Annotated in this window: 196 protein-coding genes and 6 pseudogenes (1 of these 202 cut by a window edge); 101 read left to right on the forward strand and 101 right to left on the reverse strand. The window is 61.1% G+C overall.

The features are described 5' to 3' along the window. A partial coding sequence (locus M2360_RS06030; protein ID WP_280773610.1) for an extracellular solute-binding protein occupies positions 1 to 1449 on the reverse strand: 1449 nt, incomplete at its 3' end. A gap of 248 nt (positions 1450 to 1697) precedes the next feature. Here M2360_RS06030 and M2360_RS06035 point away from each other — a divergent pair. The 5 genes from M2360_RS06035 to M2360_RS06055 are packed head-to-tail and all read left to right on the forward strand — an operon-like array spanning position 1698 to position 7659. After that, the gene (locus M2360_RS06035; RefSeq protein WP_280773612.1) at positions 1698 to 3017 is read left to right on the forward strand and encodes an NAD(P)H-dependent oxidoreductase; all 1320 of its coding nucleotides are present in this window, start codon (positions 1698 to 1700) and stop codon (positions 3015 to 3017) included. Between the two features lie 2 nt (positions 3018 to 3019). Continuing rightward, positions 3020 to 4018, forward strand: a complete 999-nt coding sequence (locus M2360_RS06040) for a thiamine pyrophosphate-dependent dehydrogenase E1 component subunit alpha (protein WP_280773614.1) — start codon at positions 3020 to 3022, stop codon at positions 4016 to 4018. Position 4019: 1 nt separating this feature from the next. Continuing rightward, on the forward strand, positions 4020 to 5033 hold the full coding sequence (locus tag M2360_RS06045) for an alpha-ketoacid dehydrogenase subunit beta (protein ID WP_280773616.1): 1014 nt from the start codon (positions 4020 to 4022) through the stop codon (positions 5031 to 5033). Position 5034: 1 nt separating this feature from the next. After that, positions 5035 to 6666 (forward strand): acetoin dehydrogenase dihydrolipoyllysine-residue acetyltransferase subunit, encoded by a 1632-nt coding sequence (locus tag M2360_RS06050; protein ID WP_280773618.1) that lies wholly within the window; start codon positions 5035 to 5037, stop codon positions 6664 to 6666. A gap of 27 nt (positions 6667 to 6693) precedes the next feature. After that, on the forward strand, positions 6694 to 7659 hold the full coding sequence (locus M2360_RS06055; RefSeq protein WP_280773619.1) for a sugar-binding transcriptional regulator: 966 nt from the start codon (positions 6694 to 6696) through the stop codon (positions 7657 to 7659). A 166-nt stretch (positions 7660 to 7825) separates the two neighbouring features. Here M2360_RS06055 and M2360_RS06060 read toward each other — a convergent pair whose 3' ends face one another. Continuing rightward, positions 7826 to 8374, reverse strand: coding sequence for a helix-turn-helix domain-containing protein (locus tag M2360_RS06060; protein ID WP_280774071.1), 549 nt, complete (start codon positions 8372 to 8374; stop codon positions 7826 to 7828). A gap of 110 nt (positions 8375 to 8484) precedes the next feature. Here M2360_RS06060 and M2360_RS06065 point away from each other — a divergent pair, with 110 nt between their 5' ends. Both M2360_RS06065 and M2360_RS06070 read left to right on the forward strand, forming a co-directional pair. Continuing rightward, a complete protein-coding gene (locus M2360_RS06065; protein ID WP_280773621.1) occupies positions 8485 to 9273 on the forward strand; it encodes an SDR family oxidoreductase in 789 nt (262 codons plus the stop codon). A gap of 56 nt (positions 9274 to 9329) precedes the next feature. Next, positions 9330 to 10424, forward strand: a complete 1095-nt coding sequence (locus M2360_RS06070; RefSeq protein ID WP_280773623.1) for an alkene reductase — start codon at positions 9330 to 9332, stop codon at positions 10422 to 10424. Positions 10425 to 10515: 91 nt separating this feature from the next. Here the strand turns inward: M2360_RS06070 and M2360_RS06075 are convergent, their stop codons facing one another. Next, on the reverse strand, positions 10516 to 10776 hold the full coding sequence (locus tag M2360_RS06075; RefSeq protein WP_280773624.1) for a hypothetical protein: 261 nt from the start codon (positions 10774 to 10776) through the stop codon (positions 10516 to 10518). A gap of 94 nt (positions 10777 to 10870) precedes the next feature. Between M2360_RS06075 and M2360_RS06080 the strand changes: the two genes are divergently transcribed. The 14 genes from M2360_RS06080 to M2360_RS06145 all read left to right on the forward strand — a co-directional run bounded on the left by M2360_RS06080 (position 10871) and on the right by M2360_RS06145 (position 31535). Then, the gene (locus tag M2360_RS06080; RefSeq protein ID WP_280773625.1) at positions 10871 to 11695 is read left to right on the forward strand and encodes an oxidoreductase; all 825 of its coding nucleotides are present in this window, start codon (positions 10871 to 10873) and stop codon (positions 11693 to 11695) included. Between the two features lie 48 nt (positions 11696 to 11743). After that, positions 11744 to 12607 (forward strand): alpha/beta hydrolase, encoded by an 864-nt coding sequence (locus M2360_RS06085; RefSeq protein WP_280773627.1) that lies wholly within the window; start codon positions 11744 to 11746, stop codon positions 12605 to 12607. A 31-nt stretch (positions 12608 to 12638) separates the two neighbouring features. Continuing rightward, positions 12639 to 13643, forward strand: a complete 1005-nt coding sequence (locus tag M2360_RS06090) for an NADP-dependent oxidoreductase (protein ID WP_280773628.1) — start codon at positions 12639 to 12641, stop codon at positions 13641 to 13643. Positions 13644 to 14051: 408 nt separating this feature from the next. Beyond that, entirely contained in the window at positions 14052 to 15236 is a 1185-nt protein-coding gene (locus tag M2360_RS06095) for an acetyl-CoA C-acyltransferase (RefSeq protein WP_280773630.1), read from the forward strand. Positions 15237 to 15912: 676 nt separating this feature from the next. After that, positions 15913 to 16179, forward strand: coding sequence for a DUF1488 domain-containing protein (locus M2360_RS06100; RefSeq protein WP_280773632.1), 267 nt, complete (start codon positions 15913 to 15915; stop codon positions 16177 to 16179). Between the two features lie 58 nt (positions 16180 to 16237). Further along, on the forward strand, positions 16238 to 16636 hold the full coding sequence (locus M2360_RS06105; RefSeq protein ID WP_280774072.1) for a hypothetical protein: 399 nt from the start codon (positions 16238 to 16240) through the stop codon (positions 16634 to 16636). A gap of 61 nt (positions 16637 to 16697) precedes the next feature. After that, positions 16698 to 16868 carry a hypothetical protein gene (locus M2360_RS06110; RefSeq protein ID WP_280773633.1) on the forward strand — a complete coding sequence of 57 codons (171 nt, stop codon included), beginning with the start codon at positions 16698 to 16700 and terminating at the stop codon, positions 16866 to 16868. Between the two features lie 218 nt (positions 16869 to 17086). After that, the gene (locus M2360_RS06115; RefSeq protein WP_280773635.1) at positions 17087 to 25564 is read left to right on the forward strand and encodes a glucoamylase family protein; all 8478 of its coding nucleotides are present in this window, start codon (positions 17087 to 17089) and stop codon (positions 25562 to 25564) included. Between the two features lie 449 nt (positions 25565 to 26013). After that, on the forward strand, positions 26014 to 26628 hold the full coding sequence (locus M2360_RS06120; RefSeq protein ID WP_280773636.1) for a glutathione S-transferase: 615 nt from the start codon (positions 26014 to 26016) through the stop codon (positions 26626 to 26628). Positions 26629 to 26685: 57 nt separating this feature from the next. Next, positions 26686 to 28755: a pyridoxamine 5'-phosphate oxidase family protein gene (locus M2360_RS06125; protein ID WP_280773638.1), complete on the forward strand. Its 2070-nt coding sequence runs from the start codon at positions 26686 to 26688 to the stop codon at positions 28753 to 28755. A gap of 228 nt (positions 28756 to 28983) precedes the next feature. Beyond that, entirely contained in the window at positions 28984 to 29448 is a 465-nt protein-coding gene (locus M2360_RS06130; RefSeq protein WP_280773640.1) for a DUF1348 family protein, read from the forward strand. A gap of 20 nt (positions 29449 to 29468) precedes the next feature. Then, the gene (locus M2360_RS06135) at positions 29469 to 29774 is read left to right on the forward strand and encodes a hypothetical protein (protein ID WP_280773642.1); all 306 of its coding nucleotides are present in this window, start codon (positions 29469 to 29471) and stop codon (positions 29772 to 29774) included. Positions 29775 to 29871: 97 nt separating this feature from the next. After that, entirely contained in the window at positions 29872 to 30762 is an 891-nt protein-coding gene (locus tag M2360_RS06140; RefSeq protein WP_280773644.1) for a LysR family transcriptional regulator, read from the forward strand. Positions 30763 to 31163: 401 nt separating this feature from the next. Beyond that, the gene (locus tag M2360_RS06145) at positions 31164 to 31535 is read left to right on the forward strand and encodes a hypothetical protein (protein ID WP_280773646.1); all 372 of its coding nucleotides are present in this window, start codon (positions 31164 to 31166) and stop codon (positions 31533 to 31535) included. 70 nt (positions 31536 to 31605) lie between these two features. Here the strand turns inward: M2360_RS06145 and M2360_RS06150 are convergent, their stop codons facing one another. The 5 genes from M2360_RS06150 to M2360_RS06170 are packed head-to-tail and all read right to left on the reverse strand — an operon-like array spanning position 31606 to position 36487. After that, positions 31606 to 33066, reverse strand: a complete 1461-nt coding sequence (locus tag M2360_RS06150; protein WP_280773664.1) for an aldo/keto reductase — start codon at positions 33064 to 33066, stop codon at positions 31606 to 31608. Between the two features lie 4 nt (positions 33067 to 33070). Continuing rightward, a complete protein-coding gene (locus M2360_RS06155) occupies positions 33071 to 34042 on the reverse strand; it encodes a branched-chain amino acid ABC transporter permease (RefSeq protein ID WP_280773666.1) in 972 nt (323 codons plus the stop codon). Next, on the reverse strand, positions 34039 to 34950 hold the full coding sequence (locus M2360_RS06160; protein WP_280773668.1) for a branched-chain amino acid ABC transporter permease: 912 nt from the start codon (positions 34948 to 34950) through the stop codon (positions 34039 to 34041). The genes M2360_RS06155 and M2360_RS06160 overlap by 4 nt, the downstream gene beginning before the upstream one ends. Next, positions 34947 to 35690, reverse strand: a complete 744-nt coding sequence (locus M2360_RS06165; protein WP_280773670.1) for an ABC transporter ATP-binding protein — start codon at positions 35688 to 35690, stop codon at positions 34947 to 34949. Before M2360_RS06165 ends, M2360_RS06160 begins: the two co-directional genes overlap by 4 nt. Next, on the reverse strand, positions 35687 to 36487 hold the full coding sequence (locus tag M2360_RS06170; RefSeq protein ID WP_280773672.1) for an ABC transporter ATP-binding protein: 801 nt from the start codon (positions 36485 to 36487) through the stop codon (positions 35687 to 35689). The genes M2360_RS06165 and M2360_RS06170 overlap by 4 nt, the downstream gene beginning before the upstream one ends. 100 nt (positions 36488 to 36587) lie before the next feature. Here M2360_RS06170 and M2360_RS06175 point away from each other — a divergent pair, with 100 nt between their 5' ends. From M2360_RS06175 to M2360_RS06190, 4 genes are read left to right on the forward strand one after another with little or no spacing between them, the layout of a single operon-like run. Continuing rightward, positions 36588 to 37298: a GntR family transcriptional regulator gene (locus M2360_RS06175; protein WP_280773673.1), complete on the forward strand. Its 711-nt coding sequence runs from the start codon at positions 36588 to 36590 to the stop codon at positions 37296 to 37298. An 8-nt stretch (positions 37299 to 37306) separates the two neighbouring features. Further along, the gene (locus M2360_RS06180; protein ID WP_280773675.1) at positions 37307 to 37648 is read left to right on the forward strand and encodes a TIGR04076 family protein; all 342 of its coding nucleotides are present in this window, start codon (positions 37307 to 37309) and stop codon (positions 37646 to 37648) included. 4 nt (positions 37649 to 37652) lie between these two features. Beyond that, positions 37653 to 38699 carry an aldo/keto reductase gene (locus M2360_RS06185; protein ID WP_280773677.1) on the forward strand — a complete coding sequence of 349 codons (1047 nt, stop codon included), beginning with the start codon at positions 37653 to 37655 and terminating at the stop codon, positions 38697 to 38699. 1 nt (position 38700) lies between these two features. Then, a complete protein-coding gene (locus M2360_RS06190) occupies positions 38701 to 39957 on the forward strand; it encodes an ABC transporter substrate-binding protein (protein ID WP_280773679.1) in 1257 nt (418 codons plus the stop codon). Positions 39958 to 40064: 107 nt separating this feature from the next. On the opposite strand, the gene M2360_RS06195 is transcribed toward M2360_RS06190, so the two are convergent. Next, positions 40065 to 40955, reverse strand: a complete 891-nt coding sequence (locus tag M2360_RS06195) for a LysR family transcriptional regulator (RefSeq protein ID WP_137154312.1) — start codon at positions 40953 to 40955, stop codon at positions 40065 to 40067. A 125-nt stretch (positions 40956 to 41080) separates the two neighbouring features. Between M2360_RS06195 and M2360_RS06200 the strand changes: the two genes are divergently transcribed. The 9 genes from M2360_RS06200 (at position 41081) to M2360_RS06240 (ending at position 52947) form a co-directional block, all read left to right on the forward strand. Next, positions 41081 to 42664, forward strand: coding sequence for a proton-conducting transporter membrane subunit (locus tag M2360_RS06200; protein WP_280773684.1), 1584 nt, complete (start codon positions 41081 to 41083; stop codon positions 42662 to 42664). Positions 42665 to 42668: 4 nt separating this feature from the next. Beyond that, positions 42669 to 45080 (forward strand): DUF2309 domain-containing protein, encoded by a 2412-nt coding sequence (locus M2360_RS06205; protein WP_280773686.1) that lies wholly within the window; start codon positions 42669 to 42671, stop codon positions 45078 to 45080. A gap of 39 nt (positions 45081 to 45119) precedes the next feature. Beyond that, entirely contained in the window at positions 45120 to 46424 is a 1305-nt protein-coding gene (locus M2360_RS06210; protein ID WP_280773688.1) for a glycerate kinase, read from the forward strand. Positions 46425 to 46598: 174 nt separating this feature from the next. Beyond that, positions 46599 to 47588: a sugar phosphate isomerase/epimerase family protein gene (locus M2360_RS06215; protein WP_280773692.1), complete on the forward strand. Its 990-nt coding sequence runs from the start codon at positions 46599 to 46601 to the stop codon at positions 47586 to 47588. Positions 47589 to 47614: 26 nt separating this feature from the next. Beyond that, positions 47615 to 48661 (forward strand): substrate-binding domain-containing protein, encoded by a 1047-nt coding sequence (locus M2360_RS06220; protein ID WP_280773693.1) that lies wholly within the window; start codon positions 47615 to 47617, stop codon positions 48659 to 48661. Between the two features lie 57 nt (positions 48662 to 48718). Next, a complete protein-coding gene (locus M2360_RS06225) occupies positions 48719 to 50242 on the forward strand; it encodes a sugar ABC transporter ATP-binding protein (RefSeq protein WP_280773694.1) in 1524 nt (507 codons plus the stop codon). After that, positions 50235 to 51209, forward strand: a complete 975-nt coding sequence (locus M2360_RS06230) for an ABC transporter permease (protein ID WP_280773695.1) — start codon at positions 50235 to 50237, stop codon at positions 51207 to 51209. The genes M2360_RS06225 and M2360_RS06230 overlap by 8 nt, the downstream gene beginning before the upstream one ends. Continuing rightward, positions 51206 to 52078 (forward strand): MurR/RpiR family transcriptional regulator, encoded by an 873-nt coding sequence (locus tag M2360_RS06235; protein WP_280773696.1) that lies wholly within the window; start codon positions 51206 to 51208, stop codon positions 52076 to 52078. The genes M2360_RS06230 and M2360_RS06235 overlap by 4 nt, the downstream gene beginning before the upstream one ends. Then, positions 52075 to 52947, forward strand: a complete 873-nt coding sequence (locus tag M2360_RS06240; protein WP_280773697.1) for a ribokinase — start codon at positions 52075 to 52077, stop codon at positions 52945 to 52947. Before M2360_RS06235 ends, M2360_RS06240 begins: the two co-directional genes overlap by 4 nt. Before the next feature lie 28 nt (positions 52948 to 52975). Here M2360_RS06240 and M2360_RS06245 read toward each other — a convergent pair whose 3' ends face one another. The 9 genes from M2360_RS06245 to M2360_RS06285 are packed head-to-tail and all read right to left on the reverse strand — an operon-like array spanning position 52976 to position 65287. Beyond that, positions 52976 to 54526, reverse strand: coding sequence for a trimethylamine methyltransferase family protein (locus M2360_RS06245; protein WP_280773698.1), 1551 nt, complete (start codon positions 54524 to 54526; stop codon positions 52976 to 52978). Between the two features lie 44 nt (positions 54527 to 54570). Next, positions 54571 to 56127 (reverse strand): ABC transporter substrate-binding protein, encoded by a 1557-nt coding sequence (locus M2360_RS06250; protein WP_280773699.1) that lies wholly within the window; start codon positions 56125 to 56127, stop codon positions 54571 to 54573. Positions 56128 to 56157: 30 nt separating this feature from the next. Beyond that, a complete protein-coding gene (locus M2360_RS06255; protein WP_280773700.1) occupies positions 56158 to 57144 on the reverse strand; it encodes an ABC transporter ATP-binding protein in 987 nt (328 codons plus the stop codon). After that, positions 57141 to 57986: an ABC transporter ATP-binding protein gene (locus M2360_RS06260; protein WP_280773701.1), complete on the reverse strand. Its 846-nt coding sequence runs from the start codon at positions 57984 to 57986 to the stop codon at positions 57141 to 57143. The genes M2360_RS06255 and M2360_RS06260 overlap by 4 nt, the downstream gene beginning before the upstream one ends. Next, positions 57983 to 58888 (reverse strand): ABC transporter permease, encoded by a 906-nt coding sequence (locus M2360_RS06265; RefSeq protein WP_280773703.1) that lies wholly within the window; start codon positions 58886 to 58888, stop codon positions 57983 to 57985. Before M2360_RS06265 ends, M2360_RS06260 begins: the two co-directional genes overlap by 4 nt. A 1-nt stretch (position 58889) precedes the next feature. Continuing rightward, on the reverse strand, positions 58890 to 59834 hold the full coding sequence (locus M2360_RS06270) for an ABC transporter permease (protein WP_280773705.1): 945 nt from the start codon (positions 59832 to 59834) through the stop codon (positions 58890 to 58892). A 58-nt stretch (positions 59835 to 59892) separates the two neighbouring features. After that, positions 59893 to 61911, reverse strand: coding sequence for a CocE/NonD family hydrolase (locus M2360_RS06275; protein ID WP_280773706.1), 2019 nt, complete (start codon positions 61909 to 61911; stop codon positions 59893 to 59895). Beyond that, complete coding sequence (locus M2360_RS06280) at positions 61908 to 63173, reverse strand: MFS transporter (RefSeq protein ID WP_280773709.1); 1266 nt, start codon at positions 63171 to 63173, stop codon at positions 61908 to 61910. The genes M2360_RS06275 and M2360_RS06280 overlap by 4 nt, the downstream gene beginning before the upstream one ends. Continuing rightward, a complete protein-coding gene (locus tag M2360_RS06285) occupies positions 63173 to 65287 on the reverse strand; it encodes an FAD-dependent oxidoreductase (protein ID WP_280773711.1) in 2115 nt (704 codons plus the stop codon). The genes M2360_RS06280 and M2360_RS06285 overlap by 1 nt, the downstream gene beginning before the upstream one ends. Positions 65288 to 65456: 169 nt before the next feature. Here M2360_RS06285 and M2360_RS06290 point away from each other — a divergent pair, with 169 nt between their 5' ends. Further along, positions 65457 to 66098 (forward strand): TetR family transcriptional regulator C-terminal domain-containing protein, encoded by a 642-nt coding sequence (locus tag M2360_RS06290; RefSeq protein WP_280773712.1) that lies wholly within the window; start codon positions 65457 to 65459, stop codon positions 66096 to 66098. A 272-nt stretch (positions 66099 to 66370) separates the two neighbouring features. On the opposite strand, the gene M2360_RS06295 is transcribed toward M2360_RS06290, so the two are convergent. After that, on the reverse strand, positions 66371 to 66571 hold the full coding sequence (locus M2360_RS06295; RefSeq protein WP_280773714.1) for a hypothetical protein: 201 nt from the start codon (positions 66569 to 66571) through the stop codon (positions 66371 to 66373). A gap of 334 nt (positions 66572 to 66905) precedes the next feature. On the opposite strand from M2360_RS06295, the gene M2360_RS06300 reads away from it, so the two are divergent. Together M2360_RS06300 and M2360_RS06305 are read left to right on the forward strand one after the other, a co-directional pair. Then, positions 66906 to 78365, forward strand: a complete 11460-nt coding sequence (locus tag M2360_RS06300; protein WP_280773715.1) for a calcium-binding protein — start codon at positions 66906 to 66908, stop codon at positions 78363 to 78365. 166 nt (positions 78366 to 78531) lie between these two features. Continuing rightward, on the forward strand, positions 78532 to 79083 hold the full coding sequence (locus M2360_RS06305) for a hypothetical protein (protein ID WP_280773717.1): 552 nt from the start codon (positions 78532 to 78534) through the stop codon (positions 79081 to 79083). A gap of 61 nt (positions 79084 to 79144) precedes the next feature. Here M2360_RS06305 and M2360_RS06310 read toward each other — a convergent pair whose 3' ends face one another. Beyond that, on the reverse strand, positions 79145 to 80068 hold the full coding sequence (locus M2360_RS06310) for a LysR family transcriptional regulator (protein WP_280773719.1): 924 nt from the start codon (positions 80066 to 80068) through the stop codon (positions 79145 to 79147). Between the two features lie 155 nt (positions 80069 to 80223). Between M2360_RS06310 and M2360_RS06315 the strand changes: the two genes are divergently transcribed. The 3 genes from M2360_RS06315 to M2360_RS06325 all read left to right on the forward strand — a co-directional run bounded on the left by M2360_RS06315 (position 80224) and on the right by M2360_RS06325 (position 83632). Further along, on the forward strand, positions 80224 to 81159 hold the full coding sequence (locus M2360_RS06315; RefSeq protein ID WP_348529532.1) for a ring-cleaving dioxygenase: 936 nt from the start codon (positions 80224 to 80226) through the stop codon (positions 81157 to 81159). Positions 81160 to 81238: 79 nt separating this feature from the next. Continuing rightward, on the forward strand, positions 81239 to 82105 hold the full coding sequence (locus M2360_RS06320; protein WP_280773723.1) for an AraC family transcriptional regulator: 867 nt from the start codon (positions 81239 to 81241) through the stop codon (positions 82103 to 82105). Between the two features lie 120 nt (positions 82106 to 82225). Then, a complete protein-coding gene (locus M2360_RS06325) occupies positions 82226 to 83632 on the forward strand; it encodes a winged helix-turn-helix domain-containing protein (RefSeq protein ID WP_280773725.1) in 1407 nt (468 codons plus the stop codon). Here M2360_RS06325 and M2360_RS06330 read toward each other — a convergent pair. From M2360_RS06330 to M2360_RS06355, 6 genes are all read right to left on the reverse strand, one after another. Further along, entirely contained in the window at positions 83629 to 84294 is a 666-nt protein-coding gene (locus M2360_RS06330; protein ID WP_280773727.1) for a YoaK family protein, read from the reverse strand. The two genes, M2360_RS06325 and M2360_RS06330, sit on opposite strands and share 4 nt — an antisense overlap. Before the next feature lie 67 nt (positions 84295 to 84361). Next, positions 84362 to 85195: an alpha/beta hydrolase gene (locus M2360_RS06335; protein WP_280773729.1), complete on the reverse strand. Its 834-nt coding sequence runs from the start codon at positions 85193 to 85195 to the stop codon at positions 84362 to 84364. 162 nt (positions 85196 to 85357) lie between these two features. Further along, complete coding sequence (locus M2360_RS06340) at positions 85358 to 85807, reverse strand: DoxX family protein (protein ID WP_280773731.1); 450 nt, start codon at positions 85805 to 85807, stop codon at positions 85358 to 85360. 9 nt (positions 85808 to 85816) lie between these two features. After that, entirely contained in the window at positions 85817 to 87715 is a 1899-nt protein-coding gene (locus tag M2360_RS06345; RefSeq protein ID WP_280773733.1) for an amidohydrolase, read from the reverse strand. 39 nt (positions 87716 to 87754) lie between these two features. Then, positions 87755 to 88039, reverse strand: coding sequence for a XapX domain-containing protein (locus M2360_RS06350; protein ID WP_280773735.1), 285 nt, complete (start codon positions 88037 to 88039; stop codon positions 87755 to 87757). Positions 88040 to 88096: 57 nt separating this feature from the next. Then, on the reverse strand, positions 88097 to 88750 hold the full coding sequence (locus M2360_RS06355; protein ID WP_280773737.1) for a hydrolase: 654 nt from the start codon (positions 88748 to 88750) through the stop codon (positions 88097 to 88099). A 212-nt stretch (positions 88751 to 88962) separates the two neighbouring features. Here M2360_RS06355 and M2360_RS06360 point away from each other — a divergent pair, with 212 nt between their 5' ends. After that, positions 88963 to 89892 carry an AraC family transcriptional regulator gene (locus M2360_RS06360; protein WP_280773739.1) on the forward strand — a complete coding sequence of 310 codons (930 nt, stop codon included), beginning with the start codon at positions 88963 to 88965 and terminating at the stop codon, positions 89890 to 89892. 107 nt (positions 89893 to 89999) lie between these two features. After that, entirely contained in the window at positions 90000 to 90548 is a 549-nt protein-coding gene (locus M2360_RS06365; protein WP_280773741.1) for an AraC family transcriptional regulator, read from the forward strand. On the opposite strand, the gene M2360_RS06370 is transcribed toward M2360_RS06365, so the two are convergent. Beyond that, positions 90505 to 91239 (reverse strand): GntR family transcriptional regulator, encoded by a 735-nt coding sequence (locus M2360_RS06370; protein ID WP_280773743.1) that lies wholly within the window; start codon positions 91237 to 91239, stop codon positions 90505 to 90507. The two genes, M2360_RS06365 and M2360_RS06370, sit on opposite strands and share 44 nt — an antisense overlap. A gap of 368 nt (positions 91240 to 91607) precedes the next feature. On the opposite strand from M2360_RS06370, the gene M2360_RS06375 reads away from it, so the two are divergent. The 4 genes from M2360_RS06375 to M2360_RS06390 all read left to right on the forward strand — a co-directional run bounded on the left by M2360_RS06375 (position 91608) and on the right by M2360_RS06390 (position 96488). Then, positions 91608 to 92966, forward strand: coding sequence for a glutamine synthetase family protein (locus M2360_RS06375; RefSeq protein ID WP_280773745.1), 1359 nt, complete (start codon positions 91608 to 91610; stop codon positions 92964 to 92966). Beyond that, entirely contained in the window at positions 92967 to 94271 is a 1305-nt protein-coding gene (locus M2360_RS06380; RefSeq protein ID WP_280773747.1) for an FAD-binding oxidoreductase, read from the forward strand. A gap of 4 nt (positions 94272 to 94275) precedes the next feature. Then, on the forward strand, positions 94276 to 94968 hold the full coding sequence (locus tag M2360_RS06385) for a type 1 glutamine amidotransferase (RefSeq protein ID WP_280773749.1): 693 nt from the start codon (positions 94276 to 94278) through the stop codon (positions 94966 to 94968). A gap of 83 nt (positions 94969 to 95051) precedes the next feature. Continuing rightward, positions 95052 to 96488: an NAD-dependent succinate-semialdehyde dehydrogenase gene (locus M2360_RS06390; RefSeq protein WP_280773751.1), complete on the forward strand. Its 1437-nt coding sequence runs from the start codon at positions 95052 to 95054 to the stop codon at positions 96486 to 96488. A gap of 73 nt (positions 96489 to 96561) precedes the next feature. Here M2360_RS06390 and M2360_RS06395 read toward each other — a convergent pair whose 3' ends face one another. From M2360_RS06395 to M2360_RS06420, 6 genes are all read right to left on the reverse strand, one after another. Then, positions 96562 to 98286, reverse strand: coding sequence for an amidase (locus M2360_RS06395; protein ID WP_280773753.1), 1725 nt, complete (start codon positions 98284 to 98286; stop codon positions 96562 to 96564). A gap of 5 nt (positions 98287 to 98291) precedes the next feature. Continuing rightward, the gene (locus M2360_RS06400) at positions 98292 to 99320 is read right to left on the reverse strand and encodes an agmatine deiminase family protein (protein ID WP_280773755.1); all 1029 of its coding nucleotides are present in this window, start codon (positions 99318 to 99320) and stop codon (positions 98292 to 98294) included. Positions 99321 to 99428: 108 nt separating this feature from the next. Further along, positions 99429 to 100463: an extracellular solute-binding protein gene (locus tag M2360_RS06405; RefSeq protein ID WP_280773756.1), complete on the reverse strand. Its 1035-nt coding sequence runs from the start codon at positions 100461 to 100463 to the stop codon at positions 99429 to 99431. Between the two features lie 18 nt (positions 100464 to 100481). After that, positions 100482 to 101285, reverse strand: coding sequence for an ABC transporter permease (locus M2360_RS06410; RefSeq protein WP_280773758.1), 804 nt, complete (start codon positions 101283 to 101285; stop codon positions 100482 to 100484). Further along, the gene (locus M2360_RS06415) at positions 101278 to 102171 is read right to left on the reverse strand and encodes an ABC transporter permease (protein ID WP_280773760.1); all 894 of its coding nucleotides are present in this window, start codon (positions 102169 to 102171) and stop codon (positions 101278 to 101280) included. The genes M2360_RS06410 and M2360_RS06415 overlap by 8 nt, the downstream gene beginning before the upstream one ends. After that, positions 102168 to 103232: an ABC transporter ATP-binding protein gene (locus tag M2360_RS06420; RefSeq protein WP_280773762.1), complete on the reverse strand. Its 1065-nt coding sequence runs from the start codon at positions 103230 to 103232 to the stop codon at positions 102168 to 102170. Before M2360_RS06420 ends, M2360_RS06415 begins: the two co-directional genes overlap by 4 nt. Before the next feature lie 100 nt (positions 103233 to 103332). Between M2360_RS06420 and M2360_RS06425 the strand changes: the two genes are divergently transcribed. Genes M2360_RS06425 through M2360_RS06435 form a run of 3 tightly spaced genes read left to right on the forward strand, consistent with a single transcriptional unit; the run spans position 103333 to position 106143 of the window. Then, positions 103333 to 104022 (forward strand): helix-turn-helix domain-containing protein, encoded by a 690-nt coding sequence (locus M2360_RS06425; protein ID WP_280773763.1) that lies wholly within the window; start codon positions 103333 to 103335, stop codon positions 104020 to 104022. Beyond that, entirely contained in the window at positions 104019 to 105671 is a 1653-nt protein-coding gene (locus tag M2360_RS06430; protein WP_280773764.1) for an amidohydrolase, read from the forward strand. Before M2360_RS06425 ends, M2360_RS06430 begins: the two co-directional genes overlap by 4 nt. Continuing rightward, complete coding sequence (locus M2360_RS06435; RefSeq protein WP_280773765.1) at positions 105658 to 106143, forward strand: DUF3237 family protein; 486 nt, start codon at positions 105658 to 105660, stop codon at positions 106141 to 106143. The genes M2360_RS06430 and M2360_RS06435 overlap by 14 nt, the downstream gene beginning before the upstream one ends. Before the next feature lie 15 nt (positions 106144 to 106158). Here M2360_RS06435 and uxuA read toward each other — a convergent pair whose 3' ends face one another. Then, on the reverse strand, positions 106159 to 107340 hold the full coding sequence (gene uxuA, locus M2360_RS06440; RefSeq protein ID WP_280773766.1) for a mannonate dehydratase: 1182 nt from the start codon (positions 107338 to 107340) through the stop codon (positions 106159 to 106161). 123 nt (positions 107341 to 107463) lie between these two features. Here uxuA and M2360_RS06445 point away from each other — a divergent pair, with 123 nt between their 5' ends. The 6 genes from M2360_RS06445 (at position 107464) to M2360_RS06470 (ending at position 112473) form a co-directional block, all read left to right on the forward strand. Further along, a complete protein-coding gene (locus tag M2360_RS06445; RefSeq protein WP_280773767.1) occupies positions 107464 to 108183 on the forward strand; it encodes a GntR family transcriptional regulator in 720 nt (239 codons plus the stop codon). Next, entirely contained in the window at positions 108183 to 108968 is a 786-nt protein-coding gene (locus M2360_RS06450) for an SDR family oxidoreductase (protein WP_280774074.1), read from the forward strand. Before M2360_RS06445 ends, M2360_RS06450 begins: the two co-directional genes overlap by 1 nt. Before the next feature lie 94 nt (positions 108969 to 109062). Continuing rightward, entirely contained in the window at positions 109063 to 110136 is a 1074-nt protein-coding gene (locus M2360_RS06455) for a Gfo/Idh/MocA family oxidoreductase (protein ID WP_280773769.1), read from the forward strand. Then, positions 110136 to 110957 carry a sugar phosphate isomerase/epimerase gene (locus tag M2360_RS06460; RefSeq protein ID WP_280773770.1) on the forward strand — a complete coding sequence of 274 codons (822 nt, stop codon included), beginning with the start codon at positions 110136 to 110138 and terminating at the stop codon, positions 110955 to 110957. Before M2360_RS06455 ends, M2360_RS06460 begins: the two co-directional genes overlap by 1 nt. Continuing rightward, the gene (locus M2360_RS06465; protein ID WP_348529533.1) at positions 110954 to 111775 is read left to right on the forward strand and encodes an alpha/beta fold hydrolase; all 822 of its coding nucleotides are present in this window, start codon (positions 110954 to 110956) and stop codon (positions 111773 to 111775) included. The genes M2360_RS06460 and M2360_RS06465 overlap by 4 nt, the downstream gene beginning before the upstream one ends. Further along, positions 111772 to 112473, forward strand: coding sequence for a ribulose-phosphate 3-epimerase (locus tag M2360_RS06470; protein WP_280773771.1), 702 nt, complete (start codon positions 111772 to 111774; stop codon positions 112471 to 112473). The genes M2360_RS06465 and M2360_RS06470 overlap by 4 nt, the downstream gene beginning before the upstream one ends. Before the next feature lie 54 nt (positions 112474 to 112527). On the opposite strand, the gene M2360_RS06475 is transcribed toward M2360_RS06470, so the two are convergent. The 5 genes from M2360_RS06475 to M2360_RS06495 form a co-directional block, all read right to left on the reverse strand. Next, positions 112528 to 113316, reverse strand: coding sequence for a DeoR/GlpR family DNA-binding transcription regulator (locus M2360_RS06475; RefSeq protein ID WP_280773773.1), 789 nt, complete (start codon positions 113314 to 113316; stop codon positions 112528 to 112530). A gap of 139 nt (positions 113317 to 113455) precedes the next feature. Continuing rightward, a complete protein-coding gene (locus M2360_RS06480; protein ID WP_280773774.1) occupies positions 113456 to 114202 on the reverse strand; it encodes an ATP-binding cassette domain-containing protein in 747 nt (248 codons plus the stop codon). Further along, positions 114195 to 115259, reverse strand: coding sequence for a ribose ABC transporter (locus tag M2360_RS06485; protein ID WP_280773775.1), 1065 nt, complete (start codon positions 115257 to 115259; stop codon positions 114195 to 114197). Before M2360_RS06485 ends, M2360_RS06480 begins: the two co-directional genes overlap by 8 nt. A 115-nt stretch (positions 115260 to 115374) precedes the next feature. Continuing rightward, a complete protein-coding gene (locus tag M2360_RS06490; RefSeq protein ID WP_280773777.1) occupies positions 115375 to 116364 on the reverse strand; it encodes an ABC transporter substrate-binding protein in 990 nt (329 codons plus the stop codon). A gap of 140 nt (positions 116365 to 116504) precedes the next feature. Further along, positions 116505 to 117422, reverse strand: a complete 918-nt coding sequence (locus tag M2360_RS06495) for a sugar-binding domain-containing protein (protein ID WP_280773779.1) — start codon at positions 117420 to 117422, stop codon at positions 116505 to 116507. A 257-nt stretch (positions 117423 to 117679) separates the two neighbouring features. Between M2360_RS06495 and M2360_RS06500 the strand changes: the two genes are divergently transcribed. Then, complete coding sequence (locus tag M2360_RS06500; protein WP_280773781.1) at positions 117680 to 118597, forward strand: tagatose-bisphosphate aldolase; 918 nt, start codon at positions 117680 to 117682, stop codon at positions 118595 to 118597. A gap of 11 nt (positions 118598 to 118608) precedes the next feature. Next, positions 118609 to 120024: an ROK family protein gene (locus M2360_RS06505; RefSeq protein WP_280773782.1), complete on the forward strand. Its 1416-nt coding sequence runs from the start codon at positions 118609 to 118611 to the stop codon at positions 120022 to 120024. Between the two features lie 34 nt (positions 120025 to 120058). Here M2360_RS06505 and M2360_RS06510 read toward each other — a convergent pair whose 3' ends face one another. After that, positions 120059 to 121330, reverse strand: a complete 1272-nt coding sequence (locus M2360_RS06510) for a D-tagatose-bisphosphate aldolase, class II, non-catalytic subunit (RefSeq protein WP_280773783.1) — start codon at positions 121328 to 121330, stop codon at positions 120059 to 120061. After that, on the reverse strand, positions 121327 to 122313 hold the full coding sequence (locus M2360_RS06515) for a sugar kinase (RefSeq protein ID WP_280773785.1): 987 nt from the start codon (positions 122311 to 122313) through the stop codon (positions 121327 to 121329). Before M2360_RS06515 ends, M2360_RS06510 begins: the two co-directional genes overlap by 4 nt. Before the next feature lie 245 nt (positions 122314 to 122558). Here M2360_RS06515 and M2360_RS06520 point away from each other — a divergent pair, with 245 nt between their 5' ends. Together M2360_RS06520 and M2360_RS06525 are read left to right on the forward strand one after the other, a co-directional pair. Next, the gene (locus M2360_RS06520) at positions 122559 to 123572 is read left to right on the forward strand and encodes a LacI family DNA-binding transcriptional regulator (RefSeq protein ID WP_280774077.1); all 1014 of its coding nucleotides are present in this window, start codon (positions 122559 to 122561) and stop codon (positions 123570 to 123572) included. 125 nt (positions 123573 to 123697) lie between these two features. Continuing rightward, the gene (locus M2360_RS06525; protein WP_280773787.1) at positions 123698 to 124024 is read left to right on the forward strand and encodes a hypothetical protein; all 327 of its coding nucleotides are present in this window, start codon (positions 123698 to 123700) and stop codon (positions 124022 to 124024) included. Positions 124025 to 124184: 160 nt separating this feature from the next. Here the strand turns inward: M2360_RS06525 and M2360_RS06530 are convergent, their stop codons facing one another. From M2360_RS06530 to M2360_RS06545, 4 genes are all read right to left on the reverse strand, one after another. Further along, a complete protein-coding gene (locus M2360_RS06530) occupies positions 124185 to 125957 on the reverse strand; it encodes an ATP-binding protein (RefSeq protein ID WP_280773788.1) in 1773 nt (590 codons plus the stop codon). Positions 125958 to 126070: 113 nt separating this feature from the next. Then, positions 126071 to 126748, reverse strand: coding sequence for a response regulator transcription factor (locus M2360_RS06535; RefSeq protein ID WP_280773790.1), 678 nt, complete (start codon positions 126746 to 126748; stop codon positions 126071 to 126073). A gap of 141 nt (positions 126749 to 126889) precedes the next feature. Further along, positions 126890 to 127171 carry an EF-hand domain-containing protein gene (locus M2360_RS06540; RefSeq protein ID WP_280773792.1) on the reverse strand — a complete coding sequence of 94 codons (282 nt, stop codon included), beginning with the start codon at positions 127169 to 127171 and terminating at the stop codon, positions 126890 to 126892. 497 nt (positions 127172 to 127668) lie between these two features. Beyond that, positions 127669 to 127935: a helix-turn-helix domain-containing protein gene (locus M2360_RS06545; protein ID WP_280773793.1), complete on the reverse strand. Its 267-nt coding sequence runs from the start codon at positions 127933 to 127935 to the stop codon at positions 127669 to 127671. Positions 127936 to 128012: 77 nt separating this feature from the next. On the opposite strand from M2360_RS06545, the gene ybaL reads away from it, so the two are divergent. Then, entirely contained in the window at positions 128013 to 129824 is a 1812-nt protein-coding gene (gene ybaL, locus M2360_RS06550; RefSeq protein ID WP_280773795.1) for a YbaL family putative K(+) efflux transporter, read from the forward strand. A 91-nt stretch (positions 129825 to 129915) separates the two neighbouring features. Here the strand turns inward: ybaL and M2360_RS06555 are convergent, their stop codons facing one another. From M2360_RS06555 to M2360_RS06590, 8 genes are all read right to left on the reverse strand, one after another. Further along, positions 129916 to 131244, reverse strand: coding sequence for an extracellular solute-binding protein (locus M2360_RS06555; protein WP_280773796.1), 1329 nt, complete (start codon positions 131242 to 131244; stop codon positions 129916 to 129918). 87 nt (positions 131245 to 131331) lie between these two features. Continuing rightward, positions 131332 to 132183, reverse strand: coding sequence for a carbohydrate ABC transporter permease (locus tag M2360_RS06560; RefSeq protein ID WP_280773798.1), 852 nt, complete (start codon positions 132181 to 132183; stop codon positions 131332 to 131334). Then, on the reverse strand, positions 132180 to 133085 hold the full coding sequence (locus M2360_RS06565) for a sugar ABC transporter permease (protein ID WP_280773799.1): 906 nt from the start codon (positions 133083 to 133085) through the stop codon (positions 132180 to 132182). The genes M2360_RS06560 and M2360_RS06565 overlap by 4 nt, the downstream gene beginning before the upstream one ends. Continuing rightward, a complete protein-coding gene (gene ugpC, locus M2360_RS06570) occupies positions 133078 to 134181 on the reverse strand; it encodes a sn-glycerol-3-phosphate ABC transporter ATP-binding protein UgpC (RefSeq protein ID WP_280773801.1) in 1104 nt (367 codons plus the stop codon). Before ugpC ends, M2360_RS06565 begins: the two co-directional genes overlap by 8 nt. 38 nt (positions 134182 to 134219) lie before the next feature. After that, positions 134220 to 135734 carry an alpha-N-arabinofuranosidase gene (locus M2360_RS06575; protein WP_280773802.1) on the reverse strand — a complete coding sequence of 505 codons (1515 nt, stop codon included), beginning with the start codon at positions 135732 to 135734 and terminating at the stop codon, positions 134220 to 134222. Between the two features lie 185 nt (positions 135735 to 135919). Then, the gene (locus M2360_RS06580) at positions 135920 to 136846 is read right to left on the reverse strand and encodes a helix-turn-helix domain-containing protein (RefSeq protein WP_280773803.1); all 927 of its coding nucleotides are present in this window, start codon (positions 136844 to 136846) and stop codon (positions 135920 to 135922) included. A 67-nt stretch (positions 136847 to 136913) separates the two neighbouring features. Further along, the gene (locus M2360_RS06585; protein ID WP_280773805.1) at positions 136914 to 138284 is read right to left on the reverse strand and encodes an amidase; all 1371 of its coding nucleotides are present in this window, start codon (positions 138282 to 138284) and stop codon (positions 136914 to 136916) included. A gap of 150 nt (positions 138285 to 138434) precedes the next feature. Further along, the gene (locus M2360_RS06590) at positions 138435 to 138893 is read right to left on the reverse strand and encodes an Lrp/AsnC family transcriptional regulator (protein ID WP_280773806.1); all 459 of its coding nucleotides are present in this window, start codon (positions 138891 to 138893) and stop codon (positions 138435 to 138437) included. Positions 138894 to 139030: 137 nt separating this feature from the next. Between M2360_RS06590 and M2360_RS06595 the strand changes: the two genes are divergently transcribed. Further along, positions 139031 to 139780, forward strand: coding sequence for a tryptophan 2,3-dioxygenase family protein (locus M2360_RS06595; RefSeq protein WP_280773807.1), 750 nt, complete (start codon positions 139031 to 139033; stop codon positions 139778 to 139780). A gap of 313 nt (positions 139781 to 140093) precedes the next feature. Here the strand turns inward: M2360_RS06595 and M2360_RS06600 are convergent, their stop codons facing one another. After that, positions 140094 to 140357, reverse strand: coding sequence for a WGR domain-containing protein (locus M2360_RS06600; RefSeq protein WP_280774079.1), 264 nt, complete (start codon positions 140355 to 140357; stop codon positions 140094 to 140096). A gap of 249 nt (positions 140358 to 140606) precedes the next feature. Between M2360_RS06600 and repA the strand changes: the two genes are divergently transcribed. The 4 genes from repA to M2360_RS06620 all read left to right on the forward strand — a co-directional run bounded on the left by repA (position 140607) and on the right by M2360_RS06620 (position 145096). After that, a complete protein-coding gene (repA, locus tag M2360_RS06605) occupies positions 140607 to 141806 on the forward strand; it encodes a plasmid partitioning protein RepA (RefSeq protein ID WP_280773808.1) in 1200 nt (399 codons plus the stop codon). Further along, positions 141803 to 142789, forward strand: a complete 987-nt coding sequence (repB, locus tag M2360_RS06610; RefSeq protein ID WP_280773810.1) for a plasmid partitioning protein RepB — start codon at positions 141803 to 141805, stop codon at positions 142787 to 142789. The genes repA and repB overlap by 4 nt, the downstream gene beginning before the upstream one ends. Before the next feature lie 153 nt (positions 142790 to 142942). Then, a complete protein-coding gene (gene repC / locus M2360_RS06615; RefSeq protein ID WP_280773811.1) occupies positions 142943 to 144160 on the forward strand; it encodes a plasmid replication protein RepC in 1218 nt (405 codons plus the stop codon). A 138-nt stretch (positions 144161 to 144298) separates the two neighbouring features. Continuing rightward, a complete protein-coding gene (locus M2360_RS06620; protein ID WP_280773813.1) occupies positions 144299 to 145096 on the forward strand; it encodes a creatininase family protein in 798 nt (265 codons plus the stop codon). On the opposite strand, the gene M2360_RS06625 is transcribed toward M2360_RS06620, so the two are convergent. Then, positions 145087 to 146031, reverse strand: coding sequence for a LysR family transcriptional regulator (locus tag M2360_RS06625; protein WP_280774080.1), 945 nt, complete (start codon positions 146029 to 146031; stop codon positions 145087 to 145089). The genes M2360_RS06620 and M2360_RS06625 overlap by 10 nt on opposite strands. A 181-nt stretch (positions 146032 to 146212) precedes the next feature. On the opposite strand from M2360_RS06625, the gene M2360_RS06630 reads away from it, so the two are divergent. From M2360_RS06630 to M2360_RS06655, 6 genes are all read left to right on the forward strand, one after another. Then, complete coding sequence (locus M2360_RS06630; RefSeq protein ID WP_280773814.1) at positions 146213 to 147223, forward strand: ABC transporter substrate-binding protein; 1011 nt, start codon at positions 146213 to 146215, stop codon at positions 147221 to 147223. Between the two features lie 68 nt (positions 147224 to 147291). Beyond that, positions 147292 to 148110, forward strand: coding sequence for an ABC transporter ATP-binding protein (locus M2360_RS06635; protein WP_280773816.1), 819 nt, complete (start codon positions 147292 to 147294; stop codon positions 148108 to 148110). Beyond that, on the forward strand, positions 148110 to 148919 hold the full coding sequence (locus M2360_RS06640) for an ABC transporter permease (protein WP_280773818.1): 810 nt from the start codon (positions 148110 to 148112) through the stop codon (positions 148917 to 148919). Before M2360_RS06635 ends, M2360_RS06640 begins: the two co-directional genes overlap by 1 nt. Beyond that, a complete protein-coding gene (locus tag M2360_RS06645; protein WP_280773819.1) occupies positions 148919 to 150220 on the forward strand; it encodes a cytosine deaminase in 1302 nt (433 codons plus the stop codon). Before M2360_RS06640 ends, M2360_RS06645 begins: the two co-directional genes overlap by 1 nt. Position 150221: 1 nt before the next feature. Then, positions 150222 to 151628 carry an FAD-binding oxidoreductase gene (locus M2360_RS06650; protein WP_280773821.1) on the forward strand — a complete coding sequence of 469 codons (1407 nt, stop codon included), beginning with the start codon at positions 150222 to 150224 and terminating at the stop codon, positions 151626 to 151628. After that, positions 151628 to 152209 (forward strand): NAD(P)H-dependent oxidoreductase, encoded by a 582-nt coding sequence (locus M2360_RS06655; protein WP_280773823.1) that lies wholly within the window; start codon positions 151628 to 151630, stop codon positions 152207 to 152209. Before M2360_RS06650 ends, M2360_RS06655 begins: the two co-directional genes overlap by 1 nt. A gap of 4 nt (positions 152210 to 152213) precedes the next feature. On the opposite strand, the gene M2360_RS06660 is transcribed toward M2360_RS06655, so the two are convergent. Next, the gene (locus tag M2360_RS06660) at positions 152214 to 152603 is read right to left on the reverse strand and encodes a Rid family hydrolase (RefSeq protein WP_280773825.1); all 390 of its coding nucleotides are present in this window, start codon (positions 152601 to 152603) and stop codon (positions 152214 to 152216) included. A gap of 9 nt (positions 152604 to 152612) precedes the next feature. Between M2360_RS06660 and M2360_RS06665 the strand changes: the two genes are divergently transcribed. Continuing rightward, a complete protein-coding gene (locus M2360_RS06665; RefSeq protein ID WP_280773827.1) occupies positions 152613 to 152891 on the forward strand; it encodes a hypothetical protein in 279 nt (92 codons plus the stop codon). 194 nt (positions 152892 to 153085) lie between these two features. Here the strand turns inward: M2360_RS06665 and M2360_RS06670 are convergent, their stop codons facing one another. The 14 genes and pseudogenes from M2360_RS06670 to M2360_RS06735 form a co-directional block, all read right to left on the reverse strand. Continuing rightward, positions 153086 to 154663: a cyclic peptide export ABC transporter gene (locus M2360_RS06670; protein ID WP_280773828.1), complete on the reverse strand. Its 1578-nt coding sequence runs from the start codon at positions 154661 to 154663 to the stop codon at positions 153086 to 153088. A gap of 80 nt (positions 154664 to 154743) precedes the next feature. Beyond that, on the reverse strand, positions 154744 to 156723 hold the full coding sequence (fhuB, locus tag M2360_RS06675; RefSeq protein WP_280773830.1) for a Fe(3+)-hydroxamate ABC transporter permease FhuB: 1980 nt from the start codon (positions 156721 to 156723) through the stop codon (positions 154744 to 154746). Then, the gene (locus tag M2360_RS06680; RefSeq protein ID WP_280773832.1) at positions 156720 to 157631 is read right to left on the reverse strand and encodes an ABC transporter substrate-binding protein; all 912 of its coding nucleotides are present in this window, start codon (positions 157629 to 157631) and stop codon (positions 156720 to 156722) included. The genes fhuB and M2360_RS06680 overlap by 4 nt, the downstream gene beginning before the upstream one ends. Then, complete coding sequence (locus M2360_RS06685; protein ID WP_280774082.1) at positions 157625 to 160054, reverse strand: TonB-dependent siderophore receptor; 2430 nt, start codon at positions 160052 to 160054, stop codon at positions 157625 to 157627. Before M2360_RS06685 ends, M2360_RS06680 begins: the two co-directional genes overlap by 7 nt. A gap of 160 nt (positions 160055 to 160214) precedes the next feature. Further along, positions 160215 to 161174 carry a FecR domain-containing protein gene (locus M2360_RS06690; protein WP_280773834.1) on the reverse strand — a complete coding sequence of 320 codons (960 nt, stop codon included), beginning with the start codon at positions 161172 to 161174 and terminating at the stop codon, positions 160215 to 160217. Between the two features lie 137 nt (positions 161175 to 161311). Beyond that, entirely contained in the window at positions 161312 to 161833 is a 522-nt protein-coding gene (locus M2360_RS06695; RefSeq protein WP_348529534.1) for a sigma-70 family RNA polymerase sigma factor, read from the reverse strand. 165 nt (positions 161834 to 161998) lie between these two features. Continuing rightward, a pseudogene (locus M2360_RS06700) lies at positions 161999 to 162459 on the reverse strand (tyrosine-type recombinase/integrase); the annotation flags it as partial. 298 nt (positions 162460 to 162757) lie between these two features. Then, positions 162758 to 164284, reverse strand: coding sequence for a M81 family metallopeptidase (locus tag M2360_RS06705; RefSeq protein ID WP_280773837.1), 1527 nt, complete (start codon positions 164282 to 164284; stop codon positions 162758 to 162760). A gap of 20 nt (positions 164285 to 164304) precedes the next feature. Beyond that, positions 164305 to 165255 (reverse strand): ABC transporter ATP-binding protein, encoded by a 951-nt coding sequence (locus M2360_RS06710; RefSeq protein ID WP_280773839.1) that lies wholly within the window; start codon positions 165253 to 165255, stop codon positions 164305 to 164307. Beyond that, positions 165252 to 166217 carry an ABC transporter ATP-binding protein gene (locus M2360_RS06715; RefSeq protein WP_280773840.1) on the reverse strand — a complete coding sequence of 322 codons (966 nt, stop codon included), beginning with the start codon at positions 166215 to 166217 and terminating at the stop codon, positions 165252 to 165254. Before M2360_RS06715 ends, M2360_RS06710 begins: the two co-directional genes overlap by 4 nt. Further along, positions 166214 to 167095, reverse strand: coding sequence for an ABC transporter permease (locus M2360_RS06720; protein ID WP_280773841.1), 882 nt, complete (start codon positions 167093 to 167095; stop codon positions 166214 to 166216). The genes M2360_RS06715 and M2360_RS06720 overlap by 4 nt, the downstream gene beginning before the upstream one ends. Next, positions 167092 to 168018 (reverse strand): ABC transporter permease, encoded by a 927-nt coding sequence (locus M2360_RS06725; RefSeq protein WP_280773842.1) that lies wholly within the window; start codon positions 168016 to 168018, stop codon positions 167092 to 167094. The genes M2360_RS06720 and M2360_RS06725 overlap by 4 nt, the downstream gene beginning before the upstream one ends. 27 nt (positions 168019 to 168045) lie before the next feature. Then, a complete protein-coding gene (locus M2360_RS06730; RefSeq protein WP_280773843.1) occupies positions 168046 to 169629 on the reverse strand; it encodes an ABC transporter substrate-binding protein in 1584 nt (527 codons plus the stop codon). A 44-nt stretch (positions 169630 to 169673) separates the two neighbouring features. Next, positions 169674 to 170597: a MurR/RpiR family transcriptional regulator gene (locus M2360_RS06735; protein ID WP_280773844.1), complete on the reverse strand. Its 924-nt coding sequence runs from the start codon at positions 170595 to 170597 to the stop codon at positions 169674 to 169676. Positions 170598 to 170711: 114 nt separating this feature from the next. Between M2360_RS06735 and menC the strand changes: the two genes are divergently transcribed. The 3 genes and pseudogenes from menC to M2360_RS06750 all read left to right on the forward strand — a co-directional run. Continuing rightward, positions 170712 to 171854: an o-succinylbenzoate synthase gene (gene menC, locus M2360_RS06740; protein WP_280773845.1), complete on the forward strand. Its 1143-nt coding sequence runs from the start codon at positions 170712 to 170714 to the stop codon at positions 171852 to 171854. Then, positions 171851 to 172552 (forward strand): GNAT family N-acetyltransferase, encoded by a 702-nt coding sequence (locus M2360_RS06745; RefSeq protein ID WP_280773847.1) that lies wholly within the window; start codon positions 171851 to 171853, stop codon positions 172550 to 172552. Before menC ends, M2360_RS06745 begins: the two co-directional genes overlap by 4 nt. A 78-nt stretch (positions 172553 to 172630) precedes the next feature. Further along, positions 172631 to 172870 (forward strand): annotated as a pseudogene (locus M2360_RS06750) (IS5/IS1182 family transposase); the annotation flags it as partial. Positions 172871 to 172931: 61 nt separating this feature from the next. Here the strand turns inward: M2360_RS06750 and M2360_RS06755 are convergent. From M2360_RS06755 to M2360_RS06795, 9 genes and pseudogenes are all read right to left on the reverse strand, one after another. After that, on the reverse strand, positions 172932 to 174203 hold the full coding sequence (locus tag M2360_RS06755; RefSeq protein WP_280773848.1) for an amidohydrolase family protein: 1272 nt from the start codon (positions 174201 to 174203) through the stop codon (positions 172932 to 172934). After that, on the reverse strand, positions 174200 to 175777 hold the full coding sequence (locus M2360_RS06760; RefSeq protein WP_280773849.1) for a gamma-glutamyltransferase: 1578 nt from the start codon (positions 175775 to 175777) through the stop codon (positions 174200 to 174202). The genes M2360_RS06755 and M2360_RS06760 overlap by 4 nt, the downstream gene beginning before the upstream one ends. Then, a complete protein-coding gene (locus M2360_RS06765; RefSeq protein ID WP_280773851.1) occupies positions 175774 to 176970 on the reverse strand; it encodes an amidohydrolase family protein in 1197 nt (398 codons plus the stop codon). The genes M2360_RS06760 and M2360_RS06765 overlap by 4 nt, the downstream gene beginning before the upstream one ends. Positions 176971 to 177103: 133 nt before the next feature. Next, positions 177104 to 178204 (reverse strand): BMP family ABC transporter substrate-binding protein, encoded by a 1101-nt coding sequence (locus M2360_RS06770; protein ID WP_280773852.1) that lies wholly within the window; start codon positions 178202 to 178204, stop codon positions 177104 to 177106. A 41-nt stretch (positions 178205 to 178245) separates the two neighbouring features. After that, the gene (locus M2360_RS06775) at positions 178246 to 179166 is read right to left on the reverse strand and encodes an ABC transporter permease (RefSeq protein ID WP_280773854.1); all 921 of its coding nucleotides are present in this window, start codon (positions 179164 to 179166) and stop codon (positions 178246 to 178248) included. After that, complete coding sequence (locus M2360_RS06780) at positions 179166 to 180263, reverse strand: ABC transporter permease (protein ID WP_280773855.1); 1098 nt, start codon at positions 180261 to 180263, stop codon at positions 179166 to 179168. Before M2360_RS06780 ends, M2360_RS06775 begins: the two co-directional genes overlap by 1 nt. Further along, complete coding sequence (locus M2360_RS06785) at positions 180247 to 181794, reverse strand: ABC transporter ATP-binding protein (RefSeq protein ID WP_280773857.1); 1548 nt, start codon at positions 181792 to 181794, stop codon at positions 180247 to 180249. Before M2360_RS06785 ends, M2360_RS06780 begins: the two co-directional genes overlap by 17 nt. A 233-nt stretch (positions 181795 to 182027) precedes the next feature. Next, complete coding sequence (locus M2360_RS06790) at positions 182028 to 182981, reverse strand: GntR family transcriptional regulator (RefSeq protein ID WP_280773858.1); 954 nt, start codon at positions 182979 to 182981, stop codon at positions 182028 to 182030. Continuing rightward, positions 182920 to 183234: pseudogene (locus M2360_RS06795) on the reverse strand (IS5/IS1182 family transposase); the annotation flags it as partial. The gene M2360_RS06790 and the pseudogene M2360_RS06795, both read right to left, overlap by 62 nt. Between M2360_RS06795 and M2360_RS06800 the strand changes: the two are divergent. From M2360_RS06800 to M2360_RS06830, 7 genes and pseudogenes are all read left to right on the forward strand, one after another. Then, positions 183234 to 183394: pseudogene (locus M2360_RS06800) on the forward strand (IS6 family transposase); the annotation flags it as partial. The pseudogenes M2360_RS06795 and M2360_RS06800 sit on opposite strands and share 1 nt — an antisense overlap. Positions 183395 to 183618: 224 nt before the next feature. Further along, positions 183619 to 184575 (forward strand): helix-turn-helix transcriptional regulator, encoded by a 957-nt coding sequence (locus M2360_RS06805; RefSeq protein WP_280773860.1) that lies wholly within the window; start codon positions 183619 to 183621, stop codon positions 184573 to 184575. Between the two features lie 260 nt (positions 184576 to 184835). Beyond that, positions 184836 to 186488 (forward strand): amidohydrolase, encoded by a 1653-nt coding sequence (locus M2360_RS06810; protein ID WP_280773862.1) that lies wholly within the window; start codon positions 184836 to 184838, stop codon positions 186486 to 186488. 53 nt (positions 186489 to 186541) lie between these two features. After that, complete coding sequence (locus M2360_RS06815; protein ID WP_348529535.1) at positions 186542 to 187720, forward strand: ABC transporter substrate-binding protein; 1179 nt, start codon at positions 186542 to 186544, stop codon at positions 187718 to 187720. 86 nt (positions 187721 to 187806) lie between these two features. Beyond that, positions 187807 to 188676 carry a branched-chain amino acid ABC transporter permease gene (locus M2360_RS06820; RefSeq protein ID WP_280773863.1) on the forward strand — a complete coding sequence of 290 codons (870 nt, stop codon included), beginning with the start codon at positions 187807 to 187809 and terminating at the stop codon, positions 188674 to 188676. Continuing rightward, on the forward strand, positions 188663 to 190378 hold the full coding sequence (locus M2360_RS06825) for an ATP-binding cassette domain-containing protein (protein ID WP_280773864.1): 1716 nt from the start codon (positions 188663 to 188665) through the stop codon (positions 190376 to 190378). The genes M2360_RS06820 and M2360_RS06825 overlap by 14 nt, the downstream gene beginning before the upstream one ends. Further along, a complete protein-coding gene (locus tag M2360_RS06830) occupies positions 190375 to 191079 on the forward strand; it encodes an ABC transporter ATP-binding protein (protein WP_280773865.1) in 705 nt (234 codons plus the stop codon). The genes M2360_RS06825 and M2360_RS06830 overlap by 4 nt, the downstream gene beginning before the upstream one ends. Before the next feature lie 111 nt (positions 191080 to 191190). Here the strand turns inward: M2360_RS06830 and M2360_RS06835 are convergent, their stop codons facing one another. From M2360_RS06835 to M2360_RS06865, 7 genes are all read right to left on the reverse strand, one after another. Further along, positions 191191 to 191988, reverse strand: a complete 798-nt coding sequence (locus tag M2360_RS06835) for an ABC transporter permease (protein WP_280773866.1) — start codon at positions 191986 to 191988, stop codon at positions 191191 to 191193. Then, complete coding sequence (locus M2360_RS06840) at positions 191985 to 192881, reverse strand: ABC transporter permease subunit (protein ID WP_280773867.1); 897 nt, start codon at positions 192879 to 192881, stop codon at positions 191985 to 191987. Before M2360_RS06840 ends, M2360_RS06835 begins: the two co-directional genes overlap by 4 nt. Before the next feature lie 12 nt (positions 192882 to 192893). Next, positions 192894 to 194048: an ABC transporter ATP-binding protein gene (locus M2360_RS06845; RefSeq protein WP_280773868.1), complete on the reverse strand. Its 1155-nt coding sequence runs from the start codon at positions 194046 to 194048 to the stop codon at positions 192894 to 192896. Between the two features lie 206 nt (positions 194049 to 194254). Further along, a complete protein-coding gene (locus tag M2360_RS06850; protein WP_280773869.1) occupies positions 194255 to 195922 on the reverse strand; it encodes an amidohydrolase in 1668 nt (555 codons plus the stop codon). A 166-nt stretch (positions 195923 to 196088) separates the two neighbouring features. Continuing rightward, the gene (locus M2360_RS06855; RefSeq protein WP_280773871.1) at positions 196089 to 197393 is read right to left on the reverse strand and encodes an FAD-binding oxidoreductase; all 1305 of its coding nucleotides are present in this window, start codon (positions 197391 to 197393) and stop codon (positions 196089 to 196091) included. Between the two features lie 14 nt (positions 197394 to 197407). Beyond that, complete coding sequence (locus M2360_RS06860) at positions 197408 to 198775, reverse strand: glutamine synthetase family protein (RefSeq protein ID WP_280773872.1); 1368 nt, start codon at positions 198773 to 198775, stop codon at positions 197408 to 197410. A gap of 226 nt (positions 198776 to 199001) precedes the next feature. Further along, positions 199002 to 200102 (reverse strand): extracellular solute-binding protein, encoded by a 1101-nt coding sequence (locus M2360_RS06865; protein ID WP_280773873.1) that lies wholly within the window; start codon positions 200100 to 200102, stop codon positions 199002 to 199004. Between the two features lie 273 nt (positions 200103 to 200375). Here M2360_RS06865 and M2360_RS06870 point away from each other — a divergent pair, with 273 nt between their 5' ends. After that, positions 200376 to 201068 (forward strand): TetR/AcrR family transcriptional regulator, encoded by a 693-nt coding sequence (locus M2360_RS06870; RefSeq protein WP_280773874.1) that lies wholly within the window; start codon positions 200376 to 200378, stop codon positions 201066 to 201068. Positions 201069 to 201267: 199 nt separating this feature from the next. Here M2360_RS06870 and M2360_RS06875 read toward each other — a convergent pair whose 3' ends face one another. Both M2360_RS06875 and M2360_RS06880 read right to left on the reverse strand, forming a co-directional pair. Then, entirely contained in the window at positions 201268 to 201915 is a 648-nt protein-coding gene (locus M2360_RS06875) for a TetR/AcrR family transcriptional regulator (RefSeq protein WP_280773876.1), read from the reverse strand. Between the two features lie 120 nt (positions 201916 to 202035). Beyond that, complete coding sequence (locus tag M2360_RS06880; protein ID WP_280773878.1) at positions 202036 to 203457, reverse strand: amidase; 1422 nt, start codon at positions 203455 to 203457, stop codon at positions 202036 to 202038. Positions 203458 to 203642: 185 nt separating this feature from the next. On the opposite strand from M2360_RS06880, the gene M2360_RS06885 reads away from it, so the two are divergent. The 6 genes from M2360_RS06885 to M2360_RS06910 all read left to right on the forward strand — a co-directional run bounded on the left by M2360_RS06885 (position 203643) and on the right by M2360_RS06910 (position 208839). Further along, positions 203643 to 204980 (forward strand): ABC transporter substrate-binding protein, encoded by a 1338-nt coding sequence (locus tag M2360_RS06885; RefSeq protein ID WP_280773879.1) that lies wholly within the window; start codon positions 203643 to 203645, stop codon positions 204978 to 204980. Positions 204981 to 205059: 79 nt separating this feature from the next. Beyond that, positions 205060 to 205782, forward strand: a complete 723-nt coding sequence (locus M2360_RS06890; protein ID WP_280773881.1) for an ATP-binding cassette domain-containing protein — start codon at positions 205060 to 205062, stop codon at positions 205780 to 205782. Next, on the forward strand, positions 205769 to 206476 hold the full coding sequence (locus tag M2360_RS06895; RefSeq protein WP_280773883.1) for an ABC transporter ATP-binding protein: 708 nt from the start codon (positions 205769 to 205771) through the stop codon (positions 206474 to 206476). Before M2360_RS06890 ends, M2360_RS06895 begins: the two co-directional genes overlap by 14 nt. Next, a complete protein-coding gene (locus M2360_RS06900; RefSeq protein WP_280773885.1) occupies positions 206473 to 207345 on the forward strand; it encodes a branched-chain amino acid ABC transporter permease in 873 nt (290 codons plus the stop codon). The genes M2360_RS06895 and M2360_RS06900 overlap by 4 nt, the downstream gene beginning before the upstream one ends. Continuing rightward, positions 207342 to 208313, forward strand: coding sequence for a branched-chain amino acid ABC transporter permease (locus M2360_RS06905; protein ID WP_280773887.1), 972 nt, complete (start codon positions 207342 to 207344; stop codon positions 208311 to 208313). Before M2360_RS06900 ends, M2360_RS06905 begins: the two co-directional genes overlap by 4 nt. Positions 208314 to 208362: 49 nt before the next feature. Beyond that, the gene (locus tag M2360_RS06910) at positions 208363 to 208839 is read left to right on the forward strand and encodes a DUF3237 domain-containing protein (RefSeq protein ID WP_280773889.1); all 477 of its coding nucleotides are present in this window, start codon (positions 208363 to 208365) and stop codon (positions 208837 to 208839) included. A gap of 199 nt (positions 208840 to 209038) precedes the next feature. Here M2360_RS06910 and M2360_RS06915 read toward each other — a convergent pair. Further along, positions 209039 to 209266 (reverse strand): annotated as a pseudogene (locus M2360_RS06915) (transposase); the annotation flags it as partial. 218 nt (positions 209267 to 209484) lie between these two features. On the opposite strand from M2360_RS06915, the gene M2360_RS06920 reads away from it, so the two are divergent. From M2360_RS06920 to pcaD, 9 genes are all read left to right on the forward strand, one after another. Further along, positions 209485 to 210597, forward strand: coding sequence for a muconate/chloromuconate family cycloisomerase (locus tag M2360_RS06920; protein WP_280773890.1), 1113 nt, complete (start codon positions 209485 to 209487; stop codon positions 210595 to 210597). 13 nt (positions 210598 to 210610) lie between these two features. Next, complete coding sequence (gene catC / locus M2360_RS06925) at positions 210611 to 210901, forward strand: muconolactone Delta-isomerase (protein ID WP_280773892.1); 291 nt, start codon at positions 210611 to 210613, stop codon at positions 210899 to 210901. Positions 210902 to 210957: 56 nt separating this feature from the next. Further along, on the forward strand, positions 210958 to 211896 hold the full coding sequence (catA, locus tag M2360_RS06930; protein ID WP_280773894.1) for a catechol 1,2-dioxygenase: 939 nt from the start codon (positions 210958 to 210960) through the stop codon (positions 211894 to 211896). A gap of 119 nt (positions 211897 to 212015) precedes the next feature. Then, positions 212016 to 213374, forward strand: coding sequence for a Rieske 2Fe-2S domain-containing protein (locus M2360_RS06935; protein WP_280773896.1), 1359 nt, complete (start codon positions 212016 to 212018; stop codon positions 213372 to 213374). Next, on the forward strand, positions 213371 to 213859 hold the full coding sequence (benB, locus tag M2360_RS06940; RefSeq protein WP_280773898.1) for a benzoate 1,2-dioxygenase small subunit: 489 nt from the start codon (positions 213371 to 213373) through the stop codon (positions 213857 to 213859). Before M2360_RS06935 ends, benB begins: the two co-directional genes overlap by 4 nt. 39 nt (positions 213860 to 213898) lie before the next feature. Beyond that, on the forward strand, positions 213899 to 214930 hold the full coding sequence (benC, locus tag M2360_RS06945) for a benzoate 1,2-dioxygenase electron transfer component BenC (RefSeq protein WP_280773900.1): 1032 nt from the start codon (positions 213899 to 213901) through the stop codon (positions 214928 to 214930). Next, the gene (gene benD, locus M2360_RS06950; protein ID WP_280773902.1) at positions 214927 to 215715 is read left to right on the forward strand and encodes a benzoate diol dehydrogenase BenD; all 789 of its coding nucleotides are present in this window, start codon (positions 214927 to 214929) and stop codon (positions 215713 to 215715) included. The genes benC and benD overlap by 4 nt, the downstream gene beginning before the upstream one ends. A gap of 37 nt (positions 215716 to 215752) precedes the next feature. Further along, entirely contained in the window at positions 215753 to 217081 is a 1329-nt protein-coding gene (locus M2360_RS06955; protein ID WP_280773904.1) for an aromatic acid/H+ symport family MFS transporter, read from the forward strand. A 67-nt stretch (positions 217082 to 217148) separates the two neighbouring features. Next, the gene (gene pcaD, locus M2360_RS06960) at positions 217149 to 217940 is read left to right on the forward strand and encodes a 3-oxoadipate enol-lactonase (protein ID WP_280773906.1); all 792 of its coding nucleotides are present in this window, start codon (positions 217149 to 217151) and stop codon (positions 217938 to 217940) included. A gap of 39 nt (positions 217941 to 217979) precedes the next feature. Here pcaD and M2360_RS06965 read toward each other — a convergent pair whose 3' ends face one another. From M2360_RS06965 to M2360_RS06980, 4 genes are all read right to left on the reverse strand, one after another. After that, positions 217980 to 219500: a carboxylesterase/lipase family protein gene (locus tag M2360_RS06965; RefSeq protein WP_280773907.1), complete on the reverse strand. Its 1521-nt coding sequence runs from the start codon at positions 219498 to 219500 to the stop codon at positions 217980 to 217982. A gap of 139 nt (positions 219501 to 219639) precedes the next feature. Then, entirely contained in the window at positions 219640 to 220779 is a 1140-nt protein-coding gene (locus tag M2360_RS06970; protein ID WP_280773909.1) for an NAD(P)-dependent alcohol dehydrogenase, read from the reverse strand. An 11-nt stretch (positions 220780 to 220790) separates the two neighbouring features. Then, positions 220791 to 222254, reverse strand: coding sequence for a benzaldehyde dehydrogenase (locus M2360_RS06975; protein ID WP_280773911.1), 1464 nt, complete (start codon positions 222252 to 222254; stop codon positions 220791 to 220793). 211 nt (positions 222255 to 222465) lie between these two features. Beyond that, complete coding sequence (locus tag M2360_RS06980) at positions 222466 to 223404, reverse strand: LysR family transcriptional regulator (RefSeq protein ID WP_280773913.1); 939 nt, start codon at positions 223402 to 223404, stop codon at positions 222466 to 222468. Between the two features lie 654 nt (positions 223405 to 224058). On the opposite strand from M2360_RS06980, the gene M2360_RS06985 reads away from it, so the two are divergent. The 3 genes from M2360_RS06985 to M2360_RS06995 are packed head-to-tail and all read left to right on the forward strand — an operon-like array spanning position 224059 to position 225991. Beyond that, a complete protein-coding gene (locus M2360_RS06985; protein WP_280773915.1) occupies positions 224059 to 224370 on the forward strand; it encodes a helix-turn-helix domain-containing protein in 312 nt (103 codons plus the stop codon). Further along, on the forward strand, positions 224351 to 225613 hold the full coding sequence (locus M2360_RS06990; RefSeq protein ID WP_280774083.1) for a HipA domain-containing protein: 1263 nt from the start codon (positions 224351 to 224353) through the stop codon (positions 225611 to 225613). The genes M2360_RS06985 and M2360_RS06990 overlap by 20 nt, the downstream gene beginning before the upstream one ends. A 21-nt stretch (positions 225614 to 225634) precedes the next feature. Then, a complete protein-coding gene (locus tag M2360_RS06995; RefSeq protein ID WP_280774085.1) occupies positions 225635 to 225991 on the forward strand; it encodes a calcium-binding protein in 357 nt (118 codons plus the stop codon). On the opposite strand, the pseudogene M2360_RS07000 reads toward M2360_RS06995, so the two are convergent. From M2360_RS07000 to M2360_RS07035, 8 genes and pseudogenes are all read right to left on the reverse strand, one after another. Then, positions 225904 to 226172 (reverse strand): annotated as a pseudogene (locus M2360_RS07000) (transposase); the annotation flags it as partial. The gene M2360_RS06995 and the pseudogene M2360_RS07000 overlap by 88 nt on opposite strands. A 15-nt stretch (positions 226173 to 226187) precedes the next feature. Beyond that, positions 226188 to 226373 (reverse strand): hypothetical protein, encoded by a 186-nt coding sequence (locus M2360_RS07005; RefSeq protein ID WP_280773917.1) that lies wholly within the window; start codon positions 226371 to 226373, stop codon positions 226188 to 226190. Between the two features lie 68 nt (positions 226374 to 226441). Then, the gene (locus M2360_RS07010) at positions 226442 to 227404 is read right to left on the reverse strand and encodes a glutathione S-transferase family protein (RefSeq protein ID WP_280773918.1); all 963 of its coding nucleotides are present in this window, start codon (positions 227402 to 227404) and stop codon (positions 226442 to 226444) included. Further along, positions 227397 to 228446, reverse strand: a complete 1050-nt coding sequence (locus M2360_RS07015) for an LLM class flavin-dependent oxidoreductase (protein ID WP_280774086.1) — start codon at positions 228444 to 228446, stop codon at positions 227397 to 227399. The genes M2360_RS07010 and M2360_RS07015 overlap by 8 nt, the downstream gene beginning before the upstream one ends. Before the next feature lie 86 nt (positions 228447 to 228532). Then, a complete protein-coding gene (locus M2360_RS07020; RefSeq protein ID WP_280773920.1) occupies positions 228533 to 228928 on the reverse strand; it encodes a DoxX family protein in 396 nt (131 codons plus the stop codon). Positions 228929 to 228968: 40 nt separating this feature from the next. Further along, positions 228969 to 229580 carry an FMN-dependent NADH-azoreductase gene (locus tag M2360_RS07025; protein WP_280773922.1) on the reverse strand — a complete coding sequence of 204 codons (612 nt, stop codon included), beginning with the start codon at positions 229578 to 229580 and terminating at the stop codon, positions 228969 to 228971. 262 nt (positions 229581 to 229842) lie between these two features. After that, a complete protein-coding gene (locus M2360_RS07030; RefSeq protein ID WP_280773924.1) occupies positions 229843 to 230589 on the reverse strand; it encodes an SDR family oxidoreductase in 747 nt (248 codons plus the stop codon). Positions 230590 to 230613: 24 nt separating this feature from the next. Continuing rightward, positions 230614 to 230686, reverse strand: the 3' end of a protein-coding gene (locus M2360_RS07035) for an SDR family oxidoreductase (RefSeq protein WP_280773925.1). The gene runs 692 nt beyond the window's last position; only the last 73 of its 765 coding nucleotides appear in the window; its start codon lies off the right edge, out of view; its stop codon occupies positions 230614 to 230616.

Here is a 230686-nt window from a genome sequence, read left to right on the forward strand (position 1 = left end):
TTTCCAGGCGTTCTGGCCGTTTTCCAGGGCTTCCTTCGCGGAAATCTGACCGGTGACAGCGCGGTTGATCTCGTTGCCGAGCGCCTGCTCCATTTCGAACATGCCGGGAAGGCGCGGTGCGCACCAGGCGTGTTCGAGGCTGTTGGCCCAGACTTCCATCGGCTGCGAGATGGCGCGCAGCCTTTCATTGCCAAGCACCGAACGATAGCCGGGGGCGACGCCGTTGGCGTTGGCTTCGTTCATGGCCATGATCGAGGAGGTGGTGAGGAAGGCGAGCATCAGGAAAGCGCCTTCCGGATTCTGCGAGGTGGCAGCGACGCAGGAGGTCGAGCCCGCGATGTTCGGCGGGGCGAAGACGCCGCCGGCGATGCGCGGCTCATAGATGGTGACGAAATCGTCGACGATTTTCGATTGATCGGGCCGCATCGCCTGCGTTCCCGAATCCTGCCAGCTGATATTGGTCGCAACCTGGCCTCCCAACCATGCAGCGCGGTTTTCGCCCCAGCCTGCGCCGGAGGTGCCCTCGATGGCATTCTTCTGCAACGCCATGATAATGTCCATGGCCTTCATGCCGGCGTCGGAAGCGAGCTGTGGATTCCACTGTTCGTCGAACAGCTTCAGCCCGGCCTGAGCGCCAATATGCTCCCAGGTGTAGGTCGACCAGAAGCCGCGGGCGAGCATCATGCCGAGGCCAGCCACGCCGCCGCCGAGTTTGTTGGCCTCGCCGCTGATGCGGATGAGTTCGTCATAGGAAGGAACGGACTTGGATTTGTCGATCGGCCCGCCGAGGATCTTTTCGACGATCGACTTGCGCAGATGCACCATCTGGATATCGCAGTCGAAGGGAATGCCGACGAGTTTGCCGCCGAAATAGCCGTAGTTCAGGCGATAGGTGTCGTAGAAATCGTCAAGCGGCAGCTTCCACTTGGCGGCGTAGTCGTCGAGTTCGGCAAGGAAGCCGGGAGCGGCGAAGTCGCCGAGCCAGGGCGAGAAGAACTGCAGCGCGTCGAAGGAGGCGTTGCCGGACACGAATTCGGCGACGGCCTTGTCATAGAAGCTGTCGTCCGGGATCGGCACGAGTTCGACCTTGATGCCCGACAGCGCTTCGAACGGCTTCAGGCCTTCTGCGGCGGAATCCTGGTCGGCGGCGCCGATGGCGAAGCGAACCGTTTTGCCGGATTGCTCCGACCGGACCTTTTCCCAGTCGACGGTGCGGATCCAGTCCTTGGCCGGATCCCACAGCGGATCGGAGCTCAGCTTGTAGAGTTTGCGGTAATCCTCGCGCACATAACCGTCGACCGAGATCTTGTCGAGCGTCGCCTGGATGTCAGGCAGATTGGACTGCGCATAGGCGGGCAGCTTCAGCCCTGCGGCGCCCGCTGCGAGACCCACCGTGGCGGTGGTGCGCAAAAACGAGCGACGCGATAGGTTTTGGTTGAATAACGTCATCGTCAGAATCCTCCCAGACGTCACTCACTGGAGTGACTGGATTTTCAGGCGGAACATCAAGACGCGACTCCGTTTCCCCCGCGCTTGCTGCCTGAAGTGAACTTTCGTTTCACAGATGCTCACTATGTACGGAATATTTTACCTGTCAATCCCCGGTGTTCAGCATTCATCGCGGCACCGCAGCATAAACTAATGTTGACAGAAAAAACAAATGTGCAATAACCGAGGCAAGAACCTAGGAGGAAATCATGCCCACGAATGTCGCCCTCACGGGCCTTGCCCGCGATCTTGCCGCCAGAGCGGAGTCCGGAAAACCCATACGCATCGGATTGGTCGGGGCTGGCGAAATGGGCACCGACATTGTCAGCCGGGTCGCCCATATGAATGGCGTCCAGATCGGCGCCATCAGCGAATTGAAGCCCGGCGCCGCCCAGAGATCGGTCGAAATCGCCTATGGCGATAAGGACCGGGTCGTCGAGGTCAGCAATGGCGATCAGGCCAACGCGGCGATGGAGCAGGGCAAGGTCGCCATCACCGACAATGTGAACGCCCTTCTTGATGCAGGTCTTGTCGATGTCGTGGTTGACGCTACCGGCATTCCCGCCGTCGGCGCAGAGATCGGCCTGACCGCAATGGAGCGCGGCAAGCATCTCGTGATGATGAATGTCGAGGCCGACATCACCATCGGCGCCTATCTTCGCGCCGAGGCGGAGCGGTTGGGCGTGGTCTATTCGCTCGGCGCCGGTGACGAGCCGTCGAGCTGCATGGAGCTCATCGAATTCGTCAGCGCCATGGGCCACCGGATCATCAGCGCCGGCAAGGGCAAGAACAATCCGCTCAACATCGACGCGACGCCTGACGCCTATGCGAAGGAAGCGTCTGACCGTCATATGAACCCGCGCATGCTGGTGGAATTCGTCGACGGCTCCAAGACTATGGTGGAAATGGCGGCCATCGCCAACGCCACAGGTCTTACCCCTGACAAGCCCGGCATGCACGGCCCCGCCTGCAGCCGGGAAGAGCTCAACAAGGTGTTGATTCCCGAAAGCGCCGGCGGCGTGCTGTCTTCCTCGGAGGGACGCGTCGACTTCACCATCGGCAAGGGCGTCGCGCCCGGTGTGTTCGTCGTCGCCGAGATGGATCATCCGCGGATCTGGGAGCGGATGGAGGATCTGAAGATGGGCAAGGGGCCTTACTTCACCTTCTTCCGCCCCTATCATCTGACGTCGCTCGAAGTGCCGCTGACCTGCGCCCGCGTCGTGCTTTACGGCAAGGCCGACATGCAGCCTTTGGCCCGCCCGGTCGCCGAAGTCGGCGCGCTCGCCAAGAAGGATCTGCAGCCCGGCGATCGTCTCGATCAGATCGGCGAATATTGCTATCGCGCCTGGATCATGACGGTGGAGGACGCCAAATCGGCAGGCGCCATTCCCTGCGGCCTTCTGGCCGGCGCGACCGTTACCCGTCCGATCAAGAAGGGCGAGTTGATTACCACCGCCAATGCCTCGGTTCCCGCCGACAGCAAGATTGCCGCGCTGCGCGCTCGCCAAGACGTCATGCTGGGGCTCTGATCATGACGGCGCCGGACAACAGACCCTTCGCCATCCGTACATATTCTCCCGATCAGTTGCGGGAAGCGCTCAAGCGCATGTTTCTGATCCGGCGTTTCGAAGAGGGCGCCGAAGAGAGCTATATGCGCGGCCTCATTCACGGCACGATGCATCTGTCGATCGGGCAGGAAGCCAGCGCCATGGCGACCTGCATCGAGCTTTCGGACCAGGACAAGATCACCTCCACCCATCGCGGCCACGGCCATTGCATCGCCAAAGGCGCCGATGTCGGCCGGATGTTTGCCGAATTCTTCGGCAAGGAGACCGGTTATTGCCACGGTCGCGGCGGTTCGATGCATATCGCCGATGTGAAAACCGGCAATCTCGGCGCCAATGGCATTGTCGGCGGCGGCCTGCCGATCGCGGTCGGCGCGGCGCTCTCGGCCAAGCGCCTGGGCAAGACCGACGTGACGATCTGCTTTTTCGGCGACGGCGCTAACAATGAAGGGGCCTTCCACGAAGCGCTCAACATGGCGGCCATTTGGAAACTGCCGGTGATCTTCGTCTGCGAAAACAATCGCTACGGCATGTCCACCGCCGTATCCCGCTCAACCGCCGTGAAGAATATCGCCGAGCGCGCGGCTGCCTATTCCATGCCGGGCGTCACTGTCGACGGCAATGATTTTTCCGCCGTCGCCGAGGCCGTGCATAACGCGATCGCCCGCGCCCGCGCCGGCGAAGGCCCGAGTCTCGTTGAGAACCTCACCTATCGCTGGCGCGGCCATTCCAAATCCGACCGCAACCGCTACCGGACCAAGGAGGAGATCGAGGAATGGATGACGCGCGACCCCATCGCCCGTTTCCGCGCGGACCTGATCGGCCATGGAATTCTGGATGAAGCAGGGGCCAAGTCCATCGAAGAAGCAGCTGTCGCCGATGTGGCGGCCGGAATCGAATTCGCCAAAGCGAGCCTCGCCCCGTCGATCGACGAGGTGACCCGCTATGTTTATGCAGAGGCCTGAGATGAACGCTGTGGCGCGAAACCTCGAAGAACGCACGCTGTCTTACTCGGAAGCCATCCGCGAAGCGATGTCGCTCGCCATGGACGCCGATCCCACCGTGATCCTGATGGGCGAGGACATCGGCGTCTATGGCGGCGCCTTCCAGGTGACGCTCGATCTGGTCGACAAATACGGAACCGATCGGGTGATGGACACGCCGATTTCCGAACTAGGCGGCGCGGGCGTGGCCGTCGGCGCGGCGCTGACCGGGTTGAAGCCGATCTTCGAGTTTCAGTTTTCCGATTTCGCGGCGCTCGCCATGGAGCAGATCGTCAATCAGGCCGCCAAGCTACGTTACATGCTGGGCGGCGAGGCGTCGGTGCCGGTCGTCTTCCGCATGCCCGCGGGATCCGGCACGGGCGCCGCGGCGCAGCACAGCCAGAGCCTGGAGGCCTGGTTCGGCCATGTTCCCGGTCTCAAGGTCGTCCAGCCCTCTACGCCGGAAGACGCCAAGGGCCTTCTGCTGGCGGCGCTCGCCGATCCCGATCCGGTGCTGATTTTCGAGCATAAGCTCCTCTACAAGATGAAGGGCCATGTGCCGGAGGGCCATTACACCGTGCCGATCGGCAAGGCGGCGGTGCGGAGGCAGGGCAAAGATCTCACCATTGTCGCCAGTTCGATCATGGTGCATCGCGCGCTCGAGGCGGCCGAGCGGCTTGCGGCTGACGGCATGGATATCGAAGTCATTGATCTCAGATCGGTTCGCCCGATTGATCGCGACACAATCCTGGCTTCGGTACGCAAGACCGGCAAACTGATGGTCGTCTATGAGGGTGTCAAAAGCTACGGCGTCGGCGCCGAGATCAGCGCCATGGTGGCCGAGAGCGACGCCTTCGACTTTCTCGATGCGCCGATCCTGAGGCTTGGCGGCGCGGAAGCGCCTGTGCCCTATAATCCCGACCTCGAGCGCGCTTCGGTGCCGCAGGTCGACACGATCGAGGCGGCGGCCCGCCGTCTGCTCGGCGGCGAGGTCTGACATGCCTGTCGAGGTGATCCTGCCGAAAGTGGACATGGACATGACCCATGGCACGCTCGCGACCTGGCATGTCGCGGAAGGCGACTATGTGGAAAAAGGCGCGCCTTTGTTCGACATCGAAACCGACAAGGCGGCGATGGAGGTGGAAGCCCCCGCCAGCGGACGATTGAGCGCGGTAACGGCCCAGCCGGGTGATAGGATCCCCGTGGGTTCCGTGGTCGCCTTCCTTCTTGCCGAGGGCGAAAGCGCGCCGGTCGGGGAGGTCGTCGCCGCAACCACCGACCCGGCGACCGCAATCTCAAAAGCGGTGGAGGTTATTCTACCGAAGGTCGACATGGACATGACCGAGGGTCAGATCGCCGTCTGGCATGTCGCCGAAGGCGCTCATGTGGAAAAGGGCGCGCCGCTGTTCGATATCGAGACCGATAAGGCGGCGATGGAAGTGGACGCGCCCGCCAGCGGTGTGCTTCAACAGGTGACAGCCGCCCCAGGCGATCGCGTGCCGGTGGGGCAAGTCATCGCCTATATCTGCCCTCCCGGCGTTTTTCTGAGTCGTCCGCCCCAGGGCGCGTCGAAGCCCGCTGCATTCGCGGCTTCGCTCTCCAATAGTCCGACAAGCGGCGCGCGCAGTTCTGTTTCCCTCCCAGCATCGCCGCTGGCGCCGATCGTTGCAGATGCGACGATGGATGGTCTACGCGCCACGCCGGCGGCGCGGGCCGAGGCGCGCAGATCCGCGATTGCCCTTTCCGATGTCGCCGGCACAGGCCCGCTCGGCCGTATCCAGATCGCGGATGTGCGCCGCCATCGATCGGGCCGATCCGAGGCGGGCCCACTTTATACGCCTGGCTGGATCGCGGAGCGCGGCCCCTTGCATGTATCGCGGCGGAGCGGTGACGGTGCGCCTATTGTGCTGATTCATGGCTTTGCTGCCGATAGTCCGAGTTGGACGCCGTTTGAGCGGGAATTGCGGCTGCCAAACCCGTTGATCCGAATCGATCTCCCGGGACATGGGAGATCACCGAAGCTGAATATCGCAAGCTTCGCCGAGCTTGCCAAACTGGTCGGTAAAACGGTGGATTCACAGGCGGAAAGTAGCCCTGTTCATTTGATCGGCCATTCCCTTGGCGGAGCGATCGCCCTCGCCATCGCCGACATCAGGCCGAAGATGGTATCCACCCTGTCTCTGCTTGCGCCGGGTGGTCTTGGTCCTGAAATCGACGCAGCCGCCTTGCGTGGAATAGCAAGGGCTTCGCGCGTTGAGAGCCTTGCGCCGTGGCTTCGGCGGCTCACAGCCTTCCCTGAAGGCGTCAGCGATGATTATGCGAGGGCCGCCATGAAGCAGCGGATGGATGCGCGGATGCGGCTCTATCAGGCCGATCTATGCGACGTTCTGTTTCCCGATGGCGTCCAGTCATTCGATCTGCGCCCCGCCGTGGGCCGATTGACGACGCCGACGGTGATGGTGTGGGGCAAAAGAGATCATATTCTTCCCCTCAGGCAAGTGCTTGCGGTTGATGGAGATTTTGCTATTCATCTCCTCAACGATACGGGCCATGCGCCCCAGATCGAATGCCCCGAGCGGCTCGCTAGGATCGTCCGCCGACATATCGTTGCAGCGACGGTGTCTGTATGATATTTCTACAGCGAGGATTCACTGAGGATGCAAGTGGCGCAACCCTTGACTGGCGTGCAGAGCGATGCCGATCGAATTCGTGCTCGCGCCGTATGGCTCTATCACGTTGAGGGTCTGACGCAGAACGAGATCGCAAATCAGCTCGGTATCAACCGGGTTATGGTCGTGCGCGCACTTGCGGACGCCAGGCGGCGAAACGAGGTCCGTGTCACCGTATCCGCGCCATTGGCGGAACTGGTGGAGCTCGAAAGAAATGTCGAGAAGAGCTTCGGCATCAACCGGGTGATTGTGGCTCCGTTTTCTGATCCGGACGGCGATCCGGTGCGGGTGATTGCCGCAGCCGCCGGCAATTTTATTTCCGGCATCATGAAACCAGGGCTCACAGTCGGCGTGGGCTGGGGGCGTACGCTCTACAATACGCTGCCTTTCATCAATGGCGGCACGCTTGAGGATTTCCGGGTCGTCTCCCTTCTCGGCGGCATAGCGGCTGCTCGCCGTTTCAATCCCGCCGAATTCGCCTGGCAGTTTGCGGAACTGTTCCAGGGGGATGGTTACTTGGTGCCTGCGCCAGCCGTCGTCGACAGTATCGAAACGAAACACGCCCTTCTCGAACGTTGCGGCCTGGCCGCCATCTTCGAAATGGCCGACAAACTGGATGTGGCGCTGCTCTCCGTCGGCGGCATTTCGACGCTCACGACCAGCTATCGCGCCGGTTATATCAGCGAAGCCGACCGCCGATCGCTGATCGAAGCAGGCGCTGTCGGCGACGTATTGTATAACTTCATTGGGAAAAACGGCGAAATCCTCGACCACGAGGTGAATTCCCGCGTCATATCCGTCAATCCCACGCGCCTGGGCCGCACGCCGGAGCGCGTGCTGATTTCGGGCGGGAAAGATAAAATCGTCGCGCTCAAGGCGGCCATTCGCACAGTGTCGCCGACAACCTTCATCACGGATGAGCAGACGGCAACGAGTCTGGCACGCGGCGTTTGAGCTCGGGCGCCAATGCAATCGGGTTGTTTCGCATAAGTCGACGGTGGAGAGGTCACATCTCGGTTCCCGCTCACGGTCGGCGCATTGCGAGCGATATCCAGAGACATGCGGACGGCTCGCGGCATCCTGCGGACGCGCGTTGCCAATGTTATGCTGCTCTTGTGAGCTAGCTGAGGTTAGCGTCGATCCAGGCGCGAGTCTCCTCCAGAATCTCATCCGATAGCGCCTGATCGTCGACCGACCGTGCAAGGATGACGGCCCCTACCATGGCAGCCCAACTTCCTATCGCGGCGCGGCGTGCATCGGACGAGCCTTTGTTCGGGAGAGCCTTGTCGATACGAGCGATCTGCGCGCGAAGGCCATCTGCCATGGCGGTGTGAGCTGCCGGTGTTTGGTGGCGGATTGAAGCGGCAAGTCCTGCGGTGGGGCAACCGCCGGCGGCGTTGTCGCGATGGCGGCGTGACAGATAGGAACCGACGAAAGCGCGATAATCTCCTTCTCCAACGCTATCCGCAGCAAGCGCATGGGCGAGCGTCTGCGCCACCAGATCGTCCTTCGAACTAAAATGTCCATAAAAGCCACCGTGTGTGAGGCCTGCGGCCTTCATAACCTCCGCAACGCTGACGGCATCGAATCCCTTGTCGCGAAACAGCCGGCTTGCTGCATCCAGGATTCGGCGTCGGTTCTCAGCCATCTGTTCTCGACTGACCTTCATTTGAAAATTCTCCATGACGATCGTTGACATTTACATGATGAGCATCATATTTAGCATCAATCATGATGATTGTCATGAATATAAGTGCAGCTACAGAAAAGAGCAATCCAATGAGCCAACTTCCCGCAGTTCTTATTACCGGCGCTTCCACAGGCATTGGCGCCATCTATGCCGACCGGTTCGCTCGGCGTGGGCATGATTTGGTGCTGGTCGCACGCGACATTGCGCGCATGGAGGCGGTTGCAGGCCGTTTGCGTCAGGAAACCGGCGTTACGATCGATATCCTTCAGGCAGACCTGACGCAGCCCGCTGATCTTGCCAAGGTCGAGACGCGGCTGCGTGACGATGCGCATATCGGCATCCTGGTCAACAATGCCGGCACGGCCATTGGTGGAACCTTCGTCGAGCAGAGCACCGACGACATGAGCAGGCTTGTCGCACTAAACACGACAGCGCTTGTCCGGCTTGCAAGCGCCATAGCGCCCCGACTTGCCAAGGTCGGCGAGGGAGCGATCGTCAATATTGGTTCTGTGGTCGGACTGGCGCCTGAATTCGGGATGTCGGTTTATGGCGCCACCAAGGCTTTTGTTCTCTTCCTGTCTCAGGGGCTCGATCTGGAGCTTGGTCCGAAAGGCGTCTACGTCCAGGCGGTGCTTCCGGCCACAACCCGAACCGAGATCTGGGAACATGTCGGCGCGGACGTCAACGCCATGAACAATGTGATGGAAGTGGCCGATCTTGTGGATGCGGCGCTGGTCGGCTTCGACCGTCGCGAACCTGTGACGATCCCGCCGCTTCATGACGCTGGGCAATGGGACGCTTTCGACGCAGCGCGCAAAGCCATGCTCGGCAATCTCGTGAACGCACTTCCTGCGGAGCGATACCGCAGGCTCGCCTGAGCGTTTCGCAACCAACGAGTCAATACCGCAAGCAGCGGCAACACTACAGGTATAACATGTCTGATAACTCGCTTTTCGAACCCTATGCGCTTGGGTCCGTGACCCTTTCCAATCGGATTGTCATGGCTCCGTTGACGCGCAACCGCGCCGGCGCCGGCTTCGTTCCGGGCGACATCACCGCCGAATATTACGCTCAGAGGGCTTCGGCTGGTCTGATCATTTCCGAAGCGACCCAGATTTCGCAACAGGGGCAGGGCTATCAGGACACACCCGGAATCTACACCGATGCCCAGATCGAGGGTTGGCGCAAGGTTACCACAGCCGTGCACGAGAAGGGCGGGCGCATCTTTCTCCAGCTTTGGCATGTCGGTCGCATCAGCCATGTCGATCTTCAGCCGAATGGCGGGCCGCCGGTTGCGCCCTCCGCGATCCGAGCCGAAACCAAGACCTTCGTCAACAACGGCTTCGTCGATGTGTCCGAGCCGCGTGCGCTGGAACTGTATGAGTTGGCTGGGATCGTGAACGACTTCCGTCAGGCTGCAGCCAACGCCATCAAGGCGGGCTTCGATGGTGTCGAGGTTCACGGGGCCAATGGCTATTTGCTTGAGCAGTTCGCCAAGGACGGCTCCAATGTTCGCACGGACGCCTATGGCGGTTCTGTCGAAAACCGCACGCGCATGTTGCTGGAGGTCACCGCTGCAGTCATTGAAGAAATTGGCGCAGAGCGCACCGGCGTCCGGATTTCGCCAGTCTCTCCCGCGAATGGCATCTCGTGCAGTGATCCCCAGGCGCAGTTCGACTATATTGTCGATCAGCTCAATGCGCTCGGCATCGCCTATATTCATGTCGTCGAAGGCGCTACCGGTGGGCCCCGCGACGTCGCGCCGTTCGACTACGGTTCCCTTCGCCGTCGTTTCAGCAAAACCTATATCGCCAATAATGGCTACAATCTTGATCTCGCGACCTCGCATCTCGCTGATGACAACGCGGATCTGATCGCCTTTGGACGGCCCTTCATTGGCAACCCTGATCTGGTGGCGCGCCTGCAAAGCGGCGCGCCTCTGGCGCCGTTCGATCCTGCAACGATTTATGGCGGTGGCGCTGCGGGTTATACCGACTATGCGCCTTACTCTCCGGCATCCGGCAAATGAGAGGAGGGGGCCGAGCCTGAGTGCGGCCCCCCCCCCAAGATGCGAGTGGTCCATGATTCTTGCGCTGACGTGAACGGCGCATCGAAAAGCCTCAGGCCTTCCCAGGATACTCGTCAAATGATTTGGCGTGCTGGATTAAACCGGGACGATCTTTGGGCTTCTCACCCCCCCCCCGCATATGGTCGACGCGACCTGTCGGCCTTTCATGCGTCACCGCATAATGTCGAACCGCGAATTCCTGGCGCTCCGCCAAGCCATCAAGCGCTTTGTTCTCGCCGACACATCGTAACAAAAACCAAGGGTTAGGTATCGCTAAAATATCTCGCTTGACAATAATGATGATGCGCGTCATGAATAGCATCAATGATGATGAACATCATAAATAAGAATGAGCAATCCTCCAGCCCGCGCCGGAAAGGCGCGCGGCTCAGATAGAGAACAAAATCATGACGACCTCTGTTGCAATAAAGCCGAAGACTGCATTTGTGACCGGGGCATCCAGTGGGATAGGCAAGGCTGCCGCCCTGGTGCTTTCAGGGGCGGGCTACACGGTGATTGGAACCAGCCGGAAGGCTGCGCCGGACGAGATGCGCGACGGCATTCGAATGATCGCTTGCGACGTGACCTCTGATGTGTCGGTTGCTGAGGCTGTTGCGCTTGCCCATTCGGAACTTGGCGGGATCGACCTTCTGGTCAACAATGCCGGTTACGCCGTGTCAGGTGCGGCCGAGGAAAGCTCGGTGGAGCAGGTGCGGTCGCTGTTTGACACCAATTTCTTAGGCGTGGTGCGGGTGACAAACGCTATACTTCCGATCATGCGTCGCCAGGGCTATGGGAGGATCCTGAATATTGGCTCCGTCGTCGGGCTTATTCCGGGTCCTTTCGGCGCTTATTATACCGCCAGCAAGCATGCGATCGAAGGTTATTCGGAATCGCTGGACCATGAGGTGCGGCAGTTTGGCATCCGGGTTGCCGTGATCGAGCCCTGGGCCACGAAGACATCCATTGAGGCCAATTCGCCGCAGGGCGATCGTCCTGTTGCGGCCTATAGCCAGACATTCGCCAAATATCAGGCCGCGTTTAATGCGGCCATGGCGGCCGGCGACACGGCGGAAGATGTTGCTGCAACTATCCTTGCAGCGGCGCAGGCCAAGACGCCGCGGCTGCGTTACCCCTCCGGCAAAGCGGCAAGACAGACCTCCTTTGCCCGGCGTTTCCTGCCGCGCGCGCTGTTCGACCGCATTTTGCGCAAACAGTTCAACATCGCCTGAGACCGCAAGCTCCAACCACGCGTCTCATCCAGGGCAAGTAGGACCATCATGACAAACCTATCCAAGGCGCTCCTCTCAGCGACCCGCTATCTCGACGCTCCCAATCGTTTCGTTAATATAGGGAGAACCCAACTTGCCTATCGCGAGCTTGGTCCACGCGGCGGCGTTCCTTTGGTGCTCCTGAACCATTGGGGTGCAGTGCTCGACAACTTCGACCCCAGAATAGTCGATGCGCTCGCCGCCTTTCACCACGTGATCGCCGTAGACTACCAGGGGATTGGCCTTTCCAGTGGAACGGCCCCTGTGACCATTGACGGGATGGCTCGCGATGCAATCGATATGATCGGCGCACTTGGCTTTGAAGCCGTCGATCTGATGGGCTTTTCGCTTGGCGGGTTCGTGGCGCAGGATATTGCATTAAAAGCGCCCGGTCTGGTGCGCAAATTGATCCTGACCGGCACGGGCCCCGCAGGCGGCGCGGGCATTGCAAAGGTTGGGGCGGTCTCCTGGCCATTGATCATCAAGGGTATGCTGACCCTGCGCGACCCGAAAACCTATCTATTCTTCACCTCGACGGCCAATGGGCGCCGTGCGGCAAAAGACTTTCTGGCGCGGTTGAAGGAGCGTAAACTGGATCGCGACAAGGACCCGACTCCGCGCGCCTTCCTGCGTCAGCTTGCGGCGATCAAGGCCTGGGGCCGCCAGGCGCCGCAGGATCTCAGTCGCATTGGTGTCCCTGTTCTTGTGGCGAATGGCGACACTGACATTATGGTGCCTACGGCCAACAGTCATGACTTGGCCAGACGCATCCCTGATGCTGAACTGGTTCTTTACGAAGACGCCGGTCACGGCGGGATCTTCCAATATCATGCCGAGTTTGCGCCGAAAGCCCTGGCTTTCCTGGCCGCCTGATCTGATTAAAGTTTCACACTGGAGAAAGCGCGTGAAAGCCTTCGTCGTCGACAAATACAAGAAGAAGGGCGCGCTGCGCCTGGCCGATATGCCCGATCCCCGGATGGGCGCCAATGATGTTCTGGTTCGGATCGCGGCCACTGCGATCAATCTTCTGGACTCCAAGGTTCGAGACGGCGAATTCAAGCTGTTCCTGCCCTATCGTCCGCCTTTCGTTCTGGGTCACGATCTGGCTGGAACCGCTGTCAGCGTTGGCGCGAATGTGAGGCAATTCAAAGCAGGGGACGAGGTTTACGCCCGCCCGCGCGATCACCGGGCCGGCACTTTTGCAGAACTCATCGCAGTCGATGCCGCAGACCTCGCGCTGAAACCGGCAAGTCTTTCGATGGAGCAGGCCGCATCGATCCCGTTGGTCGGACTGACCGCTTGGCAGGCTCTGGTGGAGGTGGGCAAGCTTAAGCCCGGCCAGAAGGTGTTCATTCAGGCCGGTTCGGGCGGAGTGGGGACCTTTGCCATCCAGCTTGCCAAGCATCTCGGCGCCACGGTGGCCACCACGACCAGTGCTGCGAATATGGAACTTGTGAAGAGCCTCGGCGCAGATGTTGTGATCGACTACAAGACACAGGATTTCGAACAGCTCCTGTCCGGTTACGACCTGGTGCTGAACAGCCAGGACGCCAAGACGCTGGCAAAGTCGCTCAACGTCCTGAAACCGGGTGGAAAGCTGATCTCCATTTCCGGCCCTCCCGATGTTCCCTTTGCCAAGTCTCTGGGGCTGAACCTGTTTCTGCGATTTGTGATGCGGATGTTGAGCCGCGGCGTGCTGAAGAAGGCGAAAAGCCGCGGCGTCGGATATTCCTTTCTGTTCATGCGCGCCGAGGGGAAGCAGTTGGCCGAGATCGCGAAGCTGATTGATTCCGGCGCCATACGCCCTGTCGTAGACAAGGTGTACCCTTTCGCCAAAACGGCGGAAGCCTTGGCCTATGTCGAGACCGGGCGCGCCAAGGGAAAGGTCGTGGTCAAGGTTGCCGTTTAGTCTAGGCCACCCAACACTGGCGACCTGCAAGGAGGGCTTGCTATGAGCCCTGTCGCTCCGGCCTTCATACGTCAACACCAACCAGGATTCCCGCGCAGCGCGAGACCGGTTATGTAGCTGGCGCGACAACAGGCCAGGTTTGATGCTGGCGGAACCGCTCTGCCGGGTCACCACAATCGTCTGAAAATCGAGCTGGAAACCATCCCGGTGCTCCTGCTGCGGTGTCGAGTCGACTACGCCTTCGACATATAACTAAAATAACGAAAAGGTCGTGAAATATGCGTCATTCGGGAAAGCCGGTCTTCGGGTCTCGCAGATTGCCGGCGAGCTATCGGTCGACCAGCTTGCGAAAGGTTGTAGCCTAAACGCCAAGCGATCAAGACCACCACTTAGATCAGGAGATACCCCATGAGCACTCGTGACATCATCCTCGCCCATCCGGTCCGCACTGCGATCGGCTCTTACAATGGCGCGCTGAAAGGCGTGCCCGCCACCGAACTTGGCGCAATCGTTGTGCGCGAGACGCTGCGACGCAGCGGGCTTTCGGGGGATGACATCGGCACGGTCGTGCTGGGCAATGTTATCCAGGCCGGAAACCGGATGAACCCGGCAAGGCAGGCGGCCATCGGCGGCGGACTTCCGGTGACGGCGCCGGCCTTGACCGTCAACCGTGTTTGCGGATCAGGGGCGCAGGCGATCCTGACCGCTGCGCAGGAAATTGCCGCAGGCGATTGCAACGCCGGCATTTCTGGCGGCATGGAAAATATGGACCGCGCGCCGTATCTGATGGATGGCGGGCGCTGGGGCTACCGGATGGGGCCGGCGCAGATTTTCGACAGCATGCTCACGGATGGTTTGAACGACGCTTTCTCCGGTGAGCATTCCGGCTGGCACACCGAAGACCTCGTCTCCAGGTTCCAGATCACCCGTGAGGAGCAAGATGCGTTTGCGGTGCGTTCTCAACAACGGTTCGTTGCTGCGCAGGGTGCGGGACGGTTCGAGGATGAGATCGTCGCGGTCGAAATCAAGGGCCGCAAAGGTATTGATCGTTTTGCAATCGACGAGGCTCCGCGGCACGATACGACGATTGACACACTCGCCCGGCTCAAGCCGGCTTTCCGTTCAGATGGCGCTATTACCGCTGGAAATGCCCCAGGGCTCAACAGTGCGGCGTCAGCGATGATTGTCGCCGAACGCGGCTTGGCCGATTCCAAAGGCATCGAGGCTATGGCGCGGCTTGCAGGCTATGGCGTTGCCGCTGTCGAGCCCGGCATGTTCGGACTCGGCCCCGTTCCTGCTGTGCGCAAAGCGCTTCAAAAGGCCGGATGGACGCTGGGCGAGATCGAGCGCATCGAGATCAATGAGGCCTTCGCCGCCGTCCCGATCGCTGTCCAGCGCGAGCTTGGCCTGCCCGAGGATATCGTTAATGTCGAAGGCGGCGCCGTTGCGCATGGCCACGCCATCGGCGCGACAGGCGCAATCCTCGTCACGCGGCTGCTTCACTCGATGAGACGCGATGGATTGTCGAAAGGTATCGTTACGCTTTGCATAGGCGGCGGCCAGGGTATCGCTTTGGCTTTGGAAGCGCTGTAGCGGCCTCCTATGAGGCAGGCGGAAGTTCAAAAGCGCTGGAATCTCTGGCGATGCAGCCGTGAAAGCGTGCTCGGCTGCGGCATCACCGAGGCTTCGACGCGACTTATTGCATCTGCCTGTTCTCTCAAGGCGGTAGGGAATGACAAAAACCTGTCACGGGTATCGCGGAGGCGGTGAACCTGCCGGGCATCGGAGAATTCAGTGCGGTTTCGCCGCGAATATGGGTGGATTTCGCCGGTGTGGTCTCAGATCGGCAAAAGAATGGACCTATTGCGGAATGACTACTTGTAAAAGGTCTCAGACAGCACGACATCTATGTGGATAGCAGCTCGTTTTACGGGCGCTGCCGTTGAGGATCGAAGATCTTCGCCCCAACAAAGGAGGACGATATGTCTTCCATTCCCAATCAAAGACAAGCCGTATCGACCGATCCTGTGGAGACCTGGGACGGACTGCATATAGCTGGCTTCAGATGCGACGAAGCAAAGAAGGGCTCCGGTGCGAAACGCTCCTCCCTCGTTCTCGTCCGCTCCGAAGTCGAAAATGGCGGGAGAGCGAGGGACGGTTCTGTGGCGGCGCTGAGGGACAGAGGGGACGTTCGACACGATCCTTTAACGTCTGCTCGTTTTCAGAGACGTACAGCAAAAGAGCAATGGTCGGATGATGGGGGCCAGTGATGACCCTGTATTTTCCGAACGCCGCGCGAAGCTATGACCAGGCACATTCGCGCGTACGATTTCTCGGCCATGATGGGATGTTCGAGGTCCGGTTTTACGTGCTTGCTGAAGTGCTTGCTGGCGAACGCTCGACGCGGACCTTGAGTGAAGGCGACTATCTCGCTTTTTTCGATGCGTTGCGTTCACGGATCCTGGACGCCGCCCAGCGCGCATACAAAACCAGCCCGAACAAGTCCATCACCTTGGAACAACGGCATTTCGCCTGAGCACACAACAGTTTGCGCCGTGACGGCGCAGTATGAATTCATCCTGACAAGAAGGAGAATTGCAGTGACCACTGTTACCAGGACAAAAGAAACGCTTGTCCAGCGGTTCGATGGCTATCAGCCCACGAAGACCATTCTCGTCTGGGCCTGCGGCATGACAGCCGTCGCCACGATGGTTATCGGATTCGGCTGGGGAGGCTGGGTGACAGCGGGCAGCTCTCTGAAAACAGCGACGGCTGCAGGCGAATTGGCCAACCGAGAGCTCGCGTCGGCCATCTGTGTCGACAAGTTCAGGACTGCGCCGGATTCGGCGGCCAAACTGGTGGAATTGAAGGCTCTTCCTGACAGTTACAAAAAGCGGCAGTTCATCGAAGCCGGCGGATGGGCCGTGATGCCCGGGCAGACCTCGGCGAATAGTCGCATTGCCGAAAGTTGCAGCGACGTTTTGTCGGCTTGAACCGGCAGGCGCATGTGCGCCTTCCAACGTTCCGCATATCCTTGCCACAGGAGTTTGAATCGTGATCCGTTTTAAAAAGCAAACAGCCGCCGACGCCGCACTTGCCGAGGCCGACCGCAATCCTTTCGATCAGGTCCGCGACGCAGCGGTCGAACAACCCGATCTGCTTTCCATGAAAGATGTGCGGCCCCGTCCACGCTCGGCGAAGACAGACGATACCCCCAGTTCATAGCGGCTCTTTGAGCCCAAACGATTTCCGAAGACAGAATTTGCTTCGCCGGCTGCCGAGGCTGGAGGCGCGGTTGAACGCGCCCATGCTTTCCCGAGCGACTTGATGTGCACTGCGGTTGGTCGTGTCGGACTGGAGACGTCTTCAGCTTCGCCGCGATGAGGAACAATGCCCGTCATCACGTGTTGATGCCAAAATAACTAACGGATGGAACAAGAACAATGAACATCCATCTGAACGGCGCCGCAGCCTCCTCTGATATCAAAACAGGACTGTCCGGGGACGCGCAGGCGCCGATACGCAGCGATTTTCAGACGCCTCGTGAGCTCGCCGAGCTTGGCCACAGGCTTGCTGCCGAAAAATCCGCCCAGCTCCACAGTTTTGGAGCCCTGCGGTTTCCCGAACAGCTCGACAGCAACGAAGAGGCGCTTCGCGCCAATCATTCGGCAATCGCCGAGGCGGCGCATAAGAAGCAGATGATCACACCTGCAGCCGAATGGCTTCTGGATCATCATCACACCGTCAAGGAAAATTTCCGCCAGGTGCGCCGGGATCTTCCGAAGAAATTCTTCCGTCAGCTTCCAGCGATCTCAGTCAATGGGACAACCCAATTGCCGCGCACCTTTGCGCTGACTTGGGAATATGTCGCACATACCGACAGTTCCTTCCGGCCGGAAACGCTGAGCGCCATCGTCGGCGGTTTTCAGGAGGTCGATACGCTGGCGATCGGCGAAATATGGGCGGTGCCAGCGATCCTGCGTTACGTCCTGCTCGAAAATTTGAGGCGGTTGTCGGACCGGGTGGAGACGTCGCGTCGCATGCGCGAAAGAGCCAATGATCTGGCCGATCGTCTGGCGTCCAGCGAACCGGGCGGCGATGTAAGCCAATCGCTGCGCGGCTATGAGATCGACACCGCTGACACGAGTTTCGTGGCGCAGCTTCTGTACCGGCTGCGGGAAGACACCAATTCGACCTCCAAGGCGCTGACATGGCTGGAGCAAAGGCTCGAGGACCGCCTCAGCGACGCCGAAGAGGTGATGATCTCCGAGCATGCCAAGATCTCGACCGGCAATGTCACCGTCGGCAATATCATTCGTAGCCTGAAGCGCATCGATGATTTCGACTGGACGATCTGGTTCGAGGACATGTCCAAGGTCGATGTGGCGCTTCGCGAAGCGTCCGATTTCGCGGCGCTCGATCCACGCTCGCGCAATCATTATCGCACCACGATCGAAACCATCGCCCGGCGCTCCGACATGACCGAAATGGCCGTTGCGATGCTCGCCATTGACAAGTCGGGCTTTCATCGGGCGAACGGGGCAGCCATCGATCGCCGCAGCGATGTCGGCTATTACCTCGCGGGCAAGGGACTGGTTGAGCTCAAGGACGCCGCCGGCTATCGAGCGCCATTCAGGGAGCGGTTCGGCCGCGCCTATAGCGGCATGGGCATTGCTGCGCTCGTTGCGCCGACGCTGGCCATCACGGCCGCCATTCTCGCCCTTGGCGCATGGTTCCTGATGGAGCAGTCGACGGCCTTAATCGCCGTGGCCCTGTTGCTCGCCACATTCGCCCTTCCGGCGCTGGAAGCGGCCTCGGCGCTGTTCCGTGCGATCGTTTTTGCACTTGCTCCGCCGGCCTTCCTGCCTGGTTTTGAGTTCAAATCCGGCGTGCCTCGATCAGCGCGCACGCTCGTGGTTATTCCGTGCCTGCTGACGGACCGCGACACGGTTGCAGCCCTGGTCCGAAATCTCGAAGTCCACTATCTCGCCAATCCGGATCCTGAGATCTTCTTCGCCTTGCTGAGCGATCTCGCCGACAGCAAGACCGAACAGACGAAGGGTGGGGCGGAGATCATCGCCTTTGCTGCAGCCGAGATCGAGGCGCTAGCGAGAAAATACGCCGCCGTGGGTCCGCGGCGATTTTTCCTGCTCCATCGCCGTCCGCTCTACAATCCGTCCGAAGGCGTGTGGATGGGCTGGGAACGCAAACGTGGAAAACTGCAGGAGCTCAACATGCTGCTGCGTGGCGACATCGACACCACCTTCGGCGCGCCGGATCATGTTCCCGCAGGCGTCCAATATGTCTTGACGCTCGATTCCGACACGCGCCTGCCGCGAGATTCCGCCCGCAAACTGATCGGGAAGCTCGCTCATCCGCTCAATGCTCCGACGATAGACCCGGTGACCCGGCGCGTGACGGAAGGCTACGCTATCTTGCAGCCGCGCATCACGCCCTCCCTGACCACAGGAGATGAAGCCTCGATATTCCAGCGCATCTTTTCGCGCGATCGCGGACTCGACCCTTATGTCTTTGCGGTGTCGGACGTCTATCAGGACCTGTTCGGAGAGGGGTCTTTCACGGGCAAAGGGCTCTACCATGTGGATGCGTTCCATACGGCGCTCGAGGGCCGCATCGCCGAGAACACCATTCTCAGCCACGATCTCCTGGAAGGAGCCTTCGGCAGAAGCGCCTTGGTTACGGATGTCGTGTTCATCGAGGACTTTCCTGTTCAGTACAGCGTCGAGGCGTCGCGCCAGCATCGATGGGTTCGTGGCGACTGGCAATTGCTGCCCTATATCCTGGGAAGCGCGCCGGGGACACCGCCGCTATCGCGCTTCAAGATGATCGACAATCTGCGCCGCTCGGCGACGCCGGCCATTTGGATCATATCCTCGCTGGCGAGTTGGAGCCTTCTTGCCCCTGGTGGCGCCGTATTGTGGCAGCTTGGGCTGATCATCGCCTTCTATGTCGGGCCGATCGTATCGCTGTTTGCCGGGATCGTGCCTCGCCAGGTGGGGGTGACACCGGAAATCCATGCCCGAACGCTCCTGGACGATCTCACCGACATTCTCGCCCAGATCGGCCTGCATATCGCCTTCATGGCGCATAATGCGGCGTTGATGGCGGATGCGATCATCAGAACCCTGTGCCGGCTTTACTACAGCCGAAAGCAACTCATCGAATGGAAAACGACGCTCGAAATATCCTCCTCGGCATCCCGAAACCTGGCGGATTTCTATCGGCTGATGTGGGCGTCGCCCGCCATCGGCCTGGTTTGCATGGGCCTCGTCTTCGTCGTCAATCCCGTTAACGCCGCCATCGCCGTGATGTTCGGGCTGATCTGGATGGCAGCGCCGGCTTTGGCCTGGTGGATAAGCCAGACCCTGGAAACCGAGGATCGTCTCAAGGTGTCGGACGACGATGTCGCGACCTTGCGCGCGCTTGCGCGCCGCACCTGGCGTTTCTTCGAAGTGTTTGTCACACGGGAGAACAATTTCCTTCCGCCCGACAATTTTCAGGAGGAGCCGATACCTGTCGTGGCGTATCGCACCTCGCCGACCAATATCGGCCTCTATTTGCTTTCGACCATCACGGCGCGGGACATGGGCTGGATCAGTTTTGCCGATTGTATCCAGCGGTTGGAGGAAACGCTCGACACGGTCGAGAAGATGGAGAAATTCAAGGGGCACCTTTACAACTGGTATGATACGCGCGACCTCGCTGTTCTGCATCCGCGTTATGTTTCGGCCGTCGACAGCGGTAATCTCGCCGGCCACCTGATCGTCGTGTCGTCGACGCTGAAGGAATGGTCCGAAGCGCTGACCGTACATTTGATCGGCGATGTGCGCGGCATCATCGACACGGCCCGCGTGGTGCGCGAGACGTTGGACACAATTCCCGATGCGCGGCGCACGATCCGTCCGTTGCGACGCCGATTGGAGGAACGTCTGGCGGGCTTCGATGCCACGCTGCAATCGCGCCTGCACGAGCCGCAGCTGGCGTCGGTGCGCTCGATCAGCCTGTCGATCGTGGCCAGCGACGTGCAAGCCTGCGCCGGGGATCTCGATCATGAAATCGCTGGCGAATCCTCGGGCCTGCTGGTCGAATGGGCGGATCGGCTGCATGCTAATTGCGAAGCCCATTTCGCCGACGCTTTGTTCGATCGTTCTCGATACCGCGACTTACAAGCGCGGCTCACGTCGCTTGGCGAACGCGCCCGTAGCCTTGCCTTCAAGATGGACTTCGGCTTCCTGTTCAACCAAGAGCGCCGGTTGCTGTCGATCGGTTATAATGGCGTGGACCAAATGCTCGATGAATCCTGCTATGATCTGCTGGCGTCTGAAGCCCGGCTCACCAGCCTGTTCGCCATCGCCAAGGGCGACGTTCCCAGCGAACATTGGTTCCGCCTCGGCAGGCCGGTATCGATTGTGAGGGGCCAGGCGTGCCTTGTGTCATGGTCCGGCTCGATGTTCGAATATCTCATGCCGCCGCTCGTGATGCATGAACGGCAAGGCGGCATCCTCAACCAATCTGACAATCTGTCGATCGATCGGCAGATCGCCTATGGCAAATCGCTAGGGCTGCCCTGGGGCGTGTCTGAGTCCGCGTTCAACGCCCGCGACCGCGAGTTGAACTATCAATATCACAATTTCGGCGTCCCGGGCCTTGGGCTCAAACGCGAACTGGGCAGCAATGTTGTCATTTCCCCCTATGCCAGCGCACTGGCAAGCCAGTTCAAACCGCGTGACGGGGTGGCCAATCTCGGCCGTTTGGCGTCAATCGGGGCGCTTGGGGTCTATGGCTATTATGATGCGGTGGATTTCACCGAAGCCCGTTTGCCCGAAGGCCAAAGCTCGGCCGTCGTGCGCAATTACATGGCTCATCACCAGGGCATGTCTATCGCGGCCATCGGCAATGTCGTGCTGAACGGGCGGCTGCGCGACCGCTTCCACAGCGATCCGGTCATCGAGGCCGCCGAACTGCTGCTGCAGGAGCGGGCGCCGCGTGAAATCGTGCCGGTGCGCACGCCGGATGAGAGCGAACCTGTGAAAGACGTCGTCACCGAGCTGGCCTCAGGCGTCAAATATCGCGTCATTGACAATCCGCTGAGCGCCAAGCGCTCCGTCGCCGTGATCTCCAACGGTCATTATTCGCTGATGGTCACCGCCACCGGCTCGGGCTATTCGCGCTGGAACGGCCTTGATGTCACCCGCTGGCGAGCCGATCCGACGGTCGACGACTGGGGCTCATACATCTTTCTTCGGGATGTGGGCAGCGGCGACTGGTGGTCAGCCACCCCAGCGCCGCGCGCCTTTCCGGGCGAGACGGCAAGCACAGTCTTCTCGGACGAGAAAGCCGAGTTCCACAAGACCGCGGGCATGATCGAATCCAAGCTCGAATGCCTTGTGGCGACGGAAATCGACGCAGAGGGCCGCCGTCTGACCATCGTCAACAATGGCGCCTATGAGCGGTTGATCGAGGTCACCTCCTACGGCGAGCTGGTTCTATCGGCGGCCGACAGCGATGCCGCGCATCCAGTATTTTCCAAAATGTTCGTCAAGACGGAAATCGGCGACAGCGGCGATGTCATCTACGCCTCGCGCAACAAGCGCGCTATCGATGAGCCCGACATGCACGTGGCCCATCTCGTCGGTGGATCGAGCGCACGTGGTTCGGTCGAAGCGGAAACGGATCGGCGCGCCTTCATCGGTCGCGGCCGGGATCTCGCTACCGCCCAGGCATTCGATCCGCACGCCAAGCTCGAAGGCCATGACGGCTTTACGCTCGATCCAATCTTTGCGCTGCGGCGCACCGTCCGCCTGAAGCCGGGGAAAAAGGCGAGCGTCGTGTTCTGGACCTTTGTCGCTCCCAGCCGCCCGGAGCTTGAGACGCGGGTCGCGCGCTACCGGCATGCGGAGAATTTCGACAATGAGGCGGCGCTATCCTGGACCCGCAGCCAGGTGCAGTTCCGTCATCTGGATTCTTCCAAGAGCGAGGCGCTGCTGTTTCAGCGCATCGCCTCCTTCCTGATCTATCCCGACACACGCCTTCGCCAGGTGCAAACGCCTGGAAATGTGGTGAAGGCGACACAGGCCGCGCTGTGGCCCCTGGGCATATCCGGAGATTTTCCCATCTTCGCGTTGCGCATCGACAATGAAGCGGATCTGCCAATCGTGCAAAAATCCTTCCGCATGCAGGAATATCTCCGTTCTCGCGGCGTGATCGCCGATTTGGTGATCATCAATGAACGGACAGCCTCCTATGCCCAGGACATGCAGCACGCCATCGATTTCATGTGTGAAAACGCCCGCCGACGCGGCCTCTCGTCCGGCCCGGCGCAGCATATTTTCTCGGTCCGCAAGGATCTGATGGATGAGCGCGCCTATGACGCCTTGATCAGCGCCGGGCGCATCGTCTTGCACACTCGAAATGGCGCTATTTCCGAGCAGATCGAACGGCTTGAGCGTCTGTCAGGCAGCGAGGCGGACACCGCCTCGCATATGTCGCGGTGGAGAAAGAGTCGGGTCGCGTCCAACTCCGTCGGGAAGACAGCCGTATCGGGCGAGGATCTGTCGTTCTGGAACGGCTATGGCGGCTTTGATCCCGAAGGTCGCGACTATGTCATCCGGCTCAATGGCGGCGCATCGACGCCGCAGCCCTGGATCAACGTGATCTCCAATGGCGCCTTCGGCTTTCATATCGCAGCCGAAGGGGCGGGCTTTACCTGGAGCGCGAATTCGCGCGACTATCAACTCACCCCCTGGAGCAATGACGCCGTCGTTAACCGGCCATCCGAGGCCTTCTACATCCGGGATCTCAAATCCGACAAAATCTTCTCTCCGTTTGCCGCCATCGGGCGCAATCCCCAAGACATCCATGAGGTCCGCCACGGGCCAGGCCGTTCGCGCTTCAAAGTGGGTGCCGACGGGCTCGACATCGTCATGACGCAGATCGTGGCGGAGAGTGATCCCGCAAAGCTGATGCAACTCAGCATCACCAATCATGGCGGCCACGCCAGATCGTTGCGCGTCTACGCCTATGCTGAATGGGTGTTGGGAAATAATCGAGCCCGCACCGCCCCCTATATCAAGACCTGGCATGAAGAGGGCCTTAATGCGCTGCTGGCGCAGAATCCGTTTTCGGTGGAAAGCTCGTCGCGCACTTCGTTTCTCGCCGCGAGCCGCGCATTGCATTCTTTTACCAGCGCTCGGGCTGAATTCCTGGGCGATGACAGCAACAGCTTTGCGCCCTCGGCGGTCAGCAGGCGCGTGACGCTCTCCAACACGCTTGAGACGGCGGGAGATCCTTGTGCGGCGCTGGCGGTCGATCTGATTGTCCAGCCCGGCGAGACGGTCGACACGCTCTTTGTTCTCGGCGATGTCGAGAATGAAGCGATGGCCGCTCCGCTGATTGAAAGACTGATCGGCGCTGGCTTTGCCGCAGAACAGGACAAGACCAATCGCCAATGGGACGGGTTTCTCGACGCCCTGCAGGTCTCCACGCCCGACGAGGCTTTCGACCGGATGGTCAACACCTGGCTTCCCTATCAAAACCTCGCCTGCCGGATCCGCGCCCGCAGCGCTTTCTATCAGGCGTCTGGGGCCTTCGGTTTTCGCGATCAGTTGCAGGATACACTGGCGCTGATGCTGCAGGACCCGAGCCTTGCCCGCGCCCAGATCCTCAATGCCGCCAGCCGGCAGTTTCCCGAGGGCGACGTGCAGCATTGGTGGCTGCCGAGAACGGGGGCGGGCGTGCGAACGCTGATTTCCGACGACGTGGTGTGGCTTGCCTATGCGACCGCCCATTATGTGGCGGTGACGGGAGACGCAAGCGTGCTGGACGAGGACCTCGCCTTTCTCCAGGGGCCGTTGCTTGGCGAGAAGCATGAAAGTTTCTTCCAGCCTGATATCTCGGAGGATCGCTCCAACCTCTATGACCACTGCGCCCGGGCGCTTGATCTGGCCATCACGAGAACCGGCGCCCATGGTTTGCCGCTGATCCTCGGCGGCGACTGGAATGACGGGATGAACCGCGTTGGCGTCGCTGGCGAGGGCGAGAGCGTCTGGCTTGGCTGGTTCCTGATCAAGGCGCTGGAGGCGTTCAGCCGCATTGCGGAGGCGCGCGGCGACCAAGCGCATGCGGACGCATGGCGGACGCATCGGAGCGCGCTCAAGGCGGCCATCGAGGCCGATGGCTGGGACGGAGAATGGTACCGGCGCGGCTATTTCGACGATGGCTCCCCACTTGGCTCCGCCGAGAGCGACGAATGCCGGATCGATTCCATCGCCCAGTCCTGGAGCATCCTGTCGGGCGGCGCAGATCCCGATCGCGCCGCGCAGGCCATGGACAGCATATCCAACAGGCTAATCGACCCTGAAGCGGGCCTCATCCGGCTGTTTGCGCCACCCTTCGAACATTCTGACAAGGACCCAGGCTATATCAAATCCTATCCGCCTGGAGTGCGTGAAAATGGCGGGCAATATACCCATGCGGCGATCTGGGTGGCCTATGCGTTGGCGGAAATGGGCCGCTCCGACGAGGCCTATCGGGTGTTTTCCATGCTCAACCCTATCAACCACGCCCTGACCCGGGAACTGGCGGATGTCTACCGCGTCGAGCCCTATGTCGTGGCGGCGGATGTCTATGGCGTGGGCGACAAGACCGGAAGGGGCGGCTGGACATGGTATACCGGCTCGGCCGGCTGGCTGTACCGCACTGCCGTCGAAGCCATTCTCGGCATTCGCCGGGAAGGCGACCGACTGCGGATATCGCCCTCGCTGCCAGCAGCCTGGCCTGGTTTTGCGGCGCGGCTGGTGCAGGAGGGCGCTGTATATGAGATAGTCGTTTCACGCGACGAGACGACGATCGTCGTGCATGTCAATGGTCAACTCGCCGAGAACGGGGTCTGGGTGGTCTAAAAATGTGGGCCTGTTGACCTGCAAAAATTGAGAGCAGGCTCTATTTAAACTGTCTTGCCCTTCATAGTGGTCGGGTAAGTTGGGCGGTGACCGCATCTGCGCCTTGTGCCATCGCCCGCAACTATCCCGTTCACCATGTTCGGGCCTCGCCAGACGAATTGGGTCCAGAGGGAAAGCACGCTTCACGCGTTCCTTCCGATACGAGAACGCTTGGCAATGGCCGGATGATGTAGACTCTGCAGAACCAACGCCTTGCGTGGACGGGCCAGATCTTGTCGAAAAATGTGTAGGCGGTCGTTGTCGCGACCTTCCGGCGGCGCGCAGTGTTCGATTATTGCGCGGTGTGAAACAATGAGCTGCATAGATCGGCTGTTCTAAATGCCTGCGAACCATAGCACCCTGCGCCTGCGGATCGGGATTGGCCCGTCCGGGAGCCGCGGGAGCGCATCATGAAACTCTATCATCATCCATTGTCGGGGCATGCGCACAGGGCGCGGCTGTTTCTGTCTTTGCTCGGCGCGCCGCACGAGCTTATCGAAGTGGACCTCGCCGCGGGCGGGCACAAGACGCCGGAATTTCTCAAGCTCAATCCATTTGGGCAGGTCCCGGTCCTCGACGACGAGGGGACGATCGTAACGGATTCCAACGCCATTCTGGTCTATCTCGCCAAAAAACTGGGTCGTACCGAATGGCTTCCGGAAGACGCCGGCGGCGCGGCGGCCGTTCAGCGCTGGCTCTCGGTCGCGGCGGGCGAAGTTGCTTATGGGCCGGCCGCCGCCCGCCTGATCACGGTCTTCGGCGCCAGGTTCAATCCGGAGGAAGTGATCGGTCGGGCGCATATGCTGCTCGCCAGACTTGAGAGCTGTCTCGCCGACCGCGAGTGGCTGGCGGCAGAACGTCCGACGATCGCCGATGTCGCGATCTACAGCTATGTCTCCCGCGCTCCGGAAGGCAATGTGGACCTATCGAGCTATCCCGCCGTCAACCGCTTCTTGCGCCGAGTCGAGGCATTGCCCGGTTTCTTGCCATTCGCCGCAACGCCTGCCGGCCTTTCCGCCGCATAAGCCGCATCTGGGAGCGCAGCCTGCGCTTCCAGTCGAACGTGACCCCTGGAGGCGGAAATGAGCGAGTTCCTCGAAAAATTACCGGTCTGGCATGAAGGCGAACGGCGCCTCCAGGAGAAAGTGGGGGCCGCTGAACGCATGGCCGCCGTCGGCCCGCGCGTGGTGCGTGATTTCATGCCGGACCAGCATAGCGATTTTTATGCACAATTGCCGTTCATTGTGCTCGGCAGTGTCGACCGCGGTGATGACGCCTGGGCGACGCTGATTGAAGGGCAACCGGGTTTCATAACCTCCCCGTCGCCGACCGCGCTTGAGATTGGAGCCTTTCCGGGCGCCGGAGACCCGGCCGGGGAGGGAATCGTCCAGGGCAAGGCGGTTGGTCTTCTCGGCATTGAGATGCTCACGCGGCGGCGCAATCGCATGAACGGGGTCGTGGCGAGTGCGGCGGATCATCTCCAGATTGAGGTTGACCAGAGTTTCGGAAATTGCCCGCGTTATATTCAGCTTCGCGACGTCGCCTTTGCACGCGCCCCCCATCAACACGGGACCGGTGAAATCGAAGAGCTTACGGCGCTCGACGCGCCCGCGCGGGAGCTGATTGCATCGGCGGACGTTTTTTTCGTCGCGTCTTTCGCAGACCGCGATAAGCGCAGGCAGGTTGACGTCTCGCATCGCGGCGGCAAGACAGGCTTCGTCCGGGTTTCGGAGGAGGGTGTTCTGACCGTGCCGGATTTTGATGGAAATCTGTTTTTCTCGACGCTCGGCAACATTCTCCTGAATGGCAAGGCGGGTCTGCTTTTCGTCGATTTCGCCACCGGCGACGTCCTGCAGATGAGCGGAGACGCCGAAGTGATCCTGGATTCTCCGGAGATCGCAGCCTTCCAGGGGGCGGAACGTCTATGGACCTTCGCGCCACGCCGGATCATGCGCCGGCGGAATGCGCTTGCCTTGCGCTGGACGTTTCGAGCCGACGGCTGGTCGCCCAGTTCGCTGATGACCGGCGATTGGAGGCAGGTCGCCGACCGATTGACAGCGTCGGGACATCGTTTGGAATGGCAGCGTCTCACCGTGACCAAGATCATCGACGAAAGCACGACCATCCGCTCTTTTTACCTCGAACCAGCGGAGGGCGGCGCACTCGCTCCTCATCTTGCCGGTCAACACTTGCCTATCCGCCTGGTCGTGCCTGGGGGAGAAAGTCCTCTCATCCGGACCTATACGCTCTCGGACGCCCCGTCCGACGGGGTGTACCGCATCAGCGTCCGGCGTGACGGACTGGTGTCGCGCCATCTACATGACGTGGTCCGCGTCGGCGACGTGATCGAAGCCCGGACCCCCGGGGGCGATTTCACCATTGATGCGCATGCGACGCGCCCGGCGGTGCTTCTGGCTGGCGGGGTTGGTGTGACGCCGCTCATTTCGATGCTCCGGCATGTGGTTTTCGAGGGGGTGCGTAAACAGCGAATGCGCCAGGTGATCTTGTTCCAGGCGGCGCGATCCAAACAGGAACGTCCTTTCGATCGGGAGATTGCCGAACTCGTCGACGCCGGACGAGGAGCAATTCGTCTGGTTCGTGTTTTGAGCGATCCGGTCGGCGCGGAGAAAGGCCGTGATTATGACGAAGCCGGCCGTATCGATATGGCGTTGCTCCGCCGTAACCTGACATTCGACGACTATGACTTTTATCTCTGTGGGCCGCCGCAATTCGCTCAGGCGCTTTATGACGGGCTTCGCGCCTTCGGCCTCGTTGACGCCCGCATTCATACAGAGTCGTTTGGCCCGTCCGCCGTGAAGCGATCCTCGGATGCGAACGGCGTCACGACAGTGGCGCGCCGGCCGCAGTCGACCCGGTCCGCAGCGGTCCTCTTCGTCAATTCACTCAAGGAAGCCCGCTGGACGCCTGGCGCAGGCACTTTGCTGGATTTGGCCGAAGCGCGAGGGCTGCAACCCGAATTCGGCTGCCGCGCCGGCTCCTGTGGCGCTTGCCGCAGCCGGCTGATCGCCGGCGAGGTCGCGTATGTGAGGGACGTGACGGCGAGTGTCGGCGAAGGTGAGGTCCTGCTCTGTTCGACGGCGCCGGCGGAAATCGACCGCAATGGTGAAAACCGGATCGAGTTGGCCCTCTGACGTCTATCACTTAGGATTGATGCGCTGGAAGAAATAGTGCCTTCCGCAGTATCACCGTTCATCTCCGGGTCGAACAGGCCCATCTTGGATGAATGGAGAGGATCTTCTCTGCGCGCCACAAGCAGATCGTTGTGTTCCGACGGCATCGTCGAGCAAAACGCTTGAAGCCGTACAACAGCCGGCGCGCCCACACCATCTCGCTTTCCTCAACAATAAGGATCAGACCCAATGTCTCGCCCGCCTTTGCCTCCATTCAATGAACAGTCCGCAGTCGAGAAGGTGCGCCTCGCCGAAGATGGCTGGAACAGCCGCGACGCGGCGAAAGTGGCGCTTGCCTATACGCTTGACACTCGTTGGCGCAACCGCGCCGAATTTATCTACGGACGCGCCGAAGCGGAAGCGTTCCTGACGCGCAAATGGAACAGGGAACTCGATTATCGTTTGATCAAGGAGCTCTGGGCGTTCAAGGAAAACCGCATCGCTGTCCGCTACGCCTATGAGTATCGCGACGACAGCGGACAATGGTATCGCGCCTATGGCAACGAGAACTGGGAGTTCGCCGAGGACGGCCTGATGCGCTCTCGCCATGCCAGCATCAACGAACAACCGATCGCGGAATCGGATCGCAAATTTCGCTGGCCGCTCGGTCGCCGTCCGGATGATCACCCCGGCCTTAGCCATTTCGGATTTTGAGCGATGCGCGGGGTGGAGTCATGAGTGGGTTTCTGTTGGATGAACGCATGCGTCTGTCGATAGAGGTTGCGCTCGCCGCCGCCAGCGGCGACACCCGGCGCCTCTGCCGAGCAGAGGACGCAGCCATGGCCGCCGGCATGACCGGCGCGGAAATTGACGCTTTTCGCAGGGGGCAAAGTTTCGATTTCCAACTGTCGAGGGCGATAGGATTGGCGCTCGCTCCGGACCAGGAGTTGTTGCGCCGCGCCAGACGCGCCGGATTGAGCGACCGCGTCTGCATGGATATCGCGGCGCTGGCTGCGGCTAGTCGTGAAGTCAGGTCCTGATCAGGCTTACGCTGTCTATTGGAGGCGCGGGCTTTCCGGCTGGCGCAGGGGCGGGATCGATGCGAAAGTTGCCGTGGATCGGAGAGGGAACATCGTCATGGATCGCTGGCAGGCTATGCGGATCTTCGTCAAGGTCGCGGAGACCGAGAGTTTCGCGGCAACGGCGCGTCACATGAATATGAGCGCGCCGGCAGTCACCCGCATCGTCGCCTCGCTGGAGGAACTTATCGGCGCGCGTCTTTTCGTGCGAACGACCCGCTCGGTGAAAATGACCGAGGCCGGCGCGCGCTATCTCGGAGATTGTCGCCGTATCCTCGCCGATATCGCAGAGGCCGAGGCGACGGCGGGCGGCTCCTACGCCACGCCGACCGGGACGCTGGCGATCACGGCATCGGCATTGTTTGGCCAAATGTATGTGCTGCCCATCGTCATCAAATATCTCGACGCCTATCCTGGAGTACGGGCCCGGACGCTCTTTGTCGATCGGCCTCTCAACATGATCGAGGAAGGTGTGGATGTCGCGGTCCGCATTGGCCATTTGCCGGATTCCGGGTTTACGGCGATCAAGGTCGGGACCGTCAGGCATGTCGTCTGCGGTGCGCCGCGCTACTTCGAGCGGCATGGCGCGCCCGCCGCGCCGGGCGACCTGAGAGATCACCGGATCGCGGCCCCGACCAGCGCCTGGGCGTCACCGGAATGGCGCTTCGCCCGCGACCAGAAAGTGACCATCACTCCTGTCCTCCAATGCAACACCAATGAAGCGGCGATCACCGCAGCCCGTGAGGGCTGGGGCTTGACGCGCGTGCTGCATTACCAGATTGGCCCGGCCTTGATTGCCGGAGAATTGCAGATCGTGCTCGCCGAACACGAGGAACCGCCACTGCCGATCCATCTTCTTTATCCCGAAGGACGCAGCGCTCCCGCAAAGGTGCGGGCTTTCATCGACATGGCGGCCGCGTTGCTGAAGGAAAACAGACTGTTGAATTGAAACGCCAGGAAAGGTTAGCTCCGCTGGGGCCTCAGAGGCGGATCCAGGCGATGAGCGCGGTAAAACAGGGAGCGGTTTCCTGTTCCATCAATCACATCAGGCTTTTGAGTGTGGCGGTGTGCATTCTATTTCCAAGTAAGAAATGGAAATGATATCAATATGTTCAAGGATGTATCGCGACTGGGGCATCGTGCGAATAAGGATCACACGCAATGAAACTGCCCCTGCGCCCATATTGTCCTCTTGGTCATTGCATTAAGCAGTAGCAGAACGCGTCGGCGTATTGGTTGCTTCGGCGGTCGCGGCATTTTCGTATTGCGCTGAAGCTCTTCTTGCGTCTCGGCTCACAGGGCGTAAACTGCTGGCGATATCTGCGTGAAAAAGCTGGGAGGAGCGACTTCATGAGACGACAGTGGCCTGACGACCTCGATTTCATTCTGGATGGAGCCCAGGAGGTGACGCTGGAAGAGCCGGCGAGCGACGGCGAGGGGAGGGCGAAGGACAGACCCGCGTCGCGTCAGGCGCTGAAGGTGCGCCTCACCCAGCAGGATTTCGAGCGCATCTGGCCGCTTGCCGAGGCCCGCTATCGTCTGGCCGGCGCTCGCTCCGGTAAGGCGATCACGCTGGTCACCACCAATCCGCATTACCATCGCTGGCATCCCACAGACGGCGGCGTCGAGGAACATGTCAGCGAAAGCGGCCGCAGCGTGACGACGAAATATGTGGTCGTTCACTTTCTGCTCGACGATGTGCGCGAGACAGTCGAGGCCTGAGCGCTCAAACCTCGTTGACGGATGAACGAGCGTCTCCGCCGTGACCATATCGGCGGGGACGGCGGCGGCCCTAGCCGACCACCGCTTCCGCCTCGATCTCGACCTCATAGTCGCCGATCAGATTGCCGGCCTCGATCAGCGTGTTGGCCGGCAAGACCTCGCCGAAGACGCGGCCATGGGCGCGGGAGACCGGTTCCCACTGGTTAGCGTCCTTCAGATAGACGCGGGTGCGCACCACGTCCTCCATCTTGCCGCCGAGCGGGGCGAGCGAGGCGGCGATCTTGTCGAGAATATAGGTCGCCTGTGCGCCTGGGTCTCCCGGGGCGACGCAGCGGTTCGGACCATGGGTTGCCGTGGTGCCGGAGACAAGGATGCGGTCGCCCACGCGGACCGCGCGGCTATAGCCGGCGATCGGCTCCCAGACGCTGCCCGAGGATACCCTGAGACGATTAGGACGTCCCGGCACGGGCACAGCCTGATAGACCGAAGGGATTGCATCCAGATGATGGCTGAGGTCGCCGGACGCCGTGAGGAATGGCGGCTTGCGATATTCGTCGCCGCAATCGCCGGGAATGGGCGTGGTCTCAGCGAAAGCCGCATCCAGCGCGGCATGGTCGTCAGCGTCGAGCGCGAAGCGGAAGACATTGAGATTGTCGTCGCGATGCTCGCTTTCGCCGAGACGCGCGCCGATGATGGTGGCCGCGACGGCCTGATGCTCCAGCACCCAGCGGCTCGCGACATTGGACAATGACACTCCGTGCTTGCGGGCGATGTTTGAGGCGGCGCGGAGGATCGCCTGATAGGGCTCCCAGCCGCCGGCGGCGTCGATGAATCGCTTGTATTTCGACCGGCTCCAGTCTGCGATTTCGGCCGGCTCGGGCTGCCCAAGCCATTTTTCCGACAGGAAACCGCCGCAGAGCGTGCCATAGGCGAGAAGCTTGACGCCGGATCGGGCGCAGACGCGGGATAAATCGCCTGCCGCGCGCCGATCGATGAGCGAGAACGACACCTGATTGCTGACGATCTCGATGCCGTCAGCCAAGGCCAGCGCCAGATGCGCGGCGTCGACATTGGTGAGGCCGAGCGCGCCGATGAGACCTTCGTCCTTCATCGCCTGCATTTCATGCAGCGCGTCGAGCCAGGCCGGATGCTCGAATGTCCACCAGTGGAATTGCAGAAGGTCGATCTTGGAGACGTTCAGCCGCTGCAGCCGCTCCTCGACGCCGCGCCGTACGATCTCGCGGCTCATCGGGCCCGGCTCCGGGCACCATTTGGTGAAGGCGCGCGGCCTGTCGGCGCCCTCGAAGCGGGCCAGCAACCGGCCGGTGATGATCTCGGCAGAGCCGTAATGATCGGCCATGTCGAATGTGTCGAAGCCCGCCTTCGCATAGGCGGTGAGCGCATCAGCGCCGGATTCGGGATCGATGGTTGCGCCATTCTTCTCGATGTCGGCGACCTGCCATAACCCGCAGACGAGGCGGCTGATATCGAGATCGGGAGTGAGGCGGATACGGTCGGGGCGGGCGGTCATGATGTCAGTCCTTGTTTTTTATAGCGCGGGCGGATTTGAGGCGGCTCAGCGGGCTGACCTCTCCGAACAGGCCGCGAGGGCGCCAGAGAAGCATCAGGCAGAGCCCGACGCCGATGGCGACAATCTGCAGAGCTGCGGCCCGCGCCTGCTGATCGGGTGGAACGAAACTCGAGACGGCGGCTGCGGTGAGCGCCCAGAGACCCCAAACAAGAATAGCGCCTGCGATTGCGCCCTTGTTGTTGCCGGAGCCGCCGACGATGAGCATGGCCCAGACCTGGAAGGTGAGGATCGGCATGTAATTGTCCGGCGCAATAAAGCCGATGAAATGCGCCTGGCAGGCTCCGGCGAGCCCCATGATTGCGCCGCCGAGCGTAAACGCCTGCAAGCGGAAGCGGATCGGCCGCTTGCCGAGCGCCTGCGCCGCCGTTTCATCCTCGCGCACGGCGCGCAGCACGCGGCCCCAGGGGCTTTTCGCCAGATGCTCCAGGCCGAGATAGAGGCAGAGAACGACGACGGCCATGACGCCGAAATTGGCGAAGCTGAACAGCGCGGCATTCTCCTGCCAGGCGCCGAAGGGGCGGGGAATGAAGCCGATGCCGAAGGCGCCGCCGGTGACCGGCTGCAGATTTAGCATGGCGAGCTGCATCGTCACGGCCACGCCGAAGGTGGCGATGGCGAGATAATCTGAACGCAGGCGGATGGTGAGCGCGCCGACGCCCCAGGAGAGAAGCCCTGAGAGGACAGCCGCGCCGAGCCAGCCCACAACGATCGGCAGGCCGAAACCGCCCAGCCGATCGGGCGCGTCGGGCGTCGTCAGAATGGCCGATGTATAGGCGCCGACCGCAACGAAAGCGGCGACGCCGACATTGAACAGCCCGGTCATGCCCCATTGGACATTGAGCCCGAGGCAGATGACTGCATAGGTCAGCGCCATGGTCAGGAAGAAGGCGGCGTAAGCGAGGATATCGAGGCTCATGACGCTCTCCCGAACAGGCCGCGCGGTCGCGCGAGCAGAACCGCGATCAGAATGACGAAGGCGACCGCCGCGCGCCATTCCGCGCCGACAAGCTGCACCGCCAGCGCTTCGCAGAGGCCAATGATCAGCCCCGCCAGCATGGCGCCCGGCACGCTGCCGATGCCGCCGAGAATCGCGGCGGCGAACAAAGGCAGCAACAGATCATGGCCGAGATAGGGGCGGATCTGGATCAGCAGACCGCTCATCACGCCGGCCACGCAGGCGAGCGCCGCGCCGAGAAACCACACCGTGCGGATCACACGTCGCACATCGATGCCGGCGATGCTGGCCAGCGCCGGATTTTCACTGACCGCCCGCATGGCGCGGCCGATATCGGTGCGGGTCATCAGCAGATGCACAACGATCACCGCGATGGCCGCCAGCGCCAGCATCAGCAGCTGGTCGGGCGTGGCGCGCAGGCCCCCGCCGAGCTTCATGGCGATCTGCAGCGCATTGGTGAAATAGGCGGGACTGGAGGTGAAGATGAATTCGAGGAGGCTGCGCAAAGCCAGCGACGCGCCGAAGCTCGCCATGACCATGATGATCACGGCGCTGCCACGGCGCCGAAAACTGGAAAACAGCATCGCATCCACGGCCAACGCCAGCAGTCCGGTCAGCACGATGGCGAGAAGCAGTCCCGATGGCAGCGACCAGCCGAAGGAGAAAGGGCCGATGGGCGCCGAGAGCCCAGGCGCGAGATAGCCGAGCGCGCCCGAGGCGGCGAGGGCGAGATAGGCCCCCCAGGACAGAAGCTCGCCATGGGAGAAATTGGAAAAGCGCAGGATCGAATAGGTCAGCGTCACGCCGACCGCGCCGAGCCCGATGATCGATCCGGCAATCAGCCCGTCCATCAGAAATTGCGGGTTCATGGGGAGCCCCTTTCACTCGGATGGGTCGCGCCCAGATAGATCTTGCCGACCAGCGGGTCATCCGCCAGTTCCGCCGGCGTTCCCTGATGGCGGATCTGTCCCTCGGCCAGGATCACGGCGCGGCTGGCGATGGCGAGCGCGGCCTTCACATTCTGTTCGACCAGGATCACGGTCACGCCGCTGGCGTTCACGCTGCGCAGCATGGAAAAAACCTCACCGACGATCTTGGGCGACAGGCCTGCCGAGGGCTCGTCGAGAATGATGACGGGCGGATCGAGCGCCAGGGCGCGGGCGACCGCGAGCATCTGTCGCTGTCCGCCCGACAGCGCGCCGGCGAGGCGAGAGGGCTTGGACGCCAGATCTGGAAAGCGCTGAAAAAGCGCCTCGATCGCCGTCTTGCGCTGGGACCGCGGCAGATGCGCAACTGCGATCTGCAGGTTTTCGAGAATGCTCATGGTGGCGAAGACATTTTCGGTCTGCGGCACGAAGCCCAGCCCTTCCGCCACTTTCCGATGCGGAGCGACGCGGGTGATATCGCGGCCGTTCAGCGTCATCGCGCCCGAATGGATGGGCACCAGACCGGCGATCGCCTTGACGAAGGTGGATTTGCCGGCGCCGTTGGGGCCGAGCAACACCACGAGTTCGCCCTTCGTCACCTCGAAATCGACGCCGCGGACGATCGGCAGGTCAGGCTCGTAACCGGCGACGAGGGCATGGGTGGAGAGGACGATGTCGCTCACAAGCCGCCTCCGAGATAAGCGTCGATCACGGCGGGATTGGCCGCCACATCTGCCGGAGAGCCTTCCGCCAGCAGCTTTCCGAGCGCCATCGCCACGACGCGGGAGCAGAGCCGGGAGACCATGTCCATATTGTGCTCGATCAGCAGGATGGAGACGCCCTGACGGTTGAGCGCCGTCACGCGCTCGATGATCACCTCCAGCAAGACGGGATTGACGCCCGCCGCCGGCTCGTCGAGCAGGATGATATCGGGATCGGCCATCAGCACGCGGGCGAGTTCCAGCAGCTTGCGCTGGCCCCCGGAAAGAATTCGGGCTGGCTGATGTTCGAGATGGCCGAGCGTGACGAAATCGAGAAGGCTGCGGGCCTTGTCGATCAGCGCGGTCTCGCGGGCGCGCACCGCCGACGGACGGAGAAAGTTGGCGAACAGGCTTTCGCCGACCTGCTGCTGGCCGCCGACCAGCACATTTTCAAGCACGCTCATCTCCGGAAAGGGGCGCGGGATCTGAAAGGTCCGCGCCAGCCCATGGGAGATGCGGGTTTCCGGCGCGGCGCCCGAGACTTCGCGCCCTGAAATCCACAGTTCGCCGGAGGTGGGTTTCAGGCTGCCGGCGATGAGGTTGAACATCGTCGTCTTGCCGGCTCCGTTGGGGCCAATCAGGCCGATCATTTCGCCGCGACCGACGGTGAGCGACATCTCGGAGACCACGGTCAGGCCCTCGAAACGTTTGGTCAGCCGCCGCGCGTCGATAACGGGCGGGAGGGAGGCCGGTGTGGTTTGAACTGTGCTGGCGGACATTTGCAAGATTCAGACTTGATTTGATGTGTGATGTTTGATCAAACTTTATGACCGGAAGAAAATCAACCGGTATTTCGCCGGAAAACGCATGAGGCGGGGGATGACGGACATACAGTCCAATCGCGTGGAAGGCCTGACGCCGGTCGGGCGTGAAACCGTGCAGGATCGCGTCTACGGCCAATTGCGCCAGACGCTGATCTCGGGAGGCTTCGCCGCCGGAGACGCGCTGCGCATCGTCGATCTCGCCGAACGGCTGCAGACCTCCACCATGCCGGTGCGTGAAGCGCTTGGCCGTCTCGTCTCCGAACAGGCGCTGGAGGCGATGCCGAACCGCACCGTCCGTGTGCCGCTGATCACCCGCCAACGGCTTGACGACCTCGAACGCGCCCGCGTGCTGATCGAAGGACGGATGGTCGAGCTCGCCATTGCCAATCTCACATTGCAGGATCACGAGATCCTCAAGGAAATCAACAGGCAATGCGATGCCGCGTTCACCGAACATGGCCAAGACATCGGCCCGGTGACGTCGAGCTTCAACCAGCGCTTCCATTTTCACATTTATCAGGCGGCCGGCTCCAATGTGCTGATCCCGATCGTCGAAAGTCTGTGGCTTCAGTCCGGCCCAGTCGTGCGCGCCGCCGCCCAGATCCATGACGAGCAGGGCGGGCTTGCCGCCACCGACCATCACTGGGCGATGATCGAAGCGATCGAGCGCCGCGACGCCGACGCCGCCACGCGCGCGCTGGCAGACGATATCGGCCGATCCTTCGACCTCGTCAGAACCCGGCTTCTGGCTGAACAGGCGGCGTGAGGAACAAAATGAGCGTCAATGATCTGTTTGAACTCTACGATCTCCGCGTCGAGGTGGTGATTCCTGAAAACGGACCCGTCTATTGCGGCGCCAAGCCGGGCGATCATTTCGAGCTTCGCGGCGAGATGCTGCATCTGCCGCCGGGGCAGGGCTTTTCGATCTATTCGCTCGCCTCGGTTCTGCCGCTTCTGGCCGCCAAGCAGCGCCCCACCCATCCGCATGACTGGATGACCACCGACGCCGAAATCGCCTGTCCGGACCCCAATTGCGGCACGCGTCTGCGCATCAAGCGGCTGGGCCTGCGCCGGTTCAGCCATGCCGAAACCACTGCCGTTCCCTTGAAAGACTGACATCATGCAACGCATCACCCTCGCACCCGGCTACGACATTTCCCGCGTCATTCGCGGCGGCTGGCAATTGGCGGGCGGCCATGGCGCTGTCGATCCCGACGCCGCCATCGACGACATGGTGGCTTTCGCCGATGCGGGCATCACCACCTTCGACTGCGCCGACATCTATACCGGCGTCGAGGAAATGATCGGCCGTTTTCGGCTGCGCTATCATGATCTTCGCGGTCAGGAGGCGCTCGACCGGATCCGCGTGCACACCAAATTCGTCCCCGATCTCGCCATCCTTCCCACCATCAGCAAGGCCTATGTGGAAGGCGTTATCGACACCTCGCTCACGCGGCTCAATCTGGAACGGCTCGATCTCGTCCAGTTTCACTGGTGGGCCTATGATGTCGACAGCTGGTTGGAGACAGCGGGTTGGTTGAAGGAACTGCAGGCGGCGGGCAAGATCGACAAGGTCAGCGCCACCAATTTCGATAGCGACCATATTGAGGCGCTGTTTGCCTCCGGCGTGACGCTCGCCTCGCTGCAGCTGCAATATTCGCTGCTCGACAGGCGGCCCGAGAAGCGGATGACGGCGCTCGCCGCAGAGAAGAATTTCGCGCTGTTCTGCTACGGCACGGTGGCGGGCGGTTTTCTGAGTGATCGCTGGCTGGGCGTGAGTGAGCCCGAGCATCCGCTCGAAAACCGCTCTCTGACCAAATACAAGCTGATCATCGACGATATCGGCGGCTGGGATCTGTTCCAGGCGCTGCTCCGCACGCTGCGCCGCATCGCCGACCGGCGCGGAACCGACATCGCCACGATCGCCAGCGTCGCCATGCTGCGCCGGCCTGGCGTCGCCGCCGTCATCGTCGGTGCGCGCAATCGCGATCATCTCGCCGCCAATCTGGCGATCTCCGACACGGCGCTGTCGGACGAGGATCTCTCCGAAATCGAGGCCGTCATGGCCGAGGCCAAGGAGCTGGAAGGGGACGTCTACACGCTCGAACGGGATCGGACGGGACGTCATGGGAGCATCATGAAATACAATCTCAACAAAGGGGAATGACATGAAAAAACTGGTTCTCGCATCCACCATGCTGGCGGGCCTCGCCCTGCCGGCCTTCGCCGCCGATTGCGACATCACCGTCGGCGTCGTCATGGAACTCACGGGCCCGGCCGGCGAATATGGCAAGGCCGGCGCGAAATCGATCGAAATGGCCTTCCGCGACTTCAACGACGCCGGCGGCGTCGGCGGCTGCAAGCTCGTCATGGACACCCGTGACAGCCAGAGTCAGGGCAATGTCGCCGTCGATCAGGCCACCCAGCTGGTCAACATCAAGAAGGCGCCGGTGATTATCGGCGGCATCATCTCGTCGGTGTCGATCCCGATCCTGACCTCGGTCACCGCGCCTGCCGGCGTGCCGCAGGTCTCGCCCGCTTCGTCCTCGCCGACGCTGACGGCGCTGGGTCGCGAGGGCAAGACCAATGGCGTGTTCTTCCGCACCATCACGTCTGATGCGCTGCAGGGCACGGCGGCGGCCAAATACGCCATCGATCAGGGCCTCAAGAAGATCGCCATCGTCAATGTCAACAACGACTTCGGCGTCAACATGGTGAAGGAATTCTCCGCCGCCTACACCAAGCTCGGCGGCGTCATCACCTCCACCACGCCCTATAACGAAAAGCAGGCGAGCTATTCGGCCGAAGCCAGCGCCGCAATGAACGGCGAGCCGGAAGCCCTCTATCTCGTCAGCACGCCTGTCGATGGCGCGACCATTGCCCGCGCCTGGATCTCCGGCGGCGGCCCGGCCAAGTTCCTGCTCAATGACGGCATGAATTCCGGAGACTTCATCTCCGCCGTCGGCGCGCAATATCTGAACGAAGCCTATGGCACGTCCTCGGGCACCAGCCCGACCGCGTCGACTGAATATTTCAATGCCAATTACGAAAAATTCTCGGGCGGCATCTCGCCGGCGGCGCCGGCGGCAGACCGCTCCTATGACGCCGGCGCGATCGTCGCGCTCGCCATCGCCAAGGCCGGCAAGGCCGACAAGGCCGCCATCAAGGCCGCTATTCCGGAAGTCGTGGCCCCGGGCGGCGAGCCCATCCATGCCGGCAAGGCGGAGTTTGAAAAGGCGCTGAAGCTTCTCAAGGAAGGCAAGCCGATCAAGTATGAAGGCGTCATCGGCAATGTCAGCTTCGACAAATATGGCGACATCACCGGCCCCTTCCGCCTGTGGAAGATCAAGGACGGCGAAGTGACGACCGTCGGCCAGATGGAAGCCGACGAGGTGACCAAGCTCAAGGCGTCGCTCGGCGAATAATTGATCCTGCTATCAAGACGAGGGCGGCGGCATGTGCGCCGCCCTTCTGCATTCACCGGCTGAAATTAGTATCTGCTCTTCGCCTCATCTGTGGGGCTTATGGGCCCTCAGCCGATATCCCTGTCCATCGCATGATCGAGCAACGGGCCGATCAGCGGATTGGGGAAGCGGCGTTTGACTGTCACGGCGTAGAAGGATTCGATCATGCCGGGCAGGGCGTCGAACTCCATGAGCGAGCCGGCTTCGAGTTCGCCCTTGACCACGATCGGCGGCAACACTGCGAGGCCAGCGCCTTCGCGCGCCAAAAGACGCATCATCGCCATGTCGTCCACTTCCGCGGCCACTTGCGGCGTCACGCCGAGACGGGCGACGAGCGCTTCGAATTGCGCCCTGACGCCGCTTTCGAGCGTCGGCAGAATGACCGGATGGGCGGCAAGGAGATCGGCGAGCGTCGCGCCTGCTTGGCCATAGGTCGGACGGCCAATCAGGCTCACCCGCTGCTGATAGACATGCTGGGCGATAAAGGGGGTGACGGAGTCGGCCATCGGCGCCTGGTTCAACAGCACGATGTCGAGATTGAGCCCCTCCAGCGCTCCTAGCAATTCGCTGGCGCTGCCCGAACGCAGGATGATGTCTACATCCGAGCGCCCGAGAATGGGGCGAAGAAACTCGATCTGGAAGTTGCGGGACAGGGTCGCGAGCGCGCCGATGCGGATGGCGCGACGGGTTCGCCCGGTTTCCTTCAGCGTCTCGACCAGTTCCTCGCCGGTGGAGAAAATCGTGTCGGCATGGTCGAGCGCGATCCTGCCGGCTTCGGTCAGAAACAGTTGCCGGCCCCGACGCTCGAACAGCGCATGCCCCAAACGCTCCTCCAACTGCTTGATCTGAATTGATAAAGCCGATTGCGACAAGTTCAGCCGTTCGGCCGTGCGCGTCAGATTTCCGTCATGGGCGACGGCGCGGAAATAGCGCAAATGATGATAGTTCAGCTCAGACATGGTTCTATAATATAGAACGAAATTGCAGAAACAATGAATTTTTATTGAGCATACTCGACTGATAACAAAGCCGTGAATTGCGCGGCGCCGCCTCCCAGGCCCGCAGCTCTGATCGGAGATATCTCATGATCCATGCTTTACCGCTTCTTGCGCCGCTGTTGCTCGCGGCGGCATCGCTTTACGCCTTCAGATCCCCGGGCCTGCGTCCGCGCGGAGCGATCCGCGCCGCTGAAGTCGCCGCATTAAGTTCCATAATAGTTATTACCGCTTCGGGGTTTGTGCTCGGCCTCTATGGGGCGGGAACCAGCGCGACCATCGGCCTCGGCTATTTCACCCTGTCCGTTCGCCTTGATCTCGTCAGTCTGGTGATGCTCGCTTTGGTCTCCTTCATTGGTTGGGTGGTGCTTCGCTTCGCAGGAACCTTTCTGGACGGCGAGGCCCGGCAAGGCGCATTCACGGGCTGGATGACGGCAACCCTGGCGGCGGTCCTGCTGCTGGTGCAGGCGGGCTCGCTTCTGGTCCTGATCATCGGCTGGGTCGGCGCAAGCCTGCTGCTGCACCGGCCCCTGCTGTTTTATCCGGCGCGGCCCGCCGCCCGGCGCGCCGCGCGCAAGAAGTTCATCGTCTCCCGCATCGGCGACGCCGCGCTGATCTTCGGCGCCGCGCTTCTGGCGATTTCCTTCGGAACCGGCGATATCGCGACCATTCTGGCCGCCGCGCGCGAGGGTCGGGGTCTGCCGCTGACGGTCTGCGCCGCTGCGTGTTTCGCGCTCGCCGCGCTGCTGAAATCGGCGCAGTTTCCGACCCATGGCTGGCTGACAGAAATGATGGAAGCGCCGACGCCGGTCTCCGCGCTGCTGCATGCCGGGGTGGTCAATGCCGGCGGTTTCCTGCTGATCCGGTTTGCCGATGTCATGCTGCAGGCGCCGGGCGTGCTGGCGGTTCTCGTCATGGTTGGGGGCTTCACGGCGTTGTTCGGCTGTGTGGTGATGCTCACCCAGCCGGCGGTCAAGACTTCGCTCGCCTGGTCGACCGTCGCGCAGATGGGCTTCATGATCCTGCAATGCGGCCTGGCCCTGTTTCCGATCGCGCTGCTGCACATCGTCGCCCATTCGCTCTACAAGGCGCACGCCTTCCTGGCCTCCGGCTCGGCGGTCGAAAGGGTCGCGTCCCTCCGCCGGCCGGGTCCTGTGGCGATCCCCAACGCCCGGGCGGTCGGCCGGGCTTTCCTCCTGGCCCTCATCATCTATGCCGCGATCGGCTTCCTGTTCGGCTTCGGTCCTATGCCGGTCCAGGCGCTGGCGCTCGGCGCCATGCTGATCTTCGGCGTCGCTTATCTCATCGCCCAAGGCCTGGCCGATGAAGCCCCCTGGGCGCTGACCGGGCGGACGTCGCTCTACTCCATCTCGGCCGCCACCGCCTATTTCGGGCTGCACCGCGTCTCCGACATGCTGATGCATGACGTGTTGCCGCCGCCGCCCTCGCCCGGTCCGCTCGAATGGACGTTGATGTTGCTCGCCGTCGTGTCCTTCGGCGCGGTGGCCGTCGCCCAGTCGCTGTTTCCGCTCTGGGCCTATCATCCGGCAGCTGCGGGCCTTCGCGTGCATCTCGCCAACGGGCTCTATGTCAACGCGCTGTTCGATCGTCTTCTCGGGGGCTGGTCGTTTGACCGCCCCGTCGCCTCAATCCCTGCGTCCGTAAAGGAGTGAACCCATGGCCGATACACCCTCTTTCGATACGCTGCGTGGTCAGGCGCTCGCTCGTGCGGCGGATAAGGCTATCACGGCGATCCCGCCGGCCTGGCCGCTGACGGCGAGTGTCGCGGTCAATCCCTTTCTCGGCCAGGCAACCGAAAGGTTCGACAAGACCGCCGCCCTGTTTTCCCGGATCGCCGGCGTGCGTCTCGCTCTGCCGCGCAAGCATTACGCCGACAAGATCGCATCGGGCGAGATTGCCCAAGAGGATCTGCTGTCGGCTCTGGCTTCCGCAGGCGCCGTCGATCTGGACCTCGCAGCGATCACATCTGCGGTGACGATGGAGCCGAAGCCGGTCTTCGCCTTGCCGACCATCGCCGATCTCGCCGCTCGCGCTGACGGAAGGGATTGGCCCGGGCTCGTGGCGGATCGTATCGGGGCCTTCGCCGCCGGCTTCTTCGATGAGGGACAGGCGCTCTGGGCCGCCTCGCGCCGCAATGGCCTCTACGCCGCCTGGCGGGCCTTCGCCATGCATGACCTGACGCCGGAGATCCTGGGTCTCAAGGGTTTCGGCGCGCATGTGGCCGACACGCCGGAGGCGCCCGAGGCCGCGATCGAACGGGCCGCCGTCTCGCTCGGCCTCGGAGCCGAGCCGGGGACATACTTCCACCAACTGCTGCTGACGCTCGGCGGCTGGGCGCAATATGCGCGGCACATTCAGTTCAAGGCCGAAGTCTCGGGCCGCACTGACCCCTCCCCGCTCGAATTGCTCGCTATCCGGCTCGTTTTCGAGGAAGCGCTTTTTGTCAGGCGCAAAGCCGCAATCGAAGAAGAATGGCGCAAGGTGCGGAAGATCCATGCCGGACCGCTAACCCCGGATGCCGATACACGCATCGACGCCGTGCTGCAGCAGGCCGTAGAGCGGGCGGCCCAGCGCAAGCTGGCGTCTCTCCTCGCCGCGCCGCAGGCCGACAAACTTGCCGAAATCAGACCTATGCTGCAGGCCGCCTTCTGCATCGATGTCCGGTCGGAAGTCTTCAGGCGCGCGCTCGAAAGCGCCGATAGCAGCATCCGGACGCTCGGCTTCGCCGGCTTCTTCGGCCTCGGCGCGAGCCATAAGGGCTTTGCCTCCGATGTGTCCGAACACCGCCTGCCCGTTCTGCTGAAGCCGTCGGTCTTCACCTGCGCCGAGGTGGAGGAGAACAAGGATGCCGATCGGCAGGCGCGCTTCAGCGCCCGCGCTATCCGCGCCTGGGGGCGGTTCAAGCTGGCGGCGGTGTCTTCCTTCGCCTTTGTGGAGGCAATGGGGCCTGTTTATGCGGCCAAATTGCTGCGCGACGGCCTCTGTTTCGGCAAGGGCAAGCGGCCCGACGCCGCCAAGCCACGCTTTTCTCCGAGCCTCGATCTCGATCAGCGCGCCGGCATGGCCGAGACGGTGCTCAGAGCGATGTCGCTGACCGAAGGCTTCGGCCGCTATGTGTTGATCGCGGGTCATGGCGCCAATACGGTAAACAATCCCTATGCCAGCGCGCTGCATTGCGGCGCCTGCGGCGGCTATGCTGGTGATGTCAATGCGCGTCTGCTCGCGGACCTGCTCAATGATCGCGACATACGCGAGAGGCTGGCGCTGAAGGGCATCCGCATCCCGACGGATACTGTGTTCCTGGCCGGTCTGCATGACACAACGACCGACGCCGTCACCTTGTTTACGGATGATGTCGACGCCGCTGTCGCCGCAGAAGATCTGTCGCGCATCCGGAATTGGCTGGCGCTGGCGGGCCAGCTGACGAGGGCGGAACGCGCGCTCAGGCTGCCGCGCGCCAAGGCGGGCAACGTGAGCGGACGGAGCCGCGACTGGTCGGAAGTGCGCCCGGAATTCGGCCTCGCCGGTTGCCGCGCCTTCATCGCCGCGCCGCGGAGCCGCACGGTCGGACGGTCGCTCGAGGGGCAGGCCTTCCTGCACGACTATGTCTGGCGGAAGGACGAGGGTTTCAAGATCCTCGAACTGATCCTGACGGCGCCGGTGGTGGTGGCGAGCTGGATCAGCCTGCAATATTTCGGCTCTTCGGTCGCGCCCTCGCTGTTTGGGGCCGGCAACAAGCTGTTGCACAATGTCGTCGGCGGCATCGGCGTGGTCGAAGGCAATGGCGGAACCCTTCGCGCCGGACTTCCCTGGCAATCGGTGCATGACGGCGAGGGTTTCTTGCATGAGCCGCTGCGCCTGACGGTGGCGGTGGACGCTCCGAGGGCGGCAATTTCAGATATCCTGCAGCGCCATCCGCAAGTCCGCGCGCTGTTCGACAATGGTTGGCTGAGCCTCTTCTCGCTCGATGATGCGGGGCAATTGGCCTGGCGTTACAAAGGCGATCTGCGCTGGGAGGACGCCACATCCGGTCTCGAAGGGCGTGCGATGGTGAAAAATGCGAGCTGATAGCATATGCAGGAAAGACGCGTGCGACTCAGATAGACAATGCTCATCCCATCTCATGATAAGAGCAGCGCCAGCGTGATCGAGCATCCCCGAGATTTTCTGAAACGGCTTTTCGAGCGGGCGGTTGAAGTTGCCGATCCCATGCGCTCGCTGGCCGGGTTTCTGCCTCCCAAGCCTGACGGTCGGATTCTGGTGGTCGGAGCGGGCAAGGCGAGCGCCCGCATGGCAGAGGCGGTCGAGGCGGCCTGGGGTCCTTGCAATGGGCTGGTGATCACGCGCTATGGCTATGGCCGTCCCTGCCAGGGCGTCGAGATTGTCCAAGCCGCCCACCCGGTGCCTGACGAGGCCGGGCTCCGGGCGACGGCGCGGATGCTGGATCTGGTCCGAAGCGCCGGTGAGAATGACTTCGTGTTGGCGCTGATTTCCGGTGGCGCCTCCGCGCTTCTGGTGCAGCCGGTTGACGGCGTCACACTTGAGGAGAAACAGGCGGTCAATCAGGCGCTTCTCGCCTCCGGCGCGCCGATTGATCGAATGAACACGGTGCGCAAGCATCTGAGCCGGGTCAAGGGCGGTCAATTGGCGGTAGCGGCCTATCCCGCCCACATGCTGGCGCTGCTGATATCGGATGTGCCTGGCGATGATCCCGCTTTTATCGGCTCTGGTCCGACAGTGGGAGACAGCTCGACGCCAGCCGATGCGCGCGCCGCGCTTGAGCGCTGGCGCGTGGCTGTTCCCCCATCCGTGGAGTGCGCGCTTAACCGCGCAACCGGCGTGATGGCTCCCGGCGATCCCAAACTCTCTTGCGTCGACAATGTCATAGTCGCAGCTCCTCGTCAGTCGCTGGACGCTGCGGCGGATCTCGCATCCCGCTCCGGCTGCGAAGTGCGGATGCTGGGAGATGCCCTCGAAGGCGAAGCTCGGGACGTGGCGATCCTACAGGCGCGTCAGGCGCTGGAGATCCGCGCCTCGATGCGGCCAGGCGACGCGCCCGTCCTGCTTTTGTCGGGCGGCGAATTGACCGTGACGCGGCGCGGCGCAGGCGTGGGCGGACCGAATGCGGAATTCTGTCTGGCGCTTGCCTTGGCGCTCAATGGCGCCCCCGGCATTCATGCGCTCGCCTGCGACACAGATGGCGTCGACGGCGCGGCTGAAGTTGCCGGCGCAGTGGTCGATCCCGCGACATTGGCCCTCGCAGCGCAAGCCGGGCTCGATGCCGGCAAATACCTGGCGGAGAATGATGCGCACAGCTTCTTCCAAGCCGTTGGCGGCCAGATCGTTACTGGCCCGACGCTGACCAACGTTAATGACTTCAGGGCGATCCTGATAGAGCCCGCTTTGCTGTAACGGACCAAGGTTCGGTGACAACGCCCAGTCGGGACGTTCTCGCGTCGTCGTGCGCCTTGGTTTGACCTGCGGTGCGGGCACAAGAAAGAATTGGTGCGTCGCACAACATTTTCTAACTTTACAAACAAACATATATTTGTGAAGTGATGCCATCAGACAATGATGGACAGATCCGTGACAGACACCCGTTTCGCAACCCGCCTGAACTCCTTCGCCTCTGGCGCTCACCTTGCCTGGCCCGACCATTCCGGCAAGCCCACGATGATGATGATGGCCGAGCGCGCAGCGTCGGTTCCAGGGTTGACGGATCTCGACCTCAATTATCCCGACCATGTCTCAGAAGACCCCGAAGACATCGCCAAAAGGCTGCAGGACCTCGGTCTTTTAATCAATGGCTTCGCGATGCGCTATTACACCAATCCGGCTTTCAAGCTCGGCGCCTTCACCCATCCGGATGAAGCGGTGCGGCGCGAGGCGATCGATCTGACCAAGCGCGGCATCGACGCTGCGCGCGCCGCCGGCAGCAATCTCATGACAATCTGGCTCGGCCAGGACGGTTTTGATTACGCGTTCCAGGCTGACTATGCGCGTTTATGGATGCACGAAATCGAAGGAATTCGTGAAGTTTGTGAACATGATCCAGAATGTCAGATCTCTATCGAATACAAGCCGAACGAGCCGCGCTCCTACAGCCTGATGCCCGACTGCGCCACGACCTTGCTCGCGATCAAGGATGTCGGCGCCGCCAATCTCGGCGTCACGCTCGATTTCGCCCATGTGCTCTACGCCGATGAGCAGCCTGCTTTCGCCGCGTCCATGATCGCTCGCCACAGCAAGCTGCTCGGCGTGCATCTGAACGACGGTTACGCCAAGCGCGACGACGGGCTGATGGTCGGCGCCGTCCACACGCTGCAGACCATCGAGCTGCTGCGCCAGATCCGCCGCGACGGCTATCAGGGCGCCATCTATTTCGACACGTTTCCGGATCTGACCGGCCTTGATCCGGTCCACGAATGCGAGGTGAATATCAAGACCGTCCAGCGCATGCTGAAGGTCGTGGAACGCCTCGAGCAGGACAATCGCCTCACCGGTGCGATTGACCGCCAGGACGCCGTCTCCGCTCAATCCATCATCCAGGAGCTGATGATGGGCGCGGACGCATAAACCCCAGCATCTTTCGGGAGGATGACATGAAGAGACTGTTTACTGCGGCGCTTGCCGCCAGCCTGTGGGTCGGCGTCGCCGCCGCCCAGGACCTCGCGCCGCTCAATTCGGACTCTGAGCCGGATCGTATGGACTGGTCCGAACTGGAATCCAAGCTCGGCCCCATGCCGGCCGTTGAGAAGGGCATCAAGGTCGGCGGCGTCTCCAAGACGCTCACCAACGAATACTGGCGTTCCCTGGGCGATGGCTACAAACGCTTCGCTGACAAGGTCGGCGCCGAGATAGCCTATCAGGCCGCCCAGAGCGAGGGCGATCAGCTCGGCCAGCTGACAATTGCCGAAGGCATGGTCACCCAGGGCTACAAGGTGTTGCTGGTTTCGCCGCAAACCGACGCCAATTTGCAGCCGGTGATGGAACAGGCCAAGGCCGCCAATATCCCCGTCGTCAACGTCAATGACGCCGTTATCCCGCAGGCCGAGCACTATGTCGGCAATGTCCAGCGCGACAATGGCGTGCGCGTCGCCAAGTGGTTCATCGAAAACCGTCCCGAGGGCGGCAAGGTTGCGATCATCGAAGGTCAGGCTGGCGTCTATGCCGCCGTGCAGCGCACCGACGGCTTCAAGAAGACCATCGAGGACGGCGGCAAGTTTCAGGTCGTCGCCAGCGTTCCCGGCAATTGGGATCGCCAGATGTCCTACGACGCCGCCACCAACATTCTGCAGCAACATCCCGACCTCGTTGGCTTCTACTGCAACAATGACGGCATGGCGCTTGGCGTTGTCGAGGCAGTCAAGGCCGCCGGTCTTGCCGGCAAGGTCGTGGTCTTCGGCACTGACGGTATTTCCGACGCCTACAAGTCGATCGCTGCAGGCGAACTGACGGGCACGGTCGACTCCTTCCCGGTGCTGACAGGCGAAGTGGCTTTGGAAGTCGCGCTCCGTCTGGTGTCCGGCCAGAAGCTGCCGCGCGTTGTGGCCACGCCCCAAGCGCTGATCACAGCCGACAACTACAAGGAGTTTCAGGGCGCGCCTGACGATGTCCGCGCCGTCCTGATGAAGGCGGCCGGCAAGTAAAGCTGGCCCGGGCGGCTGTGTTTCCCTGCGGCCGCCCATTTTCCGAAAGGCATTTCCATGGCTGTTTCGCGGCTGGCGTTCGACGCCGTGACCAAAGAATTTCCCGGCGTGCGCGCCCTGTCGAATGTCTCTTTCGACGTCGCCCCCGGTGAAATCCACGCTTTGCTCGGCGAAAACGGCGCGGGCAAGTCGACTCTCCTCAAGATCCTCTCCGGTGTCTATCGCCCCACCAGCGGCGTCGTCCGCATTGATGGCGAGGACTTCCATTTTCGCAAACCCGAGGACGCGCGCCGCGCAGGCGTGGCGATGATCCATCAGGAACTGCAGCAGGTGCCGCATCTCACCGTGGCGCAGAACATGTTCCTCGGCCATTCCATCACCCGGTTCGGCGGTTTGCTGGTCAACAGATCCGAACAGGAGCGGCGCGCCGGCGAAGCGCTCGCGATGATCGATCCCTCCATCGATCCCGCAGCGCCGATTTCCTCGCTCCGCGTCGCTCAGCGCCAGGTCGTCGAGATTGCGCGGGCGCTTCTGGATCGCGCCAAACTGATCGCCATGGACGAGCCGACATCGAGCTTGACGCCCAGCGAATTCGTCAGGCTCGCCGAGATCATCCGCAAGCTGTCCGAAAGCGGGGTGTCGATCATTTATGTGTCGCACAAAATGGACGAAGTCTTTGGTCTTTGCGAACGCGCCAGCGTAATGCGCGACGGCAAAATGGTCGGCCTGGTCGATCTCAAGACGACCGAGCCGCGTCAGGTCATCGCCATGATGGTGGGCCGCGAACTCGCCAAGGAAGACCATCGCGGTTACGCCACGCCTGATGTGAGCGTCGACGTGCGCCATCTCACGACGGATCGCGTCCGCGATATCACTTTTTCTCTTCACAAGGGCGAAGTCCTTGGCGTTGCCGGTCTGGTGGGCTCAGGTCGAACCGAGCTTCTGCGCGCGCTCGCCGGCGCTGATCGGCTGACCTCTGGCGAAATCATGGTCAACGGCGCGCCCCTGAAACTGGACGGACCACGATCGGCGATCGCCGCTGGAATCGGTCTGCTGCCCGAAGAGCGAAAGCGCGAAGGCATCATTCCCGGCCGTTCGGTCACCATGAACATGGCCCTGCCATCGCTGCCGGCCTTCTCGACATCAGGCGTCATTCGCCATCGCCGCATAGCGTCGACCGCTGAGACCCTGCTGAAGCGGGTCAACCTCCGGCCCTTCCTGCTCGACAGGCCGATCCGGCTGTTCAGCGGCGGCAATCAGCAGAAGGCCATCATCGCGCGCTGGCTGGCCGCCGGATCCAGAATCCTTCTCTTCGACGAGCCGACGCGCGGCATCGATATCGGCGCCAAATCGGAAATCTATCGTCTCATTGAAGACCTCGCAGCCGAAGGCCATTCGATCATCGTCGTCTCCTCTGAATTGCCGGAAGTGATCCGCGTCTCCGACCGTGTGCTGGTAATGCGCGATGGCGCCATCGCCGCCGAACTCTCCCGCGCCGAGCTTACCGAGGAAATCATCGTGTCCCATGCGGTCGGTAAGCCCGCCGCGCTTTCGGACAAACAGGAACTCCACCATGTCTGACACAATCCGCCAGGATGCTGCCGCCCCTTCCCGCTTGTTGTCCTCGCTGTCGCTGCGCGATGCGGGCACCCTGATCGGGCTGATCATCATTATCGCCATCTTTGGTCTGCTTGCCCCTGATTTTCTCAGCCAGCGCAACCTCGTCAATATTCTCCAGCAGTCGAGCATCAATGCCTGCCTGGCGCTCGGCATGACGTTGGTGATTATTTCGGGCGGCATCGATCTGTCGGTCGGTCCGACGGCGGCGATCGCCGCCGTGGTGACGGCGTCGCTTCTGGTCATGGGAACGCCCGTTCCCCTTGCCCTGATCGCGGGCCTCGGCATCGGCGCGATGTGCGGGCTCGTCAATGGGGTGCTGGTCGCCTATGTCGGTCTGCAGCCTTTCATCGTTACGCTCGGCACCCTCTCGACCTATCGCGCCATCGCGCTCATCTATACCGGCGGCAATCCAGTGCTCGGTGTGCCCCAGGGGTTCCGCACCCTGTTCAACGGCTCCGTCATGGGCATTCCCAACTCCGTGCTGATGGTGGCGGTCGTCGCCTTCCTCGCCTGGATGCTGCTGAAAAAGACGCCGCTCGGCGAGTATATGCTGGCCGTCGGCGGCAATGAGGAGGCCGCCTATGTCGCGGGCGTTCCGATCGCGCTCACCAAGATCACCGCCTATGTGATTTCGGGCCTGCTCGCGGCATTGGCGTCGATGGTTCTGATTGGCCGCCTCGGCGCGGCGGAACCCATTCTTGGCAATCTCTGGGAGCTTGACGCCATCGCGGCGGCGGCGATCGGCGGCGCGTCGCTGATGGGCGGCAAAGGCAGCATTGTCGGCACGCTGCTCGGCGCGATCATTCTCGGCAGCATGCGCAACGGGCTGACGTTGATGAATGTGCAAGCCTTCTATCAACTGCTCGCCACTGGGCTTATTATCCTCGTCGCGATGATGATCGATCGCGTGACGAGGGGAAAAGGATGAATTCAGACAATGATCCCAGGGCAGTGGGCCCGCGCATCCGCATGATGATGCCGAAGCTCACGCCCTTGGAGGCGCGCGTGGTGGAGACGGTATTCGCCTTGCGGAGCTTTTCGGATGAAACAGCTCTCAAGGATGTGGCGACCGAGGCTGGCGTCTCCGAAGCCATGGTGGTGAAAATCACCAAGAAGCTGGGTTTTCAGGGCTATCGCGATTTCCGGTCCGCCGTGGCGCTCTACAACCGGCTGCCGACGGCGGAAATGCATCAGGAACTCTCTGCCGAGGACACGTCGCGCGAGATTGTCCAGAAAGTGTTTCGGACATCGATCCAGGCTCTGGAGGAGACGCTGTCGATCTTCGACATCGAGGCCTTCGACCGCGCCGCCGATCTTGTCTATCGCGCCCGGCAGCGGGATTTCTACGGCGTCGGCGGCTCCGCCCAGATCGCTCGCGACGTGGCCCACAAGTTTCTGCGCATCGGCGTGCGCGCCAGTGTTCAGGACGATTCGCATCTGATGCTGATGTCGGCTTCGCTTCTCGGGCCGGATGATGTCGCGATCGGCTTTTCCCATTCCGGCAACACCACGGCAGTGATCGATGCGGTGCAACTGGCGCGCAAGAACGGCGCCCGCACCATTGCGGTGACCAATTATAACGGGTCTGCCTTGGCCAGCATCGCCGATGTCGTGCTTTGTTCCACCGCGCAGGGCTCGCCGCTGATGGGCGAAAACGCGGCGGCCCGCATCGCGCAGCTCAACATTCTCGACGCGCTGTTCATGGCGGTCGCACAACGCAATTACCAGGCGGCCGAACGCAATCTCGAAAAAACCATGGCCGCCGTCATGTCGAAGCGAAAGGACAAGATCCCATGAGTTCCAAGCCGTCGGTTGTGGTGTTGGGCAGCCTGCACTACGACATCATGGTCTATGGCCCCGACCGTCCACGCAAGGGCGAAACGGTCACCGGCCGCGCCTGGGAGCCGAAATGCGGTGGCAAAGGCGGCAATCAGGCTGTGGCCGCCGCCCGCGCCGGCGTCGCAACGGCCATGATCGGCGCTGTCGCCGACGACGCCTTCGGCAAGGCCCTCATCGACAATCTCAAGGCCGGCGGGGTCGATCACAGCCATGTCCGCACGCTTGCCGGTTCAGGCAGCGGCATGAGCGTGGCGATCTTCGACGCCGAAGGCGATTATGGCGCGGTCATCGTTTCCGGCAGCAATCTGGCTTTGGGACAGGCCGATATTGACGCCGCAGTGGACCTCTTCACGAATGGGGCTGTTCTGGTATTGCAGAACGAGGCGCCCGAAGCCGCCAACATCGCCGCCGCCAAGGCCATGCGCGAGGCAGGCGGCGCGGTCATCCTGAACGCCGCGCCGGCGCGTCCGCTGTCAGAGGAGATGGCGGGGCTCGTCGATGTCCTCGTGGTCAATGCGATCGAGGCCGAGCAGATCGGCGGTTCAGCCGTGGTCGATTCTCTCTCCGGCGCTCTCGATGCAGCCAGGGCGCTGGCAAAACGCTTCCCCGCCGTCGTGGTGACGGCCGGCGGCGACGGTGTCGCGGCCGTCGTGGACGGCGAAGAATACTCGATCGAGGCGATCAAGGTGAAGCTGGTCAGCACTCATGGGGCCGGCGACGAATTCACCGGCGTTCTCGCCGCGGAGCTGGCGCGGGGAGCAGGCTTCGAGCAGGCTCTGCACAGCGCCAACCGCGCAGCGGCGGCCTTGGTGAGCAAGGAGAGATAACCGCCCCTGCTCATCGCGCGCGGCCTAATCAGGCCGCGTCAAGTTGGCCGCGGCCAATTTCGTCTTTGCGGCGCGCGATATAGGCTTCGAGTTCTTCTTCGATCGCGGGATCCAATGCCGGCTGTTGATAGGTTCTCAGCAGCTCCTTCCAGATGGCGTTGGCGCGTTCGGTGCCGCTGCGGGCCCCTGTTTCGGACCATGTTTCGAAATTCCGCCAATCCGACAGCATCGGCTCGTAAAAGGCGTTTTCGAAACGGGCGATCGTGTGCGGCGCGCCGAAGAAATGGCCGCCGGGACCGACATCGCCGATCGTATCGACCGCGCGTGTGTCGGCGTTGACCTGAAGCGGATCGAGGAAGCTGCGCATCATCTGCAGCATTTCTGCGTCGAGGATCAGCTTTTCGAAGGAGGCGGTCAGCCCGCCCTCAAGCCAGCCGGCGGCGTGTTCGATGAGATGGGCGCCGCCCATGATCGTCGACCACAGCGACATGCCGCTTTCATAGGCCGCTTGGACATCAACTGTATTCGAGGCCGTGACATTGGAAGAGCGGAAGGGAATACTGTATTTCCGCGCCAGTTGGCCCGAGGCGATCTGCGCCTTGGCGTATTCCGGCGTGCCGAAGGCCGGCGATCCCGTGCGCATGTCGACGTTCGAGGTGAAGCCGCCATAGAGAACCGGCGCGCCGGGCGCTGCGATCTGCGCCAGCGTGATCAGCGCCAGCGCTTCGGCATTCTGCTGGGTGAGCGCCCCGGCGATCGTGACCGGGCTCATGGCGCCGGACAGCGTAAACGGCGTCATCGCCACCGGCTGGCCAGCCCGCGCCATGGCGAGAAGCCCCTCCCCCATGGGAATGTCGAGCCGAAGCGGCGAATTTGAGTTCACCACCGTCAGCGTCGCTGGCTTCTGGCGCAACTCATCGCGGCTCTGGCCAAGCGCGATCGCCAGCATTTCCAGCGCATCTTCGACCCGATAGCGGCCCAGCGCCCAGCATTGCCAGGTCTTGTCGGTCAGGCGGATGGCCGCGTCGTAGAAATCGAGATGGCGGGAGTCAGGATCGAGATCGGTCGGCTCGCAGGGACATCCGCCTTCCTGGTGAATGACATTCAGGCTCTGGACGACTTTGATACAGTCGCACATATCGCGATAATTGCCGGCGCGGCGGCCGCGATCGAGATCGGAGACAAAGGCCGGGCCGCCGGTGGCCGCGAAAATCAGGCTGCCGTCGCCAACCCGGAGATCCCGGGCGGGATTTCGGGCCTGCAATGTGAAGGACGACGGCGCGCTGCGGATGATCTCCTCGATCATGGCGGGATCGAAGCGCACCCGCTGGCTCGTCTCGTCGACATCTGCGCCGGCCGCTTTCAGCAGCTTTCGGCTTTCGTCATGCATCACCTCCATGCCCGTCCGGGCGAGAAGATCGAGCGAGGCGAGATGGACGGAATGGACCTCGTCCTCGCTCAACAGCGTGATCGGCGGATAGCGATTGACGACGCCGCCAAAACCCATCTGTCTGATCCCGCCTGCCGCACGTCTTGCCTCGCGGCGTCCCGCCTGTCGCGTCATGGTCTTCTCCTGCATCAGTGCTCCTCTTTCAGTGAAGAGGAGCCGTATCGGGGTTATGGTCAGGCTTTGGCGAAGCGGGTGACGTCGAGATAGCCATCGGCGAGGATCAACGGCTTCAGCCCTTTGCGCGCCACGGCCGCAAAGGTTTCATGGGTCAGGAAGACGAAACCGCCAGATTCCTCCATCAGATCCTGCATCTTCTTGTAGATGACGTCGCGCTTGGCCGCGTCCGTCTCGGCCATGCCCTCCTGATAGAGCTTCTCGAAGTCGGGACTGTCGAATTGCGACCAGTTGTAGACGCCGATCTGCGAGGGGCGGAACCAGGTGAGATTTTCGGAGGGATCTACGCCGCCGGCGAAATTCATCAGCACGATCTCCAGCGTCTTCCACTGGTCGCCCGAACTCTTGTCGCCGACTGTCCAATAGACGCCGTCATCCAGCGCCTTAATCTCGACGGTGACGCCGATCTGGCCGAGCAGCGCCTGGACGATCTGGCAGGTCAGCTGGCTGGTCTTGTCGTTCTGGCAGATCAACTCCACCGTCAGCTCTGAGACGCCGGCCTCTTCCAGGAGCGCCTGCGCTTTTGCGGCGTCGGCGGGGTAGAGGATCGCGTCGCGATGGCCGGTCATGCCGGGCGGGATCACGCCGGTGGCCGCCTTGGCGAGACCGGAATAGCTGCCCTGCATGATCTGCTCGACATCGACGGCATATTGGATCGCGCGGCGGACGCGTTCGTCCTTGAATTTCTGATTGTTGACGTTGATGGCGAGCCACAGAAAGCGATTGCCGTCCATCTCGATCAGGTCGGTATTCTCCGGCAGCTTGTCGCGATAGGCGGCGAGCGTGTTGAGGCTGATCTTGGCATAGTCGATCGCCTTGGATTCATAGGCGAGCGCGGCCGCCTCGTCGTCGGTGACGATCTCGAAACGGATTTTCGGGAAGGCCGGGGCGGGTCCCTTCCAGCCGGGATTGAGGGCGAGCGACAGATTCTGCTTCGGCGTCCATTTTTCGATCACATAGGGGCCTGACGTCGCCGGCGCTTCGGTGGTGAATTTGCCGCCCGCCTTTTCCACCGCTTTGCGGCAGACGATCTTGCCCATGTAATAGGGCATGGTGGTCAGCCAGAAGGGCGCCGAGGGCGCATTCAGCTTGATGACGCCGGTGCGTTCGCCCGTCACTTCGACCTTGTCCATGGCGTCGAAAGCATAGGCCCAGGCCGAGGCGTTGGCGGGATCCTTCACCCGTTCGAAGGAGAATTTCACGTCGTCGGCAGTGACTGGGCCGTAGCCGCCGGTCCATTCCAGCCAATCATGCAGCTCAAAACCGATTTCGGTCGGCGACAGTTGCTTGAGTTCTTTGGCGGCGTAGAGATCCCATTTCGTGCCGCCGCGGACATCGCCGAGCCGGTTGAGCGACAGAAACAGCGCGCGGCCGACCTCCTCTTCAAGAAGACCGTTCTGGAAGGCGGGATCGAGCACTTCGATATCGGAAGCGCCGCGGATCACCAGCGTGTCGCCGTCGACGGCGTAGGAAAGGCCCGGTCTCAGCGCCAGTGCGCCGGCCGCCGCCGCTGCTGTATGAAGGAAATGCCTGCGATTCATCATCAGTCCGGTCATGATCGTTCCCTCTTTTGTGATGCGATGCGGTCAGCCGTCTCCTGACGCCGGCGGCGTGAGCGGAGTGTGGCAGCGAATGCGGTGATCGTCGGAGAGCTGGGTCTCCACAGGCGCGTCGGTCCGGCAGCGATCTTGCGCGAAGCGACAGCGCGGATGAAATTCGCAGCCTGTGGGACGATGCAGGAGGCTCGGCGTTTCGCCGATCACCGGCGGTTCGGTGCGGCGCTTGCGCGGATCCGGCGCGGGTTCGGCGGCCAGAAGCGCCTGCGTATAGGGATGGCGCGGGGCGGCGAAGATGTCGCGCGTTGGCCCTGTCTCGACGATGCGGCCAAGATACATGATGGCGACGCGGTCGGAGACGCGGCGCGCCACGGCCAGATTATGAGTGATGATCAGGAAGGCCGAGCCGACATCGTCGCGGATGTCGAGAAACAGGTTGAGTACGCCCGCCTGCACTGAGAGATCAAGGCCAGCGGTCGGCTCATCGGCGATGATCAGCCTCGGCGTCACCGAAAGCGCCCGGGCTACCGCTGCCCGGCGCGCCTGCCCGCCTGAGAGCCCGTGCGGAAAGCGTTCGAGCAGGTTGCGCGTGAGACCGGCTTTCGTAGCGAGTTCCGCGATTGCGTCCCGGCTGGTGTCGCTGCGACCGGCGATATGGCGCGGCTCGGCGATGATCGAGCCGATGCGCTGGCGGGGGTCGAAAGAGGTGACCGGGTCCTGAAAGAGCAGCGCCGCCGCCTTCCGTAGACGTCTCACGCTCGATTGCGATTTCGGAAGCGCCTCACCGTCGAGCAGGATCTCGCCGCCGGACCGGTTCATCAGGCCAACCAATGTTCGTCCGAAGGTCGATTTACCCGAGCCGCTTTCGCCGACCATCGAGATGATTTCGCCTCGGCCAATATCCAGCGACACGTCCCGGAGGATATCGAGCGTCTGGCCTTTTACGAATGGCAGCCGGCTCTTGCCGGGAACGGAGACCGAGAGGGAACGCGTCTCAAGGATTGGCATGGCCGTCATCGCGCCGCCTCCATCGTCTCATCCCACGCGATGGCCGGAAGCCGCTTGGCGTCGTCGTCGACCAGCGACAATTCGCAGGCGAGCAGCGCCCGCGTATAGGGATGTCGGGGTTCCGCGAAGATCTGCTCGACGGGCCCCTCCTCCACGATCCGGCCCGCCTGCATCACCGCGACACGGTCGCAGATTTCGGCGATGACGCCGAGTTGATGCGAGATCATCAGGATCGCCACGCCGGTTCTCTGGCGCAATTCGCGCATCAGATGCAGGATCTGCGCTTCCATGGTGACGTCGAGCGCGGTGGTCGGCTCGTCGGCGATCAGGAGCGCCGGTTCGCACATCAGGGCGGCGGCGATCGAGACGCGTTGCAACATGCCGCCTGAGAGTTCGAAGGGATAGGCGCCGAAACGCGCTTCGGGATCGGAAATGCCGGCTTCCGCCAGGGCGGCGATGATTTTCTCACGCTTCTGGCGCTCTGTGGAGGTCCGGTCGCGCCAGAGGAAATCCGTCAGTTGCCGGCCGATCCGGTGCAGCGGGCTGAAAGTCGCCATCGGATTCTGGAACACCATGGCCGCAGCCGGACCGCGCAGCCGGGCGAAATCGCGCTCCCCGGCGGTCAAGAGGTCGACGCCGGCAAGTCGCATGCGGTTCCCGCTGATTTCGGCGCTTTTGGGCAACAGGCCGAGAATGGAATGGGCGAGCGTTGATTTCCCCGATCCGCTTTCGCCGATCAGCCCGACCACTTCGCCCGGCATGACTTTCAGGCTGACCTCTGAGACGGCGCGCGCGACGCCGCTATAGGTGATGCTGACCTTATCGATGTCGAGCACGGGGGCGTCCGTCATGTCGACCGCCTCCTGGCGAGCTTGGGATCGAGTGCGTCGCGCAGGGCCTCGCCGAAGAATGTGAAGCCGATCGTGGCGATGATCAGCGGCAAGCCGCCGGCGATCACCGGCACCGGCGTCTTGCGCAGCACGGCGAAGCCATCGCTGAGGATATTGCCCCAGCTGGGGATCTGCGGCTTCACGCCCAGGCCGAGAAAGGAGAGGCCGGCTTCGAGCGTGATGATGGTGGAGAGGTCGAGACAGGCGAGGATGAGCAGTGGACCCACGGCATTGGGTAGCAGATGCAGGAAGAGAATGCGTGGCGTGCTGGCGTTCATCGCCTGCTGCGCCTTGATGAAATCGAGCGATTTCAGGCTCAGCACCTGGGCGCGCACCAGCCGGGCATAGCTCGGAATGCAATAGAGGACGATGACGAGAATAACCGTGCCCAGGCCGGGTCCGAGAAGCACCACGAGCGTCAGGCCGAGCATGATCATCGGCAGCGAGGAGAAACTGTCAAAGACGAGGATCATCAGCGCGTCCAGCCAGCGCGGCCCATAGCCTGCGATCAATCCGAGCGGCAGGGCCGCTGCGAGGGCGATGGTAAGCGCCGTTAGCGCCACGCTCATGGCCGTGCGCGTGCCGATCACCACGCGCGAGAAGAGATCGCGCCCGAGCTGATCTGTTCCGAGCCAATGCGCCCAGGAGGGATCGGCAAGCCTCTCCTTCACATTGATGGCGGTGGCCGGATAGGGCGCGAGCCAGGGGGCAAACAGCGCCGTGAAAACGACCAGCAACACGAGCGCCGCTCCGATCAAGCCGAGCGGCGTCGACAGGACCGAGACGAGCACCGCCACGATCCGCGCCAGCGCGCCGGGCTCCTGATGTCTGTCTTCGGTCCGGGCGCTGGCGATCTCGGCCATATCAGAGGGCGCTCCTGACGCGGGGATCCAGGGCTGCGGCGAGGAGATCGGCAATGATCATGCAGGCGACATAGAGGGCTGAGGCAATGAGCACAGCGCCCATCACCAGCGGATAATTGCGCGACATCACCGCGTCATAGGTCAGTTTGCCGAGGCCGGGACGGGTGAAGACGATTTCGGCGAAAACCGAGCCGGTCAGCAGTCCGCCAAAGCCGATGGCGATCACCGGCAGAGCCGAGAGAAAGGCCTGCCGCAGCGCGTAGCCATAGACGATGCGGCTTTCCCGGACCCCGAAGGCCCGGAGCGTCCGGACGTGGCTCTCGCCGAGCGCTTCGATCATCGCGGCGCGCATGATGCGGGCGACATAGCCTACCCAGCCGATGCCGATGGCGAAAGACGGCAGGATCAGCGCCCGGATCTGCGACAGGGGATCGCCCGCCTCGCCTGCCCCGATCGCCGGCAGCCAGTTGAGCGTAACCGCAAAGAACAGCAGCGAATAAAGCGCCACCACGAAGGACGGCACGGCGACGAAACCGACCGAGAACAGGCCGATCAGCCAATCCTGCCAGCGGCCATGATGAACCACGGCGATGCAACCGAGCAGCGTGCCGAGCGTCACCGCCCAGGCGAAACTGCAGAAGGCCAGCGTCACCGTATAGGGCAGCGCTTCCATCACGATATCTGTGACCGGCCTACGGCTCCAGACATCCTGACCGAGATCGAGATGCGCAAGGCGAACAAGATGGGCGCCGAGTTGCTCGATAAGCGGCTTGTCGAGGCCCATCATCGCGCGGAAGGCTTCGCGCATCTCCGGCGTCGAGCGTGGTCCGAGCGCCACCACTGTTGCGTCGCCGGGGATCATATGCAGCATCAGGAAGAGCAGGATCGAGACCAGAAGCAGGATCAGCCCGCCAAGCGCAATGCGCCGGATAATGAAGGCGGTCATGATGTCGCCCTCCCCCGGCCAAGGCGCGGCCCAGTTGCCCGTAGTCTCCTCAACGGGGCTAGAGATGATCCCGATCGATCCATGCCTCGCCCTCCCTGGTGAAAATAGTCTCGTTCTTCTCCCGCGCCTCGATGCGCCATTGCAGATGGAATTGCGTCGCTGTCGACTTCAGCGTCACTCGCGAGGTCGCCTCGGCGTCGCATTCGCCGCTCTTGAAGCCGAGCGTCCAGCCGGTTTCCAGTCTGGCCGACAGCGGATCATCCTCGGTGATCGCCATGATGTCGCGCACTGCGGACCAGGTTTCGATGCCGCGATCCTCAAGCCTCTGGCGGCCGTAATCGCTGTCGAGCGTCAGAGTCTCCTGCCGCTTTCCCGCGTCGATCGTCACAATGCGGCTGTCATGCGTCTCGCGCAACTCGGTCGCGGCGACGGGCGGGGATATTTCGGCGGGTTCAAAGGCGATGTCGCCGTCGCCGGGCTGGGCGGTGCGGACGGGCAGGATCAGCGCTGAAACGCCGGAAGCAATCGTGAAGGTCGGCATCTCCGGCGCAGGCCACAGCACGGGCCAATGCTGGTTGGAGAGAACCAGCCGGAGGCGGTTGCCGCGCGCCAGCCGCCGGCCACAATGATTGAGCTCAAACCGCGCTCTGACCGTCTCTCCCGGGACGAGCGGCGTCGGCACCTCGCGGCTCTCCCGTTGGCTCAAATTGAGTGCGCCCCAGGTGATCAATGTGGACACGCCATCGGGCCAGACCTCGCAGAGCCTGGCGATGATGGTCGCCTGCGGCCGGTCCGAGGCCAGTTCGAGGTCGACTGCGGCTGCGCCGAGCAACACGAGATCGTTCTCGAGTTCCGCCGTCTCAAAACAGAGCCCCAGCCCATCCTCGCGGCGCTGATCGCCCGCCATATCAGGAACTTCACCGCCATAGCCGCCGTAACGGCCGCAATCGCGGCCCGCCGTCACGGGCGACTTAAGGCGCATCACAGGACCATTCGTCGGCTCGATGGCAAGCCCATTGGCGTTGAGATAGAGCCGCTGCATCTCAACCGATGGCGTCGGCCAGCCGGGTTCGCCGACCCATTGACCGGGATGCTCAGGATAGAAATGCGCCGGCCGGTGCGGATCCTTGATCAGCACGGTATAGGAGGGTTCCTCCATGATGCCGGTGTCTTCGCCAACCAGCCAATGCCGCCACCAGCGGATCGCCTCCTTGAGATAGTGGATCGCGGGACCGGGGGCGCCGAGAAAAGGATAGGCGTGGCTCCACGGGCCGATCAGCCCTTTTTTCGGTCCTTTCAAACCCTGCATCAACCGGGGCACGGCGTTGAAATAGGTGTCGTCCCAGCCGCTGATCGCATAGACGGGGATGTCTATGGCGGAGAAATCCTCCGCGACCGAACCGAACGTCCAATAGGCGTCGCGGCGTTGATGGCGGAGCCAGGTCTCCGACCAACAGGATATGGCCTCCAGACGCTCGCGCCACATGTCCCGCCAGCGCACGCCCACGATTTGCGGGTCCGGCGGCAGCGCATTCATGCCCAGCATGAAACTCGACCACATGCCGTCCTCGGTCAGCAGATTGCCGCCGAAATAGTGGACGTCATCGGCATAACGCTCATCAGAGCAGCAGAGCGCGATCACCGCCTTCAGCGCCGGCGGACGCCGGGCCGCCACCTGAAGCGCGTTGAAGCCGCCCCAGGAAATGCCGGTCATGCCAACCGCGCCCGTGCACCAGCTTTGCGCGGCCAGCCAGGCGATGATGTCTTCCGCGTCCCGCTGTTCGCGCTCGGTGTATTCGTCGGCCAGCACGCCTTCGGAATCCCCCGATCCCCTGATGTCGACGCGGACGCAGGCGAAGCCGTGTCCGGCGACATAAGGATGCATCTTCATGTCGCGGAACACCGTGCCGTCGCGGCGCCGGTAGGGAATGAGTTCGAGAATGGCCGGCACGGGGTCGGCCTCGGCGTCTTCAGGCAGCCAGATTGTGGCGGCGAGCGTCACACCGTCCGACATGGTGATGAACACCGGATCGAGCGTTTTGACGGAGCGGGGAAAGGCGTCGACGATCCGGCTCATGCGTCAGCCTTTCCGTCACTGCCGTCCGCCTGATCATGCGGCGTCCATTCATAGACCATCGGCGAGGTCTGGGGATAGGCGACGAAATGTTCGCGCTTGCGGGCCGGCGGCTGGCGATAGAGCCGGAACAGCGCATAGAAGGCAAACAGCGCCGACAGCCCGATGCCGTACCAGAAAAACAGATCCGCGCCGAAAGAGCCAACACCCGCCGTCACGATCGCCGGACCCACCGCGCCGCCAAAGGCCCAGATCAGCAGGAGATTGGACGACAGCATGACGAAATCGGCGGGATCGGCCTTGTCATTGGCATGCGCCACGCCGAGCGGATAGAAGATCTCGGAAATGCCGCCGAACAGCGAAAACAGGATGAGATAGAGCCAGAACGGCGAATCCGCCCGCATCAGCAGGAAGACGCCGCAGACCAGCGCGAGCGAAAGCGACAGCCACAGCATCATCGCGCGCCTGTCCACCCGGTCGGAGAGATAGCCGAGCGGAAACTGCAGGAACAGCGCGCCCAGTTGCGTGGCCGCCATCAGGAAAACGATGGTCTTCTGGCTGAAATTCATCTGCAGTCCGTAAAGCGGGCCGACCGAGGCGAAGGTCGAGGATATGAGCCCGGTCATCAGGCAGGCCAGCGCGCCGATCGGCGAGATCGCGAAGGTGCGGAACAGCCTCACACCCACCGGCACATGCAGTTGCGGCTCGCCGACCCAGATCGCGGTCACCGGCGCAAGCGCAATGACATAGAAGCCGGCGGTGATCATCAGCATCGGATGGCCGGCGGGATCGAGATTGGTGGCGAGCAACTGGCCCAGGCCGTAGAACAGCCCGAGCACCAGCACATAAAGCGTCAGCACCCGGCCGCGATGGACATTGGAGACCATGGCGTTGATCCAGCTTTCGATCACCACCGCCTGGCCGGCATTGGCGAAACCGATCACCGCCTGGATCGCCATGAACAGCGCCAGATGCGGATCGAGCCCCAGGCAGAGGATCAGCGTCGCCGACACGGCCGAGAGCGCCGCGTAAGCCCTGACTTCGCCGACCGAGCGGATTAGCCTGACAGAACCGATACAGCCCAGTATGAAGCCGACGCCTTCCGCACCCACCACCAGACCCACAACGTCCGCCCCCTGCCCGTCCGCCACCAGCCGCAGGGGCAGTAGCGTGTGAAACAGGCCCGACCCCACCGCATGCAGCGCCCCGCCGGCAAGCGGCGATGCGACGGACCAGGGCGAGAGAGTGGGCGCGGTGGTGGTCATCAGGCCTCCGCCAGGCCGGCGCGCGAGGTGAAGGCCGGTTCGAACTCGACGATCGGCGCATCGCGGCGGAAGCCCCGGGCGCCCTGCCCCATCTCCCGCGCATAGAGATGGCCGCTATGGACGGCATGCGCGATGGCGCCGGGGGCAAGCGCATCGCCGATCCGCTCGATCGTCTTGACGCCCGCATCACGCAACATGTCCTGCCGGGCGATTAGCTCCTGGAAAAGTTCGTCGCGGGGCAGCCGGAGCCCGGTGATCACCAGATTGCGGCAGGGTCGTTTTTCTTGTTCGCCAGTGAAGATATGGGTCAGCGTCGCCACTTCGCCATCGAAATCCGAGACGGTGACCAGCGTGGTGACCGGCACGGCGCGGCGGCTGAGCGCGCGATGCACCAGCGGCAGTTCATTGGTCATGATCGTCCAGGCCGAGGCTTGCCCCGCCGGCGTGGCGTAGGAAACGCTGACGCCTCGCCCGGCCAGATATTCGGTGATGACGCCGCCCACGTAATAATTGTCGAAATCGAACACCAGCGTCGGGCCCTCGGGCAGTCGCCCTGCGGCGATGTCGTCGGGCGTGAAGACATGGGGATGGTCGATGCGGCCAACCGGGATTTCCATCGAGGAATAGGTGAAATTGGTCCAGCGCGCGCCGGTCGCCACCGCCAAATGATCAGGGGCGAAATCAGCGATGTCGTCGGCCCCGAGCCGGCTTTCGAGATAGAGCTGGACATTGGGCATTTCCCGCAACCGGCCCAGGCGATAATCCACTACCCGGTTCCAGGCCGAAAGACCGGGAAGGCTACGCTCGAACACCAGCCGGCCGCCGAAGCTGGAGCCGGCCTCGGCCAGCGTCACCTCATGGCCGCGCCGGCCGAGCGTCAATGCCGCTTCGAGCCCGGCGGGGCCGCCGCCGATCACCAGCACTTTTTCGCGCCGCTCGGCCTTGCCGGGATTTTCCGGATGCCAGCCGCGCCGCCATTCCTCGCCGGCGGTCGGGTTTTGCGTGCAGCGCACCGGCACGCCGTCATGCCAGCTGGAAATGCAGATATTGCAGCCGATGCATTCGCGGATTTCGTCCACTCGGCCGTCGCGGATCTTGGCGGGCAGGAAAGGATCGGCGATCGAGGGCCGCGCGCCGCCGATGAAATCGAGCACCCCGCGCCTGATCTGGCTCACCATCGTATCCGGCGAGGTGAAGCGGCCGACGCCGACGACAGGCTTTTTCGTCAGCGTCTTGACGAAATCGATCACCGGCTCATGGCTGCCCTCACCGGTGAAGCGGGAGGCGGAACAGTCGGTGGGGCTGGAATCCATCTTGACGTCGAAGAGATCGGGCGTCTCCGCCAGCAGCGAAATCACCTCGTGGGCCTCAGACGGCAGATGCCGGCCGGGACGGCCGCGCAATTCCTCAAGCGAAATGCGAAGCGCCACGCCGCAATCCTTGCCGACCGCGTCCTTGGTGACTTCCACCAGTTCGCGCACGAAGCGGACGCGATTTTCGATCGAGCCGCCATAATCGTCGCTGCGGTGATTGTATTCCGGCAACAGGAATTCATAGCCGAGATAGCCCATGCCGGCATAGACATAGACGATGTCGAAGCCCGCCTGTCGGGCCTTGCGGGCGCCTTCCGCCTGCCAGCGCAGCACGTCGCGAATATCCTGCTTGTCCATGGCGCGGGGGCGCAGATTGCCCATGAAGCCGACATGGGTGGCCATCCAGGGAATGCCGGAAGGCGACAGCGGCGCGATGCGGCTCGACCGGTTCATCACCGAAGCGCCGCCATGCCAGAGCTCGACGCCCGCCAGCGCGCCATGGCGATGCACGGCGTCTGTCATCAGCGCATGCGCCCGGATGTCGTTGTCGTCCCACATCGTCGCCATCGGCAGGGGCGCGTCGTCGGAGGAGATGTCGATGGAGCAGGCGCCGGTGCAGATCACCCCCCAGCCGCCTTCCGCCTTTGTTTCACGGAAGCCCGCTCTCACTCGGGGAAGCGCATTGGTCATGCCCGAGGCGTGCGGCACCTGATAGAAACGGTTGGGCGCGGTGACCGGGCCGATCCGCACAGGCTCGAACAGGACGTCATACCGCGATTGCGGTTTCGTCATCACATTCATGCAGTTCCCCTTTGCCGGCTTTGCCGATCTTGAGGTCAGGATAGAAGCGCCGTTGCTGAAGTCAAGAAAAATTATACGATCTTATAACAAGCAGAAAAACACCAATGAAAATATGATGTTGATGGACGATCTGGAACAGGCTAGATTGACGCGCGAAGGGATTTCGATTGTGACGACCGCCAAGACAGGACCGAAGACGCGCGCCCGCTTTCGCCGCGAGGCGCCGGAAGACCGCCGCCGGCAATTGGGCGAGGCGGCGCTGCGCTGCATCGTCAAACACGGCAATGCCGGCGTGTCCGTGCGGCAGATCGCGGCCGAGGCGGGCGTCACGCAGGGGCTGATTACCCATCACTTCGGCGAGATCAACGAACTCGTCGCCTATGCCTTCGACATCATGTCCGAGGGCATCCTGCAATCCATTCTCAAAGCGGTGAACGAAGCGGAACCGACGCCGAAGGCGCGGCTCGACGCCTTCATCGCCGCCTCTTTCTCGCCGATCATGATGGATCGCGATGTGCTCGGCGTCTGGGTGGTGTTCTGGAGCCTGATCTTGCATTCGCCGCGCATGAGCGCCTCGCAACGCCAGGAATATGGCGATTATGTCCGCACCGTCGAAGGCCTGATCGGCGATCTCGCCCGGGAAGAAGGTTTTGCGGTCGCCGATCTCCGCCTCGCCGCCATCGCCTTCACAGCGCTGATGGACGGGCTCTGGCTGGCCTGGTGCCTCAACCCGGACGCTTTTCGTCCGGAAGAAGGCGTGCGCCTCTGCAACAACTGGATCGAAGGCCTGCGCCGCGGCGCGCATGGCTGATCTCGGCTCTCCGCCATTTTGTCGCCTCTGCGATCGGTCGCGGCGCCCAGTTTCGATGCGCCTAAATTATACAACCCTAAATACACCCAAAAATGATCAGGGGAAGTGTAAAAGGCCGCAATGCCCAGGTAAGGTTGCGTTAACTATTATTTCGTCAAGTGGCAAACAGGCGAAAACATTCAGGTTCGGTGCAATTTATTGTCTAATATTGCTAATTTAACCAAAATTCAGCGAGCGGCGCAAATCGGGCCGTCTTAACCGACATCGGCCGATCAGAAACGGCCAAACAACCAGTAGACGCAATCCGGCTTGAAGCCGGTTTCAGCAAGCGGGGCGAGACGTTCCGCGGCGACGGGTGCGCGCGCCCGTCGTGGACATTGGATTTTCATCAGCAGAGGCAGCGCGTCGGGCAGACAGCGCGCCGGGAACGAAGAGGAAGATAAAATGACTTGGACGATCACCACCAACGACAAGAATTATGACCTTTCCAGCTATAGCACTGATAATATATCGTCGTCATTGCAGACTTCTGATGAACAAGGCAATTATACTGCTAGCTACAGCAGCAATATTTTGACAGTATATTATGACGGAGTGTTTGGTTATACAGTAGAGAATAACGCTACAGGCATTGTGGGTTCCGTAAATTTAACGCCTTCTTCAGAAGATTCGTCATCAGAAAAAGCTATTTATCTCTCCTATATACGTTCTAATACTCTATATATAAGAGTGTTAGAATTTGATGGAGTTGCAAGCCTTGATGAATTGGAATATCTTATTGTTGAGAATGCGGCGTCTATAGACAACGTGTATTATTCGTCCACCGGTGGCCTTGTCATTGTCTACACCGACACGTCCGGCGAACAGCACAATGTGCTCGCGCTGGACTCCTCGCAGACGGAGCCGAGAGAATATACCACGATTTCGGCTCTGTCTGACGCCGCCGAAACCGGCGCGGACAATGCGCCTGTCGTGGTCGACGCTGCCGACCTCGCCAGCGATGCGAGCGGCGAAACGCTGACGGTCGCTTCCGCCACGGTGAGCTCCACGTCGGCTGAATCCAATGCGCTGGTCTTCGTCACCGCCGATGGCGCGCTCAATGTCATCTATACCGGCGCGGCCCTTGACGACGGCGCGTCCGTGGTCGTGACGGTCGACGCCACCATCACCAACGTCTCAGGCGATACGGTCACCTCGACGGTCGCCGTCACCATCATCGGCAAAGAGACCGGGCTTTCGCTGACAACCGCGCAAGTCCAGGCGCTGACGAGCCTGTCGTCCGCCGAACTCGACGCTATCAAGAACGCCTATTCCGCTTACGCCGTCACCCTTGTCGACAGCGGCGGCAATGTCGCCGCGTTGACCGTGGACCAGATCGCGCTGCTCGACGATATGGGCGTGACGACGATCGAACTCACCAATGGCGCCGGCTCCGTCACCATCGCCCAGCTTCAGGCCTTTGATGCAGCAAGCGTCGAGATGGCGGACGATTACACCATCACCATCGCCGACACCGCCGCCAATATCGCGGCGCTGAGCGAGGCCGAAATTGCCGCCTTCGGCGATCTCGGCGTCGCCACGCTCGACGCGTCTGAAAACGCCGTCTCCCTCAGCCTTGCCCAGATCAAGGCGCTGGCCGCCGCCGGCATCACCATCGCCGAGGGCGACGACCTCATCCTGACCGGCGAAGCCTCGGCGATCAACGCGCTGACCGTCAGCGATATTGCCGATCTCGTGACCGCCGGCGTGACCGGCATCGTCGTCTCGGATGATCTCGACCTGAGCTTCTCCTCCGAGATCATGTCGTCGCTGCTGGCGATCGACGGCCTCACCATCACCAATTCCATCCTGAACTCCGTCCGCATCACCGTAACAGGCGAAGGCGTCGCGCTCGACGATTTCACCGTCGCCGAGATCGCCACGCTCGCGGCGCTCGGCGTCACCACGCTCGACGCCAGCGATGACGTCGTCTCGCTGACTGTCGAGCAGGCCGAGGCGCTGATCGACAACAACATCGCCGTGGGCGGCATGACCAGCACCACGCATTCCGACCAGATCACCCTTCTCGACAGCGCCGACACGCTCGCTGCGCTGACCACCGACGACATCACCGCGCTGGTCGCGCTCGGCGTCACCACGCTCGAATCCACCGGTGAAACGCTGACGCTGACCGTGGAGCAGGCGCTCAAGCTGATCGATGAGGACATGTCGCTGACCGCCGCCGACGTGGTCACGCTCACCGGCGGCGTCGCCGACCTGACCGCCCTGACGTCGACGCAACTTGCCTCGCTGACGGCGCTCGGCATCGACGAGATCGCGCTCACCGACACCGCCGCCAATATCGAGACGTTGACGGCGGACCAGATCGAGATGTTGGTCGGCGCTGGTCTCTCCTCGGTGGAAACCTCGGGGGATCTCGACCTCACGGTCGCGCAGGCCGAGGCGCTGGATGACGGCGATGTCGCCGTTGAATTGTCCGGCTATGGTGAATATTCGCTTGAAGAGACGATCTTTCTAGAAAACAATTCCGCGCCGTCACCATACACAAACAGTTCGGCAACATTGGTCGATGGGAGTGTCGTTTCCCTAACAGGCGTTAATTCAGATATTTATATTTCCATTACATCGAGCGACGGGGGCGACGTCCTCGACGATGCTATCGTCAATAAATATACTGATTCAGATCAGGTGTATGAAAGCGTTACAGCTCTCTCAAACGGTACCTTTGTCGTTGTATGGGCGTCTTGGCTCCAAGACGGCAGCCGGTACGGCGTCTATTTTCAAGTGTTCGACAGCGTCGGAAATCCAATTGGGGCGGAAACGCAAGTTAATACGGACACGACCTCTGGCGACCAATTTGCCGTGTCAGTCATTGCGGACGACGAGGGTGGTTTTGCGATCATTTGGATCGACAAGGACAACAGTTACGCAAATTATAAGACGACCTACTCGTCCACAGAGCCGGCAATTTCTATACTAGACACCGTCGCCAATATCGAAGCTCTGACCACCGACGACATCGCCGATCTTGCGGAACTCGGCGTCACCGTCATCGACGCGCGCTCTGACGAAGACAGCGCCGCCGAGGTTGAGATTTCGGTCGAGATCGGCGACGCTCTGCGCGACAACGGCATCGCCTTTGTCGACGAAGACCTGGTGACCCTGACGGGAACCTATGAGCAGATCGCCGCGATCATCTCGGGTTCGAGCGATTACAGCGATATCGGCGTCGACTCCTATCTCGTCGATGACACGATCGAGGCGCTCACGGCCCTTGACGCGTCCAGCGTCGACAGTTCCATGAGCTTCCGCGCCAATGGAACAGCGGCCGAAATCGAGGAGATCGGCGATGACGCCATTGCGGCGCTCGCCACACTCGGCGCAACGCTAATGGTCAGCGACAATAACGGCGCCGTCACCATCGACACAGACCTCGCCGCCCGCCTGCTCGAAGCCGGCGTCAGCTTCGCTGATGACGCTGTGGTGACGCTGGAATCGACGATAGACACAATCTCATCGGATATCGCTGCTTATGATACGCTCGGTATCGACATCTATGAACTGACCGACAGCGTCGCCAATCTCTACGATTTCATTTTGCAAGCCTATTCGTCGGTCGCCGACAGCGCGAGCCTGTCGCTGATCGCCACGGGCACGGCCGCTGACATCTACTCCGAGGCCAGCAGCCTGACCTTGTCCTATATTGGCGAAAACGTCGCTGCAGGTTACATCATCGAAGACAGCGCCATCAATATGCTGAACTTCGTTGCGTCCAGCCAAATCATGACCGTCACGAATCTGGGCCTACCCGTAACATTCAGCAACTCGGAAGGGGATACATTGCTGATCAGTCTCGATTTCGTTGCTGAAATCGACGACTACATCCTGACGTTGGGTGAACAGCAATTCGTGTTCGACGCAGACCAAACCGTCACCGTCTACGCAACGGTCGCCTCTCTGAGCGATTATAGTGTCGCCCAGGCTGCCGCCTTGGCGACGGCGTTGAACATAGACGCCTATCAAGTGGCGGACACGGCCGCCAATATCGGCGAGATGAGCAGCACGGCCGCCCAACTGTTCGTCAATATGGGCGTCAGCTACATCGATGTCACAGACAAGGCATCGGCGACGCTGGACCGCGAAGCGGTCGATATCCTTGCCAAGAAGGCCGTCACCTTCTCGGACGCCGATACGGTCTATGTCGCCATGGACGACCTACTGTTGAGCAGATCCGACGCGGAGGACTATCTCGAAGCCTATGCCGCCGCCAATATCGATGGTGTAAACCCCTCTGACGCCAGCTATACCGTCACCGGGGCCACGATCTTGACGATGCTCGAAAACGGCCTGGTTTTCGCCGAGGGCGATGGGACCCTGACGGTCACGGCGACGGTTGACCAGATCGTCGACATCAGCGACTACCTGTCCACTCTGTCGGATATGAACATCGATGTTTTCCAGGTGTCCGACACCGGCGACAACATCAAGGCGATGACCATCGCCGATCTCAACAAGCTCGATAAAGTCGGCGTGACCTCCATCGACGTCAGCGACGGCGCGGTGACGCTGAAAGCCGCCACCGCCGACTATATCGTCGCGCTCGGTATTGTCTTCGAAGACACGGATACCGTCACCGTCCGCGCCTCGGCGCTGTCGGTTGAAGAAATGACCGCTGACGACATCGCCGGCTATGGGACGAGCAAGATCGACATCATCGACGTGGCCGAAAGCGCGGTGACGCTGACCGCGTCGCAGGCCGTCGCCTTCGCCTCCGCCGGCCTGACCTTCTCGTCGGAAGACGTGCTGACGCTTGAGGACACGGCCGACAATATCGCCGCGCTTTCCGCGTCCGAGCTCGCGGCGATCAAGGCCGCCGGTTTCGATGCGATCACTGTGACCGGCGGCGACCTGAGCCTCACGGTGGCGCAGGACCTCGCGCTCGTTGAAGCGGGCTTGACGGTCACGCTCGACGAGGGCGCCACGATCCTCATCGTCGACACCAACGCCAATATCGCCACGCTTGCGGTATCCGATATCGAGGACGCCGCGGAACTCGGTGTCACGATCATCGACGCCACCGATGACGCCATCGATTTCACGCTCGAGCAGATACAGGCGCTGTATTTAACGAAGATCTCCGTCGACGACAGCGACGAGTTCGCCCTTGTCGACACGGCGACTGAGATCGAAGGCCTTTCGGCCTCCGGGATCGCGACGCTGAGCGAAATGGGCCTCGATGCGATCGAACCCACGGAAGACGCAAGCCTGACCGTCGAGCAGATCGACTTGATGATCGAACTCGAGATCGACCTGCGCTACGACGATGGCATCGTCATCACTCTTGAAGATAGCGCCGCCAATCTCGCCGATGTTAGCGCCGACGCGCTGCTCGTCTACGCGGAGATCGGGGTCAGCATCATCTCCTCCACCGATGACGTCGCGGATTTCAGCCAGGCGCAGATTACCGCGATTTACAGTGGCTCCATCGTGCTGTCTGATGATTTTGAGGCCCGACTGGCAGACACCGCCACCAATTTCTTGGCGATGACCACCTCGGACTTCGCCAATGCCGAGACGGTTGGCGTCGACACTTTCGTGCTCGCCGACACCGGCGCGCAACTCGCCACGCTCTCGATCAGCACCATCCGTTCGCTTTCGGAACTCGGCATCCAGACGATCGACGTCACCGACGGTTCGGTCACGCTGACCACCAACCGCGCCATCGAATTCGCCGTCGACAAGATGGTGTTCGAAGACGATGACACAGTGACCATTTCCGCCAATGGCTCCTGGTTCGAGTCGGTGGAAGTAGACGAGATCGCGGCCTTGGGGGCGATCAATGTCGATGTGATCGACGCGACGAACAACGTCGTGGAAGCCAGCGCCGAACAGCTCTCGGCCATGTATGAGGCCGGCGTCAGCTTTGCCGACAACGACAGCGTGTCGCTGACGGCCACGCATGCGAATATCTACGACGTCCTCGACCTCATCGCGGGTGAAAATCCCTATGGCGTCGAGACCATCGAGATCACCGATGATGGCGCGGTGGCTCTCACCGTGGCGCAATGGGAGGGTCTTGTCGAAAACGGCGTTACTTTCTCCAACGCCACGCTGCTGATCGTCGACAGCGAAGCCACAATCGAGGCGCTTGACGCCGATGAACTTGCTGACCTTGTGGCCTATGGCGTCAGCGGAATCGGCGTATCCCAAGATTCCGCAACCCTCACGGTCGCCTTCGCGCAAGCAGTGATTGCGGCCGGCCTGTATTTCTACGTCCTGAAAAACGATATCGGCGTATCCGACGAAGCCGATACGATCGCCGCGCTTTCCGCCACGCAAATCGCCGATCTCGCGACTGCGGGCGTGTCTTCCCTTTCGGCCGAGAGCGCAGTTTCGATTTCGCTGACGCTCGCCGAGGCCCTGGTGGACAACAGCTTGAACTTCACCACTGCATCCTCCGTTACGCTTCTTTTGACGGCTGATGAGGCGGAAGCCGTCACGGCGGATGATCTTTCGGCCTTTGGACTCATCGGCGTGGACAGTGTGACCATTGCCGACACTGCCGCCAACATTGAGGCCATGGATTCCGCTTCGGTCGCCCTCAACGGCGCAGTGATCGATCTTACTGACGATACCGGGACCTTCTCTCTCGCTCAGGTTCAGGCGCTCATCGACGCCGGCGCGAGTTTCGCATCCGCCGACGACATCATCGTCTCCGTCAGCGTCGCCGATTATGCGCAACTCTCCGACTCCGATCTCGACGAACTCACGGCACACGGCGTCGACGAGATTTCTTTCGCCTACGCCCGCGCCGATGTCGAGGCGCTCGACAGCACAGGGATCGCCACGCTCGGCGCCCGCGGCCTCACCCAGATCGACATCGCCGAGAACAAGGCGACGCTCGATGCGTCGCAGATCTCCGCCCTGGCGACGGCCGGCATCTCTATCGCGAGCGCAGATGAGGTGACCCTGTTCGACACGGCGGCCAATCTGGCGTCCTTGTCGGTTGCGACGATGACGTCGGTCGGCGTCGACCAGATCGACGTCAGCGACACCAACATGACGATTTCGGCCGCGACAGCCTCGGCGCTGGCGTCAGCCGGCATTGCCTTCGCCGATGAAGACGAGATCACGGTCGAGGTTGGCACGGAAACCTATGTGGATTTCGACGATGACGATCTCGATGCGCTCGAGACGATCGGCGCCGACATCCTCGCGCTCATTCCGGAATCTGTGGGCGATGGCCTGAAGGTCAGCCTGACCGAAATCCAGTCGCTTTATGACCGGGGCCTGACCCTTGCGGGTTCGGTTGTGGTGACGCTGGTCGACGATATCGACAGCCTCGCCAGCTATGCGGCGCTTGATACCGACACGCGCTCGGCCCTCGCCGCAGCGGGGAATGTCACGGCCATCAGCGTGTCCGACACCGCCGCAAACATCGCCGGCCTGACTGCAACGACCATTGCCGCCCTGGGGGGATTGGGCGTGACGTCGATCGCCGTCTCCGATCAGGACGACGTCACCCTGTCGGCATCGCTCGTATCCTCGCTGAGTTCCGAGGGGATGCTGGTGGATGCGGACATCACCATCTCCGACAGCGCCACGAATGTGGCGGCTCTGGCGGAAGAGGATCTAAGCGAGAATACGCTGCTCGACGGCGCCGTCATCGACCTGACAGACGCGTCCAGTGTGTTCAGTCTTGCACAGGCGCAGGCTCTGATCGAAGCGGGCGCGAGCTTCGCCTCGGCCGACACTGTGACGGTCTCCGTGACCCTCGCCGTCTATTCGAGCCTGTCCGACGCGGAAATCGCCGCATTGACGGCGGGCGGCGTCGACACCGTCTCGGTGAGCGTCTCGCAGGCCGATGTGGAGGCGCTCGACGCTGGAGCCATCGCCACGCTGACCGATCGTGGGCTGACTGAACTCGATATCACCGAGAACGCCGCCACGCTCGACGCGACGCAGGTGTCGGCCCTGGCGACAAACGGGCTGGCGATCGCGGCGAGCGACGTGGTGACGTTGTTTGACACAGCCGCCAATCTGGCGTCCGTCTCGGTCTCGACCATGACGTCTGTCGGCGTCGACAAGATCGATGTCAGCGACACTGCTATGACGATCTCGGCGGCGACGGCTTCGGCCCTGGCTACGGCCAGCATCGTGTTTTCGTCTGCCAATGTGGTGACGCTGTCTGACACGGCGGCCAACCTTTCGTCGATCTCGGTCTCGACCATGACATCCGTGGGCATCGACAAAATCGATGTCAGCGGCATTGCGATGACGATCTCGGCGGCGACGGCTTCAGCCCTGGCTACGGCCGGCATCGTGTTTGCGTCTGCCAATTTGGTGACTCTGTCTGACACGGCAGCCAACCTTTCGTCGATCTCGGCCTCGATGATGACGTCGGTGAGCGTCGACAAAATCGACGTCAGCGACAACGCCATGACCATTTCTGCGACGATGGCCACGGCGCTTGCGTCGGCCGGCATCTCGTTTGCCAACGCGGATGTGGTGACGCTGTCCGACACGGCCGCCAATCTGGCGTCGCTGTCTGTGGCGACGATGACATCCGTCGGCGTCGACAAGATCGATGTCAGCGACAACGCCATGACGATCTCGGCGACGACTGCGTCGGCGCTTGCGTCGGCCGGCATCTCGTTTGCCAGCGCGGATGTGGTGACGCTGTCCGACACGGCCGCCAATCTGGCGTCCCTGTCTGTGACGACGATGACATCTGTCGGCGTCGACAAGATCGATGTCAGCGACATCGCCATGACGATCTCGGCGGCGACGGCCACGGCGCTTGCGTCGGCTGGGATTGCCTTCGCGTCCGATGATGAGGTGACGGTCACGACGGCCGTGGAGTTCTTCATCGATCTCGATGATGACGCCCTGGACGCTCTCGATGCGCTCGGCGCTGATGTTATCGACCTCGTTCCCGAAAGCGTTGGAGACGGACTCGATCTTGGCCTCGACTGGGCGCAAAAGCTCTATGATCGCGGCCTAAGCCTGACGGGCGACGTTGTCGTCACGCTGGCTGACAGCGTCGACAATCTGCTCGCCTATGCGGCGCTTGATCCGGACATGCGTTCGTCGCTGGCCACGGCGGGAAACATTTCCGCATTTCGCCTCGTCGATGCCGCCGACGCCATCGGCGGGCTGACTGCTGAAACGGTGGCGACGCTGACGGGGCTCGGCGTCACGGCGATAGCGGTCACCGATGCGGATGGGGTGTCGTTGTCCACGGCGGTTATCACAGCGCTCGCATTGGGGGCGGTTTCCGTGGACGCGGATATCACCATCGCCGACAGCGCATCGGCCGTCGCCGCGCTTGCGGATGCTGCGCCGAACTCCAACAGCCTGATCGACGGCGCGGTGATCGACCTGACGGATGTCGCCGGGCTATTCACTCTTGCCCAGATTCAGGCGTTGATAGATGCGGGAGCCCAATTCGCCGTTTCCGACGACATTTCCGTCTCGGTCAGTCTCGGCGTTTATGCCGGCCTAAGCGACATGGAGATTGCGGCGCTGACAACAGCCGGTGTAGATCACATCGTGCTCAGCGTCTCGCAAGCGGATGTGGAGGCCCTCGATGCCGACGCAATCACCACGCTGGCGGCACGTGGCCTGAGCGAGATCGACATCACCGAAAGCAAGGCGACGCTCAACTGGGCGCAAGTCGCGGCCATGGCGACCAATGGACTGTCGATCAAGGCGACCAACGTGGTCACGCTGGCAGATAGCGCGGCCAATCTCGCTGGCCTCTCCGCGCAGAGCCTCGTGGCAGTCGGCGTCGACAAGATCGATATCAGCGACAATGCGCTGACGATCAGCGCCGCGACCGCCTCCGTGCTTGCCTCTTCCGGCATTGCTTTCGCTTCCGATGACGATGTGACGCTTTCGGATACGGCTGCAAATCTTGCCACTCTCGCCGTCGCCTCGATGACGACGATCGGCGTGGACAAGATCGACGTGTCCGACAGCGCCATGACGATCAGTGTCGCGACGGCCTCGGCGCTTGCGTCGGCGGGCATTTCGTTCACTTCCAATGATGTTGTCACTCTCTCGGATACGGCTGCGAATCTTGCCACTCTCGCCGTCGCCTCGATGACGACGATCGGCGTGGACAAGATCGACGTGTCCGACAGCGCCATGACGATCAGTGTCGCGACAGCCATGGCGCTTGCGTCGGCGGGCATTGCTTTCACTTCCAATGATGTTGTCACTCTCTCGGATACGGCTGCGAATCTTGCCACTCTCGCCGTCGCCTCGATGACGACGACCGGGGTGGACAAGATCGACGTGTCCGACAACGCCATGACGATCAGTGTCGCGACGGCCTCGGCGCTTGCGTCGGCGGGTATTGCTTTTGCATCTGAGGATGTTGTCACTCTCTCGGATACGGCTGCGAATCTTGCCACTCTCGCTGTTGCCTCGATGACGACGATTGGGGTGGACAAGATCGACGTGTCCGACAACGCCATGACGATCGACGTTGAGACCGCTTCGGCGCTGGCGACTGCGGGTATCGTCTTCGCCGACGGCAACGCGATCACGGTGGAAATCACGCAGTCCGATCTCGCCGATCTCGATGATGCCTGGCTGGATGCGTTGGCCGCGACCGGGGTCGATGAACTGAACGTGTCCGATGCCGATACATCCGTGGTTCTGGACTTGGAGCAGGCGCAGGCCATTGCCGCTCGCGGCCTGACACTGTCGGATGCAAGCGTGGTGTTGTCAGACAGCCTCGAAAACATGGTGGCTTTTGCTTCCCTTGACGAGGAAGAGAGGGAAGTTCTTGTCACTTCGCTGAACATCTCGGATCGCAAAATCTCGGATGTCGGCTCTGCTTTGTCCGCGATGACCGCCGACATGGTCACCGTCCTCGCCACAGCGGATATCAGGACGATCGATGTAGCGGATGACGCGATGGCGGCCTTGTCGCTGGACGTCTTCTCCGCGCTCGACGCGGCAGCCGTGGTGGTGAACGGAAATACGTATCTGGCAGATACCGGCTCTGTGATCTCCGCTCTTGATACGGCTGACGTGACTGTCCTGAACGCCTATGGAGCATCGGTTCTGGATGCGACGGATGACGTGGTGACGCTGGGCCTGGATCAACTCGAATTCCTGACGGAAGCCGAACTCATCTTCGCCGAGCAAGACACCGTCACTTTGCAGACGTCGCTTTCGGAAGCACAGGAATTGTCGGCGGATATCATCGCCAATTTCGAAGCTTACGGACTCGATGTCTTCGAGATCGTGGTCGACGCCAGCGATATCGAGGCGCTGTCCGAAACGGACATCGCCTCCCTCGGTGAAACAGGCGTGGACGAGATCGATATTCAGTCCGACCAGGCCACCCTGACTGCGGCTCAAATTGCCGCCTTTGCCGCGGCGGGAGTGAAATTCGCAGACGAAGATGTCGTCACCGAAGCCGAGGGGCATGATGCGCCCACTGCGGTCGACGACGCGGCCAAAGCAAAGGAACATGCGACGGTTCAGGTCGATGTGCTCACAAACGACACCGCAGATAGCGACCTTAGCCTGTCGCTGGTGTCGGCGAGCGTCAAGTCGGGCAAGGGAAGCGTGACGGTTAACGCGGATGGAACCTTGTCTGTCGCCTATACCGGGCCTGACATCGATGGCGACAAAACGGCGGAGGTGGTCGTTTCTTATGTTGTCACCGATGGCGATGAAACGGACACGGCCGATCTGACCGTAACCTTCACCGCAACGGCCGAAGATGGCGATATCGTCAACGGCACGAACAAGAACGATCGACTTGAGGGCAGTAGCGCCGACGAGCGGTTCAATGCAAAGGGCGGCGCAGACATCGTCAAGGCTGGCGGCGGCGCCGACAAGGTCTACGGCGATGATGGTCATGATACGCTGTATGGCGAAGCGGGCGACGACCGGATCGAAGGCAACAAAGGAAAGGATATTCTCATCGGAGGCGCTGGCGACGATAGCCTCCGAGGCGGGTATGGGAATGACAAGCTCACAGGCGGAGACGGAGAAGACACTTTCGTCTTCAACGACAACGTCGATGACAGCACCGACGTCATTCGCGACTTCGACGCGCGGGGCAAGGCGCATGATCTCATCGACCTCTCCGACTATGGCAATGGCAAACTCACTTACAAGGCGGTAAAGGCCATGATGAGCCAGGACGGCAACCATGTGGAAATCGATCTTCCAGGCGATGCGGAAATCATCGTCAACAATGTCGATGTCGACGATTTGACAAAAGACATGTTCGTGCTTTGACAACAGACGCATCCTGCTGAAAATGAGAGCCGCGCTTTTGGGGCGCGGCTCTCATGGCGTTAAGCAAGCCTGGGCGCACAGGCGAAAACAGCTTCTTCCTTGCCAATTTCGGACGCCGGGCCTATGTCGCTCTTGCGCGATGTTTATTGGGGCGGCGGAGAACGCCATGGCACATGAGTTGGACGGGCCTAAAAGGACGTTGTCGTTCGGTGACTTTTCGGCGCTCGTTGCGGCGCCGTTCGGCCGCGGAGAGGCTCGCGCCGCCAGAATTCGGATTGTGGCGCGGCCGAAGGAACAGCAAGAGCTGCATCTCGCTGCTGAGCCTGCCTATTTCGTGATGCTTTATCTCGATGCCGTCGACCATTGCGATTTGCTCGCGACCGGCGAGGCGCTTCCAGGTCGGCGTTATCGACGCGGCTCGATCTGCGTCATTGATCTGTCGCAAGGAGCGCGCATCAGACTGTCTTCGAGCCTGAATGCGCTCGGCTTCGTCATTCCTTTTCGTACGTATGAAGAGGCGCGGTCGGCCGCAATGCATCCCACGCCTAGGCTGTTGCGACAGCGTAGAAACGAGGGAGATGCGATCGTCTATCGATTGGGCCTGTCGATTCTGCCCTGTTTCGATACGGATCCGCCGGACGCCACGCCGTCGCTGCCGTATGTCATCGGCGCTCTGTGCGCTCATTTGCTCGACGCGCCCGGCTCAATGCTACATTGATCGAATGGCGGCGGCGTTCACTTGCGACTCTGGGCTCTTGCCAGGTGTCGACGATAGGAACCTATAGGGTCCTGTCATCGACACCTGGCGTAATGCCTGTGATGACGGGGCGCTGCTTGGCCAATTCCTCGCCGATGAAATCCATGAAAATGCGAATGCGTGGCGAATGCCGGAGGTCCTCATGGGTCAAGACCCAGAGATCGGCCCCCATATCGGGACGTATGCTCGACAGACGGCGGAGTTCCTTGCCGCGATCGCCGATAAAGCAGGGAAGGTGCCCGACGCCGATTCCCGCTTCGATGGCCTGGGCGAGCGCAAGCACGGAATCCGCCCGAAAAACAATCTTCTCCGGCGAAATATCGACGAACGCCCTGACCGACCGCAGCGCCGCCATATCGTCGCCCATGGCAACCCAGCGTTTGTCTTTCAGCGCCATTGCATTGGGGAAAGCGTCCGCCTCGGGATACTCCGCCGACAGACCGTATAGCGCCCAGTTGATCGGCGCAATCTTGCGTCCCACCAGATTGTCGGGCGGCGATTGTGTGGCGCGAATGGCGATATCTGCGTCGCGCTTCGAAAGATTGAGCGGGGCGTTGCCGACCACCACGTCGATACGGATATCCGGGCAAAGATCCTGAAACCGTCGAAACATCGGTGTCAAGAGATAGGCCAGGAGGCTATCGGCGGTGGCGATGCGAATCTCTCCGCGCGGCGTGATCGCCTTGCCGCGAATGCGACGCTCGGTCGACAACGCATCCTCCTCCATGCGGGCGGCGGTTTGCGCCATTTCTTCGCCGCTCGGCGTCAAGCGGTAGCCGCCTCGGCGGCGTTCGAACAGAGCCGCGCCGAGGCTTTCCTCCAGGGCTCCCAGACGACGGAATATGGTTGACTGGTCGACCTGAAGTTCAGCGGCGGCCCCCGCGAGACCTTGCGCGCGCTCAATGGTCCTGACCAGTTTAAAATCATCCCAAGACAGCGATCTCATGGTCCCCCGGCTTCTCCTCTGGGTGCGTTTATCGATGGTAGCATCGCAAATTTTGTTTTGCAATGATGCAAGCGAATGGCGTTTAAATTCTGGGAATATGCCCTATCATACCAAAATACACGAAGTTAACTTGCCAATATGCAAGGAGAATGGTGATGACGCAGGGTATCCATCATATTACCGCAAACTCCGGAAATCTCGATCGAACTCTTGATTTCTACGGCCGCGTCCTCGGGCGTCGCCTCGTCAAGAAGACCGTGAATTTCGAGGAGCCGTCAGCCTATCATCTCTATTTCGGCGATGAGACCGGTAATCCCGGCAGTATCCTGACCTTCTTCGTCTGGCATGACGCCGCGCCCGGACGGCTCGGAATCGGTGAGGCGCAGGATGTGGGACTCGCCGTGCCCCGGCAGTCGTTCGGCTTCTGGATGCATCGCTTCATACAGAATGGCGTAAGCTTCTCGCCTTTCGAAAAGCGCTTCGGCGAGACGGTCTTGCCCTTTCGGGATCCGGATGGTCTGCGGCTCGCGCTGGTCGGGATTGACGGACTGGAAATGGGGCCGGGCTTTGACAGCACTGATGTTCCCGCTGAGCATGCTGTGCGCGGCATTCACAATGTCACGCTGCTCATCGATCGCAGCGAACCCACGGCCGATATTCTGCAGGCGGTGTTCGGCTATCGGAAAGCGGCTGTTGACGGCCATGTGCAGCGGTACGCTGGTTCGAACAGCGATGCGATGGTCGACCTCAGGGCCGCCGGCGATTTCCTGCCGGCCCGCGCCGGCGCGGGTTCTGTGGATCACATCGCCTTTCGCGCCGGTGATCTCGCCGAACTGCGCGCTCTGACCGAACGCCTGTCCGCAATGGGCTTGGATGTGACGGAAGAGAAGGATCGGACTTATTTCAAGTCCGTCTATTTCCGCACATCCGGCGGCGTATTGTTCGAGATCGCCACCGATGGACCTGGCTTCGGCGTCGATGAAGAACTGGACCGACTTGGAACCGGACTCAAGCTGCCTGCCGCGCTGGAGCCACGGCGCAAGTTGATCGAGAGCTCCTTGCGAGATCCGGCGAGCCTGATCTTGGTCTGACCCTCAACACATTCCGCAGCGGTGTGGCTCGGGCGGCGCGATGCGCCCCCGAATGAGCCTCCGCGCGTCGAGACCAACCATGAGCGAACAAAATCAAGCTTCCTCAATCGTGCTGCCGATGGCGACAGCCGGGATCACCGCAAAGCGTAGGCGCTCTGCAACATCGGAGGCGGCGGCCATGCCAGTTGCCGCCTCCGAGGACGCCTATCTGGTGACTGTTCAGTTGGGCGCAACCGCGACCGCACAGTTGTGGCGAAACGACGAGTGCGTGTTCGACGGAGCATTTGTACACGGCGCTATCGCCATTTTCGACTTGAGCGATCGTTGGAGCGAGCATTTTCGTTCTGGGTTCGATTTCCTGAGCTTTCATATCCCTTTCGACACGCTCGCCAGGTCCTCGATCAGTCTTGGCTTCTCTGGTGTTCGGGAGATCGCCTGCGAGATCGGCGTGACAGATCCGGTGTTGTTGTCGCTGTCATTGTCGCTCCTGCCGGCGTTGGAAAATCCGGCGGCAGCAAACAAAAGCTTCTTGCTGCAGGTCCAAAACGCCATTGTCTCACATCTTCTGCATGTCTACGCTCCGATAGAACGGGCCGCGCCGGCTCGGGGTCTGCTCTCTCCTCGTCAGGAGGAATTGGCCAAGGACTTCATGCGCGCGAATTTCAACCGATCGATTTCGCTCGAGGAAACCGCGCAGGCTTGCGGCCTGTCCCGCAGCCATTTCATTCGCGCATTTCGCAACACAACGGGATCGACGCCGCATCGCTGGCTGCTCGATTATCGGACCGAACGGGTGAAGGCGCTTTTGGCGACCGCCATGACCATCGCCGATATTGCCAGCGCCTGCGGTTTCGCAGACCAAAGCCATTTGAATCGCGTGTTCCAGAAGACCGTTGGGCTTACGCCCACCGCCTGGCGGCGGCAGTTTGCCCCACGACCGCGCTGACGCGCTCACGTTCCTATCCTTCTAATTGGGGCACTATCGTCCTATCTGCCACCACGAACTCGGGTGTACAGATCGAGCCCATGCCGATGCCGCCGAAATGCCTGGCCCGAGGATGACGCCATGACAAAACTCGACCGTAGCGACATGCTGGCGACCACGCCGTTTCAGTTGCGTTCGCGCGAACGCGCTCTGTTGCGCAATGGGGAACCGGTAAAGATCGGCGCCCGCGCCATGGAAATCCTGATCGCGCTTGCGGAAAAGCCGGGTGAACTCGTCAGCAAGAACGAACTTCTCGACCGCGTTTGGCCAAACCAGCAGATCGAGGAAGCCGCGTTGCGGGTCCATCTCTCGGCGCTGCGGCGGCTTCTGGGCACAGATGATCAAGATCGGTCGCTGATCGTCAACGAAAATGGCCGCGGCTATCGCCTCATCGCCGACCTCATCGATCAGAAACCGGCTCCCCGTTCTCTCGAGAAGCAGTTGCAGGATTTTCCGCGACCGCTGGATGTCGTGATCGGTCGCGACGACATGATTACTGAGATCGCTCGCCTGTCATCGTTGCGGCGACTGGTGACGTTGTGTGGCCCTACAGGGATCGGCAAGACCACCATCGCAACTGCGGTTGCTCTGGAGATCAGCGAAACGCGTGGACTCACTCCGGTCTTTCTCGATCTTGCTCCGCTTCGCGATGGTGACCTCATCGTTGACGCCTTGACCGAACTTCTTGGCGGACGAGCGTCTGATGTCGGAGGCATGGATCATGCCCTGCAACTGCTTGCCCGTCGTGACTATCTCGTCGTCTTCGACACGTGCGAGCATCTGATCGAATGCGTGACGGAAACCGTCGAAGCGCTGTTGCGCGCCGCACCGAATCTCTCCGTCATCGCTGCAAGTCGCGAACCGCTTCGCGCGGAAGGCGAATGGCTTTTCCGGATTCCGGTCCTCGAAGGTCCGGAGGCGTCGAAAGACGCCGATATCGAAACGGTTCTCAATTCGCCTGCGGCCCGACTGTTCGTCGAACGCGCGCGCGCCCAGGATTCGAGCTGGCGCCTGGCCGAGGGAGATGTCCCTACCCTGATCAATATCTGCCGGAAGATTGATGGGATTCCGCTCGCGATTGAAATGGCGGCGGCAAAATTATCCTCGATGAGCCTGGTGGAACTCGATCACAGGCTGGACGACGTATTGTCCACGCTGACCACCGGCAGGCGGACGGCGCTTCCTCGCCACCGCATGTTTCAGACGGCGATAGACTGGAGCTATGATCTGTTGAACACGGAGGAGAAGCGGTTGTTTGCAGCGCTTTCGGTGTTCGAGAACGACTTCCCGATTGATGAGGCCTGGGTGGTCGCAGGCGGCATGTTCGCTTCCTCGATCGGATTCAACGATCTCATGGCCGCCCTTGTCGCCAAGTCGCTGCTGATGGCGGACCAACACGATGGATCAACGCGGTATCGCTTGTTGCAGACCATCCGTGCTTACGCCTCACAAAAGCTGCAAGAGAATTGCGACGCAGTCGCCGTTTAGGTCCGTTCGCGCCAGAGCGCGACCGCCGCCACCGCCGGCGGAAGGAGAAAAGCCGCCATTCCGAGATACGCGTAGGCGACCGCAGCGAAGGCGCAGCCAAATGCGAAGCCGGCGAGATTAGCTGCCATAGATCGCATGCGATCCCTGAGCGCCGAGAGTTGAGCGTCCGCAATGCCCGCTGCACGGTCTGCGAGGTCGATCATCACCTGGGTTGTTGTGCCGGTCATCATCGTGGTCGGCGGCAGTTTTCCAAGATGGATTTTCTGCAATGCGTTTTGGGTCGCCATTGCGAAGACCAGCGTCAGCCCTGTCGCAATCGAGGCAAGATGATCTCCCGCAGGGAATGGCCCCAAGATCAGCGCCATCGCGGCGCTCGCCGCAAGAAGCACGGTCTGGACGGCCAGGAGGCAGATCAGCCCCGCTTTTTCATCTGGCGCGATCTTGCGGAGCAAGAAGGCGACCACGAAGATCGTCAGGGCGAAGGTTGGCAGGGCGAGCAGCTTGGCGACGACACCACTCGCGCCTGTAACCAGCGCCGCGCCGATCGTGACGAAATTGCCCGTCACATGCGCCGCAAACAGGCCCTGAAGCGCGAGAAATCCGACCGCGTCCACATAGCCGGCGTTGAAACTCAAGAGAACGGGCAGTGTCTTGCGGGGCATATCCGCTCCTTCAATGCAGGGGCGTTCGCCGATGAGGCCGGCGAACGCGAATGTTTGTTCATGCGGATCAGGACTTGATGAAGTCCAGCACGTCGTTGTTGAACTTGTCGGCCTCGATCTGCGCCAGGCCATGGCTGCCGCCGGCATAGACTTTCAGCGTCGCATTCTTGACGATCTTTGCAGCCTTCTCAGCAGAAGCATGGATCGGCACGATCTGATCGTCGTCGCCATGGATGATCAGCGTCGGGCATCCGATCTTCTTGAGGTCGTCTGTGTAATCGACTTCCGAAAATTCCTTGACGCAATCGTAAAGACCTTTGATGCCGCCTTGCATGCCCATCAGCCAGAAACTGTCGCGGAAGCCCTGATTGTCCTTAACGCCGTCACGGTTGAAGCCGTAGAAGGGCGTGGTCAGGTCTTTGAAGAATTGCGAACGGTTCTCCATCGTGCCCTTGCGGATGCCGTCGAACACCTCCATCGGCAGGCCTTCGGGATTGGCGTCCGTCTTCATCATGATCGGCGGAACCGCGCCGACCAGCACGGCCTTCGCGACCCGGCTGTCGCTGTGACGGCCGATGTAATGGGCGACTTCGCCGCCGCCGGTAGAGTGACCGATCATCACCAGGTTCTTGAGGTCGAGCTTCTCGATCAATTCCGCGACGTCGTCGGCGTATTGATCCATGGTGTTGCCTTCCCACGGCTGGTCAGAACGTCCATGGCCGCGGCGATCATGGGCGATGACGCGGTAGCCCTTGAGGCCGAAGAACAGCATCTGGTTGTCCCAGGCGTCCGCCGACAGCGGCCAGCCATGATGGAACAGGATCGGCTGGGCGTCCTTTGGACCCCAATCCTTGTAGAAAATCTTGGTCTTGTCCTTGGTTTCGATGAATCCGGTCGACATGAGCAGGTGTCCTTCTGCGGTTGCGGTTGAGACGGAGGCGGAAAGGTTGAGAGCGAGTGCGCCCGTAAGGGCGACCCCGGCCGACAGGGTCTGCCGTCGCGTCAACGGGAGGAAATCGTCGAGGGAGGTCATTTTGTTCCTTTCTTGAAAAATGAGGAATTATCAGTCGCCGTCCACGCCACGGCGCCATTTGTGCAGATCGCTCCAGGCGACCAGCAGGAAGGCTCCGGCGAGGCCGAGATGCTCGAAGAAGGCGTTGGTCGCCATCGTCCGCTCCATGCCGACAGGCATCTCCCAGAAACGCAGCGCGATGAAGGTTGCAGCGAGCGTGAAGGCGCCAAGCGCCAGGGCGGCGATCCACCGGCAGAAGCCTGAAAGGATCATCAGGCTGCAGGCGAGCTCAAAAAAGATTACCGCCGACGCGATCGGCGCGGCGGGCGCCAGGCCGAAATGCTGCATTTCCGCGATCGCCGCGCCGAAATCGAACAGCTTCATCAGGCTGCCCTGTAGATAGGCGGAGCAGAGCAGCAGGAGCCCGATGAAGCGGGCGGGATGCGAGGTGAAGGCTGGCGCACAGCGGCGGGCGAGATGGGCTTCCAGGTTTTGAGCCATTGTGTTTCCTCACACCGCCCAGCAAGCGCAGCCGAGAGCGCCGAAAAATCCGGAGAAATCCGACACCGGCGCATTCGACGCCCAGGCGCGGGCATGATCATGTCCATGCAGATTGCAGCTGTTGGCGCAACCGCAGGCCGATGCCATCCGGCTGAGCGACGTCTTTCCGGCGCCCTCCGGTTCTCCCCAGGCGGCGTAACCACCGAATTTCCGCACCGGCGACCAGTCGGGCATCGGCGGCGGCAGCGACGTGTCGTCCAAAGCGGCGAAGGCGCCGGCCGCAAAGACGATTCTGCCGCCAACCACCGTCATCTCGGACGTGATGAAGGAGATGTCGTCCTCCGGGCAGGAGAAGAAATCTCTGTCCGGCACGATGAAATCGGCGAACTGACCGGCCTCGATACGGCCCTTCTTGCCCTCTTCGTTGGAAAACCAGGCGACATTTTCGGTCCACATGCGCAGAGCTTCCTCGCGATCGAGGCAGTTGGCGCGGGGATAGAGCGCCATCCCGCCGAGCGTTTTGCCGGTGACCAGCCAGGAGAGCGACACCCAGGGATTATAGGAGGCGACGCGCGTGGCGTCGGTGCCGGCCGAAGTCTTGACGCCTTTCTGCAGCATGCGCGCGACCGGCGGTGTCGCCTCGGCGGCGCGATGGCCGTAGCGCTCGACGAAATACTCGCCCTGAAAGGCCATGCGGTGCTGCACGGCGATGCCGCCGCCCAGCGCCGCGATGCGGTCGATCGAGCGTTCGGAAATGGTCTCGGCATGGTCGAAAAACCAGTTGAGACCGGTGAAGGGAATATCGGCGTTGACCTTCTCGAACACGTCGAGAGCCCGCGATATGGTCTCGTCATAGGTGGCGTGCATGCGCCAGGGCCAGCGGTTTTCGGCAAGAACCCCCACCACCTCCTCGAGTTCGCCTTCCATTTCCGGCGGCATGTCCGGGCGCGGCTGTCGGAAATCCTCGAAATCTGCGGCGGAAAAGACCAGCATTTCGCCCGCGCCATTGTGCCGGAAGTAGTCCGAGCCTTGCTTGTAGGTCACCGATGCGGTCCAGGCGAGGAAGTCCTCTTTCTCGGCCTTCGGCTTCTGTGTGAAGAGGTTATAGGCCAGCCGCACCGTCATCTGGCCGTCGTCGGCGAGCTTCTGGATAACGGCGTAGTCGTCTGGATAATTCTGGAAGCCGCCGCCGGCGTCGATCACGCCGGTGACGCCGAGACGATTGAGTTCGCGCATGAAATGGCGCGTCGAATTGAGCTGGTAGTCAAAGGGCAGCTTCGGTCCTCGCGCCAGCGTCGAATAGAGGATGCCGGCATTGGGTTTTGCGAGCAGCAGGCCGATGGGATTTCCCTTCGCATCCCGCTGGATCTCGCCGCCGGGCGGATTGGGTGTGTCCTTAGTGTAGCCTACCGCGCGTAACGCGGCGCCGTTCAGAAGCGCACGATCATAGAGATGCAGGATGAAAACCGGCGTATCCGGTGCGATGGCGTTGATCTCGTCGAGCGTCGGCAGGCGCTTTTCCGCGAATTGATGTTCGGTGAAGCCGCCGACAACGCGCACCCATTGCGGCGGAGGAGTCACCGCCACCTGGCGCTTCAGCATGTCCATGGCGTCGGCGAGGCTGCGGACGCCGTCCCAGCGCAGCTCCATGTTGAAGTTCAAGCCGCCCCGAATGACATGGGTGTGATTGTCGATCAGCCCCGGCAGGACCCGCCTTCCCGCGAGATCGACGATCTGGGTGTCCGGACCGAAATAGGTGAGGACTTCATGATCCTGACCGACCATCAGGAATTTCCCGTCCTTGACGGCCAGCGCGGTGGCGTTCGGATTGGCGCGGTCGAGCGTGACGATGCGACCGTTATGCAGGATGAGATCGGCGGCGGCGTGGCCCTTGGTGGCGACGTTCATGACTGTCCTCGTTGGATCGAATTCTCGTCTCCGACGCGATCAGGCGGCGGGTTCGTCGGCTTCCACTGTCGCCTTCGCCTGTTTCGGTGCGGCGCCAGACGGCAGATGGCCGAACATGTGAGGTTGGATTTGGTGCAGCCAGGATGAAAAGCCCGGCTCGCGCGCCATCAGGCTGCGTAGGCTCGGCACGATCTGCTCGCCAACCAGAATTCCTAAGAGCCCGATCAGCGCCACGACGGGCGGGGCGGGCGAGCGCACATTCAGGAGACTGTAGACGATACCGACCAGCAGCCCTGCGCCCAGCGACATGAGATAGATTTTCACGGCTGTCTCCCGTTGAGAGGCGTCCGGACCATTGGGTCCGGACGCGGATTGTTGGGATCAATGAGCTTCGGACGCGCCGAACATGCTCTTGGCGTAGATGATCCCGAGACCATAGGCGCCGCCGAATTCCTTGGCGATGCCGGTGGTCAGGTCGTAGGTCTCGCCGCGGGCCCAATCTCGCTGCAACTCGAGCATGTATTGCAGGGCGGTCATCGGCCGCGCGCCGGCCTGGATCATCCGCTCCATCGCCCGGTCATGGGCTTCGGTGGAGACGTCGCCGCAGGCGTCAGCGATGACATAGACTTCAAAACCCTGGTCGATGGCCGACAGCGCCGGTCCGACGATGCAGACGCTGGTCCAGAGGCCGGCGAGCACGATGCGCGGCTTGCCGATGGCGTTGACCTCGGCGATGACGCCCTCGTCTTCCCAGGTGTTCATCGAGGTGCGGTCGAGAAGCGCCTGTCCCGGGAAAGCGCTGGTGATTTCCGAGAACATCGGGCCCGAAAAGCTTTTTTCAGCCACAGTAGTCAGGATGGTCGAGACCCCAAAGCCCTTGGCGGCGCGGGAGATCAGAGCGGCGTTGTTGCGCAGATTGACCGCGTCAATCGACTTGGTCGCGAAGGACATCTGCGACTGGAAATCGATCAGTATAAGCGTGTGGTCGTTTGGATTGAGCAGGAGAGATCCGGGGGCGGCTTTTGCTTGGGGCATGGTGCTTCCTCGTCAAGGTTTGTTGAGGCCGCCATTCTTGCGGATCACACCGTTGGAATATTGTCTTTTTGAAGCGACTTTGGACAATCGCGCTTTTATCCATTGGCGAAGCGGCTATACAGCGACGACAATAAGTGCGACATTCCGGAACACAATCTTCGGATGCGCCGGATAGCGGCTGTTATGTCAAAAGCTTTGGAGCCAACTGCGTCATGACAACGGGAGCATCGCCAGCCAATGCCGTTCTCTCCCAGCCAGATTTTTCTCTGCGTCGCCGCGATGGTCTGGGCTGCGCCTCCGACAAGCTCGGGACAGATGTCGAGTTTGAACGCGGTGGCCTGACGCTCTATCGGAAAGGCGTGGGGCATGACGGCGTCTCCGAAGTGTTTACTCCAGCCTCCGGTCGCGGCGCGCTGATTGGTTTGTCGCTGAACAAAGGGCATAGCCGAAGGATCTTCAGGGGTCGGTCGTCGCAGGCCTTTGGCTTCGCTCCCTCGTCGCTCTATCTCCGCAATTTCGGCGATGATTACCGCGCTGAACTGAATGGCCCCTTTGATTTCCTGCTTTTGGAATTGTCGACGGACTTCCTTCAGCAAACTGCGTTGGAAAACGGTTTGAGCCTAGGCGGCGGTTTCACGCCTTTCGCCGGCGAAGACGACCAAGTCCTGTCCAATCTGATGCGGGCGTTTGCGCCTACTCTCGCGCGGCCGCAAGAAGCGAGCGGTCTGTTCGTCGACCAGTTGTCAATGGCGATCGGTCTGCATCTTCTCTATGCGCATGGACGGGCCGTCGCAGCGCCCGCGTTGTCGCGTATGCCGGCTTTGGCGCGGTGGCAGGAACAACGCGCCAAGGACATCATGGAGGCCCGGCTGTCGAGCGATGTCTCTGTTGCCGAGATTGCTGAAGCCTGTTCATTGTCGCGCGGCTATTTTATTCGCGCCTTCCGCGCCGCCACCGGAATGACGCCGCATCGGTGGCTCATGCAGCGTCGTGTTCAAGAGGCGCGGAAAATGATCGAGGAAAGCGGCCGGCCGCTGGCGGAGATCGCTGCTGCCTGCGGTTTCAGCGACCAGTCGCATCTCACCCGGCATTTCACCCAGATCGTCGGCGTGCCGCCGGGCAGGCTGCGGCGCTTGCGATAGATCTCGCACTTGTTGAATTTTGCAAATCTTTACGGCGCTTAACTCGCTTCGGTAGAGCGGTCTCCATAATTTCCAGACATGGAATTTTCTGGAAAAAGGAGGCGCCCGTGCCATTCGTTGCCAACTCCGCTCGTCCAGCCCTTCCGTCTGCGGGAAGCGCCAATGCAGACATGGTCAGCGCCTTGCTGAAACTGCTCGACGAGGTGGAACTCGCCTTTGAGCGCGATCCGCTCAGGGCGCGCCGTTGCGTTGCGCACGCCCAGGAGATTCTTGCCGGCTGCGCGCCGCGGAAAACCGCATCTGCGCCCCAGCCGGACCGCCCGTTGACCAACTGGCAGCGCCGCCGGGTGCTTGACCATGTCGCCGCTCATCTCGATGGTCCGCTGAGTGCGGATGCGATGGCGCGTTCGGCAGGATTGAGTGTCAGCCACTTCACCCGCGCTTTCCGCGCCACATTCGGCACGACGCCTTATGCCTATGTTCTCAAGGAGAGAATGGAGCGCGCCAAGCACATGCTCAGCCAAGGCGTCGAGAGCTTTTCGCAAGTCGCGCTCGCCTGCGGGTTCTCCGACCAAGCGCATTTCTGCAAATTGTTCAAGCGCATGAACGGCGTTACGCCGACGGCTTGGCTCCGCCTTCAGGCGGACGCCGCTTGAGTGGGCTCAACGGACCTTCGATTTTGGAGTTGGCCATATCGAGAAGGCGTTGACGTCCCACATGGCCGGCGCCGTCCTGGATGTCTGCGGTGATGGCGTCTCTCAGTGCGGCGGCGTCACGTCGCTTGATTGCTTCGATCGCCTCCATATGCCGGTCGACCTGATAGCTCTGTTCGAGATGGGCGACGGCCTCGCGCATGAAAGGGCCCATGCGCAGCCAGACAGATTCAATCAGCGGCAAGAGCACGAATGAAGGCCTGACCTCATATATGCAGCGATGGAAGGCAAAATTGCGCTCGAGGCCGAGTTCGATGTCGCCGGCCTGATAGGCTTGGTCGATCATGGCGTCGAGAAGCATCAGCCGCTCGATCCTGATATAGTCGATGAAATGTATGGACCGCTCGGCAGCGACTGTTTCCAGCGCGATCCGGGTGGCGATGAGTTCATCAAATCTTTCGGGACCGATATCGGGCACGCGCACCCGCCGGTTGTCGAGATATTCGAGCGCGCCGTCGGCAATCAACTGATCGAGCGCGCCGCGCACCGGCATGGTGCTGACGCCGAGGCTTTCCGACAATCCCGAAATGGTGACCGGCAAACCGGGCGCAAAGCGACCCGACATGATCGCGCGGCTGAGCGAGCGATAGACCCACTTCTTGGTGGATTCGCCCTTCTGTTTCGGTTCGCTCATGACCGCGATCTGCCTTGCGTCCATCAACCAGACCCTGCCCTTCCCGTCAAAGCCCTCGATACTTTTGTGTTTCGGTGGCCAAATCCGCCTTAGCACAGCGAAAACCGCTTTGCAGGCAATTTTGCGGATTTACAAATATGATCATATCAAATAAAAATATGATCATATTACGAGGCCGATGATCAAATTCGGCAGAGGAGTCGTCGATGCGTCTTTGCATGAAGATCGATGAAGGGCCGCTGGCCGGTTTCTGAACCGCATCCTGCGCCGACGCAGAGTCAGCGCAAAAATTCCAATGAATTGAGTTTTGGACCTGCTGGCCAGGCGCAGGCGCGTCGCCGTTGCGGTGTCCGGAAATATGGTGACGCATGATCGAAGAACAGGAAGCGCGCGATTTCCTCGACAAAAACCCCGATATCGAAGTGCTGGAAGCCTTCGTCATCGATGTGAACGGTGTGCCCAGAGGCAAATGGATTCCGCGCGAACGCGCCGTGGAAGTGTTGGTCAAGGGAATGGCGATGCCGCGCTCGGTCTATGCGCTGGATATCTGGGGCCGCGACGTCAATGAAGCCGGTCTGGCCGAAGGCACCGGCGATCCCGACGGCATCTGCCGCGCCGTGCCAGGCACGCTCGCCCGCGTCGGCTGGTTGAAGCGACCGACCGCCCAGGTGATGCTCAGCATGCAAAACACCGCCGGTGAGCCGTTCCACGCCGATCCGCGACAGGTGTTGAAAAACGTGCTGGCCCGTTTCGAGCGCATGAAGCTGCGGCCCGTCGTGGCGACCGAACTTGAATTCTATCTCATCGATCCCGTTCGCTCGGCGCTCGATCCGGTGCGCCCGCCCAATACCCGCGAAGGCCGCTGGCATACGGGCCAGACCCAGGTTCTGTCGATCGCCGAATTGCAGGATTTCGAGGACGTCTTCAGCGAAATCGCGGCCGTCTGCCGCGAGCAGGGCGTGCCCGCCGACACCACACTGCGCGAAAACGGTCCTGGCCAGTATGAGATCAACCTCAACCATCTGCCAGACGCCATGCGCGCCGCCGACAACGCGGTGCTGCTCAAGCGCATCGTCAAGGGCGTGGCGCGCAAGAACGGGCTCGACGCGACCTTCATGGCCAAGCCCTACGGCACCCAGGCCGGCAGCGGCATGCATGTGCATTTCTCGATGATCGACGATCAGGGCATGAACATCTATGCCGATGAGAACGGCCCGTCGCAGGCGCTGATGCATTCGGTCGGCGGCCTGTTGAAATACATGCAGGAAAGCACGGCGATTTTCGCGCCGCACGCCAACTCCTTCCGCCGGTTGACGCCCAGCGAACATGCGCCGACCTATGCCTCCTGGGGTCTCGACAACAGGTCTGCCGCCGTGCGCGTCATCACCGCTGGCCGTTCCGCAACTCGCATCGAGCATCGCGTCGCCGGCGCCGACACCAATCCCTATCTCGTTCTCGCGATGATCCTGCAGGCGGCCTATATGGGCATGATCGAGCGCGTCGATCCGGGCGGGCCGGTGACCGGCGACTATCATTCCCCCGATCTCGAGCCATTGGAGCGCAGCTGGCACGCCGCCGTGCAGAGCTTCTCGGATTCCGGCTTCGCCTTTGCCGCTTTCGGCCCCGAGTTCCGTCAGCTTTACGCCGCCTGCAAGCGACAGGAATTGCAGGAATTCGCCCTCAGAGTCACCGACGTCGAATATGACGCTTACATCAGGACGGCTTGAATGACCCTCTCGACAGCACAACAGAATCCCGGCCACGTCGCGTCCTGGTATGCCGCGACCGCAAACGACAAGACGATCCGCCCCATCCTTGAAGGGACGTTGGAAGCCGATGTCTGCATCATCGGCGCCGGCTTCACCGGCGTATCCGCCGCGCTCGAACTGGCCGAAAAGGGCTTCAGCGTCGTCGTTCTCGAAGGCGAACGCATCGGCTTCGGCGCCTCGGGCCGCAATGGCGGCCAGATCGTCAACGGTTATAGCCGCGATTTCGAGACTATCGAGGGACGCTTCGGCCCCGAGATCGCCCGCAAGCTTGCTTCCATGTCCCGCGAAGGCGGCGACATCATCCGCGGCCGCGTGACAAAACACGGCATTGAATGCGATCTCCGTGAAGGCGGCTTTTTTGCCGCCTTCACGGCCAAGCAGATCCGCGAGTTCGAAACCGTCAAGAAAAGCTGCGAGAGCTACGGCATCAGCGGAATGGAAATGGTGTCCAAGGCGGATGTCGGACGCTATGTCTCAAGTGAGCGCTATGTCGGCGGCATGATCGACACGCGCGGCGGACACATCCACCCGCTGAACTTGGTTCTGGGCGAAGCCCGCGCCGCAGAAAGTTTCGGCGCCCGGATTTTTGAGAATTCCCGCGCCGTCAGCGTGGACATCAGCGGCAAACGCGCGGTGGTCAAGACAGCCAAGGGACGCGTCGAATCCCGCTATCTCCTAGTCTGCGGCAATGCCTATCTCGGCAATCTCCTGCCCAAGATCACCGAGCGCATGATGCCGGTGTCGAGCCAGGTCATGGTCACGGAAAAGCTCGATCCCGCGCTTCTCAACCGCCTTCTTCCGGCCGATTATTGTGTTGAGGACGCCAATTACGTGCTGGATTACTACCGGCGCACCAGCGACAACCGCCTGCTCTATGGCGGCGGCATCGGCTATGGCGGTCAGGACCCGGCCAATCTCACCGGCATCATCCGCCCCAACATGATCAAGACCTTCCCGGAACTCGCCAACACGCGCATCGACTATGCCTGGAGCGGCAACTTTGCGCTGACGCTGACGCGCATTCCGCATGTCGGCCGGCTCTCGGACACCGTTTACTTCTCGCACGGCGACAGCGGCCATGGCGTCACCACCACGCATCTGCTCGGCAAGATCCTCGGCGAAGCGGTGGCGGGCCACGCGGAGCGTTTCGATGTCTGGTCGTCGCTGCCGAGCCTGCCTTTCCCCGGCGGTCGCGCTTTCCGCGTGCCGCTGACGGCGATCGGCGCATGGTGGTACGGACTTCGCGACCGGCTGGGCGTGTGACGCTATGCGGATCGGCATTCTCCAGACCGGGCATGCGCCGGATGAACTGAGGTCCGACTTCGGCGACTACGATCTCTTCTTCCGGCGTCTGCTGGGGGAAGAGACCTTCGACTACGCGGTCTATACCGTCGTCGATGACGTTTTCCCCGAAAGCGCCGAGAGCGCCGATGGTTGGCTGATCACCGGTTCGCGCTTTTCCGTCAATGACGAAGATCCTTGGGTGGGCAGGCTTGTGTCGCTGATCCGCGAGATCAGGGCATCGGGCAGGCCGATGGTCGGAATTTGCTTTGGCCATCAGGCGATCGCCAAGGCGCTCGGCGGCGAGGTCGGGGCCAATCCCGATGGCTGGGTCGCCGGCGCGAGCGTCTATCAGGGGCGCGATGGCCAGGACGATCGCACTCTGCTCGCCTGGCACAAGGAACAAGTCTTGAAACTGCCTGACGACGCCGAAATCCTGGCCGGTTCGGAAGCCTGTCCCTTCGCGATCTTGCGCTATGGCGATGCCGCCCTTACCTATCAGGCGCACCCGGAATTCACTGCGGACTTTATCCGGGGGCTCGTCGCCACACGCGGCCAGGCCCTTTCGGACGACATCAAGATCCGAGCCAGCGCCGCTGACGACGCGGAGATCGCCCGCGCCCGGACCAGCGCCGAAATCACGGCGTTCCTGAAGGCAGGTCGATCTCCGGCGACCTAAAAACTCTCTCGCGTCCGCGCCTCCCGGCGGACGCTTTTTACGTGATTGCTCTGGCGTCGCGTTCAATGAAAAAGGAGCAGAACATGCACCACTATCCCGACGTCAAGCTCTTCATCGACGGCGAATGGCGCGATGCGCTTGCTGGTGAAATCATCCCGGTGATCGATCCCGCGACCGAAGAAACGATCGGCAAAATCGCCCATGCCCGCCGCGCCGACCTCGATCTGGCGCTCGCCGCAGCCGACAAGGGGTTTCGCCACTGGCGTGATGTGTCCGCTTACGATCGCTCTAAGGTCATGCGCAAGGCCGCCGAGCTGCTGCGCGAGCGGGCGGATCAGATCGCCTATATGATGACCCGCGAACAGGGCAAGCCGCTCGCCCAGTCGAAAGGCGAAATCCTCGCCGGCGCCGATGTCATCGACTGGTTCGCCGAGGAAGCGCGCCGCACCTATGGCCAGATCATCCCGGCCCGTTCCGGCCGCGTCTCACAGATGGCGATCAAGGTTCCGGTCGGCCCCGTGGCGGCGTTCACGCCCTGGAATTTCCCGATCAACCAGGTGGTCCGCAAGCTCTCGGCTGCGGTTGCCACAGGTTGCTCGATCATCGTGAAGGCGCCCGAGGAAACGCCGGCCTCGCCTGCCGAACTGATCCGCGCCTTTGCCGATGCCGGCATGCCGGCAGGCGTCATCAACCTCGTTTATGGAACGCCCGCCGAAATCTCCGAATATCTGACGGCGCATCCGGTGATCCGCAAGATCTCGTTTACGGGTTCCACACCGGTCGGAAAGCAGCTTGCGGCGCTGGCCGGCAGCCATATGAAACGGGCGACGATGGAGCTCGGCGGTCATGCGCCGGTGCTGGTGTTCGACGACGCCGACATCGACAAGGCGATTGCGGTTTTGGCGCCCTCGAAATTCCGCAATGCCGGCCAGATCTGCGTCGCGCCGACCCGTTTCCTGGTGCAGGACGATGTGGCTGACCAGTTCCTCGATGGTTTCGCCGAAGCCGCCCGAAAGATCGTGGTGGGCAATGGACTTGATCCGGATTCCGGCATGGGTCCGCTCGCCAATGAACGCCGCATTCCGGCGCTCGAAGGCTTCCTGCAGGATGCCGTCGCCCAAGGCGGGCGCATCGTTGCGGGCGGCAAGCGCATCGGCAACAAGGGTTATTTCTTCGAGCCGACCGTCATCGCCGACGTTCCGACCACGGCGCGGGTCATGAATGAAGAACCCTTCGGACCGCTGGCGATCGTCAACCGCTTTTCGAGCTTCGACGACGCAGTGATCGAGGCCAACCGTCTGCCCTATGGTCTGGCCGCCTACGCCTTCACGCGCTCTGCCGAGACCGCGCATGCGCTTGCGACCCAGGTTGAAGCCGGGATGTTGACCATCAATCACAATGGTCTGGCGCTTCCCGAAGTGCCGTTCGGCGGCATCAAGGATTCCGGTTACGGCACCGAGGGCGGTTCGGAGGCGACAGAGGCCTATCTTGAAACCCGTTTCGTGACCCAGATGAACTGACCTAAAAAGCCAAGAGGCCGAACCGGCAATGCCCGGTTCGGCCTCTTCTTGTTGTGCATATCTGTGTCCGTTCTCAGAGTTTGGGCGTGCGCGGCGGCGGCGTCCTGCGCTGTCCGGTTTTCTCAAAACCCGCGGCCAGAGCCAGCAGCTTGGCGTCATCATAGGCGCGGCCGACGAAGGTCAGGCCCACCGGCATGCCCGTGTCAGGCATGGTTCCCATCGGCACGGTGACCGTGGGGATGCCCAGATGGCGGATGGCGAGATTGCCGTTGGCAACCCAGACGCCGTTGCGCCAGCCGAGATCGGCATGAACAGGGTTCACATCCATATCGGCATGACCGATATCTGCGACAGCCGGAAAGACCACGGCGTCTAGGCCTAGGTCGTCCATCCAGACTTCCAGATCCTGACGCCGGGTCTCCTCCAGACCGCGCAGGCCCTCTTCGAGCGTCGGGATTTCTTCCAGCGAACGATAGGGTTTTTGGCGGGCGAGCGCCGGATAGTGCGAAATTTCGTCGGAAAAGCCGGTGTAGCGGTCGGGAAGCGCGCCCGCCGGGCGCGGGAAAATCCTTGCTCCGTCGACTTTGGTAAGACTGTCCAGCATGGGATCGCCATTCGCCTGCAGGAAATCCTCCCAGCCCCATGCGGAGAGATCGTGGATTTCGTAATGCAGGAACTCAGGGCTGACGAGACCGCGCGTAGCGATCGACGGCGCGCCCGGCCGGTCGGCCTCATAGTTGGTCACCATGGGGAAGTCGACCAAGATGACTTCTGCGCCTGCGGCTTCGAGATCGCGCTTGGCTTGCCGCCAGAGTTCGAGGACCGAGGCGCGGGTCTCGATCGGCTTGCCGGTCGAGCCGCCAATGCCGCCTTCTGGGTTGGAGCCTGCTTGCGGGTCCGCGTCGATATACATGCGCGGCACGCCGAAGCGTTTGCCGGCCAAGGCCTGTCGAGCCGCCTGTCCGTCCGAGGGTGCGAGCGCCTGGTAGCTAGTCGGCCGCAGGGCTGAAGCGGCCGGCAGGGATATCCAGGGCTGGGCGCGCCAGAAGTCGCCCCGCGTTTCCGGATCGTCGGCGACGATGATGTCGAGCACTTCCAGCATGTCGGCCATGTCGCGCGTATGCGGCACGACGACATCCATGGTCGGCACCAAGGGCCAGTTGCCGCGCACGGAGATGACGCCGCGCGAGGGCGTATAGGCGCAAAGCGCGTTATAGGAGGCAGGCGCGCGGCCGCTCGACCAGGTTTCCTCCCCAAGGCCGAAGGCGGCGAAGGATGCGGTGGTGGCCGTACCCGAGCCGTTCGACGATCCCGAGCCGAAGGCGCTGGTCAGCCATTCCCGGTTATACGGGCTTTCGGCGCGTCCATAGACGCCGCGCTGCATGCCGCCATTGGCCATCGGCGGCATATTGGTGAGGCCGAGGCAGATGGCGCCGGCCGCCCGCAGGCGCTCGATGGTGAAGGCGTCGCGCTGGGCGACAAGATGTTCGAAGGCGGGGCTTCCGGCGGCGGCAGTCAGCCCGCGCACTAGATAGCTGTCCTTGGCGGTGTAGGGAATGCCGTCGAGCGGCGAGAGAACCTCGCCGCTCTTGCGGCGCGCGTCGGAGGCTTCCGCGTCCTTGAGCGCGTCCGGATTCATCACCACCATGGCGTTCAGCGCGGTTGCAGTCGCCGGGCCATCATAGGCCTGGATGCGCGCGAGATAGGCTTCGACGAGCTCCACGCTCGTCGCCTCGCCGGACTCCAAAGCCGCGCGCAGTTCTGCGATCGATTTTTCAACGACGTCGAAGTGGCTCATGATGATCAGGCTTTCGCTTCAACGGAAGGCTGCTGCTGGGTGATGCAGTGAATGCCGCCGCCGCGCGCGAAGATGGCGCGGGAATCGACTGTCACGACTTTGCGGCCGGGATAGGCCTGTCCAAGGATATCCGCCGCCGCTGCATCCGCCTTGTCATCGCCGAAGCCGCAGGCGATCACGCCGCCATTGACGGTCAGGTGATTGACATAGCTGAAGTCGACGAAACCGTCCTCGTCGCGGATCTGCGCGGGCGCCTCGAGATCGAGAATGGTGAAACGCCGGCCGGCGGCGTCGGTGGCGTCGGCCAGCAAAGCGCGGATGTCGCGCATCACCTCGTGGTCGGGATGATCAGGATTTGGCTGGTTGTGGATGAGCAACACGCCGGGAGAGGCAATCGTCGCGACGATGTCGACATGGCCGTTGGTGCCGAAGTCCTCATAATCACGCGTCAGGCCGCGCGGCAGCCAGATCGCTTTGGTGGCGCCGAGGGTGCGGGCGAGTTCTGCTTCGACGCGGGCCCTGTCAGCATAGGGATTGCGGCGCGGATCGAGCTGCACGGTGTCGGTGACAAGGACCGTGCCTTCGCCATCGACATGAATGCCGCCGCCTTCATTGACCAGCACGCTGGAGATCAGCTCGGCGCCGGCATGGGCGGCGATCAGGCGCGCAATCTCGTTCGCCTTCTTCCATTCCGACCATTCATGATCGCCCCAGCCATTGAAGATCCAGTCGACCGCGCCGAGAACACCGGGTCTTGCATCATCGAGGACGAAAGTCGGGCCGAAATCGCGCATCCAGAATTCATCGAGCGGCGCTTCGACGATGTCGATATGGCTGCCCAGCATGCGGCGGGCGCGGTCCAGCTCGGAGGGGTCGACCACCATCGAGACGGATTCGAACTCGGCAATGGCGTGGGCGACGGCGGTCCAGGCTGCATAGCCCGTCTCCTGCCATGCCTCTCCCTCGCCGAGCGTCGCGCCGGCACGCGGGAAAGCCATCCAGGTGCGCTCGTGGCGGGCGGTCTCAGAAGGCATGCGCCAAGTCATCATCGAGGTCCTTTTGTAAAATAGGCCGGTACGCGCGCGAACCGGCCTGTACGGGGATATGTCCAGCCGGACGAAATCAGGCTGGACCTTTTCGCATTATTTCGTCAGTTCGGTCCAGATCTTCGTGTAGATCTGCTGGACGTCGGCCGGGCAGGTCTTCTGGAAAAAACCGGCCGACTTGAGTTCCGGCGGAATGTTCATTTCCGGCGCTTTCGGCAGTTCGGGATCCATGAACTTTTCCGAGCCGGCAATGGCGTTGCCATAGCGCGTATAGTTGGAAATCAGCGCCGCATTCTCTGGATCCATAATGAAGTTCAGGAACAGCTTGGCGTTGTCGACATTTCTGGCGTCGGCGAGAATGGCGGCGTTGTCCTGCCAGAGCGCGTAGCCTTCCTTCGGGTAGCCATAGGCGAAGCCAGGATTTTCAGCGCGGATGCGCATTGTCGCGCCGCTCCAGAACACAGACGCCTGGAGGTCTTCCTTGATGAACTTCTCGAAGCTCGCATAATCGATCGACGCCCAATAGGGCTTGGCCGCCATCAGCTTGTCGCGCGCAGCCTTCAGGACCGTCTTGTCATCGGTGCAGGGTTGTCCTCCGACATAGCCGATCGCCATGTCGATGACGTCATTCATTGAGGGGACGACGTTGATTTTGCCCTTAAGCTCCTCCGGCGGATCGAAAATGACGGCAGAGGTGTTGATGTCGCCCTTATAGATCTTGGTGTTGACCATCACGCCGGTGGTGCCCCAGACCCACGGAACCGTGTAGTGGCGACCGGCGTCCCAATCGACGCCGACCCATTCCGAATTGACATTCTTGAAGTTCGACATCTGGTTGGGTTCGCTCTTCATGAGCAGACCCTTCTCGATGTAGATCGGAACCACGGAAGCCGAGGGCACCACGATGTCGAAGCCGTGTCCGCCGGCTTCGATCTTGGCCATGGCGGTTTCGTTGGAGTCGTATTCGGTGACCGAGACCTTCACGTCATAGGTCTTTTCGAACTTCTTGATCAGATCCGGCGGCGTGTAGAGGCCGAAATTGTAGATATTGAGCTGCCCTTCGGCGAGCGCCGGAAAACTGACGGCAGCCAGAATGGCTGTCGATGCAGCCAGGCGATAGGCGTATTTCATGATGTTCACCTCTTATGGTTAGTTTTTCTTGCGCGTTGCCACCCATGACCCCGCCACGATCAGCACGCTGATCAGAAGAAGAAGCGAGGAAATGGCGTAGATTTCCGAGGTCAGGTTTCGCCGCAATTCGCCCATGAGATAGGTGGGCAGCGTTTCCTGGCCGGGTGATTTGAGGAAGTCGCTCATCACGAGATCATCGAGCGAGACGACGAAGGCCAGCATGAAGCCCGCCATGATCGCCGGCGCCAGCAGCGGCAGCGTCACCCGCCGAAATGTGTAGAACCGACTCGCGTAGAGATCGGCGGCCGCCGTCTCGAGGCTGAGATCCATGCCTTCGAGCCGGGCGCGGATCGGCAGATAGGCGAAGGGAATGCAGAAGGTTGTATGCGCGGCGATCAGGAAGCCGAGCCCGGTATAGCCGGTCGCCTGCTTGATCTGGCCGATGATGATGAGGAGCGCGATGGCGAGCACGATTTCCGGCACCATCAGCGGCTGGTTCAAGATGATGTGGACGGCGCCTTCGCCCCTGAAGCCGTCGCCGCGCGTGGTCGCGAGCGCCGCCATTGTGGCGAGGATCGTCGATATCACCGCTGCAGAGGTCGCGATGATCAGCGAGTTCACGGCGGCGTCCATGAAGGCTTCGTTCTGGAGCGCCTTAAAATACCAGTTGAGCGAGAAGCCTTCCCAATTGCCGATCACCTTGCCCGCATTGAAGGAATAGGCGACGAGGATGAACATCGGCACGTAGAGGATGACGAAGCAGGCGATGGCGAGCACCGCAGCGCCCGGCAGGCGTTTGACGTCGAAGCCGCCTTCAACCATGATTGCGCTCCTTGCGGGTGGAGGTGATGCGCGTGTACCAAATGAGAGCCACCAGCACCAAAATCGTCAGCGTGATCGACAGCGCCGCGCCCAGCGGCCAGTTGCGGCCCTGGCCGAACTGCATTTCAATGAGATTGCCGAGCATCATCGACTTGCCGCCGCCCATGATGCGCGGCGTCACATAGGCGCCGAGCGACGGCACGAAGACGAGAATCGAACCGGCGATGATGCCTGGCCGCACCAGCGGCAGGATTACCCGGCGCAGGCAGTAGAGGCGCGAGGCGTAGAGGTCGTAGCCGGCTTCGGCGAGGCGAAAATCGAATTTCTCAATGGCTGCATAAACAGGCAACACCATCAGCGGCAGGAAGACATAGGCCATGCCGAGCAACACCGCGAAATTGGTGAACATCATCTGCAGCGGCTCATGAATGATCCCGAGCGCCATGAGCAGGCGATTTAGGACTCCCTCGGAGCGGATCATTTCCTGTACGGCGATGGTGCGGACGAGAAGGTTGGTCCAGAACGGAATGGTGATCAGGAACAACCAGAAACCGCGTTGCGAGGCCGGGCGGGTGGCGATGAACCAGGCTGTCGGCAAGCCGAAGACGAGGGTAATCAGCGTTGTGGCGAGAGATAGACCGACGGAGCGACCGAGAATGGTCAGATTGGCGTCAGATAGGCTGACTGTATCGTCAAATATGTCGCGTTCGAAGAGAACGGAGAACCAGCCATCGGTCGAGAAAATCCATTTCACATTGCCGTAATCGCCGGGGGTCAGCAGCGAGTAAACAATGACTACGCCTAATGGCAGGATCGAAAACAGTATAATGATTGTCACGGCCGGCAGCACCAGCCCCCAGCGACGCCAGGTTTCGGAAGAACTCACGCTTTTTCCTCCATATCGACGATGGCGCGTAGAGCCTCGGCGGGGAGCGCCACCGGAATGGTTTCCCCTTCGGTGAAGCTGCGGCCGCCATGCAGAGCGTTCTGGACGCGTGCGATCAGGGCCGATCCATCCGGCAAGGACAGATGGACATGGGTGTCGGTGCCGAAGAACACCAATTGCTCGACCGTGGCGTTGAGATTAAGGGCTTCCGGAAGCGTGGTCGCAAGCGCCACATGTTCAGGCCTGATCATCAGGGTGACCGGTCCATCGGACACTCCGCTCAGGGCGACCTTGGCGTCTCCCAGGCTGATCACGCCGGATGCAGCCTTCGCGTTTAGGAAATTCGACTCGCCGATGAAGCCCGCCACGAAGCGGTTGGCCGGGCGATCATAAAGTTCGCGTGGCGATGCGATCTGCTGGACGCGGCCGCCGCTCATCACGGCGATGCGGTCCGACATGGTCAGCGCTTCCTCCTGGTCGTGGGTCACGAAGATGAAGGTCAGGCCGGTTTCGCGCTGCAGCCGCTTGAGTTCGATCTGCATGTCCTTGCGGAGCTTCATGTCCAGCGCAGACAGCGGCTCGTCGAGGAGAAGAATGCGTGGTTTGGCGACCAGCGCGCGGGCGAGCGCCACACGCTGCTGCTGACCGCCAGACAATTCCGAACTCTTGCGATCCTTGAGATGGGCGAGCTGGACCAGCTTGAGCATAGCGTCCACAGCCGGCTCGACTTCGCTTCTTGGTTTGCCCTGCGCGTCGAGGGCGAAAGCGACGTTCTCGGCAACTGTCATATGCGGAAAAAGCGCGTAGTTCTGGAAGACGGTGTTCACCGGTCGGCGGTTGGGCGGCATCTGCGCGATGTCCTTGCCGTCAAGGATCAGCGCGCCGCCGCTCGGTGCGCTGAAGCCGGCGATCAGGCGGAGCAGGGTTGTCTTTCCGCAGCCTGACGGACCGAGAAGGGTGAAGAATTCTCCTTCCGCGATGGAGAAACTCACCTCATGCAGCGCCGTCACGGTTCCGTTCCCGTAACCGAAACGCTTAGAAAGTTCACGAATGTTCAGCATTTTGCCTATTGTCCCCAAAGGTCTTCAATATGCGTATTGACAAAATAACTTTAGTCAACCAAATTTTTTACAGACACAAAAAATATAGCGTGAAAAACAAATGAGCGACGCCGTAATCGAGACGAGCCAGCCCGAGCCTGGACTGCGCAGCCGCAAGAAGGCGAAACGACGCGATGAAATCATCGCCGCCGCGCAGGAACTGTTCGCGCGGCAGGGGATAGACGCGACGACGATGGCGGATATCGCCGCTGCTGCCGGGATTTCGGCGCCGACTGTGTTCAACTATTTCGGCTCGAAGGACGGGGTGCTGATCGCGCTGATCAGCGAGGGCACCACCGAAGCGCGTGAAAACGATCGTCCGCTGCATTGGACCGAGAACACCGATCTTGCGACACTGATCCTCAACCTGTTTGTCCGTGTCTCGCGCCGCACGCTGGAAATTGCCGGAAAACGAGTGTGGCGATACGCCGAATCCGCCGCCATTCGACACCCGGAGACCGAACTCGCCGCACAATATGCCAGTGTTTCCAACGCTCTGGTCGATGTGGTCGCCGAGTATTTCGCCGAGCTAGACCTCAAGCTGCGCGCGCAGGTCGAACCGCAGCCGAAATTGCTGGCGCAGTTGTTTCACGATGTCTGGATGCCGACATTCCTGAGCCTGATCACCAATGTGGACCAGACCCTCGAGGAACATGAAGTCATCCTCAGGGCGCGCATCATGCCCCTCGTCCACATGCTGTTCGAAGACGACAGCATTGCAAAACCCCGCCGCAAAGGTTCAACCGCATGACCGCTTCGATCATTTTTATCAACGCCCATGTGCTCACCATGGACGACGAAACGCCGCGAGCTGGCGCCTTGGCGATAGAGGAAAATCGCATTCTGGCCGTCGGCGACCGCGACCTCGTGATGAGCCATGCCGGTCCCGACACCCGCATCGTGGACGCCAACGGCGCAAGTTTGTTGCCCGGTTTCGTCGAGAGCCACCTGCATCTGTTTTCCGGAGCCTATGGCCAGACCCTGTTGCAGCTCGCCAATATCATGGGTTTCGAAGCGATGAAGGCCGCCGTCGAGGCTTTCTCCGCTGCCCGCCCCCATGAAGGGCTACTGTTCGCCCAAGGCGCGGATTACGAAATTCTCGGCAAGGGCACGCGGCTCGATCGTCATGCTCTCGACGCCATGTGCCCGGATCGGCCCTTGGCCGTGATGGCCTATGACTTCCATACGCTCTTCGCCAATACCGCGGCGCTGAAGGCGGCGGGTCTTCTCAACGGCAAGTCCCTACCTGTCGGCAACGAAGTTGTGATGGGCGAAGACGGGCTTGCGACCGGCGAATTGCGCGAAAAATTCGCGCTGTTGCCGGTGCTTGATCTGCGAACGTCGGGCGGCCGCGAAATGCTGGGCATGTCCGGCGTTGAGCCGCCGCAGACGCCGACCCCGGAGGAATGGCGCGAGGATGTGGAGACGCTGAAATCGGGCATGCGGTTCGTCGCCTCCAAGGGCATCACCTCCATGCACAATATGGACGGCAACCGGCATCTCCTGGAGCTTCTCAGCGATGTCGAGAAGGACGGCGAACTGCTTGCCCGCATCTCCGTGCCTTTCCATCTGACGCGTGAAATGCCTTTGTCGGAACTTGAGCGCGCCTCGGCCATGACGCGCGATTTCTCCGGCGACAAGCTCAGCTGCGGTCGGGTGAAGATCTTTGTCGACGGCGTCATCGAAAGCGGCACCGCCGCGATGCTGGCCGAATACTCTGATCGCCCCGGCCTGCGTGGCGACCCGATCTTCGACGCCGAGAGCTTCAAGCAAGCCGCCATCGAAGCCGATCGCCGGGGTCTGCAGATCGCCGTGCATGCCATTGGCGATGCCGCCGTCCGCATCACGCTCGACGGCTATCAGGCCGCGCGCGAAGCTAATGGTCCACGCGACAGCCGTCATCGCATCGAACATGTGGAGATGATCGATCCCGCCGATATCGGGCGTTTCGCCGAGCTCGGCGTGGTCGCCTCAGTTCAGCCTCTGCATGCGCCGGTTGGAGAAACGCCGACCTCGCGCAGCATTGGTCCCGAGCGAGCGGCCTATGCCTATGCGTGGAAGATGCTGCATGAGGCCGGCGCCACGATCGCTTTCTCATCGGACTGGCCGATCGTGCCCATCGATCCGCTTCTCGGCATCCAGACGGCCCTGACCCGCAAGCCGCATCTTCCGGGATTGCCGGATCAGCGGCTCGGTCTTCACGACGTTCTCGCCGCCTTTACGCGCAACGGCGCCTATGTCGGTCACATGGACGACAAGATCGGGACGCTGAAACCGGGCATGCTGGCCGACCTCGTTTTGCTCTCCGGCGATATCGAGGCGACGCCTGCGGAAGAAATCGCGGCGCTTGAGATCAGAATGACGGTTTGTGACGGACGGGTCACCCATGAAGCCGCATGACCTCGACATGGACATGACTTCGCTCGGCGCGACCAAGACGCTCGGTGAACCCTTGCTGCGCAAGGCCTGTGTCATCCGCGCTGATCTCGGCCCCGCGTTGGAATTCGTGACCGTCCAGGGCCATGTCCGGTCGATGTTTCCGATCGTCGGCGGCGAGGCGCGCGGGATTGGCTGGCGCGGCCGCATCCTTCCTGGCGGCGCGGATTTTGCGATCCGTCTGCAGGACGGCTCCTACGCCGTCGAGGCCCGCTATTGTCTCGAACTTGAGGACGGCACGCCTGTCATGGTGACCAATGCCGGCAAGATGGTCCCGCAGGCTGACGGAAGTTTCAAGGGCCGCACCCGCGCCACACTTGAAACGCCTGAAGGTCCGCACCGCGCGCTTGGCGACGCGGTCTTTTTCGGCACGGCGCTGGCTGAGGCCGATGACGTCGATCACGTCTTTATCGAACTCTGGGAAGCGCCTATCTGAGGCGATGGGCGGCGATCACGCCGCCAACCGCTCCACCGCCCGCATGACGCCGCGGATTTCGGCCAGTCCCTTCAGGCGGCCGATCAGCGAATAGCCCGGATTGACCCGCGCCTTGCCGATATCGTCGGCGAGCAGGTGGCCGTGGTCGGGGCGGAGAGGAATCCGCCAGTCCGGCCTCCCCTCCTCCCTCCGTCGCTTCTCCTCCTTCATCAGCGCCATGATCACGCCGACCATGTCGCCGGAACCGTCGAGATGATCGGATTCGTAGAAGGAGCCGTCGGACTCGATCCGCACATTGCGCAGATGGGTGAAGTGAATGCGCGGACCGAATTCCTCCACCATGGCGACGAGATCATTGTCGGCGCGGGCGCCATAGGAGCCGGTGCAGAAGGTCAGGCCGTTTTCCGGTAGATCCACGGCGTTGAGGATGGAGCGGGCGTCTTCGGCAGTCGAGACCACGCGCGGCAGGCCGAACAGCGAGAATGGCGGATCATCGGGGTGAATGCAGAGCTGCGCCTCGCATTCGGCCGCGACAGGAACGATTTCGCGCAGGAAATGATGGAGGTTGCCGCGTAGCGTCTCTGCGTCGATGCCGGCGTAATCGGCAAGTGCGGCGCGGAAGGCCGGGCGATCATAGACGCGCTCGGTGGCCGGCAGGCCGGCGATCAGGTTTTTCTCGATGCGCGCCTGGGTCGCTTCGTCCATGGTCTCGAACCGAGCCTGCGCTTCGGAGATGCGTGCGGGGGAGTAGTCTGCCTCTGCGGCTTGTCTCGCAAGAATGAACAGGTCGTAGGCGGCGAAATCGATCGCGTCGAAGCGCAGCGCATAACCGGATGAGGGCATGCGATACATCAGGTCTGTGCGGGTCCAATCGACCACCGGCATGAAATTATAGCAGATGGTGCGGATGCCGGACTTGGCCAGCGCCCGGATCGTATCCTTGTAGCGGCCGATATAGGCGCTGCGCTCGGGGCCGCCAATCTTGATCGAATTGTGGACCGGAATGCTCTCGACCACCGACCATTCGAGCCCCTCGGCCTCGATCCGCCGCTTATAGCTCAGAATCTCGTCTTCTGGCCAGGCGGAGCCGTCATAGATGTGGTGGAGCGCCGAGACCACGCCTGTGGCGCCGGCCTGCTTGATATGGTCGAGCGTGACAGGGTCATTGGGCCCGTACCAGCGAAAACATTCCTGCATCGTCATCCTCCCTTGCCGTAATGTTGGACCACAGAATGAGAAAGAGATCAACAATGATATGTTTGATCCATGACAGTTGACGGTGATCCGGAATTGGTCCAACAATTGAGGCGGGAGGACAGGATGCAGATCGAGCCAGCCGAGAGCGGCGCTCGCAAGCCCGGCGGTTCGGCCGTTTCGAGGCTGGTGGAGCGGATTCAGGAGATGATCGCCGAGCGGCGGCTGTCTTTCGGCGATCCCTTGCCGACCGAGCGCGACCTCGCGCAGCAATTCGGCGCCAGCCGAAACACGGTGCGTGAGGCGCTACAATATCTCCGCGCCTATGGGATCGTGGACATCAAGCCCAAGGCCGGCGCGGTTCTCGCCAACCGCCATTCCGATGCGATGTCGTCGCTGCTCACTCTGCATCACGCGATTTCGCCGGCGTCCTTTCGCGAAGTGCAGGGCTTTCGCAAGATCGTCGAGACGGGCGCAGGCGAAGCCGCGCTGCTGACGCTGACGGAGGCGCAGCTTGCTGACTTGGACGCCGCCAATCTCCTGATTCTCGATAGCGCCACGGTCGCCGAAGCGGCCGAAGCCGACTACGCCTTTCACGAAAAACTGGTGGGTTTGGCGGGCAATGCCGTGCTGCTCGCGAGTTATCGCCACCAGCGGCAATCGATGCTGGAGCTGATGCGGCTCGGCAAAGAGACGCGCTTTGTCAATGAAGAGACCTGGCGAGAGCACAAGTCCATCGTCGAGGCTCTCAGGGCGAAGGACCGGATCGCCTATGCCTATCTGCTGAGCCGGCATCTGGAATACGGCATGCGTTTTGTCCGCCCCGAGGCGGATCGGGAGGAGTAATCGTGGAGTTTTCAGGAAAGATCGCCGTAGTGACGGGGACGTCGGGCATCGGCCGCGCCGCGGCGATCGCGCTGGCGAAAGAGGGCGCCACGGTGACGGCGCTCGGCATCGATCCCAAGGCGAATGCGGAGCTGATCGAAATCGCCGCTCGCGAGGCGCTGTCCCTTGCCGTCCGGCAGGCCGATGTCGCCGACGAAATTCAGGTGGTTCAGGCGTTCGAGGCGCTTGGACGCGAGCATGGCGGTCTCGACATCATCGTCAATTCGGCGGCAGTGCACCCCTATGGCACGGTGGTCACGACTGAACATGAGATTTTCCTGCGCGCCTATGCCGTCAATGTCGGCTCGATCCAGCTGACCGGCAAATACGGAATCCCCCTGATGGAAAAGAAGGGCGGCGGCGCGATCCTGAATATCGCCTCGGTGCAGGGGCATGCCTGCCAGAAAAATGTCGCCGCCTATGTCGCGACCAAAGGCGCGATCCATGCGCTGACGCGGGCCATGGCGCTCGATCACGCCAAAGCGAATGTGCGGGTAAATTCCATTAGCCCCGGCTCTGTCCGCACGCCGATCCTCGAACTTGCCGCCCGCACCTTCGACGGCGACGACGCCGATGTCGAGGATGTGTTCCGCCGTTTCGGGGCTGCGCATCCGATCGGCCGCATCGGCGAGCCGGAGGAAGTGGCGCGCCTCGTCTGTTTTCTGGCGTCGGAGAAGTCGGGTTTCATCACCGGATCGGATTATCGGATCGACGGCGGGCTGCTTGCAGGTCTCGGCGTCGCTTGATCTGATTTCAGCATTTATGCGTTTATCTGCTCATATCGCTTGACATTTCGCAGAAGAGCGCATTTCTTTCCTGACGGATTTTTGGGAGGAAACCGTGAAGAAAGACAGCCAGCAATTGCGGGTCGGCGTATTGGGTTGCGGCCCGATCGCCCAGTTCGCGCATTTCGAATCCGCCGTGAAGGCCGCCAATTGCCGTCTCTACGCAATCTGCGACGCCGCCGAAGACCTCGCCCGCCGCATGGGCGCGACTTACGAGCCCGACAAGATCTATCTCGATTATGACGACATGCTCGCCGATCCCGAGCTTGAAGCGGTGATCATCGCCACATCGGACGCATTCCATGTGCCGGCCTCGATCAAGGCCTTGGAAGCCGGGAAACATGTTCTTTGCGAGAAGCCGATCGGCCTTTCCGTAGAGGAGGTCGAGACCCTCCAGGCCGTGGTGGAGCGCACCGGCAAGGTGCTGCAGATCGGCCATATGAAGCGCTTCGACCCCGGCATCGAGGCGGCGAAGGGCTTTATCGACCATGATATGGGTGAGCGCCTGGCGTTGAAGGCCTGGTATTGCGACAGCACGCATCGCTACACGATGACCGATGCGGTTCAGCCCCTGCCTGTTCTCAGCAAGGCGGCGCTCAAGCCCAAGGAGAATCCGAAAGCGGATCTCAAGCGCTATTACATGCTGGCGCATGGCTGCCATCTCGTCGATCTCGCCCGCTATCTCTGCGGCGAGATCAGCTGGGTGCGAGCGCGGTTGCTCGAGCGGTTCGGCGCCTATTCCTGGTTCGTCGAAACGGAATTCGCCGATGGGTCTCTGGGGCATCTCGACCTGACGGTGGCGGTGCGGATGGATTGGCACGAAGGTTTCCAGCTCTATGGCCAGAATGGCAGCGTCACCGCCAAGACCTTTAACCCCTGGTATTACCGGTCTTCCGAAGTCGAGATCTTCGACGAGCGCACGGCGACCTATCATCGCCCGCTCGGCGCGGATGGTCATTTCTACCGCCGCCAGCTCGAAGGCTTCGCCCGCGTCATTCTCGACGGCGCGCCCATGCAGGGCGCCGATATCCTCGACGGACTGGCGAGCGTCAGGGCCATGGCGGCCATTGCCCGGTCGGCCGAGAGCGGCGACAAGATCTTTGTCGGAGACATCAGGGGAGCCGTCTGATGAAGATCGGCATTTTCGCCAAAACCTTTGCCGGCGAGCGCCCGGGACCGGTCCTGTCAGCTGCCAAGGCTGCGGGCTATGACTGCGTGCAGTTCAATTTCGCCTGTTGCGGCCTGCCTCCGATGCCGGACAGTCTCGACGAGGCCGTGCTCGAAGATATCTCGGTGGCGCGCCAAACGTCCGGCGTCGAGATTTCGGCGCTCTCTGCGACCTATAATATGATCCACCCGGACAAGGCCGTTCGCGCCGAGGGCCTCGTCAGGCTCGGCGTCGCCATCCGCGCGGCAGCCGATCTCGGCATTCCCCTGGTGACTTTGTGCACCGGCACGCGGGATGCCGACAATCAATGGCGGCATCATCCTGACAATCAGACGGAGGAGGCCTGGCGGGATCTCATCAAGGAGATGGGCCGCGCCGCCACGCTGGCCGAAGCGCATGGCGTCTCCCTGGGGATCGAGCCGGAGCAGGCCAATGTGATCCGCGACGCCCATGACGCCGCACGGCTCTTCGCCGCCGTGCCCTCTGACAGGCTGAAAATCGTGCTCGACCCCGCCAATCTGTTCGAAAAGGCGAGTATGGAAGAAGCACGCGCCATCGTGGCTGCCGCGATCGACGCGCTCGGTCCCCGCATCGCCATGGCGCATGCCAAGGATCGCGACGCCGACGGCGAGTTCGTGACCGCCGGTCGCGGCGTGGTGGATTTCCCGGATATGTTTCGCCGCTTGAAGGCAGTGGGTTTCGATGGTCCTGTGGTGACCCATGGACTGTCGGAAGCGGAAGCGCCGGAGGTTTCAGACTTTCTCCGGAGCCTGGCTGTATGATGGCGGAAAAACTGACACTGGTCTCGACGCCGTCGCTCAATGTCGTGGATATCGGCTTGGGCGCGCCTGTCGTCTTCCAGCATGGTCTGGGCGGGGACAGAAACCAGATCGCCGACAGCTTTCCCGCCGATTTGCCATGCCGGCGCGTGACGGTGGAATGCCCAGGCCATGGGCTCAGCCCCTTCGATCCCAAGGGGCGTTATTCCATCGCTCGCTTTGCCGATGACGTGATCGCCACGGCGGACAGTCTCGGCCTCGAACGGTTTTCGATCGGCGGCATTTCCATGGGCGCCGCCGTCGCCCTCAACATCGCCTGCCGTTTTCCCGATCGCATCGACGCGCTCGCGCTGGTGCGTCCCGCCTGGCTGACGGCTGCGGCGCCCATCAATATGCAGCCATTCGTGGCGGTCGCCCATCATCTCCGGGCGCATGGCGCCGAGGGGCGCGACAGTTTCGCCGCCTCCCCGATCGGGCTTTATCTGGCGGAGCACGCGCCCGACAATCTCGCCTCGCTGCTCGGCTTCTTCGCCCATCCCGAACCGGATCAACTCGCCGCTCTCCTGCTGGACATCGCGCTTGATGGCCCGGGGGTGACGGAGGACAATCTTGCCGCCATCCGCGTTCCGACATTGACGGTCGGGCACGGGGTCGATGTCGTCCACCCGCTCGATTACGCGCGAAAACTCGCCTCTCTTATCCCCGGCGCGGTCTGCGCCGAAATCACGCCGAAAGCCGTGGACCGCACGGCCTATGCCGCCGAACTCAAAGGCGCGCTATCCGCGTTCTTCCGAATGACATCCAGGGATTCCCGAACATGAGCCTGAAGCCTAATTCCGACTGGTTCGAAACATTGCCGCGCGAGCGCCTGATGGCGGAATATTCGCTGTGGTCGGCCGACCTCGCCAATCTCGAAGCCGATATTCTGAGGGTCGATCAGTTCGTCGATCTCTATCACGCCGACGCTGCAGACGGCCGTTTCGCGCCGTCCTTCCTGATGTTTCCCGACCAGATCGCCCGCATCCGCAAACTCACGGCCAAGCCGATCCATGTGCATCTGATGATCGAGGGCGACATCCTGCTCAGCCAGATCCGCCAGTTTGCCGAAGCCGGCGCCGACCTGATTTCCTTCCATCCCGAGACCGGCGATGTCACCAGCGCAGGGCTGGATCTGATCGCGGAACTGGGCGTGAAAGCCGGGCTTGTCTTGCGGTTGGAAACGCCGGTGTCGGCGCTTGCGCCGCATGTCTCGCAGCTCGATTTCGTCACGCTGCTCGGCACGGCCATCGGCGTCAAGGGCCAGGGCCTGTCGGAAACCGCCTGCCCGAGGCTTCAGGAAGCCGGGGCGCTCATCGCCGCCTCCGGCCGCGACAATGCGGTTCTGGCGGCGGATGGTGGTATCCGTGAGACGACGGTTCCGCTTCTCCGCCAGGCGGGCGCGCAGACTTTGGTGATGGGCTCACTCGCCTTCAACGATCCGGATCTGCCGGCGCGCATGGCCTGGCTGCGCGCGCTATAACTTTGTTTTCACGCAATTCCAGCAAAACCGCTCCACGCTTTTGCTGGAATTGCTTTAAGCCACAATCAGCTGGGTTCCGGCCTTCTTCATCGCCTGAGCGATCGGCTCGGGCGGCCATTCATCGGTGATCACCACGCCGATCTGCGCGAAGGTTGCAATCTTGGCGAAGGCGGTGACCCCGAATTTGGAATGATCGATCAGCGCAATAGCGCGGCTGGCGATCTTGATCATCGCCGCCGTCTCCGAGGCCTCGTCGAGCCGGCCCATGGTGACGCCGGCCACTGACAATCCGGTGGCTCCGATCACGGCCGTGTCGGCGCTGATGCCGGAGACTTCCGGAAAGCCGACCGCGCCAATCGTCACCTGCGACACCGGCCAATAGACGCCGCCGAGAATATGCAGCGCCCTGACGGCATTGTCGGGCGCCACAGGCGGAATGCGGAGATTGTTGGTGATCAGCGTCAGATCACGGCGTTCGCCCAACGCTGCTGCGAAATAGCAGGTGGAGGAGCCGCCATTGACGATCAGCGTCTCGCCATTGCGAATGAGCGAGGCCGCCTTCTTGGCGATCCGCTGCTTGGCGGCGGTATAGGCGTCCATGCGGCTGCCCAGCGTGGTGTCGACGCGCACCAGCGCATCGTTGAACACGGCGCCGCCGTGGGTGCGCAGGAGAAGTCCGCGCTGTTCGAGTTGATCGAGATCGCGCCGGACCGTGTCGCGGGAGACAGAAAGCTGCTCCATCAATTCGTTGACGGTCAGTTGTCCATGCTGCCTGAGAAGATCGATGAGGCGGTTCTGCCGCACCGCCGGCAGCGCGGCGCTGGCCGCCGTCTCTTTCTGCATATCTATTCCCCTTGATGGCGCGGGATGCCCGGAGCATTCGCGCGCATTTTGCCTCATATCAAGGGCTGGTCGCCTTTGCCAAGGCTTATGGAGGACCCGACACTCGAGCCGGAGCCTCCGATATCGAAGCGCGTGGCGATCAGCCGCCGATCATCAGCTTGACGATCTCGTCATGCGTCGTCTCGGCAATCTGTCTTTCGCCGGCGACGACGCCGCGGCGCAGCACCACGATGCGGTCCGAGACGGCGAAAATGTCCTGCAGGTTATGCGAAATGAAGATCACGCCCTTGCCCTGCGCCTTCAGCGCCTTGATCAGAGAAATCACCTTGCGCTGTTCCGGCACGCCAAGGGCTGCGGTCGGCTCGTCCATGATCAGGATCTTGGCGTTCCAGTAGACGGCGCGGCCGATGGCCACCGCCTGACGCTGGCCGCCGGAGAAGTTGCTCACCGGCGCGTCCAGCCGTTTGACGTGGAAATCCAGCTTGGCCATGGTTTCCCGCGCTGCATCCGCCATCTTCCTGCGGTCGAGCGCCGGCAGGAAGCCGAACAGCTTGCGCATCGGCTCGCGGCCGAGAAAGATATTGGCGCCGATGGTGAGATTGTCGGCGAGCGCGAGATCCTGATAGATCGTTTCGATGCCAAGCGCGCGCGCCTCCTGCGGCGAGCCGAACTTCACCTCCTCGCCTTCGATCAGGATTTCGCCCGAGGTCGGCGGATAAACGCCCGAAAGCGCCTTGATCATCGTGGTCTTGCCTGCGCCGTTGTCGCCGGCAAGCGCCACGACTTCGCCGGGGCGGACCACCATGGAGCAGCCTTCGAGGGCCCGGACCGCGCCGAAATGGCGGGAGAGATTGCGAACTTCGAGAAGGGGCGTTTGACTATTCATCCTGCTTGCCTCCGCTGAACCGGCGCTGGGCCTGGTCGATCAGCACGGAAATGATGATGACGACGCCGACGGCGATGAACTGCCAGAAAGGTTCGACATCGATGAAGACGAGGCCATATTGGATCACGGCGATGACGAGCGCGCCGGCCACAGTGCCGATGATCGAGCCCGAGCCGCCGAACAAGGAGGCGCCGCCGATAACCACCGCTGCGACGGAATCGAGCAGCAGAGGCTCGCCCGCTTGCGCTGCGCCGGCGGTGAAGCGCGCCGCATAAAGCGCGCCGCCCAAGCCTGCGCACATGGCCGAGAGGACATAGAGCTTCAGGATATGCGCCTTGATGTCGATGCCGGCCCGACGCGCCGCCTGGGCATTGGCGCCGATGGCGTAGTTATGCTGGCCGAAGCGCGTCTGGCTGAGCACATAATGCATGGCCAGCACGAAGACGGCGGTGACGATGACCAGATAGGGCACGCCGAACAGACGGCCATTGCCGAGCGCCGCGAACCAGGAATTGTTGACCGGGACGGTGGTGCCGCCGGCGAGGAGGAAAGCTGCGCCGCGGGCGACGCCGAACATGCCGAGCGTGCCGATAAAGGGCGGAATCTTGAGCCTTGATATCAACAGGCCGTTGACCACGCCCGGCACTGCAGCGGCCAGAATGGCGCCGAGAATACCGAACAGCATGGCGAAGGGCAGCGGCATGTAAAGACCGGCGAGATTGGTCAGATGCGCTGCGACGACGGCGGCGAGGCCCATGATGAACCCGGTCGACAGGTCAATGCCGCCGGAAATGATGACAAAGGTCTGGCCTACTGCGATCAGCAGCGGCGCCACGGCGAAGATCGCCACCGACTGCCAATTGAACGAAGAGAAGGCGAAGGTGCCGCCGAACGAAATGCGGGACCAGATTTCGAAAATGATGATAAGAGCGGCGAGAAACAGCCAGGCCCTCAATTGGGCAATGCGCTGCAATAGCGTCTTGCCGGCTTCGGCGTGGTCGGCCTGTGGCGCGACATGTTTTTCGGCCTCGGTCGTCATGGTTGCAATATCCGTCATTGTTTTTCCCGGGTTCAGTCCCGGCGACCGGGCGAAAAGCTTCGCCCCGACGCGTCAAGCGAGGAAAAGCGGCGCCCATCGCGAAGCGTGGGCGCCGAGGCTCAGGGAGTATGGGTTATTCCGAGTAGATGAACTTGGCGACGTTCGGATCGGACAGGTTGTTCTTGTCGATCACGGTGAAGCCCGTGCCAATCGCGGTCGGCACAGAATTGCCGGTCAGATGGGCATAGGCGGCCATGACGCCGAAATAGCCGATTTCAGCGGGATGCTGGGCGATCGCCATGTCGACGAGGCCGCCATTGATATTGTCGACGATGCTGCCGGGCGCGTCGAAGGCTACGACGCGGACCTTGCCCATCTGGCCAGCCTGCTGAACGCCGTTGGCGGCGCCGAGAGCCGAGAACAGGTTGGCGCCGAACACGCCCGAGAGATCAGGGTTGCGGGCGTAAACAGCCTGCAGCTGCGACGCCGCCTTGTTGGCGTCGTTGTCGTTATACTGCGTCTCGAGCACAGTAATGCCGGGATGCTTGGCCATTTCGGCCTTGAAGCCTTCTTCGCGCTGGTCGGTGGTCGAGATGCCCGGCTTGACGTTGGACACATAGACCTTGCCCTTGTCGCCGATGGCAGTCGCCAAAGCGCGGGCTGCGATGGCGCCGCCGAGCACATTGTCGGAGGCGACATAGGAAATCGGGAAGTCGGCGTCGCCGGCGCCGGTCTGGTACTGGCCGGTGCCGATGAAGGTGTCGACGGTGATCACCGGAATGCCGGCTTCGGCGGCCTTTTTCAGCGGCTGCACGAGCTGGGTCTTGTCGGTCGGCGCAATCAGGATCGCGTCAGGCTTCTTGCCGATCACGGCGTCGAGCACCGGAACCTGGGTGACCGGGTTGAAATCCGGCGCGCCCTGGAAAACGAGTTCGGCGCCCACAGCCTTGGCGGCGGCTTCCGCGCCCTTGCGCATGGTGATGTAGAAGGCGTCCGTGGTCAGGCCCGGAATGAGGGCGATGGTAAATTTCTTGTCTTGCGCGCCTGCGCTGCCTGCCGAAAGCGCAACCGCTCCCGCCATTGCGAGCGCACCGGCCGTCTTGAAAAATGAACGACGCTCCATAGTCTCCTCCTCGAGATGTGCGTGTTGGGATAGCCCGACCCAATCCTCCTTGGGATCGTGCATGCCCCATATTCACGCTCGTTCAGAGCTGGCGTCAAGTGAAATATTTTCCTGAAAGATATTTCGTGCGTTTTTTTGCGTTAATCCGGAGTGCGCTCGCTGCTGATGAGGTCGATGACCGCCTGCGCCGTCGTCGTGTCCGTGACCAGCGCATTGATCATGCCGGATCTGACAGCGCCGATGACGCCAGCCGCCTTTTCAGGGGATGCGGCCACGCCGATGGAAAGCGGGGTCCGGCGCAGCTGTTCCGGGCTTGCCGCGATCATCCGCTCCTCGCCATCCCAGGGCAGCAACTGACCGTCGAGGCTCACATAATGGCGAATCACATCGCCTGCTGCGCCGATCAGAGCCTTTTCGCTGGCGGTTGCGGCGCTCGCTTCGGTGGGCTGCGGCGCATGCGTCAATCCGACGCCGACGATCGCGCAATCGAGTCTGTCCCACAGGGCGATGGTCTGACGCACCGAGGGATCCGCAAGGAAGGCGTCGCGTAGTTCGAGCGAGGAGAGATAGGGCGCGTGCAGGAAATGCGGCTGTCCGCCGATCTGCTCGGCGGCGGAACGCACGAATTCATTGATCTGGAAATGAGGAGCCGCTTGTTGCATGCCCCCATTCAACGGTACGACTTGCGCATCGCCGAGCGGCGGCAGACCGGCCAGCACCACTTCGCGGACCGCTCTTCCCCATCCCAGACCGATCACCGCACCGTTGCCGAAACCGGACGCCCTGAGAAGGCCGCCCAACGGTTCCGCCAGCGCGCCGAGCACACCGCTTTGCGGCGTGTCGATCACGGCGGCGACTTTCAGTCCCAAGGCCGCGACCAATTCAGCGGTGATTTCCTCCGGCGACACCAGATCGATGACTTCGATGCGGACAAGGCCCACGGACCGGGCCTTCTGCAGCATGCGGGAGACGGTGGCCGTGGACATGCCGAGTTTCCGCGCAATGTCGATCTGCGACATGTCGGAGACATAATGCAGCTTGGCCACCATATGCAGCATGGCGCGGGTCGCCGGCGTTTCCTGAGCAGGTTGGGGAGGCAGCTTGCAATTCCTTTCAGAAACGTGTTACACGATTGCTGGAGGAGTTATCGCCGAAAACCGTCAGTTTAGCAACGCCAGGAAAGTCGCTGTTTTCAGCGATGAGGGTCGGAAATCAGAGAATTTCCGCCGATGGCTGTTTGTTGCCTGTGGTTTTCCGGGGTGATCGACCGGAAATGCTGAAATTGCGGGCATGGACCCGCCATGGGAGAGAGATGATGAGCATGATGACGACGGCCGAACTGCGCGGCTACCAGCAGATTTGCGGCGACAATGGCGCGATGATGGTAATTGCCTGCGACCAGCGCGGCGGCATGCGGCAATTGCTGGCGGATGATCCCGAAGCGCAGGCCAAGATCGGCAATGACGTGCTCGGCGACACCAAGGCCGACATCACCCGCTATCTGGCTTCAGAAGCGGGCTGCGTGCTGGTCGATCCTGTTTGCGCCGTGCCGCATCTTGTCGACAACTGGGTCCTGCCGCGCACCACCGCGCTGCTGATCGGCCTGGACGCATCGGGATGGGATGTGTCGCCCGAGGGCTACCGCATCTCCAAGGTCTGCGAAGGCGTCAATGCCCGCAAGGTGCGCGAACTTGGCGGCACGGGTGGCAAGATCATGGTCTATCTCCGTTCTGACAAGCCCGAGGCCAACACCCGCAATCTCGAAATCCTGAAGGATTGCATCGATGATTTCGCGCGTGAAGAGCTGTTCCTCGTCGTCGAATTCCTGACCTATCGGCTCGAAGACGAAAGCAAGGAAGCCTATGAGGCGATCTTTTCGCAGCTCATTCTCGATGGCTGCAAATTGAGCCTCGATCTTGGCGCCAAAGTGCTGAAGATCCCCTATCCGGGTTCGGATGACGCCTGCGCCGCCGTCTCCAAGCTTTGCGGCGATACGCCCTGGGCCGTGCTGTCGGCCGGCGTCGATCATTCCACTTTCCTCGTGCAGGTGGAAAGCGCGATGAAGCATGGCGCTTCCGGCGTGATCGCCGGCCGTTCCCTGTGGAAGGACTGCATTTCGCTCGATCGTTCCGTCACCAAATCCCGCCTGCAGGAGATCGCTGTGCCCCGCCTGCGCGAGATCCAGGCGATCATCGACCGCTACGCCAGCGTCCTGCGCCGCCAGGCGGCGTGACGGAGGCCAGCATGGCGGATGAGGCTATCGGCCTTGACATCGGCGGCACGCGCATGCGCGCCGCCCGGATCAGCGCGGACGGAGTGATCCTCGACAAGAAAATCGTCGAGGGTTGCCGCGAACCGGGCCGCGCGCTCGACATGTTCTGCGAACTCATTCGCGAGTTCGACGGACCCAATGTGCGCGCGATCGGCATTGGAGTGCCGGGACGGGTCGACGCCCGGAGCGGCGCGGTGCTCTCAGGCGGCTTTCTCGATCTTTCCAGCGTCGATGTGAAGGGCCGGATCGAACGGGACTTCGGCCGCCCCGTTCGCATCGAGAATGATTGCTCGATGGCGCTCATCGCCGAAGCCCGGGTCGGCGCGGCCAAAGGGCTCGCCAATGTGGTGATGCTGACGATCGGCACCGGCATCGGCGGCGCGGCGATGCTGGACGGCCGCATCGTCAACGGCAAGCAGGCCGCTGGCCAACTCGGCCATGTCGTGGTGCAGGCCGATGGTCCGGTTTGCGTCTGCGGACAGGCCGGTTGCGTGGAGCTCTACTCCTCGGGCACCGCGCTTGGAAGGCTGACGGCGGAAGCCGGGTTGCCGTCCGGTCTGCGCTGTGAGGAGATTCTGGAAAAAGCGGCATCCGGCGAGGAGCCTCATCGCGCCTTGCTCGAACGTTGGGCCAAGCCTTTGCGAGCGGCGATCAACACGCTGTCGGCAACGTTCGATCCTGATGTGTTGCTGCTCGGCGGCGGGCTTGGGGGATGCGCGGTCGGCGCGCTGGATTTCGCGCCTGCGATCGGCCGATGGTATCAGACGCCGGTCCGGGCCGCAGCGCTCGGCGATGACGCCGGCATGATCGGCGCGGGGCTTGCCGCGCTCGAGCTTGCCGGACCGCGCCGCATGGGCAAGAAGGTCGTGCTCGTCAACGGCGTGCCGGCCTCCGGCAAAAGTCGGGTTGCCTCGAGGATCGCGGAACGGCTTGGCTGGCAGATGCTGTCGCTCGACATGATCAAGAACCCGTTCCTCGCCGAACTCGACGATGTCGATCGCCTGTTCAATCGCAGGCTCGGCAAAGCGAGTTACCGGGCGATCTGGGATGTCGTTGCGGCTGCGCCGCCGGGGTCTGGCTTCGTCATCGACGCCTGGTTCGGCTTCCAGCCGCTAGAACAGCTCGATGACTATCTTGCGTCGTCGGGCGTGGACGGGCTTGCCGAACTCTGGTGTTCGGCGCCGCCAGAGGTTATCGGCGAACGATACCGCGCGCGGTTGTCTGATCGTCTGCCCGGACATCCCGGCGAAAGCTATGTGCCTGAGTTGATCGACTTGGCGCGGCGCGCGGAGCCCACAGGGCGGGCTCCGTCGCTGGCGATCGACACCACGGCGCCGCTTGACGAGGCGAAGACGTTGATGTGGCTGGATGAAACCCTGAAAAAGTGATCTGGGGCCGCCGTCAGGGCGGCCTCCACCCGCTTCAAGCCGGATCGCCTGCCGCGGCATCATAAAGGCTCACCACCTGATCCACCGCAGCGATGAGAATGTCTTCCATCGCCTGCGATGCGAGGGACGGCGGCAAAGTCGGAAGATATTGGTGGAACAGGGTTTCCGGGATCGTCCGGCCCGCCAGCGCTTCCTTAAGATCTTTGACCGCTGCTTGGGCTTCGGGCCGGTTCCAGTAATAGCGGATGCGGTCGCTGTAGCTGTAGTGGCGCTGAAGCGCGAGCTCTCCCTCGTTGCCGTGATAATGCCCGCGCCAATCCCTGGGATCGGCGGTCAGCAGCGCTTCCATCCGGTCGCGCAGGCGCCGGCCGCCATAGTTGGCAACGAGTTCTGCCGCGATCATGTCCAGCCCGTAGAGCGCTTCGCGATAGGCGAAGGTCAGCCAGGGGCCGACTTTCAGGATCGGAAAACCGTCTAGGACGAGGTCCCTCAACGCCTGCCCGGATTGATAGTCGGTCGAATGGGCTTCAAACACCAGATCGGGGTGATTGTTCAGCACGGCGGCGAGGTTTGCTGCTTTCTCCCGGTCATAGGCGATGACATTGTCGCTGCCGAATTCGACGCCGGGTTGGACGACAAAAGCGATGACGCGCGAAAAAGCGTCGGTCAATCCGGCTTTCTCAAACAATTCCCGATGATAGGCGATGGTTGCCTCGGCAGCCTCTGGACGGGTCGGCTCGACGCTGTCGAGAACATGGTCGGCGCCGCCGGGGACCGGCACTTCGGTGCCAAGCACGTAAAGCGGCTTCGGCAAACCCAAACGAGCGGCGGCGGTTTCCGCCACCGCGCAGAGGCGCGCAGCTCGTTCGGCGATCACGCTTTCGGCAAGCGCTGCCGGCTCGCCCGCGCAGGCCATTGACGTATCCAGATGCAGCTTGCTGAAGCCGGCCGCGACATAGGCCTCGACCATAGCCTCCGCCTTGGCCATGGCGACCGAAGGCTCCTCGCCGCGCCAGGGATTGGGACCCAGATGATCGCCGCCGAGAATGACCTGTTCGAAGGCCAGTCCTTCCTCGCGGCAGATGTTTTCGACGAAGGCGCGGAAATCGGCGGGCGTCATGCCGGTATAGCCGCCCAGATGATTGACCTGATTGCAGGTGGCCTCGATCAGAACCTTTCTATCGCACTTTTTCGCCCGGCGAATGGCGGCGTGCAGCACGCTGGGGTGAGCGGAACAGATCGAGGCGATGCCGAAGGGGCGGCTATGACGCCGGGCCTCGGCCAGTTGCAGCAGAAGCGCGCTCATGAGTTATTCCGACTTTCCTGGCTGGCGATGAAAGCATCAAGTTCGGCGAAGCTGCAGGTTCCTTCCATCGGCCCGCGCCGCGTAACTGTTAGAGCTCCGGCTGCATTGGCGTAGCGCAGCGATTGCTCCGCCGTCAGGCCCTTGCGGCGGCAGGTGAGGTAGGTCGCGCCGAAGCAATCGCCGGCGCCGGTCGGGTCCAGTTCTTCGACGACAAAGGCCGCGCGATCGATACGTTCTTGAACAGAGAAGACGCTCGCGCCCTCCTCGCCGCGCTTGACCACGATCTCGGTCGCGCCCCGCGCCAGAAGCGTTTCGATCGCTTTGTTCTCGTCAGCGACGCCAGCGGCCATGAACAATTCCTCGCCAGACGGCAGCAGAAGATCGGCTTCGGCCAGCACCGCGTCCAGCGCCTCGGACCCTTGCCCGCCGCTCAGCAGTTCCTTTCGGACATTCGGATCGAGGGAGACGGAACCGCCCCTGCCCTTCACGACCCGAAGGGCTTCGAGAACGATCGGGCCAATGCCGGGAATGGCGAAGGCAGACCCCATGACATGCAGATGCCCGGCGCGGGAGATCAGAGATTTGGCCGCTTCCGTCATGGCGACATGGCCGGCGGCGGAGCGGGCGATGTTGAACACGAAGTCGCGCGAGCCATCCTCACGGTAGCGCACAAAGGCTGAGCCGGTGGTCTGGTCGGGTAGCACAGCGATGGCCGAGACATCCGCGCCGTCTGCCTCCAGTCGCTGGATGTTCAGCCAGCCGAAATCATCGTCGCCAACAGCGGCGATGATGCCGCAGGCGCCACCGAGTTTGGCGACCTGGTCGATGAAGATCGCCGGCGCGCCGCTTGGAAACGGCCCGATCAATGTCTGTGGCGCCCGGAACCCCTCCCCTATTGTCGTCGCCATGATCTCCACCAGGATTTCGCCGATGGTGATCGTTGGCCCGAGAGCCTCGTCCGCAATGCCAGATACTGTGCTCAAAGCCTGCCTCCCATGCCGGATGAGCGAAATGTCCGGGCATCTAAAGCCTGGCGTCTCGTGAGGTCAATCAAAATTTACGCGCGTAAATATATTGATGTGTGGTCCAGGGCGCCTGGACTGCAAGACGCAGGGCCTTGAGGGAGTGGAGGCGTTGAAAAAAACTGGACATGCGCCAAGTGAGCGCATTAGTTTCTGCGCAACGGGATGAAAATCAGGAAGACATTTTGGCCGAGTCCATCAAGACCATGGAGGAGTTTTCCCGCTTTGTCGGCCTGTCCCGGCCGACCGTGTCGAAATTTTTCCATGACCCCGCTTCGGTCCGGAAGACGACGCGGGCGAAGATCGAACAGGCGCTGGCCAAATCCGGCTTCAAGCCGAACCTGTTCGCCGTCAATCTCAACCGCCGGCGCAGCAATATCCTCGGCGTTATCATACCCAATGCATTGGATCCATTTTTCATGGCGCTCGCGCGACAGATCGAGCGGGTTGCGGCTGACGCCGGTTTCCTGTCCTTCATCCTGTCGTCGGATGGCCGCATCGAAAAGCAGGAAGAGGCGATTGCGACGCTCTCGTCGCTCAATGTCGCCGGCGCCATCGTCGCGCCCACGGGGCATGGCGGCAGCGGCAAGGCGCTGGAAAAGCTGCGGCGCGCCATTCCCGTGGTGCATGTCGATGCGCCGCCGGACCCCGATGCAGCTTTTGTCGGAACCGACAATCGCAAGAGCTTCGGACTGATCGTCGATTATCTCTGCCGGAGCGGCGAAGCGCCCGCCTTTTTCGGCATGCCCCGCGTCAATGTGAACGCTGATGATCGCCGCGACGCCTATATCGAGGCGATGACGGCGCAGGGAAGGACGCCTGTTCTCGTCGATTTGCCCGCGCAGACCACCTGGGATTTCGAACAGTTCGGCTTTGATCAGGCGACCGAAATCTTGAGTCGGCAGGGCTTTCCCAGCCGCACGCTGGTCTGCGCCAATGACCGTATCGCCTTTGGCGTGGTCTCCGCAGCCTGGCGGCATGGGCTCAAGATCGGCCATGGTCCGGGCTTCGATCTCCGGATCGCCGGTCATGACGACCATCCGCTGTCCCGTTACACTTGTCCGCCGCTGACGACGGTGGCGCAGGACTATGGACAGATCGGCTCTCTTGCGATCGCGCTTCTCTTGAAAAAGCTCGGTGAGGCTGATGGTGATGACATCAGACTGTCGCGTGACAGAATCCTTCTGGATGGCGCGCTGATGCTGAGGCAATCGGCCTGAGCCTTTCATCATTGCGCTGACTCCCCCCATGTTCATGGCATTCACCCAGCGTGATGGTCCAGGCAATGTCGCCTGCGGAAACAGACCGGGCGCTGCCGCGCTTCGGCGTTATTGGAGGCATGAACATGAAACGGATTGGCGCCATGGCGGGAACTGCCGCCCTCTTCGCCTTGTCCACTCTGGCGGGTGGACTGTTGAATTTTTCCCTGCCGCAGCAGGCCGAGGCGGTCGTCTATTGCAAGGCGGTCGGCGTCCCGAAGGGATGCGTCGTCAGGCCGGCTCCAGCGGCGATCTATTGCACCCGGCCCGGTTATCCCGTCGGCTGCGTGGGGCGTCCGGGCGCTGCGGCGGTCCGTTGCACGCGGCCGGGGTTCCCAGCGGGTTGCGCTGCGGGGCGCGTTCGGTCGCCGGTCAATCGCGGCGGTCCCGTCAATCGCGTCGGCGTGCGCTGAGGCGACTTGTCATGCGGGATCTGCCGTTCCAGGTCCCGTTACCGGCGGGCCGTCCCTGCCGGGCTGCCGGCGCCGAAAGGACGCGCTCCGCCTCTGGCTGCGATGGAGTCCCCCACCTCCACGCCGGCAGTTGCCCTTTCTTGAGAACCCGCGTGCTCGATCAGGCCGGTGACGGCTCGTGGGGAAAACTCTCGGGCAGTGCGAGGTCGACAGAGACGCCGTAGACGTCGCTCTCGATCGTCAGCGTCGCGCCACAGAGCGCGGCGCGCTTTCGCATGTTTGCGAGGCCGAATTTGCCCGGCGGGTTGGATTGAGCCTCGCCGAACCCCCGCCCATCGTCGCGCACCGTGATGTGGATTTTGGCCCGCTCCCCGTCTTTCTCTTCGGTGCGAAGGATGATCGAAATCGTCGCGGCGCCCGAATGGCGCACCGCATTGGTGACCGCTTCATCGAGAAGGCGCATGATCTGGATCATGTGCCAGGGACGGAGGTCGGGGAAAGTCAGATCCGAAGGTTTTGCCCGCACCTGCCAATCGAGCGCAATGCCATGCACCCTCAGATGCTGGGCGGTCCGTTCTCGCCATGAGGCGAGCGCCAGCAGAAGGTCGCCTTCGACATCCTCCATCGCATCGATCACGAGTCTCAGATCGCGCAGCGCCGCCCGGGCGGCCTCTCCCGTCGGCGCTGCCCCCTCGTGATCCTGTTCGCTGAGCGCCACGATCCGGACGAGTTGTCCGCCCAAACCATCGTGCAGGTCGCGCATCAGTCTTTCACGTTCGGCGGATAGCGCCTCGGCGCGCTTGCGCGCCTCCTCGCGGGCGAAGCTCTGTTTCAGTTTCTCCTCGGCCTCGGCGATCTTCACGATCAGTTGCTGGGCGAAGCCGTCGATCTTGCGCAGCGCCTGGACGAAACGCGCCGCGAGCAGGATGCCGCAAGCGATCAACATGGCGGAATAGGCTTGGACCGAGAAGTAATATTTCGGTCCAGGCAACAGACTGAGCAGCGTCGCCCCATCATGCAGAACGGCGACCAAGATGATCGTCATCGCCGAGCCGAAAATGAATGTCTCCCGGCCTCCACTGTTGATCGCGGCATGCGCCAGGAGCACCGCGATGATCGAGGCATGGACAAGAACAGTGGGCGGGCCGAGGAGCAGGAATGTGAATTTTGTCGCAGTGTCTCCACCGACCAGAGATAAAAGCGGAATCAGAAGGCCGGGTAGAAAGAGCAAAGCCTGCCAACCGGGCTGCCTGCGGCCGAGAAAGGCATAGGCGAAGGAGACGAACAGCGCGCTTTCAAACACGGCGAGCATGCCGATATAGGGCAAAACGGCTGCGGAATTGTAGTCGAGAAAGGCAAGCCGACCGGCGCCCACCAGCAGCGCCAGCGTCAGGAAGCCATAGTCGTATTCGCGCGGCCGGCTAGCCCAGATCATCGCAAGGATCAGGCCGAGCAGGACGCGCCAGGCCGAAAAGATTTGCGGCAGGACCACGAACAGCTTGGTCCTCTGGTTGAAGGCGGGCCGAAGCTCTGCTTCCGGCCCGACATAGACGGCTTCGAGATGTTTGGAGATGGGCGGATCGGCCCGCACCAGGATATCGAGTTGATTTTGTCCTCTCTTCAGCGCTACGGACGGGATCGTTGCGATCAGCGGCAGATTGAGCTGCGCCCTGCCCGCCCCCAGGCCCACGCCGCTATTGCCGATCTCGTTGCCGTTGACCAGCACCTCCGCGTCAACGAGAAATCGGGGCAGGAAAACCGCCCAGGCGCCGCCGCCGGGCGCATAAGTGAAGACGGCGCGATAGCGGATTTCCGCCTCGTCGCCTTTCGGCGAGGAAAAATCAGGCAAGGTGACGGTCTGCGCCCCGCCACCCGAAGAAATGCGCGTCACCGGGTTCAGCACAAATTTCTGAGGCGGAGATGGCAGGGGCATGCTCAAGCAAACCATCGCAATGAGCGCGACCAACATCTGCAAACCGAGATAGAGCGCCGCGCTGCGGAGGCGGTTCGGTCCTTGTTTGACGCTCGCTTCGCCCGCGCCGGGGATCATAGCTTGATCAGGCCCTGCTGCACGGCTTCGAACACCGCCTCCCCACGCGTATTGACCTCCAGCTTGCGATATATGTTTTTGATGTGGCCGGGCACGGTCTGGCGCGAAATGCCGAGGTGATCGGCGATGTCGGAATAGCTGAAGCCCTTGGCGATGCCCCAGAGGATGTCGATTTCGCGTGGCGTCAGTCTGGCTGTGTTGAGCGGCAGCGGCGTCTTACGGCCAGAACCCTGAGAATGCCGGACGATGAAGCGGGCGATTGAGGCCGAGATCGGGGAATGCCCCCTGACCAGATCACGCACGGTGGCCACGACATCCGCCGGGAAAGCGTCTTTCAGGAGATAGCCATTGGCGCCCGAAGTGATGGCGGCGATGACGCTTTCCTCATCGCCGAGGATTGAAATCACCATGATTTCCGCGTCCGGGAACTTTGCCCTGACTGCACGGATGATCTCGATGCCGCTGCCGTCGGGAAGCCGGAGATCGCTGAGCAGGACCCTGACCGGGTTTGCGGCCAGGTGGGATTTGGCCTCCGCCAGTGTGCCGGCCTCTTCCACCAAAAATTCAGTGGCAGTGCGCAAGGCGTCGCAGACACGCCAGCGCACCACCGCGTCATCCTCGACCACGAGAACCCGGATCCTGTCCTGGTCATTTTCCCGCTTCGATCCGCTCATTCTCGTTCCCCGCTGCCGCGTCCGCAGTTTTGCAGCCGACTGCCATATGCGCCGTCGTTCCCGCCAGTCCTCGGCAATCTGTGGCGTCATCAAGAGAGAGGGAACTGAGGTGATCGTCAAGCACTGCGCCTGGCCTTCCGTTTACCGCATCGCGGCGATTTCGTTTTTGGTGACGAGGCCGTCCTTGTTCTTGTCGATCCGGGCGAAGGCTTTGGCGTAGAACTGGTTGGCTTGGATCTTTTTGGCGTTCGGTTTGCCTGCCTCTGCTGCTGCGTCGATGAAGCCGGTGAATTCAGTCAGGTCGAGGCCGCCGTCGCCATTGACGTCAACCTTGGCGAAGACTTCCTGCGCTTGCGCGGCGACCGGACCGGTGATGAGGCCAGCGGCAAACAGGACGGCGAGAACGGCAATAGTCTTGGACATAAGAGGCTCCTGGGCTGTCGTCTTGATTGACGGTTGTTCGGTGGGAGGATCGTGCTCGATCTCCTGACGTCAGACTTAGCCCGAGCTGTTGTTCGCCGCATGCCATGAACATGGTGGCACCTGTTTCAGCAGAAACAGGCCGCATTCGCGCGCCATGACACGACAGCCCTATAACGCCGGGTTCGGACGAGCCGGCACGCGATACGGGGACCCGAGCAGGACTTCGCGATCCGGGGTTTGAAAACACGAAGCGATCAAGACGACGGAATAGCGAGCGGATGCAGCAGAAACGATCATCAATGGCGACCGGCTGACTGGCGACTCTGGCAAGACTGTGTTCATATTCGTCTCCACCATGGACGCTGGCGCCGAAATGACCGCTGGCCATCACGGCCAGGATCGTCCGTCGATGCGATCCACTTTGACATCACCGCCAGAAGACATTCCTTTTCGAAAGCGTGGTCGCGGATATCTGAACGATGTCGTCGATCTTGAGATCAGGGTTCGCTCGCGCTCCGTATCGTCAACAAGATGCGCATTTCGCGCTCATCCGACCTCAGGCTGACGCCTTCTTGCTCAAAGGCTTGGCGTAATTGCGCCTCTGTCGCGCGGTGGAGGTCATGTCGCCCTCCTTCGAAATCTCGGATCGTGCTGCGCGACACCTGCGCCCGCTCGGCGAGATCGGCTTGCGTCCAATCCAGCATTCCACGCGCGCCTCTGCAAAGCGCTGGTGTCAAAAGAGTTGATTTCTGCTCTTGATTCATCCGAATATTCAACCATATTGGTCAGTATTGCCCATATGTAACATCTTTTTGCGTTATTTCCAGATGGAGGACATCTTATGCATCACGCGACCCCGCTGATTTCGACACTTGTGGCGGGGTTTGTGTTCGCCTTTATCCTGGGCGCATTGGCAAACCGGCTGAAATTGCCGCCCCTCGTGGGCTATCTGGTCGCGGGCATTCTGGTGGGACCGCATACACCTGGCTTTGTCGCCGACCAGAGCCTCGGGGCGGAACTCGCCGAGATCGGTGTGATCCTGTTGATGTTCGGGGTCGGCCTGCATTTTTCGCTCAAGGATCTCCTGTCGGTGCGGATGATCGCCGTGCCTGGCGCCATAGTGCAGATCGGCTTTGCGACGCTGCTCGGCTGGGGATTGGGCGCGCTGATGGGCTGGCCGCTCGGCGGCAGCCTGGTCTTTGGCCTGGCGCTCTCGGTCGCCTCGACTGTTGTACTCCTCAAGGCACTTCAGGAGCGCCGGCTGGTGGACAGCGATCGCGGACGCATCGCGGTCGGCTGGCTCATCGTCGAGGATCTGGCCATGGTGTTGGCGTTGGTGCTGATCCCGGCGGCGGCCGGCGTTGTCGGCGGCGCGGGCGCTGCGGAGCAATCGCATGACTCCCTCGCAATTATGCTCAGCGAAGCGTTGAACTTTGACCTCGGCATCGGCGCGGTGATCATGATCACGCTTGTCAAAGTTGCAGCCTTCGTCGCCTTCATGCTGGTGGTCGGACGTCGGGTCATCCCTGCTATTCTGCACCGCATCGCCCATACCGGATCGCGTGAACTTTTCCGCCTCGGCGTGCTGGCCATCGCGCTCGGCGTCGCTTTCGGCGCGGCTAAACTGTTCGGCGTATCGCTCGCGCTTGGGGCCTTTTTCGCGGGCATGGTCCTGTCGGAAAGCGAACTCAGCCATCGCGCTGCTCAGGAAAGCCTGCCTTTGCGCGACGCCTTCGCCGTTTTGTTCTTTGTTTCCGTGGGTATGTTGTTCAATCCGGCGATCGTGCTGGAGCAGCCGCTGCCGTTGTTTGCGACCGTGCTGATCATCGTGCTTTGCAAATCCCTCGCCGCTTTCGCGATCGTGGTCGCCTTCGGGCGCGGAGCGGGCACTGCGCTGACGATTTCGGCCAGTCTTGCGCAGATCGGCGAATTCTCCTTTATCCTGGCCGAACTTGGCGTCGGGCTCAATTTGTTGCCGACAGAGGGGCGCGACCTCATTCTGGCCGGCGCCATTATCTCCATCATTCTCAATCCGCTGGTGTTCTTCCTATGCGACCGGCTTCGTCCAGCAGTCGAGGCGCGTGTGTTGCGTGCCAGCCCTGCCGCCTCTGCAGCCGCCAAAGTGGCTGACCAACAGATCGAGCCAACGCCTGTCGAGGCCGAGGTGGAGGCTGCTGACATCCAGCCGACCTCTCTCGTCGATCATGCCGTGCTGGTCGGTTACGGCAGGGTCGGCAGCCGTATCGGCGCAGCCTTGAAGGAGAGCGGTCAGCCATTCCTGGTCATCGAAGACGGAGAGAGCCGCATCCGCGCGCTTGGCGAGGCCGGCATCGAGGTCATTGTCGGCAATGCCGCCTCACCCAGCGTCCTGGGGCTCGCCAATCTGGCGGCGGCGCGCACCGTGCTCGTCGCCATTCCCAACGCCTTTGAAGCCGGTCAGGTGGTGGCAAACGCCCGCGCCGCCAATCCCGCAGCCCGTATTCTCTGCCGGGCGCATTCCGATGAAGAGGTCGCCCATCTCACCCAGCTCGGGGCCGACGAGGTTATCATGGGCGAAAACGAAATCGCCCGCGGCATGATCGAGCGAATGGCCCCCTCCCCTGCCCCGGCGACGCCGGTCGAGACGCCGGAGAAGATGTCCGACGCCGGGTGAACGGCTCGGACATGAAAAAGAGCGCCTCCGGAAACCCGACGCAGGCGCCCAATTGGCGATGAGGCGCGGAGACCGCGCCTCGCCTGGGAGATCAGAGATTGGCGAGCAATTCGTTGACGCGGGCCTCCGCGTCCGTCAGCGCTGCATCGATTTCTTTCTGGCCGGTGATCGCCGCGCCCAGTTCCTCGCCGAGGATGTCCTGAAGCGCGAACTGGCGCTGGACGTCTGACGGCAGCGGACGGCCGAGTTCGGCGACGACAGAGATCGTGTCGCGATGCGGCAGCGCCTTGAACGCGTCGGATGCAATCACCGACTTGATCGTCGGCAGATGGCCCGTGCGCGACCATTCGAAATCATTGTCGACGAAGAATTTCAGGAACTTGGCGATGGCTGCGGTTTGTTCGGGCGTACGCTCCTTGGCCGAGACCGCCCAGCTGTGTCCGTCTGCGAACTGCGCCTTGGCGCCCCCGAACAGTTGCGGATAGGGATAGACGGCGTATCCGCCCTTGTTGAGCGCCGTGCCCTCCGTCTTGGACGCGAGGTCGTAATCGCCCACCACCCAGGTGCCATTCAGCTGTACGCCGCCCTCGCCCTGCAGGAAGGCGTTGATCGCCGCGCCGTAATCGAGATCCTTGGTCGTCAGGTCCTTGTCGAAGATCGCCTTATACATCTCGACGACCTTCTTGGCCTCGGGCGTATTGATCTTGATGCTCTTGGGATCTGCGAAGAAATCGGAATCCTGCTGGAAGAGATAGGTGTAGAAATTGCGCATATAGAGCGCGGTTTCATTGGCAAGATTCTGCACGAAATAGGGCTTGCCGGTCTTGGCCTTGAACTGTTCGGCCTGGGCGAAAAGCTCTTCCGGGCTCTTCGGCATCATCGGCGTGCCGTCGGCATTGACAAGGCCGGCCTGTTTAAAGAGGTCCATGTTGATGTGATACAGCATGGTCCAGGTGTCGATCGGCAGGCCGTAGAACTTGCCGTCCTTGGTGACGCCCTTGACGGCGGCGTCGGTGAACACGTCCTTGGATACCCCGACCGAGGCGAGGATATCATCCAGCGGCTGCAAGAGACCCTTCGACTGATAATCGGACAAAGCGGATTCGTGGATCGTAACGATGTCTGGCGCATCGCCGGCCGAGAACTGGGCGTTCAACTGTTCATAGCCCGGCCATTCCACCGTCGTCACCGTGACATGGACATCGGGATTGTCGGCGTTGAACTTGTTGATCAGCGAGGTGATGATGCCGCATTCGCCGACCGCCTTGGCGACATCGGTGTTTTCGCCGAAGTCGGCCTCGCAGGCGCCGAAGAAGCGCTGCACGGTCAGTTCGACCGGATCGGCAAGGGCTGACGAGGCGGTCATCAGCGCAAGCCCCGAAATGGCGGCTCGCGCGTAGCGCAGGAATGTCGATTGCATCACAGTTTCCTCCTTTGCGCCGGACCCTCCCGGTCCGGCTGTCGTTGAAACGCTCCCCGCCCGAAAGCGAGGCCTCCATAAACTCTGCTAGCGGACAGCGGCCCCGGACACCGCCGTGACGATGTATTTCTGAAAGAACAGATAGACGACGAGGATCGGCGCGCCCGCAAACACCGCCTGCGCCATGAGGTAGCCGATCCCTTCCGACTGCGCGAAATTGGTCTGGGTCGAGGCCATGCCGACCGTCAGCGTGTACATGTCCTTCTTGGTGGCCGAGATCAGCGGCCAGAAATAGTCGTTCCAGGAGCCGAGAAAGGTGAAGATGCCGAGCGTGGCCTGCGCGGGCAGCGTCAGCGGCAAGAGCACTTTCCAGAAGATCCGGAAGCGGCTGGCATTGTCGAGCAGCGCCGCCTCGTCAAGCTCACGCGGAATGGCGCGAAAATATTGCGTCATCAGGAACACGCCGAAGGCGCTGGACAGGCCCGGCAGGATCAGGCCCTGATAGGTGTTGTGCCATTTGAGCAGGCTGAAGATCTGGTGGCGCGCCACCAGCACCGCCTGCTCCGGCACGGCGAGGCCGAGAAGCACGATTACGAAAAGCGCATCGCGCCCTTTGAAGTTCAGCCGCGCAAAGCCATAGCCGGCGAGTGATGACAGGATGAGCGTGCCGACCGTCATCACGATCGACACGATCAGGCTGTTCAGCACCCAGCGAAACACCGCCGAAGTGTGGATGATGTTGATGTAGTTCTCGATCACATAGGGCGGATGAAAGACCGAGTTTGGATCGACCATCAGCTCGGCATTGTTCTTCAACGACAGACCGACCACCCAGATGGCGGGCAGCACCATCGCCAGCGACAAGAGGATTGCAAGCCACAGGATTACCCGATCGCCCAGGCTTCGGCCATAGGCCGGCGAATTGGACAGGCCGCTCATCGGGCGTCTCCTTTTCGTCTGGTCAGGACATATTGCGCCATGGCGGCGATGAGGATGATGATGAACAGGATTTCCGACGCTGCAGCGCCAAGGCCGACATCCATGCGCCGGAAGGCTGTGTCATAGATATAGAGCACCATCGGTTTGGTGACATTTCCCGGGCCGCCCTTGGTCATCAGCCAGGACTGGCCGAACAGCTGGAATTGCAACACGATCTGGATGATCAGCACGAGCGCGAAGGTGCGCTTGATCGACGGCAGCGTGATCGCGGTCAGCGTGCGCCAACGGCTGGCGTTGTCGAGCGCCGCCGCCTCGTAGATATCGGCGGGAATTTGTTGCAAGGCAGAGAGAAACAGCATCATCGGCAGGCCAATGCACCACCAGATCGTGGCGATGGCGATGCCGAACATGGCGAGATTGGGATCAGAGAGAAAGGCGGGCGCCGGTGCGTCGAACCAGCCATAAATGGTGGCGAGCATGCCGTATCTCGGAATGAAGACAATGCGCCAGATCAGGGTGACGATGGTGACCGACAGCACCGAGGACGAAAAGAACAGCGTGCGCATGACAGCAGCGCCGCGGGTGCGCCGGTTGAGCGCCACCGCCAGGAACAGCCCGAGCGCGGCAAGCGTCGGCGCGGTCAACAGCACGAAATAGAGCGTGTTCCAGACCGATTGCAGAAACACCTTGTCCTTGAACAGTCTGACATAATTGCCGAAGCCGATAAAGCGACCGGTCGAGAAGGTGTCGGCCTTGTGAAAGCTCAGCCAGATGCCCCAGAACAGCGGCGCGACAAGCAGTCCGGTAAACACTGTGAGGAATGGCGCGATGAAGAGCGCGTTTTTCCAGTCCGGCGCGTTGATGTCGCGGCTTGGGATGCGGATCGCGCGGGTCTCAGCCATCGCCCGCCTCCCGCGCATGCCAGCCGCGGCCGGTTTCATCGAAGAGATGCGCCTTGGCTCCATCGAGCCGGAGCGAGATCAGTTCACCGATCTTGAGCCGGGATTGCCCTTCGGCTGTGGCGGTCACGACCTGTCCACCGGGCAGTCTGGCGTAAACGAGCGTGCGATCGCCGAGACGCTCCAGCACGTCGACCACGCCATCGACGTCGCCCTGGCCGGGGCCCGCGACGCCCACGCTTTCGGCGCGGACGCCGAGCGCCGTCTTGCCCGCAGGTGTGGAGGCCGCGTCGATCGCAGTCCTGACCCGAAGTCCGTCCGCGGCTTGGGCCACGAAGACGCCATCGATTGCTTCGAGCCTCTCGAGATCGATGAAGTTCATGGCCGGGGCGCCGACAAAGCCGGCAACGAAACGCGTCGCCGGGCGATCATAGATCTCCATCGGCGCGCCGATTTGTTCGATCTTGCGATTGTTCATCACCACGATGCGATCGGCGAGCGTCATCGCTTCGATCTGGTCATGGGTCACGAAAATCATCGTCGATTTCAGACGCTGATGCAGTTGAGCAAGCTCGATGCGGGTGCGGGTGCGGAGCGCCGCATCGAGATTGGAGAGCGGTTCGTCAAATAGGAAGGCCTTGGGCTCCTTGACCACCGCGCGGCCAATGGCGACGCGCTGCCGTTGGCCGCCCGAGAGCTGGCCGGGCTTGCGATCAAGCAGATGGCCGATTTCCAGCATGCGCGCCGCTTCCTGGATGCGGGCCGCGATCACGTCCTTGCCGACCGAGATGTTCTCCAGCCCGAAGGCCATGTTCTGCCGTACGGTCATATGCGGATAAAGCGCATAGGACTGGAAGACCATCGCGACGCCGCGCTGGCCGGGCGGCAGCGCATCGATCCGCTCGCCATTGATGCGGATTTCGCCGTCATCGACGCTTTCGAGGCCAGCAATCATGCGCAGCAGCGTGGACTTGCCGCAGCCCGAAGGGCCCAGGAACACCACGAACTCGTGGGCGGGAATGGTGAGCGACAATTTGTCGAGCACCGTCAACGCCCCGAAGCGCTTGCTGACGTCCTTGATTTCGATTTCAGCCGTCACCGCAACCTCCTCCCGAGAAGTCCAGGGGTTTCCACCTCTCAAACCTTGATGCGGATCATCTGGTAGGAATAGCCGGCGAAGTCGGCGCTCAGGCGGCTGCCGTCGATGCGAGCCCCCTCCCCTCTCTTCGGAACGACATTGTCGGGATGGGCGGCGCTGTTGACGGCGCGGAGATCGGCATGCGTCATCACCTGATGATCGACGATGACGGGCGCGGTTTCACCGAAGCCTTCGATGCTGAATTCGGCCCGGACCGGCGCGTCCGAGCGGTTGACGATGAAGAAGGCGACATGGCCTGTTTCCGTATCATGCACGGCGGAGACATCGAGGCTCGGCACTTCCCCGACAGCGGAAGCGGAATAGGTCGGGCTATCAACCGAAAGATCCAGCGCCCGGCCGCGCCCATAGAGCGAGGCGAAGAGATAGGGATAGAAGGTCGTCTGCCGCCAGGCCGCGCCATTGGGCTCGGTCATGATCGGCGCGATGACATTGACGAGCTGCGCCAGGCAGGCGATGCGCACCACATTGGAGCGCCGGATAAAGGTGTTGAGGATCAGGCCGACCTGCAGCACATCCTCGAAATTATAGATGTCTTCCAGAAGCGGCGGCGCAAACGGCCAGCCTTCGGCGCCTCCAAGGATCTTCTTGTCCTGTTCGGCCGAGTGATACCAGACATTCCATTCGTCGAAGGAGATATAGACAGTCTTCGACGAGCGCTTCTTGGCCTTGATGAAATCGATCACGCCGGCGACCGACACGATATAGTCGTCTAGCTTTTGGCTCTGGGCGAGATAATTGGCGGTGTCGCCGGCCTTGTTGTCGAAATACATATGCAGCGAGATGTAATCGACCTCGTTATAGGTATGGTCGAGAACCGTCGCTTCCCAGGAGGGATAGGTCGCCATTTTGGCGTTGGAGGAGCCGCAGACAACGAGCTCCAGCGACTTGTCGAAGGCGCGCATGGCCTTGGCGGTCTCATGGGCCAGTCGTCCATATTCGTCGGCGGTCTTGTGGCCGATCTGCCAGGGGCCATCCATTTCATTGCCCAGGCACCAGAGCTTGATGTCGAAGGGTTCTGTGCGTCCGTTCTGGATGCGCATGTCGCTCCAGTAACTGCCGCCGGGATGGTTGGTGTATTCGAGTAGATTGCGCGCCTCGTCCAGACCGCGGGAACCGAGATTGACGGCCATCATCATCTCGGTGCCGACGGATGAGCACCAGTCGGCGAATTCATGCAGGCCGACTTCGTTGCTTTCAGAGGTGTGCCAGGCGAGGTCGAGGCGAACAGGGCGCTGTTCTTTCGGGCCGACGCCGTCTTCCCAATTATAGGCGGAGACGAAATTGCCGCCGGGATAGCGAACGATCGGAACATTGAGCTCGCGGACGAGATCGATCACGTCGCGGCGCATGCCGTGTTCGTCCGCCGTGGCGTGGCCCGGCTCGTAGATGCCGGTATAGACGGCGCGGCCGAGATGCTCGATGAAGGATCCATACAGGCGCGGATCGATTTCAGATACAATGTAACGCGCATGCGCCGTCACGGTCGCCTTCATGCTATCCTCCCATGCATATCATCGCTGATGATTTAAATCATCTTGAGTGATATCAATCATCATTTCGGCAGGGAGGTCAAGGCTGGGCCGTTCAAAAATATGACTATTGAAGGAGGCGACTTCAGCTTTAAAGGCCTATATCACTGATATCGTTGAATATGTGTCCATATCGTGAAATGTGATTTTTAAAGCGTCCGGATGCGCAGCACGATGTCCTCGTCGTAATTGCCAAAACCGCGTCCGAAAATGTTGATGCCGCCGGGATGCCTGGCATCGTCGCGCACGCCGATCCGCACTCGAATCGAGTGGTGATGGAGCAGATCGAGATCGCTGATGGTGACATCCGAAATCTTCACCCCGTCGACATAAGCGCCGTCGGCGGACACGCGCCAGTTCTTGAGTTTGCCATATTGCGAGCCCTTCAGCTTCCACCAATCGGGCGTGTAGACGCCGCGCTTGTCGCCGAAATCGCCGGGTGAGGTCCAGGTGCCGATATCCTTGCCATTGATGGCGACCGTGATGTCGGAAGGCCAGTCGGCGCTGGTGCCGGGCACTTCAGAGCTCAGCTCCACCGCCAGTTCGAGATCGCGAATCTGCGCGCCGGTCAGCTTGGCGTTGTTGGGAAACTGATATTCGACATGGCCGCGCGTGAACCACAAAAGCCCGGCATTCATGCGGTCCGGATCGAGAAAGGCGTTGGGCACATCGAGCAGGCCGATAATGCCTTCCGTGGAACAGAGGCCGCAGGGCGCTGTGACTTCGAAACCGGTATAAAGGCCGATCGGCATGGAGACTTCGATAACGTCGGTCTTTACCGCCTTATAGGCGCTCTTGAAGACGACCAGCACCTCCTCATAGGTGGGATGGCAGATCTTCTGGCTGCCCTTGCGCGCTTTATGAGTTTCCGTGCGGATCAAACCACCGTCTTCCAGAACCTGAATGTTGGTGGAAACGGTGGATTGCGGAAGGTCGAGTTCAGCGGCGATGTCGTTGACATTCATCGGCCCCTTTTCGTGCAACAGTTTCAGCATCTGCACGCGAAGGGGTGAAGCGAGGCCCTTGAGGACGCTAGCGCCCTCCTCCGGCTCGATGACGAGGAAATTTCTGCTCATGAATGAAGGCGCGCCTGAACGTGTTGAGCGTCTTTCGTATCAGACTATTTGATCTAATCAAACAATTTTAGCGCTCACCCCGCACGACCGCCTCCGCCGAAAGCGCTGTCGCCAGCAGGTCGTCATCGCTATTGGCAAGTCCCGACAGCATCAGGCCCACGGGCATGCCGGCATCGCCGAAGCCGCAGGGCAGCGAGACGCCGCACCAATCCAGAAAATTGCCGATCAGCGTGTTGCGCAGCGTCTTGCCATTGGTGGCGAAGAACAGGTCGTCGTCCTGGCGCAGCGGTTCGATCAGCGGCGCGACATGCGGCAGGGTCGGCGTCAGCACCAGTTCGCCCGGCGCCAGCAAAGCGGCGAATTCCGTCTGCATTGCCTGGCGCCGCTCCACGATATGCAGGTAATCGGGAAGACTGATACGTTCGCCGAGGCGCGCGCGGGCGACGACGCGGGGATCCATGCGCGCGGCATCGGGGCCCGAAAGCCTTTCTTTGTGGAGAGCAAAAGCCTCGGCCGTCACCAGCGGGCCTCGCTCGGCCATCAGCGCGAAGATGTCGGAGATCACCGGAAAAGCCTGACGACGGATGACGGCGCCGGCGCGCGCAAGACGTTCCACGGCCGCTTCAAAGGCCTCCACCACGCCCGTTTCCGCGCCATCAAAGAACACGGTGTCGGCGATCACGAAGCGTTGGCCAACGAGGGACCGTCTCGAAATCAGCGGCGCCGTGAGATTGCGCATGGCGGCGTCGATCCAGACGGCGTCCTGCACCGTGCGGCAGAGTGGACCGAGCGCATCCAGGCTCGCAGCCAGCGGAAAGACGCCCTTCATCGAGTAGCGGCCGCGCGTTGCTTTATAGCCTACGATGCCGTTGAAGGCTGCGGGGATGCGGATGGAGCCGCCGGTGTCAGTGCCCATCGCGGCCGGCACAAGGCCAGCGGCCACGGCCGCAGCCGAGCCGGACGAGGAGCCGCCGGTGATGCGATCGTCGTTGCCGGACGCCGGATTGCGCGGCGTGCCAAAATGTGGATTGAGCCCGAGCCCGGAAAAGGCGAATTCGCTCATATTGGTCTTGCCGACGCTGACCATGCCGGCGGCGGACAACGCCTTGACGACATCGGCATCGGCGCTCGCTGGCGGTTGACCGGAGAGCACGACGGAGCCAGCGGTGGTGGTGACGCCTGTGACATCGAAGAGATCTTTCCAGCCGAAGGGAACGCCATCCAGAAGTCCCAGGGAACGACCGTCGCGGATGCGGCACGAGGAGGCCTGTGCTTCCGCCCTTGCCCGTTCGGGCGTGAGGCAGATAAAGATCGCTTGGTCTGGATACCTGTCTATGGCATCGAGCGTTTCGTCGATGAGATCCCGCGGGTCCAGTGCGCCGGTCTGAATCGAGGCCGCTATGCCGGCAATCGACCGGCCCCGTTGTTCGTTGCTCATCTTAAAGCTTCCTCTTCATGTCTTTTTACCCGACGAGTATTCAAGTCGGCATGAGAGAGCGTTTCAGATCCAAGGTGTCAAGATTGGGTCGTTGGGAAAACGGTGCGGCGTCGCAGCTATAAGGGTTGCTCCCCCTCTCACGCATTTCCGTCAAAGACTGTCGGCCGCCAGCGAGATACGTGGTTGTGTCTTCACCTCTCGGGTGATCATCGAGGTCACGAATTTGCGTATGCCCGGTAGGCGACAGATGACGTCCCGGAGCAACCGATCAAGACCCGGCATGTCGGCGGCGGCGATATGCAGCGTATAGTCGGCGTCTCCCGTTGTGGCGTGGCACCGCAGGATCAGCGGCTGTCGTTGGGCGGCGGCCTCGAACTGGTCGGCAAGTGTGAGATCAACGGAGACGTGGATGAAGGCTTCGAGCGAAAAGCCAAGCCGCTTTGCGTCCAGCAGAGCGCGATATCCGGTGATGTAGCCTTCCGTTTCCAACGTTTTGACACGCGTCCAGCATGGAGTTTTTGAGAGGCCTACCAATTCAGCGAGGTCGGCAAAGGACATTCGCGCATCTTTTTCGAGCGCGTGTAGGATTTTACGGTCGATGTGGTCCATGGAACAATGTCCTGCTCGATCGGAGGGCGCGGCAATATCGGACTGCAGTTTGTCAGACCATGGCGTGAATTCAAGACATTGTTCGGCGACCGTCGCGATATGGTTGAGGCTTCAAATGCAAAGCGAGGGACGCCGAAATGAAGACAAAGCGTGAGTATTACGACCTGATCGAACAGCCCCAGATGCTCGACTACGGCGTCTATCTGAACTGCGATCGTTTGCTGACTTGCCAGAAACCGCTAGACGACCTCTGTAATGCCGATGAGTTGCAGTTCCAGATTGTTCACCAGGTCGAAGAACTCTGGATGAAGCTGATCTGTTACACGCTTGTTGATGTGATCGGTTATCTCAACGAGGCCAACACGCATCGTGTGGTTACGCTGATGGGCCGCGTCCACCGGCTGATGCGCTTGATGACTGAACAGCTCGACGTGCTCGAAACAATGTCGCCGAAGGAATATCAGGAAATCCGCCTGCAGCTCGGCAACGGATCCGGCCAGGAATCTCCGGGTTTCAAGCTGTTGCTGCGCATGCCGTATGATCTCTGGGATGCGTTTAAAGCGAGCTATCTCGATGGCAAGGGGCTATCTGTCAAGGATGTCTATGACGGCAAATATGATCATGGCGACAGCTATGTGGCGGCCGAGGCGCTGGTCGAGTTCGACGAATTGTTCCAGAAGTTTCGCGCCAACCATGTCTATCTCATTCAACGGTCGATCGGCCTTGGATCGAAATCGCTGAAGGGGCGGCCGGTCGATATGTTGCAGGCCGGCGCGAGACATCGCTTCTTCCCCGAATTGTGGGATATCAGGGCTGAGATGACCGATGCCTGGGGTGCATCTTATGGCGTGGTCCGCGACGCCATTCATGAAAAGTCATCTGCCTAAGATTGGCGGTTGCGATGTCCTTCCTTGTAGGTTGGGCAATGCCAGTCGAGTGACGAGGGGACCTGAGGCCATCTGCCGAGATGGTCGTCGCCGACCGTAGCCAGCCGTAAGGAAGGGGAGCAGATCGGAAAACAAGGGTGAGTTGCTGGCGCCCCGTGATTGGGGCGCTTGGCCACCGGTTCTGCGCCCTCGCCTGATACAAACATTTCTCCCGTATTGCCGATTGGTGATATTGGGTGGGGCGAAATCCCGTCTTTCCAACGTCGTGCGTCAGGTGGGCCGCTGGAAAGCGGATAGGGCATGAACGGGTCTGTCATCGCTTGTCTTCCTTGGGGATATAGGCGTTGCTCATGTTTGAGAATTTCCGGGCGCGCCATACCTCCATGGCGCTTTTTGCCTCTTTAAGATTTGAATACATATCCACCGCCAGCCGCCCGTGCTGGCCGATCCTGCCCCAACGACGTTCAAGCCGTATACCGCCCAGAAGATCATGGGTGATTTCCAGTGCGAAAAAGCGGGCCATGTTTCGGCCCGGATCCCGTCGTTCGCCATAGAGTTTGATAGTGTCTCTGATCATGGCTGGAGTATCGCCGGCGGTTTTCGGTTCGTCCAATCAGGAGTTTGAATCGGTTGCGCGCTTCGATTCATCTTTGTGATGGATCGCAGTTCAAAAGGCGTCGTTTAGGGGAAAAATCAGTGTTGGCCGCGGCCAACTTTTTGGCGTTTGGCGCCAATTCCGAATCGTGGCATAACCGGTACGGTTTTTAAACGCTAGACGTCTAGTTTCCGTATCAGGACGCAAACCGTTTTACGAAGGAAATTCGACTTGACCGCAAACACCGTCGCAACGACCGATGTTCGTATACAGCGCCAAGCTAAACAGCTTTCGCGCCAATTGAAGCTGTTGTCGGAGCATTTGTTTCCGCCGCAGTCTCAAAAGCAGCTCCGGACTTTCTCTTCCGGCGACGCCGCGCAGCTGATAGGCGTATCCGATGGCTATCTGCGGCAGTTGTCGCTGGATGGAAAAGGCCCTGCTCCCGATGTGAACGGCAGCGGGCGCCGTTCCTATACGCTGTCTCAGATCAACGAACTTAGGCAGCATCTGGCCACGGTCAAGCCTAAAGACGCGTTGTCGCTTATGCCGCATCGCCGGCCGGGTGACAAACTGCAGACAATCGCGGTGACCAATTTCAAGGGCGGCTCGGCCAAGACAACGACGACGCTTTACCTCGCGCAGTTCCTGGCCCTGAGCGGCTATCGCGTGCTTGCCGTCGACCTTGATCCGCAGGCGTCGCTGTCGTCCATGCTCGGCGTCCAACCTGAGTTCGATCTCGGTGAAGGCGACACTCTTTATGGCGCGATCCGTTACGATGACCAACGGCGCAGCCTGAAGGATGTGGTGCGCAAAACCTATTTCGACGGCCTCGATTTGGTTGCCGGCAATCTCGAACTGATGGAGTTCGAGCATGAGACGCCGCGGGCGCTGGCTGAGCGCCGCAATACTCAGAGCGAACCGTTTTTCCGGCGCGTTGGCGCAGCGATCGCCGAGGTCGAAGCCGATTACGATATCGTCGTCATCGATTGCCCGCCGCAACTGGGTTATCTGACGCTGGGCGCGGTTTGCGCGTCGACTGCGATGCTGATTACAATTCATCCGCAAATGGTGGATGTTGCCTCGATGTCCCAGTTTCTCCTGATGACCTCGGATCTGCTTGCCGTGGTGCGCAGGGCAGGCGGGGATCTCTCGCATGACTTCATCAAATATGTCGTGACACGCCACGAACCCTTTGATGGGCCGCAGTCACAAATTGTCGCTTTGTTGCGGAGTCTTTTCTCCGACGACGTTCTGACGGCGACGATATTGAAGTCGACGGCAATATCGGATGCCGGTCTGTCCAAGCAGACGCTATACGAGATCGAGCGCGGTCAGGTTCGGAAGTCAACTTATGACAGGGCGCTTGAATCCATCAACGCCGCCAATGCGGAAGTCCTGGCCAATATCCTCAAGGTTTGGGGGCGCAAATGAGCAGAAGAACAACGCTCAGCGGCATTTTTCAGCAGTCGGTCGAAGGGTTGGCCGCGGCCAACTTCGACGAACAGGACGAGCCTCGCGGTCCAGCGGGTCCAGTGAAGTCCATGGCCCTGACGCTTGGACGGATGGAAGACGAAACCAAGGCGCTGCAGGAAGCGTTGAAATCGGGGCATCACGTCCAGGAACTCGATCCTGCGTTGATTGATCCGTCCTTCGTCCGGGACCGTCTCGATGAGATCGAATTCTCGGAAGACGATCCGTTTGTGCAGTCGATCGCCGAAAACGGCCAGGAAGTTCCGATTCTCGTTCGTCCGCATCCTATGACTGAGGGGCGTTACCAAGTGGCTTACGGCCACCGGCGTCTCAAGGCGGCCATCGTCCTGGGCATCAAGGTCAAGGCCGTTGTGCGCCAATTCGACGACCAGTCCTTGGTTATCGCCCAGGGCATAGAGAATGGCGAACGCAAGAACCTGTCCTATATCGAGCGCGTGGTTTTCGCCCAAGCGCTGGAGCAGAAGGGGTTTACGCGACAAACGATCATGAAGGCTTTGTCCACGGACAAAACCGAATTGTCCAAAATGCTTTCCGTTGCTGGAAATGTCCCTGGGGAACTCATCCGCCTCATAGGATCGGCGCCAGGCATCGGCCGGCGGAAATGGCTGGCTCTGTCCGAGGCTTTGACGCCAAAGACATTGGCGCCAGCAATGGCCCGCCTCGAAACGGTCGATGCGCGAGCAATCACGTCCGATGAACGTTTCGAACTGGCCTTGGCGTCTGTTACCGCCAAGAACGATCTCGAAGCTGTCGCAGTCCATTGGTCGCCCAAGGCTGGCGGCGATATGGCGGCAAGCATGAAAGCCGGCAGGAAGACATTCGTTTTGTCGCTTAAATCGGCGGACGCCGCAGCTTTCGGAGACTTTCTCTCGAAGAGGCTAGACGCCCTCTTTGAAGACTATGTGAAAACCAGAGGAGAATGACGCAAAAGAAAAAAGGCCCCCAAAACGTCGCCGCTGTGGAAGCCTCTCTTTGATTGAGCCCTTCGAGAATCGCATTCCCACAGACATTAGTCAAGAGTGTTTGGCGTCAATTTGGCGGATGGATTTCTTTTGCCTTTAGAAAGGTGAGAGATCATGCGAATCGGATACTTAACGACGCCCTTCGGGCGGCGGCCGGCGAAGCTTGCGCTAGTGAAGCGTCAGCTTGACGCAGGAGAACCGGGTGGCGACAGGACAGTGGACAAATGGAAAGTGTTTCGCGATGTTTGCGAAGCTCGTTCCCTGCTCGGTCTTCAAGACCGACCGCTTGCAGTTCTCAATGCGCTTTTGAGTTTTTATCCTGACACTGATTTGGCGGACGGTCAGGCAATGATTGTGTTCCCGTCCAACGCACAATTGTCGCTGCGAGCACACGGTATTTCCGGCGCGACCCTGCGACGGGCCCTGGCGGCGCTGGTCGAGGCGGGGGTGATTTTTCGTCGCGACAGCCCAAATGGGAAGCGTTACGCCCGCCGAGATCAGGATGGCGATGTGCAAACGGCTTTTGGCTTTAGCCTGGAGCCTCTGCTTGCAAGGTCCGATGAATTGGCGTTGCTCGCCCAGCAGGTCGCCGTTGAAGCCGCCCGGCTTCGGCAGGCGAGGGAGACTTTGACACTTTTGCGCCGGGATCTGCGGAAGCTGATTTCCGCCGCATTGGAGGAGGGGGCGGCCGGCAACTGGGCTGAGCTGGAAGATCGCTACATTGCAATTATGGCGGCGCTCCCTCGAAATCCGGGAAGTGAGTTCATCGATAAAACGACGGAGAAGCTCCAGGCCTTGATGAAAGATGTAACCAACACACTGGAATTTCAGCTAAAATCTAAAAAAATGCACTCCAATGACAGTCTAAATGAGCGCCACATACAGAATTCAAATACCGAATCCATCAATGAATCTGAAACCGCTTTAGAAGAAAAGCAGTCAGCAAGACCTGCGGTGGATGGCAAAAACCTGAATCCTGGGCTGAAGGCCTTCCCTTTGGGATTGGTGTTGCGAGCGTGCCCGCAAATCAGCGATTATGGGCCTGGGGGTGTGATTGCGAGCTGGCGTGACCTGATGGGCGCGGCTGTGGTGGTCCGCTCTATGCTCGGGGTTAGCCCGTCCGCCTATCAGGACGCCTGTGTCGCGATGGGTCCCGAAAACGCCGCCACAGCCATGGCATGCATTCTCGAGCGGTCCGGTCACATCAATTCGGCTGGCGGATATCTCCGAAGCCTGACGGTCAGAACGCTACAGGGCGAGTTCTCGCTTGGGCCTGCGCTGATGGCTTTGCTGAAGGCTAACGGCCAGCCAGCGTCCCTTCGGGCGGGATAGCCAGTTAGATGTTGGGTGTGCGACATGAAAACAAACATCATCTCTAAAAAAGGCATCATAGTTGGCGCAATTTGATGCTTTTGGTGCTCCGGATTTTGACCTAAGCCACCCGGGAAACACTTCGGGAAGCGACTGCCGATGACAAAGAGATTCTATTGGAACGAACTGACAAGCCAGGAGTTTCGTGGGCTTGATCCGGAGACCACCATAGCGATCCTGCCGTTGGCTTCGACTGAACAGCATGGTCCGCATCTTCCGATTTGCACTGATGTCGCCATCGCCAATGGCATGCTGGGCGAAGTGCGCGCATTACTGCCGGAACATCTCGACGTGCTGGTCTTGCCGACACAGGAGATCGGCAAGGCCAATGAACATATTCACGGTCCGGGGACCCTTTCACTGCCTGCTGAACTTTTGATTCAGGCCTGGACTGCGATCGGCCAGAAGGTGTCGGAGGCGGGCATTCGCAAGATGATCATCGTCAATTCCCATGGCGGGAATCTGGATATCATGAGCATCGTATCGCGCGAAATGCGCGTTCGCTTCAATATGGCGGTCGTGGCCACGCAATGGAGCCGTTTTGGATCGCCGGAAGGACTGTTCGATCCGCGTGAAATGGCTTTCGGTATCCATGGCGGCGAGGTCGAAACCTCGATCATGCTGCATTTCCGTCCTGATCTGGTGAAAATGGCGAAGGCGGAGAACTTCATTTCAAAAGCGGAGTGGATGAAGGAAAACACGCGCTATCTGCAACCCTTGCCGCCTCATGCGCTGGCCTGGATCGCTCATGATCTCAACCCCAATGGCGTTGTGGGCGATGCCTCGAAGGGAACAGCGGAAAAGGGCGCGCTCTATTGCAGGCATGTGGCCAGCGCCTTCATCGATCTGATTGAAGATCTCAAGGCCTATCGGCTGTCCAACCTCTATCAACCTTGAACGACTTCCGTCACGGCTGGCAATCCCTGCAGTTCGCGCACCATTTCCACGAGTTCGCCTAGCAGGAATTCCACAAACAGGCTGGTCACTGTATCCAGCGAGGCGCGGGCGCGGGTAAATAGTTTCAGCTGCTGGTGTCGCACATAGGGATCTGCGAGCGGTCGATAGACCAGTTCGCCGCGCCGGCATTCGGCCAGAACGTCAAGTGGGTTCAACAGCGTCAACGCCTTGCCGTGGCGCACGATCTGCTTGAGCATTTCCGAAGAATTGGTCTCCAACGCCGGCTCGATCGGCAAGGGCAGGGGCGCCAGAATCAGGTTGATCATGTCCCGCAACGAGGTTCCCGGCAACGCCAGCACAAGCTTTTCCTGCACCACGTCGATCAGGCTCACGCGCGGGCTTCCCGCCAGCGCATGGCCTGGCGGCAACACCACGCCGATGGGAATATCGAAGTTCGCCAGCGTGCGGATGCCGGGCGTGGCCGGAATGTTGAAGCCGAGACCGAGATCGACCTCGCCTGATATTACCGGATTGATCGTGGTGGAGCCGCCGTCATTGCGCAGCGACACCCGTACGCGCGGATGCTCGGTAATAAAGCGCGCCATCAGTTCCGGCAGCGGACCGGCGGCCAGGCCAACCGTGGTGACGATCGAAACCTTGCCGGCCTGCGGCATTTTCAGCCCGCGAATACGGCCCTCAAGCTTCTCGTAATCCTTTAACACATCGCGAATATGCTCAATGCAGAGTTCCCCGGCCGCCGTCAGCCGCAGGCCGCGCGGCAAGCGCTCGAAGATCTGCACGCCGAGTTCTTCCTCCAAAGCCAGGATCTGCCGGTTGATGGCCGATGACGCGACATTCAGGCGATCCGCTGCTTTGCGGATCGAACCGCAACGGGCGATCTCGTCGACATAGAGAAGTTTTCGGGAGTGCAGCAACATTCAGCATATCCTGCCAAAAAAAAAGTCACGCCGCACATTTGGGCGACACTGTTTAGAACTCTGCCAAAAAGGCATCAATGCGGACGAAATTTGATGCTTTTCAACGCGCATTGCAAGCGTTCAATTGCCGTCAGGAGACGCTGCTGCTGGCGTGCGGAACGAAGAGGGACGACACAAAATGCTGAATGTCATGAAAGAATATCTGCTGTCTGCGGCCTTTGGGCTCGCGCTTTTGACCTCTCATGCAGCCCTTGCCGAAGACAAGGTGACCTATGGCACCAACTGGCTGGCGCAGGCCGAACATGGCGGCTTCTATCAGGCCGTCGCTGATGGCTCCTACAAAAAGCATGGCCTTGACGTCACCATTGTCCAGGGCGGCCCCAATGCCGCCAACAGTGCGCTGTTGATTGCCGGCAAGATCGATTTCTACATGGGCAGCGCCATGGAGGAGCTTTCCGCCGTCGAACAGGGTATCCCGGTCACCAATGTTGCGGCCCTGTTTCAGAAAGATCCGCAGATCCTGATGGCGCATCCCGACAAGGGTATCGACAAGTTCGAAGACCTTGCCAAACTCAAGACCATTTTCATGGGTAAGGACGGCTATCTCACCTATTTCAGCTGGATGAAGGCCAATTATCCGGGCTTCAAAGATGAGCAATACAAGCCCTATAACTTCAATCCCGGCCCGTTCATCGCCGATCCCGATTCCGCCCAGCAGGGCTATCTGACATCCGAACCTTATGAGGTCGAGCGCCAGGCCGGCTGGAAGCCGCAGGTGTTCCTGCTGGCGGATGCCGGCTATGCCCCTTACTCCACCACCATCGCTGCCCGCACTGAACTCGTCGAGAAGAACCCCGATCTGGTTCAGCGTTTCGTGGATGCGTCGATCGAGGGTTGGTACAACTATCTCTATGGCGACAACAAAGCCGCCAACGATCTGATCAAGAAGGACAATCCTGAAATCACAGACGGTCAGATCGCCTATTCGATCGCCAAGATGAAGGAATATGGCATTCTTGAATCGGGCGAGGCGCTGACCAAGGGCATCGGCTGCATGACCGACGAGCGCCAGAAGGAATTCTTTGACGCCATGGTCAAGATCAAGGTGTTCAAGGCCGATACCGACTACAAGAAGGCCTTCACCACCCAGTTCGTCTGCAAAAGCGTCGGCATGAACCTCAAGAAGTAATGCTTTGCGCCGTCGCCGCGAGAGCGGCGGCGGCAATCCCTATCGTCCGTACGCCAAAGTCCATTTTCATGACGCATGACCCCGAACCCGAGCAAAGCGTGACCAGGAAGCGGCCGCTTGTGACGATGAAGTCGGTCTCCAAGACCTTTTCCAGCGGCACGCTGGCGCTGACCGACATGTCGCTGACCGTGCGGCAGGGGGAATTCGTGAGCCTGCTCGGGCCTTCGGGTTGCGGCAAGTCCACGGCTCTGCGCATCATTGCGGGCCTCGGCGGGCCAAGCTCGGGGGAGATCGACTGGCCGAGTTCGCAGATCAATGCGCGGGGGCTTCCCGAGGGCGACATCTCCTTCGTCTTCCAGGAACCGACGCTGATGCCTTGGCGCACTGTTTACGGCAATGTGCATCTGCCGTTGCTGCTCAAGGGCGTTTCCGCCAAAGCCGCCCGGCCGCGCATCATGGAAGCGCTAGCCACGGTGGGTCTTGCCGATTTTGAGAAAGCCTATCCGCGTGAATTGTCCGGCGGCATGAAAATGCGCGTCTCAATCGCCCGCGCGCTGGTGACTCGGCCAAAACTTTTGTTGATGGATGAACCCTTTGCGGCGCTGGATGAAATCACCCGCCAGAAGCTCAATGACGATGTCCTGAAGCTCTGGAAGGAGACCGGCATTTCGGTGATCTTCGTCACCCATTCCGTCTATGAATCCGCCTATCTGTCCAGCCGCATCGTGGTGATGCGCGCCCGGCCTGGCCGGGTGCATGAGGATTTTGCACTCGACGCCAATGTCGAGAAGAACGAGGATTTCAGGCTATCGGACGCCTATCGCAATGCGTGCGACCGGGTGTCCCGCTCGCTGGCCGACGCCATGTATGGACAGGAGGCGCATTGATGGCTGATCTCAACGCAGAAAAGCGCCGCGACCTGTTACTGAAAATTCTGGTGCCGACTTGTGTCATTGCCATCCTGATCGTCATATGGGACCTTTCAGTGCGCATCAGCGGCGCAGCGCCCTATATCCTGCCCGGGCCGATCCCTGTCGCCACAGCGCTGGTCAATGACTGGGGCATTCTCTGGCCCGCCTTTCTCGTCACCGCCCGCATCACGCTGGTATCGCTGGCGTTGGCGCTGATCGGCGGAGTAGGCTTTGCAATCTTTCTCGTCCAGTCGCGCTGGATCGAACTGGCGTTTTACCCCATCGCCGTCATTCTACAGGTCACGCCGATCGTGGCGATCTCGCCGCTGATCCTGATCTATGCGCCGACCACACAAGTGGCGCTGTTGATCTGCGCCTTTCTCGTGTCTTTCTTCCCGATCCTGTCCAATATGGTTCAGGGGCTGAAAAGCGTGGACCATAATCTGCTCAATCTGATGGAGCTTTATGGCGCGTCACCTCTGCAGACGCTTATTCATCTAAAGATTCCGGCCGCACAACCCTATTTCATGACCGGCCTCAGGATCGGCGGCGGGCTTGCGCTGATTGCAGCGGTCGTGGCCGAATTTGCCGCAGGCTCGGCAGGCGCGGGCTCTGGCCTCGCATTTCGGCTGCTAGAGGCGCAGTTCCGTCTAAATATTCCTCGCTTGTTTGCAGCGCTGCTGATGCTGTCTGTTCTCGGGGTCGCGCTGTTTTCGCTCACCTCCTTCCTGTCCTGGCTGGTGCTGCACCGCTGGCATGAGAGCAGCCTGAAGAGGGAAAACTGATGCTCACAATCCCCACCGCCCGCCGCTATCAATTGCGCAACGCCACGATCCCCGCCGATCTCGCGCCCGGGCTTTCAGCGCCGGCGGTTCAAGGGCTGGCGACGGCCGATCTCGTCATCGCCGATGGTTTGGTCGAGTCGATCACCCCTGCTGGCGCGGATTTGCCGCTCGATGCATCCGTTGATCTGCGCGGCGGCATGGTCTGGCCGTGCTTCACCGACATGCACACCCATCTCGACAAGGGCCATATCTGGGAGCGGGCGCCCAATCCCGACGGCTCGTTTATGGGCGCGCTGGAAACGGTGCGGGCCGACAGCGCTAGCCATTGGAGCGCAGCGGATGTCTCAGCCCGCATGGAGTTTTCGCTGAAGACCGCCTATGCGCATGGCACGCAGCTGATCCGCACCCATCTCGACAGCCTGCCGCCGCAGCATCGCATTTCCTTCGGCGTGTTTGAGGCCATGCGCGAGCAATGGCAGGACCGCATCGCGCTGCAAGCCGTGGCGCTGTTTCCCTTCGACATCATGACCGAAGAGGCGGATTTCACTGATCTCCTCACTGTGGTCCAGGCGAGCGGCGGCCTACTCGGCGGCTTTCCGCTGATGAACCCGGAGATCGACAGACAATTCGACCGCCTGTTTCGCGCCGCCGCTGAATACGGTCTAGACATTGATCTGCATGTGGACGAGACGGCCGATCCGAGCGCGATGACGCTGAAGGCGATCGCCGAAGCCAAGCTGCGGCATAATTTTCAAGGCGCAGTGACCGTCGGTCATTGCTGTTCGCTTGCACAGCAGAATGAGGACGCCGCCAAGCGGGTTGTTGAGCTGGTTGCCAAGGCCGATCTCGCCGTCGTGTCGCTGCCGATGTGCAACATGTATCTGCAGGATCGCCATGCCGGCCACACGCCCCGCTGGCGGGGCGTTACACTTGTGCATGAATTGCGCGCCGTCGGCGTCCGCGTTGCTGTCGCCTCCGACAACACCCGCGATCCGTTCTACGCCTATGGGGATCTCGATCCGGTAGAAGTGTTCCGCGAGTCGGTGCGCATCCTGCATCTCGATCACCCCCTCGATCACGCAGCCAACGTCATCACGTCTATGCCGGCGTCCATTCTCGGGCGCCCCGAGCTTGGCGTCATCGCTGTGGGACAGCCGGCCGATCTCGTATTGTTCAGCGCCCGCCGCTGGAGCGAATTTTTGTCCCGTCCGCAATCCGATCGCACCGTCCTGCGCAAGGGGCGTCCCATTGACAGGACCCCGCCTGACTATCGCGACCTCGATCCCATCCTTGGAGCCTGACATGCCTGATTACGCCGCTCTCATCAAAGAACTCGACGGCATTGCGATCGAGGACAATCCGGCGCTGGTGAAGCAGAAAAGCCGGGATTTCTACTGGTATTCGCCGGTGCTCAAGGCGCAGCTCGATCATGTCACGGCCGATCTCGTGGTCTCGCCCGTGTCAGAAGAAGAGGTGATCCGCACGCTGAAAGCCGCCTATGCGCATGGCGTGCCGGTCACGCCGCGTGGCGCGGGAACCGGCAATTACGGTCAGGCCATGCCGCTGTCGGGCGGCATCGTGCTCAATCTCGCCAATATGAACAAGGTCAAGGAAATCCATCCGGGCCGCGTCATCGCCGAACCCGGCGTGATCATTTCCCAGCTCGACAAGCAGACCCGCGCCCATTCCGGCCAGGAACTGCGCTTTCATCCGTCGACGGCGCAGACCGCCACCCTCGGCGGCTTTGTCGCGGGCGGCTCCGGCGGCGTGGGCTCGATCACCTGGGGCGGCCTGCGCGATATCGGCAATATTCTACGCCTCCGAGTGGTGACGATGGAGGCCGAACCGCGCGTGCTCGATCTCACCGGCATGGACCTGCACAAGGTCTCGCACGCCTATGGCACCAATGGGATCATCACCGAAGTCGAGATGCCGCTTGCTCCGGCCTATGACTGGGTCGACGTGCTCGTGGGCTTTGACGATTTCATGGACGCTGTCCGCTTCTCCGATGCGCTGGCGCATGAAAACGGCCTGTTGACCAAGGAGATCGCGCCGATCGCCGCGCCTGTGCCGCATCTTTATTTCACCCGCCACAAGCCATGGATCCGCGACGGCCAATCCGTTGCGGTGCTGATGGTCGCGCCGTTTGCGATGGGGCCGTTCGAAGCCTTCGCGCGCACCCAGAAGGCTGAGATCATCTTCCGCTCCGACACAGTCGAGAGCATGAAGGGCATTCCGCACGCCTATGAGCTGGCCTGGAACCACACGACGCTGAGGGCGCTCAAAGTCGATCCCAACTTCACCTATCTGCAGGTGCAATATCCAAGCCCCGATCACGTCGCCAAGGTCGCCAGGATGACCGAGATTTTCGGCGATGAAGTGCCCGGCCATCTCGAATTCATTCGTTTCAATGGCGAGATCCAGTGCGCCGGCCTGCCGCTGGTGCGCTACACGACTGAAGAGCGGCTCAACGAGATCATCCGCATCCATGAAGACAATGGCTGCCCGATCTTCAATCCGCATCGCTATACGCTGGAGGAGGGCGGCATGAAGCAGACCGACCAGGTGCAACTGGCCTTCAAGCGAGAAACCGATCCCAAGGGGCTGCTCAATCCCGGCAAGATGATCGCCTGGGAAAATCCCGATTTCGATTTCACCGCGGGCAAGAATTTCCTGTTCCGCGGGCTCGAATCCATGGGAGTATCCTGATGCGCGTTCTTCTGCTGCATTCACATCCGGTCGAAGAAAGCTATGGCGCGGCGCTGCACAAGACCGCGCGCGAGGCGCTCGCGCGCGCCGGCCACACGGTCGATGACTGCAATCTCTATGCCGAGGGTTTTGATCCCGTGATGTCGCGGCATGACCGGATCGTCTATCACGACTATCCGGAGAACACGAAACTGGTCTCATCCTATTGCGACCGGCTGCTGGCCGCAGAGGCGATGGTGATCGTCACACCCGTATGGAATTTCGGCTTTCCGGCCATGCTGAAAGGCTATTTCGACCGCGTTTGGGTGCCCGGCATTTCGTTTGAACTTGTGGATGGCAAGGTGCAGTCGCGGCTTCGCCATATCCAGAAGCTCGGCGCAGTGCTGACCTATGGCGCAACGCCATTTCGCGCCTTTGTCGCCGGCAATCCGCCCAAGAAGATCGTCAAGCGCGTGCTGCGCGCTCAGATCAATCCTTGGAGCCCGGTGACTTTTCTGGCCCACTACGACATGAACCGCGCCACCGACCAGACCCGCATCGCTTTCCTCGACAAGGTGCGGGCGCGGATGGAAGCATTCTGAGCCGTCAGTCGATTTTTGCGGCAGTAACTTCCACCTCGACCAGGAATTCAGGTCGGGTGAAACCGGATACGATGATCAGCGTCGAGACCGGCTTGATGAGGCCGGTATAGCGGTCGCGCACCGCCATATAAGGCGCGAAATCCTCGCGCCGCGTCACGAAAGCCGAGATGCGGATCACATCCTCAAAGCTCATGTCGCCATCCCTGAGAATGGCGCCGATCGCTTCGAAGCAGAGGACGGCCTGGTCCTCGACGCTGTCGGGAATGACATCGTCCGTCGTCAGTCCCAACTGACCGGATGTCACCAGCAGCCGCGCGCCAGCGGGCACAGCGAGACCGTGATTGTAGTGACCAAAGGGACGGCGGACGGAGGGCGGATTGATTGCGGTCTTCATGAGACGATCTTGGATCTTTGGGCGCAATGGCCCAAGTGGGAACGATGTCTCTTCAATGGCATAGGCAAGCATTTTCCGCAAATCTTTCGAAGGCGTGCTTGCCCAACCATTTGGCGCCATGAAACCCTGTTCGTTATCTTCATGGCAGGCGCGATCACCGAAAAAAGAGATGGTTTCGATCCGGCCGCATTAACAGCCACATCACCTTCAGAGACGCGTAAAAGTAGCTTCGCCACATGCAACGGTGTGGGCTGTCGCGGTGAACTGGAATTGGAACATTGGGTGTGACCTGGGCAGGCCCGGCGCTTAACGGTATCAAGGCCAACAATCGCAATTGAATCTTTGTACCCGCAGGCAGGCTAATCCCTGCCATTTCGCCAAGCCATTCTTTCCAAAATGCGCCGATGTATCTCGTCTTGGTGGAACGCGGCAACCATGTCGCCACGAAAAGATCATGTTGCGACCCCGGCTATGAAGACGTTTCAATCCGTCATCGCGGACTTGAGGTGGAGAATATGGTCAGCGATGTGGAAATAACGGTCGTCATGGGAGATGACGATCAGCGTCTTGCCCTGGCGTTTCAACTCCGGAAGCAGTTCCTCGTAAAACATCCGGCGAAATCCAGGATCCTGATCCGCCGCCCATTCGTCGAGGACGAGGACCGGGCGCGCTTCGCTCCAAACATGCAGCAGGGCCAGCCGCTTACGCTGTCCGGCCGAGAGGTCGGTGGTCGTCAGGCGGCCATCTTTCACCGACACTTTGCCGTTCAGGCCCAGGCGATCGATATGACGGCTCCAGTCGTCTTCCGACAGCGACTGGCCGGGCGGCAGATCTTCGAAGAGATGAAAGTCGGACAGAACGGTAGAGAAGATCTGTCTATAGGCGTCACGCGTCTGGTCTGTGATCGTGACGCCGTCGACTTCGACCACACCCAAGTCTGGCGCATACAGGCCCAGCAGCAGTTTGGCCAGGGTTGTCTTGCCCGAGCCGTTGTCGCCGGTCACGAAGGTGATCTGTCCGGGTTCGAAGGTGAAATCGACGGGCCCCAGGCTGAAAGGCCGACCCTCAGCTGTGGCCGGATAGGCGTATTCGACCCCGCGGAAGGCGATCCAGGGAGACTGGCGTGAGATCGGCGCGGTCGGCGCGTCGTCGGAAACGTCGGCGTCCGGGACAATGCGGTCGAATGCGCTGCTGAGCTCCCCGATCCGGGCGAGCGCGACCTGGGCGCGGGCGATCGTCGGCAGGACGGCCATGATCTGCTCGACCGGCCCGCGCAGGAAAAGCAGAGCGAGCACGAAACCGGACAGGGTCTCGGCGTCGAGACCCAGCACGCTTCGGCTCGCGAGGACCAGCGCAATCAGCAGGAAAACCAGACCCGCGCCGAACCCGTTGGCGACGACGAAAATGCTCACCGCGCGCGTATTGATGGCGCGAATGCGGTTTACGGGTGTTTCGATTTGATCTTTGTAGACGCGAACGCGCCTCGATCGGTTGATCTTGAGTTCGCGGGCGCCGCCGATCATGTCGCCATAGGCGCGATGCAACTCGTCTTCGGCCGCCCGGGAGGCCTCAAAGCCCGCAATCCCCTTCTGGCGGGCGACGTACTGGACGACTGCGCCGAGTGTGAGGGCGATGGCGACCGCCAGGCACAGGGATGGAGACAGCAAGGCCAGCCAAACGAAACAACCGAGCGTGACGAGCAGCGAAATCGCCAGCGGCGCGGCGACGAATGCGAGGTCGCTGATCACGTCCACGTCATGAGTGAGAACTGGAAGCAGCCGATGCGACCGGTAGTTTTCCAGCGCCGCCACCGGCGCCCCGAAGACGCGTCTGGCCAGCCAGAGGCGAAGTTCGGCGACGATATTCTGTCCGACAAGATTGGCCAAAATGTCTGACGTGGCGCGAGCGGCGAGCGTGGCGACGCAAAGCGCCGCGAGCATGGCGCCGGTATATGCGTCCATGCCGGCGGGCCGGTTGAGTTCTGCGTTCACCAGCGACAGCAGCCAAACGGAGCCCAGCCCCGACATGCCGCCTGCAGCAGCAGACAAACCGATCAGCACAAAGGAGCGTCCGCTCCGCTTTATATCCAGGATACCTGGAGCCGGTGTCCGCCTGAGGCGCAGGGGTCGGGTGAATGGGTTCACGGTTTTCGTCCCATTAACAAGAGAAGGAGCGGTCCGCCAACCAGCGTCGCCAGCAGTCCAGCAGGGATTTGAAACGGAAATATCACGGTGCGGCCGATCCAATCGGCAAGAAGCAGGATGAGGCCGCCGATGATCGCCGAAGCCGCGAGATGGCCTCCGGCTCGACGAAATCCGCACAGGCGAGCAAGGTGGGGTCCCATCAGCCCTGCAAAGCTGAGCGGCCCCACCAGAATGGCGGCCCCGGCGGTCAGAAGAGAAGACAAGGCGAACAGGCTGATCCGAAGAATGTTCACCGGCGCGCCAGTCGCCTTAGCCGCGACTTCTCCGAGCGCCATCTGGTCGAGCCAGCGGCGAATGGCAAGGATCGACATCAGCGCGGCGGCGAGAAGGAACGCCGAGATCAGCGCTTCCTGGCTCCGCACAGCGTAGGTCGAGCCCGACAACCAGGCCAAGGCCTGCCCCAGACGCGGGTCCTGCGCCGACATCAGGGTCGCCATCACGAAACTTGTCACCGAACTGAGCGCAACGCCGATGAGAAGCAGGCGATCGCCCGAATAGCCCGCTTTGCGCGACAAAGCGAACATGAGGATAAGCACTCCGAACGCCCCGACCGAACCGGCGATGATCTGGCCGGTTCTGGTCGGCTCGGCGACTGTCAGCAATAGGAAGAGCGCGCCGAGCATGGCGCCGGAGGAGACGCCGAGCGCTTCCGGGGATGCGGCGGGATTGCAAGTCATCCGTTGCAGGATGGCGCCCGCCAAGGCAAGCATGGCTCCGCCGCAAAACGCGCCGAGCGCGCGCGGCCACCGCCATTGCAGAAGATCAAGGGTTGCGCTGTCGAGGACAGTCCAGCCGTCCTGGCTCGCGCCGACCCACAGGGCGAGCCAGAAGACAGGGCCGAGCATCGCGGTCAAGAGGCAGAGCGCGATCATGGGGTGACGAAGACGAGAAGTCCGCGTCGCCAAGAGCTGGCCCGGCGCCGCAGGCGGCCTGAGCCTGCCGATCAGGATGAAGAGCAGGGGAGCCCCGAAAAGGGCGGTGACGGCGCCGGTCGGAAAGAGGCGGTACGTGATCGGCAATGACAGAACCATCTGGTCGGCCGTTGTCAGCAGCAACGCGCCGATTGCCGCCGACCAGACGAACCGGTCTCCCGTGAGCCTTGCGCCACAGGCCTGGGCGAGCGCCGGCGCCGCCAGGCCGACAAACGCAATCACGCCCACGGTCACCGTGACAACCGACGACAGACCCGCCGCCACAAGAAGCGCGATGATGCGGACCGTTTCCGGCGACAGGCCGAGGCCGCGCGCGTTGTCGTCGCCCAGCGTCAGCATGGTGAGCGGACGCGACAACAGCGCCGCTACCCCGGCCAGCGCCAGAAGACGGGGCGCGAGATAGGCGGCTCCATGCCAGTCCTGCTGATCGAGATAGCCGGCGCCCCAGATGAACAGCCCCACCAGGAGATCATGATGGAAGAGGGCCAGCACTGCGCTCGCGGCCCCGCAATAGAGGCTGACGATCATTCCGGCCAAAGTGACGGTGACCGGAGACATGCGGCTGCGCACAGAAAGCGCCATGATCGCGCCAAGGGCCAAAGCGGCTCCGGCGAAAGCGACCCATTCCACCCCTGCGGACAAGGCGGACGGCATATAGAGCGTCGCGATCGTCAGCGCCAGATTGCTGCCGGCGGCGACGCCGAGCGTGGCGGGCTCGGCAAGCGGATTGCGGAGCACCAGTTGCAAAATGGCTCCCGCCAGCCCGACGCCCGCGCCCGCCAGAATGCCGACGACCAGGCGCGGCAGCAGCGTATAGTGAACCAACATTTCGCCCACGTGATCGCTCGAGGGAGACATGAGCGCCCAGAGCGGGGCGCCGTCGGGAAGCTCCGCCAGTATATTGCGGCTCGCCATCACCATGCAGAGCGCCAGCAGGCCGAGCGTCAGGACCGACGGTTTCGCCGAGATGCGGGCCATCGTCATCGAGTGGTTTCCAGAGCGCGGGAAGCCAGCCGGGCGAAGCGGAAAGCCGCTGGCAGGCCTCCGTAGAACAAGGTTTCCGGCACAACATGAACTCGTTTGTTCCTCACAAAGGGAAGGCTCGCCATCACCGGCGACGATCTCATCTGCTCGAATGTGGAGACGGCGTTATTTCCCACCAGCAGCAATCTCGCCTCCGGCCGCAACGCCAGTCGATCGACCGTCGTCGTGGCGTGGCCATATCGCGACGTATAGCCGTCCCAGGCGTTCTGAACGCCCCATCTGTCGAGCACGGCCTGAAACAGGCTGTTTCGGCCGAAGACCAGCATCCGGCGCGCATCGATGATGGAGGCGATGAAAATTGGACTGCCGTCATAGCGGGTCAAACGCGCCGCGCCGGCTTGAATGTCGCGGCTGAAGTTTTTGTCGTAACTCTCGTAAGCGGCTGGGATCGCCAGGAGACCCGCAAGTCCACGGAGCGCGCGCGCGCCGCTGGCGAGACGATCCGGTTCTTCATAGTCATCCGGATCAAAGTTCTGGACCGGGGCGATTTCCGCCAGATCCGCGCCGATTACGGCTGCCTCGCCCGTTGCCAGGATCAGTTTGGGCCGCAGAGATGCGATGAGTTCGATATTCGGCTCGGAGCGGAAGCCGATCTCCTTGACCGTATCGGGAAGCGTCGGCTCGACGACGAACTGACGATAACGATCGCGCTCGGGAAGCCCGAGCGGGACGACGCCGAGCGCGAGAAGGTTGAGCGCGCAGGGCCAGTCGAGCGCGACGATCCGACGGGGATCCGGCGGGATCGCCGCCTGGGAAGATCGGCCTGTGCAAGCCGCGACGACTCCGCCGACGAGCAGTGCCCGCCGGCGCAGAAGTCCGCTTGGCGCGATGGGTCGATCCCTCACCACTTGTGGGAGAGCGCCGCCTTGACCGTGCGACGATTGCCGTAGAACACCGTGTCGGAATAGAAGCCCGGGGTGAAATACTTCTCGTCCGTCAGGTTCGTGCCGGACAAGGTCAGTTTCAGGCCCTTCAGATCCGGTTTGGCCATGCCGAAATCATAACTCACGGATGCGTCCAGAAGGGCGTAGCCGGAGACTTTCACCTGTTCTCCCGTCGTCGTGTCCATCGGCGCCATGGAGCTTCCGACATAGCGGACGCCGCCGCCAAGCGTCAGGCCGGTCAACACGCTTTCCCCAAAGGTGTAGTTGAGCCACAGATTTGCCTGGTGATAGGGCACGGAAGACAGGCGCGAGCCGACCTTGCTGACGCCGGAAGCGTTGTCATTGTCTTTCGTGACGCGCGCGTCTGTGTAGGAATAGCCCGCCAACAGGCTGAGCGCGTCGGTCAGTTCCGCCTTGCCTTCCAGCTCGAAGCCGCGCGAACGCACCTCTCCTTCCTGGATGGAATAGCCGATATTGACCGGGTCGGCGGTGGTGACGTTCTGCTGGGTGATTTGGAAAACCGACGCCGAGAGGAAGCCGTTCCACGCGGTCGGCTGGTATTTCACGCCGGCTTCCCATTGAGCGCCGGTGGTCGGCTCGAAGGGCTCGCCATTGAAATCCGTTCCCGTTTCCGGCTGGAAGGATGTGGAATAGCTGACATAGGGCGCGACGCCATTGTCTAACAGGTAGCCGAGACCGACGCGGCCGGTGAAGGCCCGATCATCCGTCGAGGTTTCGGAGCCGCCGAGGTGATCCTCCACTTCGCCCTCAACCCAATCATAGCGTCCCGCCAGGGAAAGGACCCAGTTTTCGACCTTGATCTGGTCCTGTGCATAGACCCCCAATTGGTGCTGGATAATGGTTTCGTCGGCCCAGGGAGAGCCGAAGGTCAGTCCGGAAGAGTCGTAGCTGGGGTCGAGAACGTCGACAGTGATGTAGTTGGTGGAGTTCGTCCGGCTTTCGCTGCCGTTGTAATAGCCGTAATCGATTCCGAACAGCAGCTTGTGCTCGGTTGGGCCGATATCGACGTCGCCGCCGATATTGGTGTCGAGCACGACCGCGTCTGTGGTTTTTGGACGCTGCTGAGCGCCGATGCGGGCGTAATGGCCGTCATAGAGTGCGGTCGGCCAATCCCAGATCCATCCGGATGTGTAGTCGATGTCGGCATGCGTGTAGCGAAGGCTTTGTTTCGCCGTCCAGCCATTGTCGAACTCGTGGCTGAATTCGTAGCCGAGCGAAGCGGTTTTCGCGTTCCATTCAGTCACCCCGGGAATGCCGAGATAGAGGCTCGAAGGAATGCGAATGCCATTGTCGAAAATGGTGTTGTCCATCGGCAGGCTCTGCTCGGCGCCGCCCTTCTCGACCTTGTGGTAATTGGCGAGGATGGTCAGCGATGTTGCGTCGTCAGGCGCGAAAGTCAGCGCGGGCGCGATATAGAGCGCATTTTCAGGTGAATGGTCGATCTGGGTGTCGCTTTCGCGATAGAGACCGGTCATTCGATAGAGGATCGCGCCTTGTTCGTCGATCGGCCCGCTGAAATCCAGGCCGAGCTGCTTGCGGTCGTTGCTGCCATATTCGAGATCGATCTGTCGCAGTGTGTCCTCGGTCGGCCGCTTCGTGGTGGCGTTGACAAGCCCGCCCGGCGCGGTTTGCCCGAACAAGGCCGAGCCAGGTCCCTTGAGAATGTCCAGCCTCTCCAGTCCATACATCTCGATATCGCCGTCATAGGCGTTGAAGCCGTTGCGCAGGCCGTCGCGATAGTTGGCGATCTGGCTGTTGGCGCGGAAGCCACGAAGGTAGATGTCCGGCATGCCCTGTCCGCCGGGATAATCGATAGCCCGGATGCCAGGCGTATAGGCAACGGCGGAATTGAAATCGGTCACGGCGCGATCGTCCATTTCCTTGCGTGTGACCACGTTCACGGTCTGCGGAATCTCGACGATCGGCGTGTCGCTCTTGGTGGCGATGGAACTGTCGGTGGCGACGACGCCGTTATCTTCACCGTCAATAATGATTTTCTTGAGGACGGTCGCGCCGACCACCGAAGCGTCAACGCCGGCGGGCGCTGATGGTGAGATCGCCACAGTCTTCGCATTGGGGAATGTGTAAACCAGGCCTGTGCCCGCAAGCAGAGACGTCAACGCCTCCTGCCGCGTCGCCGCGCCGGTGAACCCGTTCGACGATTTGCCGGCGGCGACTGCGCCGAGATAGGTCACCTGCAAGCCGGACTGTCTGCCGAATGCAATCAACGCCTTGTTGAGGGGGCCGGCCGGAATGGAAAAGCGTTGGTTCTCCTGAACCTGGCCGGCGGCCGGCCCCGTCGCAACGGATGCGCTCGAAAGCAGAGCCGCCGCTAATATCAATGCCCGCGCCGCGCGATATCTCATTTTCACGGCAGTTGTCTTCTCTGTTCCCCAACGCCCCATTTACCTGTCCCTTTGACCAAGAACTCTACGACGGGAGCGATGCGCGCCTGCTTGGCGTCATTCGGTCCCATTATTGTTACAATCCGGGGCGAGATATTTTCACTATTTCAGTCAAGTTTTTTCAGAGCGGCGAGATCACGGTCACGATCGATGAAATCTTGCGCACTTTGGCGCCGGCTGGTAGCGCCACCGCTTCGAGCGCGCGGATAGGGTCATTGAGATCAAAGACGCCGCTCACTCTTTGTCCGCCGATGAAGGGGTCGACGACCACAATCCGGCCCGGCGTCCACCGACCGATCCGCGCAACAAGCGCCGCGACGGGCTCCTGATCGGCAATCAACAGATTGTCGCGCCAGGCCGCTACCTGACCCTCCTCCAGGAGACCGCGGTCGACCTGTCCCGTCGCGTCGTCCAGCCGAAGCCATTGCTGCTGTTGCAGGGTGAGGGTCAGAGGGGCCGCCTGGCCCGAAATGACCACCTCGACGGCGCCGTGCGCGGCGGAAACACGTGAAAAACCGCCCTCGGTCGACAGTTCGAAGGCGGCGGCGGCGGCGTTGACCTGCACATCGCCGCATGACGCTGAGAACGGCGGCGACGAGCCTGTGGCCGCCTCCACAAAACACATGCCGTCGAGCAGTCGGATATTGCGTCGGCCACTGTCGAAGTCATAGACGAGAGCGCTTTGTGGGCCGAGCGTCGCCACGCTGCCATCCGGTAGTTGGATGTGTCGACGTTCGGCTTTTTCGGTGATGACATCGGCGCGCGCCGCCAAAATCAGGCCAGGCGCGGCCATCCAGCCCGCTGCGCCGCCCAGGAGACAGAGCCCGCCCAACATGAGGTTGCGCCGGCTGAGTCCCAGACTTTCGCGTCGTTCGATCCGGCGCTTTTCCGCGAGAATGAGCCCGGACGCGCCATGCGCCATAGCGACCCGCGTCCAGATCTCGTCATGACGCGGACTGCGGGCGCGCCAGGCGCGGATCATCTCGGCCGCGACAGGATTGTCGGGATCGTTTTGGAGCCTGATGACGAGATCGATCGCCTCGTCGAGGAGATTGGCGTCGGACTGGTTGGGTTGGGTCATGATCCTGATCTCCGGAACTCGCAAGCGCCGGCGTCGCGCGTCGTCAGTTTATGCGCGCCCGCGCCTGGACTCTCCGCTTTCGGCCTCATCTCTCTGTTTTGGGAGATGCGTCTACAGAGTGATACAATCGGCGCGGATCAATTTTCACCGTCAGTGTCGATCCGTGAGACGAGATGACGATAGGCGTCGCGGATCAGCGACCATGCCCTGGTGGTGGAAATGCCGAGTTCGTCTGCGACTTCGGCGATGGTGCGTTCGCCGAGGCGATGCATTTCAAACGCCAACCGCGTGCGCTCGGGCAATTCCGCCATCGCGCGGTGCGTCATCTCAAGGCGCTGGCGAGAGTAGACGATGCGCTCCGGCGATGGCGCAGGATCCGCCACAGCAGCGGCGGCGTCGAGCTCCACCATCTCCACCAGGGATTCCCGCCGGCGGTGATTGACGCCGAGATTGTGCGAAATCCGATAGAGATAGGCGCGAGGATTGCTGTTTTCCGCCCGTTCGGGCGGTGGGCTGGCAATGACGCGCAGGAACGTGTCCTGAGTGAGATCTGCAGCGGTTTCCACTGTCAGGCCGCGTCTTCTCAAGGAATTGGCGATGCCCTTTGCGTGGCGCCGAAACAGGTTTTGTATGTCCCAGTCCAAAACCAGAGCTTCCAAATGTCAGGTTAAAACGGAGCGCCGCGAAGGGCGCAATTGCCGGAGAATATGTAAGTGGATATTACTAGTCAAGATTAAGGTGGTGGGATAAAAACGGCATCCACTTATCTCGACTTTGTGCAATGCGCGGCGAAGCCCTGCATCCGGTTGATGCGCCGAAGGCGGATTGGCTGGGTCTTGTGAGTGGCCGAAACGCAGGCCATGGGCCGAGAATTCGGTGGGATCGAGCCCGGCGAGCTCAGCACGCTGCTTGACGACGTCATTGACTGCCTTGGGATCGAGCGCCCGACGCGAGAGATTGCTCAGCGGTCGATGGCCCGGAACACACTCCCGCCCTCAATCTTCGTGGCTCGGAGCCAGGCGTTCAGCGCGTCGACCGGCCCGCTTGAAAGATAGACGACTTCATCGCTTTCTGCAGAGCTGGTTTTCGTGCAGCCGAGATGAATGGACAGAGAGGAGAGGGAGCCGCCCTCGGCCTGTATCGGCTCATCCGCCGCCAATTGCTCCTTTCTGAGGTCGGCGATCTCACTGCGACGTTGTCCGCCTGAGGCGAAGGCGACCATCAGGATTGCGCGGTCGCGGAGATCGCGCAGACGATTGATCCGGCAGGTGGCGATGAGTTTTGAGGGGCTTGTCGGAGAGTTTTTCTCCGTAGAATTAAATTTTCAGAAGCGGTGCCATAAGGCGGCACGAACCAACTGATATCCCTATTCTAGCAATCGTCGAAGGTAATATTTTGGATAAATGAGCGATTATGTCAGGAGACATGAGGATGAATTTCTAAGTTTTGAAGGCGACAAAAAAGTTTGCGACAGACCCTTGCTGAGCCCTCTGACCTTTCGGCAATGCTACAAGAAGGCCGTTTTCTCGCAGATCATGAAATTTTGCAGCATGCCAGTGCCCATCAGAATTGACGGGTTTCTGCTATCTGTCTGAAATTAATCGTTCATGTCTGACCTGTCTGTCCAAAGGCCAGATCGGCCGGCGGACGCGTATGTAGGGGCGCAGCTCCGCCCGTGGGGTCGCGAGAGCGCCGCAGTCGCAGACGATCACTTTGGCGGAGATGGGTTCGAAAGCGGCGCGGAAATGCTGCATCGACTTCACCACGAGGAACCGCAGCCGGGTCGGTTCGATGCCAAAGGCGCGCACCTGTTGGAGGTCGAGCATCTGGCCGGGAATGCTGACCACGAGGATATCGATGCCGCCGACCCGGAAGACAGCGGTCGGACCGAATGTGTGGGTGATCCCGCCTAGGATGGGGCCATCACCCGTATAGACGCCGTCAGACAGACGGATGATTTCTCCCGTCAGCGTCAAAGGCCCGCCGCCGAATGTCGGGTCGACCTTGCCGCCGAGCGCGATCGTGACGGTCTCTCCCTCGCGATGCTGTTGCAGAAGACGCGCTGCTTCGGGATCGATCATCGGGGCGAAGCCGCCCTCTGTCGCGCCCGCCGCCAGCAGCGCTTCGAGTAGCGCCGTGGCGTCGCCATAGGCGCCAGCGCCGGGATTGTCGGCATAGTCGGCGATGACGAGCGGCCGGTCCGAAAGAGGAAAGTCGCGGGCAATGATGGCCGCCTGTTCAGGCGTGAGGAAATCGTTGGCGACCTGGCCGCGCTGGTTCCAGATGGTCTCCGCCAGACCCTCGGCGATCACTGCGGCCCGTTCTTTCGCACCTGCCGTGGTCTCGTCATAGGTGACGAGCACGGTGGCGCCGGCTTCCTCGATGTCGGCTTCGGCGAAACCGGCATTGATGGAGACAGCGAGGATGCCGGCCTCCTCTTCGTGCAGGCGGGCCCGGTCGTAAAGGGCCTTGGTTTCCGGAACGTCTGTGCGTCCGGCATTGGCTTCGTCGAGCATGGGGATGTGAACGCGCAACGTCTGCGGCCTGATCTTTCCCGTCAGCGTCTCCTTCAGCAGTCTGGCCGCGTGACGGCCGATGTCGCGCATGTCGACATGCGGATAGGTCTTGTAGGAAACGAAGATCTCCGCCTGGCGGATCATCAGCGGGGTGGCCATGGCGTGGAGATCGAGCGTCACGGCGATTGGCAGATCCGGGCCGACGATGGCTCGGAGCCGGCTCAACAGTTCGCCCTCGCCATCCTCGCAGAAGTCCGGAACCATTGAACCGTGCAGACAGAGCAGGATCCCATCGAGGCCATCGCCTTCCTCGCGGGCGGCATCGCAGATCAGACCGGCGATATGATCGAAGGCCTCGCGCGACACCCGGGCGCCCGGCGTCGCATGCGCCGATACGACATGGCGGATGCTCCATCCCGCCTCGCGCCCGATATCGAAGAACCCGGCGATCTCAGCATTGACATCGCCGAACCTCTTGACGGCGACATCGCCGATATCGAGCGTTTCGCGTCTAAAGGTCTCGAGATCCGTCGCGCCTTTCTTGAAGGTGTTGCTTTCATGGACGAAGTCGGCAGTGAGAATGCGAAAGGTCATGGCGGATCCCTTGGGGGCGATCAGAGCGGGTGGACGCAGGCGACGGCGTGTCCGTCTTCCAGCAGTTCGAGGTTTGGTCTTTTGCTGCGGCAGGCCTCGGTCACGCGGTTGCACCGGGCGGCAAAGGCGCAGCCCGCCGGCAGATTGAAGGGGGAGGGGATCTCGCCGGAGAGCGGCGCGATCGTCCGGCGCAGGGAGGGATCGGGCGCAAAGCTCGAATCCATCAAGGCGCGGGTATAGGGATGCCGCGGCTTGGCCTTGGGGTCCGACAGCACTTCGACGACGGAGCCGAGATACATGACGACGATCCGGTTGCAGAAATAGCGGACCAGGCCGAGATCGTGAGAGATGAACAGATAAGTGAGCCCCAGGCGGTTCCGCAGCGACGCCAGGAGTTCGATGATCTGCGCCTGGATCGAGACATCCAGCGAGGCTGTGGGCTCATCGAGAATGACGAGATCGGGATTGAGCGCCAACGCCCTGGCGATGCCGACCCGCTGGCGCTGTCCGCCGGACAAATGATGGGGATGGCGCTTCGCAGTCGACGCCGGCAGGCTGACGCTTTCGAGAATCCGGCCGATCTCCTCGTGTGAAACCGCCCGCGACTGGATGCGGAAGGGTTCCGCGATGCTCTCGGCAATGGTGAGACGCGGATCCAGGGAAGAATAGGGGTCCTGGAACACCATGGTCATGCGTCGCCTGGCGGCCTGGAGTGCGCGTTGGTCGAGACTGCCAAGGCTGATCCCGTCAAGGGCGACGTCTCCTTCCGTCGGCTCGATCAGGCGCATGATCAGCCGCGCGAGCGTTGACTTGCCGCAACCGGATTCGCCGACGATCCCGACCACGTCGCCGCGTTCGACGGTCAGGTCGACATTGCGCACGGCTGTCATGTCGCGCGGTCGGGCAAACCAGCCGCCGCCGGTGGCGAAGCGCTTGGTCAGGCCGCGGATCGACAGTAAAGGCTGGGTCATGTCGGGCCTCCCTCGGCGAGGTGACAGGCCACGGCCCCGTCCTGCGCGAGAGGAGCGATCAGCGGCAGGGTCGTCCGACAGATATCCATGGCGTTGTCGCAACGGGGATGAAAACGGCAGCCGGGTGGAAAATTCGCCGCGTTCGGCACCGAGCCACGGATGCCGTGGAGTTCGCCGGCGTCCAGATCCTCACGCGGTATGCAGCCGATGAGCGCTTTGGTGTAGGGATGCGCCGGGCTCCTAAACAGCGGATCGACGGCGCGCTCCTCGGCCAGCCGTCCGGCATAGAGAACGGCGACGCGATCGCAGGCCTGGGCGACGACGCCCATGTCATGGGTGATCAGCAGCAGCGCCAGCCCGCGTTCGCGTACGAGCGTGGTGAGGATCTGGATGATCTGCGCCTGCACGGTCACATCAAGCGCGGTAGTGGGTTCATCCGCCACGATGAGATCCGGATCGCCCGCCAGCGCCATGGCGATCACGATGCGCTGCTTCATGCCCCCGGACAGCTGATGCGGATAGGCGTCGGCGACCGCGCCTGCTTCTGGAATGCGCAACTGCGCCATCAGGTCGAGCGTGCGGGCGCGCGCGTCCTTGCGGGAGAGGTTGAGGTGCAGGCGCGACACCACATCGATCTGCTCGCCGATCCGCTGGACCGGATCGAGCGCCGTCATCGGGTTCTGCATGACGAAGCCGATCCGCCCGCCGCGCAGTTTCCGGCGATCCGTCTCGCTGAGACGTGAGATGTCGACCCCGTCGAACAGGATGCGCCCATCCGTGATCCGCCCGCCGATCAGCGGCAGAAGGCCTGTGATGGTCAACGCGGTCAAAGACTTGCCCGAGCCGCTTTCGCCGACGAGGCCGAGGATCTGGCCCCGTTCCAGCGTGAAGCTCACATCCTCCAGAAGCGACGTGTCGCCGATGCTGACGGAGAGGGATTGCAGATTGAGAAGCGCGCTCATGTCTCGCTCCGGCGGGGGTCGCGAATGTCAAGGGCCGCAATCAGCCCATCTCCGAACAGGTTGATGGCGATGACCGTGGACGCTACGGCAAGTCCGGGAAAAATGATGATCCAGGGAGCCTTGAACAGCAGCGCTGAACCCGAAGACATCATCGAGCCCCAGCTCGGCATGGGCGGCTGCGCGCCGAGCCCGAAGAAGCCGAGTGTCGCTTCGAGGATGATCGCATCGCCGGTGGCCAGCATGGCGCTGACAAGCACCGGGGCGAGGGCGTTGGGAATGAGATGGCGAAACAGAAGATGACTATGACCAGCGCCGAGGCTGCGGGCGGCCTCGACATAGGTCTCCCCCTTCAAGGTCATGATCTGCGCGCGCGCCAGCCGGGCGAACTGGGCGAGATAGGCGACGGCGATGGCCGCCATCGTGCCGCTGACGCCCGGCCCGATGATCGCCACGAGAATGAGCGCGATCAGGATTTCCGGAAACGACCAGCTCAGGTCGACGACGGCGGTGACGATGCGATCGAACAGGCCGCCGAAATAGCCCGCCGCAGCCCCGATGGTCAGGCCCGCCAGAACAGAAATCAGGATCGAGATGCTGCTAACGGTCAGCGAGGTGCGCGCGCCCTGGAGGAGGCGGGTGAGGAGGTCACGGCCAAATTCGTCCGTTCCCAGGAGATGCGCCGCCGAGGGTGAACTGAAGGCCTCCTTGAGAACCTGCGCATCATAGGCGTAGGGGCTGAGGATCGGGCCGAGCACGGCGCCGGCGATGACCAGCAAAAGCCAGCCGCCGGCAAGCGCTCCCGAAGGCCTGGAGACGGCCCGCCTCAACAGCGCGAGACTTGGCAGGCGAATGCCGCCCAAGGTGTTTGACCGCGTCATGCCAAGGCCCCCCGAACGCGCGGATCCATCGCCGCCTGCAAGAGATCTCCCAGCAATGTTCCAAGCATGACGGCCATGGCGAGCATGAGAAGGCTTGCCTGAACCACCGGATAATCATGTTGACTGAGTGCCTTGATCAGCAGAGTCCCGAGGCCAGGCCTGGCGAAGACAACCTCGACGGTAACCGCGCCTCCGAGAATCCAGCCGATACGCAGCGCCAGAATGGTCACGACGGGAATGAGCGCGTGCCGGAGCACGTGACGGATCTGAATCTCGAACGGCGACAGCCCCTTGGCGTGCAACAGCAGCACGAAGTCGCGCGAGGCGATGTCGATCATCGATATTCTGGTGATGCGGGCCACCAGCGCCGTGCCGCCGAAGCCGATGGTCAGCACCGGCAGCACGAGCGACGACCAGGTCCGTGCGCCTGATACGGGGAACCAACCAAGCCCCACGGAAAATGCGAGAATGAGCAGGAGACCGAGCCAGAAGCTCGGCAACATCGATCCAAAGAGGACGCCGCCCATGACGAGGCGGTCCAGCAGGCGATCCTTCTGCAAGGCGGCGATCACGCCGAGCATGATCCCGACCAACGACGAGAACGCCAGCGCAAGTCCTCCGAGCAGGAGAGAATGCGGAAGGGCCTGGGCGATGAGATCGGCGACCGGTCTTCGGGCGACGATCGCAGTTCCCAGATCCCCGGTCATCAGCTTGCCGAGCCAGATTGCGTACTGGACCGGCAGTGGCCGGTCCAGTCCATAGCGGGCCATCATCTCGGCGCGCTGCTCGGGCGGGGCGCCCACTTTGAGCAGATTGTCGATCGGATCGCCCGGGATGAAATGCAAAATCAGGAAAATGACGACGGACACCGCGAGGAACACGGGGACGAGCATCAGCACGCGTCGAAGCGCATAGGCCAACATGGTTGCGGTATCCCTCGCGGCGGCGTCTTATTCCTTGATTTCCATATCCATGATCACGGTGGCGCCGACCGTTGGCGCGTGGATTTCCGCCGGCAACACGAGGCGGTCCTTGTTGTAAGCGACGGAATTGACCGGCTGATAGATCGGCGCCATCGGGAACTGCGACAGGACATATTCGTGATAGGCGGTGAAGTTCTTCACCCGTTCCGCCATGTTCTTGGAGCCGCTCATCGCCCGCTTGCGCAGTTCCTCGGCCTTGGGGTCGTTGAACATGGAGATGTTCGGATAACCCAGACGATCGCCGCCGAAGAACCAGTCGACGATGTCGGCATTGTCCCAGTTATAGGAACGCACTGCGAGCTGCTGCTTGCCGCTCTTGTACTGGTCGCGGATCGCGGAGCTGTCGAAGGTGGTGATTTCGCTGTCGATGCCGACTGCCTTGAGTTCAGCCTGGACGACCTCGGTCAAGCGGCGGAAGCTCGAGTCGCTTTGGGTCCACAAGGACACGCGCAGCGGCTTTCCATCCTTTTCGCGGACACCATCGGCGCCCATCTTCCAGCCAGCCTCGTCAAGCAGCGCCTTGGAGCGCTCCGGATCGTAGGAGATCTTGTATTTCGGATCGACGTTGGATTCCGGTAGGGCCGAGATCAGGAAGGTGTTGGCCACTTCGCCGACGCCGCCATAGACGGAGTCCAGGATCTCTTTCTGGTTGATCGCCTTGGCGGCGGCTTCACGGACCTTGATGTCGGTGAAGGGCTCCGTGGTCACGTTGATCGGCATGTAAGCCACGTCCTGGCCGGCCAGTGTGACCACCTTCAGGTTCTCCTCCTTCTTGACCTCGCCAAGAAAATCGGTGGGAACGCTGAGCAGCATGTCCACGCCGCCGGATTTCAGTTCGAGGAAGGCGGTGGAATCCTCGGGGATTTCGCGCAGAGTGAGCTTGGCGATCTTGGCCTTGCCCCGGTTCTTGGCGAGCGAAGACGCCCAGGCATAGTCTTCGTTGCGGACAAGAACGGTTTCCTGGCCGATCGTGAAGCTTTCGAGCTTGAAGGGGCCGGTGCCATAAACCTCGGTCACGCCGTAATTGTCGCCCAGAGCCTCATAGGACTTGGGTTCGATGACCGACAGATAGCTCGAAGAAAAGTTGTAAAGCAGGTTCGGTTCTGGACGAGACATGACGAATTTCACGGTCGCGTCGTCGACCACTTCGACCGTCTTGATCGCTTCCGTCATGTAGGCGTTTTCGGACGCCTTGAAGAGCTGCAGCCACTTCACCACGGTCTGGGCGTTGAAGGGCTCGCCATTGTGAAACGTCACGCCCTTCTTGAGGTTGAAGACCCAGGACATGCCGTCGGGCGCTTCTTCCCAGCTTTCCGCCAGCCAGGGATGGAAGGACAGATCCGCGTCCTGGGCGACCAGACGGTCGAAAATCAGCGTGGCGCCGATGCTCAGATTTGCGGCCGTGACTGGGTTATAGGTCGGCGAACCGACCTCATTCGTCGCCATGACGAAGACTGCTTCCTGCGCCAGGGACGGGCCCGCGGCGGCGAAAAGCGCCGCAAGGCTGATACCTGCGGCCATGATGGATTTGCGAATGTTCAGGCTGGTCATTTCGGTCCTCTCTGCAGGTTTTTGTTTTTGTCAGTTCATCGATTTCAGCGACGTTGGCGGTCAAACTGGCCGGTATGGCCGATGAAATCGTCATAATGGGCGGATATGCGGGCCATGCGCTCCTCGACCTCGGCGCCCAGTTCGTTGAACACCCCGTTGACCAGAAGTCCGATCAGCGAGGACATGGCCGAGGTCGTGTCCCAGAAATGGTTGAGGTCAGTGGGCACGGCGAAGATCTCGTCGACGATCCCAGCCGCCCAATCGCAATAGGGATCGGTGATCAGGCTGACCGGAATGCCGGCGGCATGGGCGGCGGCGGCGAGATCGCGCGTCAGCCGCGAATACCGGCGGCCGTCGATCAGGACGAGCGTCGTGTTGTCGGGTGGGGACAACAGGACTTCCGCAAAATGCCCGCCGGCGACATCGGCGAGCTGTACGCCCGGCCGAAGATATTGAAGATTGTGCACGAGTTCGGCGGCATGCCCACGTTCGGTCTGGAAACCGGCGACGAATACGTTCTGGCGGCGCGCGAGCCGTTTCACGGCCAGGTCGAATTCGGGCGTCGCGGCGATCTCGTAGACCGCCACGAGGGCCGCCATCTCCTTCTCCAGCGCCCGAGACAGTTCGCCTTGTCCGGATTGGCTGCGGCGGTGGAAATCCTGAAGCCGATCGCCGATCAGCCAGGGCTGGTCGCCGAGATCCTGCTGCAGCCCGCCCTTCAGATCCTTGAAACTTCTGTAGTCGATGGTCCGGCAGAAGCGGCCGATCGAAGCTTCCGACACCCCGATCTTGGCCGCGACGGTCGCGGCAGTTTCGAACGGCAGGGACTGGAGATTGGAAAGAAGATAGGAGGCGATGGCGCGCTCGGCAGGCGTGCCGGACGCGGCCTGCTGTTGCAGCCGCTGGCGAAGGTCGCCCATTGGGCCTTTCGCGTCGCCGTGCTGCTGCTCCCCGTCCTGTCCAGACATCCCAATCCCCTTTATTGAAAGGAAGACTGACAGAATTCTTTCAAGCGGTCAATCTTGCAAGAAAACTGAAATCAACTTAGGTTGCGAGGAAAGAGAACGTCGGGAGGCAGGCATATGACCAAGGGAGTGATCGACGCGCAGACGCGCGCGCCGTTGCGGATCGACGGCGCGGAACTCCGCCTTGTCCGTCTTGCCCTGCTCACGCCGTTCACAATCTCGACGGGGACTTTGTACGAGAAGGTGTTTCCGCTTCTGACCCTGCACGCCGATGGCCTTGAGGGATATGCAGAAGGCGTCATGGATCCTTTGCCGGACTATCTCGAAGAGACGGTGTCGGGGGCGATGGACCTCACGCGAACTGTTCTCCTTCCTCAAATCCTTGGGAAAAGCTTCGACAATCCCCAGGCTCTTCACGGCCTGCTTGCGCCGTGGCGGGGAAATTTCATGACCAAGGCGATGGTCGAGATGGCGTTCTGGGATCTCTGGGCGAAAACTCTGTCTCTGCCGCTGAAGACCGTTCTCGGGGGAAGTGCTGACGCCGTGGATGTGGGCGTTTCGCTCGGGATCGCCTCGGTTGAGGAAACAATCGACCGTGTCGCGACCTATGTCGCGGAGGGCTACAAGCGCATCAAGCTCAAGATCAAGCCGGGACACGACCTCGATATTGTCAGGGTGGTGCGCGCGCGTTTTCCGCATATCCATCTGACGGCGGACGCCAACAGCGCCTATTCGATTGCCGACAGTTCGCTGCTGGCGCGACTCGATGAATTTGATCTCGATTACATCGAACAGCCGCTTGCCTGGAATGACATTCACGATCACGCGGTGCTGCAGAAACGTCTGAAAACCCCGATCTGCCTGGATGAGAGCATTCGAAGCCCCGAGGATGCGCGCAAAGCGCTGCAATCGGATGCGGCGCGCGTCATCAATATCAAGGTCGGCCGCTCCGGCGGCTATGTGAATTCCCTGCGGATCCATGATCTCAGCGAGGTCTTTTCCGTTCCGGTCTGGTGCGGCGGCATGCTCGAAAGCGGCGTGGGTCGCGCCCACAACATTCATCTGTCGACATTGTCGAACTTCCGGAAGCCCGGGGACACCTCGTCCGCGAGCCGCTACTTCCAGCGCGACATCGTCGAGCAGCGGCTGGAGGCGGTGGATGGTCGAATGCCTGTGCCGCAAGGAAGCGGCATCGGTGTCACGCTCGATGAGGATTTCCTCGCGCATGTGACGATCAGCCGGGAAAGCTTTACGGCATGACGGAAATCCACATTCGAGAGCTCAGGGGTATTGCAGAATTCCGCAAGGCGGAAGGGCTGCAAACGGAAGTCTGGGGCCGCGGCGACACGCCTGATCCCGCCGATCTGATGATGGTCATTCAGGAAGAGGGTGGGCTGGTGGCCGGCGCTTTCCTGGATAGTCGCCTGGTCGGCTATGTCTTCGGCTTTCCGACCCGTGACCCGGGCGTCCAGCATTCCCATCGCCTGGCGGTCGCGCCGGATATGCGGGGCAGGGGGCTCGGCGCCGATCTCAAATGGTTTCAACGTGACTGGTGCCTGGCCCGCGGCATCAACCATGTGCGCTGGACGTTCGACCCCCTGCGCATCACCAATGCGCGCCTCAATCTGAATCGGCTCGGTGGCCGATCCTGCGCCTATCTCGTCGATTACTATGGCGAAATGGGCGGCATCAACAAAGGGCTGCCTTCCGATCGCCTTCTTCTTGATTGGCGGCTCGATGATCCGATCGTGGTCCAGCGGGCCCAAGGCGCGCGCATGGACGGCGGCCACGAAGGGGCTTTGCTCGTGCACACGGTCAAAGCAGAAATGGAGGGGCGATCCGAGAACGAGCTTCTGGAAGACCTCGGCAGGCTGAGGTGGGAATTGCAGGATGCATTCTCGATGGGCTACCATCTTGTCGGCGTAATCGACAGGACCTTCATGCTGATGAAACGATGAGGCAAGGCTCCGCTCGCCATGCGCCGAGCCGTTATGATCTTGGGCGCCACGCCGCGTCGGAGCAGGGACCACATAGCATCATCCATACTGGCAGATGGTCGGCTGAAATGGCAGGCATCCGCCGGCTATGGCGAAAGAGCTTTGATTGAAACCTTGATGGGTCGAAACAAGGGCGTGATCGGTCCGCGGCTTGGCGCTCGGTCATTCCTCGCTCAACAGACTGAAGCCTCGATCGGCGCGCCCATCCTCAACCGAATGCTTGCCTGCGGACGCCCGAAATCGGTTCGTTGCCAAGCCACGACGGCAGCAACCAAATAATCGGCCCATCAAAGCCCTATTTCCGCACATTTTCTCATACCCGCACCAACGCTGACCCGTTTCAGATATCATGTCTTTCTATCCTTCCGTTCGGCCTCAAGATACGGGGGCGACCATTGTCGAAGCTCTGTCGCCCATCCTTCCAGCCGGCGACGACGCGGGCGACTTCGCGCACCGCCGATACTCCGTCCTTGGCGTCCAGCAGCACGATCGTCGCGGGTTGGCCGACCGACAGCCCGTGGGGCTTGCCGAGTTGGCGGGCGGCGGAGGCCCCCACCATGGCGAAGACCTCGGCAATATCCTCGTCGCCTGCGAGTTGGGCGACATTGGCGTAGAGATTGGCCATTCGCATCAACGAGGCGTCGCCATAGGGCGTGAAGGGGTTCAGCACATTGTTGGTGGCGATCGAAGTGACGACGCCCCGTCTCGCCAGACGATGGGCGGGCGCCACGCCGCGCGGAACCAGGCGATCATGGCTGCGGCCGTTGAGGAACAGATCGGTGGCCGGCAGAACGGTGAGGGCAATGCCGCTTTCTGCAAGTTGATCGGCGATCTCGTCGATGTCTGCTACGCCGAGGGCGGAGAGATTGGTGACATGGCCGATCGCCACGCGACCCTGCCAGCCATGTTTGCGCGTGGCCGTGATCACCTGAGGCAGGTGGGTGAGCGCGGGATCAAGGCTGAAGTCGAGATGGAAGTCGACAGCGACGTCATGCTTGATTGCGAGCGCAAAGATCGCCTCGATATGCGCCTCTGGGTCAGGGTCGACATAAGGGCAGCCGCCGATGAGATCGGCGCCGTCCGACAATGCGGCGTCCAGCATGGCCAGCGTCTCAGGCTCCTGCGTCAGCCCCTCCTGCGCAAAGGCGCAGATCTCGATGTCTACGGCGAAAGCATAATCTTCCCGGATGCGCTTGATGGCTGCAAATGAGCGGAAGCCGGCGCGCGGGTCTATTTCGACGAAGGTCCGCATCCGCACCGTGCCATGGGCGATCGCCCTTTCGACGACGCCGGACGCGCGGGCATAGACGTCGTTTTCCTGAAACGTCGCCTTGGCCTTCGCAGTCTCCCGCACGGCCTCGGCCAGTGTGCCCTCGCAGATGCTGCAACGGTCGAGGATGCAGGCTTTGTCGAGATGGATGTGGCTGTCCACAAAGCCGGGAAAGGCGAGATATCCGCGCCCGTCCACCTCATCGATGGCGTCGCAGCGAAAGTTGTTTTCCATCGCCGCGATCCGCCCGCTGCGCACAGCAATGTCCACCGGCGCTTCTCCTGAAGCGACGCGGACATTGCGGATCACCAGATCGAAAGGCTCGTCATTCGCTGCAGTCATAGTCCGATCGCTCCGCCGTCGCTGCGCGGATCATGCGCCGCCGAAATAACGCCATCCGCTGCGATATGGATCACGCCCGCCTGTCCGCCGAGCGGGCTGAACGACGAGATGGCGCTGACCTCGTGGCCGAGATCCGTCAAAACGGACAGGCAGGCGGCGCCGATATGGTCCTCCATCTTGAGCGTGTCCCGGCTGTCCGAAAAGGTTCTTCCGAGCAGGAAGCGCGGCTGGCTCAGCGCCGCCAGCGGATCGAGCCCGTGGTCGATCAGCAGGCTGAGGAGAAGCGACAGCGTCTGCGGCTGGCCATCGGCCCCTTGCGTCCCATAGACCATATGCGGCCGACCGTCCTTCAGCGCCAGTCCGGGGTTCAGCGTATAGAAGGGCCGCTTGCCGGGTTGATAGCCGTTGAGATGGGCAGGATCGGCGCTGAAGGCGGCGCCGCGATTCTGCCAGAGTATACCGGTGTCGCCCGCGACCACGCCGCTGCCCCAGTCGAAATAGAGACTTTGCAGGACGCATGCGGCGCGCCCGGCGGAATCGACCGCCGCCAAAAGCGCCGTGTCACCATTCCTGTAAACCTGCGGCCAAGCCAGAGCGGCGGATGGATCGATCGCCGCCGCCTTCGCGGCAAGCCGCGCGGGATCGAGCAGTGTTGCAGACGCATCCCCGGTGAAGTCTGGATCGGCGATGAGATGCCGGTCGAGAAAAGCTTGCTTCACCGCTTCGACCAAGGCGTGGTAGTAGGCCGGACTATCCGGCGGCAGGGTGCTCACGTTCAGCCCCTTCAGCACGCCCATAATGCCGAGCGTCGTTACGCCTTGCGTCGGCGGCGGCGGTGCGAGAAGCGTGGTGTCGCCGTAGTCGAGAGCGATGGGCTTCGCTGCGCGCGTCCGGGTTGCCGCGAGATCGGCCAACCCGATCGGTGAGCCTGCTGCGGCGAGGCCGCGCACGATGCGCGCCGCAAGCGCGCCTTCATAAAACTCCCGCGCCCCATAGGTTGCGATCGCCTGGAGACTGCGGGCGAGCGCCGGCTGCCGCTGCCGGCCCTGGCGCCGAAATACATCGGCAAAGCCGGGCCAATCCGCCATTTCCCGCGCGCGAAAATCGAACCAGAAGGTCTGCGACGGGCTGACGTCAAAGCCATTTTCCGCAAAGTCGATGGCGTCGGCGAGAAGATTAGGTAGGCTCTCAATGCCGTTCCAGTTTTTCATCGAGTAGGCGAGCAGCGCATCCCAACTGTCCACGAAAGCGGCGGTTGTCAGGGTTGACGCTGGTCCCCTGACAGGTATAGAGCCCGCCGGCGCGGCGCTGATCGCCGCCTGGCCGATGCCGAGAAAGCTGGTCGCCTGTCCCTGCTCATCCGACACCATCCAGACCGCGTCGCCGCCGAGCCCGCAGAAATGCGGGTAGACCACGGACAAGGCCGCTCCCGCCGCAACCAGCGCCTCGATGGCGTTGCCGCCACGGGCAAGCACTTTCGCTCCGGCATGGCTCGCCAGCCAATGCGGCGTGGTCACCATGCCGCGAGATCCCTGGGCGTTGGCTGTTGCCGTCTGTCGCGATGCGGCCGTCATTGCCGGATGACCGCCCCGTTTTCCGCCACGAGCCGCCCGCTCTTGAACACCCGGCGTGGTTTCGGGAAAGCCACGACGGCCTCGGGCGTATGTTGGGCGGCCAGCGTGACAAAATCGGCCTTGGCGCCCACCTCGATGCCGTAACCTTCGAGCCGAAGCGCCTTTGCGCCGCCAATAGTCACCACATCGAAGGCGGCATTCAGTTCCGCATCCGTGAAGAAGCCGGATCGGTAAGCGATGATTTCCGCACGGCGCAACATATCGCCATCGCCAAAGGGCCACCAGGAGTCGCGGATATTGTCGCTGCCGGAGAACACCGTGACGCCAGCGGCCCGCAACAGGGCGACCGGAGGGAAGTTATGATTGCCGGGCGCGTTGGTCATGATCGACACGCCGCTTCTGGCGAGGAGGCCGGCGATCTTGCGCGCGGCGTCCATGGAGAGATCGCCGAGGCCGTAGGCATGGCTGACCGCGACATGTCCCTGCATGCCCAAGGCCGTGGTTCGGGCGCATATGTCTTCAATCGTCATGGCGCCCAGGGTTCCGGCGTCGTGGAGATGAATGTCGACATCGACGCCGCGCTTTTCGGCGATGCCGAACACGACATCGAGATGGCCCTTGATATCGCGGTCGAAAGACAGCGGATCAAGTCCCCCGACCAGATCGGCGCCGAGCCCGATCGCGGCGTCCAGCAGTTCCGGCGTTCCCGGGCTTTTGAGAATTCCGCTTTGCGGAAAGGCGACCAGCTGGATGTCGATGATGTCCTTGTAGTCCTCGCGAACGCGGAGGATCGTCTCCAGCGAGGTCAGGCCGACAGAGCCGTCCACCATCACATGACTGCGCATCTGCACGGAGCCCTGGGCGATGCAGAGATCGAGCTGGTCGCGCGCGCGCTTGTCTATCGGCGCGGCCGCCGCCATGTTCTCGGCCTGGAAGGCGACGCGCTCATGCACGTCGAATTCGCTGGTGCAGGGTTTGTGGGGAATCCAGGCGTCGCCATAGAAGCTCGTATCGAGATGGATATGCCCTTCGACAAAGCTGGGCGCGAGCAGATCGCCGGCGATATCCACGCTGCCGCTTTTCACCGCAACGGAGCCTGCGGGGGTAATTGCGGCAATGCGGCCGTCCTCAACGGCGATGTCGTGAAGCGCGCCATCGGCAAGCCTGGCGTTGATGAAAAGAGTGTCGGTCACCTTGTGTCTCCCATCCATGGTTTTCTTTGCGGGCTCATCTCTGTTCCCGGTTATGCGTCGAGCCCGTCGCCGGAAGAGGACGGGCGCGGGGTGGGGTGAAGCCGCGACTGCCGCGCGCCTTCACCCGCTTGGCTCAGTTTTGCGGCAGGGTGCCCTGCACGCCTTCGATCAACCAGGTCATGCCCTTGATGTCGGCGTCGGCCATTTCCTGGCCCTTGGCGACCTTGACGACGCCGTTCTGATCCTTGATCTCGCCGGTAAATGGCTTCAGCTTGCCGGCAATGATCGCCTCTTCGGCCGCCTTCATTTCCTTGGCGACCGATTCCGGCAAATCGGGGCTTGCCGTGGTCATCTTGACGTAACCGCCGGGCCCCAGGCCGAGCCAACGGCTTTCCGGCTTCCAGTTGCCCGCCATCACCGCCTTGGCCGCGCCGATATGGGCGGCGCTCCAGTCAAGTTCGAAGGAGACCAGCTGCTTCTTCTTGACATAGGCCGAGAAGTCGCCTGTCGAGCCGATCGACCATACGCCCTTCTCCTCGGCGGCCAATCCCTGCACCGGCGTGTTCGGGCTGCCGGAGAGAACGTCCGCGCCCTGGGCGATCAGCGCCGCGACGGCGTCCTTTTCCTTGCCCGGATCGACCCAGGCATTGGCCCAGACGACCTTCAGCGTCACGTCGGGATTAACAGAGCGGGCGCCGAGCAGGAAGGCGTTCAGGCTATAGATGACCTGAGGCACGGGAAAGGCGCCGACCCAGCCGAGCACGTTTGTCTTCGTCATACGGCCGGCGGCGATGCCGGTAAGATAGGTGCCCTCATAGTGGCGGGCCTCGAAGACGCCGAGATTGTCGCCCGCCTCGATGCCCGCGCAGCATTCGAAATGCGATTTCGGCAGCATTGGCGCGAGTTTCTTCAAGGAGGCGTATTGCGAAAAAGTGGTGCCGAAGATCAATTTGTTGCCCTGGGCGGAAAGCTGGCGGAACAGCCGTTCGCAATCCTGGATCTGGGTGATGTTTTCGAGCACCGTCACCTTCACCTTGTCGCCGAATTCCTTTTCGAGTGAACGCCAGGCCTGGGCCTGGAAATATTCCCAACCCGTATCGGAGATCGCGCCCATGTGAATGACCCCCACCTTCAAGGGTTCCTCGCTGGCGAATAGCGGCCGGCTGCCGGCCCCGACCGCCACCGTGGCGGCGGCGGTGGTTTTCAGGAAGTCTCGTCTGGAGAATGCAGTCATGATAGTTCCCCTTCTGGTTTGGTTTTAGGCGGTCGGTCTTCTCAGCCCTCGGCCGCGAACGGCTTGCCAAGGGAAGCGGGCACGCTCAGGCGCATCAGCGCGGCGTTTCTTGAAATCAGCACGAGCACGAGGATCGTCACGAGATAGGGCAGGGCGCTCATCAGTTCCGACGGCAGGCCGATACCGGCGCTCTGGGCGAAAAGCTGCGCGATGGTGGCGCCGCCGAACAGATAAGCGCCGAGAAAGCATCGGCCCGAACGCCAGGTGGCGAAGACCACCAGAGCCACGGCGATCCAGCCGCGGCCGGCGATCAGGCCCTCCGTCCACAGCGAGGTGTAGACGATGGAGATATAGGCTCCGGCCACACCCGACGCCGCGCCGCCGAACAGCGTTGCGAGATAGCGGATGCGGTTGACATTGTAGCCCAGCGCATGGGCCGCTACCGGGCTTTCTCCGACGGCCTTGACAACAAGGCCCGCCCGGCTGCGCTCCAGGAAATACCAGACGCCGGCGAAAAACAGCCAGGAGATCCAGACCAGCGGATGCAGCTGTTCGAGCAGGAAACCGATCATCGGGATCTGGCCGAGGATCCGGCTCATCGCCGAGGGTTCGACGACGATCGCCATGCCGATATAAGGCTTGCCTATAAAGGAACCGAGGCTCGTGCCGAAAATGGTGAGCGCGAGCCCCACGGCGACCTGATTGGCCCGGAAGCTGATGGCCAGCACCGCGAACATGAGCGCGAGAAGCATGGCCGCCGCCATCGCGGCGATGATGGCGAGCGCCATGTTGGATGTCGCCATCATGGTGATGAAGGCGGCGATGGCGCCGATGACCATCATGCCCTCAACACCCATGTTGAGCACGCCGGAACGCTCGACCACGACTTCGCCCAGCGCCGCATAGACCAGCGGCGTGCCCGCCACCAGCGTGGCGATGACGATCGGAAAAAGCTGATCCATCACGAAACTCCCTTCCGCGTCGTCGCGACGGCGCGTTTTGTTGCCTGAAAGCGGATGCGGTAGTGGATGAAGACATCCGTCGTCAGCAGGAGGAAGAGCAGCACGCTCTGCAGAAGGCCCGTGATCGAGGAGGGCATGCCGAGCGACATCTGCGCGAGGTCGCCGGCGAGGTACAAGAGCGCCATCAGCAACCCAGAAAGCAGAATGCCGAGCGGATGAAGGCGACCGAGATAGGCGACGATGATGGCTGCGTAACCGTAGCCGGGCGACGCCGTCGGGAAGATCTGGCCCAAGGGGCCGGCGATCTCGCCGACGCCGGCGACGCCTGCCGCCGCTCCGCCGGCCAGCATGCCGATCCATACCGGTTTGCTGACGCTGAAGCCGGCATATCGAGCCGCACCCTGCGACAGACCTGTGACCTTGAGCTGAAATCCGGAAAAGCTCCGCGCCATGAACAGCCAGCCGGCCGCCACTGCGACAAGCGCGAACAGAACGCTGATATTCGCGCGCGTATCCTCAATCAGAATTGGAAACAGAGCGGCCGGCGCGAGTGGTTCCGATTGGGGGAAATTGAAGCCGGCCGGATCGCGCCAGGGGCCGAAGATCAAGAACGACAGCAAGAGAGCCGCGACATAGTTCAGCATCAGACTGACGAGAATCTCGCTGGCGTTGAAGCGGATGCGCAGAGCCGCAGGAATTCCCGCCCAGATCATTCCGCCCACAGCGCCTGCGAGCAGCATTGCCGGCAGCACCCATGCGCCACCGCCGGGGCCGAACTTCAGGGCGACATAGCCGCTGAAAACGACGCCGACCGTCAACTGGCCCTCTGCGCCGATATTCCAGACGCCTGCCTTGAACCCTATCGCCAGGCCGACGCCGATCAGCACAAGCGGCGCCGCCTTGATCAGCAGTTCGCCCAGCCCATAGAGATCGGCGAGCGGCGCCGTCAGAAAGGTGACGAAGGCGTCGAGCGGATTGAGCCCGGCGGCGGCGAAAATCGTCATGGCGACGAGCGAGGTCAGCGACAGCGAGATCAGCGGCGACAACACCAGCATGGTGCGCGAGGGTTTGGGGCGGGCTTCAAAGCGCATAAGCAACCTCCTGTGCGGATTGCGGTCCCGCCATGGCCAGCCCGATCTCGTCGCGACTGACCTCATCCACCGGCGCCGCTTCGGTTAGATGGCCTGCGGCGAGCACGGCGATCCGGTCCGCCATATCGAAGAGTTCGTCGAGTTCCTCCGAGATCACGACGATCGCCGCCCCACGGTCGCGGAGGTCGAGAAGCGCCTGGCGGATCACCTGGGCGGCGCCGACATCGACGCCCCAGGTGGGTTGCGCCACGACGAGAACGCCGGGCTCCTGCAGGATCTCGCGGCCGATGATGAACTTCTGCAGATTACCTCCCGACAGGCTGCCGGCCGCCGCTTGGGCGTTGGGCGTGCGGACGTCGAAGGTGCGGATACAGCGCTCCGCAAAGGTCTTGATGACGTCGAAACGGATCAACCCGCCGGAAACAGCCCCATTGCCGTTGGCCGTGAGCAACACGTTTTCGAAGAGCGGCAAGGATGGCGCAGATCCCCGACCCAGCCGGTCTTCCGGAACGGAACAGAGCCCAAGTTTCCGGCGTTGCGCGGGGTTGAGATGACCGGCCGGGCGGCCGTCGATCGTGATCGTCTCCGGTTGCTTCAAGGGGCTTTCACCTGATAGCGCGGCCAACAATTCCTGCTGGCCGTTGCCGGAAACGCCGGCAATGCCGAAAATCTCGCCGCCATACACGCTGAGGCTCACGGCTGTGAGCGTCGTGCCGAAAGGATCGGTGGAGGGCAGGTTGAGATCCGAAACCGCAAACCGGACAGCGCCCCGGGATAATTTACGCCGTGCGCCGGTTTCCGGCACATTGGCGCCGATCATCAGGCGGGCCATCGAGGTTTGGGTTTCCAGGCGCGGATCGCAGACGCCGGTGACGCGGCCGCCCCGCAGGATAGTCGCCTTGTGGCAGAGGTTGCGGATCTCATTGAGCTTATGGCTGATATAGAGAATGCTGCAGCCCTCGGCGGCGATCTTGCGAAGCGTGACGAAGAGGGTTTCGACGGCTTGCGGCGTCAGCACCGAGGTCGGCTCGTCAAGGATGAGCAAGCGCGGATTCTGCAGAAGCGCACGGATGATTTCCACGCGTTGGCGTTCGCCGACCGACATCGTGTGGACATGGCGCGCCGGGTCCACCGGCAGTCCATAGCGGGCAGCGACTTCGGAGATCCGAACGGAGAGCGGACCGATCGCCGGCTTGCCGGGCAAAGCGAGCGCGATGTTTTCGGCGACCGTCAGCGTATCGAACAGCGCGAAATGCTGGAACACCATGCCGATGCCCAGTCGTTGCGCATCGGCGGGACTGGCGATCGTCACTTCACGGCCGTCCCACAACATGTCGCCCGCGTCCGGACGCACCATGCCGTAGATGATTTTCATCAGCGTCGACTTGCCGGCGCCATTTTCGCCGACCACCGCGTGGATTTCCCCGGGCGCGACAACGAGATGAACATCATCATTGGCGACGACGGCCGGATAGGCCTTGCGGATGCCGCGGAGCTCCAGCCTGTGCTGGGAGGGGGAGAGGCTAGTGTTCGCCATGAGCGTTTTCTGGGCTACATGAATAATGAAATCATGTATGCAAAGATGGCGCCAGAGTGTATCGATAACGGAGTTGCAGGCGGGTTCTACCCACTACGCCTATGGATTCCTTAGAGAAAATCTTGCCACACGATTTAATCGCAGCAAATTCAGGAAAGAATAGCTTCCCTGTCGCTCACGTCATGTCTACGTGAACGGCATATTTACGTATACGTGATTGAAAAAGCGGCAGCTCAGCTTGAGTGACGGCTGGTGAAGCGGGCTAGGATGGAGCCGAGATCCGGCTCTGCTGCAGAATCGTCCTCCACCAGCGCGCGGTTTTCGACAGAGGATAGATGCTCGTCCATGAGCTGCTTGGCGATCTCGAGATCACCGTTTTTCAACGCATTGATGAGCCCCGAATGTTCGCTGATTGCGCATTCGCTGGAATGAGGTCGGCTATACATGGCCAGAATGAGGGAGCAGCGGGAAACGAGTTCGCCGAGATAGCGCTCCAGAAGGGCGTTTCCGGACAGTTCGGCGAGCTTGAGATGAAATTCTCCGGCGAGGCGCGTGGAAAGCCGCACGTCGCCCGTTGCATGAGCAACCTCTTCCTCCCGCACATGATCGATGAGCGACTTCTCCACCGCCGGGCTCCAGCGTTTGATAACCGCCTTCATCATCTCCCGCTCCAGCGCGCGCCGCACGGCAAAAGCGTCTCGGGCCTCCGCGAGGCTCGGCTGCGCGACGGTGGCCGTACGCTTATGATAGGTGTCCACGAGCCCCTGCGCCTGTAATTTGGCGAGCACGACCCGCACCAGAGTGCGGCTCATCGAGAAATGCCTGCCGATCTCGTCCTCCGGCAGTTTGGTGCCGGCTTTCAGCGCCTGCTCTATAATGGCCTGGCGCAATGCGCGGTGGGCAATGTCGACGCGATCGGAATTGGATGACATTTCAGGGTACACTTGGTCGAAATTTTGAATACTGTATAGCCCGATCTGGAATACATCAAGGCTTACCATCCTTGGCGTTCTCTGATTTGAAGTGCAACAGGCATCCGTTTGAAGGATGCCGTTATGGGCCAGCATCATCATCACTTTAGCGCTTTTGAGCGCAGCTTTGTCCGGAGCCGTTTGAATATGGGCATCACGCAGGCTCTGACCGTTCTGGCTCTTGGCAACGAACGGATTTCGGGCGTCCGAAGGCAAGCATTCGGTTGAGGATGGGCGCGCCGATCGCGGCTTCAGTCTGTTGAGCGAGGTATGACCGAGCGCGAAGCCGCGGACCGATGACGCCCTTGTATTGACCCATCGCGGCTTCAGTCAAAGCTCTTTTGCCATAACCGATGAATACCTGCCATTTCAGCCGACCATCTGACTTTAGGGAGGCTATGTTGTCGTCTCTCTGACAGAACTGCTGGGCGCTGGGCTGTTGAATCGCGTTCGAGCGCGGTGGAAAGAGGTGGCTTCCAATCCTTCAACACGGTGCGGCGAACCATCTTGGGCTTCGAGGCGATGCTGTGGTTGAGGAAATGCTTGGCTTTTCCGGAGGCTGGACCATCAACGATCAAAACGATTTGCTTGCACGCCTCTTCGGACTGCTAAAGATTCACAAAGCATGAAAACGAGGATGCTTAGGGGATAATCGCGCGCTCCGAAAATGTTTGCGACGGCCCGATTGTTGCCTTAGCGCGACGGCTTGCCGTGATCATGCGCCGCATGTGAAGTGACGGAACTGAAATCCGCTGGACAACGGAAATTATGCCTGCGTCCGTCTGAGTGGATAGCATAAGAGGGTAGTGAGCGTATCAAGAAAATGAGACGCAGTATGAGGCTAAGTTAGACAGTGAACCGATACGAACTCAGCGATTTCGTTCTGACTCTGATTGACAAGGCCAATACGCATACGCCGTTGCGCTTCCAGCAATTCATGATCGACTTGGTTCGCGACGTCACGGTTTTTGATGGGGCCTGGTGGGGATGGTCGCTGTTTCGCGGCGGCAAGATATCGATCGTCCATACCAATCTTAGCGGCTTGCCGGCTGACTACGAAACGGCAGTCAGATCGCAGTTGGTCAATGACCCTTTCGTCCGCACTGGCCGATCACTCAAACTTTTCACCAAATCCATGACCGTCGATGACGACGGTGTTTATCCGTATATCCGCCGCCTCAGCGACGAGTTCAATGTCACGCAGATGCTGAACGGGCATTGCAATGCCCGCGAAGGACCATGCAACTTCTTCATGTCGCTCTACCGGTTCGGCAAAAGCCCAGCGTTCTCCGAGACAGAAACAGCCGATTTCCTGGTGATCCTGCGTCACCTCGAACAGGCGCTTTCGCTGAGCTTGCAACTCGATTTGAGCGCGCGGGTCGACTCTTATAGCGAATGGGCGCTGATCGGCCATGACGGAGAGCTATTTCTCTCTTCCTCCGGCTTTTCCGCTGCGCTGGCGGCCACGTTGCAACGGGGTCAAAAAATGGCGACGCGACTGCGGGAGATTGCCAGGCAGGACCGGTTTTCAACCCGTAAGGGCAGCGTGTTTTCTCGCAGCCGCTACTCTGGCGAGCTCTGGCTCGTGGCAGTGCAGCCAAGCAGCCCGTGGAAAATCCTGTCTCCCAAGGAGCGCCAGATCGCTGAAATGTTGACCGCCGGGGCCACATCCCGCGCCATCGCCGCGAAGCTCGGCGTCGCGCAAAACACGGTGCGCAACCAGACAACATCGATCTATAGAAAGATGGGCGTTCACAACAAGGTCGAACTCGCACGCGTCACGCGGCTGAGCGAGCCGTCAATCGACTGAAAGCGACGGGCTTTCGGCCCACTTTATAGTGCAAATGCACTATATCACGCCGCCCCGCCGTTCGTAAGATGCCCTGACAAAAGACAAGAACCCGAAGAAATCGGGAGCCTCCGCCGCAAAGGCGGAGCGCGAGGAGTTGGGAACAATCGGAAATCATAGAGCGCCGCACCATTGCGGCGTGCTCGTAGATGCGTCGAAATTTTCGATCCTCCGCCGCTGCACGAGGCGACGCAGCCGATCTATGCAAGACAGGGAGTGACATGAGCACATCAGCAGATCTTATCCTCACCGACGGGCGCATCTACACCGCCGACGCCAAGGGCTCCTGGGCCGAGGCGATCGCAGTACGCGGCGGCCGAATTCTAGCTGTCGGCGCATATGCCGAAATAGCGCCATTGCGCGGACCGCACACCGAGTTCGTCGGTCTTGCCGGTCGCATGGTCATGCCGGGCTTCATCGATGTGCACAATCATATTCTGATGGCCGGGCAGTCGGCGTTATACGAAATGCAGTTTTCCTATGCCGCCACGCTCGAAGAGATCTGTGACCATGTCTGCCGACAGGCCGAAAAAACGCCTGTCGGACAATGGGTGATCGGCAACGCCTGGGGCGCGGACATGATCACGACCCTTAACAGGGATAGTTCCCTCGCTCGGCTGGACGCTGCAAGCCCGCACCATCCGGTGATGCTACGCGACGAGACCATGCACAATAGATGGGTCAATTCGGCAGCGATGCACGCACTTGGTATTGGCCAAACGACGAAAGCGCCCCCGCAAGGTTCGTTCGGCCGCGATCCCGAGAGTGGCCGACTGACGGGCCTCCTCATTGAGGCTGCGTCCGGCATGGCGGAATTCGCCGCTGATCAGGCATTTTCCGAAGACATGCGCATCGCGGCAATCAAACGGGCCGTGGAGATTGCAAATTCGCTGGGCATAACCGGTTTTCAGGAAGCGGCGACCGCCTTGCCGATCCTCAAAGCGCTCGCAGCGCTCGACCGGGCAAGCAACCTTACCGCCTGGGCGGTCGGCTCGCTGCCGCTTGTGCCGCCGGGCTTCCTTTTCGGGGAAACCGGCGACGCGCTTCTGGCCGTGCGCGACGAGTATCGGACGCCCCATGTCCACCCCTCCTTCACCAAACTGTTTCTCGACGGCGTGCCGGGCGCGCGGACAGCAGCGTTCCACGAAGCCTACGTTCCGGATAGCGCTCATCCGCACGGCAATCGCGGAGATCTACTCATCGACATGCCCGACCTGATCCGGATGATCGACAAGTCCGAAAAGCTCGGCATGGGGCTCAAGGTTCATTGCACGGGAGACCGCGCGGTGACGATCATGCTCGACGCCGTCGAAGTGGTGCGCCATTTCAACGGACCGGCGATTGTCCGCCATCAAATCGCCCATGCGAGCTATGTTCGACCGGACGACATAGCACGTTTCGCCAAACTCGGCGTCGTCGCCGATCTTTGCCCGATGATGTGGTTCCCGACAGCCTTTCTTGAAAGCCACAAGGAAGTTCTCGGGGAGGAACGCGCCACCCGTTTCTGGCCGATCGCGGCGCTTCGAGAAAGCGGCGCGTTGATTGCCGGCGGATCGGATTGGCCGGTGGTGCCGCTGCCCAATCCCTGGATCGGCATCGAAGGCATGGTCACGCGACAAAATCCGTTTGGCGATTTCCCCGGCGTATCGCTTTGGGCGGATCAGGCGATCGATCTCGAAAGCGCAGTTCGCGCTTATACGATCAACCCCGCCGTCGCTATGGGCATCGATGCACTGACTGGTTCGCTTGAGCCTGGAAAATCAGCCGATTTGATCGTTCTGAATCAGAACGTTTTCGATGTCCCTGCCAACCAGATCGGTAAGACAACGATCCAAGCGACATATTTCGAAGGTCGCGTTGTCTATCAGGCCTGATCGCGCTGAGACCATACAAGACTGGGAAATCACACAAAAGGGGAAGCTGCACCATGAAAACGATACTGTATATGGCGATAGCCGGTTCGATGGCTTGTTTCGGACTGTCGAGTGCATCAGCATCGGCTGCGCCGACTTGCGACGCCGGCCCGATCAAGATCGGCGCCATCTCCACGATCACTGGCATTGCCGACTTCTCGGACGCCCCAAAAGCGGCACAGGCGGTGTTTGACCAGATCAACGCGGCTGGCGGCGTCAATGGCTGCAGATTCGAATATTCGCTCGCCGACGACAAGGCCGATCCACAGGTGGCGGCGCAAGCCGCCCGCGACCTGATCGACAACAAGGAAATCTATGCGCTCGCCGGCGGCGCCAGCCTGCTCGACTGCGCGGTCAATGCCGGCGCCTATGCGAGAAACGGCGTGCTGTCGGTCCAGGGCGTGGGAGTGGATCCGCTCTGCTTCCATGCGCCGAGCGTCGCTCCGGTCAATGTTGGCCCCTATACGCTGACGACGGTCATGCTCGACTATGCCACAAGGAACCTCAAAGCGCAGAAAGCCTGCGCCTTTATCGCCGTAATCGGCGGCACGCAGGAGGCCTACGCCGCCGCCGTGGCTGCGTGGGAAAAGCGTAGCGGCAAGAAGATCACGCTCGTCGACTGGACGTTGCCGTTGCAAGGCGATCTCACCCCCTATCTGATCAAGGCGCGCGACGCAGGCTGTGATGCTGTTCTCACCAACCAAGTTGAGCCTGGCATCGTGCAATGGGTGAAGACGGCAGATGCTCAGAAAATCTTTGGCATCAACTGGATGTTCCTCGCACCAGGCTACACCGAGGGCGTCGCAAAGGCGCTCGCCGACAGCAAGCAACCGGTCTTCATCGGCACAGAATGGGAACCCTACACGGAAGCTGCCAGCGCGGCCAACAAGGACTGGGCGGCCACAATGGAAAAGGCAGGCCTACCCAAGACAGCCTTCTCGCAGGGCGGTTATATGGCGGCAAAGGTCATTGTCGATACGGTCGCCGGCATGGATGGAGAGGTCAACCGCCAAACGCTGACGGATGCGCTGAAGGCCGGCAAACTGCTCTCTTATCCGATTGCGGGAAGCCCCTACTTTTTCGGCGACGCCGCTGCCCATGCTCCGATGCAGGCTTCTAAAATCATGCAGTTGATCGACGGCAAGTGGACGGTGAAAACACCTGAATGGTTCACGCTCACCAAGGCCAACTGACGAATATCCGGGCTGGGCGCACGAATGAGCCCATCCCGGATGCAGTTTTGGTCTCGATCACCACACGCTGCCTTCTGGAGCGCCACATGAATATCCTGTTTACAGCCGCCGTGGCTGGCCTTTCCGCCGGCGGAGCCTATGCAATCCTCGGGGTCTGCGCCGTATTCACCTTTCGTCTCGTCGCCGTTGTGAACTTCACGGGCGCAGCAATCGGCGCAGCTGGAACCTTCGCGATGGTCGGCCTTTTCGGTCTAGGCGCCCCACTTCACCTCGCGGTGATTGCAGGCGTCGCCGCCGGCGCATTTTGCGGTTTTCTGGTTGGCTTGATCATGACGACATGGTTCGCCAACAGCAATGCATCCTCCAAAGCCGCTGTAACCGCCGCCCTTCTTGTCGGCCTGATCGCCATTGGCCTTCGGGCGACCGGCGGCCAGCATCCACACTACTTCCCAGAACTGATTCCGGGCTCGGCCTTCCGTCTCGCAGGCGTTGAAGTCACCTGGGCCGCGCTGACAACATTGGCTTTGGCAATCGTCTTCACCGTCATGACCGAATCCTTCCTCAACCGCACGCGAACAGGGCTGCAGTTGCGCGCTTTGTCCCAGCGGCCCATGGCGGCCGAGCTGATCGGTGTTCGCGTCCGCCTGCTTGCCCTGTCGGTTTGGGCAGTAACGGGCGGGGTAACGACCTTGGCGCTTATGATTATCGCGCCGCTCCGTTCTCCGGATTTCGCCTCGCTGAGTCTCCTCGTGGTTCCCGCTCTGGCGGCCGCCCTGATCGGCGCTTTTGTAAGCTTCCGCGCAGCGCTCATTGGCGGAATGCTGATCGGCATACTGGAAGGCGCTGTCAGCGCGATTGATTTCGTCAGCCAGTATCGCAGCACCATCCCATTCGTCGTTATCCTGATCGTTCTTTTATGGTCCCAGAGAGGAGCCCGCTGGGATGAAGCCCGCTAATTTCACCACGATCGCCAAGACTGTCCTGTCCCTTATAATCCTCGGCGCGCTTGTTCTTCTGCTCTTGCCGAAATATTGGATCTTTTTGATTACTGCGGTCTTTATCGTCGGCGTATCCCTGCAAAGCCTGGGCCTGGTCACGGGACGGACCGGCATGATCTCGCTGTGCCAGATGTCCTTCGCCGGCGTCGGCGCCTGGGTCACCGGCTATCTCAATGTCATCGACGCTCCAGGCGGCCTGATCGTCTGGATGATCGCTGGCGGTCTTGCCGCTGTGCCGGTCGGCATCTCAATCGGCCTTCCGGCATTGCGCCTGCGTGGAATCAACCTCGCAATCGTGACCCTTGGCTTCGCCGCCGCCTTTGATACTGTGCTGGCCACGATCACCTTTCCCGGTCAGACAAGTTTTTTGCAGGTGCCGCGTCCGCCCCTCTTTGAAACGGACCAGGGCTATTTTGTATTCGTGCTGATCACCTTCGGCCTGATAGCCGTTGGGCTTGATGTCATCAACCGTTCACGGCTCGGGGCGTCCTGGCTTGCCGTTCGCCATTCGGAGCGCGCCGCAGCCGCGCAAGGGGTTTCGATACCTCGCGCCAAGCTCAGCGCCTTCGCCATTAGCGCGTTCATCTCGGGTATCTCCGGCGGCCTGTTGGCGGGCTATCTCGGCACACTTGTTTCTGACAATTTCTCGATGATGCAATCATTGGCGCTGTTTGCCGTTTCGACGATGGTGGGGTCGCATTTTGCGCTCGGCGCAGTCATCGGCGGGCTTCTCGTCGCTCTGTTTCCCGAACTCCTGCGTCGGCTAAATCTGCCGCAGGACATCGGCAACGTGTTTTTTGCGGTCGGAGCTGTCCAGGCGCTTTCGACCGGGGAACCGATTGCCGAGACCTGGAGGCGGATGGGCAGCAAGTTGCGCCGCGTTGCGATGCAGCCAGTGGTCGAGGCTCAAGCGGTCGATCTTCCTCAAAAGGCTGATCATCCCGCAGGCGTTGCTTTGGAGATACGCGATCTTACGGTGCGCTATGGCGCGGTGATTGCGCTCGACAAGGTCAATGTGACGGTCCCTGCTTGCACGGTGGTTGGGCTTGTCGGGCCGAACGGCGCGGGAAAATCCACGCTGGTGGACGCGATCGCGGGCTTCCTCTCGCATTATGAAGGCTCTGTTCTCCTGTCCAACCGGGCGGTTGACGCATTGTCGGCCAGTGAACGCGCACGATGCGGGATCAGGCGGACCTGGCAGACCACGCGCATCGCCCCGGAACTTCGTGTAGGCGACTATATCCGGCTGGCGGCGGGGAAGATTTCCAACGCGGATATCGCAGCGCTTCTTGCCTGGATTGGGGGCCCTGGTCCGGACACGCCGATTTATGCGGTCGATGCTGGCGCGCGGAGACTTCTGGATGTGGCGGGCGTCGTGGCGGCCCGACCGCCCGTCATCCTGCTGGATGAACCTGCGGCAGGCGTTTCCTATGACGAGGCCTTGCGTCTCGGCGAGCGGATTGCGGCGATCCCCGCGACTTTCGGCAGCGCTGTTCTTCTGATTGAACATGACATGGACCTCGTGCGCAGCGCCTGCTCGGAGATCACCGTATTCGATTTCGGTCGGGTGATCGCAAAGGGCGACCCCGCGACAGTGCTCGCCATGCCCATCGTGCAAAAAGCCTATATGGGCATAGAATTCGCGGAGGCTGCGACATGACCATCTTGCAGGTTGACGCTCTCAAGGTCGATCGTTCAGGAATTTCGATCATCCGAAATGCAGCGCTGACAGCGCAAAGCGGCGAAATCAGCGTGTTGCTCGGCTCCAATGGCGCGGGCAAGACGACCCTTCTTGAAAGCTTGTCGGGCATTATTCCCGCCAAGAATGGCGCTATCACTCTCGATGGCCAGCAATTGTCGAAGCTTTGGCCCGGCGCGCGCGCTAAAGCGGGCATCAGCCATGTCGAGCAGGGGCGAACCGTCTTCAGCGAAATGACGACGGAGGAAAATCTCAAGGTGGCGCTCGCCCCGGGGGCCGACCTGAACGAAGCCTATGATCTGTTTCCCGAACTCCTCCAACGTCGAACGGTCAAGGCGGGCATGCTCTCGGGCGGCGAACAGCAGATGGTCGTTATTGCCCGCTCGATCGTCAACCGGCCGAAAGTCATGATGATCGACGAAATGTCATCAGGACTTGCCCCTATAATCGTGAGCCGTCTGATGACAGCGGTCCGAAAATTGGCGGATCAGGGCATGGCGATCATTCTGGTCGAGCAATTCGCGTCACTGGCTCTGGCCATTGGCAATCGCGCCTATGTGCTAAGGCGCGGTGAAGTTGTCTATGACGGCGCTTGCGCCAAACTCGCGAAAGATCCCGCTCTCATGCACAGGCTCTATCTTGGAGAGCGCGCAAAGATGTAACGTTGCCTTTGAGGGCCAACGGTTTTCCGGCATAAGGTGTGCGCCATGTCTGCTGCCAGCCGCTGACACCGAGACAGGAGCATTGCTGGAATCCGTTCGGTGCGATCCGTATTATCTGTCGACCGGCTGCATTGCAGCCTTCCTTGTGTAGAGTGCCACAGCAATTGCTACCACGGTTACGACAAGAATGATGATCGTGGAGAGGGCGTTGATCTCTGGGCTCACCCCGCGCCTGACTTCAGAGTAGACCCGCATCGGCAAGGTCGTCGTCCCGGGACCTGAGGTGAATGACGAGATGACGAGGGAGTCGAGGGAAATTGTGAAGGCGAGGAGAAAACCAGTCACCACAGCCGGCGCAATCACGGGGAGGGTCACCAGAAAAAACGCGGCGACCGGTCCGGCTCCAAGGTCACGTGCGGCCTCTTCTACGGACAGATCGAATTCCGCCAGCCTGGCGGTGATGACAACTGTAACGAAACACATGGAAAATGTGACATGAGCGATTACGATCGTCAGAAGGCCTCGGTCAATGCCAAGTGCAATGAACATCAGCAAAAGGGCGAGACCGGTAATGACTTCCGGCAAGACCATCGGGGCAATCGCAAGCCCGGAAAACAGGCTTCGTGTTGGGAAGTGGCGCAGTCTTGACAGCGACAGGGCGATCATGAGGCCCAGCATGGTCGCAATGACTGATGATATCAAGGCGACTTCGATGGTCGTCAAGGTCGAAGCCCAGTAGCCTTGATTTTTGTACAGTGAGATATAGGCTCGAAAAGAAAATCCAGTCCACAAGGTAACAAATTCAGAGTCGTTAAAACTATAGACGACCAGAACGGCAATGGGGATGTAAAGAAAAACGAGGCCGATAATCAGAGCGCAAATGCCAAACCACGTTAAATTACGGCTCATGATTGCTCCCTGTGGACCTTTTGCTGATAGGCCTGATAGAAAACCACCGGCAAAACCAGAATGGCCAGCAGCAGCACCGAAATTGCGGCTGCCATCGGCCAGTCATTGTTGATGAAAAACTCTTCCCAGAGCAGCCTGCCGATCATCGGCGATTGCGCCGAACCCAAAAGGCTTGGCACGACAAATTCGCCTGTCGCCGGAATGAAAACCAGAAAGACCCCGGCCAGAATGCCGGGCTTCGACATCGGGAGTGTCACGCGAAAGAACGCACCGATGCGGCTGCAGCCCAGATCCCGGGCGGCCTCATAAACGCTGGTATCCAGTTTCTCCAGCGTGGCGTAAATCGGGAAGATCATCAGCGGAATATAGGCATAAACCATACCCAGATAGACCGCGAATGTAGTGTTGAGGATCACGAGCGGCTCGTCGATCAAACCGAGCGATTTCAGCACATTGTTGACTACGCCTTCTTTTGAAAGCAGGACGATCCACGCATAGATCCGGACGAGAAAGGATGTCCAGAATGGCAGGTTGATCAACAGGATCAAGGTCGGCTTAAACCGGGCTGGCGCAGAGGCCATGGCATAGGCGATTGGATAGCCGAAAAGCAGGCAGGCCAGTGTTGAAATCAGTGCAACACGCAGGCTGTTGACATAGGCAAAGGCGTAGCTGCTTTCTTCGAAGATATAAAGATAGTTCTCAAGGTCAAGCTGCCCGACATAGTTCCGCAATCCTTGCAACCCCTGCCCCAAGTCCAGGACAGGTGTATAGGGTGGCATCGCGGTTATGCCGTCAGACAGCGATATCTTCAATACAATCAAAAATGGAGCAACGAAGAACAGAACCAGCCAAAGATAGGGAATGCCGACGAGCGCCATGAACCTTCGGGTCATCAATATGGTCTCCTAGCGATCGAGCAGCAGGCCGTCGACGGGATACCAGGATATCCAGACAGCGTCATTGTAGGTGAAGCGTTGACTGGTCGTCCGCTGACTGTTGGTCATCTGCACAGACAGTGGCTTGCCGGAGCCGACATCAATGTAGTACGTGGACAGGTTGCCGAGATAGGCGATGTCCAGGATCTTTCCGGAAATACAGTTCGAGCCATCGGTGGGCTGTTCAGCTGACACTTCCATCTTTTCAGGCCGTATGTTCAGATAATATTCGCCGCCCTCGACGAGTTTCCCGCTCATTGGAGCCAGAAAGGATTGATTGAGTCGGCTGTCATGCAGACGGCACATGCCGTCCTCCAGTGCTTCTGCCCTGCCAATGAAAATGTTAGTATCGCCGATGAATTCCGCCACATGACGGCTGACCGGTGCCTCATAGGTCTGCACTGGCGTGGCCACCTGTACTAGTTCTCCGTGATTCATCACCGCGATCCGGGTGGCCACATTCATGGCTTCTTCCTGATCATGAGTCACAATGACAAAGGTCGTACCGAGGCGATACTGGATGTCGATGAGTTCGAGTTGGGTCTCGCGCCGCAATTTTTTGTCGAGCGCGGCCATCGGCTCGTCCAGCAACAATAGCCGCGGGCGGCGCGCCAGAGAGCGGGCGAGCGCGACACGCTGTCTCTGTCCGCCGGAGATTTGGTGAGGGCGACGCCGGCGCAATTTCGTCAGTTGGACGAGCGATAGCATTTCATCCACGCGTTCAGCAATCTGGTCCTTTGGCAGCTTCATGCGCCTCAGGCCGAAGGAGATATTTTCTTCGACCGTAAGATGCGGAAAAAGTGCGTAGGATTGGAACATCATATTCACCGGCCGTTTGTGCGGCTCGATGGGGACGATGTCATTGCCTTCGAGTAGAATCTCACCATCGCTGGGTATCTCAAAGCCTGCCAGCAGCCGCATGAGGGTGCTTTTGCCGCAGCCTGAAGGCCCAAGCAAAGCAAAGAATTCCTTCTCGTAAATCTTCAGCGAAACGTTTGAGATCGCCTTGAAGTCACCATAGGACTTTGATACAGAACGCAGCTCTATCAAGGGCTTGGCATCGATTTTGTCCCATGGTGGAATGGTCAAGCCTGCCTGTGGGCCGAAAGAAATGACATCTGACAACTGGATCTCCCAATATGATGCTAGCGTTCCCGTTCAGGTCTTTTCAGCCTTTTTGAAAAAAGTAGAACCTGTTCTTCTTATTGTAAAGCTGTAAGTTTCCAGCCATTCTGTCGCACCGAGCGAAGCAACTTTAAATGGTATTATCTGGTGCGGCATCTGTCGTGTTGCCAGCAGCGTTGTGCGCCGTATCTTGCTCAGCCATTTCTTCAGGCGCCCCTGTAGGTGATTGTGCCATTGCAGATCGTGACGGCAACTGCGAGCGTATCGAAGGCTTCAGCCGGGGTCGCGTCAATATCGCCGGTCAGGATAACGATGTCCGCCAGATAACCAGGCTTGATAAGACCCTTTCGGTCTTCCATGAATTCGACCCAGGCGCCTTCTGCCGTATAGCCGTGCAGCAACGCGTCGAGGTCCAGCCGATGGTCTGGAGCATCGGCTGCCACAGGTTGCCGCAGCAGCGCGTACTGCAGGCTGACCAACGGATCGAGCGGGCTAACTGGCCAATCGGTTGAAAATACCATACGCGCTCCTGCATCTTTCAATTGCCGCCAGGCGAAGGAATAGGGGAACCGTGCCGTTCCCACATGTTGCCTGACAGCGCCTCCTTCATCACCCGGGCCATCCGGAGCATGAATGGGTTGCATGGAGGCAACCACTCCCAGCTCCTTGAATCTGCTGATGTCATCAGGATGAATCAGTTCTATATGCTCGACCCGGTGCCGCAGGGTTTTTATGCCGGTCGCCTTGATCGCCGCTTCATAGCCGTCAAGGACCATTCGCACAGCGCCGTCGCCAACGGCATGAACAGCAATCTGCATGCCCAGGCGTGTTGCAGTGACGCAAATGGAGTTGAACTGCTCCGCACTGAAAAGCGCTTCGCCCTTCCAGCCGGGAATGTCCGCGTAGTCATCAACGAAGAGTGCCGTTGCGCTCTCGGTCACGCCATCCATGAACATTTTGACTGCGTCGCACCTCAATGTGTCCGACGCATAAGTTTTTTTCCAGACAGCCGCCTTTTGCTCCAGATCAGCCAGTGGCATATGGTTCTTCATGTGAAATGGCATCCGAACCCGAACGGGCAACCCGTGCGCCTGTTCGATGGCCTCCAGCAATTGCAGCTGGTAGTGGTTGCCATCCATATTCTGGATGGAGGTAATGCCAAGGCTGGCGCAATAGTTCAGCCCCGCCAGGATGGTTGTCATGTCCGCATAGCGATTGGCTTCGGTAACGTGATCCGGTTCGCCACCTGTGGCTGCGCCGACAAATTCACGTCCGCCTCCAGCGGCCAGATCATATACCGGGCCAAAGGCACTGCTCTCCCGCAATTCGCCTGTTGCAAGCCCGTCTTCACCCATGACGATGGTGTTGCCGACGCCGACATCGCGGCCATGCAGGATGTCGGCGGCCTTCAGTGATGCCGTATTAGCCCAGGCGGTGTGGTGGTCGAAAGCCATGATCAACAGGGGACGATTCGGTAAAATGGTGTCCAGATGCTGTCGGGCAAGACCTTCGGTTTCCGAAATGACAACATAACTGCAGCCTTTGGCGATCAGCAATCCGTCACCTGGAGTGTTTGCGGCATAGGTCTGGATGGCCGTTTTCAACGCCTCAAAACCCATCACACCATCAAGCTGCAACTGCGTCAGGCCCACCGAGCCGGGGAAAATGTGCACATGGGAATCATTGAAGCCCGGCATGACTGTTGCCTGCCGCGCATCCAGTCTCAAAGCCGAAACTGGCGCAAGCGCCGTGATGGCGTCATTTTCTCCGACCGCAACGATCCGGTTTCCTTCAATAAGAACGGCCCCGGCTTTGGGTTGCGCGGTATCCATTGTCTTGACGTTTGCATTCACAATCAGAATGGCTTGGGTCATGGGTAAACACTTTCGTGGCGGCGGGCGTTATATGCTTGTATATCGGCCCGGTAAGTTTGAATGATTGCGCATGGCATCGGAAAATACATGAGTTTGCCGACTTTAAATTGCGGCAGGATTTTCCAAGGAGTGGATGCGTCAAGGGATTGGGGACCACGTGTGCGGATCATGCGAAACGGTCCCTCAAGGCGTACCAGCTCATGGCGAGGAACAGCAGTGGTGATTGAAACCGGCGGCCACCGGGAAAAGCCTTTGCGGGCAAAGCAGCCAGCAGATCGAAAACCCGGCTTTCCCCGTTTATCGCATCGGCGAGTATCTTTCCCGCGAAGGTGCCAAGCGCCACGCCTTGCCCGGAAAAGCCGGATGCTGACAGGATGCTCCCCTGATGCCGATGGAAATAGGGCATACGGCTCATGGTAATGCCGAGTGTGCCGCCCCAGGTATAGTCGAATTCTATATTGGCCAGTTGCGGATAGACCTGCGACAAAGGCTTCCGGATCATCGCCGCGATGTTCTTGGGGAAACGATAGCCATAGGCTTCGCCGCCGCCGAACAGAAGCCGCTTGTCCTGCGAAAGGCGATAGTAATTAATGACGAATTTAGAATCCGCCACGGCGTAATCACGCCGCAATACGCTTTGCACCTCATCCGGGCTCAGAGGCCGTGTCGCTGCAATGAAACCGTTGATCGGCATGACATGGCGGCTGATGTCCTCCAGCAGGCCGCCTGTATAGCCATTGCAGCCAACGATCACTGTCTGGCAGGAGATTTCGGCACTGTCGGTGATGACGCGTGGCCGCGGTCCGCCGTGAATGGCCGTCACCCGGGAATTCTCGAAGATCCGCGCGCCGCCTGTTTCTGCGACCGTCACGAGGCCCAGAAGATATTTCAGAGGATGCAAATGCCCGGCCGCGAGATCCAGCACGCCGCCGTGGTAGAAATTCGAAGGCACCAACTCATGGAGTTCGGCCCGGTTCAGAAAGGTCAGTGTCTCGACGCCATAGTCCTTGCGCATCTTTTCAACCAGACGACGCTCGTGACCCAGATAACGGGCCCGGTGTGCGGCATGCACCACGCCCGGTTTGAATCCGCAATCAATGCCGTGATCGGCAATCAGTTGCTTGACTGTCGAAACGGCCTGATCGGCCACGGCCCACAATTTGCGGGCGGTATCCACCCCGAACATACCTTCAAGGCTTTCCTGGTCCAGCCGCATGCCGGTGTTGACTTGCCCGCCATTGCGGCCGGACGCGCCCCAGCCAAGACGGTTTGCCTCAAGCAAGACAACATTCAGGCCGCGCTCTGCCAGATGAAGCGCCGTAGACACGCCGGTATAGCCACCGCCGACAATGCAGATGTCGCAATCAATCCGGCCTTCCGCTTTCTGGCGCAAGACTTGCTGTTCAGTGGTCGCGGCATAGTAGCTATCCGGATATTGGCCGGGCCGGTCATTAACAGTCAGAAGATCCATGGTGGTTGTCCTGCTTATACGCTGAGCAGCAGATATTCGCGTTCCCAGGGCGAAATTTCGCTGTGAAAATCTTCCAGCTCTGACAGTTTGATGCCTTCATAGACCATGCAGAATTGCTCGCCGATCGTCTGGCGGAATTCCGTATCCCTGCCGAGATGCTTCAGTGCAGAATAGAGGCTGCGTGGCAAAGAAAGGCCGCGACCATAGCCTTCGCCGGAAGCCGCCTCGCGCGGCTTTACGCTATTGACCATGCCGAGATAGCCGCAAGCCAGACTCGCCGCTATGGCCAGATAGGGATTGCTGTCCATGCCGACCACGCGGTTCTCAATGCGGCGTGAATCTGCAGACGAGACCGGAATACGCAAGCCGGTCGTGCGGTTGTCGGACGCCCATTCGATATTCGTCGGAGCACTGTCGCCGCCCGAGTAGCGGCGGTACGAGTTGACATAGGGTGCAAACAGCGATGTTGCAGCAAAGAAATGTTTCTGGCATCCGCCGATGAAGTGATAAAACGCGTCCGTGGCTGTGCCATCCTTCGCCGAAAAGATGTTCTTTCCGGTTTCGATATCGACAACGCTTTGGTGAATATGCATGGCGCTGCCGGGCTGGTCGCTCATCGGCTTTGCCATGAATGTCGCAAAGCAATTGTGCCGCAGGGCCGCTTCCCGGATTGTGCGCTTGAACAGGAACACTTCATCGGCAAGCCGCAGCGGGTCCGAATGCATCAGGTTGATTTCCAGCTGGCCGGCCCCGCCTTCCTGGATCACGGAGGCGATTTCCAGTCCCTGGGCTTCAGCGAAATCATAGATATCATCAACCACCTTGCCATATTCGTCCACCGCAGTGATGGAATAGGATTGGCGACCCACGCCCTTGCGGCCCGTGCGACCGATGGACGGTTCGATGGGATAGGCGGGATCCGTATTCGGCTGGGTCAGGTAGAATTCCAGTTCCGGGGCGACAATCGGACGCCAACCCTGCGCTTCGTAGAGGCCAATGACATGTTTCAATACATTCCGTGGCGCCAGGCTAACGGCATTGCCATGCTTGTCGTAAACGTCGTGAATGATCTGCAGTGTTACATCGTCCGCCCAGGGAGCTGCACATGCCGTCGCCATGTCCGGCACCAGCACGAGGTCTACCTCCGTCCATTGGTCATTGATCTCCAGATCGGCATAGTTTCCGGTAATCGTCTGATAGAAAATGGATGAGGGCAGGAAGGACCGCAGGCCTGAGCCAAATTTACCAGCGGGCATGGCCTTGCCCCGCGATACCCCGGCGAAATCGGGGATCATGCATTCGACTTCATAGATCCGGCGATCCCCCTGATAGGTTTTGAAGGCCGGAGGAAGGTGATTTATCCAGTCGGTCGACTGTGTCATGGTGCTTGTCCTGCTTTCGGATGGTCAGGCGGATGCAAGGAAGGATGTCGAGCAAAAATGTTAAGCGAGCATACAAAATTGCCGCTTATAATCATATAGATAGCGTGCATTTTCTGAATGCGGACAGTGGTAATGCGCCGTGGATTGACAGAGCATATGGCAATGCCCGCAATCCACGCTGTCCGGGACAGCGTTTGCCACGGCCCCAAACAGCTAAGCGGTTCTGTTAGGAACCGGAACGAAAACGAGCCCATTGCCGGGCGACATAACGCATCCGCTTTTCGTCCTGGGCGGAGCCTGAAAACAGTCGGCTCTTGATCGCCTCTGAGGGGAACATGGCATCGTTGTTGGCCATTTCCGGAGGCAGATGTTTTCTCGCCTCGAGAACAGGTGGAAGGAAGCCGGTGACTTGTGCCAAATGGGCGGCAACCTTGGGATCCAGCATATAATTCATGAAGGCGAAAGCTGCTTCAGGATTGCTGGAGTCCGCAGGAATGGCGTAGGCCGTCAGCCATGCCAAAGTACCCTCCTTGGGCACAACATAGCGCAACGCGACGCCGTTGCCGGCAGCCTTTGCACCTTCGGCTGCGCGCACCACATCACCCGACCAGCCGATCACAGCGCAGAGCGAACCATTGGCCAGTTCGATCTGATATTTGGAAGAATCGACATAGGTGACGTACGGCCTTATGGCATCCAGCACCGCCATGGCTTTGTCGACGTTTTCCTTGCTCATGTCATTGCCGTCCAGCCCAAGATAGTTGACGACGATCGGCACGACATCAGCGGCTGAATCAACCATGGCAAAACCGCATTTCGACAGTTTTTCTGCATTTTCCGGTTTGAACATCAGGTCATAGCTATCAAGCGGGGCGTTCGGCAGAACTGCGGCTATTTTTGCGGGATTCAGGCCCATGCCTGTTGTACCCCAGGCGCTGATAACCGCATGATCCAGTTCAGGATCGCTGGCCTTTAGGAGCTTCAGAATGGCCGGATCGATATTGGCCGCATTGGGAACCTTTGCCATGTCAAACTTCAGAACAGCGCCTGCAGTTATCTGCCTTTGCAGGAATGGTATGGCGGATGGGGTAACAAGGTCATATCCCGACGATCCCGCCAGAAGCTTGGTTTCCAGCATCTCGTCGGAATCATAGTTGTCGTACCGGACTTTGTATCCGGTCGTCTTGGTAAAGCCGGAAAGCGTCTCTTCGTCATAGACATCTGCCCAACTGAAAAGATTGAGCGTTTCTTCCTGTGCTGTGGCTGGAGAAATATGGATGCTACAAACCGTGATGGCGGTAAATGCGGCCAGTACAAGAGATTTCATGGGTTCCCCTTTGCTATTTGCTTTTGAGATCTCGATTGCAGGGAAGGCATACCGCAGCCCCATCTCTCCGTCAATAAAAACAGAACGCGTTCTGCAAATATGGGCTGCCGATTGTGGTTTCCCTTCCGGGTGACAGAAATGCTGATGTTCTGGTTAAGGTGTGGAAATTGGGGGGATCAAAAACACAGCCTTGCGCAATGGGAGCGACTTGTATGTCTATGTCCCGAAATTCGGGACATAGAAAAAATATAGAACATGTCTGTATCAGGATAGGTGAAACTCAAGATGGAAGATCCACAGGCAGTGCTGGGAAAACAGAATGCATCCGGCAAAGGCGATGTGGCGCCCGGAAAACGCAAACAGAACGCGGCAATGCTCAGGCGAAAAATACTGGAGGCTGCTCGTTCGCTGTTTGGCGAGATCGGCTATGAGCCGGCCACCATCAGTAAAATCCGCCAGCGGGCGAATGTATCGATCGCTACATTTTACAAGTATTTCGATTCGAAACAGACGCTGCTGGTGGCGATTCTGAATGATGAGCATGAAATACACAATGCCGACATCGCTCTGGCGCTGGCTGCAGTGATCAAGGACCCGGTGACTTATGTCGTTTCGGTCATATTTTCGACCTATGACATGCCGCGGGATGAAAAACACAAGGCCATGTGGCGGGAAATCATCGGCGCATCCGTTCTTTTGTCCGGTGACCGCAAAAGTGCGGCCACCGTCCGCTCGGACAGGCAACTCTACACATCAATCATGAAGCAGGTCCTCAATAGGCTAGTTGATGAAGCCTTCCTTGACACAAAATGCCCAGTGGAGGACATTTGTGACGTTATTTATGATATCGGGGCCTTTGAATTTCAGGAGTTTATCAGCGATGAGTATACTGATGAGGATGCTTTTTGGCGGCACATTTACAAACTGATAAACACTGTTTTATCGCTATGGATTAGAGCGCGTTGACATTCACCGCACCCAGGTGAAAGTGCTAACGATGGCGAGCATGGACATGTATGCGGGCTTGTCGCAAATTCTTGGGCATAGCCGTAGGTTGACCATAGGAATGGAATTTGCCGCTCCGAATGTTGCGGAGAGAGCCCATGATTCTGAATGCTATTGCCGAAAAGCTGAAGCGCCAGTCAAAGGATAACTGTTGGTTTCCCTAAAAGCTTCGATCTTGATCGGGCTGCTGCAATGGCTGAGCATTCTGTTGAGCCGCCTGGGTCAAGTGAACCAAGCTGGCTTGAAGCTGAATGTCATCCTTTGTGGCAAGCCACTGATTGAACGCGCCAACTAGGCCCGTGTAGATTTGGTTGGCGAGGACTATGATTTGCTGCTCACTATAGAGCTTTGCGTCTATGCTGGATTGTAGGGTCACCACATATAGAGACAGGAATTCCCGATCTTTTTCCCGCGCCAGGAATTCCGCTTCAGGATGGCGCAACAGATACAGTGTCATTTCCTGAAGCGCCAATTGCTCCTCTGGATTCTTCCGGACTTCTTGGCAGATGAAGTTGATCAGCTCGGGTATCCGCTGGTACACAGTTTGCGGTACGGTGAAGCGACTGGCCAGCACGTGGCGATAGCTCGACACCAAGCGCTCCATGGCAAGGAAGAAGATCTCCTCCTTGTCGTTGAAGTGGTAGTGCAGTGTCGCGATGTTGACGCCTGCTGCCTCCGCGATCTTTCGCGTCGTTGCCTTGTATAGACCCTCCGACACCATGACCCTGAGAGCGGCGTCGATGATGACGTCACGTTTTCCGTCGCTGTTGGGCCGCGAGATGCCTTTTTTCTTCGCCGAACTGTTCATGACCTTATCTTGCCCTCGGGAAGGCCGGAATCAAGCGCCTTTGCTGCAGGAAACGGTGTCATCCCATGCTGACTGCACGCTTCAGCATCGTCGGCATAACACTGCCCCGCAGCAGAAGGGTCAGGCGGTGGCGGATTTCGGATCGATCGGATGCAGAGGGCCGAGCCGCTGTTCGAGGACCGCTGCCGCCGACAGGCATCGCGCCTCGCGGAACCAGCTGCCAACGATCTGCACGCCGGCCGGGGCGCCGCCGGCAAACCCGACAGGAACGGAGATTGCCGGCAAAGCGAGGCCGGCAATCGCGGCCAGCGGCCGGTATGCCTGCATCAGGCGTGCGACATTGTCCGGGCCGCCGAGATCGTAGTCATGCGCAAACACCGGCTGCAGGGCGGTCGGCATGAGGGCGACGGGATATCGCTCAAGCAGAACGGCCCATTTGCGCTGAATGGCGAGGCGTCTTTGCCAGGCCTGTATATAGTCGAGCGGCGAATACGCCGGCAGCACCGCCAGCGTATTGAAGAAGGCGGTCTTGAACTGTTCACCGCCGAGGGCGAACATGGTCTCGCGCACCGGGCTCGGGCATTCGGCATAGAGGATCGCCATCCACAGCTCGGCCATTTCGGCGAGGTCCGGCAGTTCCACCGTCTCGACGGCATAGCCGGCATCCTGCAGCCAAGATGCTGCCTGGGCGACCAGGGAAGAGACCTCGGGATCGACGCCATGGCTGACATCACCGGTGAACACCGCCACGCGGCAGGGCGCGCCATCGTCAGGACGGTCGGCCGGAAGCGGCACGAGGATCGGGTCGCGATGATCCGGCCGCTCCAGGGCCTGCAAGCCGAGGCGAAGGTCCATGACCGAGCGCGCCATCAGGCCTTCGGTGGCGCCGCGCTGGAGCCCCAGAGACTTCTCTACTGGGGACGAGGGATTGTATCCGGGTAAACGGCCGACGGTGGGCTTCAGGCCATAGATGCCGCAAGCGCTCGCCGGCAGCCGCAAGGAGCCTGCCACGTCGTTGCCGTGGGTGAAGGCGCCGATGCCGACCGCAGTCGCTGCGGCCCCGCCGCCTGTCGAGCCGCCGGGCGAAAGCTTCGGGTCCCAGGGGTTAAGCGTCTTTCCATGCAGATCGTTGCCGGTGAACCAGCGATAGGAAAAGGCCGGCACATTGGTGCGGCCGACGATGATGGCGCCGGCGTGTTTCAAATTGGCGACGGAGGATCCGTCTTCGGCGGCGATTGCGTCTTTCAGCGGAACAAGGCCGTTGGTCGTCGGCCGCCCGGCCATGTCGACATTGATTTTCACGGTGACGGGCACACCATGCAACGAGCCGAGCGCGTCACCGCGTGCGAGGGCCGCATCGGCGGCATCTGCTGCAGCAAGCGCCGTTTCTTCCATCACATCGACGACTGCGTTGATCGCCGGGTTGACGGCATGCAGTCGACCGAGGGCTGCCTCGACAGCCTCGCGGCTGGAGATCGCGCCGGCTCGAATGGCCGTTGCGGTTTTGGCTGCGTCCCATGCCCAGATTGCGTCTTGCGCCATACGTTCCTCCCCTTGCTGAAACGGGGCCGACCGGCCCCACTCTCGCCGCAGTCACTGCCGGCAAGCCGGTCCCCTCCGGACAATAGAGCGCTGCGAGCAATTGACACTCATCTATTTCAATCATATGATTTGGTCAATTGATTAGATCAACGATGATCAGTTTTCATGACTTTGGGAGGGGAAACATGAAGTCAATCAAGGGGATGAATCCGTCTGCCGGCACGGCAGTCTCGCGCCGCGCCATTCTGAAGCTGGGCGCTACGGTTGCTGGTGCGGCCGCAGTGACGCTCCGCTTTCCGGCCGTGTATGCCGCCGAGTCCGATGTGCTGAAAATCGGCTGGGTCGCGGCCATGTCCGGCCCCGGTGCGCTGTTCGGCGAGCCTGTGGACTTCGTCCGGGCGCAGATGGAGCGCCTGTTTGCCGGCGGACTCCAGATCGGCGGCAAGAGCTATTCCGTGGAAATCCTGTTGCGTGACAGCCAGAGCTCGATCAATGTCGCGACCCAGGTTGCCATCGAGCTGATGACACGCGACAAGGTCGACATCATCGTCGCCTCCGAGGCGCTCGCGGTGATCGGCGCCGGCCAGATGGCCGCCGTGACACGGACTCCGATGGTTTCTAGCATCCTGCCGTCCGATGCCGTCGTCGCCATGCGCGGTGGACCGGTGTCTTATGGTAACAATGGCACGCCCTGGACCTTCCACTTCTGCTTTGCCACCACCGATATCAGCGAGGCCTATGCAGGCCTCTGGGCGCCTGTCAGAAGCCGTCTCAACGATACGGTGGCGGTCAGCTTCGTCGACCAGGCGGCGGCCCAGGGCTTTGCCGATCCGGAACGGGGCCTGCCCGTGACACTGTCGAAAAACGGCTACAAGATGATCGATGGCGGCATGTTCAAGATGGAGACGCAGGACTTCTCCAATCAGGTCGCGACGTTTCAGGGCGCCAATGCCCAGATCCTGTCGGGTTTCATGTTCGCCGATCATTTCGCCGCTCTCTGGCGCAATGCCGCCCAGTCGAAATATCAGCCCGAGATTGCAACGGTGGCTGGCGCGTTCCTCTTTCCTGGCGGGATCGAGGCTTTGGGCGATCGCGGCGACGGCATGTCGACGGAAATCTGGTGGTCGCCGAAGCTGCCCTATGCTTCGTCGCTCAATGGCCAGAGCGCCAAGGACATGGTGGAGGAATGGGAGACCAGCACCGGCAAGCAGTGGACGGCTGTTCTGGGTTACACCCACGCCGTCTGGGAGGTTGCCGTCCAGGCGCTGAAATCCGCCTCCGATCCTAAGGACAAGGCGGCACTCCAAGCAGCGCTCTCCAAGACCTCGCTGGACACGGTGATCGGCAAGGTGGACTTCGCCTCCAGCGACGTCCCGGGGCTTGCCCGGACCTCGCTGGTTGCCGGTCAGTGGCGCAAGGCGAAGTCCGGCAAGTTCAAATATGATCTGGTCGTGACCTATACCGGCGCCGGCTCGCCCTTGGCGGTCGAGGACGAGTTCAAGCTTTTGTCCGAACTGGCCTGAGTCGACGGAAACCAGGGAGCGGCTGCTCAGCAGGCGCCGCGCCCTGGATAGACTTGTGCGTATAGGAGGAGCTTGGCACATGTTGCACGCGACAGGCGTTTGCAAAAAATTTGGCGTGAAACCGGTGGTCGACAAGGTCGACTTCTCCGTCGCGCGTGGAGAATGTCTCGGCGTCATCGGCCCGAATGGCGCCGGCAAGACGACGCTTTTCAACATTCTCGACGGCACCATTTCGATGGATGCCGGAACTGTGCGCCTGGGCGATGCTGACATCTCGCATCTTGCCCAGCACCAGCGGGCGCGTCTTGGACTGGGGCGAGCTTATCAGGTGCCGAGGACGTTTTCGGCCCTCAGCGTCTTTGAAAACGTTCTGGCCGGTGTCTTTCATGGGGCGCGGATCAGCGGCGCAGCAGCTGAGATTGAAGCTCGGCGCATCCTTGAGATCGTCGGCCTGGCGGATCGGCGCAATGCTCCGGCCGGGGCGCTGCCGCTTCTCGACCGCAAGAGACTGGAGCTCGCAAAGGCGATGAGCGTCGGCAGCAAGGTCGTCCTTTTGGATGAAATTGCCGGCGGCCTCACGGAAGAGGAAGTGACGTTGATCGTCGAGATCGTCCGCACGCTCAAACAGGACCGGGCGGTGATCTGGATCGAGCACATCGCGCATGCGCTGATGGCCGTCGCCGACCGTCTGCTCGTGCTCAATTTTGGCTCCAAGCTGGCCGATGGCGATCCGGCCACCGTGATGGGGTCGAAACTGGTTCAGGAAATCTATCTCGGGATATCGGTTGATGACGCTGCTTGAACTGACCGACGTCGATGTCTTCTATCGCGATCTGCAGGCGGTCTTCGGGGTCTCGCTGCATGTCGATGCCGGTGAGACCGTTGCCGTTATCGGCGCCAATGGTGCTGGAAAATCCACCCTGCTGCGCGCCATGATCGGCCTGACGCAGATCCGCCGGGGCGCAATCCGGTTTCATCAGGAAGACATTGCCCATCTTCCCTGCCACCTGCTGTCACGGCGGGGTATTGCCATCGTACCCGAGGGCCGGCGGCTTTTCGGCTCCCTGTCGGTCGAGGAAAACCTTCTTCTGGCTGCCGCCCGCGCCCGCAAGGGGCCCTGGAGCCTTAAGGGCGTCTATGAACTCTTTCCGGCGATGCGCGAGTTTTGCCAGCACCGTGCGGCCGACATTTCCGGCGGCCAGCAACAGATGGTGGCAATCTCGCGCGCCCTGCTGACCAATCCTGACATCCTGCTCTGCGATGAACTGTCGCTCGGTCTCGCGCCGAAGGTGATCGGGGACATCTATGCCTGCTTTGCCGACATCCGGAAAACGGGTGTCGCGATCGTCATGGTCGAGCAGGACACGGTGCGGGCGCGGCAACAATCGGACAGGCTCTATTGCCTGCTCAAGGGACGGGTGACGCTGGAGGCCAGATCGGATTCGGTCGGGCAGGACGATATCCGGAATGCCTATTTCGGAGAAACGTACGCATGAACATCACCGTCTCCATCATCAACGGGCTGATGGTCGGGGGGCTTTACGGCCTTTTCGGCCTCGGCCTCGCCTTTGCCTTCGGCATCATGCGCATCGTCAACATCGCCCATGGCGAATTCATCGTGCTCGGCGCCTATCTCGGCGCTACGGTGCTCGCGGCGACGGGTCTGCCGCTGCCGCTCGTCGTCGTCTGTGTGGCGCTTGCCAGTTTCGCACTCGGCTGGCTGTTGCAGACGGCTGTGCTCAATCGCATGATCGGCGCCAATCCGGTTCCCGCCATGGTGACCATGATGGGTCTGTCGATCATCATCCGAAATGCGCTGGTCGAGTACTTCGGCGCCGATATCCGTTCTATCGATGTCGGGCCGCTGCAGGACCAGGGCGTGTCCATCCTGGGCGTCTCGATCGGGGTCTTGCCGATCATGATCTTCGGCCTGTCGATTGCGCTGTTCGTCGCGATGCATCTGCTGCTGACCCGCACGACGCTCGGGCGCGCGTTTCGCGCCGCAGCCGATGATTACGAAATCCTCGAAACGCTGGGATATAATCGCCGTCGGATCTATGCGATCGCCATGGGTCTCGCCGTCACGCTGTCGGCAGTTGCCGGCTTCCTGCTGGCGATGCGCAGCGCTTATTCGCCCTATAGCGGCGTCGAAAGGCTGCTCATCTCCTTCGAGGTGGTGATCATCGGCGGGTTGGGCTCGCTTCGTGGCAGCTTCCTCGCCGGCCTGTTCCTCGGAGTCGTGCAGCTGGTCGGACTCAGCATCAATCCCAATTCGGGTCCTCTCTTCGGGCATCTGGCCTTTTTCACCATACTCCTGGCCAAACAGGCGAATCTGCCGGGCCTTTTCCTGCGGAGACGCACATGACGGTCGCGATCAGCTTCCTCTCGCGGGGGGCCGCCTGGCTGTCCCCCGGCGTGATCATCACGCTCGTGCTCGCCCTTTGCCTGCTCTCCCTGCCGATCGATCGTCGCCTGGCCATGGAGATCTGCCTGGTGCTTGCCATGGCCCAGGGCTGGAACCTGCTGTGCGGTTATACCGGTCTGCTCTCCTTCGGGCATCAGGCCTTCATCGGCGTCGGCGCCTATTCGCTGTTCCTGTGCATGAACACTTTCGGGCTCTCGGCCTATCTCGGGCTTATCTGCAGCGCGGTGATCTCGGCCCTGGTTGCGCTTGTGATCGCGCTCCTGCTCAAGGGATCACGCGACGCCTATTTCTCCATCGGCATCTGGGTGCTGGCCGATTGCCTGCGTCTGCTGGTCGGTCAGTGGGAATGGGCCGGCTCCTCCCGGGGCATTGTGCTCGACACCTCGCGGATCGACGTCGCGACCTTTGCCGACAGCGTCTTCTTCATGGCGTTGGCGCTGGCCGTCTTGACGCAGCTTGGCATTGTCCGCCTGCTGCGCTCGCGGGCGGGCCTCAGCCTGATGGCGATCCGGGACAACGAAACGGCAGCTGCGAGCGTCGGGATTGCGACCGCCAGTTCGCGGATCGCGGCCTTCGTGCTCTCGGCCGTGATCTGCGCAGTCGCCGGTGCGATCTACTACCTGTCGGTTCTCTATGTTGATCCGGCCGGCGCCTTCGACATCGACTGGCAGATCCGAATTCTCTTCATCGTCATTGTCGGCGGGGTCGGCACGCTTGAAGGACCCTTCATCGGCGCGTTGATCTATTTTGCGCTGCGCGAGCTTTTCCAGGATTCAGGTGGCGCCTTCCTGATTATCCAGGGCGCCATTGCGGCTGTCACGATGTTCGTAGCGCCCCAGGGGATCTGGGGATTGATCCAGGCGCGGACCGGCTGGCAACTGTTCCCGACCCGCTGGATCTCGCGATGACGAGACAGAGGCCAGCGCCAGCATCATCGAGCGGAAAGGGGAGCAGATCATGACGGACAGACTGACGGCGATCACGCCTGTGCTGAATTTTGCATTCGACATTCATGTCGATCTCGGACAACCGGTCATCGTCGGTCGTGGGCGCCTGGGGGAGCGGCGGATCTTCCCGATCGTCGGCGGCGCAATCTCGGGTCCGAGGTTGCGTGGCCGGGTCTGCCCGGGCGGGGCCGATTATGCGCTGGTGCGCAACGACGGCTGCACGATCGTCAGCGCTCATTACATGCTGGAAGCTGAGGACGGGACGGCGATCTACATTCGCAACGAGGGCCTGTTCGTCGCCTCGTCTGACGTGATCGCGCAGGTCGACAGCGGCGTGGTCATGGCGCCTGACAGCTATTATTTCCGTGCTGCGCCGGTCTTCGATGCGCCGGAGGGGCCACATGCCTGGTTGAGCGACCGACTGTTCGTCTCGTCCTGCGCTTTTCGCCCGACTGACGTGACAATTTCTGTCTACACGGTCGACTGAGCGCGATCTCCTGGCGGGGAGGGCGCCAGGTGAAAAGACTACCGCTGGCGGAGGGCAGGCGAGATAAGACTGCGGCCTGACTCGAGGAGGGAGACTCGGCGCGCCAACACAGATGTTCAGATCGCGTCCCAGGAGTGGTGTAGCTTTTGACACGCGCGGCGCATTCCGGCATTGGGCCGCAGAATGGCGTGGTCGTTTGAAAGATTCCGACAACCTCTGTGCGCCGCTTGATCTCGCCGTTCAGGCGCTCGATGGGATTGGTCGAGTGCAACGGCGCCCAATGCAGCTTTGGGAAGCTCATATAGGCCAGCACATCGTTCTCTGCATTGTCCATGAGTGTGGCGAGCTTGGGCGCTTTCGGCCTGATCTGGTTGGCGACGCTGCGCCATTGGGCGCTGGCGGCCTCAGATGTCTCCTGAGCGAACGCCCCGCATAGATGCAAAGCGTTGAAATCTTATCCGCGCATCAACGCCCTCGCCCTGTGCATTGCTGTAGCCTTCCATCATACCTATTGGGTATGGAGCGGAACCAACACGGTCTTGGACGCCTGCGGCGTCGCTGTGCATTATCCTCGCCATGAACGCGACCTTTCCTCCCCCATTGGCGGCGCTTGCCGCAACCCCGACGGTCGAATGCATTGAAACAATGCTGGTCGACCTGCCGACGATACGCCCGCACAGGCTTTCGGTAGCCACCATGAACGGCCAGACGCTGATGATCGTTCGGATCCGTTGCAGTGATGGCATTGTCGGCATTGGCGAGGGCACGACGATTGGCGGGCTTGCCTATGGAGGCGAGAGCCCGGAGAGCATGAAGCTTGCGATCGATCGATATTTTTCTGCCGTCATGATCGGCCAGGATGCGAGCCGCGTCCAGGCGCTGATGGCGAGGATCGGCAAGATGATCAAGGACAATCGGTTCGCCAAGAGTGCTGTCGAGACCGCGCTTCTCGATGCCCACGGCAAGCGGGTGGGGTTGCCGGTAAGCGAGCTGATGGGTGGACGCCGGCGTGACCGTTTGCCGGTTGCGTGGACCCTGGCTTCCGGCGACACGGGTCGCGATATCGATGAGGCGGAAAAGATGCTTTCTCTCCGCCGCCACTCGATCTTCAAGTTGAAGATCGGGCTGAGGTCTGTGCGTGAGGATGTGGCCCATGTCGCCGCGATCAAACGCGCCATCGGCGAGCATGGAACGGTGCGCGTCGATGTCAACATGGCCTGGACAGAGACGGATGCGCGTCTCGGCATCGCAGCGCTTGCAGACGCCGGCTGCGAGTTGGTGGAGCAGCCGGTGCAGTCTGCGGCAGCGCTCGGTCGTCTCGTTCGTCGCTTCCCGATTGCCCTGATGGCGGACGAATCCTTGCAGGGACCTGAAAGCGCCTTCGAGATGGCGCGCAACAACAGCGCCGATGTCTTCGCCGTCAAGGTGGAGCAGAACGGCGGCGCGTTCAACGCGCAACGGGTGGCGGCGATTGCCGATGCGGCCGGTGTCGAACTCTACGGTGGCACCATGCTCGAAGGGGCGGTAGGCACCATCATCTCCGCGCAGGTTTTTTCGACATTTGCCAACCTGCAATGGGGTACCGAACTGTTCGGCCCGCTTCTCCTCACCGAGGAGATTCTGGAGACGCCTCTCGATTACAGCGATTTCTCGCTGCTCGTTCCCCACGGGCCGGGCCTTGGCGTCACGCTGGACGCGGACAAGCTCGCCCACTTCACGCGCGACGGGTCGTTCACCGTCACCCGGGCTACAGATTGAGGAGGCTATCACCATGCTCTTTCACGTCACAATGAATGTCGAGCTGCCTCACGATCTGCCGGAAAACGACGTGGCGGAGATCCTGCAGCGGGAGAAGGCCTATTCGCAGGACCTGCAGCAAATCGGCAAGTGGCGGCATATCTGGCGGATCGCCGGCCAGTACGCGAATATCAGCATCTTCGATGTGGCCGACAATGACGAGCTGCATCAGCTGCTCTGCGGCCTTCCGCTTTTCAAGTTCATGGACATCCAGGTGACGCCGCTGCTTCGGCATCCCTCGGCTGTCCGTGCTGACGACAGTTAATCCCTTGCGCCAGGTTTAGCCGGGCGCGCACCAGACCCATGTGAGGAGGACATGACATGACTGTAACCATTTTCAATCGCCCCGACATTCAGGATTTCCTGAAGGTGTTGAGCGGCCTCGACCAGACCAACGGCAATCCGCGCGTCAAGCAGATCGTCCACCGGATCGTTTCCGACCTGTTCAAGGCTATCGACGATCTCGACATCACCCCGGATGAATACTGGATTGCCGTGGCTTGGCTGAACGAGATCGGTGCAGCCGGCCAGGCCGGTCTCATCTCGCCCGGTCTCGGGCTCGATCACTTCCTCGATGAGCGCCTCGACGCTATCGACGAGGCGCTGGGCATCAAGAACGAGACGCCGCGCACCATCGAAGGGCCGCTTTACGTGGCAGGCGCGCCGGAATGTCATGGCTTTGCCCGTCTCGACGACGGCAGGGATACGGATGGTCACACGCTGATCATGCACGGAACCGTCTATGGTTCGGACGGCAAGCCGATGCCCGGCGCCAAGGTGGAAGTCTGGCACTGCGATACGCGCGGCTTCTATTCGCATTTCGACCCGACAGGCCAGCAAGCGCCGTTCAACATGCGTCGCACGATCATTGCCGACGACCAGGGGCGCTACAAGTTCCAGAGCATCGTTCCACATGGCTACGGTGTTCCTCCGGGCAGCCCCACGGAAAAACTGCTTTCCGCACTTGGCCGTCACGGCCAGCGGCCGGCCCATGTCCATTTCTTCATCAGCGCCGATGGTCACCGCAAGCTGACGACGCAGATCAACATCGCCGGCGATCCGCTGATCAACGACGATTTCGCCTATGCCACCCGTGACGGTCTTGTTCCGGATGTGATCGAGCGCACGGACGATGCCGGCATCAAGGCCAATGGCCTGAATGGTCCGTTCGCCGAGATTGTCTTCGATATCAAGCTGACCGCGCTGGTGAATGGCGTCGACAATCAGCTGAACGCCCAGCGCAAGCGCGCCGCTGCCTGAGCATTCGGCGGTCCAGCTTCGGGTGGACCGCCATCTTTGCTCTCAAACGTCATCGACATCGTTGCAATGGATCGGCCGGGGAACGGCCGGAGGGCCCCCTCCGGGGCGGGAGAGAAACCATGTCCAAAGTGATCAACAAACACGCGGCGCTGCAGGATCTGCTGGCCAATGCCGTCGAGGATGACAAGCAGCGAGGCGTCTTTCGCTGCCGCCGCGACATCTTCACCAATGCTGACCTGTTCGAACTGGAGATGAAGTATATCTTCGAGAGCAACTGGGTCTATCTCGCGCATGAAAGCCAGATCCCTGACGTCAACGACTACTACACCACGTCGATCGGCCGCCAGCCCGTCGTCATCACCCGGGACAAGACCGGCGTCCTGAATGCGGTCATCAATGCCTGTGCGCATCGCGGCGCCATGCTGTGTCGCCGTAAGCACGGAAACAAGGGCTCCTTCACCTGTCCCTTCCATGGCTGGACCTTTTCCAACGCGGGCAAGCTTCTGAAGGTCAAGGACGAAAAGACGACGCAGTATCCCGAACAGTTCGGCAAGGACGGCTCGCACGACCTGACAAAGGTCGCCTGTTTTGAAAACTATCGCGGCTTCCTGTTCGGCAGTCTCAATCCGGATGTCGCGCCGCTTGAGGATTTCCTCGGCGAGACAAAGGTCATTATCGACCAGATCGTCGATCAGGCGCCCGAGGGGCTGGAGGTGCTGCGCGGCAACTCCTCCTATATCTACGACGGCAACTGGAAGCTCCAGATGGAGAACGGCTGCGACGGCTATCACGTCAGTTCCGTTCATTGGAACTATGCCGCGACGATGGGCCGCCGCAAGGAAGAGGGCACGAAGGCGGTCGACGCCAACAGCTGGAGCCGGTCGATCGCCGGTATCTATGGCTTCGACAACGGCCATATCCTACTGTGGACCAACACGATGAACCCGGAGGTTCGTCCGGTCTACAATCGCCGCGAGGAGATCAAAGAACGACTGGGCGGCGACAAGGCGGACTTCATCGTCAACCAGACGCGAAATCTTTGCATCTACCCAAACGTCTTCCTGATGGACCAGTTCAGCACGCAGATCCGCGTGACGCGTCCCATCAGCGTCGACAAGACGGAAATCAGCATCTTCTGCTTTGCGCCGAAGGCCGAAAGTGCGGCTGACCGGACGCTGCGTATCCGTCAGTACGAGGACTTCTTCAACGTATCGGGCATGGGCACAGCCGACGATCTCGAGGAGTTCCGCGCCTGCCAGTCGGGTTATGCAGGCACTGCCGCGCTCTGGAACGACCTGTCTCGGGGCGCGCCGCTCTGGATAGAAGGGCCGGACGAGAACGCATCCCGGATGGGCCTCAAGCCGCTTCTGTCGGGGGAACGCAGCGAGGACGAGGGGCTCTTCGTGCGCCAGCACGAATACTGGGCCTCTGTGATGCGACAAGCCCTGGCGCTTGAGCAGGAGGGAGCTGCGGCATGAACCCGACATACGAAAGCATCTGCGCTTTCCTCTACCGAGAAGCGCGTTTTCTCGACGACCGGGACTGGGATGCCTGGCTGAACTGCTATGCGCAGGATGCCAGCTTCTGGATGCCCGCCTGGGATGACGACGACCGGCTGACGGAGAATCCGCAGAGCGAGATTTCGCTGATTTACTATCCGGACCGCAGCGGCCTGGAAGACCGGGTCTTCCGTATCAAGACCGAGCGTTCGGGCGCCTCGACGCCGGAACCGCGCACCAGCCACATGATCGCAAATATCGAGATTCTGGCGGAAGGCGAGACGGAGATCGAGCTTCGCTACAACTTCCACACGCTCAACCATCGCTACAAGGTCACCGACCATTTCTTCGGCGCCGCCTTCGTGACGCTGCGTCGAAGCGGCGATGGGTTCCTGATTGCGGCGAAGAAGGTGGTTTTGAAGAACGACTACATCCGGCAGGTGATCGACATCTACCACATCTGACAGGAGCGGAAGGCTCGCATTCCCAAGGGAGGAGGATCTATGGCCAGCTATCGGATCGCACTGAATTTCGAAGACGGCGTAACGCGTTTCGTCGAATGCCACGCGGGAGAGAAGCTTCTGGACGCAGCTTATCGCAGCCAGATCAACCTCCCCATGGACTGTTCGGACGGTGTTTGCGGCACTTGCAAATGCCGTTCGGAAGCCGGCAGCTACGATCTTGGCGATGATTATATCGAAGACGCGCTGAGCGAGGACGAAGCGGCCGACAGGCTGGTGCTGACCTGCCAGATGCGCCCGACCAGTGATGGCATCGTCTCGGTCCCAACCCGATCTTCGGCTTGCAAGACGGGGCAGCAGAAACTTTCAGCCACCGTGGCTGAGGTCATTGCGCACAGTGATGCCGCCATCGTGCTGGAACTTGATGTGAATGCCGCCGTCGCGCCGCAGTTTTTGCCGGGCCAATACGTCAACATCGACGTGCCCGGCAGCAATGGCGCCACCCGGTCCTACTCTTTTACTACCGCACCGGGCGAAAGCCGCCTCGGCTTCCTTATCAAGCGCCAACCCGGCGGGCTGATGAGCAACTGGCTTGCTCGCGCCAGGCCGGGGGACCAACTGACGTTCACGGGGCCCATGGGGAGCTTCTATCTGCGCGAGAGGCAGCGTCCTTTGCTGTTTCTTGCAGGCGGCACGGGGCTCGCTCCCTTTCTCTCCATGCTGGAGGTTCTCGCGCAAGGAGAGCAGGGCCCGCCGGTCCATCTCGTCTACGGCGTCACGCGGGATGAGGATCTCGTTCTGGTCGATGTCCTGGAAGCCTATGCCGAACGCGTGCCCGGTTTCAGCTTCACGACTGTTGTCGCGGACAGAGCCTCGTCGCACCCGTGCAAGGGATGGGTGACGCAACACATGCCTGAGGACCTGCTCGCTGGGGGCGCGGTCGATATCTATCTCTGCGGTCCGCCGCCGATGGTCGATGCGGTCAGGGCCTGGCTGTCACAGGCGGGGATCACGCCTGGCAGCTTCCACTACGAAAAGTTCACGCCAAACCTGCCGCTGAAGGCAAGCGCATGAACACGCCCGTCTTCGAAGGCCGGTTTCGCGACAAGGTCGTGGTCGTCACCGGGGCCGCTCAGGGTATCGGCTTTGCAGTTGCCTCCCGCGTGGTCTCGGAAGGCGGAGATGTGCTCTTCGTCGATCGTGCCGAGATCGTGCGTGAGGCTGTGGCTGACCTGTGCACTGAGCGGGCGGCGGCCTGCGTCGCCGATCTTGAAACCCATGCAGGCGCTGAGACGGCGATGCGGCATGCAGCGGATCAGTTCGGACGCATCGACATCCTCATCAACAATGTTGGCGGCGCGATCCGGATGCGTCCCTACGAGGCCTTCGAGCCGGGGCAGATCGAAGCCGAGATCCGCCGTTCGCTGATGCCCACGCTCTATTGCTGCCATGCGGTTCTGCCGCATCTCTTCAAGCGAGGGGCCGGAACCATCGTCAATGTCTCGTCCAATGCCACGCGCGGCATTCACCGTGTGCCCTATTCGGCGGCCAAGGGCGGCATCAACGCGCTGACCCAGTCGCTTGCCATGGAAGTCGCCGAGCGCAACATCCGCGTCGTCGCGACGGCGCCGGGCGGAACGGAGGCGCCACCACGGCGCGTGCCGCGCAATGCCGAGGGAGATACGACGCAAGAGCAGGGCTGGATGCGCGATGTCGTTACGCAGGTGAAGCAGTCGAACTTCATGAAGCGCTACGGCACCTTGTCCGAGCAGGTTGCGCCGATCCTGTTCCTGGCGTCCGACGAGGCATCCTACATCACCGGGTCCGTCCTGCCGGTCGCAGGAGGCGACCTCGGCTGAGACGAACCCATCACGCAGACACCTGGGAGGAGTGAATATGCGCACTATTGATATCAATGAAGCCATAGACGAGGGCCCGTTCGGGCGGTTCCAGTGGATGATCGTCGGCCTATGCGGGCTGCTGCTCATCGTTGACGGCTATGATGTCTTCGTGGCCGGCACCGTGCTGCCCAAGCTGATCGCCGAATGGGGGCTGACCAAGCCTCAGGCCGGGGCGCTGCAAGCCTGGGCGCTGTTTGGCATGATGTTCGGCGCGCTAATCTTCGGCCCGCTTGCAGACAGGTTCGGCCGCAAGAAGGGCATTGCCATCAGCTTCGTGTTGTTCACCACGGCAACGATCGCCACCGGTTTTGCCCAGTCGCCCCGGCAGTTCGAAATCCTTCGCTTCCTGGCCGGGCTCGGCTGCGGCGGGCTGATGCCGAATGCGGTGGCGCTGATGAATGAATATGCGCCGAAGCGGTTGCGAAGCACGATGGTCGCCCTGATGTTCTCGGGCTATTCGATTGGCGGCATGGTGGCGGCAAGCCTCGGGATCACCATCATTCCCGCCCTCGGCTGGCAGTGGATGTTCTTCGTTGCGGCAGTACCGCTCGCCATCCTGCCCTTCATCCTGTGGCGCCTGCCGGAATCGCTCGGTTTCCTGGTCCGCCAGGACCGGCAGACGGAGGCGCGGGCGATTTACGCCAAGCTCTATCCGGCTCAGCCCGTCGCCGACGGCGACCGGCTCGTCTTCACCGAAACGAAAGTCACGTCGGCTTCGGTGGCGGAACTGTTCCGGCAGGATCGCGGCAGCCGCACGGCCATGGTGTGGGTCTCCTTCTTCTGCTGCCTGCTGCTCGTCTATCTCCTGTCGTCCTGGCTGCCGAAGGTTCTCCAAGAAGCGGGATATGCCGAAAAGGCAAGTCTGCTCAGCCTGTTCTCGCTGAACTTCGGTGGCATGGTCGGGGCCATTGCTGGCGGACGTCTAGGAGACCGCTTCGGCTTGCCAAAGGTCGTGGTTTGCTTCTTTGCAGCGGCCGCTGTTTCGATTGCGCTCATCGGGACAGGCCTGCCGACAAGCCTGCTGTTCCTCAGCGTCTTCGTGGCAGGCGCCACGACGATCGGCACGCAGATCCTTCTCTATGCCAGCGTCGCGCAGCTGTACGGCCTTTCCATACGCTCGACCGGCCTTGGATGGGCGTCCGGCGTCGGCCGGATCGGCGCGATCGTCGGCCCGACCTTCGGCGGCTATCTGCTCGCGCAGGAACTGCCGCTACAGCAGAACTTCATGCTGTTTGCCCTGCCGGCGGTCGTCTCCACCTTCGCCATGATCGCCTATTCCGTGCTCAGCGCTCGGAAGGCCCATCGCGAACTCGCGCCGGCCTGACAAGACCACCAAGGGGGCCCGGCGCCTGGGCCTCCTCTCTCCCTTTCTCTTTTCGAAAGTCACGCAAATGCCGTATCTGGAACGACCGCATCATCGCTTGCACTACCGCGTCGATGCAAGCGGCCATGACAAGGCGTGGCTTGTCTTCTGCAACTCGCTCGGCACCGATCTTGCCATGTGGGACCGGCAGGCCGAGGTCCTGAAAGGGCAGTTCCGCATCCTGCGCTACGACCGGCGCGGCCATGGCCTGTCGTCTTCGCCGCCACCGCCGTTTTCCATGGCCGATCTCGGTGCCGATGTCCTGCAGTTGATGGACCATCTTGGCATAGAACGGGCGCATTTCTGCGGCCTCTCCATCGGCGGGCAGGTGGGACAGTGGCTGGCAATCAATGCGGCGCACCGCTTCGACAAGATGGCGCTGTGCGCCACGGCAGCGCGGATCGGCACGACGCAATCCTGGACCGAGCGCATGAAGGCGGTGTCCGCCCATGGCCTTGCCCCCTTGCGGGCGGGAACGGTGGAGCGCTGGTTTACGCCTGCTTTTGTCGCCGAAGCGCCAGACGTGATCGAGGCGTGTGTTGCAGCCTTTCAGGCGACGTCGATCGACGGCTATGTCGGAGGCTGCGCTGCCCTTGCCGACGCAGATTTCCACGAAAGCCTCTCTTCGATCTCCTGCCCTGTGCTGGCGATTTCCGGCGCGGATGACCCGGTATGCCCTCCGTCGGATCTTGAAAGGATCGCAACAGGGGTCGCCAACGGATGTCACCTCAGCCTGCCGGGACGCCACATCGTCAACATTGAATCCGCAGAGCGGTTCAATCAAGCGCTCTCTGGTTTTTTGGGCACGGAGGCGGATTGACTATGAGCCTTCCTGGCAGGTCGCAGGCGTGAGGTCGCTTCAGGCGGGGCCACGATAAATCCCCCAGGCGAGACGCCGCTCCTGCCGCGGGTCGCCCTCGGTGCGATCCTGATGGTCAAAGATCCTGGTCATGCGACTGGCTGTATCATAGCGGTCCCAGTCCGGGTTCTTGCCATGCGCAAATTGGGTGAAGAGGGTTCGAAAGCGGTGGCCGACAGCTTTCGATCTGCGGCGATAAAATAGATCGAGGCGGCCCAGTTCGCCTTCTCCCGTCGTGCCAAACACCATCGGCAGATCAAGGCCGTGGGTGGCCTCGCCAAAGACGAGGCGCGTCAGCAGGGTCGCATAGTCGAAACGGTAGGACCAACAATCGGCATGCTTGGAATGGCCCTCTGCAATTTGCAGAGCCGGGAGCCAGAAGGTGAAGTCGCCGCCGATATCGATGGCGCGTTTTTTCGACGGAAAGCCTCGATAGACGTCTGCGATGCGATCTCGGAAACTGCCGGCGCCCGGCTCGGCAAACATGGCTTCCAGCCGGTTTGCCCGTGTGGGAATGACAGGCAGCGCCTTGTCCAGCATGGCGCCTTCCCGCGACATGGTTCCGATGACGAGCGGGATCTTCATGGCCGAGCCATCCTGGAAGGCTTCGATCGGATGCTTGGGCAGGATATCGCCATCGATGACCGGCGAAGAGGGCAGCATGCCCGGATATTTGTCCGGCGCGATGTCGTAATAGTATTGGCTGACCGCCTCGATCAGGCGTGCGCCATCCTCAATCTTCAAGGCGTGGTTCGTGGCGTCGCGGTTGTCGGGGTCGACGCCCAGAAGGCTGACCAGATCGCGGGCGAAGAGGGCATGGCGGTCGCTGCCGTAGACGCTCAGCGCCGACGGGCTCATGGCGAAGGCGCGGTGGAACAGGTCGTGTGCGGCCGGAACGCACATCAGGTAGGTGACACAGGCCGCGCCGGCGGACTGGCCGAAAATCGTCACACGGTCCGGATCGCCGCCAAACGCCCTGATATTCTGCTGCACCCATGTGAGTGCAGCGATCTGGTCGCGCTGGCTCAGATTGGTGTCGATGGGAGATCCGGGTGTCCCCCAACGGCTGAAGTCGGCAAAGCCGAAGAAGCCGACCCGATAGTTGAAACTGACATAGACGACGTCGCCGTCCTCGACCAGATGATTGCCGCGATAAAGCGGTGAACGGGAACCGCCAAGCGTGAAGCCACCGCCATAGATCCAGACGACGACGGGCTTCAACTTGCCCGAAATCTTTAGGGGGGCCGATATGTTGAGCGTCAGGCAGTCCTCTGACATGGGCGTGGTTGCGCCCGCGCCCCCGATAGCCTCGAAGCCTCTTTTCTGAAGGGGCAGCGGGCCAAAGCTGTCGGCGTCCCGCACGCTTTCCCAGGCAGGGGGCGGTTCCGGCGCCCGAAAACGCAATGCCCCCACGGGCGCTGCGGCGTAAAGAACGCCAAACCAGGTGCGCACGCCGTCATGGATTTGGCCCTTCACCGGGCCGGAACGGGTCTTTATGGTCAGGTCATCTGATTTGGTCATTAATCACTATGCTTCTTTCGTTGGAGGCGCCACCGTCCGGGCCGCATGGCGCCGTCCTCAACTATGCACCGGCGTATTGGCGCCGCAACTCCATCTTGTCGGCGAAGACCGTCGGATCTCGCCGACAAGATGGGGCAGGTCATGATGCCGGAATGTCGCCGATCTTCAGGACAGCCTTGAGCGTCACGCCGCTTTCGCTGTCCTTCACCGCCTCGTTGATCTTGTCGAACGGATAGAACTTGATCAGCTTGTCGAAGGGAAAACGTCCCTGGCGGTTGAGTTCGATCAATTGCGGGATGAAGATCTGCGGAACGCTGTCGCCTTCGACGATGCCGCGAATGCTGCGTCCCAGCAGGAGCAGGTTGTTGATGTCGAATTCAGCCTTGGTGCCGAGCTTAGGCGCGCCGATGACGCCGATCATGCCGAGCGAACCGAGGCATTCGATAGCCTGTCCCAGAACCTCGGCGCGCCCGGTGGTTTCCAGAGCGAAATCCACGCCGCCGCCGGTGATCTTCCGTACGGCTTCGACCATATCCTGCTCGCGGCTGTTCACCACATGGGTGGCGCCCAGTTCCTTTGCGAGTTCAAGTCGCGATGCCACCACATCAACGGCGATGATGGTCGTGGCGCCCACGGCTTTTGCCGCCATCACGGCGCTGAGGCCGACGGCGCCCGCGCCAAAGCTTGCGAAAGCGGTTCCGGGGCCGACCTTCAGCGAGTTCATCACCGCGCCTGCGCCCGTCTGGATGCCGCATCCGAGCGGGCCCAGTATCTCCAGAGGGGCATCCTTCGGCACCTTCACCGTATTGCCTTCGGTTGCAATGGCATAGGTTGCGAAGGAGGACTGGGCGAAGAAGTGGTCGTGCAGCGGCTTGCCATCCATGTCCTCGATAGCGGTCTTGCCGTCCTTGTCGGCGCCACCGAAGTTTAGGCCAAAGAAGTTCTGGCAGTAGCAGACATGACCCTGCGCGCAGAGATCGCAATGGCCGCAGGAGCCAAAGGTGAGAACGACGTGATCGCCGGTCTGCAAGGTCGTGACGTTCGGGCCGACCGCCTCGATGATGCCAGCCCCTTCATGGCCGAGCACGGCAGGAAGCGGAACCGGATAATACTGGTCGCGCACGATCAGGTCGGTGTGGCAAAGGCCGGTGGCGACGATGCGCACGAGCACTTCTGTGCCCTCGGGCGCCCGGATGCGCCCTTTTTCCAGCGTGAAGGGCGCGCCCTGTGCTCGGGTCACAGCGGCGGTGATTTCGGTGCAGCGGAAAGTCTGGTTCATCTCTCTTGACCTTACAGGGGATAGGCGGGCGCTTCGGACTTGACCGTGACCCATTGCCATTGCGTGAATTCTTCCCAGTTGGCGGGGCCGCCGATGCTGGTTCCGTTCCCGGATGCGCCGACGCCGCCGAAGGGATTGACGACCTCGTCGTTGACGGTGGAATCGTTGATGTGCAGCAGCCCGACGTGAAGCTTCTCGCCAAGCGCCATGGCGCGTCCGACCGAGCGGGAGACGATGGCGGCGGAAAGGCCGTAATCCGTTGCATTGACGAGTGCGGCCGCTTCGTCATCCGTATCGAAGGTGGTAATGACGGCGACGGGGCCGAAGATCTCCTCCTCGAAGGCGGGATTCCCAGGCTTTACACCGGTCAGCACCGTCGGCTCGAAGAACAGGCCGTTGCTCTTGCCGCCGGTCTCCAAAGTGGCTCCTGCCTCCACGGCAGCGGAGACGGCCCTCAGGGCGTGATCGACCTGCACCTGGTTGATGATCGGGCCAAGCGCGACCTGACCGGAGGTGGGGTCGCCGACTGGCAGATTGCGTGCATGCGCCGCCAGGCGACTGGTAAACTCCGCAGCAACCGCGGAATGGACGAGGACGCGCCCCGCCGACATGCAGATCTGGCCCTGATGCAGGTAGACGCTCCAGACTGCATTCTTCACCGCAAGGTCAAGATCGGCGTCATCAAGCACGACGAAGGAGTTCTTGCCGCCGAGTTCCAGCGAGACCTTCTTCAGATTTCGGCTGGCGGTTTCACCCACCTTGCGGCCGGCGGCCGTCGAGCCGGTGAACTGGATCATGCCGATGTTGCGATCTTCGCACAGCGCTGCCCCTGCCGCCACGTCTCCCGGAAGAACGGACAGGCAGCCGGTCGGCAGACCTGCCATCTCGAAGAGGCGCGCGATGACCTGACCGCCGCTGATGGCCGTGCGGGGATCCGGTTTCAGCACGACGGCATTGCCGATGGCGATGGCCGGTGCGACCGCGCGCATGGCCAGATAGAGCGGAAAGTTGAAGGGCGAGATAACGCCGATGACGCCGATCGGCCGACGACGGGCGATGCTGATGCGGCCCGGCTCGGAGGGCAAAACCTGACCCATTGCCTGCGAGGGCATGGACGCGGCCTCGTAGAGCGCCTTGATCGTTAGCGCCACTTCGAACTGAGCCTTCGGAATGATGGAGCCGGCTTCGCGCACCAGCCAGTTGGCGATCTCATCGGAATGGACTTCCGCAATGCGCGCGGCGGCGCGAAGAACTTCGGCACGGCGCTCATAGCCGGTTGCCGCCCAGGCTGGCTGCGCGTGCCGGGCCGCCTCCGCTGCCCGGCTCACCTCCTGCGGGGTTGCCATGCCGACGCTTGCAAGTTTCCTGCCTGTCGCGGGCTCGCAGACATCGCGAACTGTTGTCGAGGGTCTCCAGCCCCCGTCATAGACGTGACCGTTCAAATGTTCCTGTTGAAGGAGTTGGGGTTCCGGCATGCTTTTCCTCCCTTTTGCCGCAAGGGCGAGGAAAATTATGCCGTCTTCCGTCGGTTTTGCGCCGGGGCCGTTCGGTCTCCTCACCGGCTGCCAAGCTAGCGCCGGAGCGCGCCTCCAGCCAGAACCGTTGAAGTATCAATCTATACCTTTCCGGTATAGCGTGTGGCCGGACGCTTATTATCGCCCTTGAGGGCCAACGCTCGGGAATGCCTCAGGCGTCGTCCCTATCGAGTCGCACGCTGGATAGCTGGAGCCAGGGGGGATTGTCCGCATACATTTCGCGAATGAGTTGCTTGATCGCCTCTGTCCGGCCGCGGGCATCGTCTCGGCGGTAGCTCATGATGATGGGCGAGGTGGCGTTTTCATCCGCGACCATGCGGTAGACGACGTCATCCGGGCGCTGACGTTGGGAGGCTGCCGGGATGATGCATATGCCGGCGCCAGCCGCCACCATGCCCAGCGCCGTCTGGATCTCGCGCACTTCTTCGATGCTCTGGAGGCGCACCCGGATCTCCTCGAAAAGATTGAGGACTTCATCCGCGAAGCTCGGCCGGGGCATGGAGGGGTAGACGATCAACGTCTCGCCGGCGAGATCGCGAAGCGCCATCGGCTCTGTCTCGCCAGCCCTGGGATGGCCGAGGGGCAAGGCGACGACCAGCCGCTCGTCCCGGAGTGTCAGGCGCTCCACCTCCTTGTCGTTGAAGCGCACTCGACCGAAACCGACATCGATATGGCGCTCCTTGAGCGCCGCGATCTGCTCGGTGGACATCATTTCACGGATCTCGATGTCGAGATCGGGCCAGTGCTGGCGCATCCGCCGAACGAGATCGGGAATGCCGCCGTAGAGCGTCGAGCCGACGCATCCGATGACGAAGCGCTCACGCTGCGATTTTCCGATCCTCTGCGTCTGATCGCGCACATGTTCCAGTCGCCTGAGGATCTGCGATGCCTGCTCCAGGAAGAATCCTCCCGCCTGCGTGAGGGTCAGCGGCCGCTTCGTGCGATCAATCAGGATGACGCCCAGTTCCTCCTCAAGCTGCTGTATCTGGCGGCTGAGGGGTGGCTGGGCAATGTGCAGGAGTTCTGCAGCGCGCGAAAAATTGCGCTCGGTTGCGACCGCTACGAAATACCGAAGTTGGCGAACTTCCATGTCTTAGCCCTTTATGGCCCCTGAATATTAAAGGGGCACGGATATACATCTGGCCGACCGGAGCACAAACATGACCGGGGTCCTGTAGCCTTGCCATCGATCAGCCTCTCTGGGCCATTGGCATTGAACCGCAAGACCAGTAGCGCGCGATCTGCAGCGTCACATTGCCCCAGCCGCGCGGCATATGAGCGTAAGCCACCCTCATAGATCGCGGCAAGCGCCAAAGACGATGCGCCTGAGCCGCATGCTTGCTTTGGCGGTGGGAGAGGTGGCGAGCGCCCCAAAGACGAGGCCGATGCCCTCGATCTTCGGGGATGCTGTTCTTTACCCCATACCCTGTTGCGATGAAATCCGATCGCTGTCAGCGTCGAGGTTTTGAATCGGCTCAGATCGACCATCTCCATAGCCAGCTGCGGCGCCACTGCTGAGGGCGAGCGGAAATTGAAAGGCAGTCTTGAACAAAACGTGTCCGTTATGAGAGTTCTGCCAGGCATGGTGCTCGCAGAGACCGCTCAGTCGACATCCGCAATGAAACATAAACAGATCATTATTTTCCATATGATGCCTTTTCGCGTCATTTCATTTGACGGACTTTGTTGCTCTGAGATATGTTGATGTATCAATTCAGAAAAAATGAGCTGTATAGGTGTCACGATGAGGCCGGAATCAGAGGCGCTTATAGAAATAGGCCGCCTGTTTAAGGCGGCGCGCAAGACTTTGGGCCTCACTCAGGAGCGGGTTGCGGATATGGCGGGTATATCGCGTCCGCGGTACCGCGAGATTGAGGCGGGAAGCAGCGCTGCCCGTACGACCACACTGATCAACATTGGTCGTGCGCTCGGTCTGGAATTGATGCTCATCCCGCAGGCTATGGTCCCGGCGGTTAATGCTTTGCTCCGGCCAGATGGCGCCGAAGATGACCTTCCTGCTTTCGTCGTCAGTCCCGATGGTGACGCCAATGCCTGACGCCCCTCTCGATCCAAGATCCATATCGTCACTTGAAGTGCTGCTGAATGACCTGAAGGTCGGCACGATCGTTAGGACGCCGGGCGACTTCAATGCGTTCAGCTTCGAGAAGAGCTATCGCCAGACGGGCGGATTCCCAGTGCTCAGTCTGTCTTTTCGCGCGGCACACGGAGGTTTGCGAAAGGATCCGAAGCCTGTCGCAAGGGCTTTACCGTCCTTCTTTGCGAACCTTCTTCCGGAGGATAAACTGCGCGAGGCGATGGAGAAGCACCATTCAGGGAGCGTGCGAGCGGGAAATGATTTCGATTTACTCGCGGCGCTCGGGTCAGACCTGCCTGGGGCTGTCCGAATTGTGCCGAGCGAAGGGATTGTTGCTCGTACTGAAGGTTTGACCCCCAGACCAAAGGCCCGGTTTTCGCTCGCGGGTGTGCAGATGAAACTGTCCGTCATCAAAAATACAGGCAAGGGAGGCGGCCTGACGATCCCCTTAGGGGACGAGCAGGGTTCCTATATCGCCAAGTTTCCATCGACATCATTTCCCGGTGTCTCGGAAAACGAATTTGCCAATCTCGCGTTGGCCGAAGCGATAGGTATGGACGTGCCGGAACGCGAGCTCGTCGAGAAATCGGAGTTCGAGGGTATCCCGGAGGAGTTTGAGACGTTGTCCGATGGTAAAGTCCTCCTCGTCAAACGTTTCGATCGCGGGGCGGATGGTGAGCGCGTCCACATCGAAGATTTCGCTCAGGTCTTCGGCATCTATCCTTCTCGAAAATATGAAGGCGCCGCCTACCATGATATCGCTGCGGCTCTTGGGGTAGCCGTTTCTTTTTCGGCTGCCCTTGAGTTCGTCCGACGACTGGCTTTGGCTGTGCTTACAGGCAATGGCGACATGCACCTCAAGAATTGGTCGCTGATCTATCATGGGAAGGGCGACAAGCCGGCACTCGCCCCAGTCTATGATGTGCTCTCGACTGTCCCTTACATTCCGTCGGACGCCATGGCGCTGTCGCTTGCAGGTGAGCGGCCTTTCAAGGCAATGAACGCTCAGCGATGGAAAGCCTTCGCTCATCGTGCGCGCCTGCCGGAAGCTGCTGTCATGAAGGCAGTCACCGAGACAGTTGAACGCGTCAACCAGTCTTGGTGGTCTCTGCCTGAACGAGCTCTTGTTCCACAAAAAGTGTTGGAACGGGTTGATGCCCACATAAAGCTGATGACGCCGATTCTCGCCGCTTGCGCGGACTAGGGATTGGCATTTTTGCGGGGGTTGATTGCCACTGAACTGACCCGGCGCTTCAACCGAGAATTCGTCGCAGTTAGCCCCAACACACTCACTGGCAATAAAGCGGCCAATATTCTGAACGGCGGCAAGGGCGACGATGCCCTGATCGGCGGCGGCGGTGCTGATGTTTTTGTGTTTGACTCGAAGCTGAACGCGGCAAGCGATGTTGATCATTTGCTTGACTTTAACGTGAAGGATGACGTGATCCGCCTTAAGTCCGCAGTTTTCGATGCGCTTTCAACTGGGGTTCTGGAAGAGGTCATGAAGCCCTCCGTCTCACGCAGACACAGGCCATACACGCCAGCGTCAGGGCAGTCTCGATCGCCAGCCAGATCGGAGTAGCGCGGTCGGCCTCCGCGGGTCTTGCGCGTCGGCGCTTGCCAGGACGAGAGCGCCTCCCGCGTCATCCAAAGCGCAAACTGCCGCGCCGACGAAGACCTGCCTCGTATGCTGCCCAGTTGGCGACTATGAGCTTCATCGTGCCGATACGATGGCGGCGGGAGGAATTGTGCTTGAACAGCATCATGGCGCAGAGCAGTTATCGGGTTGGATGAACACCTACGACACTGCGCTTCAGGATCCCTGCACCAAAGCCCATGGCCAGGATCACGATATCGGACTGCTGGGCCTCTTCAACGTCGGTCGGGCGAAAGCTGCCTCCGAAACGCGCGGTGAATTCGATTGGTGAAGTTGGGCCGCGGCTGTTGACGACAATTGCCGTCATGCCGGACTTCCTTATTCATATGTCATGTCAGGGCGAACACATGGTGGCCACGTCCATGTGCACGCGATTCAGACGAGTGCTTCTCGCCCGGAGGGAAAGTCAAAATCACAATCAGGGCCTGTTGGGACAATGCCGCTTGGGTTCAGCCAAGTATGGCTTGCATAGTAGTGGTGCTTTATATGCTGGAAATCCACTGTCGGGCGAATGGCGGGATGGCTGAAGAGATCGCGTGTATAGGCCCACAGTGCCGGGTAATCGACGAGCGCCCTTTTGTTACACTTGAAGTGTCCGTGATAGACCGGATCGAAGCGCACGAGGGTCGTGAACAGGCGAATATCCGCTTCGGTCAGCATCTGTCCTACGAGGTAGCGTTGCCGCCTCAGCCGCTGTTCGAGCCAGTCGAGTGTCGCAAAGACCTCGCCCACAGCCATCTCGTAGGCAGCCTGCATTGTCGCAAAGCCTGCGCGATAGACGCCGTTGTTCAATGTCGCATAGACGCGGTCGTTGACAGCGTCGATCTCGTCGCGATGCTCTGCGGGATAATAGTCGCCGACCGTTGCGCCACAGTCATCGAAAGCGACGTTGAACATCCGCAGGATGTCCGAGGATTCGTTCGAAACGATCCGCCGATAGACCTTGTCCCACAGCACCGGAACCGTGACCCGAGATGTGCAGGACGGGTCGGAGAGCGCATAGATCTCGTGCAGGAATTTCGCGCCGTTCAGGGCATCAGGCACAACGCCCGGGGCTGGATCGAAGGTCCAGCCGTCTTCGCCCATCAGCCAATGCGCCACCGAGACATCGATCAGCCCAGTCAATCCCTTGAGGTTGCGCATGATAAGCGTGCGGTGCGCCCAGGGGCAGGCAAGCGACACATACAGGTGGTAACGCGCTGGTTCCGCCTTGAAAAGAGTATCGCCTTCAGCGGCAATCCAGTTACGAAAGACCGATGGCGGACGTCTAAGCTCACTGTCGGACAACACGCGTTCCATGCCGCTTTTCTGCCACTGGCCACCGACGAGCTCACCCATTGGACCGGCCGCCGAGTTCGGCCCTGATGGCTGGCGCAACGTCGGCGCCCAGCAGTTCGATCGAGCGTTGCATTGCGTCTGTTTCCAGCATGGCCGAGCTCATCTGGAAAGTCAGGCGCGAGATGCCGCCCAGCGCCTTATCGGCGGCGAGGATCTTTTCTCGAACCGTCTTGGGGCTCCCGATCAGAAATGCGCCGTGTGGGCCGCGCATCGCGTCAAATTGCGCGCGCGTCGCCGTGGACCAGCCTCGCTCACGACCGATTTCGGTGAACATGTAAGCCCAGCCGGGAAAAAAGGCGTCGGCAGCACTTTGGTCGGTATCGCCAACGAAGCCCATTGCATGAACGCCAACCTTCAGCGTTTCCGGCGCATGCCCGGCGCGATGGCCTGCCTCACGGTAAAGATCGACAAGTGGACGAAAGCGGTCGAAAGACCCGCCGATGATGGCGACCATCAGGGGTAGGCCAAGTGCACCGGCTCGGGCGAAGGACTGCGGTGTTCCGCCAACGCCGAGCCAGATCGGCATCTTTTCCTGATGAGGGCGCGGATACACGCCTTGACCTGAAAGCTCGGGCCGGAAGCGTCCGCGCCACGTCACATGTGTCTCTTCGCGAAGCTTCATCAAGAGATCGAGTTTTTCGACGAACAGTGCGTCGTAGTCGTTCATGGCAAAACCATAGAGCGGATAGGCTTCGCCAAACGACCCGCGCCCGACGACAATTTCGGCGCGGCCCTTGGAGATGAGGTCGATCGTTGCAAAATCCTGGAATACCCGCACGGGATCGGCAGCGCTCAAAACAGTCACGGCGCTTGTAAGGCGAATTTGCGTCGTCCGGGCCGCTGCGGCCGCCAGAATAACGGCTGGCGCAGAATCAAGAAACTCCTTGCGATGATGTTCGCCGATGCCGAAGATATCAAGTCCCGCGCGATCCGCAGTTTCCACTTCCGCCAGAAGCGCCTCCATCCGGTCTGCGGCAGGCACTGTCAGGCCGGTAGCAGGATTTGGAATGGTGGCCGCAAAACTGTCGATGCCGATTTCCATTTTTTGGTCCATTCAAATTTCAAGAGAGTGGCAAACGGTTCCGCCGTCGGGCAGGGGAGTGGTGGACGGCGGAACCATTCCTCAACCTACGCCGTGCGCAGGCGACGAGCGTCAACACTCAGCGAACCGGCCCCGAAGGCAGCCACCTGCAGCAAACCACCCATGATCGAGATGTTCTTCAGGAAGTGGATCATCTGGTTCTGATCGGCAAAATCATTGTGGAACACGATGGCCGTCGCGAACGTGAATGCTGCAAGGGCAAGGCTGACAAGCCTCGTCTGAAAGCCAATAACCAGCAGTATCCCGCCACCGACTTCAACCACAACGGCGATCAGGAAGGACAGAAGCGGCAAGGGAAGGCCAACAGATGCGATGAAGCCTTGTGTGGCCTCTGGCGCGGCAATCTTGCCCATGCCGCTGAGGATGAACACGATTGCCAGAAGCAATCGCCCAGCGACTGCAATCAGATTGGTCTGCGACATGATGGATCCTTTGTTTCAAATAGTTCGCCAATTGAGAACGTCAGGCTGCAAGCGCCTCGATTTCCGCCTTGGCGCCAGCGATGGCGGCCCCCTTGGCGTCTTCGCCAAGCGCCAGACCTTCGGCGCGAATGACCGTCACGTCCGTGACGCCAATGAATGCGAGGACGCCCTTCAGATAGGATTCCTGATGCTCCATGGCGGCAGCCGGGCTGTCGCCGGTGTAGACGCCGCCGCGCGCAGAGGCGATGAAGACCTTTTTGCCCATGACCAGGCCTTCCGGGCCGTTTGCGCCATATTTGAAGGTGCGGCCGGCAACGCATACGCGGTCAACCCAGGCCTTCAACTGCGTGGGAATGGTGAAATTATACATCGGCGCACCGATGACGATGATGTCAGCTGCAAAGAGTTCGTCGACATAGGCGCCACCGGTCGCCAGATCCTGGCCAAGCGCCGCATTGCCGACTTCGCCGCCCTGAAAGACAGCCATGTGCGCATCCGAAAGATGCATCGCAGCGTCGGCTACGAGATCGCGACGGATGACGTTGGCGCCGGGATGAAGCGCCTGCTGCTTGGCGACGATTTCCGCCGTCAGGGTGCGGCTTACCGAATAGCCGCCGAGGATGCTTGAATCGATGTGGAGGATCGTTGTCATGGGAAATGATTCCAAAGGTTGGGCCGGGTTGGCCTTGTTGGTGAAGCGGGCGAGAAGAGCTTGAAAGGTCTTGATCATGGCTATCTGATTGCCATTGCGCTCTTGCCGAAGATAGCCGTTATGTCTCGATGGTATCTATCGGTTCGGCCGATGGATGCGTCCTTGCACGTGGACGATGGCCATTAGCCGAGCTCCGCCAGCATTGCTGCGGAGTAGGAATCGATTGCCCGGCCGGACCGAACACCCGGTTGCTGCAATCATGTCAGGATATCTTGTACTGCCCGCCATCGACAGGAAGTGCCTGGCCGGTGATGAACGACGCATCCTCGCTTGTCAGGAATGCCACGGCGCCGGCGATGTCGGACGGCTGTGCAAACCGCTTGATGGCTTGGCTTTGCCAGGTCTGCCGTTTGATTTCCTCCGGCATGTCCTGCGTCAGGCGGGTGTTGGTGATTGCCGGAAGAACGGCATTCACGGTGATGCCCGAATCCGCCACATCATTGGCCAGTCCACGCACAAAGCCGATGACGCCCATTTTCGATGCCATGTAGTGGCTCATGCCGGGGATCGCCAGCCCGATGGAGTTGGAGGAGATGTTGACGAAACGCCCCCAGCCCTTTTTGCGCATCTGCGGCACGAATTGCTTGGCGCTGAGAAAGTGAGCCTCGAGATTGATCGCAAGCGTCTTCCGCCAGAGATCGATGTCGAGATCGTCGATCATCCGCTCGGAGCCTATTCCTGCATTGTTGACCACAATATCTGCGCCGCCGAAACGGTTCTGGACTGTCTCGTCTATGCGCTGCCAATCTGGCGCGCTCGAAACATCACCGATGACGATCAGGCTTTCGCCATCAATCATTTGTGCTGTTTCGTGCGCCTCTTCCATGTCCACCAGGACGAGTGTTGCGCCTTGGCTCGCCAGCTTCAAAGCGATGGCCTGTCCTATCCCACGGGCTGCACCTGTGACGACGGCCACACGGCTCTCGTGGCTTGGCTTTTGTGCGTTCATTGTAACCTCCTCAGATCTTTGAGCTTAAAGGAACATGCCGCCGGAGGCTTCCAGGCGCTGTGCATTGACCCATCCGGCGCCGCTTGCGAGCAATGAT

Origin of the sequence: Rhizobium sp. SG_E_25_P2 (assembly GCF_029892285.1) — a bacterium.
Classification (GTDB): Bacteria; Pseudomonadota; Alphaproteobacteria; order Rhizobiales; family Rhizobiaceae; genus Rhizobium_E.

Excerpts from the sequence above, each read along its gene's own strand:
- M2360_RS06645 (WP_280773819.1), top strand. The coding sequence starts at position 148,919 with ATGCTCACAATCCCCACCGCCCGCCGCTATCAATTGCGCAACGCCACG.
- M2360_RS06655 (WP_280773823.1), top strand. The coding sequence starts at position 151,628 with ATGCGCGTTCTTCTGCTGCATTCACATCCGGTCGAAGAAAGCTATGGC.
- M2360_RS06475 (WP_280773773.1), bottom strand. The coding sequence starts at position 113,316 with ATGCAGAAAGAGACGGCGGCCAGCGCCGCGCTGCCGGCGGTGCGGCAG.
- M2360_RS06510 (WP_280773783.1), bottom strand. The coding sequence starts at position 121,330 with ATGAGCGCGCTTCTGCTGCAACTGGCCGAGGCCCGGCGTCATAGCCGC.
- M2360_RS06525 (WP_280773787.1), top strand. The coding sequence starts at position 123,698 with ATGAAACGGATTGGCGCCATGGCGGGAACTGCCGCCCTCTTCGCCTTG.
- M2360_RS06500 (WP_280773781.1), top strand. The coding sequence starts at position 117,680 with ATGAGCATGATGACGACGGCCGAACTGCGCGGCTACCAGCAGATTTGC.
- M2360_RS06225 (WP_280773694.1), top strand. The coding sequence starts at position 48,719 with ATGGCTGTTTCGCGGCTGGCGTTCGACGCCGTGACCAAAGAATTTCCC.
- M2360_RS06305 (WP_280773717.1), top strand. The coding sequence starts at position 78,532 with ATGGCACATGAGTTGGACGGGCCTAAAAGGACGTTGTCGTTCGGTGAC.
- M2360_RS06690 (WP_280773834.1), bottom strand. The coding sequence starts at position 161,174 with ATGACCCAACCCAACCAGTCCGACGCCAATCTCCTCGACGAGGCGATC.
- M2360_RS06135 (WP_280773642.1), top strand. The coding sequence starts at position 29,469 with ATGAGTGGGTTTCTGTTGGATGAACGCATGCGTCTGTCGATAGAGGTT.
- M2360_RS06965 (WP_280773907.1), bottom strand. The coding sequence starts at position 219,500 with ATGACCAAATCAGATGACCTGACCATAAAGACCCGTTCCGGCCCGGTG.
- M2360_RS06330 (WP_280773727.1), bottom strand. The coding sequence starts at position 84,294 with ATGCCCCGCAAGACACTGCCCGTTCTCTTGAGTTTCAACGCCGGCTAT.
- M2360_RS06660 (WP_280773825.1), bottom strand. The coding sequence starts at position 152,603 with ATGAAGACCGCAATCAATCCGCCCTCCGTCCGCCGTCCCTTTGGTCAC.
- benC (WP_280773900.1), top strand. The coding sequence starts at position 213,899 with ATGGCCAGCTATCGGATCGCACTGAATTTCGAAGACGGCGTAACGCGT.
- M2360_RS06635 (WP_280773816.1), top strand. The coding sequence starts at position 147,292 with ATGACGCATGACCCCGAACCCGAGCAAAGCGTGACCAGGAAGCGGCCG.
- M2360_RS06180 (WP_280773675.1), top strand. The coding sequence starts at position 37,307 with ATGAGCGTCAATGATCTGTTTGAACTCTACGATCTCCGCGTCGAGGTG.
- M2360_RS06560 (WP_280773798.1), bottom strand. The coding sequence starts at position 132,183 with ATGAGCGGCCTGTCCAATTCGCCGGCCTATGGCCGAAGCCTGGGCGAT.
- M2360_RS06130 (WP_280773640.1), top strand. The coding sequence starts at position 28,984 with ATGTCTCGCCCGCCTTTGCCTCCATTCAATGAACAGTCCGCAGTCGAG.
- M2360_RS06620 (WP_280773813.1), top strand. The coding sequence starts at position 144,299 with ATGACAAAGAGATTCTATTGGAACGAACTGACAAGCCAGGAGTTTCGT.
- M2360_RS06990 (WP_280774083.1), top strand. The coding sequence starts at position 224,351 with ATGGTGACGCCAATGCCTGACGCCCCTCTCGATCCAAGATCCATATCG.
- M2360_RS06140 (WP_280773644.1), top strand. The coding sequence starts at position 29,872 with ATGGATCGCTGGCAGGCTATGCGGATCTTCGTCAAGGTCGCGGAGACC.
- M2360_RS06875 (WP_280773876.1), bottom strand. The coding sequence starts at position 201,915 with ATGAACAGTTCGGCGAAGAAAAAAGGCATCTCGCGGCCCAACAGCGAC.
- M2360_RS06815 (WP_348529535.1), top strand. The coding sequence starts at position 186,542 with ATGAAAACGATACTGTATATGGCGATAGCCGGTTCGATGGCTTGTTTC.
- M2360_RS06820 (WP_280773863.1), top strand. The coding sequence starts at position 187,807 with ATGAATATCCTGTTTACAGCCGCCGTGGCTGGCCTTTCCGCCGGCGGA.
- M2360_RS06465 (WP_348529533.1), top strand. The coding sequence starts at position 110,954 with ATGATGGCGGAAAAACTGACACTGGTCTCGACGCCGTCGCTCAATGTC.
- M2360_RS06185 (WP_280773677.1), top strand. The coding sequence starts at position 37,653 with ATGCAACGCATCACCCTCGCACCCGGCTACGACATTTCCCGCGTCATT.
- M2360_RS06955 (WP_280773904.1), top strand. The coding sequence starts at position 215,753 with ATGCGCACTATTGATATCAATGAAGCCATAGACGAGGGCCCGTTCGGG.
- M2360_RS06115 (WP_280773635.1), top strand. The coding sequence starts at position 17,087 with ATGAACATCCATCTGAACGGCGCCGCAGCCTCCTCTGATATCAAAACA.
- M2360_RS06575 (WP_280773802.1), bottom strand. The coding sequence starts at position 135,734 with ATGAAGGCGACCGTGACGGCGCATGCGCGTTACATTGTATCTGAAATC.
- M2360_RS06630 (WP_280773814.1), top strand. The coding sequence starts at position 146,213 with ATGCTGAATGTCATGAAAGAATATCTGCTGTCTGCGGCCTTTGGGCTC.
- M2360_RS06855 (WP_280773871.1), bottom strand. The coding sequence starts at position 197,393 with ATGGATCTTCTGACTGTTAATGACCGGCCCGGCCAATATCCGGATAGC.
- M2360_RS06345 (WP_280773733.1), bottom strand. The coding sequence starts at position 87,715 with ATGAACGTCGCCACCAAGGGCCACGCCGCCGCCGATCTCATCCTGCAT.
- M2360_RS06205 (WP_280773686.1), top strand. The coding sequence starts at position 42,669 with ATGGCCGATACACCCTCTTTCGATACGCTGCGTGGTCAGGCGCTCGCT.
- M2360_RS06970 (WP_280773909.1), bottom strand. The coding sequence starts at position 220,779 with ATGAACCAGACTTTCCGCTGCACCGAAATCACCGCCGCTGTGACCCGA.
- menC (WP_280773845.1), top strand. The coding sequence starts at position 170,712 with ATGACCAAGGGAGTGATCGACGCGCAGACGCGCGCGCCGTTGCGGATC.
- M2360_RS06470 (WP_280773771.1), top strand. The coding sequence starts at position 111,772 with ATGAGCCTGAAGCCTAATTCCGACTGGTTCGAAACATTGCCGCGCGAG.
- M2360_RS06375 (WP_280773745.1), top strand. The coding sequence starts at position 91,608 with ATGATCGAAGAACAGGAAGCGCGCGATTTCCTCGACAAAAACCCCGAT.
- M2360_RS06980 (WP_280773913.1), bottom strand. The coding sequence starts at position 223,404 with ATGGAAGTTCGCCAACTTCGGTATTTCGTAGCGGTCGCAACCGAGCGC.
- M2360_RS06840 (WP_280773867.1), bottom strand. The coding sequence starts at position 192,881 with ATGACCCGAAGGTTCATGGCGCTCGTCGGCATTCCCTATCTTTGGCTG.
- M2360_RS06265 (WP_280773703.1), bottom strand. The coding sequence starts at position 58,888 with ATGGCCGAGATCGCCAGCGCCCGGACCGAAGACAGACATCAGGAGCCC.
- M2360_RS06745 (WP_280773847.1), top strand. The coding sequence starts at position 171,851 with ATGACGGAAATCCACATTCGAGAGCTCAGGGGTATTGCAGAATTCCGC.
- repC (WP_280773811.1), top strand. The coding sequence starts at position 142,943 with ATGCGAATCGGATACTTAACGACGCCCTTCGGGCGGCGGCCGGCGAAG.
- uxuA (WP_280773766.1), bottom strand. The coding sequence starts at position 107,340 with ATGCAGGAATGTTTTCGCTGGTACGGGCCCAATGACCCTGTCACGCTC.
- M2360_RS06335 (WP_280773729.1), bottom strand. The coding sequence starts at position 85,195 with ATGTCGACCGGATTCATCGAAACCAAGGACAAGACCAAGATTTTCTAC.
- M2360_RS06155 (WP_280773666.1), bottom strand. The coding sequence starts at position 34,042 with ATGAGCCTCGATATCCTCGCTTACGCCGCCTTCTTCCTGACCATGGCG.
- M2360_RS06975 (WP_280773911.1), bottom strand. The coding sequence starts at position 222,254 with ATGCCGGAACCCCAACTCCTTCAACAGGAACATTTGAACGGTCACGTC.
- M2360_RS06860 (WP_280773872.1), bottom strand. The coding sequence starts at position 198,775 with ATGACACAGTCGACCGACTGGATAAATCACCTTCCTCCGGCCTTCAAA.
- M2360_RS06785 (WP_280773857.1), bottom strand. The coding sequence starts at position 181,794 with ATGGCGAACACTAGCCTCTCCCCCTCCCAGCACAGGCTGGAGCTCCGC.
- M2360_RS06045 (WP_280773616.1), top strand. The coding sequence starts at position 4,020 with ATGAACGCTGTGGCGCGAAACCTCGAAGAACGCACGCTGTCTTACTCG.
- M2360_RS06935 (WP_280773896.1), top strand. The coding sequence starts at position 212,016 with ATGTCCAAAGTGATCAACAAACACGCGGCGCTGCAGGATCTGCTGGCC.
- M2360_RS06490 (WP_280773777.1), bottom strand. The coding sequence starts at position 116,364 with ATGGAGCGTCGTTCATTTTTCAAGACGGCCGGTGCGCTCGCAATGGCG.
- M2360_RS06535 (WP_280773790.1), bottom strand. The coding sequence starts at position 126,748 with ATGAGCGGATCGAAGCGGGAAAATGACCAGGACAGGATCCGGGTTCTC.
- M2360_RS06770 (WP_280773852.1), bottom strand. The coding sequence starts at position 178,204 with ATGACTGCATTCTCCAGACGAGACTTCCTGAAAACCACCGCCGCCGCC.
- M2360_RS06085 (WP_280773627.1), top strand. The coding sequence starts at position 11,744 with ATGACAAACCTATCCAAGGCGCTCCTCTCAGCGACCCGCTATCTCGAC.
- M2360_RS06245 (WP_280773698.1), bottom strand. The coding sequence starts at position 54,526 with ATGCAGGAGAAGACCATGACGCGACAGGCGGGACGCCGCGAGGCAAGA.
- M2360_RS06260 (WP_280773701.1), bottom strand. The coding sequence starts at position 57,986 with ATGACGGACGCCCCCGTGCTCGACATCGATAAGGTCAGCATCACCTAT.
- M2360_RS06425 (WP_280773763.1), top strand. The coding sequence starts at position 103,333 with ATGAGCGACGCCGTAATCGAGACGAGCCAGCCCGAGCCTGGACTGCGC.
- M2360_RS06730 (WP_280773843.1), bottom strand. The coding sequence starts at position 169,629 with ATGACCAGCCTGAACATTCGCAAATCCATCATGGCCGCAGGTATCAGC.
- M2360_RS06715 (WP_280773840.1), bottom strand. The coding sequence starts at position 166,217 with ATGAGCGCGCTTCTCAATCTGCAATCCCTCTCCGTCAGCATCGGCGAC.
- M2360_RS06735 (WP_280773844.1), bottom strand. The coding sequence starts at position 170,597 with ATGTCTGGACAGGACGGGGAGCAGCAGCACGGCGACGCGAAAGGCCCA.
- M2360_RS06495 (WP_280773779.1), bottom strand. The coding sequence starts at position 117,422 with ATGCTGCATATGGTGGCCAAGCTGCATTATGTCTCCGACATGTCGCAG.
- M2360_RS06895 (WP_280773883.1), top strand. The coding sequence starts at position 205,769 with ATGACGCTGCTTGAACTGACCGACGTCGATGTCTTCTATCGCGATCTG.
- catA (WP_280773894.1), top strand. The coding sequence starts at position 210,958 with ATGACTGTAACCATTTTCAATCGCCCCGACATTCAGGATTTCCTGAAG.
- M2360_RS06485 (WP_280773775.1), bottom strand. The coding sequence starts at position 115,259 with ATGACGGATATTGCAACCATGACGACCGAGGCCGAAAAACATGTCGCG.
- M2360_RS06835 (WP_280773866.1), bottom strand. The coding sequence starts at position 191,988 with ATGAGCCGTAATTTAACGTGGTTTGGCATTTGCGCTCTGATTATCGGC.
- M2360_RS06985 (WP_280773915.1), top strand. The coding sequence starts at position 224,059 with ATGAGGCCGGAATCAGAGGCGCTTATAGAAATAGGCCGCCTGTTTAAG.
- M2360_RS06410 (WP_280773758.1), bottom strand. The coding sequence starts at position 101,285 with ATGGTTGAAGGCGGCTTCGACGTCAAACGCCTGCCGGGCGCTGCGGTG.
- M2360_RS06520 (WP_280774077.1), top strand. The coding sequence starts at position 122,559 with ATGGAGGAGTTTTCCCGCTTTGTCGGCCTGTCCCGGCCGACCGTGTCG.
- M2360_RS06325 (WP_280773725.1), top strand. The coding sequence starts at position 82,226 with ATGACAAAACTCGACCGTAGCGACATGCTGGCGACCACGCCGTTTCAG.
- M2360_RS06460 (WP_280773770.1), top strand. The coding sequence starts at position 110,136 with ATGAAGATCGGCATTTTCGCCAAAACCTTTGCCGGCGAGCGCCCGGGA.
- M2360_RS06035 (WP_280773612.1), top strand. The coding sequence starts at position 1,698 with ATGCCCACGAATGTCGCCCTCACGGGCCTTGCCCGCGATCTTGCCGCC.
- benB (WP_280773898.1), top strand. The coding sequence starts at position 213,371 with ATGAACCCGACATACGAAAGCATCTGCGCTTTCCTCTACCGAGAAGCG.
- M2360_RS06850 (WP_280773869.1), bottom strand. The coding sequence starts at position 195,922 with ATGACCCAAGCCATTCTGATTGTGAATGCAAACGTCAAGACAATGGAT.
- M2360_RS06910 (WP_280773889.1), top strand. The coding sequence starts at position 208,363 with ATGACGGACAGACTGACGGCGATCACGCCTGTGCTGAATTTTGCATTC.
- M2360_RS06710 (WP_280773839.1), bottom strand. The coding sequence starts at position 165,255 with ATGACCCAGCCTTTACTGTCGATCCGCGGCCTGACCAAGCGCTTCGCC.
- M2360_RS06040 (WP_280773614.1), top strand. The coding sequence starts at position 3,020 with ATGACGGCGCCGGACAACAGACCCTTCGCCATCCGTACATATTCTCCC.
- repB (WP_280773810.1), top strand. The coding sequence starts at position 141,803 with ATGAGCAGAAGAACAACGCTCAGCGGCATTTTTCAGCAGTCGGTCGAA.
- M2360_RS06055 (WP_280773619.1), top strand. The coding sequence starts at position 6,694 with ATGCAAGTGGCGCAACCCTTGACTGGCGTGCAGAGCGATGCCGATCGA.
- M2360_RS06435 (WP_280773765.1), top strand. The coding sequence starts at position 105,658 with ATGAAGCCGCATGACCTCGACATGGACATGACTTCGCTCGGCGCGACC.
- M2360_RS06540 (WP_280773792.1), bottom strand. The coding sequence starts at position 127,171 with ATGTCCAAGACTATTGCCGTTCTCGCCGTCCTGTTTGCCGCTGGCCTC.
- M2360_RS06360 (WP_280773739.1), top strand. The coding sequence starts at position 88,963 with ATGACAACGGGAGCATCGCCAGCCAATGCCGTTCTCTCCCAGCCAGAT.
- M2360_RS06310 (WP_280773719.1), bottom strand. The coding sequence starts at position 80,068 with ATGAGATCGCTGTCTTGGGATGATTTTAAACTGGTCAGGACCATTGAG.
- M2360_RS06725 (WP_280773842.1), bottom strand. The coding sequence starts at position 168,018 with ATGTTGGCCTATGCGCTTCGACGCGTGCTGATGCTCGTCCCCGTGTTC.
- M2360_RS06100 (WP_280773632.1), top strand. The coding sequence starts at position 15,913 with ATGACCCTGTATTTTCCGAACGCCGCGCGAAGCTATGACCAGGCACAT.
- M2360_RS07025 (WP_280773922.1), bottom strand. The coding sequence starts at position 229,580 with ATGACAACGATCCTCCACATCGATTCAAGCATCCTCGGCGGCTATTCG.
- M2360_RS06760 (WP_280773849.1), bottom strand. The coding sequence starts at position 175,777 with ATGACGGCCGCATCGCGACAGACGGCAACAGCCAACGCCCAGGGATCT.
- M2360_RS06275 (WP_280773706.1), bottom strand. The coding sequence starts at position 61,911 with ATGAGCCGGATCGTCGACGCCTTTCCCCGCTCCGTCAAAACGCTCGAT.
- M2360_RS06905 (WP_280773887.1), top strand. The coding sequence starts at position 207,342 with ATGACGGTCGCGATCAGCTTCCTCTCGCGGGGGGCCGCCTGGCTGTCC.
- M2360_RS06050 (WP_280773618.1), top strand. The coding sequence starts at position 5,035 with ATGCCTGTCGAGGTGATCCTGCCGAAAGTGGACATGGACATGACCCAT.
- M2360_RS06175 (WP_280773673.1), top strand. The coding sequence starts at position 36,588 with ATGACGGACATACAGTCCAATCGCGTGGAAGGCCTGACGCCGGTCGGG.
- M2360_RS06095 (WP_280773630.1), top strand. The coding sequence starts at position 14,052 with ATGAGCACTCGTGACATCATCCTCGCCCATCCGGTCCGCACTGCGATC.
- M2360_RS06685 (WP_280774082.1), bottom strand. The coding sequence starts at position 160,054 with ATGAGATATCGCGCGGCGCGGGCATTGATATTAGCGGCGGCTCTGCTT.
- M2360_RS06320 (WP_280773723.1), top strand. The coding sequence starts at position 81,239 with ATGAGCGAACAAAATCAAGCTTCCTCAATCGTGCTGCCGATGGCGACA.
- M2360_RS06065 (WP_280773621.1), top strand. The coding sequence starts at position 8,485 with ATGAGCCAACTTCCCGCAGTTCTTATTACCGGCGCTTCCACAGGCATT.
- M2360_RS06545 (WP_280773793.1), bottom strand. The coding sequence starts at position 127,935 with ATGAATCAAGAGCAGAAATCAACTCTTTTGACACCAGCGCTTTGCAGA.
- M2360_RS06400 (WP_280773755.1), bottom strand. The coding sequence starts at position 99,320 with ATGCCTTCTGAGACCGCCCGCCACGAGCGCACCTGGATGGCTTTCCCG.
- M2360_RS07020 (WP_280773920.1), bottom strand. The coding sequence starts at position 228,928 with ATGTCGCAGACCAATCTGATTGCAGTCGCTGGGCGATTGCTTCTGGCA.
- M2360_RS06270 (WP_280773705.1), bottom strand. The coding sequence starts at position 59,834 with ATGACCGCCTTCATTATCCGGCGCATTGCGCTTGGCGGGCTGATCCTG.
- M2360_RS06445 (WP_280773767.1), top strand. The coding sequence starts at position 107,464 with ATGCAGATCGAGCCAGCCGAGAGCGGCGCTCGCAAGCCCGGCGGTTCG.
- M2360_RS06395 (WP_280773753.1), bottom strand. The coding sequence starts at position 98,286 with ATGAGCCACTTCGACGTCGTTGAAAAATCGATCGCAGAACTGCGCGCG.
- M2360_RS06720 (WP_280773841.1), bottom strand. The coding sequence starts at position 167,095 with ATGACGCGGTCAAACACCTTGGGCGGCATTCGCCTGCCAAGTCTCGCG.
- M2360_RS06220 (WP_280773693.1), top strand. The coding sequence starts at position 47,615 with ATGAAGAGACTGTTTACTGCGGCGCTTGCCGCCAGCCTGTGGGTCGGC.
- M2360_RS06880 (WP_280773878.1), bottom strand. The coding sequence starts at position 203,457 with ATGGCGCAAGACGCAATCTGGGCATGGGACGCAGCCAAAACCGCAACG.
- M2360_RS07005 (WP_280773917.1), bottom strand. The coding sequence starts at position 226,373 with ATGACGGCAATTGTCGTCAACAGCCGCGGCCCAACTTCACCAATCGAA.
- M2360_RS06125 (WP_280773638.1), top strand. The coding sequence starts at position 26,686 with ATGAGCGAGTTCCTCGAAAAATTACCGGTCTGGCATGAAGGCGAACGG.
- M2360_RS06480 (WP_280773774.1), bottom strand. The coding sequence starts at position 114,202 with ATGAATAGTCAAACGCCCCTTCTCGAAGTTCGCAATCTCTCCCGCCAT.
- M2360_RS06255 (WP_280773700.1), bottom strand. The coding sequence starts at position 57,144 with ATGACGGCCATGCCAATCCTTGAGACGCGTTCCCTCTCGGTCTCCGTT.
- benD (WP_280773902.1), top strand. The coding sequence starts at position 214,927 with ATGAACACGCCCGTCTTCGAAGGCCGGTTTCGCGACAAGGTCGTGGTC.
- M2360_RS06920 (WP_280773890.1), top strand. The coding sequence starts at position 209,485 with ATGCTGGTCGACCTGCCGACGATACGCCCGCACAGGCTTTCGGTAGCC.
- fhuB (WP_280773830.1), bottom strand. The coding sequence starts at position 156,723 with ATGACGATGGCCCGCATCTCGGCGAAACCGTCGGTCCTGACGCTCGGC.
- M2360_RS06190 (WP_280773679.1), top strand. The coding sequence starts at position 38,701 with ATGAAAAAACTGGTTCTCGCATCCACCATGCTGGCGGGCCTCGCCCTG.
- M2360_RS06900 (WP_280773885.1), top strand. The coding sequence starts at position 206,473 with ATGAACATCACCGTCTCCATCATCAACGGGCTGATGGTCGGGGGGCTT.
- M2360_RS06285 (WP_280773711.1), bottom strand. The coding sequence starts at position 65,287 with ATGAATGTGATGACGAAACCGCAATCGCGGTATGACGTCCTGTTCGAG.
- M2360_RS06650 (WP_280773821.1), top strand. The coding sequence starts at position 150,222 with ATGCCTGATTACGCCGCTCTCATCAAAGAACTCGACGGCATTGCGATC.
- M2360_RS06150 (WP_280773664.1), bottom strand. The coding sequence starts at position 33,066 with ATGACCGCCCGCCCCGACCGTATCCGCCTCACTCCCGATCTCGATATC.
- M2360_RS06810 (WP_280773862.1), top strand. The coding sequence starts at position 184,836 with ATGAGCACATCAGCAGATCTTATCCTCACCGACGGGCGCATCTACACC.
- M2360_RS06595 (WP_280773807.1), top strand. The coding sequence starts at position 139,031 with ATGAAGACAAAGCGTGAGTATTACGACCTGATCGAACAGCCCCAGATG.
- M2360_RS06250 (WP_280773699.1), bottom strand. The coding sequence starts at position 56,127 with ATGACCGGACTGATGATGAATCGCAGGCATTTCCTTCATACAGCAGCG.
- M2360_RS06755 (WP_280773848.1), bottom strand. The coding sequence starts at position 174,203 with ATGACTGCAGCGAATGACGAGCCTTTCGATCTGGTGATCCGCAATGTC.
- M2360_RS06830 (WP_280773865.1), top strand. The coding sequence starts at position 190,375 with ATGACCATCTTGCAGGTTGACGCTCTCAAGGTCGATCGTTCAGGAATT.
- M2360_RS06385 (WP_280773749.1), top strand. The coding sequence starts at position 94,276 with ATGCGGATCGGCATTCTCCAGACCGGGCATGCGCCGGATGAACTGAGG.
- M2360_RS06420 (WP_280773762.1), bottom strand. The coding sequence starts at position 103,232 with ATGCTGAACATTCGTGAACTTTCTAAGCGTTTCGGTTACGGGAACGGA.
- ybaL (WP_280773795.1), top strand. The coding sequence starts at position 128,013 with ATGCATCACGCGACCCCGCTGATTTCGACACTTGTGGCGGGGTTTGTG.
- M2360_RS06060 (WP_280774071.1), bottom strand. The coding sequence starts at position 8,374 with ATGAAGGTCAGTCGAGAACAGATGGCTGAGAACCGACGCCGAATCCTG.
- M2360_RS06405 (WP_280773756.1), bottom strand. The coding sequence starts at position 100,463 with ATGAAATACGCCTATCGCCTGGCTGCATCGACAGCCATTCTGGCTGCC.
- M2360_RS06340 (WP_280773731.1), bottom strand. The coding sequence starts at position 85,807 with ATGGCTCAAAACCTGGAAGCCCATCTCGCCCGCCGCTGTGCGCCAGCC.
- M2360_RS06080 (WP_280773625.1), top strand. The coding sequence starts at position 10,871 with ATGACGACCTCTGTTGCAATAAAGCCGAAGACTGCATTTGTGACCGGG.
- M2360_RS06370 (WP_280773743.1), bottom strand. The coding sequence starts at position 91,239 with ATGAGCGAACCGAAACAGAAGGGCGAATCCACCAAGAAGTGGGTCTAT.
- M2360_RS06380 (WP_280773747.1), top strand. The coding sequence starts at position 92,967 with ATGACCCTCTCGACAGCACAACAGAATCCCGGCCACGTCGCGTCCTGG.
- M2360_RS06170 (WP_280773672.1), bottom strand. The coding sequence starts at position 36,487 with ATGTCCGCCAGCACAGTTCAAACCACACCGGCCTCCCTCCCGCCCGTT.
- M2360_RS06235 (WP_280773696.1), top strand. The coding sequence starts at position 51,206 with ATGAATTCAGACAATGATCCCAGGGCAGTGGGCCCGCGCATCCGCATG.
- M2360_RS06240 (WP_280773697.1), top strand. The coding sequence starts at position 52,075 with ATGAGTTCCAAGCCGTCGGTTGTGGTGTTGGGCAGCCTGCACTACGAC.
- M2360_RS06865 (WP_280773873.1), bottom strand. The coding sequence starts at position 200,102 with ATGAAATCTCTTGTACTGGCCGCATTTACCGCCATCACGGTTTGTAGC.
- pcaD (WP_280773906.1), top strand. The coding sequence starts at position 217,149 with ATGCCGTATCTGGAACGACCGCATCATCGCTTGCACTACCGCGTCGAT.
- M2360_RS06705 (WP_280773837.1), bottom strand. The coding sequence starts at position 164,284 with ATGACCTTTCGCATTCTCACTGCCGACTTCGTCCATGAAAGCAACACC.
- M2360_RS06195 (WP_137154312.1), bottom strand. The coding sequence starts at position 40,955 with ATGTCTGAGCTGAACTATCATCATTTGCGCTATTTCCGCGCCGTCGCC.
- M2360_RS06070 (WP_280773623.1), top strand. The coding sequence starts at position 9,330 with ATGTCTGATAACTCGCTTTTCGAACCCTATGCGCTTGGGTCCGTGACC.
- M2360_RS06565 (WP_280773799.1), bottom strand. The coding sequence starts at position 133,085 with ATGGCTGAGACCCGCGCGATCCGCATCCCAAGCCGCGACATCAACGCG.
- M2360_RS06280 (WP_280773709.1), bottom strand. The coding sequence starts at position 63,173 with ATGACCACCACCGCGCCCACTCTCTCGCCCTGGTCCGTCGCATCGCCG.
- M2360_RS06210 (WP_280773688.1), top strand. The coding sequence starts at position 45,120 with ATGCTCATCCCATCTCATGATAAGAGCAGCGCCAGCGTGATCGAGCAT.
- catC (WP_280773892.1), top strand. The coding sequence starts at position 210,611 with ATGCTCTTTCACGTCACAATGAATGTCGAGCTGCCTCACGATCTGCCG.
- M2360_RS06160 (WP_280773668.1), bottom strand. The coding sequence starts at position 34,950 with ATGAACCCGCAATTTCTGATGGACGGGCTGATTGCCGGATCGATCATC.
- M2360_RS06145 (WP_280773646.1), top strand. The coding sequence starts at position 31,164 with ATGAGACGACAGTGGCCTGACGACCTCGATTTCATTCTGGATGGAGCC.
- M2360_RS06600 (WP_280774079.1), bottom strand. The coding sequence starts at position 140,357 with ATGATCAGAGACACTATCAAACTCTATGGCGAACGACGGGATCCGGGC.
- M2360_RS06315 (WP_348529532.1), top strand. The coding sequence starts at position 80,224 with ATGACGCAGGGTATCCATCATATTACCGCAAACTCCGGAAATCTCGAT.
- M2360_RS06505 (WP_280773782.1), top strand. The coding sequence starts at position 118,609 with ATGGCGGATGAGGCTATCGGCCTTGACATCGGCGGCACGCGCATGCGC.
- M2360_RS06075 (WP_280773624.1), bottom strand. The coding sequence starts at position 10,776 with ATGACGCGCATCATCATTATTGTCAAGCGAGATATTTTAGCGATACCT.
- M2360_RS06230 (WP_280773695.1), top strand. The coding sequence starts at position 50,235 with ATGTCTGACACAATCCGCCAGGATGCTGCCGCCCCTTCCCGCTTGTTG.
- M2360_RS07030 (WP_280773924.1), bottom strand. The coding sequence starts at position 230,589 with ATGAACGCACAAAAGCCAAGCCACGAGAGCCGTGTGGCCGTCGTCACA.
- M2360_RS06355 (WP_280773737.1), bottom strand. The coding sequence starts at position 88,750 with ATGCCCCAAGCAAAAGCCGCCCCCGGATCTCTCCTGCTCAATCCAAAC.
- M2360_RS06530 (WP_280773788.1), bottom strand. The coding sequence starts at position 125,957 with ATGCCCCTGCCATCTCCGCCTCAGAAATTTGTGCTGAACCCGGTGACG.
- M2360_RS06885 (WP_280773879.1), top strand. The coding sequence starts at position 203,643 with ATGAAGTCAATCAAGGGGATGAATCCGTCTGCCGGCACGGCAGTCTCG.
- M2360_RS06585 (WP_280773805.1), bottom strand. The coding sequence starts at position 138,284 with ATGAGCAACGAACAACGGGGCCGGTCGATTGCCGGCATAGCGGCCTCG.
- M2360_RS07010 (WP_280773918.1), bottom strand. The coding sequence starts at position 227,404 with ATGGGTGAGCTCGTCGGTGGCCAGTGGCAGAAAAGCGGCATGGAACGC.
- M2360_RS06775 (WP_280773854.1), bottom strand. The coding sequence starts at position 179,166 with ATGGATCAGCTTTTTCCGATCGTCATCGCCACGCTGGTGGCGGGCACG.
- M2360_RS06640 (WP_280773818.1), top strand. The coding sequence starts at position 148,110 with ATGGCTGATCTCAACGCAGAAAAGCGCCGCGACCTGTTACTGAAAATT.
- M2360_RS06390 (WP_280773751.1), top strand. The coding sequence starts at position 95,052 with ATGCACCACTATCCCGACGTCAAGCTCTTCATCGACGGCGAATGGCGC.
- M2360_RS06890 (WP_280773881.1), top strand. The coding sequence starts at position 205,060 with ATGTTGCACGCGACAGGCGTTTGCAAAAAATTTGGCGTGAAACCGGTG.
- M2360_RS06555 (WP_280773796.1), bottom strand. The coding sequence starts at position 131,244 with ATGCAATCGACATTCCTGCGCTACGCGCGAGCCGCCATTTCGGGGCTT.
- M2360_RS06120 (WP_280773636.1), top strand. The coding sequence starts at position 26,014 with ATGAAACTCTATCATCATCCATTGTCGGGGCATGCGCACAGGGCGCGG.
- M2360_RS07015 (WP_280774086.1), bottom strand. The coding sequence starts at position 228,446 with ATGGAAATCGGCATCGACAGTTTTGCGGCCACCATTCCAAATCCTGCT.
- M2360_RS06200 (WP_280773684.1), top strand. The coding sequence starts at position 41,081 with ATGATCCATGCTTTACCGCTTCTTGCGCCGCTGTTGCTCGCGGCGGCA.
- M2360_RS06580 (WP_280773803.1), bottom strand. The coding sequence starts at position 136,846 with ATGAGCAGAAATTTCCTCGTCATCGAGCCGGAGGAGGGCGCTAGCGTC.
- M2360_RS06430 (WP_280773764.1), top strand. The coding sequence starts at position 104,019 with ATGACCGCTTCGATCATTTTTATCAACGCCCATGTGCTCACCATGGAC.
- M2360_RS06590 (WP_280773806.1), bottom strand. The coding sequence starts at position 138,893 with ATGGACCACATCGACCGTAAAATCCTACACGCGCTCGAAAAAGATGCG.
- M2360_RS06825 (WP_280773864.1), top strand. The coding sequence starts at position 188,663 with ATGAAGCCCGCTAATTTCACCACGATCGCCAAGACTGTCCTGTCCCTT.